Here is a 179,456-nt window from a genome sequence, read left to right as displayed (position 1 = left end):
TTAAAAACATCGGCTTCCAGGTTGTGGTCGCCATGGTACTGGGCGCAGTGGTCGGCGCGTTCATGGGTGAACAAGCCACCGTGTTTGCACCGCTCGGTACCCTGTTTATCCAGCTGATCAAAATGCTGGTGATCCCGCTGGTGGCGGTTGCCATCCTCTCCGGCGCCGCCAATCTGGGCGCCAGCCCGGCTGCGGGCAAGATCGGTGCGGCTACGCTGGCCTTCTTCCTCGTGACCTCCGCGTTGGCCGTGTTGCTGGCGCTGGTGATGGGGCAGATCTTCAAACCGGGTGTCGGGGTTGATTTCGCTTCCGTTGCCTCCATGTTTGGCGGTGACTATGCCGATAAAGGGGCGTTGCCGGATGCAGTCGCCACCCTGCTTGGCATGATCCCCACCAACGTATTCAACTCACTCAACGAAGCGAACATCCTGCAGATCCTGGTATTCTGCATGTTCCTCGGCATTGCGCTGGCCAAACAACCGCGCGAGCGGGCCAAGCCGCTGGTCGATGGGCTCAATACCCTGGTGGATGCCTTCGTCTGGATGATCAACAAGGTGATGATCATCGCGCCGCTCGGGGTGTTCGGTCTGATGGCGGAAGCCATCGGAACCTATGGCTTCGATGTGCTGACCCTGGTACTCAAGCTGTTCGTGGTCTATGTGGCTGCCATCCTCATCTTCGGCTTCGTGGTCTATCCGCTGCTGGTGATGATGTTCTCCAACACGCCGGTGATGAAGTACCTCTCTGCCATGAAGAAGCCGCAGATCGTGGCCTTCTCCACCGCCTCTTCCATGGCGACCCTGCCGGTCAATATGGAGACCTGCGAGCATGATCTGAAAGTGACCAACGCGACCGCCTCATTCGTGTTGCCGCTGGGTGCCACCATCAACATGAGCGGCAACGCCATCTATTACGGTCTGGTCGCCATCTTCTTTGCGCAGGTTTACAACATTGATCTGAGCGTCGGTGCCTGGGCAGCCATCATTGTGACCTCCACTCTGGGCGCGATCGGTCAGGCCGGTGTGCCGGGCCCAAGCTTCCTGGTGGTTGCCGTGCTGCTGGCGGCCGGGATCCCCATCGAAGGGTTGCCGCTGCTGTTCGCGCTGGACCGTCTGTTCGACATGATCCGCACCTCCCTCAATATCACCGGCGATGCGGCCTGTGCTGTCATTGTTGACCGCTTCAGCCCGGAATATGACCCAGAGCGCTGGAACAAGGCATAACTGCTTTGAGCTGGGCTGAGATATAACAGCCTTAAGCTGACACTGCGTAACGCGAGCCCCTGCCATGATGGCGGGGGCTTTTTTATATCTGCCGGACAAGTATCAGAGCAAAGGTGTGCACAAGAGATTGCTGACGGATTTAGCTGTGTTGAATGGAGAGTACAGTAGGGGAAAACATCAGTTGTGGGCATGGGCCGTATGGCGTCAACCGGCCTGTTGTAGATGGCGGGGTAGGGGATTGCCAAACGGCGGGTAACAAAAAGGGGAGCCTTGCTCCCCTCGGATATGATCTGCTGCTGGTTCTACTCCATCAGGCCATATGGTTAAACCATCCTGGTTACACCCTTGTGGCGAAAGAAACAGCGTCAACGTGATGAAATCATATCTATGTTGACCATCTCGGCATTATTACTGAAAAGCGCCATTTGATGGCGATTAAACAGACATAGCAAAGAGGGTCGGTCCGGATTGATGCCTCTCTATCCGGCTCAGAACTGTGACAGTGAGGGCAGAGAGACAGCAACCAGGGTGAAAAACACCGTGAAAACGGCAGTAACGACAAACTCTTTCATTTTTCTCTCCCTAAGTTGTTGGTTGATGTAGTCAAGATACCATAATAAGGGGGTAAAACAAGGTGTAAGTTGATAAAATGACTGCTTTGTATGTGTGGTTGGTTGAGATGGCTATTTTTGTCATGTTGAGCTGATTTTATCACCTGCTATGGAATGTTAGGCATTCAAGATTCTGTTTTTATGGTTATTTCATTTAAATTCAATTGGTTGGTGAGCTGTTTGTTGGTTTGGTAAAGGGCTTTGTATGGAGCTCAAGTGGCGTTTTATAAGTTTTCACCCTCGTAATAGTGTCATTGAGGCCATAAAAAGTGCGCAAGGCAATGATTTGACGATTCCTGACGTAGATAGCCCATCCAAAAGAAGTCTATGGAGAGAGTCTGGTTGCCAACCCTTGTCACACCATCACTTTATCAGTCCAGAGTCTCCGCATTTTTACAGCAATACACTGGGTTCATAGGGATGAGAGCCGTGCATCGGGGGGATACAGAGTAGCAGCTGGCTGTTTTATCACCGCCAATTTCCCCGTTGGCCTCGGAAGAGACATGGCCACAGCAAGAGTGAGGTGCGCAATAGGCCCGAGGCGTATTCTCTGGCTGGGCTGGGCTGGGCTGGGCTGGGCTGGGCTGGGCGCGAGTAGCGATTTGTGTAGCCGGTGAATCTGCGTGAGTCATGTGCTTGTAATACGAAAGCAGGGCCGGAGCATGGTTGGGGAAGATATCTGAATCCCTTCTACAAGATTGAGATATAAAAAGCGGCGTATGACGAGGAGGCTGAACAAACTGGTTTCAGGGGCGACAGAGCGCAGGTCAACGCAATCCGGTTCGCAGTAATAAAACACATCCACGAGGATACCGGAACTCTGTTCGTAGGCTGATGCCGGTTGGTGTGAGGAGGGGAAGGCTAGTGATCAGTCAGATGGCGCAAGGCTTGGGAATCAGGCAACCCTTATGGTGAGGGCCACAAAGCGTGCCGATGCACCCATTTTTGTAAGATATTAAAAAACCCTCCGATGGAGGGTTTTTGTCATCAACAGCCGGTAAAAAGCCGTGAGGCTTAGAACAGGGTGGTGGAGAGGTTGTACAGCTCCTGATCGAACGGACGCTTCATGTTCTCGATGCAGTCGATGATGTCGTGGTGTACCAGCTCGTTGCGCTGGATACCGACGCAGCGACCACCGTGGCCAGCCAGCAGCTGCTCAACGGCGTAGGCACCCATACGGCTGGACATGATGCGGTCACGAGCAGTGGGGGCTCCGCCACGCTGGATATGACCCAGGATGGTGGCGCGGGTTTCACGACCGGTCAGGGCTTCGATGTCCTTGGCTAGCGCGTTCACGTCGGTAACGTGCTCGCAGATGGTGATGATGGCGTGCTTCTTGCCCTTGGCTTCACCTTCCTTGATCTGCTTGAGCAGCTTCTCTTTGTCGAAGGCAACTTCCGGCACGATCACATACTCGGCACCACCGGCAACGGCAGCAGACATGGCCAGATCGCCACAGTGGCGGCCCATGATCTCGACCACGGAGATACGGTGGTGGGAGCTGCAGGTGTCACGCAGACGGTCGATGGCGTCAACCACCACGTTCAGAGCGGTATCAAAACCGATGGTGAAGTCGGTACCGGCGATGTCGTTGTCGATGGTGCCCGGCAGGCCGATGCAGGGGAAACCCTCTTCGGTCAGCTTCTTGGCACCCATGTAGGAGCCGTCACCACCGATGACGACCAGCGCATCGATACCGTGCTTTTTCAGGTTTTCGATCGCTTCGGCGCGCACTGCTGGGTCTTTGAAGGCAGGGAAACGGGCGGAGCCGAGGAAAGTACCACCACGGTTCACCACGTCGGAGACGCTGTGACGCTCCAGCTTGACGATGCGATCCTGGTGCAGGCCGAGGTAGCCATCATAAATACCGTAAACTTCCAGGCCATGATGCAAACCGGCGCGAACCACGGCGCGAATGGCTGCGTTCATACCCGGTGCGTCGCCACCACTGGTCAAAACACCAATACGTTTGATTTGTTTGGTCATGAGTGCCTCTGGATCTGAGTTGTCAAATACGAATGTTTAAATAGACAAGCCACTTTTACTATATCGGCTTTCATATGGGATGCGGGGGCCACCATAGGAAAAGCGATACAAGAGAGGGGACGAGCCCCTCTCTTTGCCGTAATCAGCGATTACTTGGCAGCGCCAGCGATGATCTGGGAGAAGTCGTCCACTTTCAGGGACGCACCACCGACCAGGCCACCGTCGATGTCTGGCTGACCGAACAGGTCGGCTGCAGTGGCGCCTGTAACGGAACCGCCGTACAGGATCTGTACTTTGGCAGCAACGGCGGCATCAAAACCGGCCAGGTACTGACGGATGTGAGCGTGAACGGACTGAGCGATCTCCGGAGTGGCAGTCTTGCCAGTACCGATGGCCCATACCGGCTCGTAAGCGATAACGGCGTTGTTGAAGGAGGCGATGCCGCAACGGTCGATAACAGCTTTCAGCTGGGTCTCAACCACGTTCTTGGTCACGCCGGCTTCGAACTGCTCCAGAGTTTCACCGATGCACAGAACCGGGATCAGGCCGCCTTTCTGGATCGCTTCGTACTTGGCAGCAACCACGTCGTCAGTCTCTGCGTGCAGGGTACGACGCTCGCTGTGGCCGACCAGAGAGTAGGTGCAACCAAAGGCTTTCAGCATGGAGGGGGCGTTTTCGCCGGTGAAGGCACCAGACTCGTGAACGTCAGCGTTCTGGGCACCGTAGGCAATCTTGCTGCCAGCGGTCAGTTGCTCAACCAGACCCAAAAAGATAACCGGCGGGCAGACGGCGACTTGCACAGAAGGATGAGCGGCAGCAGCCGGGGTCAGTCCTTTGATCAGAGCTTCTACAGAAGCTTTGGTGCCGTTCAGTTTCCAGTTACCCATTACCAGGTGCTGTCTCATCTTGTATATCTCCTAGGCATTTGATTGCGCGACATTATATGAATTGAACCGAGCCCAAGATAGCTGACCCGGCGGCAAATGACGTAATTTTTTTTCGCTTTCCTGATCCAAATCAGGAATGAAACGCTTGATCGCTCATTCGTTAACCTGCCCCCGCAAGCGAGCCCACCATACCCCAATCCATTCGTGGATGGCAGCTTCGGAATACATCAAATAACGCCCTTTGGGTAAATAACTGTAGAGCGGCTGGGGTACCTGGCTCTGCTTGGCGGTGTAGTCGGTGGGGGCTGGCACGGCCTTGAGTCCCTGACCCTGATAGAGGGCCATGGCACGTGGCAAATGAGTGGCCGAACTGACCAGCGCCACCTCTTTTCCTTTCAGATGGCGGCTGATACTGACCGCTTCATCATGAGTGTCTTTGTTGTTTTCAAACAACGTCATCCGCGAACGGGGAATGCCGAGGCTCTCGGCCATCCGGGCATTGACCTCGGCATTGGAGAGGGTATCCCCCGATACATAGCCGGAGAAAACCAGCTCGGCGTCCGGATAGGCCTGGGCGAGGCGAACCCCTTCGAGAGTGCGGGCCAGGGCAATATTGTTTTGCCAGGAGCGCTCGGGCACCGCCGGGTCGCTGACATGACCATTGCCGAGCACCACGATGGCCTCGATGTTGGGATGCTGGCTCACCTCGAATGGCGGGAAGGTCTGCTCCAGCCCGCGGGCCAGTTCATAGCTCACCGGCCGCATCCCCATCAGGGCCACAATAAGCAGCGAGAGAGTGGCCACCAGTTTGCCGGTTTTCTGAAAACGGGTGAACCAGAGCAGTAGCAGGGCGACCAGCAGCAGGGAGAGGGAGAAGGGGAGCGGCATCAGCAGCTGACCCAGCCACTTTTTAATCACAAACACGGCAGACACTTCCTTGAGTTTTCAGCAAATTCGGGATGTGACAGAATACCTCTCTTTTTTGGGATGGCCACAACCCTGTGGCGCTAATGTTGAGTTTCTCCTTGAAGCACGATCAGAGTTTTGACGGGCGCGCCGACAAGTTCGCCCGCAACATTTACGACTCCACCAAGGGGCGCATCCGCACCACCATTGTCTGGAGCGACATCGAAGCCTGCCTGGCCCGCCTTGGCAACCGTCCGCTGCGCATCCTCGATGCGGGGGGCGGTTTTGGCTATTTCGCCCAGAAGCTGGCGGCCATGGGCCATCAGGTGGAGCTGTGCGATCTGTCAGCAGAAATGCTGGAACTGGCCGGCAGCCAGATCGCCGAGAAGGGGCTGGAAGACAAAATCCGTCTCATCCATTGCCCCATTCAGGATCTGAAGCAACACGTGACCGGGACCTTTGATCTGGTGCTCTGCCATGCGGTGCTGGAGTGGCTCGCCGAGCCGCGCCAGACCTTGCTGAGTCTGTTCCCTTTCGTCAATGCCGGGGGCATACTGTCGCTGCTTTTCTACAACCGTCATGGTTTGCTGTTCCAGAGCCTGGTGGTGGGCAATTTTGACTATGTGCGCCTTGGCCTTCGCAAGAAGCGCCAGACAGCGCTTACGCCCACCAACCCCCAGTTGCCGGAGCAGGTCTATGACTGGATTGGTCGCGGGGGGCTGCGCATCATCGGCAAGACCGGGGTGCGGGTCATCCACGACTATATGCGTCACAAGCAGGATCAGGTGGAGAAGTTCGACGATCTGCTGGCCATGGAGCAGCAATATTGCCGTCAGGAGCCTTTTGTCTCCCTCGGTCGCTATATCCATGTGATGGCCCAGAAGCCGGCCAGCTGATTGCTCGCTGTTCACGTCGATGTGAACCATGTTTTCGATGCTACCGGATGTAGCCGCGCGCACGATTTTGCGCCCAATACAACAACGAGATGACAACATCATGATGAGTACATCCCGTACCCTGCCAGAGCGTTCTTTGCCGGAGCTAGTAGGGTGGGTCAGGCAGGAGGGGTTGGCGTTGAGCCTGCCGACCGACCGGCTGGCCTTTCTCATTGCAATCAAGACCCTGTCCGAAGATGAGTCGGACCTGTCGGAAGCGGCGCTGCACGATGCCTTTGGCTATGTCAGCAGTGCCTTCGGCCAGATGGACGAGACCCTCACCGGTCGCGCCAACAACGCCATCAACGATCTCATTCGCCAGCAGCTGCTGTCGCGCTTCAACACCGACATGGTGGCGGGGGAGAGCCTCTACCGCCTGTCACGCCTTGGTGTGAGCATCGTCGACTTCTTTATGGATCAGCGTCAGGTTGACTCCATCAAGCTCTCCATTCTGCTCGAACACCTGGCTGCCGAGCTCGACACCGCCCGCAAGGCGGCGCTTGAGACCAACACCCGCGAGCAGTGGGATGCCGAGGTGCTGCCGCGCCTCACCTTCTCGCTGGAAGAGACCTTGGGGCGGATCGATCTCACCCAGCGCGCCATGGATGAGCAGCAGAATCAGGTCAAAAGCGAAATCGCGGCCCTGCTGACCCAGAACTGGGTCGATGCCATTCACAGCTGCGAAAAACTGCTGCACGAGACCGGCCAGACCCTGCGCGAGCTGCAGGATACCCTGGACGCTGCCGGCCACCGCCTGCAGGCGGGGCTGCTCAATATTCAGGAAGCGGCGCAGGGGCGCGACGATCTGTTCCACGTCGAGGAGCTGACTCACGCCTTGCAAGGTCGTCTTGATGTCATCACCAGCTGGGGTCAGCAGTGCATCGAGCTCTGGTCCCGCTACGATAGGCACGTCCACAAATTTATCCGCAACGCCATCGATATGGACAAGAACCGCGCTTTCAGCCAGCGGCTGCGCGAGTCCATCCGCAATTTCGAGCAGCACAACTGGCAGCTGCGGGTGGCCGAAGAGCCCCGTCTGCTGGAGCTGCGCGACGAAACCATCGCCATCCACGACGAGGAGGTGACCGGCGAGGTGCCCCTCGAGATGGAGTACGTCGAGATGGTGGACATCAACCAGGAGCTGGCCGAGCGCATCGAGCGCTATCTGGCCCGCTACCCCGAGCAGGGGCAGCAGCTGGACTTGGCCGATGTGCTGCGGGAATACCTGCTGGACTACCCGGCTCATGCCCACTTCGATGTGGCGCGTCTTCTGATCGACCAGGCCGTGCGCCTGGGCCATGCCAGCGGCGAGCGCGAACTGCATCGCCAACCCGCATGGAAACCCATTAACCAAGCTGGATCCAAGGTTCAGGCCTATGTCATTGATCAATACTGAGTTTCCCTTGCCGCTGCGGCTTGCAGAGGCGATTGCCAACCCCTTGTTTCCGCGCATCGACACCGCCTTGCGCTCCGGTCGCCACATCAGTGCCGACGAGTTCGAGCAGCATTCGGCGCTGGTCGAATATCACAGCGAGCTGGAGATCTTCTACGGCCGCTATCAGGTGGAGCTGATCAAGGCGCCGGAAGGCTTCTTTTACCTGCGCCCGCGCCCGAGCTCCGACATCGGTACCACTGTGCTCTCCGAGCTCGATATGCTGGTGGGCAAGGTGCTCTGCTACCTCTACCTGAGCCCTGATCGTCTCGCCTCGGAAGGGGTGTTCGCCATGGCCGAGCTGCAAGAAGAGGTGCTGAGCCTCGCCGACGAGAAGCAGCTGCTGCGGATGGTCAACAGCCGCTCCGGCGGTACCGATCTCGACAAGAAGAAGCTGCTCGAAAAGATCCGTACCTCCATGCGCCGTCTGCGCCGCCTTGGCATGATCACCGCCCTTGGCAACGGGGATAAATTCCGGGTCAACGAATCGGTGTTCCGTTTCGCCGCCGATGTGCGCTCCGATGAAGATCCGCGCGCCGTTCAGCTGCGGATGATCCAGGAGGGTGAAGCCATCTTCCACGACGACGAAATGCCGAGCAGCGACTCGCTCTTTGATGACATCGAGGCGGATCTCGATGAAGAACAACTGGATCTGGAGGTATAACCGGTGCGAGGCAAGTTCAAATCCCTGACCATGGTCAACTGGAACGGCTTCTTTGCCCGGACCTTCGATCTCGACCAGCTGGTCACTACCCTTTCCGGCGGCAACGGCGCGGGCAAGTCCACCACCATGGCGGCCTTTATCGCAGCGCTCATCCCCGACCAGTCACTGCTTCACTTCCGCAACACCACGGAAGCGGGATCGAGCAGCGCCTCCCGTGACAAGGGGCTCTACGGCAAGCTGCAGCGCGGCCACTGCTATTCCCTGCTGGAAGTGATGAACAGCCGCGAACAGCGGATCTGGGTCGGCGTGCACCTCGAGCAGGTGGCCAACCGCGACAACAAGGTCAACATCACCCCGTTTGCGCTGGTGGATGTGCCGGAGAATCTGGCGCCGACCGATCTGCTGCTGGAGAAGCTCGATGGCGGCAAGGGGCGGGTACGCGCCTTTACCGATCTGAAAGGGGCGGCCGCCGAGCTGGGGGCGCTGAAAGTCGCCAAATTCAATACGGTGACCGACTATCACAATTTCATGTTCGAGTTCGGCATTACCCCGAAGAAGCTGCGTGATCAAAAAGATCGCGGCAAGTTCTATCGCCTGATCGAAGCTTCCCTCTACGGCGGCATCTCCTCGTCCATCAGCCGTTCCCTGCGCGAATACCTGCTGCCGGAGAACTCCGGGGTGCGCAAGGCGTTTGCAGACATGGAGGCGGCCATCTATGAAAACCGCCGCACGCTGGAAGCGATCAAGGAGACGCAAGGTCAGCGGGATCTGTTCAAGAACCTGATCACCGAGACCACCCACTATGTGGCCGCCGACTATGTGCGCAACGCCGCCGAGAAGAGCCGCCTCTCCGAGCTGGCCCTCAAGGCTCGCCAGGAGCTGGCCGACAAGCGCCGCATTCTGGCCGAAGAGAAACAGCGCGCCATCTATCTGGCCGACGAGGTGGAGCAGCTCACCAACCGTGAGAAACTGCTGACCGACGAGCTGGAGTCTGCCTCCGAGCACCTTGCCAAGGTGATGGCGGCTGTCAGTTTGCAGAAGAAGATCGAGATGTATCGCGCCGATCTGGCGGATCTCTCTGACAAACTCGAACAGCAGCAAGCGGTGGTGGAGGAGATCCACGGCCAGCTGCTGGAAGTGGAAGAGCGCAAGGAGTTGGCGCAGGCCGAGGTAGACAGCCTCAAGACCCAGCTGGCCGATTACCAGCAGGCGCTCGATATTCAGCAAACCCGCGCCATCCAGTACCGTCAGGCGGTGCAGGCCCTCGATGCTGCCCGCGAGCAGTGCGAGCTGCCGGGGCTCACCGCCGAACAGGCGAGCGACACCCTGCATCAGTTCCGCGCCGCCGAACAGAGCCTCACCAGCCGGGTGCTGGGGGCCGAGCAGCAGCTGGCGCTGGCCAAGGCGGCGGTGGCCGAGCATGAAGCGGCGCTGGCGCTGCTGCTCAGCATCGCTCCGGAGACAGTGCGCGAGGCTGCCTGGCCTACCGCGCAGGCGCTGCTCAAGCGTCATATCGAAGACAAGGCTCGCATTGCCCAGGGGCAGGGGCTGCGCGCCGCGCTGGCTCGCCTCGAGAAAGAGAGCGAAAGCCAGAAGAGTCTCTTCAAGCTGCGTGACGAGCTGCAGCAGGCCTCTGGCCAGCTGATTGCCAGCAGCGATGAGCTGGAGATTTTCCTTGAAGCCCAGCGCACCCGTCAGGAGGAGCTGGCCGAGCAGCAGGCTGAAGTCAATCAGCGTCGCGCCAGCCTCGAGCATCAGGGCACTCAGCTGGGCCGCGATATTGCGGAGCTGACCAAGCTTGCCCCGCGCTGGCTGAAATCCTTCGAAAAGCTCGAGCAATTGCGCGAGCAGAGCGGCCTGCCGCTCGCCACCGCCGAAGAGCTTTCGGCCGGTATGCAGACCGTGCTCGACAAGGAGCGCGAGTTCGAACAGGAGAGCAACCGCATCGCGGCGCAGAAACAGGCGCTGGAGCTGCAAATTCGCAACCTGCAGTTGGGTGCTGGCGAGGCGGATCCGCGCTTGGCTCGCATCGCCGAGCAGGTGGGGGGCGTGCTCCTCTCCGATGTCTACGACGACATCTCCATCGACGATGCCCCTTACTACTCCGCGCTCTACGGCCCGGCTCGCAGCGCCCTGGTGGTGCTCGACCTTGAGGGCGCCATCGAGCGGCTGAAAAAGCTGGAAGATTGCCCGGAAGATATCTACCTCATTCAGGGCAACCCCGACTCCTTTGACGAGGATTTGGTAGAAGCGGACGAGCTGGGAGACGCCGTGCTGGTGCGCACCAGCAAGCGTCAGGTGCGCTTCTCCCGCTACCCCGAGCTGCCGCTGTTTGGTCGCGCTGCCCGGGAAAAACGGATCGAGCAGCTCGACCTTGAGCGCGAAGGTCTCATCGAGGGTTACGCCAAGACCGCCTTCGAGCAGCAGAAGTACCACCGTCTCTACGGTCACTTCCGCGACTTTATCGGCCAGCATCTGGATATCGCCTTCCGCCCCGACCCCGAAGCCGAAGTGCAGGCCAAACAGGCCGAACTGCGCGCGCTGCAAGGGGCCATCGGCGAGTGCGACAAGCAGCTGAGTGATGCCAAAGCGGCCGCCGCCCAGCTGACCCGCCATATTCAGCTGGTGCAGGTGATGCTGCCCTTTGCTCACCTGTTTGCCGAGACAGAGCTGGCGGCCCGCCTCGAGGCGGCTCACGCCGATGTGGAAGCACTGAAACAGGCCGAAGCCTTTATCGCCAAGCACGGTAAGTCGCTCGAGAAGCTCGATACCCTGGTGCAGGTGCTGCGTCAGGATCCGCAGGATCTTGCCGCGCTGCAGGCTGCCTATGATGAGGTGAGCGACCTGCTGGCCGAGCAGAAGCGCCGTTGCTACGCCCTCGATCAGCTGGTGGCCCGTCTGCCGCACTTTGCCTATCAGGATGCACAAGACCTGCTGGGCAAGGCCTCTGAAATGAGCGAGCGACTCAAAGAGAAGCTCAAGGCGGCCGAGCTGGCGGCCCGCACCGCTGGCGAGCAGCACAAGCAGATTGCCCAGCGCCACACCGAGGCGCTGCAACTGCGCACCGCGCTGAACTCCAGCGTCGAGGCCAAGCGTCAGACCCTGACCGAGTTCGAGCAGGAGCTGGCGGCTATGGGCCTGACCCTCTCTGACGATATGGAAGAGAAGGCGCGCGCCCACAAGAAAGAGATTGAAGAGCTGCTGATCCGCACCCGTTCCCGTCGCACCAGCGCCGAGGCCCAGTTGCAGGTAACCAAGCGCGAGATCGAATCCCTTGGCGGTCGTCTCAAGCTGGAAGGCAAGGATTATTACAGCGCCCGTAAATCCCTGGTGGGTCACAAGGCGAGCTGGTCGCGGGTAGTGCGACTGGCGCGGGAGACCGACGTCGAGAAGCGCCTCAACAAGCGCGAGCTGGCGTACCTCGACAGCGACGAGCTGCGCTCCATGTCGGACAAGGCTCTCGGCGCCCTGCGAGTGGCGGTGGCCCACGACGAGGCTCTGCGCGATGCGCTGCGACTGTCGGAGGGCAACCGCAGCACCGAGCAGAAGGTCGCCTTCTACGTGCAGGTCTATCGTTACCTCAAAGATCGCATCCGCAACGACATCATCCGCTCCGATGACCCGGTCGAGGCGATCGAGGAGATGGAGATCGAGCTGGCCCGTCTCGCCGACGAGCTCAAGCAGCGGGAAACCCATCTGTCGCTCTCCTCTCACGAGGTGGCGGCCAAGATCACCAACATCATCCGCCGCGAGCAGAACCGCATCCGGGTGCTCAACCAGGGCTTGCAGAATATCGCCTTTGGTCTGGTGCGCGGGGTGCGCCTCAACGTCAATATCCGCGAGGCCCATACCCGTCTGCTGACGGCGCTGGCCGATCAAACCGCCATGCACAACGATCTGTTCGCCGACAAGGAGCTCAGCTTCTCCGAGGCGATGGCCAAGCTGTTCCAGCGCTTGAACCCGCAGATCGAGCAGGGAGATCGCAGCTATCAGGTGATGGGCGACGTGCTGCTCGACTATCGCAACTATCTGGAGCTGGAGATCGAGGTGCAGCGTGGTGCCGACGGCTGGCTGCGGGCCGAGAGCGGCGCGCTCTCCACAGGTGAGGCGATCGGTACCGGTCAGGCCATCCTCTTGATGGTGCTGATCAGCTGGGAGGAGGAATCCCGCCGCCTGCGCGGCAAGGATATCGCCCCCTGCCGTCTGTTGTTCCTCGACGAAGCGGCCCGTCTGGATGGCAAATCCATCGCCACCCTGTTCGAGCTGTGCGAGCGGCAGGATATGCAGCTGCTTATCGCGGCGCCCGAGAACATCAGCCCCGAGAAGGGCACCACCTACAAGCTCATCCGCAAGGTGCAAGGCAAGCACGAACACGTGCATGTGGTGGGCCTGCGTGGCTTCGGCTTTGCCGACGACAAGCTGATTGCCTGAGAAGTCTCTGGCCCATCCCGTCACGGGATGTCCGGTAACTAGTTGAAAGGGAGGCATTTGCCTCCCTTTTTACATGGAAGATATGGCAAAGTAGCCGCACGGTCGCTGCTGCCTGACAACAAGGCGAGTAACATGGTGAGTGCCTTGGAGCTATGGCAAGGTGAGAGCTCCCGCCTGCATGCGTGTCGCCAGCGTCACCGGCCGTATCGAAGAAGCAAAATTGCGCATAGCGAAAAGAAGAAGAGAGGAGAAGTTAAAGGTGCAACATATCCAGAAAGGGCTGTTGTTATCTCTTTGTCTGCTGCTGGCCGCCTGTAGCAGCCGTTATGACGAGCGTCACGGCGGCAGCTGGCACGGCTACAGCGAGACCGGTTATGCCAGCTATTATGCCGACCGCTATCACGGTAAAAAGACCGCCAGCGGCGAGCTCTATCGCAACAACCTCAATAGCGCCGCCCATATGGAATTGCCCTTTGGCTCCATGGTGCGGGTCACCAACCTCGCCAACGGCAAGAGCGTGGTAGTCAAGGTCAATGATCGTGGCGCCTTTAAAAGCGGGCGTATTATCGATCTCTCCAAATCCGCCTTCGGCTCCATCGCCAATATTCGTGATGGCCTTATCAAGGTAAAGGTTGAGGTTCTTTAGTTTGATGACCAGAGCGTGAGATCGCCAGATGGTAGAAGCACTGCATTATATGCATGATTAGAATTGACAATTAATTATTGAATTTGAGGCCATCATATGGAAGTGAGAGAAGTCTGTGTATCTGATGCGCATAATATATTGGCGTTAATGAACCGACTCGACAGTGAAACAACCTTTATGCTCTATGAACCGGGAGAGCGAACTACGACAGAGGTTGAGCAAGCTCAAATATTGGCTTCGTTTGTCGATGCAAACAACAAAGTCATGCTGGTACTGGCAGAGCACGATGAGATTGCAGGCTTTATTGTCGGCATTGGTCAACCAGCAAATCGCAATAAACATGTCTTGTATTGTGTTATCGGTATTCAACAATCTACAACCGGACAGGGATTTGGTAAAAAGTTGTTTTCTGCGCTGGAAGAGTGGGCAACAGCGCGGGCTTTTACCCGTATGGAGTTAAATGTCATGTGTCATAATGTCCGAGCTTGTGCTCTTTATCACGCTTGTGGTTTTGAGGTCGAGGGAATAAAGCGAAACTCGATGAAAGTTGATGGTGAATATGTTGATGAATACTTAATGGCTAAGCTGATTTAAGTTATGTCACAATTTAGAGTTTTGATTACCTTTCTTCGTGAAAAATTAGCATGGTATATTACCATGCAATGGTTATTAAAGTGTTTTGTGGCAAATGTTAGTTCATGCTGATTACAGGATGGATAGAGTGAACTCAGAAAGGAAGCGAAATTCAAAAGTAATTCTATTTTTGTGTAATGGGGTTGAAGAGTATGAGGCATCAGTATTTACAGATGCCTTTGGTTGGACGACAACTTATGGCCTTGAGCCCATACAGTTAACTACAGTTGGTTTTCACCAACGAATTAAATGTGCATGGAATTTTACGATCGAACCGGAATGTCTGTTTGATGAAATAGATATCGAAGAGTTTGATGCCCTAGTAATACCGGGAGGTATGAGCCGTGCAGGCTTTTATGATGATGCGTATGACCCAAGGCTATTGGCATGGATTAAAGATTTTGATGCCAAGGGAAAAGTTGTTGCTTCGGTGTGCGTGGGGGCATTGCCTATTGCCAAAAGTGGTGTGCTAAGTGGTCGCAATGGTACGACTTATCATCTGAGTCAGAAACGGCAACAACAGATGCAAGAGTATGGTGTACAGGTACTGAATCAACCTATCGTTATCGATGGGAATATTATCACTTCACGTAGCCCGTCCACTGCAATGAACGTTGCGTTTCTTGTCGTGGAGATGCTTACCTCAAAAGCCAATCTGGAGAGAATTAAAGAGGGGATGGGGTTTCTCGACGGTGGTATCTGCTAAATGTACGAGTTCTTGTTGAAGTAAAAATAGCTTGGTGCTTTATATTGAGTGCTCAGGGTAGATCTTTGTGGCTATCAGTATGTCTTAATAATTTATCAGTTTGTTTATTTTTTCAATATGGCTTGAGCAGGGAATGAGATGGATATTGAGCTGATTAATGTGCCGCAAAGTGAATTTGAGCTGGTCTTTACTGCCGTGAAACAGGGGATTTTTCCCTATGTTGAGTCGCTCTTTGGCTGGGATGACCAATTTCAACGCGAGCGACTAACCAGCTCATATCGGCCGCAATGGTTTTCGTGGATCCTGCATGGGGGAGAACGCATTGGTCTGTTATGTAGCAAGCCATATGAGGATGCCAAGCATGTTCATCTGCTGATCATTTTCCCTCAGTATCAGGGGCGGCAGCTTGGCGCTGCCGTGATGGAACGGCTTCATCAGGAGGCTGAGCGTGAGGGGAAATGCCGGGTCACCTTGTCCAGCTTTACAGACAACCATGGGGCGATACGGTTTTATGAGCGCCTTGGTTACAACGTGGTCGAAGAGGATCCAGAGTTTGTCTCCATGTCCCGGCCGTTGGGCTGTGACCTCGGATTGAAAAAAGTGGTTAATGGAGAGTTGTGATGGCAATTTTGAATATTTTGACGGCTCCCGACCCCAAATTGAGGCTCAAGGCCGAGCGGGTTGAGGATATCGCTGCCGTACAGGGGCTGATCGATGACATGCTGGAGACCCTGTATGCGACGGAAAACGGGATTGGCTTGGCCGCGACTCAAGTCGGGCGCAAAGAGGCAGTCGTTATTATCGACTTGTCCGAGAGCAGGGATCAGCCGCTGGTTTTGATTAATCCACAAGTGATAAGCGGTATTGAAAAGGTGCTTGGACAAGAGGGATGTCTCTCCGTGCCGGATTACTACGCGGATGTCGAGCGTTACAGCTCGGTGGTGGTATCTGCACTGGATCGAAAAGGTAATCCGATCACCATCGAGAGCAGCGATTTTTTGGCCATTGTCATGCAGCATGAAATTGATCATCTGGATGGCAACTTGTTCATTGATTACCTGTCACCGCTCAAGCGGCAGATGGCACTCAAACGAGTTAAAAAATCTCTCAAGTCCGCCAGTTAACATCTGCGGATAGTGGCTGGCCGTTTTAGTTATGTGGAGAGCAGGCAGAATGAAAGTGGCAAGATGGAATGTCAGGGCGCTGTTTGGCCGCAATAGCAGTGAGGTGCGGGGACGTTATGGGTTGAAGGCTCTACTGTTGCTGGGAACATTGTGGGTAGCTCTCCCCGTATCAGCCGACGAAGAGCAGTTGCCAGCCGAATATCGCCCCTTTGTGCAGCAGTTGGTCGATGCGGCTGAAGCCCGGGATCATCAGGCCCTTGCCAATCAAATGAAATACCCCTTCAAGCAGGAGTATCCCATTCCCGCCATCAAAACCCCGGCGGAGATGCTGACCCGTTTCGACGAGGTATTTGATGACGCCATATTAAAAAGCATCGCAACCTCCCGGGTCGGGCAGGATTGGCAGACCATGGGCTGGCGCGGCATCATGCTGGGCAGTGGCGAGGTCTGGATGGATTTTGATGGCAAGGTGATCGGTATCAATCATCAGACTGCGCAGGCCGCCAAATTGAAAGCCGAGCTTATCGCCAGGCAGAAGAGCGGTCTGCATCCCAGTGTGCGAGAGTACAAGAGCCCCGAGCTGATGTGGCAGACCGAGAAATTTACCATCCGCATCGACGAGTTGGACGATGGCCACTATCGCTACGCCTCCTGGGCCAAGGGCAAGACGCTCGCCGACAAGCCGGATCTGGTGTTGAAAAATGGCACCGTCAGGGTGGAGGGGTCGGGGGGCAATCATACCTACCTCTTCACGAGCGGCCCCTATCGCTACGAGTGCATCGTCACCGTGCTGGGTGAGCGAGGCGTGCCGCCGGGTGAGTTGGTGGTCTATAAAAATGACGTCGAGATAGTGCACCAACCGGTGATCAAGGTGCTGTGACAGCAAATCCACATAAAGAGAGCTCAAAGAGCGGCCGGGAGCCGCTCTTTTACTTTCGAAAATAGAGAGATGAGCTGCGCTAGCTTTGCGGCACCCTGACCCCTTTATCGAGATAGAGGCTGCTGTAGTTGGCCCTGTGGGTGACAAACATCACCTGATGGCGGCTGCCGTCGGAGAGGATAATAAAATCCCCCGCCTGGGCGGGGCTCTGCAAGGTGATCTCCTGCTCGGGGGCGGTCAGGCGATCGACATCTTCCTTGAAGGTGAGGGTGTAAGAGTACATATGGCGCTCCACTACTGGCTCATATCAAACACTCCGTTGAAGGTAGTTGCTGGCATGGGCGCGCGCGGCGTCCGATTGGCGCTGTTAGACCAAATATCAGTGATGAGAACGTGCGTGGCTTCAGTCGGGTTGTTCTGCTGAGGGGCGCTTGAGGCGTTTACATCAGGGTCATTGGTATCAAAAGCGATGGGAAAGGGGCGAAAAGGAGGATGAAAAAACCGCCGATTGGCGGTTTTTCTTATGCAATGGGCCCTACTTCAAGGCCTTCTTCAGCTTCTTGATCTTGCCTTCATGCTTGGCAATTTTCTCAAGACGAGCGGCGATCTTCTTCTTGATCTCTTTCTTGCTTGCTTTGGCCATCGGTGGCGCTCCTTTGCAGTGGGGACACATGAGGTGTCAGTGTGGGTCTTCCCTTTGACGTCCCAGAGTGCCACAGGGCTCCTTTGTGAACCAGCACTCTGTTGCTTTAATAGCCAGCTCGCTATAACTGCAAGGGGCTGAGCCAGCGCAGCAGTTGCTGGCCAACCTGCGGGTTGGCGAGCAGGGACATATGGCTGGTGCGATAGACAATCAGGGTATGGGCGGGAAGAAAAGCCAGCTGATGGCGCGCTTCGTTGTGCTGACCGAGGGCGCTGCGTAGCGGCACCAGTCCATCGCCAATCAGCCGGTCGGCCAGCAGGCTGCGCTTGGCGGCAGTGGTCGCGACGATGGCATAACAGTTGACGCTACAGGGCAAGGGGAGTGGGACGCGGGGATCGCGCAAGGGCACTGCGGGATCGGGTGGGGCGAGCGTCTCGATCACCTTGCCGTGGCGCAGATCCTTGATGCCAGCACTGCGCAGCCGTGCCAGTCTGACGAAGGGCTCGCTGTAGGCGGTGGTGGGCAGCAACTGCTCCAGCCAGTGACCTGCATGTTCGAGCGGTGCGCCGTGGTGTGGTGTGCCGAGAAATATCAGGTTGGCAAGGTGCGCAGGCCAGGTGAGCCCGGCCACGCCGGCATGGTGGCAGGCGCTGCGTGCAACCAGTCCCCCCATGCTATAGCCCATTATCGTTATCTCTTTGAGCTCTCCCGGCCAGTGGGCGAACAGCTGTTCCAGCAACAGGGCCAGCGCCTGCCCGTTCTGTGCGATGGGCAGGCCCGAGTTGTAGCGCAGGTAAAGAGGCTGATAGCCAAGCGCATTGGCAAGTTGCTCTCCGTGATTGACCGGCTTGCCTTGATGCTCGGTCTGCCACTGCAGATCGTTCATGCAGAGGCCATGGATCATCAGCAGTACCCATCCCTCGCGGGGTAGATCCTTTGGCATCGCCTGCCAATCGAGGGGCTTTCCCTGATAGCGCAGGGTCATGGGGGTGGCGAGAGCATTGTGGTGTTCGACCAGCTTGTCCCCCAACACGCCGTTGAGCGTGGCGATCAGGGCCGCGCGTTTCGGGGTTTCGGGGATCTGGTGGGGCGGCGGAGTGGCTGGCAGGCGGCTGAGCAGATGGTTGATACCGCTGCCCAGGGTGTTGGCGGTGCCATGTACCCCCTTGTAGACCAGCCCGGTGATCCCGGCTGTTTTTCCCTCATCCCGTCCCTTGAGCCCCATACCGCTCAGTACCGCCTGATGTACCGCTTCGGTGATCTCTACCGCGGCGGGCAGCGCCAGAGTCAGCAGGTGCGCCAGCTCGCGGATATCCGAAAGATGCCAGGAAGAGGATGGCGATGGGTCTGTGGCGTCGGTCATGGCAAGCCCTTGTGAAAGCGGGTATCGCGTTGTCGTGCCGCGAAGAGCGCAGCGTATCTCTATATCAAACCAGCTTGCGCCCTTTGTGGCGGGTTTACCAGTAACGGGCCATGCATGGCGGGGCTGATAAGAACCGCTTGCGAAGCCGGTCACGGTAATGACAGGGAAAATCACCTCTACTTCTTCATATGAAGCCACATGGAGAGGTGAGGATGTCGCTGTTTGATGAGGTGCGGGTACAGGATTTGTGTGCAAGGTTGCTCGATAGCCAGAACGAAAAGGGCTGCTCCCTTGAGAGTCGGCATGGCCGCGAGTTGAAGGAGTTGTTGCAGGCGGTGGGCGGAGTCGAGTCAGTTGGGCGCAGTTCCCGTCATATATTGACCGAAGCGGGGCGGACTTATCTGACCGGACAACTGGCACGGGCAGAGTTCCCCGAACAGGACAAGGGTGAGCAGCTGCAACGTCTGGGGGTGAGTTTGCCTGTGCGGCTCAATCAGGCCTGCTTTTATGCCCTCTGGCATGGGGACAGCAAGCATCCGCGATCAGCATCCCTTGCAGCGCCACAGCTTGCGAACTTGGCGCTCACGCAGGATGAGGTGATCCGCATCCGTACCCTCGAACCGCTCTCACTGGTCGATCGGCACGGTCAGCAGCACGATATGACGGCAATGATGGCGCTGCTGGGGGAATTGGCGTTGCCGGAGCGGACTCTGGGCACGCTGGCGACCATCGGCTGGCAAGGGGCGCGGGTCATTACGGTGGAGAACAAGGGGGCCTTTGTCGACTACCCGCTGCAACCCGGGCAACTGCTGCTTTTTGCCCCCGGTCGCAATACCACCCTGGCCAAGCAGCTGATCCCGCTGCTGCCTGCGGGCGTGCAGTGGGCCCATTTTGGCGATCTCGATCAACGGGGTATCGATATTGCCGTCGAGCTGGCGCGCGAGCTAAATCGACCGGCCATGCTCTGGCTTCCCTGTGAACTGCAACCTTATCTGGATCATTACGCCCGTCCGGTACGCACCTTTGCGGCGGGCAGTGGCAAGGTGCCCTGGCGTGTGACGACGCAGGCTGATCAGGTCGATGATTATGGCTCGCCAGCAGGCGTTCCCTGGTTTGAGAAGCTGATCACAGACGGGACTTGGCTGGAGCAGGAGGTTTTGATTCTGGCCCCTCATTGGCGGAGCTGGTCATTGGAAGCGATGGGCAATCAGGGGTGAAACGGGGAGCCCGCGCTCCCCGTCATTTGTGGTCAGCTGCTTACTTGGCCTTGATGGGCCCCTTGGTGCCGGCATCATTATCGACCCAGCCATCTTCACCCTTGATGCGGCGATCCCCCTGAATGGTGTAGATGACCATGCCATCCTTGAACACCAGCGCGCCATCGGATTTCTTGGCATTGACCTTCTTGTCGTTGACCCACACCTGATCCTTGCCATCGATGCGGATATTGGCCACGGTGGCGCCGGTTTGGGGGAAGGTGGCGATCCAGTTGCCCGTATAGGGGCTGCCGCTGGTTGCCGCGGCCGGAGCATTGCCAACACCGGCAGCCGCGTTCTCAGCCTTGGTTTTGTTGATATCGCAGCCATTAAGCTCGCTCACCTGAGTGCAACCCGAGCGCTCCAGCTTCTGCTCATAGCTCAGATTCAGACCGCCCTCCGTGGCCGGGGCGGCAGTGCCAAATCCCGCCTTGGCATTTTCCGCTTTGGTTTTGTGAATGTCACAGCCCTGCGCCTCGGTGACCTGGGTGCAGCCGGATCGCTCCAGTTGCTCGGCATATTTGGCGCTGATGGCGTGGGCAGGAGCGATACCGAGCAGGGTCAGGGTGATGAGCAGAGCAGCATTCCTGGACATAGATAATCCCTCAAAGATGTAAGTCATGCAGGTTCATCCGCGCAGTTGCGGCAGTGAACGGTCGGCCTCTCCTGAGCATCCGAGACAGATGCACAGCTGGCGTATTCACGTTAGCACCTTGGGCCAACCACGCCCAGCGATGTGGCCGGAAGATAAGGCGAGAGGTGATACGGGTGGGGAGTGCAGGGGAGGTTAAATAGCAGTGACATTGCTGCAGAAGAGGTGGTAACAAAAGAGCAAGTCACTGCACGGCATTATCATAATGATAACGGCAACCCCGCTGATATCATTTCAGCCCCTTAAACTGACCTTTGATGATAATTCTCACCGATGCCGAGATATCGTCTCTGATTATTATCACCTTGCTATTTTATCGCTTGGCCACCCTATCCATCCTTTTATGGAATAAACCGCTGAAATAGCCGCTGATTTTGTGGGTGGCATCACACACTTTTGCCATTTATTAATATCTGCCTGCATTTTATTGGTTTGGCACGGTTATTGATTGCCTCATATCGACGCTAACCGACGCGCTCACCCACAACCGGGATGCTGGTGACATCGTGAGTGAAAGGGGAGCTATCCATATCTCATCCAATGATTGGGGCGAACGATGAAAGCAGTTAACGAATTAATCAAAGAGATCAGAGCACTCAAATCCAACCTGCATGAAAAAGATTTTCTGCTGACCTGGGAGCAAACCCCTCAGGAGCTGGAGCTGGTATTGAAACTGGCCGAATCACTCAAGACCCTGCGCGCCGAAAATATCTGCACCAAACTGTTTAACAGCGGGCTCGGTATCTCGGTTTTCCGCGATAACTCCACCCGAACCCGCTTCTCTTACGCCTCTGCGCTGAACCTGCTCGGTCTGGCCCAGCAGGATCTGGATGAGGGCAAATCCCAGATCGCCCATGGCGAAACCGTCCGTGAAACGGCCAATATGATCTCTTTCTGCGCCGATGCAATCGGCATCCGTGACGACATGTTCCTCGGTGCCGGTAACGCCTATATGCGCGAAGTGGGCGCCGCACTGGATGAAGGGTTCGAGAAGGGGGTGCTGCCCCAGCGTCCGGCGCTGGTCAACCTGCAATGCGACATTGATCACCCGACCCAGTCCATGGCTGATCTGGCCTGGTTGCAGGAGCACTTCGGTAGCCTGGAAAACCTCAAGGGCAAGAAGATTGCGATGACCTGGGCTTATTCCCCGAGCTACGGCAAGCCGCTCTCCGTGCCGCAGGGCATCATCGGCCTGATGACCCGTTTTGGGATGGACGTGACCCTGGCCTACCCGGAAGGGTATGACCTGATCCCGGACGTGATCGAAGTGGCCAAGGAGAATGCCAAGGCATCCGGTGGCAGCTTCCGCCAGGTCACCTCCATGGAAGAGGCCTTCAAGGATGCCGATATCGTCTATCCCAAGTCCTGGGCTCCCTACAAGGTGATGGAGCAGCGCACCGAGTTGCTGCGTGCCAATGACCACGCCGGCCTGAAAGATCTGGAGAAACATTGCCTTGAGCAGAACGCCAAGCACAAGGATTGGCACTGCACCGAGGAGATGATGAAGCTCACCAAGGGGGGCGAAGCGCTCTATATGCACTGCCTGCCGGCCGATATTTCCGGCGTTTCCTGCAAAGAGGGCGAAGTAACCGAAGGGGTATTCGAGAAATACCGTATCGCCACTTACAAAGAGGCGAGCTGGAAGCCCTATATTATCGCCGCCATGATCATGGCCCGTAAATTCTCCGCCCCGGCAGAAACCCTGGAAAATCTGATTAAAGAGGCGCAAAAGCGGGTGAAATAAATAACGGCAGGGCAGGGTGAATATTCATCCTGCCTACACTGTCGAACCCATTATTTTGAGTTTTCTCTCCGTGGTATCTGAATAACGGATCTCCCGGCGAGGCAGCTCTTTGTCAGGTAACGCCTAGTGAGGTAAGCATGTCCCAATTTTCGCTGAAGATGGATATTGCCGATAACCGCTTTTTTACCGCCGAGCCATCTCCGCTTTTTTCTCGCGCCGAAGCACAAAAGGCTCGCGCTTTTCATAAAAAACTGGCCGGTTATGAACCGACCCCATTGTGCGACCTGAAAGATCTGGCCGCCTATATCGGGGTGAAAAATATATTGGTCAAGGACGAGTCAAAGCGCTTTGGCCTCAACGCCTTCAAGATGCTGGGTGGCGTTTATGCCATCGCCAACCTGCTCTGTGAAAAATATGGGGTGGCCATCGAGGATTTCTCCTTCGATCTCATCAAACGCACCATCAAGGAGCCGATGACCTTCGCCACCACCACAGATGGCAACCACGGTCGTGGCGTTGCCTGGGCCGCCAAGCAGGTGGGCCAGCATGCGGTGGTCTACATGCCCAAGGGCTCGGCGCAGGAGCGGGTGGAGCACATCCTCAATCTCGGTGCCGAGTGCATCGTCACCGACATGAACTACGACGACACCGTGCGCCTCACCATGAAGATGGCCGAAGAGCGCGGCTGGCACATAGTGCAAGACACCGCCTGGGAGGGTTACACCAAGATCCCGACCTGGATCATGCAGGGTTACTCCACTCTGGCCGACGAAGCGGTCGAGCAGATGCAGGCCATGGGCATCAAGCAGCCCACCCACGTGCTGCTGCAGGCCGGGGTCGGGGCGCTGGCGGGCGGTGTGCTCGGTTATCTGGTGGACTGCTTCGGGGCGAAAAACCTGCACAGTATCGTGGTCGAACCGGATCAGGCCGACTGCATCTACCGCTCCGGTGTGGCGGGGGAGATGGTCAACGTGGGGGGCGATATGCGCACCATCATGGCCGGTCTCGCCTGTGGCGAACCCAACCCCCTCGGTTGGCCGCTGCTCAGAAGCTGCACCACCCAGTTCATCTCCTGTCACGACAAGGTGTCGGCGCTGGGCATGAGAGTGCTCGGCAACCCCCTTGGCAATGATCCGCGCATCATCTCCGGTGAGTCCGGCTCGGTCGGTACCGGCGTGCTGGCGGCAGTGCGTCACCACCCGGATCGCGCGGCGCTGATGGAACGTCTCGGGCTAAGTCGCGACTCCGTGGTGCTGATCATCAACACCGAAGGGGACACCGATGTGACCCACTACCGGGAAGTGGTGTGGGAAGGCAAGCATCCTGCCTGCGACTAACTCTCCCGCCAGAGCAGAGACACGAATTGGAGAACTGATCGCACCTCGCCAACGGGGTGCGGTAACGGGCACAGGGCGCTGCCGATGAACAGGCCGCGCACTCTCAGTTGTTATGGAGAATCACAATGAGCAAGCAAATTCCGTTTGAAATGGTGTTGGAGAAGGCCTACCAGTACAAGGCCGAGATGAGTCAGTTCCTGCGCGACATGATCGCCATCCCGAGCGAGAGCTGCGATGAAGAGCGCGTCGTGCTGCGCATCAAGCAGGAGATGGAGAAGGTTGGTTTCGACAAGGTCGAGATCGACCCCATGGGCAACGTGCTGGGTTATATCGGCCACGGCCCGCACCTGATCGCCATGGATGCCCACATCGATACCGTCGGTGTCGGCAACCGCGCCAACTGGACCTTCGACCCCTATGAGGGGATGGAAGATCACGAGATCATCGGTGGCCGCGGCGCATCTGACCAAGAAGGCGGCATGGCCTCCATGGTCTATGCGGGCAAGATCATCAAGGATCTGGGGCTGGAAGATCAGTACACCCTGCTGGTGACCGGTACCGTGCAGGAAGAGGACTGCGACGGTCTCTGCTGGCAGTACATCATCGAGCAGAGCAAGATCCGCCCCGAGTTCGTGGTCAGTACCGAGCCGACCGACTGCCAGATCTACCGTGGCCAACGTGGCCGCATGGAGATCCGTGTGGAAGTGCAGGGGGTCAGTTGCCACGGCTCTGCGCCGGAGCGTGGTGACAACGCCATCTTCAAGATGGGCCCCATTCTTGGCGAGCTGCAGGAGCTGAGCCACAACCTCGGTCATGACGACTTCCTCGGCAAGGGCACCCTGACCGTCTCCGAGATCTTCTTCACTTCGCCAAGCCGCTGCGCCGTGGCGGACAGCTGCGCAGTTTCCATCGACCGCCGCCTCACCTGGGGCGAGACCTGGCAAGGGGCGCTCGACGAGATCCGTGCCCTGCCAGCGGTGCAAGCCGCCGGTGCCGAGGTCTCCATGTACCAGTACGATCGTCCGGCCTACACCGGTCTGGTCTACCCGACCGAGTGCTACTTCCCGACCTGGAAGGTGGAAGAGGATCACATCACCGTCAAAACCCTCTCCAAGGCTTATCGCGAGCTGTTCAACAAGGAGCCGGTGGTGGACAAGTGGACCTTCTCGACCAACGGGGTCTCCATCATGGGGCGCCACGGTATTCCGGTCATCGGTTTTGGCCCGGGTAAAGAGCCGGAGGCCCACGCGCCGAATGAGAAGACCTGGAAAGAGCATCTGGTCAAGTGCGCCGCCATGTACGCCGTGATCCCCATGCTCTATCTGGCCGAGCTGGACAAGTAAGGGGTCTGCCGGGTGGTGACTGCCATCGCCGCCCGGCTGTTGCAAGTGCCCCGTCTCCATTGAGGCGGGGCCTTGCTGTTTGAAGGCAAAATGCATTCGAGGTGGTGGGGATGAAACGGCTGATCAAGAACGGCGTGTTGGTCGATGCGCAGGGTGAATATCGTCAGGAGCTGCTGATCGAGCACGGGGTGATCCTTGAGCGGGCCGCCGCTATCCAGCCCGATGGCGAGACCGAAGTGATCGATGCCAGCGGCTGTTATGTGATGCCGGGTGGCATCGACGTCCATACCCACTTCAACATCGATGTGGGCATTGCCCGCAGTTGCGATGACTTTTTCAGCGGTACCCGTGCCGCCGCCTGTGGTGGCACCACCACCATCGTCGATCACATGGGATTTGGCCCGGCGGGGTGTAACCTGCATCACCAGCTGGCCCGCTATCACGACTATGCCGCCGATCAGGCGGTGATCGACTACAGCTTTCACGGCGTTGTCCAGCATGTGGATGACGCCATCCTCCACGAGATGGCCGCCATGGTGCAGGAGGAGGGGATCAGCAGCTTCAAGCTCTATCTCACCTACCAGTACAAGCTCGGAGATCACGATGTGTTGCGCGCGCTGGCCCGCCTCAAGGAGGTGGGGGCGCTTGCCACCGTCCATCCCGAGAACGATGCCGCCATCGCGGCGCGCCGGGCGGCCCTATTGGCCGCCGGTCACCATGAACCCTGGTATCACCCGCAAAGCCGCCCAATGGAGTGCGAGGCGGAGGCGATCGCCCGGATGATCAATCTGGCCGGACTTGCTGGCAATGCGCCACTCTATATCGTCCACCTCTCCAATGGCTTGGGACTGGAGTATCTGAAACTGGCGCGTCGTCAGGGTCAGCCGGTCTGGGTGGAGACCTGCCCGCAATATCTGCTGCTCGATGAGCAGTGTTATTACAAGGAGAACGGGGTCGACTATCTGCTGAGCCCGCCGCTGCGCTCGCGCCGCGAGCAGGACAAGCTGTGGGTCGGTATCGCTGCTGGCGACATCGATACGGTGGCGACCGATCACTGCAACTTCTCCCATGCCCAGCGCATGACCCTCTCGGGGGGCGATTTCAGCCGCTGCCCCAACGGCTTGCCGGGCGTCGAGAACCGGATGCTGCTGCTGTTTGCCCAAGGGGTGTTGGGCGGGCGTATCTCGCCATCTCGCTTTGTAGCTCTCACCAGCGCCAATCCGGCGCGCCTGTTTGGCCTCTGGCCGCGCAAGGGCAACCTGCAACCGGGGTCTGATGCCGATCTGGTGCTGATGGATCCCCGTGGCGAGACCCAGATCCGTCACGTCGCCCTGCATGACAACGGCGACTACAGCCCTTACGAGGGGATGCGCTGTCCCGGCCAGATCAGGATGACCCTCAGTCGCGGCGAGATAGTGGCCCGTGATGGCGAGTTTCTGGGGCGGCGTGGTCACGGCCGTTTTCTGGCCAGAGCGCCCTTTGATCCGGCGTTGGCGCCGGATCTGCACTCGCCTTGTCCCGCGGCTGCAGGCTGACAATCCGTTCGAAACACGCAGAGCAGCAAGGTTATGTGAACAACGAAAGGTGGGCCGGTATTGCGCCGGCTTGTCCCATCACTGGAGATAACAAGATGAAACAGCGTATCGTACTGGCCCTGGGGGGCAACGCTCTGGGCAACAACCTGCCCGAGCAGATGAAGGCGGTGCAGAGCACGGCAGGCACCATTGCCGACCTGCTCGCCCAGGGGCATGAAGTTGTGGTGACCCACGGCAACGGCCCGCAGGTAGGGATGATCCAGCAGGCGTTCGAGGTGGCGGCCCGCCACGACTCCAAGGCGCCCCATCTGCCCATGTCGGTCTGCGTGGCCCTGAGTCAGGGTTATATCGGTTATGACCTGCAAAACGCCCTGCGCGAGGCCTTGCTGGCGCGTGGTATTCACAAGCCGGTTGCTACCTTGGTGACCCAGGTTGAGGTGGATAAAAACGATCCCGCCTTCCAGGACCCCAGCAAACCCATCGGCGGTTTCTTCAGCAAGGAGGAGGCCGAAGCATTGATGGCCAGGGGCGAGCGGCTAAAAGAGGATGCCGGCCGTGGCTATCGCCGGGTGGTCGCATCCCCCAAACCCGTCGATATCATCGAGAAAGAGACCGTCTCTGCCATGCTGGCTGCCGGTCAGGTGGTGATCACCGTCGGTGGCGGCGGCATTCCGGTGCTGCGGGAGGGCAATCACCTGCGCGGTGCCAGTGCGGTGATAGACAAGGATTGGGCCAGTGCCAAGCTGGCGGAGCTTATCGACGCCGATATGCTGATCATCCTTACCGCGGTAGAGAAAGTGGCCATCAACTTCGGCAAGCCCGATGTGCAGTGGCTCGATCAGCTGAGCGTCGCCGATGCCAACAGCTTTATTGCACAGGGGCAGTTTGCCAAGGGATCCATGCTGCCCAAGGTGGAGGCGGCGCTCTCGTTCGCGACCTCCATGCCGGGGCGCAAATCCCTGATCACCTTGCTGGAGAAGGCCGCCGACGGCATTGCCGGCAAGACGGGAACCCTTATCAGCCGCTAGGTGTTCCAGCACGGGTTGAGTGTGATTGCGGGGGCCGACGGCCCCCTTGTTCATTTTGGGGCAGTCATGGCCAGCGGAGGATGAGCGGCGTAAGATGGCCGCCTTCAAGCGCGGGCAAGACGCCGAGAACAGACCCGGCGCAATGAGTGACAAGAGGTGAGTAACAAACAAATGAGCGGAAAGATCAATATGGCGGCGCTGGTGGGATTGATCCTGCTCACCGCCATCTGGAGTTACAGCTGGATCGTGATGAAGCAGGTGATGCTCTACGCGGGAGCCTTCGAGTTCACCGCCCTGCGCTGCCTGTGCGGATCTCTGGTTCTGCTGCTGGTATTGGCCCTGCGCGGGCGCCGTTATCTCAAACCCACCCCGTTTCGCTATACCCTCGCCATCGCCCTGTTCCAGACCTGCGGCATGGTGGGGTTGGCCCAGTGGGCTTTGATCAGCGGCGGGGCGGGCAAGGTGGCCATTTTGAGTTATACCATGCCGTTCTGGGTGGTGATCTTCGCGGCGCTCTTTCTCGGTGAGCGGATGCGCAAGCTGCACTATCTGGCGGTCGGAGTGGCCGCCTGCGGGCTGCTGTTGGTGATCGAGCCCTGGCAACTGCACCTGGATTCCATGAAGAGTGCGCTGCTGGGGATTGCCTCCGGTATCTGCTGGGGGATCAGCGCCATCATCGCCAAGCGGATGTATGCCCGCCATCCCGGGGTGGATCTGATGTCCCTCACCACCTGGCAGATGATCTACGCAACCATAGTGATGGCGCTGGTGGCGGCGCTGGTGCCGGAGCGCCCCATCGACTGGCAGCCCTACGTGATGGGGGCGCTGGCCTATAGCGCCATCTTCGCCACCGCCATCGCCTGGAGTCTCTGGCTGTTTGTGCTGAAAAAACTGCCAGCGGGTATCGCCAGCCTTAGCACTCTGGCGGTGCCGGTGACCGGCGTGCTGCTCTCCTGGTGGCTGCTCGGCGAAAATCCGGGGCCGGTGGAGGGGAGCGGTATCGCCCTTATCGTGCTGGCGCTGTTGGTGATTAGCCGCAAGGGCAAACGCTCCGTGGTGTCGGTGGCGGGGGAGACTCGCATCAAGCATGGTTGAGTGGTGACTGGGCTGCCAGTGGCACGATAAACGGCACTCAAAAGAGCCCGCGACAGGGGACCAGCCCCTCGTTACAATGGCGTGGTCTGACTGTGCTGGAGCACAGGTATCTGATTTATTGTGATTATTTCAACGAACCTAACGGCAAGGATGAGACCGTATGATGACGCTGGTGTGGTTGGCTGTAGGCCTGGTGTGTCTGGTGGTGGGGGCCGAATCTCTGGTGCGGGGCGCATCTCGCCTCGCCACCATGATGGGGATATCGCCACTGGTGGTGGGATTGACCATAGTGGCCTTTGGGACCAGTGCTCCCGAGCTGGCGGTGAGCATCCAGTCTGGCCTCGAGGGGCAGGCAGGGATAGCGGTGGGAAACGTGGTCGGCAGCAATATTTTCAACGTGCTGTTTATTTTAGGTATTTCGGCACTGATCGTACCGTTGACCGTCTCCCAGCAACTGGTACGTCTCGATGTGCCCTTGATGATAGTGGTCTCTTTTCTGGTGTTGTTGCTGGGCTACGATGGCCGTATTGCGCCACTGGAAGGGGCGCTGCTGTTTGCCGGCATCATCGCCTACACCGGGTTTCTCTTTGTCCAGAGTCGACGGGAAAACAAAGCGGTGCAGGCGGAGTACGAGCAGGAGTTTGGTACCCGTGAAGCGAGTACGGCGGGCAACTGGTTGCGCAATCTGCTCTTTATTGCCGCAGGTCTGGGTCTGCTGATCCTCGGCTCCCGCCTGCTGGTTGGCAGTGCGGTGGAGATTGCCCACTACTTCGGGGTGAGCGATCTAATCATCGGCTTGACCATAGTGGCGGCCGGTACCTCCTTGCCCGAAGTGGTGACCTCCATCGTTGCAGCCCTGCGCGGGGAGCGGGATATCGCTGTGGGTAACGTGGTGGGCAGTAATATCTTCAATATCCTCTGCGTGCTGGGGCTTACCTCCATCGTCACTCCCGGTGGGCTTGAAGTGTCGGCCACCGCCCTTCAGTTCGATATTCCGGTAATGATTGCGGTGGCGCTTGCCTGCCTGCCCATCTTCTTTACCGGTTACACCATCGCCCGCTGGGAAGGGGCGCTGTTTCTGGCCTACTACATCGGCTACACCTGCTGGCTGATCCTCCACGCCACATCCAGTCCGCTGCAAGGTCAGTTCAGTGCAGCGCTGACCGGTTTTGTGTTGCCGCTCACCGCCATCACTCTGGTTGTGCTGGCGGTGCGAGCCTGGCGGTTGCAACGAACCCGGTCGTGATGCAGGTTCTCCTGATGTAAAGGAGCTGCATCAACCGACAGGCGGAAAAAAGCCCCACCATCATGGAGGGGCTTTTGCTTGGTGGGGGGGACGCGAAGAGCCGTTATCGGCGCTGGGCCAGATGCATCATGGCCTCCAGCACGGCGCCGCCGATGGCGCGAGCCTTGTCCGATACCGTAGTTGCGTCGGCCCGCTCGCCTCTGGGGTCGATGTCACCGATCTTGAAGCCGATGGTCACCTCAATGCCATCGCTGAGCAGCCCCCGCACCATACCGGAGAGCGGCGCGATAATGGGGGCGTCCCCCACATGGGCGATCACATCCCCCTCCTGCACCAGATCACCGAGCTTGATAATGCTCTTCATCACCCCGGCGACAGGGGCGCGCACCACCCGGCGGGCGGAGTGTCCCTCGATCACCCCGGGAATGCCGGTATTGGGCTGAGCAGGGCCCTGATAGATGACCCGGCCCAGATGATGACCGCGGTTGGTCTCAATGACCGCATCGCAGTCGCGCCCCGCCTCAAACCCCGGGCCAAGGGCCACCGTAATGGGGGCCATCTCCTTGTGAGTGCCTAGGTTCTGTTTGGCCAAAATGGCATCCACCAGATAGCGGGGCTTGAGCTCGGCGAGGGTGGCGCAGTCGGGGTCAACCAGCAGCGGAATGACGCCCCGATCCAGCTGCTCGAACGCCTGCTCAACGCTCTCGACCCGCTTGGCGCGCACACCCTCGACGCTGGTTTCACCATCAAACATCCCTTGCGCGAAGGCGACGGTGCGGCGGATCACGGTGGGCTTGTCGAGATCCAGCATCACCACCTTGAAGCCGGCATTGTGCAGCCGCAGCGCGACGCCGGTGGCGATGTCGCCGGAGCCGCGCATCACCACCAGCTGATCCCGCTTGAGGCGAACATCGTCCTGCATTAGCCCACCGGCCTTGCCATTTTTCACCTGCAGCAGCTCGGCTAGGATGCTGATGGCGATCTCCTCGGGCGTCTCGGCACCTATGTTGTAGCCGATGGGGGCGTGCAGCTGCTGCAGTTGCTCCTGGCTCACCCCTTGCTGGCGCAGTGCCTGGGTGAAGGTCTGCACCTTGCGCTTGCTGGCGAGCAGCCCCAGATAGGCGAGGGGACGGCTGATGAGCCGATCCAGCGCCTCCTTGTCCTGATGGTTGGTGGCGATGATGACGAAGTTGGCGGGCTCGATGGCCAGTTTCTCGATCACCGCGCTGATGGTATCGGCCTGCACCAGATGGGTACCGGCTGGGAAGAGGTCAGGGTTGAGGCTCCCCTCGAAGCAATCCCCTACATGGACATCAAAGCCGAGTGGCGCCGCAGCATGGGCCACAGCCCGGTTGACGTGGCCGGCACCAATGAGCACCAGCCGTGGTCGCAGACCATAGACATCGATATAGACCGACATGGCACCACCGCAATCCGACCCGACCGCATTCTCACCGTTGCGTGCCATCCGGCCGTGGAAGATACGGGGCTTGCGTTCGGCAATGGCGGCCATCGCTTCCTCGATCACCAGCCGCTCGATCATGCCGCCGCCGATGGTACCGAGGATCTGGCCATCGGCCATCACCAGCATCTGGGCCTGATGGCGCGGGGTGGAGCCCCGGCTCTCGATGATCTGGGCCATGGCAAACGGCGTGTTCTCCTGTTCCAGTCGGGCTGCGTGTGCAAACAGATTCATAAGGTACCTCTTTTCATCCTTAAAACGTCAGGGGTGAGGCTAAAGCGCCTCCCCGTGCGGAGCTGTGCAGATCAGGTGACGGATGGGGGGGGATTCGCGCACGGCCCCCTGCCAGATGGCGTGGATCTCGGGGTGGCGGCTCTGCAGCTTTATCAATTCCGCCAGCCACGACGCCTCATTTTGATAATCGCCATTGATAAACCAGATCCGGCGCGCCCCGGGCGGGGTGCCCTTGAACACCCCCTCGGGGTGGGAGATCAGCCTGTCAAACAGTGCCCAGTCAAGTGGCTCACCCGCCGCAATCCCGCACAGGGCCTGCAATTCAGCCCAGCGGTGGATCTGCGCCGGTTCGGCATTGGCTCCCACCATGGCGCTGCCCAGCAGGGCGATCACCCAGTCACTCTGGTGTGGAATGCAAGGTTCGTGCAAAGCGGGCACTTTCAATAACTTGTGATGGGCGCCATCCGCTTCGACCAGGATGAGATCGAAGCGCTGCTGTCCTTTGAGCAGGTCGATTTGGCGCAGATCCGGCCCTGCAACCTTGCCGGTGCGCTCGTCGAGATGGCTGAACAGGGCAACCAGGGTCGGGCCATCCGGCAGAGCCTGACAGCGGGTAAGTTGACGAACGGGATCCGTCTCGATAATCAATTCCCGATAGTGTGACGGGGCTGGCAGAAACATCCGGGTGGTGGTGGTAATTAGCACCTTTTTACCCTGCTTATAAAAATATTCCGCCAGCCAGAACAGGGTGCTGGTTTTTCCGCCGGCACCACAAAGGCTAATTAGCGTGGTATGGTTGTCACTATTTTCAAGCAGTGGATTTAAAAGCGAACCAATATCCGGAAACGCGTGAATAACAGAGTGTGGCAAGGACATGGCAATGACCGAAATAAATAGCGAGGTGAATGAAAAGGTGCAGGCTCGGGGGCATGAACAGTGTGACTGTATAATTACCGCAGCAGGTTTGTCATCCCGCATGGGGGCATGGAAAATGATGCTACCTTATGGCTCGGGGACAATTCTTGATGCAAGTCTCAAAAATGCCCAGGCCTTCTGTTCCCGGATTATTTTGGTCGTGGGCCATCGCGGGGCCGAGCTCGCTGCCTGTTATGAGAATCGCCCCGACATCCTCATCGTCCACAACCCTGACTATGAGTTGGGGCTGGGCAGTTCAATCCGCTGCGCTCTGGCGGCCAGTGACGCTGACTACCTCTTTATCAGCCACGGGGATCTGCCCTGTATCCCGCGCGAGGTCTATCAACAGTTGTGGCTGGCGCGCGGAGAGTTCGCCCTGTTCCCGAGCTTTGAGGGGGAGGCGGGCCACCCGGTCTTGCTGCCAAAATCCCTCGCAAGGGAGCTGGCTGCCGCGCCGGCACAGGGTTCGGTGCGCCGCTGGTTGCTGCAACGTCCCCATCGCACCATACCGGTCGAGAGTCCTGCCATCCTCTTTGATATCGATACCCCCGAGCGCTATCAGGCGCTGATCCATGGCGAACTGGAGCTGCGTTCTGCCGACGAGTTTACGACCGAGCAGGGCTGAGTCGCATCGTTGGGGCCCACCTCCCTCTGCGTGCAATGGCAGCCAGCGGGGCGGTAACGCCGAGTCATCTCGCAGCCTTTGGATAAACCGAAATAGCGACGACCGCCTTTTATATAGCAGTGACTTTTAAGCAAACCCCGGCCATATTGGTCGGGGCTGGCTTGCGATAATGCTGGATGATTTTTACCCTATCAAAGTGATATTTATCGCTGCCGATTTGATACTTTTCATTTTTCTCTGGCATTGCCTTGAATAAAATTTCAAGTGAGTGAGAACCACTCTCATTAATCATAATGGCGACATGCCAAACCGCCTTCATTAATTCGAGCCATCTCACGCTTTTACCCTAAAAAATAGTTTTGCCGATGGAGTGGCCTGATAGTTGCTCCTCTCCTTGCCAAGGGGTAATGCCCGTGCGGGATACCCCATTTATTCATGCTGCCAATGCGCAGAACAGCTGCAAGGAGATAGCCATGGGCGATATTATGCGACCCGTTCCCTTCAAGAATCTGCTGACCCGTATTTTTGCGGAATATAAAGAGAGTCAGACTATTTTCGGTATTCCCGCCGCACAATTTTATCGCAAGCAGGACGAGCGCAAGATCAAGGTGTTCGGTGAAACCTGCGAGACCCCCATTGGCCCGGCAGCCGGCCCCCATACCCAATTGGCTCAGAATATCGTCACCTCCTGGCTGACCGGCGGGCGCTTTATCGAGCTCAAGACGGTGCAGATCCTGGACCGTCTCGAACTGGAAAAGCCCTGCATCGATGCCGAAGACGAGTGCTTCAACACAGAGTGGTCTACCGAGTTCACCCTGCCCAAGGCGTTTGACGAGTATCTTAAAGCCTGGTTTGCCCTCTATCTGCTGGAGGAGGTGTTCGACCCGCGCCTCGACGGAGAGGCCAAGTCCTTCATTTTCAACATGAGCGTGGGTTACAACCTCGATGGCATCAAACAGCCACCGATGCAGCAGTTTATCCACAGCCTGATGGATGCCAGTCAAAGTCCGAAATTTGCCGAGTTCCAGCAGGTGCTGCGCGAGTTGGTGGCCGACGAGCAGTTTATCGCCGAGCTAGGACTGGGGGCGCGCCGCGATCGCCTGCAACAGCTGGTGGATCGCATCCCGGCCAATCTGGTTCACGGCGTCACTCTCTCCACCATGCACGGCTGCCCACCGAATGAAATTGAGGCCATCTGCCGCTACATGCTGGAAGAGAAGGGGCTCAACACCTTCGTCAAACTGAACCCGACCCTGCTGGGCTACCCGCGGGTGCGCGAGATCCTCGACACCTGTGGCTTTGATTACATTGGTCTGAGCGAAGAGTCGTTCGATCACGACCTCAAGCTGGATCAGGCCAAGGCGATGCTGACCCGTCTGATGGCGCTCGGGGCCGAGAAGGGGCTCACCTTCGGGGTCAAGCTGACCAACACCCTGGGCACCATCAACCGCAAAGGGGCGCTGCCGGGGGATGAGATGTACATGTCCGGCCGTGCGTTGTTCCCCCTCTCCATCAACGTGGCGGCCGTGCTGTCCCGCGCCTTCGATGGCAAGCTGCCTATCTCCTACTCGGGCGGCGCCAGCAAGTTCAACATCGCGGAGATCTTCGAAACCGGCATTCGTCCCATCACCATGGCCACTGATCTGCTGAAACCGGGTGGTTACCTGCGCCAGATTGAGTGCCTCAAAGAGATAGATGCCTCCGACAGCTGGGGCATGAGTCAGGTAGATGTGGCCAAGCTGGAAGCGCTTGCCGCCAAGGCCCTCACCATGGATTACACCCAGAAGGAGTGGAAATCCGACGATCGCATCGAAGTGGGTGGCGGTCTGCCGCTGACCGACTGCTACGTAGCGCCCTGCGTCACCGCCTGCGCCGTGCATCAGGATATCCCCGAGTACATTCGCCTGATGGGCGAGGGGGAGTATGTCGCGGCCCTTGAGCTGATTTATCAGCGCAACGCCTTGCCCGCCATCACCGGCCATATCTGCGATCACCAGTGCCAGTACAACTGTACCCGTCTGGACTACGACAGCGCGCTCAATATCCGCGAGCTGAAAAAAGTGGCCCTCGAGTTGGGCTGGGAAGGGTACAAGGCCCGCTGGCACAAGCCGGCAGGCAGCGGTGACAAGCACCCGGTTGCGGTTATTGGTGCAGGCCCCGCCGGTCTCTCCGCCGGTTACTTCCTGGCACGCGCCGGCCATCCGGTCACCGTGTTCGAGCGTGAAGCCGATGCCGGTGGCGTGGTCAAGCACATCATCCCCGAGTTCCGCATTCCGGCTGAATTGATCCAGCACGACATCGACTTTGTCGCCGCCCACGGGGTCAAGTTCGAGTTTGGCTGCGATCCGGCGCTCACCGTCGACAAGCTGCACGCCAAGGGCTTTAGCTATGTCTTCGTTGGCATCGGTGCCGACAAAAATGGCGGCATGCGCCTCGAAGGTGGACATGATCGGGTCTACAAGTCCTTCAACTTCCTGCGCAGCTTCAATCAGGGCAAACCGCTGCCGCTGGGCCGCCATGTGGCGGTGATCGGTGCAGGCAACACCGCCATGGACTGTGCCCGCGCCGCCCTCAAGGTGCCCGGTGTCAGCGATGTGACCGTTATCTACCGTCGCAGCGAAAAAGAGATGCCCGCCTATCGCGAGGAGGTTCTGGAAGCGGTGGAGGATGGGGTGCGTTTCTGCTTCCTCACCAATCCGGAGCGCTTTGAGAAAGATGGCAAGCTTACCGTGCGGATGATGGCGCTGGGGGAACCTGACGAGCAGGGCCGCCGCCGTCCGGTGCCCACCGAGCAGACCGAAGTGATGCAGATGGATGCCCTGATCACCGCCATCGGCGAGCAGCCTGACTGCGAGGTGCTCAAAGCGATGGGGATTCCCCTTGGCAGCGATGGCTGGCCCGAGGTGGATGGCCAGACCGGCGAAACCAGCCGTCGCAACGTCTTCCTCATCGGTGACGTGCAGAGCGGCCCATCCTCCATCGTCGGTGCCATCGGTGGTGCCCGCCGCGCCGCGGATCTGGTGCTCTCTCGCGAGCATATCGCCAGCCAGCAGAGTGAAGTGACCATCCAGCCGTCGGGCAAAGACGAGATCTACCGCCGCAAGGGGAGCATCGCCGTCACCATGGTTGACAAGAGCGAGCGTGATGCCTTCGTGGCGCAAGAGGCGCACCGTTGCCTCGAGTGCAACTACCTCTGCAGCAAGTGCGTGGATGTCTGCCCCAACCGGGCCAACGTCGCCATCGCGGTACCGGGCTTCAAGGATCAGTTCCAGACCCTGCACCTGGATGCCTACTGCAACGAATGTGGCAACTGCGCCCAGTTCTGCCCGTGGCAAGGCAAGCCCTATCAGGACAAGGTCACCATCTTCAGCCTGCCCGAGGACTTCGACAACAGCCGCAACCCCGGGTTCTATCTGGCTGACGGTGGCGAACTGCGGGTGCGTCAGGATGGCGAGACATATCGCCTGACCATAGACGCCCAAAGCCGGATCAAGGATGCGCCAGCGGCCCTTGGCGACATGTGCCGGATCATCAGCCATGTCCATGCTCATCACCATTACCTGCTGGGGGCCGTCGAGGCCTGAGCGAACCACGAATAAGCGAAGGAGCAAACCATGTTTATTCTGAAGAACGTCACCGCTGTCCAGCTGGAGCCGACCCGGGTGCTGGAAGGGGTGGATATCGCCATCGAAGGATCGCTTATCAAAGCGGTGGGGCCCAATCTGCGGGCCCTCTACCCGGAGGCCAACTATCGGGAGATGGGCGGCAAGCTGGTGATGCCGGGCATCGTCTGTGCCCACAACCACTTCTACTCCGGCCTGTCGCGGGGGATCATGGCCAATATCGCCCCCTGCCCGGACTTTATCTCCACCCTGAAAAATCTCTGGTGGCGGCTCGATCGGGCGCTCGATGAAGAGTCCCTCTACTACAGCGGTCTCATCTGCTCGCTGGAAGCGATCAAGAGCGGCTGCAGTGCGGTGATCGACCACCACGCTTCGCCCAACTTCATCAAGGGCTCCCTGAATGTGCTGCGCAAAGGGTTTATGGAGGCGGGCCTGCGCGGCATGACCTGCTTCGAGACCACGGATCGCAACGGCGGCCTTGCCGAGCTGCAGGCCGGGGTGGAGGAGAACATCCTGTTCGCGCAGGCCATTGATGCCGCCAAGGCCAAGGGGAACGAACCCTATCTGGTGGAGGCTCATATCGGCGCCCACGCCCCCTTTACGGTACCGGACGAGGGGCTGGCCATGCTGCGCGAAGCGGTGCAGGTCACCGGTCGCGGGCTGCATATCCATGTGGCGGAAGACCGCTACGACATGGCCCACGGTCACCACCACTATGGCAAGGAGCCCATCGCCCGGCTGGACGAGTTTGGCCTTGTCGACAGCAAGACACTGATTGCCCACGGCATCTACCTGAGCCCGGCTGACATCGAGCTGCTCAACAGCCGCGATGCCTTCCTGGTGCACAACGCCCGCTCCAACATGAACAACCACGTGGGCTACAACATGCACCTGCCGGAGTATCGCAATCTGGCGCTTGGCACAGATGGCATCGGCTCCGACATGCTCGAAGAGCTCAAGTTCGCCTACTTCAAGCACAAGGATGCCGGTGGCGCGCTCTGGCCCGACAGCTTTGCCCGGTTCCTCTGGAACGGCAACACCCTGCTGGAGCGCAACTTCGACGCCAAATTTGGCCGCCTGGAGCCGGGATACAAGGCCGACCTCACCATTTGTGACTACGACGCACCGACCCCGCTGGCGCCGCGCAACCTCGGCGGCCATCTCGCCTTTGGTATGGGCTCATCCTCGGTCAACAGCGTGATGGTCGAGGGGCGCATGGTCTATCAGGATCGCGAGTTCGCCTTTGACGTCGAGCCCATTTATCAGCAGGCCAGCAAGGTGGCGAGCCGCCTGTGGCAACGGATGGATCAGCTGGCCTAAGGCCCCCTCCGCACGTTTGGACTGGATTGCCCGCCCTGTGGATTTTCCCGGCGGCGGGCAGCAAGAGTAAGGACGACACATGATTGAGCAATTCTTCCGACCCGAGCAACTGGGTCAGGCTTTGGAACTCAAGGCCCGCTTTGGTAACGACGCCGTTTACATGGGGGGCGGCAGCAAGCTCAACGCAGCCCCGACCCGCACCGACAAGAAGGTCGCCATCTCGCTGGACAAGCTCGGACTTGGCCAGATTGAGCAGCAGCACGGTCAACTCCACATCGGCGCCACCGTCACCCTGCAAGCCCTCAAAGACGACCCCCGTACCCCGGCCGCCCTGTGCGAGGCGCTGGGGTTTGTCTACTCCCGCCATCTGCGCAATCAGGCCACCCTCGGCGGCGAAATTGCCTGCCAGCAGCAGGACTCACCCTTGCTGCCGGTACTGCTGGTACTCGAAGCCGTGGTGGTGCTGGAGAACAACCTGCTGCAACCCATCGACGCCTATCTGGCGGGCCAGCGCAATGCCCTGGTGCTCGGAGTTGTGCTGCCGGAGCCTGAATTGCGCTGCGCCACTCGCCGCATCAGCCGCAACGCCGATGGCTTGGCGGTGATGACCGCCGCCGTGGCCCTCGACAGCATTGGCGAGATGCGGGTGGCCGTCGCTGGCGTTACCCCGCAGCCGATGCGTTTGCGTGATCTGGAGCGCCGCGATCTGCACGATGCCGCGCTGGAAGCCGCCGTGAGCGAGCTGATTGCGCCCCGTGAGGATCTGGCGGGCAGCGTGAGTTACAAGCGGTATATCACCGGTGTGGTAGTGGCGGATCTGCTGGTGGACTGCCAGCAGCAGGAGGTGCAAGCATGATGGAACTCAACTTTACCCTGAACGGTGCCCTGCGCACCGTCATCTGCAAGGCCGGTGACAATGCCCAGCGGGTGCTGTTCAACCAGTGCCGGATGCACTCGGTGCGCAACAGCGACGACGGCTTCGGCTTCGCCGGCTCCGACGCCATTCTCTTCAACGGCAAGGTGATCAACGCCTCCCTTCTGATCGCCGCCCAGCTGGATGGATCAGAAGTGCGCACCGCCGAGTCGCTGGGCAGCTGGAACCAGCTCAGTCTGGTGCAGCAGGCAATGGTGGATGTGGGCGTGGTGCAGTCCGGCTACAACGATCCGGCCGCCGCGCTCATCGTCACCGACCTGCTTGATCGCCACCCCGAGCCCACCCGTGATCAAATCGACGATGCCCTCTCGGGCCTGTTTCACCGCGATGGCGGTTATCAGCAGTTCTATCAGGCCATCGAACTTGCCTGCTCACGGATGAAGGATCCCGATTACCTGTGCCAGATCGCCCCGGAGTTTCGCGACGATCTGCGCCATATCGGCAAGAGCTGCCCAAAAGTGGACGCCGCCAAGATGGTGCAGGCCAAGCCCTGCTATGTGGAGGATCGGGTTACTGAAGATGCACTGATCATCAAGATGCTGCGCAGTCCCCATCCCCATGCGGTGATCACCAAACTCGATGTGAGCCGCGCCGAGGCGCTGCCGGGCGTTGTGCATGTCATCACCCACCTCAACTGCCCGGATGTGTTTTACACCCCGGGTGGTCAGAGTGCCCCTGAGCCGTCACCGCTCGATCGCCGCATGTTCAGCCGCAAGGTGCGCCATGTCGGTGATCGTGTTGCCGCTGTGGTGGCCGAGAGCGAAGCCATCGCATTGGCAGCGCTGAAACTCATCGAGGTTGAGTATCAGGTGCTGCCTGCGGTCATGACCATCGATGAGGCGATGGCTCCCAACGCACCCCTGGTTCACGACGAGCCCATCGTCTACATGGCCGGTGCGCCTGCGGATCTCGAGCAGCAGAACGCCTGCTCGGTGCGCCGCGGCGATGAGCACATGATCATCAACTTCCCCATCGGCTCCCGCCCCCACGAGAACCTGGCCGCCAGCGTCCATGGCCAGATCGGCGATGTGGCCAAGGGCTTTGCCGAGGCGGACGAGATTGTCGAGCGCACCTACGAATCGACCCAGGCCCAGCAGTGCCCGACCGAGCCGCACATCTGCTTCACCTATATGGATGGGGAGCGTCTGGTCATTCACGCCTCTACTCAGGTGCCGTGGCACGTGCGCCGTCAGGTGGCGCGTATCGTCGGCCTCAAGCAACATCAGGTGCACGTGATCAAGGAGCGGGTAGGTGGCGGTTTTGGCTCCAAGCAGGACATCCTGCTGGAAGAGGTGTGCGCCTGGGCGACCAAGGTCACCGGCCGTCCGGTCACCTTCCGCTACACCCGTGAAGAGGAGTTCATCAGCAACACCTCTCGCCACGTGGCCAAGGTGAAGGTGAAAGTGGGGGCCAAAAAAGATGGCACCATCACCGCCATCGATATGGATTTTCGCGCCAACACCGGCCCTTACGGCAACCACTCTCTGACGGTACCGAGCAACGGCCCGGCGCTCTCTTTGCCGCTCTATCCGTGCGACAACGTGCGCTTTACCGTCAACACCTACTACAGCAACATCTGCCCGACCGGGGCCTATCAGGGCTACGGCGCGCCCAAGGGCAACTTCGCCTTGACCATGGCGATTGCCGAACTGGCCGAGAAACTGGGGATCGATCAGCTCGACATGGTGGAGCACAACCGGGTGCATGAAGGGGATATCCTCAAGGTGCTGGGGGCCATCGGCGAGGGCAAGATGCCGACTTCTGTGCCCCACGCGGCCAGTTGCGCCCTCGAGCCCATCCTCAAACAGGGTCGCGAACTGATTGCCTGGGATAGCCCCAAACCCGCTGACGGGGATTGGCGCATCGGTCGTGGCGTCGCCATCATCATGCAAAAATCGGGGATCCCGGATATCGATCAGGCCAACTGCATGGTCAAGCTGGAATCGGACGGCACCTTTATCGTCCACTCCGGTGGCGCCGATATCGGTACCGGCCTCGATACCGTGGTCGCCAAGCTGACCGCCGAGGTGCTCGGTTGCCCGCTCAGCGATGTGCATGTGATCTCTGGCGACACCGACCACGCCCTGTTCGACAAGGGGGCTTACGCTTCGTCAGGCACCTGCTTCTCCGGCAATGCGGCCAAGATGGCGGCCGAGAACCTCAAGGCGAAGATCCTGTTCCACGGCGCCGCCATGCTGGGCGAGCCGGTGGAGGATGTGGAGCTGGTTCATCCGGGTATAGTGCGCGGCAAGCAGGGGGAGGTGACCCTTGCCAAGCTGGCCCACAAGGCGGAGACCGGTACCGGCTTCGGTATTCTGGTGGGCACTGCCAGCTACATCACCTCGGAGCTTGCCTTCCCGTATGGTGCCAACTTCGCCGAGGTGGCGGTCAACGTCAGAACCGGCGAGATCCGCCTCGACAAGTTCTACGCCCTGCTCGACTGCGGTACTCCCATCAACCCGGAGCTGGCGCTTGGCCAGATCTACGGGGCGACCATGCGGGCCATCGGCCACACCATGACCGAAGAGATCTGCTACGACAGCAAGGGCATCCCGCTGACCCGGGATCTGAAGAGCTATGGCGCGCCCAAGATTGGCGATATTCCGCGCGATTTTCGGGCCTTCCTGGTACCGAGTGACGACAAGGTTGGCCCCTACGGCGCCAAGTCCATCTCGGAGATCGGGGTGAACGGCGCGGCGCCCGCCATTGCCACCGCCATTCATGACGCCTGCGGTGTCTGGCTGCGTAAGTGGCACTTCACGCCGGAGCAGATCCTGCGCGAACTGGGCAAGCTGGAGCAAAAAGTGTCGGCATAACAAAAGAAAAGGTGAGGGGCGGGTGAACGCTCGCCCCCAGCGCCTGACGGCGGAATGAGTACTCCGCCTACATTCTGTGTGATGGGACAAACACGATGTCTAAAACAACACGCAAGCACTCGGATCTCATTTACGAGCTGGAAGACAAACCCCCGTTTTATCAAACCCTGATGGGCGCAGTGACCCATCTGCTGGCCATTTTTGTTCCTATGGTAACCCCGGCGCTGATCGTCGGCGGCGCCCTGGGTCTCTCCACCGAGATCACCGCCTATCTGGTCTCCATGGCGATGATCGCCTCCGGTATCGGCACCTGGCTGCAGGTGAACCGTTATGGCCCCATCGGGTCTGGGCTGCTCTCCATCCAGTCGGTCAACTTCTCCTTCGTCACCGTGATGATCGCGCTCGGCGGCGCCATGAAAAAAGATGGCATCCATGAGGAGCTGATCGTCTCGACCCTGCTCGGGGTCTCCTTTGTCGGTGCCTTTCTGGTGATGGGCTCCTCCTTTGTGCTGCCCTACCTCAAGCGGGTGATCACCCCGACCGTGAGCGGGGTAGTGGTGCTGATGATTGGCCTGAGCCTTATCAAGGTGGGGATCATCGACTTTGGCGGCGGCTTCTCCGCCATGAGCAGCGGCACCTTCGGCAAATACGAGAACATCGGGCTGGGGCTCTTGGTGCTCTGCGTCATCATCGCCTTCAACTGCAGCCGAAGCCCGCTGCTGCGGATGAGCGGCATTGCCATCGGCCTGATGGTGGGTTATGCGGTGGCCCTGATGCTCGGTATGGTGGATTTCTCCGCCCTTGAGAACCTGCCGCTTATTACGGTGCCTATCCCGTTCAAGTACGGTTTCTCCTTCGATTTTCACGCCTTTATGTTGGCGGGCACCATCTATCTGTTGAGCGTGCTGGAGGCGGTGGGTGACATCACCGCCACCGCCATGGTCTCCCACCGGGATATTCAGGGGCCTGAATTTCAAAAACGGCTCTCCGGCGGCGTGCTGGCTGATGGTCTGGTCTCGGTCATTGCCTCGGCACTCGGCTCTTTGCCGCTCACCACCTTTGCCCAGAACAACGGCGTCATCCAGATGACCGGGGTGGCCTCACGCCATGTGGGCAAGTTTATCGCCGTCATCCTGGTGCTGCTGGGGCTTTTCCCCGTAGTAGGGCGCTTCTTTACCACCATACCGTCACCTGTGATGGGGGGCGCCATGGTCATCATGTTCTCGATGATCGCCATCGCCGGTGGTCGCATCATCATCAGCCACGGTTTCGATCGGCGGGAGACCCTGATTGTCGCCACCTCGCTGGGTCTTGGGCTCGGTGTTTCCTATGACCCGAACGTCTTCAAGGTGCTGCCTGCGGGTATCTACATGCTGGTGGAGAATCCCATCTGCGCCGGCGGCATAACCGCCATCATCATGAATCTGGTGCTGCCGCAAAGCCGCAAACGCAAGGCGGCCGTCAGGGATGCAGAGGCGGTTGAAGTGATCCAGCTGAGCGACAAGCCGGATGTGAGCTTTACCGCCCGCAGTGTGGGCCAGCCATCGGCCAGCAAGGGGGAGGGTTCACCAGAGCCAGTGCCCGGGCAGGCGGTGGCGCCACAAGTGGAACGGATCTGACGGTTAAACCGGCAAAAAACGTCAACAGAACAAGAAAAACAGGGAAACGGTTATGAAAAACGACAACTCTGTCAAAGCGGTACGCGGCAGCTTCTTCGATATCACCCGGGTGGTGGATCAGCCCGAGGAGATTGAGTCCAACGCCCGCCTTATCGAGGATGGTCTGCTGATCATTCGCAACGGTTGCATCGACTGGTTCGGTGAGTGGGAGGAGGGCAAGGATCGCATTCCGACCGAAGTGCGGGTGCGGGATTACCGCGGCAAGATGATAGTGCCGGGCTTTGTCGATACCCACATTCACTATCCCCAGAGCGAGATGGTAGGGGCCTATGGCGAGCAACTGCTGGAGTGGCTCAACCGCCACACCTTCCCGGCCGAGCGGCGCTACAACGATCTCGAATATGCCCGCGAGATGTCCACCTTCTTTATCAAGCAGTTGCTGCGTAACGGCACTACCACGGCGCTGGTGTTCGGCACAGTGCACCCCGAGTCGGTAGACGCCCTGTTCGAGGCGGCCAGCCGTATCAATATGCGGATGATCGCCGGCAAGGTAATGATGGATCGCAATGCGCCCGATTATCTGCTCGATACCGCCGAGAGCAGCTATGTGCAGAGCAAGCAGCTTATTGAGCGCTGGCACGGCAATGGTCGCCTGCTCTATGCCATCACACCACGATTTGCACCCACCTCGACACCCGAGCAGCTGGCGATGGCGCGGCGACTGCGCGAAGAGTATCCCACCACCTATCTGCACACCCATCTGTGCGAGAACAAGGATGAGATCGCCTGGGTCAAATCTCTTTTCCCGGCGCACAAGGGTTATCTCGATGTCTATCACCAGCATGGCCTGACCGGCCACAACTGCGTGTTTGCCCACTGCGTCCATCTGGAAGAGCAGGAGTGGGATTGCCTGAAGGAGACCGGCTCCACCATCGCCTTCTGCCCCACATCGAATCTTTATCTGGGCAGCGGTCTCTTCAAGCTGCACAAGGCGTGGCGCAAGCAGGTGAAGGTGGGGATGGGCACCGACATCGGCGCCGGCACCACCTTCAACATGCTGCAGACCCTCAACGAGGCCTACAAGGTGATGCAACTGCAGGGCGAGCGGCTATCGGCCTATCAGGCCTTCTATCTGGCCACCCTGGGCGGCGCCCATTCGCTGGGGCTGGACGAGAAGATCGGCAGCTTTGCGGTGGGCAAGGAGGCGGACTTCGTGGTGCTCGACCCGGTCGCCACCCCGTTGCAGCAGCTGCGTTATGACAACTCCACCACCCTGCGGGACAAGCTCTTTGTGCTGTTGACCCTGGGGGATGACAGATCCATCTACCGCACCTATGTGGATGGCCAACTGGTGCATGAACGGGGGTAGGGGCTGGAGTGGGCTGCCGCGGCGCAGCCCCAACGAATACGGCGGCTGGCGTGCCCCACGGGACGCCAGTCTTGCCGCACCACAGGGGATCTCCCCGCATAGAACGTGAAATGGCCCGGTTTTTTTGACCAGCAAGGCAAACGTTTGAGTCAAGGCTGCCTGCCCTGGTCTGTCTGTCGCATCCTCTGCCAGCATCGCCTGTTTCTCATCAGACTGGCGCGAGGCAGACCCGCAGATCCTGTCGCCATTTCGTCATGGAACATTCAGGCGCGTGTGAAGGAGTTGGGTATGACCCAAGCAAACAGCAGGACAAACAGCGTGGAACAGCTGGCCAATGATGACGCCAGCCAGAGCGCACCAAAGCAACAGCCGCTCACGGCTCTTGATCGCTACTTTATGATCAGCGAGCGGGGCAGCAACGTCAGACAGGAGGTGCTGGCGGGCCTCACCACCTTCCTTGCCATGGTCTACTCGGTGATCGTGGTGCCGAGCATGCTCGGCAAGGCGGGCTTTCCTCCCGGCGCCGTGTTTGTCGCCACCTGCCTGGTGGCGGGGTTCGGTTCGCTCTTGATGGGGCTCTGGGCCAAGTTGCCGATGGCCATCGGCTGCGCTATTTCCCTCACGGCGTTTACCGCCTTCAGTCTGGTGCTGGGGCAGCAGATCCCCATTCCGGTGGCGCTGGGGGCCGTATTCCTGATGGGGGTGCTGTTTACCGCCATCTCGGTGACCGGGGTGCGTAGCTGGATCCTCGACAACCTGCCCATGGGGATTGCCCACGGTACCGGCATCGGTATCGGTCTCTTCCTGCTGCTTATTGCCGCCAACGGGGTGGGGCTGGTGATCAAGAACCCGCTGGAGGGGCTGCCGGTGGCGCTGGGGGCTTTTACCTCCATGCCGGTCATCATGTCCCTGATCGGCCTTGCGGTGATCTTCGGGCTGGAGAAGCTGCGAGTACCGGGGGGGATCTTGCTGGTGATTATCGCCATCTCAATCTTCGGCCTGATTTTCGATCCGGCGGTGAAGTATCAGGGATTGTTCGCCCTGCCGAGCCTCTCGGACGATCAGGGCAAGTCCCTCATCTTCAGTCTGGATATCATGGGGGCCCTCTCGCCGCTGGTGTTGCCCAGCGTGCTGGCGCTGGTGATGACGGCGGTATTCGATGCCACCGGTACCATCCGCGCCGTGGCGGGGCAGGCCAACCTGCTTGATAAGGATGGTCACATCATCAACAGCGGCAAGGCGCTCAGTGCCGACTCGGTCAGCAGCATCTTCTCCAGTCTGGTGGGGGCGGCCCCCGCTGCCGTCTATATCGAATCGGCGGCGGGCACGGCGGCGGGAGGCAAAACCGGCCTGACCGCGACCGTGGTCGGCGGCCTGTTCCTGCTGATGCTGTTCCTCTCGCCGCTCTCCTATCTTGTGCCCGCCTATGCCACTGCACCGGCCCTGATGTATGTGGGGCTCTTGATGCTGAGCAACGTCACCAAGCTCGATTTCGATGACTTTGTCGGGGCCATGTCCGGGTTGGTGTGCGCCGTCTTTATCGTGCTCACCTGCAACATCGTGACCGGCATCATGCTTGGCTTCAGCTCGCTGGTGATCGGCCGCATCTGCTCGAAGGAGTGGCACAAGCTCAACGTCGGCACCGTGGTCATCGCCCTGGCGCTGGTGCTCTTTTATGCTGGAGGGTGGGCTATTTAGGGATAACCCGCCCGTTTGGGGTCGCTCTGGCGGCCCCATTTTTATGTCTGCTATTTTATCCCTGTGTTGATCAGCCTGCCTTGGCTGGCTATCACGCCTCGGCCGTCTCCGCAGTTGGGGGATTCATCGCGATACCATTTTGATAAATCCCTCTACCAGATTGATAGGCTTCCACCCTTGCTCTCCTCGCTTTGCCGTTTTTTTCACCGCCGACGGGCCCCGTTTGCTCAGGGGCTGCCCTTGGCTTGTCGCTGCGAGCCAACAAAAGCAGGCTAGATGGGATCCCCTTCACACTTCTCCCCATTCTCCTGACGATGGCGGGAAACAGGCGCATATCTTGCTGTTTTTTATGCCGGTTCCAGATTTTTCCATTCGAAAAAGGACTTGCATATGTCCATAGGATTACCGCTCAAGCGGGTGGATGCCGAGGCCAAGGTGACCGGCAGCGCTCGCTATACCGATGACAACATCATGCTCGGGATGCGCCACGCCAAGTACGTGCGAAGCAATATTGCCCACGGCAAGGTGCTTGCCATCGATGCGACCGAAGCGCTGGCCCTGCACGGGGTCGAAGCCGTGTTTACCCATGAAGATGTCCCCACCACCTGTTTTCGCACCGCCGGTCACGCCTGGTCTCTCGATGAGGCGAAACGGGATGTGAAAGACCGCCGTCTGCTCACCGACCATGTACGCCACTTTGGCGATGGGGTCGCCATAGTCGTGGCGCGCGATCCGCTGGTTGCCGAAAAAGCGGCCGCGCTGGTCAAGGTGACTTACGAGCCGCTGCCAGTGATGACGGATGCCGAAAGTGCCCTTGCCGACGGAGCCTATCCCATCCACCCGAGCGGCAATCTGCTGCGCCAAAGCCAGCTTCGCGCCAATGACCCGGAGCAGGCCATTGCCTCCGCTGACCTGCAATTTCAGGCGCACTACCGGACGCCTGTGGTGCAGCACTGCCATCTGGAGACGGTGACCTGCTACGCCTATATGGATCAACCGGACCACATCATCGTCGTCAGCAGTACCCAGATCCCCCAGATTGTGCGCAGCCGGGTGGCCAAATCCCTCGGCCTGCCCTGGTCTAGCGTGCGAGTGATCAAACCCTATATGGGCGGCGGCTTTGGCAACAAGCAGGATGTGCTGGAAGAGCCGATGGCAGCGTTTTTGAGCTACAAACTCGGCGGTGTGCCGGTCAAGGTGACCTTGAGCCGGGAGGAGTGCTTTTTTGCCTCCCGCACCCGCCACGGCTTTGCCATCGATGGCAAGATGGGCCTCAACCGCGATGGCATCCTCAAGGGCTATCAGCTCGACGTGCTCTCCAACACCGGCGGCTATGCCTCTCACGGCCACTCCATCGCCAGCGCCGGGGGCAACAAGATCAGCTACCTCTATCCGCGCAGCGCCTTCGGTTATGACGCCAAGACCTTCTACAGCAACCTGCCCACCGCTGGTGCCATGCGCGGTTACGGCGCGCCCCAGGTGATTTTTGCCCTCGAGTGCATGCTGGATGATGCCTGCGCCGAACTGGGGCTGGATCCGCTCGATGTGCGGATCGCCAACGTGGCGCGGGAAGGGGATGTCAATCAGGTCAACCAGAAGACCATCTACAGCGCTGGTCTGCCCGACTGCCTGCTGCGTGGCCGCGAGATGTTCGAGTGGGATCGACTCAAGGCCGAGTGTCTGGGGCAGGATCCTCACCTTAGGGTGCGGCGCGGCATCGGGGTTGCGTGCTTTAGCTACGGCTCCAACACCTATCCGGTGGGGGTGGAGATCGCCGGTGCCCGCATGCTGCTCAATCAGGATGGCACCGTCAATCTGCAGATCGGCGCCACCGAGATAGGGCAGGGGTCGGACACTGTCTTTGCCCAGATGGCGGCCCAGACATTGGGCATTCCGTTTGAGCAGATCCGGGTCATCTCGACTCAGGATACCGACATCACCGCCTATGATCCTGGCTCGTTCGCCTCGCGTCAGAGCTATGTGGCGGCCCCCGCCATCCATCAGGCGGCGCTGCAGTTGCGGGCCCGCATTTTGTCGCTGGCGGCCCAGCTCTGTCATCAGGATGTAGGATCCCTCACCCTGATCGACGGCTACGTGGTGCTGGCTGGCGCACCGGACAAGGTACTGATCAGCGTCGCCGAAGTGTCGGTCAACGCCTACTACCACCTCACTATCGGCGGTCAGATCACCTCCGAGGTCTCCCACAAGACCACCACCAACCCGCCTAGCTTTGGCTGCACCTTTGTCGATCTCAGCGTCGATATCGATCTCTGCAAGGTGACTATCAATCGCATCATTAACCTGCACGATGCGGGCAAGATCCTTAACCCGCAACTGGCGGAGGGACAGGTGCATGGCGGCATGGGGATGGGGATCGGCTGGTCGCTGTTCGAGGAGATGATCATCGATGCCAAGAGCGGCGTGGTGCGCAATCCCAACCTGCTCGACTACAAGTTCCCCACCATGCTGGATTTGCCGGAGCTTGAATGCGACTTCGTGCAGACCTATGAGCCCCAGTCGGTCTATGGCCACAAATCACTGGGGGAACCGCCCATCATCTCGCCGGGCCCCGCCATCCGTAACGCCATTCGAATGGCGACCGGGGTGGCCATCAACGAGTTGCCCATCACCCCCAAAACCCTGTTCCGGGAGTTTGTCGCGGCGGGTTTGATTGGCGAGGGATCAGGGGAGGAGCAACACCATGTTTGATATTGCCCGTTACTACAAGGCGCACAGCGTGGCCGAGGCCGTCGCCCTGCGCCAGGCCGACCCCGAGGCGCGCCTCTTGGCCGGTGGTACCGATGTGATGATCCAGCTTCATCACCTCAACGCCGTCTATCGCCATATCGTCGATATTCACGACTTGCCCGAACTCAAAGGGGTGAGCGAGTTGCCGGACGGATCGATCCGTATCGGCTCCGGCACCACCTTTACCGAGCTGATTGAAAACGAACTGGTGCAGCGCCGCCTGCCAATGTTGGCCGAGGCGGCCGCTACCATCGCCGGCCCGCAGATCCGCAACGTCGCCACCTATGGCGGCAATATCTGCAACGGCGCTACCAGTGCTGACTCGGCAGCGCCGACTGTCGCGCTGGAAGCAGAGCTTGAAATTGCGGGGCCCGATGGCACACGCCGCATCCCCATCGCCGGTTTTCATACCGGCCCCGGCAAGGTGGCGCTGCAACCGGCGGAGATCCTGGTGGCGTTTCACTTTGCCCCGGACGCGCACCCCCAGGTGGGCTCCCACTACTTCAAATACGCCATGCGCGATGCCATGGATATCGCCACCATCGGCTGCGCCGCCTACTGCCAGATTGAGGATGGTCACTTCAAGCGTCTACGGCTGGCCTACGGGGTGGCGGCCCCGACCCCGATCCGAACGCCGCATGCGGAGGCTGCAGCTGAAGGGCAGCCCCTGACTCGCGCCACACTGGCAGCGATTGCCGAGGCGGTGGTGGCCGATGTGGCGCCGCGTTCCTCCTGGCGGGCTGAAAAGGAATTTCGCCTGCACCTTATCAAAACCCTGGCGCAGCGGGTGGTCGCCTGCGCAGTCGAACGTGCCGGAGGGAAGATCCTATGATGCAACCGCAAAGCTGTCCTGCCGTGGAGATCCAGTGCGAGATCAACGGCAAGCCTTACTCCTATGCAGTGCCGCCCACCATGTCGCTGCTCCACTTCCTGCGCGGGCAGGGGCTGATCAGTGTGAAAGAGGGGTGCAGTGTCGGTGAGTGCGGCGCCTGTACCGTGCGGGTGGATGGCACTGCCATCGACAGCTGCCTCTATCTGGCGGTCTGGGCCGATGGCAAATCTATTCGCACCGTGGAGGGGGAGCGCAAAGGCAATGATCTCTCCGACGTGCAGCAGGCCTTTATCGACGAGGGGGCGGTGCAGTGCGGTTTTTGTACCCCGGGCCTCGTGATGGCGAGCGCCGCCCTGCTCGACAAGACCGAACGTCGTCCGCTGACCGATGCGGAGATCCGCCGCGGGCTGTCGGGGAATCTGTGCCGCTGCACCGGGTATCAGAACGTGGTGCGGGCGGTGAAGAAGTGCTGCAAGGGGTGATAGTTCGGGGGCCGTGAGTGGTACGTGCCGTTGTTTAAGAAAGGAAACAAGCCGCCCAAAACACAGGCCCGCCTCGAAAGAGGCGGGCCTGCTGCTGAGTGGGGCCAGGAGACCTCACACTTTTGGCTGTTCGATCACCAATTTGCCATCTTTGACCGGAATGGTGGCACCGGGGGCTTGCTTCATGCGGATCACCCCCTCCTGACCTGCGAGGCGATAGGTCACGTCATAACCTATGGTGTTGACGCTCGTATCCTGCACGGTTTTGCAGCGCTGTTCGGTGGTGGTGTAGGTATCCCCCGCCTGCATATTGCCCTGCACCTGATTGCCGGCATAACCTCCCGCGACCGCCCCGGCGGCGGTAGCCACCTTCTTGCCGCTGCCGCCGCCAAACTGGTGGCCGACCACGCCACCCAGCGCCGCGCCCACCACGGTGCCGAGGATCTTGTGCTCATCCTGTACCGGCTTGCGGTGAGTCACGGTGACGTTGCGACACTCCTGGCGGGGAGTCTTGATGGTCTCGGTGATCGGCTTGCTGGCGATCACCTCGGCAAAGGTGGGCTGGGGTGTAAAGAGGGAGCCGCTGGCCGCCGCCGAGAGCGCCAGGGCCGAGGCGATGCCAATACCGATACCTGCCATCATGGATCTGTTCATCTTGTTGTTCTCCTGCATACCCATACGGGCTGTTCCAATCTGGCGCCATCTTGTCATAACCGGTTGGCCGGACAAGGCGAGGGGGATGGGCCTGCGACAGGCGCTGGCAAGGTCAAAAAATAGCCACCACAAAAAAGTGTCTGACTTTGGCGACAACGAACTAAAAGTGACCAGTTTCCGGCGCATGGCGGGCTTTGCTTGTGTGATAAGGAGCAATTCGAGTCGCAATTTGCAAGGCGGGCGGTGAGCAGAATGCCAGAGTGGCAAAGTGCTGACGGGGACAGGTCAAGGGAGGCCTTGAGCAAGGGCTCTGTTCGTTGAGATGGCCACGCAAGTAATTGATAAATGGCTCCAGCCCCATCGGATGTTGGCCGATAAGAGATCACGGCAAGCATTTTGCTTTGATTGGGTGAAGCAAAGGGTGAACGGGTCGGCAGACAACTGCGTAAGACCTGAAATGAAGATGTTCACCCGAGATCACCGGATCAACGAGGGGGAGATATGTCAATGTTACCCAGCTGGATCACCCCGGCCATCCAGGCCAACATCATTACGGTGCAGCAGGCCGAACGTCTGCTCTCATCCCTCTACCGGCCCCTGGCCGAGCAGGGAGAGGAGCTTCCTGCCGATATCGCCGACATCAGCCTCAAGCTCTACTGCTTCCGCCAGCAGGGGCGGGTGCGTCACTAAGACTGACAAAAGAACACCCCGCGCCAGGCTCGGGGTGTTGTCACTCATGTATCACAGGCCCATCAGGCCAACATCACTTGCACCACCAGCATCAGGGCGCCAAATCCCAGCACAAAACCCACCATGGGCAGCACGAACTTGACCCACTTGTTGAACTGGATGCCGAGCATCTGCAGAGTGACCAGCACCAGTCCGGTGGGGGCCAGAAACAACATGGCGTATTGCCCCCAGTTGTAGGCCGACACCACGATATAGCGGGGGATCATCACGGTATCTGCCAGCGGCGCCATGATGGGCATGGAGAGCACTGCGAGCCCCGAGGAGGAGGGCACCACCAGCCCCAGCAGGGTGAACACCAGCATCTGCGCCACCGCGAACACGGCGCCGTGCATGCCGGAGACCAGATCGGAGGCGTAGGCCAGAATGGTGTCCGAGATCATCCCCTGATCCAGCACCAGATTGACTCCCCGTGCCAGCCCGATGATGAGCGAAACGGCCACCAGCTCCGACGCCCCCTGAGTAAAGGCCTCGACAGCCTCTTTCTCTTTGAGACCCGAGATAAAAATGATGATGATGGCGATGGTCAGGAAGGAGGCCGCCATCTGCGGGAACCACCAACCGGCCATGGAGACGCCCCACACCATCAGCGGGAAGGCGAGGATAAACAGGGTCAGAATGATCTTGCGGCGCAGGGTGAAGGGCACCCCTTCGTCCATAGAGCCCTCTTTGAGAAAACGGGCGCGAAAACTCTCTCTGTCCTCATAGGTGTAGGAGAAGGCAGGGTTGGCCTTGATCTTCTTGCAGTACCAGTAGAGATAACCGATCACCACCAGGGTGCCCACCAGACAGCCAATGGCGCGAAAGATCAGCCCCTCGGTAAAGGGAATGCCGGCGGCATTGGAGGCGATCACCACTGAGAAGGGATTGATGGTGGAGAAGGTGGTTCCCATGGAGGCGGCGAGGAAGATGGCCCCTACGCAGACGATGGAGTCATAGCCGAGCGCCAGAAAGATGGGTACCAGTATGGGGTAGAAGGCGACCGCCTCTTCCTCCAGTCCGCAGGTGGTGCCTCCCAGCGCCATTACGAAGCAGACCAGCGCCACAAACAGGAACTCGTTGCCCCGGGTCTTTCGCGACAACGCCACTAGCCCTGCACTGAAGGCACCTGTCTTGTTGATGACGCCGATCAGCCCCCCGAGCACCAGAATAAAGACGATGATATCCGCCCCCTCTATGGTGCCCTTGACCATGCTGACTGCCACGTCACCGAGCCCCTTGGGCGCTTGCTCCAGCCGTGCATAGGTGCCGGGAATGGCGATGGGCTTGCGGATGGTGCCGTTGGTAAATTGCTCTACCGCGATATTGATATTGAGTTTTGCCAGGGCATCCTGGGTTGCGGGAAGTCGGCTAATTTCCCCCTGTGGGCTATTGACCATCAGGCTTTCACTGGCCGGATTATAAGAAAGCTTGGCATAGGCACCCGCCGGAATTATCCAGGTCAGCGCAATGGCCAGCAACATAATAAGAAACAGAATGGTAAATGCAGTAGGGAATTGTCTGCGTGGTGTTGTATTCGGCACGGCACACATAAAATGCTCCTTGATAAAGCAGGTTTGGGCTCGGCGGAATATCGGGTCGATAGGGTTTCTACGTCATACATCCAAGGTACGCAAACTCACTGTGGATTGCGTAGTGATTGGCGAGAAATCTGGCCTGATATTGAACATCCGGTAGATTGTTTCACGTTGTAACCGTAACCCGTGTGTGGCTGAATGAACATGGTGCCATGCTCGCTTTATGGGATGGCTCACAAAATTTATTTTCCATGGATTTAACAGCTGATATGAAATAAAAGTTATTATGCAATAACTATTTCAGCTTTCGTTTTATGCGGTTTACCTTAAATAAAGGTCATGAAAATAGTGCGTGCCGAGATGAATGAAATGACATATAAAGCAGTTTTGACGGAATAATATTCCATTATCGCCATTTTTCGTTATTCGCCAAAAACAGCCTGTGAAAAAAATGGCACGCTTTCCAGTAACGAAATATTTTTTGCAACGAAAACAGGGGGCCCTGTTGGTAGGCGGCAGCTCCTGTCTAAGACGTTTTGCTAATACCTGCCGCCGCAGGCTCGCTGTTAGGCTGTCATCCCCATAAGAGACCAGTGACGGGCAGGATGCCCATGTCGCTGTCTGATCTCTGAATCATCCCGAAACTGCCCGTTTTGTGCCACCTGTGAGGAAGGAATCCGATGACAGTGCTGAACATCTATGAGCGCGACCTTGCCAAAACCGCCGCCAATTTTGAGGCCCTGACCCCCATCAGCTTTTTGGGGCGGGCGGAGCGGGTCTATCCTGACTATCCGGCGCTGATCCACGGCTCGCTACGCCAGAGCTGGGGCGAGACTGCCCGCCGTTGCCGCCAGCTGGCCTCGGCCCTGCGGCTTCGCGGCATCGGGGAGGGGGATACCGTCTCCATCGTTGCGCCCAATATCCCGGCGATGTTTGAAGCACACTTCGGGGTGCCCATGAGCGGCGCCGTGCTGAACACCATTAATACCCGGCTCGATGCCGAGTCGATGGCTTTTATCTTTCAGCATGCCCAGAGCAAGGTGGTGCTGGTGGACAGGGAGTTTGGCCCTGTGGTGCGCAAGGCGCTGGCATTGATTGAACTCGCGCCGCTCCTCATCGCCATCGACGATCCCCTCTACCGGGAGGGGGAGCTGGTCAGCGACCTCAGCTATGAGGCGTTTCTTGCAGAGGGGGGGGGGGATGAGCCAGGCTGGCTGCCGCAAGATGAGTGGCAGGCGATCTCGCTCAACTACACCTCCGGCACCACCGGCAACCCCAAGGGGGTGGTCTATCACCATCGCGGCGCCCACCTCAATGCGGTCAACAACGTGCTCTCCTGGGAGCTGCCCAAGCACAGCGCCTATCTCTGGACCCTGCCGATGTTTCACTGCAACGGTTGGTGCTTCCCCTGGACCCTGGCGGCGACGGCTGGGGTGAGCATCTGCCTGCGCCATGTGCAGGCGGCAGCCATCTATGAGGCGCTGCACGCGCACAAGGTGACCCATTTTTGCGCTGCCCCCATCGTACTCAACATGCTCAACAACGCAGATCCTGCCCTCAAACGCGGGCTCGATCACCCCATCAAGGCGATGACGGCAGGGGCGGCGCCCCCCGCCACCGTGATCGCCGGCATGGAGGCGATGGGGATCGCCGTGACCCACGTCTACGGCCTCACCGAAACCTATGGCCCCTGCGTGCTGTGCGAGCCGCAGCAGAGCTGGCAAGGGCAGGATGCCACCACGCTGTCGCGTCTGAAAGCACGCCAGGGGGTGGCCTCACCCCTGCAGGGGGAGATGCGGGTCATCAACCCGGTCAGCGGCGAGCCGGTCCCCCGGGACGGCAAGACCATGGGCGAAATCGTGCTGCGTGGCAATGTGGTGATGAAGGGCTATCTCAAGAATCCTTCTGCCAGCGCCGAGGCGATGGCGGAGGGGTGGTTTCGCAGCGGCGATCTGGCGGTATGGCACCCGGACGGTTACGTGGAGATCAAGGACAGATCCAAGGACATCATCATCTCGGGCGGGGAGAACATCTCCAGTCTGGAGGTGGAGGACGTGCTCTATCGCCATCCCGATGTGGACGAGGTGGCGGTGATCGCCATGCCGGACGAGAAATGGGGGGAGGTGCCCTGCGCCTTCGTCAAGCTCAAGGAGGGGCGCGAACTCACCCAGGCCGAACTGATTGTGTTTTGCCGCGAGCAGATGGCCCACTTCAAGGCCCCCAAACGCATCATCTTTACCCCGCTGCCGAAAACCTCGACCGGCAAGGTGCAAAAATTCGTGCTGCGCAAACAGCTGGGGTAGCAGCCTGTTCGTAAGGAGCCAGCACAGCCATTCATAGGAGGGAGATACGAGGGAGCTGGAGGGCTGCGGGCCCTCCCGTGGTGTGCTAGGGAGCCTTGCAGGCAACGCAGTTGCGGCCGCTCTGTTTGGCCTGATAGAGCATCTGATCGGCGCGGGCGTAGAGGCTCTCCATCAGCTCCCCTTCGCCATTTTCCACCAGTCCGGCGCTGATGGTGATGACCAGCTTATCCCCATCGGGCAGGGGCAGCGGGCTTTGCATCACCTGCAGGCGCAGTCGCTCGGCCAGGGATGTGGCGGCCGAGAGGGTGGTGTTGGGCAGCAAGATGGCAAACTCGTCACCGCCGATGCGGGCCAGCACATCTTCGCTGCGCAGCACCGATTGCATCACCCTGCCCAGATGCACCAGCGCGCTATCCCCAAGGGGGTGACCGAAGCGATCGTTGATGCACTTAAACTGATCCACATCCAGCACCATCAGCACCGAGGTGAGGTGGTGGCGCATGTCCAGACTGAGGTTCTTCTCGCACAGTTCGAAAAAGAAACGGCGGTTGTAGAGACCGGTGAGGCCATCGCGCACCGACTGTTGGTGCAGCTGCTCCTTGAGCTGGTGCAGTTCGGTAATGTCGGAGGAGATACCGATCAGGGTGGGGGTGCCATCCCCCAGCAGAAAGGGCACCTTGACCGACCAGTAGTAGTGCTGATTTCCCTCGGGATCGGTCAACATCTCTTCCCCGGCTTGCAGCTCGCCGGTTTCGAATACCCGGTTGTCCAGCCGCCACAGCTGGCAGGCGCTGGCCGCGGGGATTACCTCGTCATCGCGCCGGTTGATGATCTGCTCGGCAGGAAGGCCCAGCAGATCGGCGACCTTTTGGTTGACGTAGAGAAAGCGGTGCAGGCTGTCCTTCATATAGATATGGGCATCCACATTGGCGAGGATGAGCTCCAGCAGCTGATGCTGCTCCGCCATGCGGGCCTCAATCAGCTTGTGTTCGGTGATATCGGTGGAGATGCCGCACAGGCCGATCAGGTTGCCATCCCGGTCATACATGGGCTTTTTGACAGTCCAGTAGCAGCGCTTTTCCCCGGTGGTTTTGAGGTAGTTGACCTCCTCTTGGGCGAGGGCAAGCTGCTGCTCCAGTACCAGTTGATCGTTGCGCTGAATCGCATCCGAGAATTCGAGATCAAAAAAAGCCCGATCATCCTGCCCCTGCAACTCGGCGAGGGTGCAGCCAAAGAGATCCAGCACCGCCTGATTGGCATAGGTGTAACAGCCCGCCAGATCCTTGGTAAACATGTAGGCGTCCGTCTCGTTGAAGATGGCTTTGAGGTGATCCAGCTCATGCTGTAACTGGATAGAGAAGGGCTCATCCTTCATGGGGCTAACCATCCTTGGTTAAGGGCATCGTTGTATACAGCGCGAATATATGTACCAACGGTTTAAATTAAGCACTTCACAGGCCATGTTTCGCGTTTATTTCCGCAGGATCTGCGCCATGTCACACGATTGTCATCGTTGGTGTGGTCAAAGGAAATCAACTGAGTCCGTGGCTATGCAGATAACCGTCCCACCTATATCGGCCCGGCATCGTGGGCCAGCAGCAGAGCAATTGCCCGGCAGTCAAATACGCCAGCCCGAGCGGCAGAAAGGGCAACAAACAGGTCTTTAATCAAACTATTTTCACTGTGCCCCTGATATCATCCTCAGCAACGCAATATGGAGAGATTCGAGATGGCAGTGGCACCGTTTAATTGGGATGACGTCGTTCAGTGGGACGGGCCGGGGGCCATTGCGGGTAGCGAAGAGATCTTGAGTGCCGATCGGCTTGATCGTGCCCGCTATGCAGAGTTTCTGACCAACTACCTGGCCGCCGAAGGCAAGCAGCGCAACTATGTGCTTAACCTCAATGCCGAGTGGGGGGCGGGTAAAACCTGGTTTATCAAGCGCTGGTATATGGAGCTGAAAGCGCACTATCCCACCGTCTATATCGATGCCTGGCAGCAGGATTTTTCCGATGATCCTTTATTGACGGTTATTTCGTCGATTATCGATCAATTGAAAGATGCAACAGGAAATAAGGTTGCAATACCTGATGGCATCAAGTCCAAACTATTGGGTTTGCTCAAAGTGGGCGGGAAATTGGTGCTCAAGTCAGCCATTAAAAAAGCTGGATGGGAAGATAGTGATTTTTCTGTGGAAGGCGAAGATGCAGATAAGCTGGTTGATACGCTTTGTAGCAATCACAAAGAGCGTTATGAATCTATTCAGTATCTTAAACAAGAGATAAGGCAATGGGTGGAAGGGGTTGTTGGATTAGGTAACGGAGAACTGGACTATCCCGCCTTTATTTTGATTGATGAACTGGATCGCTGCCGTCCCTCCTATGCGGTAGAAATGCTGGAGACTATCAAGCATATCTTTGATATTAAGCGCGTGGTGTTTGTACTGGCCACGGATACCGAGCAGTTACAGCATGCTATCAAGGTAATTTATGGCGATGGTTTTGATGCAGAAAGTTATCTTGGCCGATTTTTTCATAGACGATTTACGTTAGGCAGTATCTCTCGGCGAGAGTTTATTCAGCAGGCAATTGTAGATAAAAAATTGCATTTTGAGCATGTCAACGTATGGCCTGAGATCACTGATAGCCAAGTGTTGGTAAATGTATTGACAGCTGTTTGTGATCATTTTTCATTGAGCTTAAGAAAAACAGAGCAAGTGTTGGATCGAACGATCGCGTCAATCGTAAATTTCCAAGGTTGCACATTAAATCTGATTTTTCTTGTTTACATGTTCTCTCTTTGCGAGAAACGCAATGGAGATTATCGTGCTGTAGCGGATGGCAAAATGCCTACGACAGATAACCATCCTAAGCTAAAAGGTTTCAATACTCTTACAAGTGAGTATGAAGAACAACATTTTCAATGTTTTATAAAAGCAGGGAGTGCAATAGGAAGTTATATTGAGGATGTCGAACATGAACGATATCTAAATCCTTTTATAGATGGAACATATATGGTTTCATTAAAAAATATGTTAGCCATTTCTTATGAAAGTCTATTGAAATCGACTTCAGATGATGAGTGTTCATATCGTTTTATCACGTTAGCAAAAGATTGTGTTAAGCGAATGCGAAATTTGACTGTAGAAGAAAATACTATTTTGGCAGAAAAGGAACTCTCACTATTGGAGCGACGTTTAACAACGTATAAAAATTTGGTTGAGCTGGCTGTGCATCTTGACTAAATAAAGCCGGGATAACCCGGCTTTACTATCAACTTATTTATTATGTCGCTCGTAAAGTCGCTGAACGACATCCTGTAATCCCAGCCCTTCATTTTGCAGCAGTACGGTCAGGTGGTAGAGCAGATCGGCGGATTCGTTAATGAGCTCCTCCCGATCCTTGGCCATGGCGGCCAGCGCCACTTCAACACCTTCCTCACCCACCTTCTGAGCGATCCGCTTGGTCCCTTTGCCATAGAGGCTGGCTGTGTAGCTGGTGGCCGGATCGGCCCCTTTGCGGGCGGCCAGGGTCTGTTCCAACTCTGCCAGAAAACCGAGCGGTGGCAGCGGGTGACCATGGAAGCAGGAGGTCGTCCCTTTGTGGCAGGTGGGGCCGACGGGGTTGGCGGCAATCAGCAGAGAGTCCTGATCGCAGTCGGTGCTGATGGCCACGAGTTGGAGCACATTGCCCGAGCTTTCACCCTTGGTCCACAGTCGCTGTTTGCTGCGGCTAAAGAAGGTGACCTGACCGGTAGTCTGGGTCTTCTCCAGCGCTTCGCGGGTCATAAAGCCCTGCATCAGCACCTCGCCGCTGGCGGCATGCTGGACGATGGCGGGTATCATGCCATCGCATTTTGCCCAATCGAGCTGCTCGGCAAGGGGGCGCGCGCTGGCGGTGGTTTGTGCATTTTCAGAGAAGTTATTCACGGATGGCGACTCCTTCGGTTTTCAGCCAGCGTTTCAATTCGGGAATGGGGATAAGGCCCTTGTGGAACACAGAGGCGGCCAGCGCCCCGTCCACATCGGCGAGGGTAAAGGCATCGCGAAAGTGTGTCATGGCACCGGCGCCGCCGGAGGCAATCAGCGGCACCTTGCAGACGCCGCGCACCAGCTTGAGCTGATCGAGATCATAACCCTGACGCATGCCGTCCTGATTCATCACGTTCAGCACGATTTCGCCTGCGCCGCGTTTTTGCACCTCCTGCACCCAGTCGAGAGTGTGCCAGGCGGTGGTGCGGGTGCGACTCTCGTCACCGGTAAACTGTTTGACCTGATAGTGGCCCGTTTCGGCGTCGAAGTAGGAGTCAATGCCCACCACCACGCACTGCACGCCAAAGCGCTCGGCCAGTCGGCTGATGAGGGTCGGGTCGGCAAGGGCCGGAGAGTTGATGGAGACCTTGTCGGCGCCAAATTCGAGGATCTGGCGGGCATCTTCCACGCTTTTGATGCCACCGGCGACGCAGAAGGGGATATCGATCACCTCCGCTACCCGGCTCACCCAGCTCTTGTCCACCACCCGGGCATCGCTGGAGGCGGTGATGTCATAGAACACCAGCTCGTCAGCACCCTCTTCGGCGTAGCGGCGTGCCAGTTCGACAATGCCGCCCATCACCTCGTGGTTGCGAAATTGTACCCCCTTGACCACCACGCCATCTTTCACGTCGAGGCAGGGAATAATGCGTCTTGCCAGCATCAGTTGCCTCCTCTGGTATCGGCTGCGGGTGCTTGCCAGCAGGCGATGGCGTCACCTACCGAGAACTTGCCCTCCAGCAGGGCACGGCCAAGGATGATCCCCTTGACGCCGGAGCCCTTGAGCGCCTCGATATCCGCGATGCCGCCAATGCCGCCGGAGGCCTGAAAGGCGACGCTCGGGTAGCGGGCGCAGAGATCACGATAAAGCTCGACGTTGGTGCCAGCCAGGGTGCCGTCACGGCTGATGTCGGTGCAGAGCACATGCTTGAGCCCGGCGGGGAGGAAGCGCTCGATCAGTGCTTCGATGGTCACGCCGCTGTTCTCCTGCCAGCCCGCCACCGCGATATGGCGATTGCCCTGGGTATCGATATTGACGTCCAGCGCCAGCACGATCTGCTCGGGGCCATATTTCTCCATCCAGCTGGCCACCAGATCCGGGGATTTGACGGCGGTTGAGCCAATCACCACCCGGCTGGCACCGGCGGTCAGCAGATCTGCCACATCCTGTTCGGTGCGCACGCCGCCGCCGACCTGCACCGGCGCTTCGGTGGCCGACAGCAGTTGGGTCAGCAGGGGCAGCTGGCGCGCCTTGGCATCCTTGGCACCGTCCAGATCTACCAGATGGAGCTGCACCGCCCCCTGGGAGACATATTCATCGAAGCGGGCCTGCGGGCTGCTGCTGTATTCGGTCTTCTGCTCGTAATCCCCTTGATAGAGGCGAACTACCTGACCGTTGATAAGGTCAATTGCGGGAATGATCATGCTAGTCACAGCTCCAGAAAATTTTGCAGCAAACGGGCACCGGCTGCGCCTGAGCGCTCCGGGTGGAATTGGGCGCCAAAGAAGTTGCTGTGCTCTGCAACCCCACCGACGATGGCGGTAAACGGCTGGCCATAGTCGCAGGTCGCCAGCGTTGCTTCTGTCACCTCCAGCGCATAGGAGTGCACGAAGTAGAAGTAGCTGCCGCTTGGGATCCCCTTGAGCAGGGGATGGGTCTCGTCATGCTCAATCTGATTCCAGCCCATATGGGGCAGGCGCATGCTTGACTGGTGTAAGGTGCCGACCTCCATCAGCCGGATCTTGCCCGGCACAATGCCAAGGCAGTCGATGAGATCGCCTTCACTGCCATCGGCACTCATGCTCTCTTCGGAGGCCTCCGCCAGCATCTGCATGCCGAGGCAAAAGCCCAGCAGCGGCTGCTTGGCGGCGCGAATAAGGGGCACCAGCCCGCGCTCGTTGAGGTTTTTCATGGCGGCCACCGCGGTGCCGACACCGGGCAGGATCAGCTTGTCCGCCTGCTCGATATCGGCCGCCACGCTTGAGACCAGCGGCTGCACGCCGAGGCGCTCGAACGCCATTCTGACCGAGGCCAGATTGGCGCAGCCAGTATCGATAATGACCAGCTTCTGCTTGCTCACATCCATCACAGCACTCCCTTGCTGGAGGGGAGCTCGCTCCCTTCCAGCCGAATAGCCTGACGCAGGGCGCGGCCAAAGCCTTTGAACAGCGCTTCCACCTGATGGTGGGTGTTGCCGCTGCCCACCTTCATCTGCAAGGTGATGGCCATGGCGTCCGACAGCGAGCGGAAGAAGTGGGGTACCATCTCGGTGGCCATCTCGCCCACGTTGTCGCGGCCAAAGCCGCTCGGGCAGTCAAACACGAAGTAGGGGCGACCGCTGAGATCCAGCGCTGTACTCACCTCCTGCTCGGTCAGCGGGCGCGCATCGATCACCGCCTGCACCTCGTCCATCGCCAGCACGAAGCCGAAGCGGCCGATACCGCGCTTGTTGCCAAGGGCTTGACGCAGCGCCTGACCCAGCGCCAGCCCCACATCTTCCACCGTGTGGTGATCGTCAATATGCAGATCACCGCTGACGTTCAGCTTGAGCTGGAAACCGGCGTGGGTGGCAATTTGATCCAGCATGTGATCAAAGAAGCCGATGCCGGTGGCGATCTGGTTGCCGCCGCTCTTGTCTAAATCCACTGCCGCCTGGATGCGGGTCTCCTTGGTATAGCGTTCCACCGAGGCTACGCGTCCCTTGGATAGCAGCTGATCACGGATGGCGAGCCAGTCGTGATCCTGTGGGTGGTAGCGAATGCCGCCAATGCCCATGTTCTCGGCAAGCTGCAGGTCGGTCTGGCGATCGCCAATCACGAAGGAGTTGGCAAAGTCGATGCGACCGGAGGCGAGGTACTCCTTTACCAGCCCGAGGTGGGGCTTGCGGCAGCTGCAGCCGTCGGTGGGGAAGTGCGGGCAGATCAACACCTGCTCCCACTTCACCCCTTGCGATTCAAACAGGTGCATCATCAGGTCGTGGGGGGGCTGGAAGTTCTCCAGCGGCAGGCTGGCGGTGCCCAGCCCGTCCTGATTGGTCACCATCACCAGCACGTAGCCGGCGGTCTGCAACTCGCGCAGCACCGGAATGACCATGGGCTCGAAGCGCAGCTTGGCGAGGCTATCCACCTGCTTGTCGGTCACCGGTTCTTCAATCAGGGTGCCGTCGCGGTCGATAAACAAAAACGGGGTCTTCATCGCTACATCCTTGTCTTACAAAGTGGGAGAGGGCAGATCACGCAGTACCGCCAGCACGGCATCCATCTCGCCCTGATAGCCGATGGTGACGCGAATGCTGTTATCAAGGCCGGGTTTGGTCGAGAAATCCCGCAGTATGATGCCGGCGGCCTTCATGGCGGCAAAGACGGCGGCGCCATCCACAAAGCGCACCAGCACGAAGTTGCCCTTGTCTTCAAATACTTCCTTCACGCAGGCAAGCGTTGCCAGCTCTGCCTTGAAGGCGGCTTTTTGCTTGTTGAGCTCTATTACTCGCTCGCGCATCAGCTCCAGCCCCATGGGGGAGAGGGCCTGCGCCGCGATCTGGGCGATGGGCTCGGGGATGGGATAGGGGGCGATCACCTTGGCCAGCATGGCGATCACCTCGGGGCTCGCAAGGGTAAAGCCGCAGCGGATCCCCGCCAGGGCAAAAGCCTTGGAGAGTGTGCGGGTCACCACCAGATTGGGGAAGCGGGCCAGCAGGTCCACCACGGAAGCCTCGGGGCAGAACTCGATATAGGCTTCGTCCACCACCACGATGGCGCGATCCCGGGCTTTTTCCAGCAAAGCGATGAGACCGTCACGTCCCACCAGATCCCCGGTAGGGTTGTTGGGGGAGCAGAGAAACACCAGTTTCACATCAGACAGACGGTCCGCGATGGCGGGCCAGTCAGGCTGGCGGCTGGCGGTCAGCGGCTGCTCAACAATCCCCACGCCACAGGTCTCGGCGCTGATGGCGTACATGCCGTAGGTGGGCGGGCAGATGAGGATCTGATCTTCACCCGCTTCGCAGAAGGTGCGAATAAGCAGCTCGATGGCCTCGTCGGCGCCGCGGCTCACCAGCACCTGATCGGGATTGACCCCGGCATAGGCGGCATAGCCGTTCACCACCTCGGCCGGTTGGCACTCGGGGTAGCGGTTGAGGCGGCTTCCCTCGATGGTGAAGGGATAGGCCTGCGGCGCCTCGTTGGCGTTGAGCCAGACGTGGCCCTTGCCGCCGATGCGGCGGGCGGATTGATAAGGGGTGAGGGCCCGCACCACGCGGCGCGCCAGATTGGCAATGCTCATGACAAATCCTTCTGCTGTGCTGTTGGTTGGGGCGCGGCGACCAGGGCGTTCAATCTCAGCGTCACGGCGTTCTTGTGGCCATCGAGCCCTTCGGCCTGGGCGATGCGCTCGACAATGGGGCCAAGGCCGCGAATACCTTCGGCGCTCAGCTCCTGCACCGTGTAGCGGCGCTGATAATCGGCAAGGCCAAGGCTCGAGCAGGTGCGGGCATAGCCATAGGTAGGCAGAGTGTGGTTGGTGCCGCTGGCGTAATCGCCGACCGATTCCGGTGTCCATGCTCCCAGAAAGATGGAACCGGCATTCTCAAGCTGGTCCAGCAGCTCGCGGGGTGCTCGGGTCTGCACGATCAGGTGTTCCGGCGCGTAGGCGTTGGAGATGGCACACGCCTCGGCCAGATCGTCACAGAGGATCACCAGACTGCTGCCGAGCGCCTGGGCGGCGATATCGCGGCGGCTCAACTTGGCCAGCTGGCTCTTGATCTCCCCTGCGATGGCATCGGCCAGCAGGGGCGAGGTGGTCACCAGCACCACCTGGCTGTCGGGGCCATGCTCGGCCTGAGAGAGCAGATCCGCCGCCACGAAGGCCGGATTGGCGCTCTCGTCGGCAATCACCAGCACCTCGGAGGGGCCGGCTGGCATGTCGATGGCGGCGCCGCGCCAGTCGCGGGATACCTGCCCCTTGGCTTCGGTCACAAAGGCGTTGCCCGGGCCGAAGATCTTGTCCACCTTGGGGATGCTCTCGGTGCCGTAAGCCATGGCGGCGATGGCCTGGGCGCCGCCGATGGCGAACACCTTCTCGACGCCGCAGGCGCGGGCGGCGAACAGGATCTCGTCGCTGGCGGGGGACGGGGTGCAGAGCACCACTTCACGGCAACCGGCGATAGCAGCCGGAATGGCCAGCATCATCACGGTGGAGGGGAGCGGCGCGCTACCCCCCGGTACATAGAGGCCGACCCGACTGATGGGCTGGGTGCGCAGCTCGCACACCACTCCGGGTTGGGTCTCTACCCGTACCAATGGCTGCATTTGGGCAGTGTGGAAGGTGCGAATATTGGCAATGGCTGCTTCGATGGCATTTTTGATGTCGTCATCCAGCCGCGCGCAGGCAGCTTCAATCTCATCTTCACTGACGCGCAGCTGCTCACGGGGGGCGCGCTCGAAGCGCTGGCTCAGCTCGCGCAGGGCCTCATCGCCACGGCTGCGTACCGCGGCGATGATCTCTTTGACCACGGCGCCAATATCGGCCTCGTCATTGAGGGCGGGGCGGGTCAGCACATCGGCCTGCTGGGCGGGGGAGAGGGTCTTCCAGATCAGGGTCTGCATGATGTCCCTTCCTTATTCCATCATCTTTTCGATGGGCAGCACCAGAATGGAGCTGGCTCCGAGGGCCTTGAGCTGCTCCATGGTCTCCCAGAACAGGGTCTCGCTGGAGACGACGTGCAAGGCAACCTGATTGGTGTCACCGGCCAGTTGCATGATGGTGGGACGTTCGGCGCCCGGCAACAGATCAGTGATGGCATCGAGCTTGTCTTTGGGGGCGTGCAGCATGATGTATTTGCTCTCGCGGGCCTGCTGCATCCCCTGAATGCGGGGCAGCAGTTTGTCGATGAGCTTCTGCTTGGCATCAGACAAGGGGTTGGGGGCCTGTACCAACACTGCCTTGGAGCGGTAGATCACCTCTACTTCTTTCAGGCCATTGGCTTCCAAGGTTGCACCGGTGGAGACCAGATCGCAGATGGCATCGGCGAGACCCGCGCGGGGCGCCACTTCCACCGAGCCGCCCAGCATCACGCTCTTGAAGCCAAGGCCCTTTTCATCGAAGAAGCGCTTGAGCAGCCCGGGGTAGGAGGTGGCAATGCGCTTGCCCGCCAGACTCTGTGGCCCTGTGTAGGTCACATCTTCCGGCACCGCCAGCGAGAGGCGGCAGCCACCAAAGTCCAGCTGCTTGAGGGTTTTGACCTCGAAGGGGAGGCCTTGGGAGGCGCGAATAAGCTGCACCTCTTCCAGCACGTTCTCGCCGATGATGCCAAGGTCGACCACCCCTTCCATCACCAGACCCGGGATGTCGTCATCACGCACCCGCAGAATATCGATGGGCATGTTCTCGACATGGGCGATGAGGCGCTGCTCGCGCAGGTTGATTTTCAGGCCACAGCTCTTGAACAGGGCTTGGGAGTCCTGGCTCAGACGACCGGACTTTTGCATGGCGATACGCAGACGTTGTGTTTCCATTGCTCGATTTCCTTCTAGTCAAAAACGAAAAAACCCTCGGAAGTGGGTGCTTCCGAGGGTTTATGAATCTTGCGGTCCTTTTGGAAGTCACCAGTTAAGTGTCTTCCAGCAGTCAACCTCCTGAAAGACTAGTCGGGATGATGATGGTGGTGATGAGTCTTCAGGGTGGTGAACTTCATGTAATCAATCCTTTACAAAATAAGATGTCGTAATTGACGCCTGATTTAAACTACCTGCCTTGACAGAAAATGCAACCCGAAAATGTGATTTGATCGATTAAAGTGGCGAAAACGGTTTTCTGGTCGATAACTAGACAATAACCCCTGCAGGAGTCGCCATCATGCCCAGCCAGGACCTGTTGTTCCCCATTTTGCCCCGGGCGCCCGCTGCGCCCGGCAGCGAAGAGATCAAGCGGGAAGTAAATCAGATCAGCAAAAAGCACCAGCTGCGCAAGACCAGCACTGACAACAGTGACTCCCAGCAGCGCCAGCAGGCGTATAGCACGCCCGCCAAGCGTGATCAGCCCAAGGCGGAGGAGGACGATCACAAGCCGGACCCCGAGCATCAGATCGATCTGTTCGTCTAGGCAGATTATCTGTCCCGCTTTTGCCGCGCTTTTGGCATAATGGCCGCTTTTGCTGCGGGACGCCCTTTTGACCATCCAGACCCTGTTCAAGCCAGATGGCCCTCTGGCCAGCCATATCGACGGTTTCAAAGCCCGCGCTCCCCAACTGGAGATGGCCGAAGCGGTCGCGCGCGCCATCAAGAGTGGTGGCCGTCTGCTGGTGGAGGCAGGAACAGGTACCGGCAAGACCTACGCCTATCTGGTCCCTGCGCTGGAATCCGGCAAGCGGGTGGTGATCAGCACCGGCTCCAAGAACCTGCAGGAGCAGCTCTTCTATCGGGATCTCCCGACCATCACAGGGGCGCTCTCCTACACCCCGCCGGTGGCCCTGCTCAAGGGGCGCAGCAACTATCTCTGCATCGAGCGTATGAACCGGCTCTTGAGCGAATCCCATCTGCAAAAGCCTGAAATCCTGAACGATCTGGTGAAGGTCAAATCCTGGTCCACCGCTACCGATAACGGCGATGTGGGGGATATTCCGGGATTGCAGGAGAACGCCGAGATCCTCGCCCACGTCACCAGCACCAACGACAACTGCCTCGGTCGCGACTGCCCCTATTACGACGATTGCCATCTGGTGGTGGCTCGACGCCGCGCCATGGATGCCCAGGTGGTGGTGATCAATCATCACCTCTTCTTCGCCGATATGGCGGTGAAAGACACCGGATTTGGCGAGTTGGTGCCGGAGGCGCAAGTCTATGTGTTTGACGAGGCGCACCAGCTGCCGGAGATCGCCACCAACTACTTCGGCAAGTCGGTAGGCAGCCGAACGATTCAGGATTTGGCGCAGGATATCCAGCTGGCCTATCGGGCCGAGGCCCACGACATGGCCCAGCTCGGCAAGGCGGCGGACCGGCTCGCTATCGCCAGTCAGGATCTGCGTCTGGCCTTCGGGGTGGATGGCGGTCGCGGCAATACCCGCGACATGCTGCGCCAGCCGCTCTGGGGGCAGGCTCTGGCTCGTCTTAACGACGCCATCGGGCTCTGCTACGAGGTGCTGAAACTCGCTCTCGGCCGGGGCGAGCAGCTGGATCACGCCTTCGAGCGAATCAGTGAACTGCGCACCCGCCTGGGTGAAGTGCTGGCGGTCAACCAGACCGGTTTCTCCTACTGGTACGACTGCTCACGGCTTCATTTCACCCTCAATCTGACGCCGCTGTCGGTGGCCGAGCGATTCAGTGCCGAGGTGCAAAGACCGGAAGTGGCCTGGGTCTTCACCTCCGCTACCCTGACGGTGGATATGCGGTTTGATCACTTCAAGGCCGAGCTGGGGCTGGCGGGCAGCGCCGAGTTGATCCTCGACAGTCCGTTCGACTATGGCGAGCAGGCGCGGCTCTGTGTGCCCCGCTATCTGCCGGAGCCCAACGCCTTTGGCCGTGGCGAGCAGTTGGCCAATCTGATGATCCCGCTTATCAACAAGACGCCGGGGGGCTGTTTCTTCCTCTGCACCAGCCATCAGGTGATGCGTCAGGTGGCCGAGGTGCTGCGCCGGGAAATTGGTCGCACCGTCTTGTTGCAGGGGGAGGACAACAAGCAGCGGTTGCTCAAGGAGTTTGTCGAGAATGGCCGTGCCGTGCTGGTGGCGACCAGCAGCTTCTGGGAGGGGATCGACGTGCGAGGGGCGGCGTTGTCGTGTGTTATCATCGACAAACTGCCGTTTGCCAGCCCCGATGATCCGCTGCTCAAGGCGCGGGTGGATGATTGCAAGCTCAAGGGGGGTGATCCCTTCGCCGAGCTGCAGTTGCCCAAGGCGGTGATTGCCCTCAAGCAGGGGGTGGGGCGGCTTATTCGTGATCGCAGTGATCACGGGGTACTGGTGATCTGTGATCCACGAATGGTCAACAAGCCTTACGGCGCCACCTTTATCAAGAGTCTGCCCGCCATCCCTCGCACCCGGGAGTTGGGCACGTTGGGGAGTTTTTTCGATCGCACTGAACGCGGTGAATAAGTGTGCCGCCAGATAGCAGATTTGAACAACGGGTGAGCATATCTCGCTTGCCGGTTATGTAATTGACTGATTTTATAGAGATTGGAAAGCATGAACGAGTTGAAGATCCTGGCCGTTGATACCGCCACCGAAGCCTGCTCCGCCGCCTTGCTGGTGGGTGACAAGCTGTTCTCCCGCTGGGAGGAGGCGCCACGGGATCACACCCGAAAAATCCTGCCCATGGTTCAGGCTGTGTTAGAGGATGCCGGGATAAGTTTGAGTGACCTTGATGCCATTGCGTTCGGTCGCGGCCCGGGCTCCTTTACCGGCGTGCGGATCGGTATCAGTGTGGCGCAAGGTCTGGCGTTTGGTGCGGGTGTGCCTCTGATTGGCATCTCGACCCTGGCTGCCATGGCGCAAGGAGCCTATCGACTGGATGGCGCCCAGCAGGTGCTGACCGCCATCGATGCGCGGATGAACGAGGTCTATTTCGGCCGCTATGAGCTGATTGATGGCCGCATGCAACTGGTGGGGGACGAGGTGGTGAGCGAGCCCGCGGCACTGGTTGACGTTCGTGGCAAGCTGGCTGGTCGGGTGACCTGCGTCGGCACCGGTTTTGAAACCTATGGCGAGACCCTGAGTGGTCTGGCCGATGAGCTGGCGGTGAGCCAGGTGCGTTTCCCGGCGGCAGAAGATATGTTGCCGCTGGCCCGCGCCGCCTGGTTGGCGGGGGAGGCGGTGCCGGTGGAGCAGGCGACGCCGGTCTATTTGCGTGACAAGGTGACCTGGAAAAAACTGCCGGGTCGCGAATAAGGGCAGGAGCGCTGACGTCATGTCGCTCTTGCCGCTCATCAGCTGCAACACAAGCGGATGGCCCGACGGGCCACGCTGGCAACAGGAGAGTGACATGATGCGTAATACCAGAATCGACATGATGAAACGCACTATGGTGGTCGGGGCGCTGGCCCTGCTGCTCGGGGCCTGCAGCTCGGTTCCTAAAGAGCTGGCCTATGAGCCAGAAAACCAGCTGGTGGCCTATCAGCCCGCCCTTGGCGGGATGGAGGGCAAACCGGCCCGCTGGAGCGGCGTTATCTCGGCGGTGCACAACAAGGCGGATCAGAGCGTCATTGAAGTGGTCTATTTGCCGCTCAAGTCCAACGGCGTGCCGGAGCAGACCGAGCAGAGCCCGGGCCGTTTTCTGGCCATCATGAAGGGCTTTGTCGACCCGACCCTCTATGCCAAGGGGCGCAGCCTGACTGTGCTTGGCACCATAGGCAAACCGGTTGATAGCCAGATTGGCGAGCACAAGTACCGCTTCTCTGTGCTCAATGTGACGGGCAGCAAGCTGTGGCCGCCAGTCAAAGAGGTGGAGGTACGCTATATGGACCCCTACTTCTATGACCCCTTCTATGATCCCTTCTGGCCGAGACGGCCGCTGCGTCGCTAAGGCTTGCCATGATCAAGAGCATCAAAAGCACTCTGCACGAACGTCTGCTCACCTTGGCAGATGGTCGGCAGGCGGCCCTGCTTGAGAATCAACTCGCGGATGAGGCTCAGCAGGGCAAACCTCTGCTGATCGCCCTGCATGGCTGGCTCGACAACAGTGCCAGCTTCTTGCCGCTGGCGCCGCATCTGGGAGATTTTCACCTCATCTGTGTCGATCTGCCGGGACATGGTCACTCCGATCACAAAACCACCCCCTATGTCTTTGTCGACTGGCTGGACGATCTCTACCAGATCGTGCAGGAGGCAGGGTGGTCGCGCTTCACTCTGCTCGGTCACTCCCTCGGGGCGCTGATCGCCTCCGCCTATGCCGGGGTGTTCCCCGAACAGGTGGAGCGGTTGATCATGCTGGAGGGGCTGGGGCCGCTGAGCCAGCCCGATGATGAGGTACCTGCCCAGCTGCGACGTGCGATTTTAAACCGCAGTCGCACCCGGGAGCGCAGTGCCAACGGCTTTGCCTCCATCGATGAGGCTGTCGCCGCCCGTTGCAAAGTGGCGGATATCACGCCGCAGGCGGCGCGTCTTATCTGTGAGCGGCAGCTTGAGATGAGGGCAGGGCGCTGGCACTGGCGCAGCGACCCCCGCTTGCGGGATCTTTCACCCCTGAGAATGAGCGAAGGGCAGGCCCGGGCATTGATGGCGGCTATCCGTTGTCCTGTGCTGTTGATTCAGGGGGAGCAGGGCTTTGCTGCACTTGAAGCCCAATGGCAGGCCCGTCAGGATGCCTTCCAGCAGATCGAGCGGGTCATATTGGGTGGGAACCACCATTTTCATATGGAAAATTCGGTTGATACGGCCGTTTGTATCGTAAAGTTTTGTCAAGTTCGGTAGAATCGCCAGCTTTCAATAATTCCAGGTTTGTTTTCTCCCTCACATTTTTCTGTTGTTAATTTGCTGTTAATTGATGTTGCGCTGTGTAAATATGTGCGGCATTAGAGCATCAGCTTAAAACAACCGATTAAAATGGGTGTGAACCGGGACGGAGGCAACACAGTGAGCGCACAGGTGCTAGTTATGCAGGAGAAGTTTGTGGAAAAAGTCTGGCTGAAACGTTATCCGGAAGGGGTCCCCGCCGAGATCAATCCAGACCAATACAGCTCCCTGGTCGAGATGTTCGAATCCTCGGTGACCCAGTTTGCCGATCAGCCCGCCTTCGTCAATATGGGCCAAACCATCACCTACCGCCGACTGGAAGAGCAGTCCCGCGCCTTTGCTGCCTACCTGCAAAACGAGCTGAAGCTGGAGAAAGGGGATCGGGTTGCGGTGATGATGCCTAACCTGCTGCAATACCCCATCGCCGTGTTCGGCATCCTGCGCGCCGGCATGATCGTGGTCAACGTCAACCCGCTCTATACCCCGCGCGAGCTGGAGCATCAGCTCAAAGATTCCGGTGCCAAAGCCATCGTCATCGTCTCCAACTTTGCCCATACCCTGGAAAAGGTGGTCTACGACACCCCGATCAAGCACGTCATCCTGACCCGGATGGGTGACAATCTGGGGCTGGCCAAGGGCACCCTGGTCAACTTCGTGGTCAAGTACGTCAAGAAGCTGGTGCCGAAATACAATCTGCCCCACGCCACCACCATGCGTCAGGCCCTCTCCAAGGGGCGTTTCCTGCAGTACATCAAGCCGGAGATCACCAACGACGATCTCGCCTTCCTGCAGTACACCGGCGGCACCACCGGCCTCTCCAAAGGGGCCATGCTGACCCATCGCAACATGATTGCCAACGTCGAGCAGTGCCTCGGCGTCTACGGCCCCATGCTGGAGCGTGGCAAGGAGTTCGTGGTCACCGCATTGCCGCTCTATCACGTCTTTGCCCTGACCGTGAACTGCCTGCTGTTTATGCGTATCGGCGGTTACAACCTGCTGATCAGCAACCCGCGCGACATCCCGGGTTTTGTAAAAGAGATCAAGAAGTACCCGTTTACCTGCATTACCGGCGTGAACACCCTGTTCAATGCGCTGGTCAACAATGAAGAGTTTCAGGGGATCGCCTTTGACAAGCTCAAGCTGACCATCGGTGGCGGCATGGCGGTGCAGCGCGCGGTCGCTGAGAAGTGGAAGACACTGACCGATACCCCGCTGCTGGAAGGCTATGGCCTGACCGAGTGTTCGCCACTGGTGAGCGTCTGCCCCTACGATCTGACCGATTACAACGGTTCCATCGGTCTGCCGGTCTGCTCTACCGAGATCCGGCTGGTGGATGACAACGGTCAGGTGATCCACGCCCTCGGCACCCCGGGCGAAATGCAGGTGCGCGGCCCGCAAGTGATGGTGGGCTACTGGCAGCGTCCCGAGGCGACCGCCGAAGTGATGCAGGATGGCTGGCTCTGTACCGGTGATATCGCCGTGTGCGACGAGCAGGGCTTCTTCAAGATCGTTGACCGCAAGAAGGACATGATCCTGGTCTCCGGTTTCAACGTCTATCCGAACGAGATCGAAGATGTCGTTGCCTTGCACCCGAAAGTGCTGGAAGTGGCCGCCGTGGGTGTGCCGCACAATGTCTCCGGCGAGCTGGTGAAGATCTTTGTGGTCAAGAAAGATGCAAAATTGCAGGAGGACGAGATTATTGCCCACTGCCGCAAACATCTGACTGCCTATAAGGTGCCGAAACTGGTAGAATTTCGTGACGAACTTCCCAAGACCAATGTGGGCAAGATCCTGCGCCGCGTACTGCGCGACGAGGAGATTGCCAAGCAATAACCGGACTGTGGCTGCAGAAGCCTCTGCAAACCAGCACCGTCGTTATGCAAAACCGTGGGTCATCCCACGGTTTTTTCTTTTTGGCCCTGATCAACCGCGCAGGCACAGATGCACTATCAACTTATCACTCAGCAAGACGAACTTGAGCAGTATCTCGCTTCTCTGGCCGACGTTCCCCTGGCTATCGATACTGAATTCGTTCGCACCCGTACCTACTACCCCCAGCTTGGCCTGTTCCAGATCTATGACGGCGAGCATCTGGCGCTGCTGGATCCGCTAACGCTGGATCTCTCTGCCCTCTGGCAGCGACTGGGCAGGGAAGGGCAGATCGCCATCCTGCACGCCTCTGGCGAAGATCTGGAGCTTATCCAGCATCAGGCGGGCCACCTGCCCAACCAGATGCACGATACCCAGCTTGCTACTGCCTTTCTCGGTTACGGTGTCTCGGTCGGCTTTGGTGCGCTGGTGAACGAATTCCTTGGGGTCGAGCTGGAAAAAGACCAAGCGCGCACCGATTGGCTGGCCCGCCCGCTTACGCCACGTCAGCTCGAATACGCGGCAGCGGATGTCTTCTACCTGATGCCGCTCTACGAGAAAGTGATGGCCAAACTGCGGGAAAGCGGCAAGTTTGCCTGGTTCGAACAGGAGTGCCAGAACCACTCTGCCCGCAAGACCCAGGGTAGCGATCCCCGTCAGGCATATCTTGACATCGTCAACGCCTGGCAACTGGGGCGCCGCGAGCTCGCCATCCTGCGTGAGCTGGCCGCCTGGCGCCAGCAAGAGGCGGTGCGCCGAGATCTGGCCCTCAACTTCGTGGTCAAAGAGCTGCACCTGTTCAAGGTGGCAGAACGTCGTCCTGCCTCCCTGCGGGATCTCAACGAGCTCGGCCTATCGCCCATCGAGATCAAGATCCACGGCAAGCGGATGCTCGATATCGTCGCCAAGGCGCAGCAGAGCGATCCTGACAGCTGGCCAGAGCCCATTCGCCGGCTGGTGGACTTCCCCCAGTACAAGGCCGAGCTCAAGCGCATCAAGGCCATGGTGGAAGAGAAGGCCAAGGCGAGCAATATTCCGCCCGAGCTGATTGCCAGCAAGAAGATCATTCACCAGTACTTCACCTGGAGCTGGCGGATGAACGACGAAGAGCGGGCCCGCAGCGACAAGCCGATGCTGCTGCAAGGGTGGCGTCATGAGCTGGTCGGTCACCTGCTGGCACAATAAGCCACCAGAGTGTTGCACCTATAAATCAATCCTCACCCTCGGGTGGGGATTTTTATTGGGCGAAAGAGACAAATGGGCATGCTGAAATGTGGAACGCAGGTGGGACATGGCTGGCCGGATGGCGGGAGTCGAGAATGAAAAAGAGAGCAGAGAAGAAAAGGCAGCGGCTAACACCGCTGCTTTTTTTGATCACCAGATAGGCTGGGTCAGGTAGGGGTTGCTCACCTTCTCGCGACCGAAGGTGGAGCTGGGGCCGTGGCCCGGGATAAAGACGATCTCGTCCCCTAGCGGCAGCAGGGTCTCGGTGATCGACTTGATCAGCGTGCTGTGATCCCCACGGGGGAAGTCGGTGCGGCCGATGCTGCCGGCAAACAGCACATCGCCAACCCAGGCGAGTTTTTCGGCCTGGTTCAGCAGCACGATATGACCCGGGGTGTGGCCGGGGCAGAAGTAGACATCCAGCTCGCACTGGCCAAGCTGCACCTTGTCACCCTGCTCCAGCCAGCGATCCGGCGTGAACGCGGGGGTATGGGCGAAGCCGAACATCTGGCTCTGCTGGGGCAGCATGTCGAGCCAGAAGGCGTCCTCCTTGTGGGGGCCGGTAATGGCGACGCCAGTTTTTTCCCGCAGCTCGGCAGCGGCACCGACGTGATCCAGATGACCGTGGGTCAGCAGGATATGAGTCAGGGTCAGGCCGCGCTTGGCGATGGCAGCCAGCAGTTTGTCCGCTTCGCCGCCCGGATCGATCAGGGCGGCCTGATGGGTCTCGTCACACCAGATGAGGGAGCAGTTCTGGGCGAACTGGGTGACCGGGATCACCTCGAATTTCAACATAGAGTTCCTCTCTTGGGATGGGTCAGCCGCGCAGCGCGCTGGCATGCTGCTCGGCGAAATAGTCGAGGCAGGCCTGTTTGTCACCGCGGAATACGATGCGCTCCTGCTTGTTGCCAAGTTGGTAGAGATACATGGGGTCGTAGTAGCGGGTCAGCAGCAACGTGATCCAGGCCAGATGCAGCGTGGTATCGCCGCTCTTTTCCTGCTCGGTGAGGGCGGTCTGCATCAGGGCATCCAGCTCACGGTGGGCCAGATCGCCAAGACGGCGCTTGAGGCGGGCCAGCGCATCGGTGAGGTAGGCGGCAAACAGCGGCCATCCCTCTTCTTGGCCATACATGGCTTGATAGCGCAGCCAGAGATCGTGCACGTAATCTTCGCGGATCTGCTCGGCGCGATCGATCTGCGGTACATCTACCACCACCAGCGGTGCCTGACTCATGGCCTCATGGAGGGAGAGGGGCAGGCAGCAGCGGCCGATCAGGCGACTCTCATCTTCGACCACGAAGGCATGCTCGCCCTGATGGCGGCGCTTGAGCAGTTCGATGGCCATGTTGTTTTCAAAGTTGATGTTGCTGGGCTGGCCGCCGGGCAGCTGACCAAACGACGAGCCCCTGTGATGGGCGTGTCCTTCCAGATCGAGCGCCTGGGCCACATGGTCCAGCATATGGGTCTTGCCGGAGCCGGTCATGCCGGTCAGCACAGTCCAGCGGCACTCGGCAGAGGCCTTGTCCTGGGTGTCGATCAGGAAGCGGCGCAGCTCCTTGTAGCCACCGGCGACGCGGGGGCGAGTCACCCCGGCATCTGCCAGCCACTGTTGTACGGTTTGCGAGCGCAGGCCGCCGCGAAAGCAGTAGAGCACGGCATCGGGCTGCTGGCGCAACTGCGCCAGCCAGCCTTCGAGTCGTTCGGCACGTACTGCGCCCCCCACCAGCTTGTGTCCAAGCTCAATGGCGGCGGTCTGACCCTGCTTCTTGAAGCAGGTCCCCACCTGGGCGCGCTCATCGTCTGTCATCAAGGGCAGATTGGTCGAGCAGGGGAAGGCCCCCTCCTTGAACTCGATGGGGGCGCGCACATCAATCAACGGCACATCGTCCAAAAAGAGTTGGGCGTAGTCCGTGGCCAGTGGCAATTCATTCATTGGACAATCTCGATAAAGCGGGAGCCCTCAAGGGGCTTGATCTGGCCGATGGGCGAGAGCGCAAGGCCAGCTTCGCGCGCGATGGCGAGCAGCTCGGCTTCGCTCTCTTTACCCACTGCGACCAGCAGGCCGCCGCTGGTTTGCGGATCGCACATGATGTTGCGGGTGCGATCGTCCATGGCATCGAGCTTGTGTCCGTAGGAGTCGTGGTTGCGCAGGGTGCCACCCGGTACGCAGCCCTCGGTGAGGTAGTAATCCACCTCGTCCAGCAGCGGCAGCGCCTTGAAGTCGAGGCGGGCGCTGACATTGGATCCTTCGCACATCTCCAGCAGATGGCCAGCCAGACCAAAGCCGGTGACGTCGGTCATGGCGTGGACACCCGGCAGCTCGGCAAAGCGTTGACCGATCTTGTTGAGGGTGCACATGGCATTGGGGGCCAGCTGCTCGTGTTCCGGCTTCAGATTGCCCTTCTTCTGGGCGGTGGTGAGGATGCCGATGCCGAGGGGCTTGGTCAGATAGAGGGTGTCACCCACCTTGGCGGTGTCGTTCTGCTTGATGGCGTCAAGGGGCACTATACCGGTGACCGCGAGGCCGAAGATGGGCTCGGGGGCATCGATACTGTGACCACCGGCCAGCGAAATCCCCGCTTCGTGGCACACCTGACGGCCGCCGTCGATCACCTGCTGGGCCACTTCCGGCGCCAGGGTATTGATGGGCCAGCCGAGGATGGCGATGGCAACGATAGGCTTGCCGCCCATGGCGTAGATATCGCTGATGGCGTTGGTGGCGGCGATGCGGCCAAAGGTGAAGGGGTCATCGACGATGGGCATGAAGAAGTCGGTGGTGGAGACAATGCCCTGACCATTGCCGATATCGACCACGGCCGCGTCATCCTTGCTGCTGTTGCCAACGATCAGGGTCGGGTCGTTGAAGCCCGGGATCTGGCTCTTGAGAATGGTGTCGAGCACCTTGGGAGAGATTTTGCAGCCACAGCCAGCGCCGTGGCTGTATTGGGTCAGACGAATGGAAGACATACTTACCCCTTTTATTTGCAAACAGAGCAGAGGCTCTGTGGAGCCGTCTTGGTCAATGGGCGGTCTTGTAGAGAGAATGACAAGAAGCCGCAAATATGGGTGGCCTCGGTGCCAACAGGGGCAGCGATGACTGGCAGTTATGAAAGACCGCCAGGCCGGACGGGGAAGAAAAGGGCGACAAGGTGCGCCAGCGCAGCCCCGCCAAGGGCCACAGGACGGGGCATTATGCCACATTTGCCCCTTGGGGTTCGAACAGGAATTCACATAAACAGCAGGGAATTGCCCGCACTTGCCTGTCATCGGGCTGGAACCGCCGCGCACTGCTTGATTGCAGTACAGATGCAGCCAAGAGAACGTCAATTGAGAGCAATAGCGCACGCAACCACTGCGTCATCAGGAGGAGAGCTTAGTGACCACCACATTTTTGGTTAACCACCCCATTACCACGGCGCAGTTTGCGGCGTTGTTGGCGCAGACCTCGCTGGGGGCGAGACGGCCGCTGGACCATCCGGCCATCCTGCAGGGCATGCTGGATAACGCCAATTTGCTGATCACCGCCTGGCAGGGCGAGACCCTGGTCGGGGTGGCCCGCTCGGTGACCGATTTTCATTTTTGTTGCTACCTCTCGGATCTGGCGGTGGCCGAGTCAGTGCAGGGGCAGGGGATTGGCAAAGCCCTTATTCGCGAGACGTTTTTGCAATTGCAGCCCGGCTGCAAGCTGATCCTGCTGGCCGCGCCGCAGGCGGTTGCATACTACCCCAAGCTTGGATTTAGCCAGCACCCGAGCGCCTGGGTGATGAGCAATCTGGATGAACTGGTACTGGATGAGTTGGCATAAAACCGTCAACTCATCCAGACAGGGCGAGATTAGCTTATCCGGCTTGCTCCAGCGCCGGTTGCCGTGACTTGCCCCAGCGGCGCAGGCGCCGTTGCAGTGGTCGCTCCAGCAGGTTGTAGCTCAATGCCGAGAGGCCGATCAGCACTGCCAGCATCAGCAAGGTGGCCACAACCCCCAGCAGCGGGTTGGTCTGGCCATACCACCACTCGGTGATCCCCGGCGCCAGATAGTGGATGAGCTCGCACCCGGTGAGCAGCACCAGCGCATGGAGCAGATAGATGGAGTAGGAGAGATCCCCAAGCCAGTTGGTGAAGCGGTTATCCAGGAGGCGAAGCAGCGGGCTTTGGCGCTCCCCCTGAGCGGCTGAAATCCAAATTAGCAGCACGTAGGAGGCGATCAGCAGCAGTGTCAGCTGCGGCGTCATGGTGAACTGCATCAGCGCGAAGGGCAGCACAAAGGCGACCAGCAGCGGCAGATCTCGCTTCATCATGGGCAAGCCTTTTGCGGCCTTGACCCTCGGCAGCAGCCAGAGGCCGAGCACAAATTCACTCACCCCGCGCCCCACCGCCAGCGCGCCGCTGGTGACATCCAGGGTGCCGCGACTGTGCACGATAAAGGCCAGCACAGTCAGCGCCAGCAGGGGGGCGAGATGGCTCCAGCGACTGCGGGTGACCGCCAGCGGGATCAGCAGCGGGAACAGCAGGTAGCTGATCCACTCCACGCTGAGCGACCAGGCGGCGAAGTTCCAGGTCAGCCCGTGATCGGTCACCACCTGCAGCAGCAGAAAGGCGCTCGGCAACGCCTCGGCCGGGGTGAAGGGGGAGCCGAAGGGGGGCATCCCTTCCCACTCCCACATCTTGAACAAGGGGCCGGCGTAGAAGCCCACCCCGTGCTGCGCCTTGTAAAGCTCCCAGCCGACCAGCAGCAGCAGGGTCACCAGATAGAGGGGGTAGACACGGGTCAGCCGCAGCCAGAGAAAACGGCCATAGCTCACGGTGCGGGGCGTGCGGGTGAAGGCCTCGCCATAGACATGGGCCAGCACCACGCCGCTCAAAATAAAGAACAGGTCGACCCAGAGGTAGCCATTCTCGATGAGTTGGGTGTGGCCTGCGATCGACTCCATCCACTGGGGAAAGAGCAGCAAGCGGGCATGGAACAGCACCACCATCAGGGCAGCGATGCCCCGCAGCGGCGTTAACAGCGGCAATGATTGATTCATAACGGGATCCCTTGTGATGTTCAGCTTGGCCTGACATCGATTTTTGTTGTTGTACCGTCCATCAATCCTGACGGGACGGTTGCCCCGGCTTGGCTGCCACAGGCGGGATCACACTACGGGAAAGAGAGTCATTCGAGTGTGACTTGAATCATAAATGTGCAGTTATTGTGCAAGGAAATTTACACGGAGAAGCCGTGGGGAGCTGGTAGTGAAAGAGGAGGAGAGAGAACCCCCATAAAGCAAAGAGGGTTGTCATCGGGGCGCGCATCAGGCTCAGGCCCATACGGCGCGATGCAAAACAATCAGGCCCGCAAGGGGCCTGATTGATCACAAGGGGAGGGTGGTTGCCGATCAGCGGGCGCGTACCACCAGACCCTTGAGGTAGAAGCCTTCCGGATAGGCGGTACCGATGGGATGATCAGAGGCCTGGGAGAGCAGCTCCAGGATCTGGGCATCGCGACCGGCATCGAGGGCCGCATCGGCAACGATCTTCTGGAACAGGCTCTGCTCCATCAGGCCGGAGCAGGAGTAGGTCAAGAGCACGCCACCCGGCGCCAGCAGCTGGAACGCCAGCATGTTGATGTCCTTGTAGCCTCGGCAGGCACCCAGCAGCTGGGCCTTGCTCTCGGCAAACTTGGGCGGATCCAGCACGATGACATCGAACTTCTCGCCCTTCTCGCGGTATTCACGCAGCAGCTTGAACACGTCGTGACGGACAAACTGGGTGTTGCTGGTATCCAGCCCGTTCAGCTCGGCATTCTGGCGGGCAATATCCAGCGCATTCTGGGAGAGATCGACGTTGACCACTTCCTTGGCGCCGCCCTTGAGGGCATAAACGCCAAACCCGCCGGTGTAGCAGAAGCAGTTGAGCACCCTCTTGCCTTCGGTGTACTTGGCGGCAGCCTGACGGTTGTCACGCTGATCCAGATAGAAACCGGTTTTATGGCCGTTACGAATGTCTACCAGGATCTTGACGCCGCCATTCTCCTCGATGACCACCGGTTCGTTCGGGGTCTCGCCATAGATGACGCCGGTGCGCTCTTTCAGCCCTTCCTTCTTGCGCACTGCCACGTCGGAGCGCTCATAGATGCTGCACTCGGGGTAGAGGGTACGCAGCGCTTGCGTTATCAGCTCACGCTGGAACTCAGCGCCGGCAGAGAGGATCTGGCACACCAGAAAATCGGCATAACGGTCGATGGTCAGACCCGGCAGGCCGTCGGATTCGGCGGCGCACAGGCGATAACCAGTGAGGCCCTGACGCTTGATCAGCGGATCGCGAGACTCCTGCGCATATTTGAGACGACGGATAAAGAAGTCGAGATCGACGGTCTCATCCTTGTCGAAGGTCCAGACCCGGGCACGGATCTGGGAGCTGCCTGACCAGGCGCCACGGGCGAGCCACTTGCCATCGTTGGCATAGATCTCGACGGTATCGCCGTCAATGGGGTTGCCCTGAACCCGCTCAATCCCCTTGGAGAAGATCCAGGGGTGGCGACGCAGCAGGGATTTTTCGCGGCCTTTGACGAGATAGATGGAAGCGCTCATGGATGTTTGCCGATGGTAGAAAGAAAAGGGGCCACATTCTATGTGGCCCGCAAGTAAAACTCAAACAACCCTGTGTAATGGATGGGGCTGCCCTGATCTGACACCTCATATGGTCAGAGTTTAATCCCCTTGAGTGCCTGGGTCAGCTCGCTGGCGGTGGCTTTCAGCCCCTGCGTACCGGCTACCGAGGCGCTGGCGGACTCTTCCACCTGCGCCGCCTCATGGCGCACCTGATCCAGATTGTGGGTGATCTCGGCGGCAACCGAGCTCTGCTCCTCGCTGGAGGTGGCTATCTGGGTGCTCATCTCCAGGACCGCATCGCTGTGGTTGCTCAGCTTCTCGATATCGAGCCCCACCGCGCTGATGAGCTGCTGGCTGCTGGTGGCGCGCCCCACGGTTTTCTCCATGATCTCGTTCAGCGCCCCGGTACCGGTCTGCAGCTCTTCGATCATCTGCTGGATCTCCACCGTCGCCTGCTGGGTACGGCTGGCGAGGGTACGCACTTCGTCGGCCACCACCGCAAAGCCGCGACCCTGCTCACCGGCCCGTGCCGCTTCGATAGCGGCGTTGAGGGCCAGCAAGTTGGTCTGCTGGGAGATGGCGTTGATGACGTTGACCACCTCGTTGATCCGGTTGGCGTTGTGGGTCAGACGCTCGACCGCACCGGAGGCGTTGCCAATCTCGTCGGCCAGGGTGCGGATCGCTTCGATGGTGCGGGCTACCCGGTTGGCGCCATTGGCTGCCTCTTCGCTCGACTGGCGGGTCTGCTGCAGGGTGTCGTTGGCATTGCGCGCCACTTCGCGGATCGCCGCCGACATCTGCTCCATGGCAGTGGCCAGTGAATCCATGTGCTGGCGCTGGGAACGCGCCATGGTCTCGCCTTCGCGGGCATGGTCACGAAACTCGTCAGCGGCCATGGTCAGCGCTTCGGCAGACTCTTCCACCAGTTTGACGATCTGGTGCTGGCGGTCGGTAAAGCGGTCGATGCTGCCCGCCAGGGTGGAGAACTCGTCCCGCACCGGAAAGAAGTTGAGACGGAAGGTGAGATCCCCGTCCGCCACGGTTTGCAGCGCCTTGTTGGTGGAGTAGAGCGCACCGGAGACAAAGGTCATCATGTAGTGGATCACCAGTGCCATCAGGGCGGCCAGCGCGCCGATCAGGAGCAGGGTCGAGCCCTGATCCTCCCACATGGAGAGGTTGCCGGTGTCGAGATCGCCGATGACGTAGCCTGCCTGACCCGCTGGCGCGCTAAAGAGGTAGTGACCTCCTTGCTGCTGCAACCCGCTGCTGCCTTGCCGGGTCAGACGCAGATCAGCAGGCAACACCAGAGTGGGCTGCTGGCTGACCAGCTGCGCCGTGGTTTCGACCCGTTGTTGCAACTGCGCTACCCGCAGGGAGATCTCCTGCTGATGGCTGGCCGCCAGCATATACCAGCTGAGAAAGGCGATGATGAAGAGAGGTAACCAGAACGCGATATGGAATTTTTCACTGATGGTGAGGTGAATGAGATAGCGGTCAACCCACCGGAATTTAACTTCTTTCATAATGGAGCTGCATCCTGCAGAGATAGAGTGTCGGGCACATTATCGTCTCGGGAATTTTTTTCTTAAGCGGAAGGTGTGAGAAATGGGAGAGCAATCGTTTGTCATTCGGGTGTGGGGGCTGGTGCAGGGGGTGGGATTTCGCTATTTCACCCGCGAGCGGGCGCTGCAACTGGGTTTGCGGGGCCATGCCTACAACCTGGAGGATGGCTCGGTGGAGATCCTCATCAGCGGCCCCGCGCAGGGGGTGCAGATGATGCTGGGGTGGCTGGAGCATGGCCCGCGCACCGCCAGAGTGACCCGGATGGAGTATGAGGAGGCGCTGCCGCCCACCGGCCAGGGCTTTCACACCAACTGATCTGTCGGGGACATCATGACTGCCGATACGCGTGATCCCTTGCTGGCGCAGGCCCGGGTGCTGGTTGCCAGCTACCACCATGCTGCTCGCGCGGTGCGCCGTGAAGCGAGCGAAACCCATGTCCATGGTTATCGCATCGCTGCGCGCCGCATGCAGGCGCTGCTTGCATTATGGCGACCCGCCCTTTGCCATCCAAAACTGGAACGACGGCTGCAGCGGGCCATTGGCCGACTCTCGGCCCTGCGCGATGCACAGGTTTACGCCGCGCGCTTTGGCGCGTCATCCACAATCGTCTTGCCCAGGGTGACGGTTCCCCTTTTTTCGGGCCTGCTTGCCCACTGGCTGGATGCATTGGAGCAAATTCCCGATACCTCAGGGCTGGCTCGTCACTACCGGCGCCACCTTGCCCGTCGCCTCGATGGAGCATTGAGCCGACTTGATGAGCGCCCGGCTGGCGACGTCTCCCATCGCCAGCAGCTGCGTCGCTGGCATCATCTGCGCCTTGAGATAAAACAGGCGCGCTACGGCGCCGAGTTACTGCTGGAGCTGGGGGCGGGAGAGGCGCAGTGGGTCAGCGCCTTTAGTCATTGGCAGGAACGGCTCGGGCAGTTACAGGATTGGCGGCAGTGGCGGAGCGCCCTGAAAGGAAACAAGCGGCAGCGCAGGGTGAGGTGCAAACTCAAGCTCAAGATAGTGACGCGATTGCGCCGCCTCGATTGTCAGCAGGCGGAACTGGTGGGGCTCAAGGTGGCGATGCTGGATAGCCCGCTCTAACCATCTTGCCGGATGCTCAACGGGAGTAATCCGCAGAGTCGCAGAGATTTAAAAGAGTGCAGAGACAAAAAAAGAGGCCCGCAGGCCTCTTTTGTATGGGGTCGATGCGCTTACTTGACGCGCATGCCCGGCTGGGCGCCTTCCTGCGGCTCCAGGATCCAGAGATCCTTGCCGCCCGGGCCTGCGGCCAGCACCATGCCTTCGGACATGCCGAAACGCATTTTGCGTGGCGCCAGGTTGGCCACCATCACGGTCAGTTTGCCTTCCAGATCTTCCGGGTTGTAGGCGGACTTGATACCGGCAAACACCTGACGGGTTTCGCCGCCGATATCCAGTTGCAGCTTGAGCAGCTTCTCGGCTTCCGGTACCGCTTCGGCCTTCTTGATCAGCGCGACGCGCAGGTCAATCTTGGCAAAATCGTCATAGGTGATGGTTTCGCTGATGGGGTCATCAGCCAGCGGGCCGGTCACTTTCGGTGCCTGCTCTTTGGCCAAATCTTCCTTGGATGCCTCGATCATGGCTTCAATCTTCGCCGGCTCGATGCGGGAGAAGAGGGCCTTGAACGGGGCTAGGGTGTGATCGACCAGCGGCATCTCGATGCCATCCCAGCTGAGGGTTTCGGCCAGGAAGGCTTCGGCACGCTCGGCCAGCAGCGGCATGACAGGCTTCAAGTAGGCCATTAGCACGCGGAACAGGTTGATACCGACGGAGCAAACCGCTTGCAGCTCGGCATCTGCCCCTTCCTGCTTGGCGATAACCCAGGGAGCCTTGTCGTCCACATAGCGGTTTGCCTTGTCGGCCAGCGCCATGATTTCACGGATGGCGCGGCTGAACTCGCGGCTCTCATAAGCCTCGGCAATGGCGGTGCGCGCATTGGCGAATTCGGCGTAGAGCTCGGGTTCGGCGCAGGTTGCCGCCAGCTTGCCGCCAAAACGCTTGGCAATAAAGCCGGCGTTGCGGGAGGCGAGGTTAACCAGCTTGTTGACCACGTCAGCGTTGACGCGCTGCACGAAATCTTCGAGGTTCAGGTCCAGATCGTCGATGCGGCTGTTGAGCTTGGCGGCGTAGTAGTAACGCAGGCACTCCGGATCCAGGTGGTTCAGGTAGGTAGATGCCTTGATGAAGGTGCCCTTGGATTTGGACATCTTGGCGCCGTTGACGGTCACATAACCGTGCACGTTGACCTTGGTCGGTTTGCGGAAGTTAGCACCTTCCAGCATGGACGGCCAGAACAGGCAGTGGAAGTAGGCGATGTCCTTGCCGATGAAGTGGTAGAGCTCGGCCTCGGAGTCCGCTTTCCAGTAGCTGTCAAAGTCGATGTCGCCACGCTTGTTGCACAGGTTCTTGAAGGAAGCCATGTAACCGATGGGGGCATCCAGCCAGACGTAGAAATACTTGCCCGGCGCGCCGGGAATTTCGAACCCGAAGTAGGGGGCGTCACGGGTGATGTCCCACTGCTGCAAGCCGCTCTCGAACCACTCCTGCATCTTGTTGGCCATCTCTTCCTGAATGGCGCCGGAGCCGCGTACCCACTCAGAGAGCCATTTTTCAAATTGCGGCAGGTCGAAGAAGAAGTGCTCGGAGTCCTTCATTACCGGAGTTGCGCCGGAGACAGCAGATTTCGGTTCGATCAGCTCGGTCGGGCTGTAGGTAGCGCCGCAGCTGTCGCAGTTGTCGCCATACTGCTCCGGAGACTTGCACTTGGGGCAGGTCCCCTTGACGAAACGATCCGGCAGGAACATGGACTTTTCCGGATCGAACAGCTGGGAGATGGTGCGGCTCTTGATAAAACCACCATTTTTCAGACGGCCATAGATCAGCTCCGCCAGCTCGCGGTTTTCTTCGCTGTGGGTTGAGTGATAGTTGTCAAAGCTGATGTTGAACCCGGCGAAATCTGCCTGGTGCTCCTTGGAGACCGCAGCGATCATCTCTTCTGGGGTGATCCCCATCTGCTGTGCCTTGAGCATGATCGGGGTGCCGTGGGCATCATCGGCACAGATAAAGTGCACCTGATGACCGCGCATTCGCTGATAACGAACCCAGATATCGGCCTGGATATGTTCCAGCATGTGGCCAAGGTGAATGGAGCCATTGGCATAGGGGAGGGCGCAGGTTACCAGCATTTTACGAGGATCAGTTGCCATATTACGTTCTTGATGTGCTTGTTGGGATGATAGAGTGCCGTGCATGTTACCCGAATTGGGGGTAGCCTGCCTAGGGTTGTGGCTGTGCCGGGCTTGGCCGGATACACCATCAGCACCGCAGGCAAGCCACTGATTTGTGTGCGGTAACCGTTCACCTCAAGATAATGACAACATAATGAGGAGTTAATGGTGATTGATTCAGTAAAACAGATCCTCGCCGAATTTAAGCCAGCAGGCTGGCACAAGGATCTGGTGGATGCCGGATTCGTTCGCGAGATCATCAATCAGGGTCAGGGGCTTACTATCCGGCTGGTATTGCCGTTTGCCGGTCTCTCGCTGCTCGATCAGCTCAAAGAGAACTACGATGCCAGACTGCGCAGCGCCACCGGTGCTGCCCGTATCGACTGGGCACTGGAGATTGACGTCGCCAGCATGCCGCGGGCGCAGGGCCTCAATGCCGTGCAGGGCATTCGCAACATCATCGTGGTTGCTTCCGGCAAGGGGGGGGTGGGCAAATCCACCACCGCGGTCAATCTGGCGCTGGCCCTGCAAAAAGAGGGTGCGCGGGTCGCTATTCTCGATGCCGATATCTATGGCCCTTCCATTCCCACCATGATGGGCACTCTCAAGGAGCGCCCGGTCAGCCATGACGGCAAGCTGATGGAGCCGGTGATGGCCTGCGGCCTCAAGAGCAACAGCATCGGCTATCTGGTCTCCGAGCAGGATGCCACCATCTGGCGCGGCCCGATGGCGAGCAAGGCGCTGGCGCAGATCCTCCATGAGACCCGCTGGGGCGAGGTGGATTATCTGGTGGTAGATATGCCGCCGGGCACTGGCGATATCCAGCTCACCATGGCCCAGCAGGTGCCCACCTCGGCGGCGGTGATCGTTACCACCCCGCAAGATGTGGCGCTGGCCGATGCCCGCAAGGGGATAGCCATGTTCAACAAGGTCAATGTGCCGGTGCTCGGCATCATCGAGAACATGAGTTACCACGTCTGCAGCGCCTGCGGTCACCATGAGCCGCTGTTCGGTACCGGTGGCGGCCAGAAGATGGCAGAGCAGTATCAAGTGGCACTGCTTGGTCAATTACCGCTGCACATCGATATCCGCCAACACATGGATGATGGCTGTCCGACGGTGTTCGGCGCACCGGAAGGAAGCCTGGCTCAGGCCTATTTGAAGCTGGCACGCAGGGTAGGGGCTGAACTCTTTTTCAGCGCAAAACCGATTGCGACCCCCCTCTATGCCATGGCGCTGGATGAATAATCGGCGGTCGGTCACTTGAAAGGGAATTGAGGGTGGGCATGACCCACCCTTTTTTATATAATGGATCGGTTTAAACCATCCCCACTGCTCTTCTCTTTTAGGTATTTGTCATGTCTGATACTCAACATTCGTGTGTGATCATCGGTATTGCGGGCGCATCTGCGTCTGGCAAAAGTCTTATAGCCCAGACCATTTATGAAGAGCTGGTGGCCGAACTGGGCGCAGGTCAGATTGGTGTGATCACCGAAGATTGCTACTACCGTGATCAGACCCACCTGACCATGGAAGAGCGGGTCAAGACCAACTATGACCACCCCAACGCGCTGGATCACGACTTGCTGGTACAGCACCTGAGCCAGCTGGTCAAAGGTGACGCAGTTGCCATTCCCCAGTACTCCTACACCGAACACACCCGGATGAGCGAAGTGACCCCGTTTGCGCCGCGCCGGGTGATCATTCTGGAAGGGATCCTGCTGCTGACCGACAGCCGTCTGCGGGATCTGATGGATGCCTCCATCTTTATGGATACCCCGCTCGACATCTGCCTGCTGCGCCGTCTGGTGCGTGATGTTCAGGAGCGTGGCCGTACCATGGACTCCGTGCTCAAGCAGTACCAGAAGACAGTGCGTCCGATGTTCCTGCAGTTTATCGAGCCGTCCAAACAGTATGCCGATGTGATCGTGCCCCGTGGTGGCAAGAATCGCATCGCCATCGACATGCTCAAGGCGCGTATTCGCCACATGTTGATTGGTTAAGATGAAACAAGCCGGGTGATGCCCGGCTTTTTTAAAAGCACAATTTGTCAGGAGAGTCGCCCATGCGTCTGTGTGATACCGATATTGAACGCCATCTGGATGAAGGCAAGATCGTCATTGAGCCACGGCCCGGGGTAGAGCGGATCAGTGGTGTCAGTGTCGATGTGCTGTTGGGTAACGAGTTTCGGGTGTTTCGCGATCATACCGCGCCCTATATCGACCTGAGCGGCCCGAGCAGCGAGATGGCCGATGCCATCGATCGGGTGATGAGTGACGAGATCCACATCCCCGATGGCGAAGCCTTCTACCTTCACCCGGGTCAGCTGGCCCTGGCGGTGACCTACGAATCCGTCACCCTGCCGGCCGATATCGTCGGCTGGCTGGATGGCCGCTCTTCACTGGCGCGCCTGGGTTTGATGGTGCACGTGACCGCGCACCGGATCGATCCGGGTTGGTCCGGTCGCATCGTGCTGGAGTTCTACAACGGCGGCAAACTGCCGCTGGCACTGCGCCCGAAGATGAAGATCGGCGCCTTGAACTTCGAGATGCTCTCCGGCGTCGCGGCCCGTCCCTACAACAAGCGGGAAAATGCCAAGTACAAGAGCCAACAGGGCGCCGTTGCCAGTCGTATCAATCAGGACTGATAACTGGCAACACGGCAACGATGCAAGGGAGCACAAGGTGCTCCCTTTTTGCATCTGGAATCAAACGGATATGGGGTTGATGGTGCTGGTCGGATGAGATTGGCGGGGCAGGGACGTTTTATCACCACTTTCGCCCGTTTTTCTGTCATAAAAACGTCATAAAAATGAAATTATTGGCTTAATTGTCAGCTATTTTTGCCCTTTCCCGCAATCATTGATGGCTTTAATTAATCGATGGCAAGCCGCATGAAGACTGGCTCTAGGATATTTTTTTCCAAAAAGCTCTTTTTTTTTATGGCTGAAATATTTCAATGGTGGCTATGGTGTTGGCCGCCATCTGGCATAATCCGCCGCAACTCATAAACAGGCTTTTTTTTATGTTTGAAATGTTTAGTGGTTTGGGTTTGTGGTGGTCAATCGGTTTGGTATTGGCCGTTTTTTTTGTGCTTGCCTATGAATTTATCAATGGCTTTCACGATACCGCCAACGCGGTAGCAACGGTTATCTATACCAAGGCGATGCCAGCTCACCTGGCGGTCGTCGCATCGGGGATCTTCAACTTTTTTGGCGTCATGTTCGGCGGACTGGGTGTGGCCTATGCCATTGTCCATCTGCTGCCCATCGACCTGCTGCTTGGGATGGACTCCACCCAAGGGTTGATCATGGTCTTCTCCTTGCTGTTTTCCGCCATCGTGTGGAACTTGGGCACCTGGTTCTTCGGGATCCCGGCCTCCAGTTCACATACCTTGATCGGTTCCATTCTGGGGGTAGGCGGCGCCTATGCCTGGATCACCCATAAACCGGTGACAGAAGGGATTAACGTGGGCAAAGCGATCGACATCATGCTCTCCCTCATCATCTCTCCCACCATCGGCTTCATCATCGCGGCGCTGCTGCTGCTGGCGATGAAGCGCATCTGGACCAGCAACAAGATCCACAAAACGCCGGAAGAGCGTCAGCTGGTGGATGGCAAGAAGCACCCGCCATTCTGGGCGCGTCTGACCCTGGTGGCCTCGGCCATGGGCGTCAGCTTCGTACACGGCTCCAACGATGGTCAGAAGGGCATCGGTCTGGTGATGCTGGTGCTGATCTGCATGGCGCCAGCCTATTTCGCACTGGACATGAACAGCCGCGCCTATGATCTGGACCGGACCCAGGATGCCAACCAGCGCATCATGGAGATCTACCAGCGCAACCAGTCCGCCCTCTCTGGCGTCATCAACTTCTCTGCACCGGCAACGGCTCAGGAAGAGCTGATGACCCACTGCTCCGCCGATGGCGTGCTACAGGCGATGGCCACCCTGGATGCCCGTCTGGGTGCCGTGCGTACTTATGATCAGATGAGCCTGACCGACCGCCGCGAAGTGCGTCGTTTGCTGCTCTGTATCGATGACACCGCCCGCAAGGCTGCCAAGCTGCCGCTGCCAGCCAAGGAGCTGACCGATCTGGCCAAATGGCGCAAGGATCTGACCGCGACCGCTGAATACGCACCGACCTGGGTGATCGTCTCCATCGCGCTGGCGCTGGGTTGCGGCACCATGGTGGGCTGGCGTCGTATCGTTCATACCGTGGGCGAGAAGATCGGCACCACCGGCATGACCTACAGCCAGGGCATTGCGGCCCAGATCACGGCTGCAACCTCCATCGGGGTCGCCAGTCTGACCGGTATGCCGGTGTCCACCACCCACATCCTCTCTTCTGCGGTGGCGGGTACCATGATTGCCAACAAATCCGGCCTGCAGAGCCAGACCATCAAGACCATCCTGATGGCCTGGGTGTTGACCCTGCCGTTGACCATGCTGCTTTCCGGCGGCCTGTTCATCGTCAGCCATCATCTGTTTGGTTGATCTGCCGCGTTCATAACGCGCATCACAATGACAATGCCGCCCGGTCGAAAGAGCGGGCGGCATTTTTTATATGCAGGATAGGTCGTGTCTCGTGAGCGCAGGAATATGGCTTGCAGGGATGTTAGGAGCGGGTCAGAAATCCCAGCCAGATTGCGGTATTGGTTCGGGTTGATCGCCTTCATGAGCCTTGCGCCGCGCAGCCTCGACCCGGCGTTTGCGATCCCGGCACAAGCGCATCACCTCTTGTTGCTGGGCAGGGGTCATGGTGAGCCAGTTGAAACGCTCTTCGCGATTGCGCAGGCACCCCTTGCAGTAGCCTTTGTTGTTCACTTCGCAGACCCCGATGCAGGGGCTCTGCAGCGGGAATATTTCGAGCTGTTCCATCCATCACCTCGCACATCCTGTCACCTTGTTATAACCCAGCGGATCCCCTTTGGAGAAATCCTGCTTCAAGTGATTGATGTCGTTTGCTTTCCCCCTGCAAATTTGGCATCTTCCCCGCCGAGCATGGCTCTTGGCGTTATATGAGGACATATGAACAAACACGCGTACTGGCTGACCGCCGCAGTGCTGGGACTGGCCGGTTGTGCGGGCAACTCTGACAAAGCAGAAGTGCCCAAAAAACAGACCGACAACAGATGCTTTCTTAACTGCGAGGTGCCGGAAAATCTGGGCAAGCAGTATCTGGACGGGACCTTGCCAGAGGATCTGGTGAGGGTGGAGCGGGTCAATAGCCGTGCGCGTGCCGACTACAGCAAGTTTGGCCCGCAAAGCAGACTGGTATTGGAACGCTCCGGCAAGATGACCCGCCGTTATGGCGAACTCTATCATCAGCTCTCCCGCTGGATAGCGGGCGGTGGCAATCCTGCCGATATTACCCGTTACGGTATCAGCCTGGCCCAGCTGGGCGGTGCCGATCGCATGGGTAACGTGCTCTTTACCGGTTACTACTCGCCGGTGCTGGAGGTGCGCCACCGCCCGGATGCCAAGTACAAATACCCCATCTATGCCATGCCCAAATGTGGCGGTCGCTGTCCGACCCGGGCCGAGATCCATCAGGGGGCCCTGGCCAACCGCGGGCTGGAGCTGGGTTACAGCAAATCCCTTATCGACAACTTCCTGATGGATGTGCAGGGCTCGGGCTTTGTCCACTACGGGGATGACGATCGGCTGCAATATCTGGGCTACAGCGGCAAGAACGGCCACGGTTACGTCAGTATCGGCCGGGTACTGATCGACCGCGGTGAAGTGCCCAAAGAGCAGATGTCGATGAAGGCCATCAAGGAGTGGGCCAACCGACAGCCGGAGGAGAGCGTCAAGGAGCTGGTGGAGCAGAACCCCTCCTATGTCTTCTTCGAGCGCCGCCCGACCAATGATGTGATCGGCGCGGCCGGTATCCCGCTGCTGCCGCTGGCGGCCGTTGCCGCCGACAAGACCCTGCTGCCGATGGGTACCCCGATCCTCGCCGAAGTTCCTTTGCTCGATAAAGAGGGCAACTGGACCGGCAAGCACCAGCTGCGCTTGTTGATTGCGCTGGATGTGGGCGGGGCGGTGAAGAAGGGACACCTCGATCTCTACCACGGTATGGGTGAGAAGGCTGGTGTCGCAGCCGGTCACTACAAGCACTTCGGCCGGGTCTGGAAGCTTGGCCTGCACCACGGGCCGACTGCCGCCCCCTGGTTGTAATCCTCTGAGGCTTTGGGCGTCTGTCATCGGGCGCCCGAGCAATGTGAAGAGACAAAGAAAGCCGCCGGATTGCTCCGGCGGCTTTCTATTTTGTGAGAGTGGCAGCTGGTGGCGGTGTCAGCTCTTCTGGATATCCAGCCGGATGGCGCCGACCGGTTTGCAGCAGCAGGGGAGACACTCCCCTTGGGCGACAAATGCCAGCGGCACATTGGGGTAGTGCACCTTGCCAGCCATCAGCGGAGTGCGGCAAGCGCCGCAATAGCCGCTGCGACACTGGAACTCCACATGATGACCATGGCGCTCCAGGGTCTCCAACACGCTTTCGCCGGGATGGGCGTGCAGCACGGCACCATCCCGGGTATGTACCCGTGGTGCCACGACCGCATGCTGTTCGGCAGGTGCGTGCGGGGCAGGGGTCAGCGTGTTGGTGGCGTCACTCACAGCTCGAAATCACCCAGGTCGTCGGCATTGACTTCGCTGTCGATCTGACCAACCAGATAGGAGCTGACCTCTACCTCTTGCGGGGCGACCTGCACGTTGTCGGATGACAGCCAGGTGTTGATCCAGGGGATCGGGTTCTGCTTGGTGCCGGCAAAGGCTGGCTGCAGGCCGACCGCGCTCATGCGCAGGTTGGTGATGTACTCCACATACTGGCAGAGGATGTCCTTGTTCAGGCCGATCATGGAGCCGTCCTGGAACAGGTACTCGGCCCACTCTTTCTCCTGAATGGCCGCCTCCTTGAAGATCTCGAAGCAGGCCTGTTCGCACTCGGCGGCGATCTCGGCCATCTCCGGGTCATCCTGGCCGGTGCGCATCAGGTTCAGCATGTGTTGGGTGCCGGTGAGGTGCAGCGCTTCGTCGCGGGCGATCATCTTGATGATCTTGGCGTTGCCTTCCATCAGTTCGCGCTCGGCGAAGGCAAAGGAGCAGGCGAAGCTGACGTAGAAGCGGATCGCTTCCAGTGCGTTGACACTCATCAGGCACAGGTAGAGCTTCTTCTTGAGCGCGCGCAATGTGATGGTCACTTCGCGGCCAGCGACGGTGTGGGTCCCTTCACCATGCAGGTTGTAGAGGGCGGTCGCTTCGATCAGGTCGTCGTAGAAGTGGCTGATGGAGCCGGCGCGCTTCAAGATCTGCTCGTTGGTCACGATGTCGTCGAACACCTGGGCGGGGGTGTTGACGATATTGCGGATGATGTGGGTGTAGGAGCGAGAGTGGATGGTCTCGGAGAAGGCCCAGGTCTCAATCCAGGTTTCCAGCTCCGGAATGGAGACCAGCGGCAGCAGGGCCACGTTGGGGCTGCGGCCCTGAATGGAGTCCAGCAGAGTCTGGTACTTCAGGTTGGAGATGAAAATGTGCTGCTCGTGGGGCGGCAGGGCCTGATAGTCGATGCGATCACGGGAGACATCCACCTCTTCCGGGCGCCAGAAGAAGGAGAGCTGCTTCTCGATCAGTCGCTCGAACACTTCGTGCTTTTGTTGATCATAACGGGCTACGTTGACCGATTGGCCAAAAAACATCGGCTCTTTGAGCTGGTCGTTTTGGGTTTGGCAGAAAGTTGAATAGGCCATGGTTACCAGAATATGTGAATAGAGAAAACAGGAGAGCGGGAGCTTGTCGCTCCCGCCCGGTTATCAGTTCTTGCCGTGACTTAGATTTTGCAAGCCCCGCCAGCGCAACCGTCATCTTGCAGATCGGTCTGGGCATCGTCTGCACCATCACGGGTGTTGTGATAGTACAGGGTCTTGAGGCCGTATTTGTAGGCGGTCAGCAAGTCCTTGAGCAGCTGTTTCATCGGGACTTTGTTGCCTTCGAAACGGGCAGGGTCGTAGTTGGTGTTGGCGGAGATCGCCTGATCCACAAACTTCTGCATGATACCGACCAGCTGCAGGTAGCCGTCAACGCTCGGTTGCTTCCAGAGCAATTCGTATTGATCTTTCAGGCGATCATACTCGGGTACTACCTGTTTGAGAATGCCGTCTTTGGAGGCCTTGACCGACACCAGACCGCGCGGCGGCTCGATGCCATTGGTGGCGTTGGAGATCTGGCTGGAGGTCTCGCTCGGCATCAGGGCGGTCAGGGTGGAGTTGCGCAAGCCCACGGACTTGATCTCTTCACGCAGACTTTCCCAATCCAGATGCAACGGCTCGTTGCACAGCGCATCCAGATCCTTCTTGTAGGTGTCGATCGGCAGGATGCCCTGGGCATAGGTGGTTTCGCCAAACAGCGGGCAGGGGCCAAATTCGCGGGCCAGCTGCACGGAGGCTTTCAGCAGGTAGTACTGGATCGCCTCGAAGGTGCGGTGAGTCAGCGCCAGACCTGAGCCGTCAGAGTAGCGGGCACCGTTTTTGGCCAAGTAGTAGGCGTAGTTGATGACGCCGATCCCCAGGGTGCGACGACCCATGCTGCCCTTCTTGGCGGCGGCAATCGGGTAGTCCTGATAGTCGAGCAGGGCGTCGAGGGCACGCACGGCCAGATCTGCCATCTCTTCCAGATCTTCCAGCTTCTCGATGGCACCAAGGTTGAAGGCGGAGAGGGTGCACAGGGCGATTTCGCCACTCTCGTCGTCGATGTTGTTGAGCGGCTTGGTCGGCAGCGCAATTTCGAGGCAGAGGTTGGACTGGCGTACCGGCGCCACGCTCGGGTCGAACGGGCTGTGGGTGTTGCAGTGATCGACGTTCTGGATGTAGATGCGACCGGTACCGGCACGCTCCTGCATCATCAGGGAGAAGAGGTCTACCGCTTTCAGGGTCTTCTTGCGAATGGCCGGATCCTGCTCGTACTTGACGTAGAGCTCTTCGAACTTGTCCTGATCGGCAAAGAAAGCATCGTACAGACCCGGCGCATCGGACGGGGAGAACAGGGTGATGTCACCGCCCTTGATAAGGCGCTGGTACATCAGCTTGTTGATCTGCACGCCGTAGTCCATGTGACGAACACGGTTCTCTTCCACGCCGCGGTTGTTCTTCAGCACCAGCAGGCTTTCCACTTCGGTGTGCCACAGCGGGTAGAACAGGGTGGCCGCACCGCCGCGCACGCCGCCCTGGGAGCAGCACTTCACGGCAGTCTGGAAGTATTTGTAGAAGGGGATGCAACCGGTGTGGAACGCTTCGCCACCACGGATGGGGCTGCCCAGACCGCGGATGCGACCGGCGTTGATGCCGATACCGGCGCGCTGGGAAACGTAACGCACGATGGAGCTGGCTGTGGCGTTGATGGAGTCCAGGCTGTCATCGCACTCGATCAGTACGCAAGAGCTGAACTGACGGGTCGGGGTGCGCACGCCGCTCATGATCGGGGTCGGCAGGGAGATCTTGAAGGTCGAGACCGCATCATAGAAGCGCTTGATGTAGTCCAGACGGGTATCTTTCGGATACTTGGAGAAGAGGCAGGCCGCAACCAGCATATAGAGGAACTGCGGGCTCTCGTAGATCTCGCCGGTAACGCGGTTCTGGACCAGATATTTGCCTTCCAGCTGTTTGACTGCCGCGTAGGAGAAATCCATGTCGCGCCAGTGATCCAGATGGGTGTTCAGCTCTTCGAATTCGGCCTGGGTGTAGTCTTCCAGCAGGTGCTTGTCGTATTTGCCCATGTCCACCAGACGAGCCACGTGCTGGTAGAGGTGGGGCGGTTCGAACTGGCCGTAGGCCTTCTTGCGCAGGTGGAAGATGGCCAGACGGGCTGCCATGTATTGGTAGTCCGGGGTCTGCTCGGAGATGAGGTCAGCCGTCGCCTTGATGATGGTTTCGTGAATGTCGGCGGTACGGATACCGTCATAGAACTGGATGTGGGATTTGAGCTCTACCTGGGAGACCGACACGTTGTCGAGCCCTTCGGCGGCCCAGTCCAGCACGCGGTGAATTTTATCCAGATCGATGGGTTCTTTGTGTCCGTTACGCTTCGTCACAAACAAGTTCATTGGCTGATGACCTTCAGTTGATTCCCGAAAAACCATCGCACAATGGCGCCACCCAGGCCCCGGCGGTGTGCGGGAGTTGGGTAGAGATTGTGCGATGAATCACAAGATGTAGTGTTATTTTAAGTTCGAGCTACAAGATAGTGAGGTCAGCCCGCCATTGCAATGTGTGGATAAGTGACGAGCTGTGGATAAATTGTGAGTCTTGCCCCATCAGTTAGTGACCGCTCACAGTGAGCGGGTTTTCATTCGTCCGCTCCGCTAAATGCAAGTCTCCCGAGCGAAGATGGAAAATTTAAATAACTTTTTTTGCTTGCGAAACGGGGGGCTTTTTACTAGCAAACGGCGGCTGATTATCCCTTATGCAACAAGGGTCAAAAGCTGTCCAGTTGTCGCAGCCGCGGGCTCAGCGTGGCAAGGGGTTTGCATCAGATGACGGTGGTTTGTGGCCGTTTTGTGACGGTTGCGAGCTTGTCAAATGGGTATCCAATAGGCAGAAAGCTGCCTTTATTATCCATGAATAAACGAGTGATGGTGGCGCAGGACGCGGGTGCGTAAAGGAAGAGATGCAAGGGGCGAAGAGTCTCTTCGCCCCCGTTATCGCTTATCAGCCGGTAAGGCTGCGCGTTACGCTTTGGCCGTCAACTCATAGCGCAGCCAGTGGTGCAGGGCCTGCACGGTATCAAACTGCAGATCGGCGCCCCACAAGGCGGGATCTTCCTCATCATTGAGATAGCCCCAGCCAGCGACCGCGGTGCGCATGCCAGCATTGCGGCCCGCTTCGATATCCCGCACATGATCCCCCACATAGAGGCAGTGAGCCGCCTCGACCCCCAGCTTCTCACAAGCAAAGAACATGGGGGCGGGGTCGGGCTTGCGTACCGGCAGGGTGTCGGCGCTGACGGTGACGCCGCAACTGGCAAGCTGTGGCAGGGCTGCCAGCAGTGGCTCGGTGAGAAAACCCGGCTTGTTGGTGACGATGCCCCAGGGGAGCTGTTTTTCATCCAGCCACTCGATAAGATCCACCATTCCCACATAGGGGCGGGTACCGACGCAGAGATTGGCCGCGTAGTAGTCGAGCAGGGCATTGCGCAGGCGGGTGGCCCCCAGCTCCTCAAGCAGTTCGTCGCCGAGGCCCGCTTTCAGCAGCCCGAGCGCCCCGTGGGAGGTGGTCTGACGAATAATCTCGTCAGAGAGCGGCGCAAAGCCTTCGCTGATCAGGACATGGTTGACGGCGGCCCCCAGATCCGGGGCGGTGTCGAGCAGGGTGCCGTCCAGATCGAACAGCACACCGCGCAGGGGCAGAGGGTGAGAGGCGCTCATCAACCGTGCTCCGGGCGGACAAACTCCACCATATAGTTGACGTCGACATTCTTGCCGAGCTTGAACTGGTTGGTGAGGGGGGCGTAGTGGACGCCGCTCATGTCCCGCACCAGCAGGCCAGCTGCTTCCCCCATGCGACACAATTCGGCCGGGGTGATGAATTTTTTGTGATCGTGGGTACCCTTGGGCACCATCTTCATCAGGTATTCGGCCCCGATGATCATCATCAGATAGGATTTGGGGTTGCGGTTGATGGTGGAGACGAACACCCGGCCGCCCGGGCGTACCAGAGTCGCGATGGCGCGCAACACGGAGGCGGGGTCCGGCACATGCTCCAGCATCTCCATGCAGGTGACCACGTCATACTGGCCTGGCACTTCGGCGGCATGGGCTTCGGCAGTGATCTGGCGGTACTCGAGCTCGACACCCTGCTCCAGGGCGTGCAAGCGGGCGACGCCGAGGGGTTCCTTGCCCATGTCGATGCCGGTGACCTTGGCACCACGGCGGGCCATGCTCTCGGAGAGGATGCCGCCACCACATCCGATATCGAGAATGCGCTTGCCAAACAGACCGCCACTTTTGTCGGTGATCCAGTCAAGGCGTACCGGATTGATTTGATGCAGGGGTTTGAATTCACCCTCCATGTCCCACCAGCGGGAGGCGATGGCTTCAAACTTGGCGATTTCTGTCAGATCGACATTGGCATCACTGTTCATTTTTCGAAGATCCTGTGGCAGGGCGCCCGCTGCTGAGTCATGGGCGCAATCTATTGTCCTGGCGGGCATTATAACGGACGGACTTTGTCACACCAGCCCGATCTGATACCCGATTTGTGGCTTAAGGTATTTGGCTCAGTGTGTTACCATGTCGCGCTGTTTAAGCCAAAGAACAACTAATTAGGGATAAGGCTTTCTATGAGCGATCTGGCCAGAGAGATCACGCCGGTCAACATCGAAGAAGAGCTCAAGAGTTCCTATCTTGATTACGCCATGAGCGTGATCGTAGGACGAGCTCTGCCGGATGTGCGTGATGGCTTGAAACCGGTTCACCGCCGCGTTCTGTTTGCTATGAACGAGTTGGGGAACGACTGGAACAAGCCCTATAAAAAATCGGCCCGTGTGGTCGGTGACGTAATCGGTAAATATCACCCGCACGGCGATATCGCTGTGTATGACACCATTGTCCGGATGGCGCAGGATTTCTCCATGCGTTACATGCTGGTCGATGGTCAGGGCAACTTCGGTTCAGTCGACGGCGACAGCGCCGCGGCGATGCGTTATACCGAAGTGCGGATGGCCCGCATCTCCCACGAGCTGCTGGCCGATCTGGACAAAGAGACCGTGGACTGGGTGCCGAACTACGACGGCACCGAGATGATCCCGGCTGTCATGCCTACCAAGGTTCCCAACCTGCTGGTCAACGGCTCCTCCGGTATTGCGGTGGGTATGGCGACCAACATTCCGCCTCACAACCTCACCGAGATTGTCAATGGCTGTCTGGCGCTGATCGAAAATGGCGACCTCACCATTGACGAGCTGATGACCTACATCACCGGCCCGGATTTCCCCACCGGCGGCATCATTAACGGTCGTTCCGGCATCGTGCAGGCGTACCGTACCGGTCGTGGCTCCATCTATGTGCGGGCCAAAGCTGAAGTGGAAGTGGACGAGAAGACCAGTCGCGAGACCATCATCGTTCACGAGATCCCCTATCAGGTGAACAAGGCTCGACTGATCGAGAAGATCGCCGAGCTGGTCAAAGAGAAGAAGATCGAGGGCATCAGTGCCCTGCGCGATGAGTCTGACAAAGACGGCATGCGCATCGTTATCGAGATCAAGCGCGGCGAGTCCGGCGAGATTGTGCTGAACAATCTCTACAAGCACACCCAGATGCAGACCACGTTCGGCATCAACATGGTGGCGCTCGATAACAACCAGCCCAAGGTGATGAACCTTAAAGAGATCCTGGATGCGTTCCTGCTGCACCGCCGTGAAGTGGTGACTCGCCGGACCGTGTTCGAACTGCGCAAGGCGCGCGATCGGGCACACATTTTGGAAGGTCTGGCGGTTGCGCTGGCCAACATCGATCCCATCATCGAGCTGATCCGTCACAGCGCGACCCCGGCCGACGCGAAAGCGGGCTTGGTTGCCAAGGGCTGGGAACTCGGCAACGTGGCCGCCATGCTGGAAAAAGCGGGCGACGATGCGGCACGGCCAGAGTGGCTGGAGCCCGAGTTCGGTATCCGTGAAGGTCAATATTTCCTGACCGAACAGCAAGCCCAGGCCATCCTTGACCTGCGTCTGCACAAGCTGACCGGCCTCGAGCACGAGAAGATTCTGGAAGAGTACCAATCTCTGCTGGATCTCATCGCCGAGTTGCTGCACATCCTGGCGAGCCCGGCTCGTCTGATGGAAGTGATCCGCGATGAACTGCTGGCCGTGCGCGAGCAGTATGGCGACGAGCGTCGCACCGAGATCAGCATGTCCAGTGCCGAGATCAACATCGAAGATCTGATCACCCCGGAAGACGTGGTGGTTACCCTGTCTCACCAGGGCTATGTGAAGTATCAGCCTCTCTCCGACTACGAGGCCCAGCGCCGCGGTGGTCGTGGCAAGTCGGCCACCCGGATCAAGGAAGAGGACTTTGTGGAGCGTCTGCTGGTGGCCAACACCCACGACACCATTTTGTGCTTCTCCACCCGTGGCAAGGTCTACTGGCTCAAGGTTTACCAGCTGCCGGAGGCGTCCCGTGGCGCCCGTGGTCGTCCGATCATCAACCTGCTGCCGCTGGAAGAGGGTGAGCGTATCACCGCTATCCTGCCGGTGAAGGAGTATGACGCCGAGAAGTATGTGTTCTTCGCCACCGCCAACGGTACCGTGAAGAAGACCAGTCTCTCTGACTTCAGCCGTCCGCTCTCCTCCGGTATCCGCGCCATCAACCTCAAAGAGGGTGATGAGCTGATCGGGGTGGATATCACCGACGGCAGCAACGAGATCATGCTCTTCTCCGACGCGGGCAAAGTCGTTCGCTTCGCGGAAGGCAGCGGTCGCGCTGATGCCGATGTCAGCGATGACGTTGAAACCGACGACGATGCCGGCAATGACGATGATGGCAGCGACAACGGCGAAGGCACCGAAAGCAAGGGCACCTTCAAGGGCGTGCGCCCGATGGGTCGTACCGCCGCCGGTGTACGCGGCATCAAGCTGGGTGCCGGTGACAAGGTGGTTTCCCTCATCGTTCCGCGCGGCGAAGGTGCCATCCTCACCGCCACCGAGAACGGTTACGGCAAGCGGACTGCGTTGGCCGAATACCCGACCAAGAGCCGTGGTACCCAGGGCGTTATCTCCATCAAGGTGGATGAGCGTAATGGCAAGGTGATCGATGCGATCCAGGTCGAAGATACCGACCAGATCATGCTGATCACCAACGGCGGTACCCTGGTGCGTACCCGTGTTGCCGAGGTGAGTGTCATTGGCCGTAACACCGGCGGTGTCCGTCTGATCCGTACCGGTGAAGACGAGACCGTGGTGGGCCTGCAGCGCATCGCCGAGAGCGACGAAGACGAGAACGACGCTTTGGCGGTTGACGGTGAGGTATCTGAAGGTACCGATACCGCGACCGGCACTGATGCGGTCGATGCAGGGGAAGCGGGCGACGAGTAATCGTCACCAGTTACCCGAGCAACGTCTTTGTCTAGTCCTGAAATAGGTTTACACATTTTCGGCTAGCTTTGCTCCACTCAGAACCCCCGATGTACCGCATCGGGGGTTCTGTATTTCAACGCATGATGCGGCCGCTCCGCGTTATAAATATCCACCGCTTCACGCACCATCTCCCGCGCTTGCGTCAAATCCTGCGGGCTTTGCAACAATAACTCTCCTTTCAAAATCCCGTTCACCCGCTCCGCCAACGCATTCTGATAACAGTCATACCCATCCGTCATCGAGCACTTCACCCCGTACCGTTCATGTAGTGACTGATACAGCCCAGAGCAATACTGCACGCCGCGGTCCGAGTGATGGATAAGCACCCCGCCGCCACGTCGTTGCTTCAGCGCTTTCTTGAACGCCATCGCAACCGACTCGGCATGCATCCCTTCGTGCACGTGATGACCCACTATCTTGCGTGAGTACGCATCCGTCACCAGGCTCAGGTACAGCGGCCCGCTCCTGGCTGGCAGATAGGTGATATCAGCAACCCAGACCTGCTCCGGGGCCACCGGCGTAACCTGCTCTGGCCCCGCCTTGAGCAAGTTGGGATGACGGTAGAAACGGTGAAAACTGTGGGTGGTCTTGTGATACGCCCGTCTGGGTGGCACCAGCAAGCGGTGCTCGGCCAATATCCGAAACAGCCTGTCACGCCCTACCTTGAGCCCGCCATCATCCTGACCCTGCAGCAGATAATGCAGCTTGCGGGTGCCCACCCGAGGCTGTCGCAGTCGAACCTGACGCACGAAGCGCACCACCTGCAATCCCTGTGCATGGCGCTCGTCGGCGACCCGATTGCGCTTGTAGTAGGCTTGCCGGCTTATCCCCAGAAACAGGCAAGCCCTGACAATGGTCAGTCTCTCGACTTGCCGCTGCGAGAGGACTTGCCGGGTCGCTTTTTTACGATGGAGACGCCGTAGTCATTCTTCAGTACATCGACGACCGCCTCAAAGAACTGGGCTTTCTGACTCATCAGCGCCAGCTGCTGCTCGAGTTCCTTAATGCGCTGTTCGGGCGTCTGGTTGTCGTGGTCAGGCATGGTGATGCTCCTGCCGGCACGCACAGAAGCCCCCTGGCTCCAATCTTGCCGACCATGTTTACGCAACCATACCAGAACGGTGGAGCGGCCCTGAATGCCATAACGCACCTGAGCCTGTTTGTAGGTGAGCTCGCCTTTTTCAATCTGCTCGACCAGTGCCAATTTAAAAGTCAGCGAGTAATCGCGCTGTGTCCGTTTCAGACCTTGTCCCATTGGGCTCTCCATTTATGTGGGGGAAAGGTGTAAACCATATTCAGGACGGGACAGACTCTCCGCTGATCTTACGGCTGGCTCACTCCTGCAGCCACATTCTGGCGCTGCGGGCGGGAATAGCGACCCGTACCCACTGGCTCTGCACGTTGACCACGGCCCCTTGGTCGAGCACGTCCCGATAGTTGCGATACCAGTTCATCTCGAACCTGGCGGTATCGAGCCAATACTCCTGCTCGTAGTCGCACTTGTTGATGCCGACCAGCCCTTGTTTGCCCCGTTTGAACAGCACGAAGCAGTCGCCACTGCCGACCAGCTGCATGGGTTGGCCCTGCACCGCATTGTGGAAGCGGATCATCCCCTTGAGATCGGCACGCTGGTAGTAATCCTGCCAGCGTAGTCCATCCTTGGCCTGAGTCTCGCCGTGATCCGAATAGACCAGCGGTGAGCCACCATCGCGGCCGAGCAGGTAGGCATAGGCCAGCTTCTCGTCAGTCTGGCTTAAGATCTGATAGCGGAAGCCGTCGTTGGTGGGGATGTCGTGGGTCACGGCAAAGGTGACGGCGCGATTGCTCGGTAGCGCCTGACCATAGGCGCCCGGATCCGCCAGCAGGTTCATGCTGCCACCGTAACTGAAGGCACCGCGCAGGGAGGCAAACAGCGGAAAGTCATAGGCTCCCTGACCGCTACTGTCGAGGTAGGGTTTGAGGAAGCGCTCGTAATCGGTGCTGCCAGCACCCCCAGTGGTGATCACCTCGCCAAACACGTGCATCCCCTGTTTGATTTCGGGGGTGAACACGGCATTGATCTGGTAATCGCTCATGTGTTTGACCGCATCTACCCGAAAACCCTTGATCCCCATCCCCTTGAGCGCCTTGAGATAGGCCTGTTGCTGGCTTACCACCCAGTTGTTGGGCTCCAGATCCGGCAGCCCCTTGTCACCGGCACCGCCACAGAGACGCCAATACTGGACATGACCCGGATCGCTCCAGTCGCTGATGCACCCTTCGGGATGAAAATCCTGACCGGAGAGGAAGTTTTGCCCCAGATCGCCAAACAGTTTCTGGCGCTCGAAATAGGCCGGGTTGCTGGCGTAGCTTTGCAGCAGCTCGTTGCCGGGATAGTTGAGGTCCTGGCGTTTCCAGCTTTCGTTGGCCATGTGGTTGAGCACCACATCGGCATAGACGGCGATGCCCCGCGCCTTCATGGCGGCGATCAGCTGCTCGAGATCCTGCTTGTTGCCAAGAGGGGAGTCGACAAGACGCAGATCCTGCGGCTGGTAACGGGCCCACCACTCGTTGCCTGATGACTTGAGAGGCGGCGAGATGAGTACCTGTTTGTAACCGGCCGACTTGATAAGGTCGGCTTTGGCGGTCACTTCACTGTACTTCCAGTTGAAGGCGTGAAGTATGACGTCGGCGTGCGCCAAGGGGGCGATCAGCATGCCTGCGATCGCCCATATTCCCGCTGTGTGTTTCATTATTGTGTCCCTGTTTTTATAGATGCCTGAATGGGCAAGCCAGCTTTGGCGGGAACAGAGTGAGCTGCAATCCACAACCTGCAGATTTGTGACCGCTTTCAGGATGATTTCACCGAATATGTGAACTGTTTCGGCTTTTCCTCGCCATCGCCAGTTGCCTTTTTACAAGTGATTTTTTGTCATTTCCCTGTCATTCCCAGTCGCTATCCTGCCGGGCAAGTGGTGCGTTGTTGCCATCACCTTCACCGTCAGGAGCTGCATATGACCAGTTGGATCACGTGGGAAATTTGGTGGAGCCGGGTATGGGGCAAATCAGAGGTGCCGCAGTATGAAGAGGATGAGCACGAAGTGGCTCATGAACCCTCGCGACTACCGGTTGAAATGGTGCAGCAGGGTCGGGATCAGCGCGCAGGCTAAGGCGTTAGCCCTGTCTTTACCGGATAGCGCGATCCTGACGTGACATGGCTACTTCGTTGGAAAATTCTGAAAAGCGGGGTTTCCACAGAATGTGTTGCGGCAGGCCTTCCTCTCAACCTCTTGGCACGCCTGATGTGTGAAGGGAGTGAGCAGGGGGATTAGAAGAGCGACAGCTGCTCCCCGGGGCGGATAAACCCATCCAGCCTGAGCTGAATATGGCGTTTGCCCAGATCAAGGCGCTTGCTGATGAGGCGAAAGCGCTGGGCCAGCAGATCGGCAAAGTGCCCCTCACCGCGCATGCGGGTACCGAAGGCGGTACTGTTGAGCCCGCCACCGCGGCTGGCTCGCAACTGATTCAAAATAGCCTCCTTCTGGCCCGGATAGTGGGTATCGAGCCAGTCATCAAATAGCGGCGCCAGCTCGTGGGGCAGGCGCAGCAGGATGTAATCGGCGCAACTGGCGCCAGCCTCGGCAGCCGATTTGATGATCTGCTCCAGCTCCGGTTCATTGAGCCGCGGGATCATGGGTGCGGCCAGTATCCCCACCTGCACGCCAGCGTTGGCCAGCTTCTCGATCACTTTCAAGCGGCCTGCACCCGTGCTGGCGCGGGGCTCCAGCTGTCGGCGCAGGGTTTCGTTCAAGGTCGCCACCGACACCATCACCTGACACAGTCCCTCTCTGGCCAGCTCGGTCAACAGATCGAGGTCGCGCAAGATCATGGCGCTCTTGGTAATGAGCCCGACCGGATGGCGGTGGGCCAGCATCACTTCCAGCAACTGCCGGGTGAGGCGATAGCGCTGCTCGATGGGTTGATAGGGGTCGGTATTGGCGCCAATGAAGATGGTCTGTGGCTGATAGGCAGGTTTGGCAAACTCCCGGCGCAGCAGGTCGGCTGCATTGCGTTTGGCAAACAGCTTGCTCTCGAAATCGAGACCGGGGGAGAGCTCCAGATAGGCATGGCTGGGTCTGGCATAGCAGTAGATGCAGCCGTGTTCGCACCCCTGATAGGGGTTGATGGAGCGACCAAAGGGGACATCCGGCGAGCTGTTGTAGCTGATGATGCTGCGTGCATCGATCTCCCGCACCTCGGTGCCAGGCACAGAAGAAGTGAAAGCGGCATCCCAATCGGACGATTGCCAGCCATCATCGACCGCTTCGACAAGGGGGCCGCTAAAACGGTGATCTATATTGTGGGGGCTGCCTCGTCCTGCCATGGTGTGCATCTACACTGTTTATACATACAGTTATTTTGCAGGTACCCCGGATAAATGACAACAACTGCTGATCGACCGGGTGCAAAAAGGGTTGTCGCAGGGATCTCTTGCTTGATCGCAACGCTACATTTCGTTTACATAGACGAAATGAGAACTGGATCACGGAAATCATCATGAGCCCCACCACTTCCCGCTGGCTGTTTATCGGTCTGTTTGCGCTGGTTATCTGGCGTCTGCTTCCGCTCTCCACCGAGCAGGAGATGGCTGCTGCCAACCGTGCCTGGCGTACCGGTCATTTCGATGAGGCGACCCGGATCTGGTCGCCACTGGCCGATCAAGGCCAACCTCGGGCGCAAGCCTTGATGGGCTGGAGCCATGAAGTGGGGCAGGGGAGCGAGCAGGATATCCATCAGGCCATCACGCTCTATCGCCAGTCGGCGCTGGCGGGGGATGCTTTTGGTCAATATCGGCTGGCAGAGCTCTATCTGCGCGGTGTCGGGGTAAAGCGGGATCTGCGAGAAGCCTTTCACTGGATGGAGCAGGCCGCCCGCAACGGTGATGTACCTGCCATGCTGAAAGTCGGTGTGCTTCATCTGATGGGGGCGAGCGGCAGAGTCGATTTGCCTCAGGCGAAACAGTGGCTCTATCAGGCGGCGCAAAAGGGCAACAAGCTGGCGCTTCAGGTGCTGCAAGAGCTGGCGCTGGGCGAGGAGGGGAGTAGTACCTTTAACTTCAACTGGCAACCCCTGCTTGGTGAATAGTCGGCAGGCGACTCATTTGACTGTAGAAAATATCTGCAAATCCGATACAGCAGGCCCGACTTCTGGTAGCATGGGGCCGTTTTGGCTTGGTTTGTCACGTTAGACATGTGGTTTACGTGTCAGGCCGTCTTCGCAAAGTGCTGTGGAGAACCAAAACATCACCTTTTTGAATCTCTTTTCCATCCCGCATGTGACCTTTGGTAGGGGTCACCACTGTATAAGGAAACACATAATGCCAATCATTACTCTGCCTGACGGCAGCCAACGTCAATTTGCCCACTCTGTTTCCGTCATGGATGTGGCTGCGGACATCGGTCCCGGTCTCGCCAAGGCGTGCATTGCCGGTCGGGTAAACGGTGAACTGGTAGATGCGTGCGAGCTGATCGAAGCCGATGCTGCGCTGGCCATCATCACCGCCAAAGACGAAGAAGGTCTGGACATCCTGCGCCACTCCTGCGCCCACTTGCTGGGTCATGCTATCAAGCAACTCTGGCCCCAGACCAAGATGGCCATCGGTCCTGTCATCGATAACGGCTTCTACTATGACGTTGATCTTGACCGTACCCTGACCGATGAAGATCTGGCTGCCCTGGAAGAGCGCATGCTGGCGCTGGTAGCCAAAGATTACGACGTCATCAAGAAGAAAGTCTCCTGGCAAGAAGCGCGCGATGTATTCGAGGCGCGCGGCGAGTCTTACAAAGTCGAAATCCTGGATCAGAACATTGCCCGTGATGACCAGCCTGGTCTCTATCATCACGAAGAGTACATCGACATGTGTCGCGGCCCGCACGTGCCCAACATGCGTCACTGCCACCACTTCAAACTGCTGAAGATGTCCGGCGCCTACTGGCGTGGCGACTCCAACAACAAGATGCTGCAGCGTATTTACGGTACCGCTTGGGCTGACAAGAAGCAGCTCAAGGCCTATCTGCAGCGTCTGGAAGAGGCCGCCAAGCGCGACCACCGCAAGATCGGCAAGCAGCTCGACCTGTATCACATGCAGGAAGAAGCACCCGGTATGGTGTTCTGGCACAACGATGGCTGGACCATCTTCCGTGAGCTGGAAACCTTTATCCGCGGCAAGCTCAAAGAGTACGACTATCAGGAAGTGAAAGGTCCGTTCATGATGGACCGCGTCCTGTGGGAGCGTTCAGGTCACTGGGAGAAGTATGCCCAGGCCATGTTCACCACCCAGTCTGAAAACCGCGAGTACGCCATCAAGCCGATGAACTGCCCGGGTCACGTCCAGATCTTCAACCAGGGTCTGAAGTCCTACCGCGATCTGCCGCTGCGTATGGCCGAGTTTGGTTCCTGCCACCGCAACGAGCCGTCCGGTTCCCTGCACGGTCTGATGCGGGTGCGCGGCTTCACTCAGGATGACGCTCACATCTTCTGTACCGAAGAGCAGATCATGGAAGAGGTCTCCGGCTGTATTCGTATGGTCTATGACGTTTACGGTACCTTTGGCTTCGAGAACATCGTGGTCAAGCTCTCCACTCGTCCCGAGCAGCGTATCGGCTCCGACGAGATGTGGGATCGTGCCGAGAAAGCCCTGGCCGAAGCGCTGGAACTCAACGGTCTGAAGTACGATCTGCAGCCGGGTGAAGGGGCGTTCTACGGTCCCAAAATTGAATTTACCCTGCACGATTGCCTTGATCGTGCGTGGCAATGTGGTACCGTGCAGCTCGACTTTGCCCTGCCTGGTCGTCTGGGTGCCACTTATGTGGGCGAAAATAACGATCGCCACGTACCCGTGATGATCCACCGGGCCATCCTGGGTTCTATCGAGCGCTTCATCGGTATCCTGACTGAAGAGTACGCCGGTCTGTTCCCGACCTGGTTGGCACCGACTCAGGCTGTGGTCATGAATATCACGGACAATCAGGCCGATTATGCGGTGAAAGTAGCCAAAGCATTGAATGATGCGGGCCTTCGCGCAAAAGCGGACTTGAGAAATGAGAAGATTGGCTTTAAAATCCGCGAGCATACTTTGAAGCGAGTACCTTTCATGCTGGTCTGCGGCGATAAAGAAGTTGAAGCCGGTAAGATTGCAGTACGGACTCGTAAAGGGGCTGACCTGGGCACTTATCCTGTTGAAGAGTTTATCGCTCTGTTAACCCAGGAAGTTCAGACCCGCGGACAAAAGAAAGTGGAGGAATAAGCTATAAAAGGCGGAAAAAAACTGGGCAAGCAACCGCAAGCCCGCGCTCACCGGATCAATGAAGAGATCCGTCTGAAAGAAGTTCGTCTGACTGGTCTGGATGGTGAAGCCATTGGCATCACCTCCATTCAGGATGCTCTGAACTTGGCCGCAGAGGCCGGAGTTGATCTGGTAGAGATCAGTCCAAATGCTGAGCCGCCCGTTTGCCGGATCATGGATTACGGCAAATTCCTCTACGAAAAGAGCAAAACAACCAAAGAACAGAAGAAAAAGCAGAAAGTCGTCCAGGTCAAGGAAATCAAATTCCGTCCTGGCACTGACGAAGGCGACTATCAGGTAAAACTACGCAACCTGGTTCGCTTTCTGGAAGACGGGGACAAGGCTAAGGTCACCCTGCGCTTCCGTGGTCGTGAAATGGCCCACCAGGATCTTGGTATCAAGGTTCTGGAGCGCGTCAAGAACGATCTGGAAGAGTTGGCCGTAGTCGAGTCGTTCCCGAAAGTCGAAGGCCGTCAAGCTGTGATGGTTCTCGCACCTAAGAAGAAATCTTAAGGCCCACAAGAAATTGACTCATGGGGCAAGCCCCATAAGTCGGTTCGCCTTGCGATTTTGTTGTCACTCACAATGCGGAGTATGAAATGCCGAAGATGAAAACCAACCGGGGTGCTGCAAAGCGCTTCAAAAAGACTGGCTCGGGTCGCTTCAAGTGCAAGCACAACCACCTGCGTCACATCCTGACCAAGAAGAGCAGCAAGCGTAAGCGTCAGCTGGGACCGAAATTCATGGTTTCTGCTGCCGACCACAAACGTGTTGTCGCTTGTCTGCCGTACGCATAAGGGGGGATGTGAAAAATGCCAAGAGTTAAACGTGGTGTGACTGCTCGAGCTCGTCACAAGAAAGTAATGAAAGCCGCCAAAGGTTACTACGGCGCCCGTTCCCGTGTTTACCGCGTAGCGGTACAAGCGGTAACCAAAGCTGGTCAGTATGCCTACCGTGACCGTCGCCAGAAAAAGCGTCAGTTCCGTCAGCTGTGGATTGCGCGTATCAACGCTGCAGCCCGTCAGAACGGTCTGTCCTACAGCCGTCTGATCAACGGTCTGAAGAAGGCTTCTATCGAGATCGATCGCAAGATCCTGTCCGATATCGCCGTTCACGACAAAATGGCTTTCACCGCCCTGGTTGAAAAAGCTAAAGCAGCTCTGGTTTAATCCAGTTCTGTTATAAACGCTAAAAGGAGGCTCAGGCCTCCTTTTTTGTATCTGTCATTTGCGGTTTTACATTACTTTTCCCTTTATCCTATCCATATTCTGTCCACTGTTTTACACGCGCTACAGTTTTCTCCACACAAGGCGATATGTGCGAGATGACCTGTTCTACAAATGCTTCATATGCCAACAAACTAGATGTTTGTTCTAATATTTCAGGAATAGCGATGAACCGATGAGACTCGATTGATATAACAAAATGATTTGTAGGGAGAAAAGCCCACCTTAACTATGGTCAGCGAAGGGGCTTTTTTTGTATTATTCCCCTCTTGACCTTATTTAGCCTAAAGGCTCCTGTACCGGGAGTGGTGACGAGGAAGACATGCAACAGCTTGAAGAAGTAGTCGGCCAAGCCAGAGCCGAAATTGAGGGCGTAAGCGACATCGCTACCCTCGACGAAATCCGGGTCAAATATCTGGGTAAAAAGGGCTTTTTTACCGAGCAGATGAAGGGCCTGGGTGCCTTGTCTGCCGAAGAGCGTCCCGCCGCGGGCGCCGTGATCAACCAGGCCAAACAGCAGGTTCAGGATGCCCTGAACGAGCGTCGTGAAGCACTCGAAGTCGCCGTGCTGAACCAGAAGCTGGCCGCAGAGACCATCGACGTCAGCCTGCCGGGCCGCCGGATCGAGAATGGCGGTCTGCACCCGGTAACCCGCACCATCGAGCGCATCGAGCGCCTGTTTGGCGAGATGGGCTTCAAGGTGGCCCGTGGTCCCGAGATTGAAGATGGCTTCCACAACTTCGATGCGCTGAATATTCCGGCTCACCATCCGGCGCGTACCGATCACGATACCTTCTACTTCAATCCTGATCTGATGCTGCGTACCCACACCTCCGGTGTGCAGATCCGCACCATGCAGCAGCAACAGCCGCCGATCCGCATCATTGCACCGGGCCGCGTCTATCGTAACGACTACGACATGACCCACACCCCGATGTTCCATCAGGTTGAAGGTCTGCTGGTTGACGAGCATGCCAGCTTTACCGAGTTGAAGGGCATTCTGCACGACTTTCTGCGCAACTACTTCGAGGAAGACCTGACCATTCGCTTCCGTCCTTCCTATTTCCCGTTCACCGAGCCGAGCGCTGAAGTAGATGTGATGGGCAAGAATGGCAAGTGGCTGGAAGTGCTGGGCTGCGGCATGGTGCACCCGAACGTACTGCGTTCGGTCGGCATCGATCCGGAAAAATACTCCGGCTTTGCCTTCGGCATGGGCGTTGAGCGCCTGACCATGCTGCGTTACGGGGTCAACGACCTGCGTGCCTTCTTCGAAAACGACCTGCGCTTCCTCAAGCAGTTCAAGTAAGGGCGAGAGAACATGAAATTCAGTAAATCCTGGGTGATGGATTGGGTCCGCACCGAGTTGAGTGACAACGCGCTGGCCGAGCAGATCACCATGGCCGGTCTGGAAGTGGACGCCGTGGAAGCGGTTGCCGGCCAGTTCAACAATGTGGTAGTGGGTGAAGTGGTCGAGTGTGCCCAGCATCCTGACGCCGACAAACTGCGGGTGACCAAGGTCAACGTGGGTGAAGCCGAGCTGCTGGACATCGTCTGCGGCGCGCCGAACTGCCGTCAGGGCCTGAAAGTGTGTGTGGCCAAAGTAGGGGCGACCCTGCCGGGTGATTTCACCATCAAGAAAGCCAAGCTGCGTGGCCAGCCGTCCCACGGCATGCTCTGCTCTTTCAGTGAGCTGGGTATCGACGTTGAAGCCGATGGCATCATCGAGCTGCCAGCCGATGCCCCCATTGGTACCGATATTCGTGACTACCTCAATCTGAACGACGTCTCCATCGACGTGGATCTGACTCCGAACCGTGCCGATTGCCTCGGTATCGCCGGTCTGGCTCGTGAAATTGGCGTGCTCAACAGCGTGGACGTGGTCGAGCCGACCTGGGCACCTGCTGTTGCCACCATTGATGCAACTTTCCCGATCCGGGTTGAAGCAACCGCCGATTGCCCCCGTTATCTGGGGCGTGTCATCAAGGGGCTGAACTTGCAGGCCCAGAGCCCGCTCTGGATGCAAGAGAAGCTGCGTCGTGGCGGCATTCGTTCCATCGACGCGATTGTCGACATCACCAACTACCTGCTGCTGGAATACGGTCAGCCGATGCACGCCTTCGATCTGGCTACCCTGGAAGGGGAACTGGTGGTGCGTCGTGCCCAAGCCGATGAGCCGATGACCCTGCTCGACGGCAACGAAGTGAAGCTCAAAGAGACCACCTTGGTGATTGCCGATGCCAAAGGTCCTGCCTGCATGGCCGGTATCTTCGGTGGCAACCGCACCGGTGTATCCGAGACCACCACCGACATTTTGCTGGAGTGTGCCTTCTTCGCGCCGCTCTCCATCACCGGCCGTGCCCGTACTTACGGTCTGCACACCGACTCATCCCATCGCTTCGAGCGCGGGGTGGATCCCGAGCTGCAAGCCAAGGTGATGGACCGTGCAACTCGCCTGCTGCTGGATATCTGCGGCGGCGAAGCGGGTCCGGTCATCGAGGTCAAATCCGATGCCCATCTGCCGAAAGCGGCACCCATCAAGCTGCGTCGGACCAAGCTCGACAAGGTGATCGGTATCAGCGTGGCGGATGCTCAGGTGGTCGAGATCCTGACCCGCCTCGGCATGCAAGTCACTGTCGATGCTGACGGTTGGACTGCGTTGGCACCCTCCTGGCGTTTCGATATCGTCATCGAGGAAGACCTCATCGAGGAAGTGGCTCGCATCTACGGCTACAACAACATCCCGAACCTGAAACCCGCTGCCTCCTTGGCGATGGTGGAGCAGGCAGAAGGGCAGGTGACCCTGAAGCGCGTGCGCGACCTGCTGGTTGACCGCGGTTTCCAGGAAGCGATCACCTACAGCTTCGTTGATCCCAAGACCCAGCAAACCCTGTTCCCGCAGAGCGATGCCATCGTACTGCCGAACCCGATCTCGGCCGAAATGTCCGCCATGCGCGTCTCTCTGTTCCCTGGTTTGGTGCAGGCTGTTGTTTACAACCAGAACCGTCAGCAGCCGCGCGTGCGTCTGTTCGAGCAGGGTCTGCGTTTCATCAAGGATGAAAGCGCCGAGAACGGCATCCGTCAGGAGCCGATGCTGGCCGGTATCATCACTGGCAACCAGAGCGACGAGCACTGGGATATCAAAACCCGCGCAGCCGACTTCTTTGATTTGAAAGGGGATCTGGAAGCGGTGCTTGACTTGACCGCCGAAGGGGCCACCTTTACCTTCGAGCGCACCGAGCACAGCGCCCTGCACCCGGGCCAGAGCGCAGTCATCCTGCGCAATGGCGAGATCATCGGCCACATCGGCGTGATCCACCCGAGCCTCGAGAAGAAGCTGGGCCTCAAGAGCCGCGCGGTGATGTTTGAGCTGGAGCTGGACAAGCTGACCCCGGCCAAGGTGCCTGTGGCAGCCGAAGTTTCCAAGTTCCCGGCGAACCGTCGCGACATCGCCGTCGTGGTCGATCGTCAGGTTCTGGCAGGTGATGTGCTTGCGGTAATTAAAAAAGTTGGCGGAAATCAGGTAGTTGGAATAAACTTGTTTGACGTATACCAGGGTGCTGGTATGGCAGAGGACAAGAAGAGCCTGGCCATCAGTCTTGTATTGCAAGACACACAGCGCACCCTGGAGGAGAAAGAGATTGCCGAGACCGTAGACAATGTCGTGCGGGCCCTTGGTGAAGAGTTGAATGCATCCTTGAGGGATTGATCTATGGCGCTTACCAAAGCCGACATTGCAGAGCACCTGTTCACCCAGCTCGGGATGAGCAAGCGTGAAGCCAAAGATATGGTGGAAGCCTTCTTTGAGGAAATCCGACAGGCGCTTGAGCGTGGTGAACAAGTCAAGATTTCAGGCTTCGGTAACTTTGACCTTCGTGAGAAGAATCAGCGTCCCGGACGCAACCCAAAGACGGGCGAGGATATTCCTATCAGCGCCCGCCGCGTGGTGACCTTCCGGCCTGGCCAGAAGCTCAAGGCCAGGGTAGAAAATGTTGAACCCAACGAGTGATAAAAAGCCAGGCAGATGCCTGGCTTTTGTTTTCAGATGACCAAATTCCCCGTTTTTCTTCTGGGTGCCGTACTGGCACTGCCATTGCACGCCAAGCCTTTGCAGACCACAGTGCTGCCGTTGGCGCCGGCGACCCAAGCTTATGTAAATTCACTGAGTCAGCTTTCGCTCTGCTATCCTGCGACGCTTCCTCCACCATACCTGATGGCCGAGGGGGGTCTGCTCAAGGATCGTCTCGCCCGGTTGCAGGAGCTGTTCCCGGTTCCGCTGGTGCTCAAAGAGTTGCCCGATTGGCAGACATTGCGCAACGGGCTCGCAGAGGGTGACTGCGACATCATTCCCTATGTCGGAACCCGCAAGAAGGCCGTGGAGGGCATGCGGTTAAGTCGTCCGATGATGGAGACCGATGCCGCCATCCTCTACAAGGGTGAAAATCTCAAACAGGCCCGCTTTCTGGTCTACTCGGTGGCAGACTCTGCCCGCCTGCTGCACGAGCTCTATCCCCAGGCACGCATTATTTCCCTAAAAAGCGGAGAGAAGGTCTACGACGCGCTGCAGAGTGGAAAGGGTGATGCCTATCTGGGGGACTATCTGCAACTGCGCTATCTGATGCGCGAGTTTCCTGCCGATGGGTTGCGCCTGCGCCGCCTGTTTGGTGAGGATCGGATCATCAGCTATCGCCTGATGATGCGCGATCAGCCTGAGTTGGCCAATCTGGTGGACACCCTGATCCGTCATATGCCCGCCGGTACTATCTATACCGATCTGGCTCGCTATCTCGATCAGGGGTCGCTCTATGTCAACCAGCCCCACTTCAGCGATACCGAGCAGGCCTGGTTATCCGGCCGCGGGCGCACCATTCGCCTGGTGGTCAATCCCGAGTTGATGCCCTATAGCGGCGTCAATGATCTGGGGGAGGCGAAAGGGTGGAGCGCGGATGTGCTGCGCTGGGTCACCCAGGAGACCGGCCTGAAATACAAGCTGGTGCCTGCCGCTAGCAAGGCGGAGGCCGTAGAAAAGCTGCGCCGTGGTGAGGCGGATATGATGGCCGGCTTGCCGGAATCTCCGGCATTGACGGATCAGTTCATTTTCAGTCGGACGATCTCCACCAACCGATTTGCCTTGATCAGCAAGCGCAAGCTGGCTGCCGATCGCATCACCCAACTCAAGCGGCAGCGTATTCTGGTGCCGGAGTCCCTCTACGATCCCTCCTTGCTCGCCCTGCTCGGTGATCAGGAGTGGCTTCGCACCGACGGCCTCGAGCAGGGGCTTGCCGCGATCAAACAGGGCAAGGCTGACGCCATGCTGAGCGAGCTATATCAGCTGCAATATCCCCAGCGTACCAACTTGCTGGAAGGGCTCGATATCGAGGAGCTGGAAGATCGCTTCAGTCTTGGCTTTGCCATCAACAAGAGTCAGACCGAACTGGCCGGGGTGATGGATCGCAACCTGATGGCGCTGACCAGCACCCAGATTGACGAACTTAACCAGCGCTGGCGCCGCTTGCTCGTCGTGCAGCAGCCCGGCGTGAGCTACGCCGCCTGGTTTGGCTCCATCGCCATGGCACTGCTGATCAGCGGTATCGTCATCGGCGGGATCTGGCGCTCTCGTCAGCAACTGGCACGGGAGGTGGCCCAGCGTCACGCCGCCGAGAAGGCGCTGGCCATCGAGAGCGAGCTGCGGGAAACCATGTTTCAGGCGTTGCCGGTGCCCGTCTATCTGCGCAATAGCCAGGGCAAGGTGATCAAATCCAATAAACAGGGGCGACGTCTGGCCCTGCGCTATTCGCAGCAGTTGATGTTGCCACCGGTACAGCCCCAGAAGAGTGAAGGGGAGCTGGTGCTGGGGGATCAGGTCTTCGCCTATGCCCAACATCCGCTGCGACTGGACAAGCAGGCTCCCGCAACCGATCTTATCGCCCTGTCGGATATCAGTGTGTTGCGTGAGCAGGCCCGTTTTCTGCGTCAGGCAGAGCGCCGCCTGCGCGCCCTGACCAACACCGTTCCCGGCGTGGTGCTGCAGTTTATGTTCGAGCGGGGACGGGTAGGGGGGATCGAGTTTATCAGCCGCGGCTGTTACGAGCTGCTGGGGCTGGCGAGTCAGCAGATCCGTCGTGAGCCCAAACGGGTGCTCATTATGCTGGAGCGCGAGGATCGCCGTCGGGTAAGCCGTGAGATGTTCGCCATGTTGCAGGCTGGCAAACCCTTTGCATTCACCATGCGCTACCACCATCCGACCAAGGGTCTGCGCTGGTTGCAGCTCTATGGCCGTGGTCGCAGTCAACCGCAGGGTTGGCGAATTTATGCGGTGATGCAGGATGCCACTGCCCGGGTCGAGCAGGATCAAGCACTGCAGCACTCCCATGAGCAGGCGCAACAGGCAGTTCTGGCCAAGGGGCGCTTTTTGGCCGCCATCAGCCACGAGATCCGCACGCCGATGAACGCCATGCTCGGCTTGCTGGAGTGGCTGGCCAGCACCCCTTTGTCCAGAGAGCAGGATTCGGCGCTGGCGCGGGTGCGTCAGGCGGGGGATGAGCTGCTCGGCCTGCTCAACGATGTGCTCGACTTTAGCCGCAACGAGAACAGCAAACTCTCCCTCTCGCCCCAACCCACCGATTTCACCGAGCTGTGCGAGCACGTGGCGGCAGTGCACTGGACCAAGGCGCGGGCCAAGGGATTGCAACTGCGCCTTAAGTTGGATCCAGCTCTGCCTGCCCTGCAGACCCTCGACCCTCACCGGGTACGGCAAGTGCTCCACAACCTGCTCTCCAATGCCATCAAGTTCAGCCTGCGTGGGGAAGTGGTGCTGTGGGCCGAGGTGGTCGCATCGACCTTGCGCTTTGGTGTGGATGATCAGGGACCGGGGATCACCGCCAAGATGCGCACCACGCTCTTTATGCCGTTCGAGCAGTTTGCCGTTGAAGGACAGCTGCGGGCGCCGGGCACAGGTCTTGGTCTGGCGATCTGCAAGCAGCTGATCGAGCAGATGGGGGGGCTTATCGATGTCGAGGGGCGTGTTGGTGGCGGTAGCCGCTTCTACTGCGAGTTGCCGCTGAAGCGTGTGCAGCAGGAGCCGGACTGGCTGCCCAATGTGCGGCAGCTGGCACTCTCTTTACCCCACGATGAGGCGCAAGCGCTGTCGCCCTGGCTTAGTCGATTGGGGATCGCCACCGTCAGCAACGCCGTTGATACGCTGCAAGCGGAGGTGGACGAGAAGGGGCTCTACTATTGGGCCTGGCAAGGGGAGTCCTGGGTACCCGGGACCATCATCACCCTGCTGCAGCCACGGCTGACCCCGGATCAACCGGTGGCCGGCACCCAGCCCGGGCTCGGCATGCGGGTACTGCTGGTTGAAGATCACGATGTCAATCGCGAGCTGATCAGCCTGCAACTGGGGCAACTTGGTGCCAGCGTTATCACTGCCGCCAACGGGCAGCTAGCGCTGGAGATGTTGGCGCAGCAAGAGGTGGATTTTGTGCTGACCGATCTGCAGATGCCGGTGATGAACGGGGCCGAGCTGTGCAGGCAATTGCGCCAATCCGCCCGTTGGGCCCGTCTGCCGGTCTATGTGATCACCGCAGATCTCAGTGATCAGGCGGCAAGGGAGCTGCAATCCTGCGGTTGCGATGGCCATCTGGACAAGCCGGTCGCTCTCAAGGAGCTGGCGACCTTGCTGCGCCATATTGCCAAAGAGGGGAGCAATGTTGTCGCCCCGACACCGGTTGCCTCGCTGCTGACCGATGAACTGGCCGCCCTTTATCTGAAGGCTACCCGTGATGATTTGGCCGAACTTGAGCGCTGCAGCACAGAAGAAGATGAAGTTGGCGTGAATGCTGCTTTACACAAGTTGAAGGGGGCCGCCAGAATGGTAGGGGCGACCGCGTTGGTGGCGGTCATTGAAGAGTGGCAACAGGCGCCCCATCCGATGCTGCAAGCCAGATTGAACCGGGCACTGGATGAGTTCAGCCAGCAGTTTTCAAAGAGGGCTCAAGATGATCATCACTGATGAAGAATTACTGGCGTTGCTCGATTCGGAAGAGCATGAGGCGGCAGGATTTTGCCCCATTGTGCTCTATGCCCTCGACAGCACCGCCCATGAGTTGGCCAGCACCATGACATTGCCCTCCTATGTCACGCTGCACCGTACCCGACCGGATGCCTGCTGGCAGTGGGAAGGGCTGTTTGCGGCCGGCGCCATCGCACTTTACGACCCCGCCGCTCATCAGCAGGCGGACTACTTCCCCCAGTTGCAGCAGCATGAGGGAATTTACGCTATTGGCGAGGATTGGCTGGGGGGGCTTGCCGCCAGTTACCGTAACTGGTGCAACTGGCTGGCCGCTAACAAGGTGCTGCTGCTCGAGGATCACCCGTTTCAGGGGATGCAACTGCAACAGACCATCGCCGGGTTGGGGCTCTCCTGTCAGTGGGTACAGGATGAATCGGCCTGTCTTGCGGCATTGTCGGCGGGCGACATCAGCCTGCTAGTGTGCGATCTCAGTCTGGTGGAGCAAGAAGCCATCAGTCTGCTGATGAACCAGCCCCAGTTGCAGGAGGCCGGGCTGCCCATTGTGCTGCTTTCGGCCCATGAGCAGACGCTGATCGACGGTGCCCGCCGCCTGCTGCACGATGCCGGTTTCAATATTCTGGCGGCGCTGGCCAAGCCGCTTGATTGCGACGAGCTGCTCAGGTTGCTACGTCGACTCTATCTGGGCCCGCTGCGTCAACAGCGCTTGAGCGGCCAGCGCCGCTCCATCCGCCGGTGGCAGGGGGAGGTGCAGGGTCAGCTTGGGCTGCTCTCCAGTCCCGCGACCCCTCATCCGGTCTGGCTGGCGGTAACGGGTTTGCCCAGCCGCTGGGAGGCGCTCAAGGATTGGCTGACGGAGCAGTCGCGCACCCCAGCCGAACTGACCCTGCTGATCCACCGTCGTGACCACCTGCTCGGCAATGCCGATCGCTTCGCGCTGGTGCTGCAAGCCAGTCTGGCGGGGAGCAAGCTGGCGCTGCTGCTCGATAACAGCCAGCATCTGCCATTCGATCTGCTGGAGCGTTTGCCGCTGCAAGCCTTGCTGCTGGGGCAGGGGATCTTGCCGGAGATGGAGTCCTTGACCGGTGACTCCCTGCTTGGACGCTTTATGGCCAGGGTTCGGGAGCTGGGGATCGCCGTCTATCTGGATGATCCTTACAACCTGCTCGACGTCGAGGTGTGGCGAGAGCGCGGTATGACGGGGCGCTGGTAAGCCATGCCGCGCTACCTCTGCTGGCCCATGCACCGGGAGCGCCTTGGCAAAGGACTGGAGGGCTGGCCCCATCCGCTTTCCCGGGCCGCGCTGCCACTGGCGATGCAGGTATCCGGGGTGCCTTGCTTGCTGCGCGAGCTGCATGGGGTGGCGCCTGCCCGCATGCTGGCCGCTTACGATGCATTGAGTGAAGAGAGCATCTATCTGCGCTTTATGCGTCCGAAACGGACGCCGCCACCGGAACAGGTGGCCCAATTTCTCAATTACCATCCCGAACAACAGATTTCGCTGTTGCTGACCGATCTTGCCGGTGAGCCGCTGGCTCAGGCGCAATCAATCCGCCGCCGCCTTCATCCCGATCGGGCGGAGTTTTCTTGCATCGTAGCGGATCACTTTCAGCACAAGGGGGCGGGGAGGCGGATTCTGCTGGCGCTGGCACTGCTGGCCAGAGCGGACGGGATCCGGGAGTGGACGGCGGAAGTGCTGGCCCAGAACCGGCCCATGCTGACCCTGCTCAAGCGCCTTGGTTTGCCGCTGACCCTGGTGACCGGGCGGGAGATGGTCTTTGTCAGGCTGGATCTGTCGGTACTGGATGCCTGGTTGCCCGTGCCGCCAGCGGTGCCGCTTAAGACCAAGGGCGAATAGTGACACTTTTTTCCCTGTGCTAAGGTCACATTTATTGTGCGGGGATAGACGGAGCAGCTTATGGCGCAGTCATATAAACATATCGTGATCCTGACCGGGGCGGGGATCTCTGCCGAATCCGGCATCAAGACTTTTCGTGCCTGCGACGGTTTGTGGGAAGAGCACAAGGTCGAGGATGTGGCGACCCCCGAGGGGTATGCCCGGGATCCCGAACTGGTGCTGCGCTTTTACAACTCCCGCCGCAAACAGCTGCAACAGCCCCAGGTTCACCCCAATCCGGCCCACTATGCGCTGGCCCGCCTCGAGCGACTGCTGCCCGGTTCGGTGACGCTGGTCACCCAGAACATCGACAATCTGCACGAGAGCGCTGGCAGCAAGAACCTTATCCATATGCACGGCGAGCTGCTCAAGGCCCGCTGCCCCGAGTCCGGTCAGGTGATCGAGTGGCGCGGCGATCTCCATCAGGACGAGCTCTGCTCCTGCTGCCAGTTCCCCCAGCCGATGCGTCCCCATGTGGTCTGGTTTGGCGAAATGCCGCTCGGGCTGGATCGTATCTACAGCGCGCTGGCCCAGTGCGATCTCTTTATCTCCATCGGCACCTCTGGCGCAGTCTATCCGGCCGCCGGGTTTGTCCATGAAGCGGGATTGAACGGGGCACACACCATCGAGCTCAATCTCGAACCGAGCGAGGTAGGTAGCCAGTTTGACGAAAAGCGCTATGGCCCAGCCTCCCTGCTGGTGCCCGCCTATGTCGATGAGTTGCTGGAGGCGTGTGGCATTCATCAACCGAGGCAAGTCGAGGGACACAACTGGATGGAGATGCGCGGTCCCTGAGCTACTGTGCGACGGGACAGTTGCAATGGTTCGGTGAAATCGCCACACTGGCAACCATTTAAAAAATGGGACGCAGTTGGCGCAAATTTCCATGACCGCAGTAAAGCAATGGATCGCTTTTTTTCTCCTGATGCTGGCCAGTGCCAGTGTATCGGCCTCCATCTCCCTGATGACCCTGGTACTGCCAGATGGCCAGCAGGTGACCCTCGATGAGGCGGCCCTCTCCGCCTTGCCACAGACCGAATTCACTACGACTACCCCCTGGACTCAGGGCGCCCACCACTATCGCGGGCCGACCCTGTCAGCCGTGCTGGCGGCGCAAGGGATCCCGGATGCTCGCAAGATCGCCGTCTCGGCCCTCAACGGCTATCAGCAGGTGGTGGATCTGGCCCTGTTCGACGGCGTGCCGCTGACCCTGGTGCGTCAGGAGGACGGCAAACCGCTGACCCGGCGCAACAAGGGGCCGCTCTGGCTGCTCATCCCGTTCACCACCTATCCCACGCTGGACGTGCCTGCCATTCACAACTGCATGGTGTGGCAGGTGACCCGCATCGAGATCGTCAATTGATGGGGCTATCCCGCCAAAATCTGCTGTTGGTTGCGGTGTCGCTGCTGTTTCTGCTCTCGTCGGGCAGCAGCCTCTATCTGCAGTATCGGCAGGAGCAGCTAGTCGATACCTTCTACCGCAATGTCCACTGGAACATCAGCCAGGTGATGCTCGAATCACAGCGTTTCCTCTACGATCTGCAGCTCTACCGGGCTGGCAGACTGTCGATGGAGACCCTGAGCCTCGATTACGATCTGCTGTGGAACCGGCTCGATATCTTCCTCATCAGCAGTGAGACCGCCGAGATGCGCCAGCGGCACGGGCTCGGCAAGGTGCTGGCCACCCTGTTCGAGCAGATCAAGCAGCTCGAACCCCAGATGGAGGCTGGTGCGCTGCGCGAGGGGGCTGAGCTTGCCCGTTTGCAGGAGGCGATCGCCAGCCAGACCCGTCTCATCGAACAGATAGGGGATCAGATCCTCTCCGGTCAGGAGCGAGAGCATTCGATCAGCCAGATCCGCAACAGCCTGTTCTGGCTGCAGATCTGGCAACTGATCCTGTTGCTGACCGGTGGCGCTCTGGTCGCAGCCCTCATTCGCGCCAATCTGGCGAACCGTCGGCTTGCCTTGCTTGATCCCCTGACCCAGCTGGGCAACCGCCGTGCCCTGCAGGAGCAGCTCTCTCGCGCTCTGCATGCTGATGATGTGAGCGCTTTGGTGGTGCTTGATCTCAAGCGCTTCAAGCAGGTCAATGATCTGCTGGGTTATCAGGTCGGTGATCGGCTGTTGCAGATGGTGGCCAACAAGCTGCTGCATGCCCATGGCAGCCACGCTTACCGGCTCGGCGGAGATGAATTTGCCGTGGTGCTGACCAAGGCGAATGATGCGCTGGAAACCGCCATTCATGAGCTGGTGGATCTGCTCCATTTCGAGTTCGTGACCCGGGAGTGCAGCTTCGATCTTGCCTGTCGGCTCGGGGTCGCCAAGGCGCAACAACAGGATGCTGCCCGGCTGCTGGATCAGGCCATCCTGGCCCTCAACCAGGCCAAGCGTAGCCAGGAGGGGGCGATCAGCTGGTTTGAGCCCGCCATGCTGCAGCAGTTGCAGTTGAGTCAGCAGCAGCTTCATCAGCTGCGAGAGTGGCTGGCGGGGCGCGAGCCAGCACCGCTGCGAGTGGCATTGCAGGCGCTGACGGACGGGCAGGGCAACGAGATGTGGCAATTGGCGCTTGAGTGGCGTGAGCAGGGGGCGCCCTGTCAGATGCGCTGGCTGCAGGAGTGCGGCGTACTGGGGCCCGTGTTGGCCCGTGTGCTGCAAGCGCACGAGGCGCAGTATGCCGATGGTCGGGCACTGCTGGTCCCGCTCGACAACCAGGCCCAGCTGACCCATTTACTGGCCTATCTGCCGGGGGCTTCCCGCACGCCGCTGGTGTTGCTGGTACCGACGCTGCAGCCGGATGGTGTCTTGCTGGCGGGATTGCGCCAGCAGGGTTGCACTCTGGCACTCAGAGAGATTGGCAGTACCACCTCGGCGCAGCTGGCAGCCGGCTGGCCTGTCCGCTACTGGTTGCCGCAGGGTGATGAAGATGGCGAGTTGCTGCAACCTCTGGCCAGACGATTGGGGCTGGTGCCACTGCAAGTGCTGGCAGCCAGGGAGACCCGGTCGCTGGCCTGAGGGCAAAAAGCGGTATTGCACCGGCAAGAGACAAAATGAAACAAGGCGACCTCGGGGTCGCCTTGTTCTTTTATTGCCTCTTAAAGTCAGGGGCGGGGCGCGCAAGATTGTCTGATCACCAGGTCCGGGTCGACGGTGATCAGGTGGTTCTCCACCGCTTCGCCGTTGATGCGGGCCAGCAGCCGGGTGACGGCGAGGCGGCCCAGTTCCTCTTTGGGCTGGTTGATGGTAGTGAGTGGCGGCGACATAAATTCAGCCAGCGCCACATTGTCGTAGCCGACGATGGATATATCCCGCGGGATCACCAGCCCCGCCTGATGGGCGGCACTGATGGCACCCATCGCCATCATATCGTTGCAGACAAAGAGGGCGGTGGGGCGCTCGGGCAATGCCAGCAGACGGGTCATCGCCTGATGGCCGCTGGCGCAGTCAAAATCACCCTCCTGGATCCACTCTTGATTGATCGTGAGACCCGCCTTCTGCAACGCCTGTTCAAAGCCAGCTTGGCGCTGGTTGGCGGGGGCGCGGCTATGGGGGCCTGTGATGCAGCCGATGGCGGTATGGCCCAGCTCAATCAGATGGCGGGTTGCGAGGTAACCGCCGTGGAAGGAGTTGTCGGCGATCAGATCCACATCCTCGCTAACCAGCCCCCAGTCCATCACCACCACCGGCAGGCTCTTGAGCCAGTCGAGCTGATTGAACACCTCTTGTTGGCCCTCGCTACACATGATCAGCAGGCCATCGACCCGCTTGCGCAGCATCATCTTGAGGTAGGAGAGGGCCGTCTCGGCTTGCCCCTCGGTGTTGCCCAGCATCAGGTTGTAGCCCTGCTCGAAGCAGTAACGTTCCACCCCGCGCACCACTTCGGCAAAGAAGGGGTTGCTGGAGGTGGTGACCAGCATGCCGATACTGTTGGTCTCCTTCACCTTGAGGCTGCGGGCAACCAGACTCGGGGCATAGTTGAGATCGCGCATGGCGGCGAAGACCCGTTCGCGGGTCTCCTCGGCCACGAAACGGGTCTCGTTGATGACATGGGATACTGTTGTGGTGGAGACCCCCGCCAGCGCCGCCACCTCCTTGATATTGGCCATCAGTGCCCCTGCGCAGTCTGCTCAAGCAGGAAGGTGTCGACCTGCTGCTTGCTCGGGATGGAGCTCTGGGCGCCGAACCGGGTGACGGAGAGCGCCGCCGCCCCGTGGGCAAAGCGCACCGCGCTGTGGAAATCGGTACCGGCCAGTTCCGCCGCCAACAGGGCGCCGTTGAAGGTATCGCCCGCTGCTGTGGTATCCACCGCCTTGACCCGAAAGCCCGGGATGAGTTGTTGCTGCTGTGCGTTGCTGCAATAGACCCCCTGTGACCCCAGGGTGATCATCACGTCCGCAATGCCCATCTGGTGGAAGCGGGCGGCCGCCTCGCGGGCACTCGCTTCATCGGTGACTTTCACGCCGGTCAACAGCTCGGCTTCGGTCTGGTTGGGGGTGATGAGATCCACCAGTGCCAGCAGTTCGCTTGAGAGCGGGCGGGCGGGGGCGGGGTTGAGCACCACCCGGGTGCCATGGGCGCGGGCCAGCCGTGCAGCCTCATGGACGCTCTCGAGCGGCACTTCCAGCTGCAACAGCAGGGTGTGGGCGTCGGCGATCATCGCTTCGTGGTTTTTCACCACAGCCGGAGTGATGGCCCCGTTGGCTTCGGCGGAGATACCGATACTGTTCTCCCCCTCATCGCTCACATAGATGATGGCGATACCGGTCGGGAGCTTGGGATCGAGCTCGACGGCGCTGACGTCGATGCCATCTTTGGCAAAGCCGGCTTTCATCTGGTGGCCGATGGCGTCATCACCGATGCGGGCGATAAAGGAGACGGCGGCACCGAGGCGGGCGGCAGCGACTGCCTGATTGGCCCCCTTGCCACCGGGCACTACCTGATAGCTGTGGCCGGTCAGGGTTTCACCCGGGCGAGGAAAGTGGGGAACGCGCAGCACATGGTCTGCATTGACACTGCCCAGAACGACGAGACGATTCATGTTGACTACTCCTGATGCATCTTGGCTTGAACACGATGACTGAGTGAGTTCAAGCCGGGAGGCACCTGAACGAGAGGGAAAAGGGGAGGCGAACCTCCCCTCGAGAACTTACTTGCTGACCACTTGCAGCGGTACCGGAATGGATTTCTCGACCGGCTGACCTTTCAGCACCTTGTCGGCAGTCTCGACGCCGATGGCACCGATCAGCGCAGGCTGCTGGGCCACGGTGGCGGCCAGTTTACCCTTGGCAACGGCGGTTTTGCCATCGTCAGTGCCGTCGAAGCCGACGATCATCACCTCTTTACCGGCAGCCTGCACGGCGCGGATGGCACCCAGCGCCATCTCGTCGTTCTGGGCGAACACTGCCTGTACGGTCGGATGGGCGGCCAGCAGGTTTTCCATGACGTTCAGACCCTTGGTGCGGTCAAAGTCGGCAGGCTGGGAAGCCAGTACCTGCAGCTTGTTGGCCGCCACGGCCAGGGCAAAACCTTCGCCACGGTCGCGGGCGGCGGAGGTACCGGCAATCCCTTCAAGCTGGATCACCTTGGCACCGGTACCCAGTTTCTCGGTGATAAAGTCACCGGCCAGCTTGCCGCCCGCCACGTTGTCGGAGGCGATATGGGCCTTGACCTCACCCTGCGCAGCGCCGCGGTCCAGGGTCAGTACCGGAATGCTGGCGCGGTTGGCCAGACGGATAGCGTTGCCGACAGCTTCGGAGTCGGTGGGGTTGATCAGGATGGCGCCGACCTTGCGCACGGTGAGATCTTCCATGTTGGAGAGCTCTTTGGCCGGGTCATTCTGGGAATCCAGTACCACCAGCTCGTAGCCAAGCTCTTTGGCTTTGGCTTCGGCACCCTCTTTCATGGTGACGAAGAAGGGGTTATTAAGGGTGGAGACCACCATGGCCAGGGTTTGATCGGCGGCCTGGGCGGTGCCCAGCACGGACATGATGGCGGCAGCGAGCAGGGTATTGAGCTTTTTCATCATTTCATTCCTTGTGTGTGGCTTGTCTTATCAACGATTGCTTTTGTTATCGATCATCACGGCAAGCAAGATCACGCTGGCCTTGGCGATCATCTGGTAATAGGAGGATACGTCGAGCAGGTTGAGGGCGTTGTTCAGGAAGCCGATGATCAGCGCACCGATCAGGGTACCCATGATGCGGCCCTTGCCGCCCATCAGGCTGGTACCACCCAGCACCACCGCGGCGATGGCATCCAGCTCGTAACCCATGCCCGCCGTCGGCTGGGCAGAGGAGAGACGAGAGGTAACGATAAGCCCTGCCAGCGCCGAGAGCGCGCCGCACAGACCATACACCGCCAGCTTCACCCGATCCACATTGATACCGGAGAGGCGGGTGGCGGACTCGTTGCCGCCCAGCGCGTAGATATAGCGACCGAGGCGGGTATGGTTGAGCATGAACCAGGCGAGCAGGAAGACGATGGCCATCAGCCAGATGGGTACCGGCAGACCGAACAGGTAACCGGTACCGAGCCAGGCGAAGTGATCGGCGCCGTCACTGAAACCGGTGGAGATGGGACGACCCTCGGTATAGACCATGGTGATGCCGCGCAGGGCGGTCATGGTGACCAGGGTGGCGATAAATGCCTGTACCTTGCCCTTGGCAATGATGAGGCCGCTGACGCCGCCCAGCAGGGCACCGGCACCCAGAGTGAGGGGCACCACCAGCCAGATCGGTAGCTCCATGGCGACCATAGTCGCCGCCAGCGCACCGCACAGGGCCAGTACCGAGCCGACCGACAGATCGATACCGGCGGTAAGGATAACCAGCGTCATACCGACCGCCATGATGGCGTTGACCGAGGTCTGGCGCAGGATGTTGAGCAGGTTGTCGGCGGTGAAGAAGTTGGGGCTCAGAAAGGAGACCACACCGATCAGGACCAGCAGCGCGACCAGGGATTTGTTCTCGATCCACCACGCCTTGCTCATGACGCCACGGCGGGAAAGGGTTTGGGTTGTCATTGGGATGCCTCTTGCTCTGCTTGCCACTGTTTACCGACTGCCGCCGCCATCAGCTTCTCCTGATTGGCATCGCGGGTGTTGAACTCTGCGCTGATGCACCCTTCGTGCATCACCATGATGCGATCGCTCATGCCGAGCACTTCCGGCATCTCGGAGGAGACCAGAATGATGCTCATCCCCTCCTTCTTGAACTGGTTGATTAGCTGATAAATTTCCTTTTTCGCTCCCACGTCGACGCCGCGGGTCGGCTCGTCGAGGATCAGTACCTTGGGCCGGGTCAGCAGCCCCTTGGCGATGGCCACCTTCTGCTGGTTGCCGCCAGAGAGCAGCTTTATCAGCTGATCCTGACTCGGGGTCTTGATGTTGAACAGACGCACATAGTCGCTCACCGCCTGCCGCTCGGCCTTGCCGTTGATCTTGCCGTTGCTGATGAACTCGTCGAGGGCGCACAGACTCATGTTTTCGCGCACCGACAGCTCCAGCACCAGCCCATCCCCCTTGCGATCTTCAGAGATATAGGCGATGCCTGCGGCCAGCCCATCGGCCGGGCTTTTGGGCACCAGAGCATGACCGTCCACTGCCACTTCACCGGCGCTGATGGGGCTGGCACCGTAGATCAGCTTCATCAGCTCGGTACGACCAGAGCCCATCAGGCCGCTAAAGCCCAGAATTTCCCCCTGACGCAGGGAGAAACTCACACCGCGCACGCCGGGACCGGCCAGATCTTTCACCTGCAGGCTGACGGGGCCAAGCTCGCGCTCAAGACGCGGATACTGCTCTTCCAGCCGGCGACCCACCATCATCTCGATGATCTTGTCTTCATCCAGATCGCTCACTGCCTTCTCGCCAATCCACTTGCCATCGCGCAGCACAGTGACCCGATCGCAGATCTCGAAGATCTCCTTGAGGCGGTGGGAGATATAGACGATGCCGCAACCCTGCTCACGCAGCTCGCGGATAACCTTGAACAGCTGCTCGGTCTCGGTGTCGGTCAACGCATCGGTCGGTTCATCCATGATGATGACGCTGGCATCGAACGACAGCGCCTTGGCGATCTCCACCATCTGCTGTTCGCCGATGGAGAGATCTCCGAGTCGGGTATCCGGCCCGTGTTTGACGCCAAGTCGCGCCAACAGGCCGCTCGCCCGCTCGCGCAGCTGTTTGTGGTCGATGCTGCCAAAACGGGTGCGCGGTTCGCGACCGAGGAAGATGTTGGCGGCAATCGACAACTCCGGCAGCAGGTTCAGCTCCTGATGGATGATGCTGATCCCCTGATCCTGAGAGTCGCGGGGGCCCTTGAAGTGGACCGACTGACTGCGGTAGCTGACGCTGCCCGCATCGGCCTGATAGATACCGGTCAGCACCTTCATCAGGGTGGATTTGCCGGCGCCATTTTCACCGAGCAGGGCCATCACCTGGCCCGGATAGACCCGCAGACCCGCTTCATCGAGGGCGCGCACACCGGGGAAGGTCTTGACGATCCCGGTCAGCTCCAGAATGGGTGAGAGGGGGGAGGTTGTGCTCATTTGCAGCTTCCTTGAAGAGGCCTTCTTTGAAGAATGTCAGAACGCCACGCCGGCGCAGAGGATCAGGTTGGCGTAGGGAGTCACCTCGCCGCTGCGCACGATTGCCTTGCTCTGGCGGGAGCGGGTTTTGAACTCCTCGTGCAGGCAGTACTCGATGGAGATGGGTTTGCCCTGGGCGGCTGCGTGGGCCTCAAGCTGATCGACCAGCGCCTGATGGGCGGCGGGGCTGATCTGCTTGATCTCGGTCGCCATGATCGCTTTCTCCACCACCAGATCGGTGAGCAGGGCGGTCAGCACGGTTTCGAGGCTGGGGGTGCCCGCCATCAACGCCAGATCGATCCGCTCCGGCCCTGCCGGAATGGGCAGCCCCGCATCGCAGACGGTGATCTCGTCGGTGTGGCCCATCTGTGCCACCAGAGCACTCAGGGGAGCATTGAGCAGTACGCCTCGTTTCATACAGCACCTCATCAGGCCTTGGCCCGTCAATCTGTGAACCGCTAGGCAACCGGTTACGCAACCGGTTGCGTCATGACGCAAAGATAGGCTTTTTACTAAGGAAGGGCCACGGCAAAACCACGGAAATGTGAAAACGATCTCAAAGGCGGGAGAAGAAGTGCAGGGGAGGCGGCAGGAAGGGTGTCAGCAGAGCCCTGACACCCTTGTTATTCATCGAGCTATTGATTTTATGGTTAGTTGGCCAGTGCCTTGGCGACCGCCGGACGGCTCAGCATGCGCTGATAATGCTCGGCAACCTTGGGGAATTCACTGATCTCGACCCCATCGCTTTTCAGCCAGCCCGCGACCACGAACAGATAGATATCCGCCACGCTGAACTGCTCGCCCAGCACCCAGGGGCCTGCCAGATAGTGCTGCTCAATCTGGGCAAAGCCATCGCGCATATTGCTGGCGACTTTCCGCTGCATGGCGGCAATGGCCTGCTCGTCATCGGCCCAGCGGCTGCCACGGCGACCGTGGGCGTGGGAAACATGCACGGTGGAGGCGAGGAAGCTGTTGACCTCCTGCATGCGTGCCAGCAGGAACGGGTTGTCCAGCGGCGCCAGCTTGGCATCGGGGAAGCGCTGTGCCACATAAAGCAGCAGGGCCGGGGTCTCGGTCAGGGTGCCCTGCTCGGTGACAAGGGCAGGCACCCGCCCTTTGGGGTTGATGGCAAGATACGCAGGATCACGCTGCTCCCCTGCGGCGAGGTTGACGAGACGGGGTTGGAACGGGGCATTCGCTTCCAGCAGGGCAATCTGCACGGCCATGGCACAGGTGCCGGGAGCGAAATAGAGGGTCAGATCGGACATGAATACTCCTGATTGGCTCAGGCCACCCGCGATATCAGCGAAAAACGTGTTTTCCGTGATACCTCGAGCGGTCATGAAAAAAGAGAGGGGGCAACGCTTGCCCCCAACCAATCTACACCCCTCAGGGGTAATGAAAAAGTGCAGAATTAATCTAATCTCGCCGCCTTGTTGTTCTCCATACCCTAAAAACCTCGAACCAGATAATGCCGGATTTAATGGCGTCGCTCATTGTACAGTAGAGGAGGCTCAATGTTGCTTAATTAAATTAGGTGGTGGTCATGATATAGTATACATAATTTCCAGCAACTCCAGCTGCGACGCTCAATATAAACGAGCATAACATTGCCAAATAGTTTCTTTTTTCTTTTGAAATATGAGCTTTCATTTTTTCTTCAGCGCACTTAGTTAGAACAACAAAACTAGGTTTTTCTCTTTCTGCCAAAATAATACACCATACCCCCATAGCACCCCCAAACAATAGAAGAGTAAGTCTATAACCCCACCCTACTTTATTTATTCCATTATTAGGATCAACTGCTTGTAGTACTAAATTTAGTTTTTCTCCAAGTTTGTCAAGAGTATTTGCCTCTAATTCAACAGTGTTATGGTAGTTTTCAAATAACACTTCCATTTGTTGATTTTGAATTGTCTCATTCATGAGGTCGGGAAATATCATACCGCCAATTATGAAAGTAATGGACAAAAGTAAAAAAAATATCGAGAGCATTGAGTTTACTGGCTCTTCTTCAAGGATTGAATCTAACTCCTGTTTTATCAAGGTTTCAATATCATCACCCCAAGTTCTTTCCGTGTGATCTATACGATATGATATAGCTCCTACTCTATTTCGAGAGCTAATGGTTCTTCTTATAGGGTCTTCTGATTTCGATGCTATAGGAGCCTTAGCTGATATGTATATCGAAATTTCCTGTTTTTCAGGTAACTCTTTATTAGGGAAGTTTATCAGATATGTCCAAGTTATTCTTACTGACTGAGATACAATTCTTTTTGTTTCACTGAAGTGTTCAAATGATTCTATAGAGCCTAGCGTTCTTTTGAGATTGTTCTCATAGAACACGATAGCCTTAAAACTAGTGAGACTGGCATGGTTTTGTTGCTTTATTCTTTGGTCAATAAGACTATGCACATGAAGAAGCCAAGAATGGTCAATATTGAATGAACCATATAGCTCCCTCTCAATGGTTTGTGGCTGCCCCAATAAACTTGAAATAAATCCTCCAAGCTTTTCGTTGCTTACTGGTAGTGCTATATCATTACCATCTTGTTCATCTCTTATTATAATATTAAATGATGAATTGTTCATTTAAAGTCGCTCCCCGTATATTTAAATATAATTAAAATATAATATTCTAACAGTGCGATATAATTTTAGCATCAAAATTTCTCACTCCTATAGTTGAAATATAAAAGCATACTTCAGGAACGAAGGCTCGATTAGCGAAGCGTAATAGGACGGTAGCGGTTTCGATCATACGGCACAGTCATTCCTCATAAACTCACTTATTGTGCCTATATCTCGACAATGGGGCAACTATGAATCTGATCGGAATGACCAATATCTATCGCTGTCCCTTCAATTTTTCTCTGAAGCAGGCTGCTTGGGAGGATCTACAAGGGTGGCTGGCCAGTCTGGTTTAATAGAATGGCTGCCCATATACGATTACCGCTAATCGAGGTTCACCGTACCTCTCGGTGTTAAAGATTATTGCGTTGAAAGAAGGTACTGGTGGTTAAAAAGAGAAGGGGGCAAAAATTGCCCCCTTAATCCATTAATCCCGTCAGGGCGGATTAACCGCCGACTTAACCCGCCTTGGCCACCATGGCTTTCAGCTGCAGGAAGTACTGCTCGTAGAGGCGGGAGGCATCACCCACATCGGACTGGAACTCGCCTTTGCGTTTGATCTCGTCGCTCGGGAAGACCATGGGGTTGTTGCGAAACGCCGGGGTGAGCAGGGGAATGGCATCCTTGACCGGGGTGGGGTAGCCAATCGCCTCGGCCACCTTGGCAGCGACATCGGGGCGCATCAGGAAGTTGATCAGGGCGTGGGCCTCTTTCACATGCTTGGCATTGGCCGGGATGGCGAGGTTGTCCATCCAGAGCACGGCGCCTTCTTCGGGGTAGGTCATCTGTATGGAGGGATATTCGCGCTGGGCGCCGTAGGCCGAGCCGTTCCACAGCATGCCGATATTGACCTCACCGGCGATAAAGGGGTCGGCCGGGTTGTCGGAGTTGAACGCCTTGACGTTGGGCATCAGCTTTTTCAGGTATTCGAACGCTTCGGCAATTTGCGCCTTGTCCTGGGTGTTGGGGCTGTAGCCCAGCTGTACTAGCGCAATATGGAACACCTCGCGGGCATCGTCCATCAGCAGCAGGCTCTCTTTCCACTCTGGCGCCCAGAGCTGTTTCCAGCTGGTCACCGGTTGCTCGATGATGTCGGTGTTGGTGCCGATCCCGGTCGCGCCCCAGATATAAGGGATGGAGTAGCGGTTGTCCGGGTCGTACTCGTGGTTGAGCAGGGTGGGGTCGAGGTGCTTGAAGTTGGGCAGCTGGGCGCGATCCAGCGGCTGCAGCATTCCCTCTTTGGCCATTTTCGAGATGAAGTAGGTGCTGGGCACCACCACGTCATAGCCGTCGCCATGGGTTTTCAGCTTGGCGTAGAGGGTCTCGTTGGATTCGTAGGTGGAGTAGATCACCTTGATGCCGGTCTCTTGCTGGAACTGCTCCAGCAGGCCATCCGGCACATATTCCGACCAGTTGTAGAAGTAGACCACCTTGTCGTCGGCCGCGTGAACGCTCTGGCTCAGCAGCGGGGTGGTGAGGGTGAGGGCGGCTGCCAGCAGGGCGCCGGCCTTGTGTTGGATTGTCATCAACAACTCCTTGGGGTTATGGGGCCTTGCGGCCCACCGTGACAGAGTTCGCCAAAGATGGCGGGGACGAAACGGGCAGGGTCAACCCTGCCGTTTACGCAGTAACAGTTGCGCCAGCAGCACCATCCCGAGGGAGGCGACCAGCATCAGGGTGGCCAGGGCGTTGACTTCGGGGGAGACCCCCACCTTGACCATGGAGTAGATCTTGAGCGGCAGGATCTCGTAGGCCGGGCCGGTAACAAAGGAGCTCACCACCACGTCGTCCAGCGACAGGGTAAAGGAGAGCAGCCAGCCCGCCATCACCGCCGGCAGGGCCAGCGGCAGTATGATGCGGCGCAGGATGATCCACTCGCCAGCCCCCAGATCCCGCGCTGCTTCCAGCATCCGCACATCAAAACCGCACAGCCGCGAGTAGACGGTGATCACCACAAACGGCAGGCAGAAGGTGATGTGGGCGATCAGTAGCGACCAGAAGCCGAGCGCAATGCCGGTCACCACAAACAGGGTCAGGAGCGAAATGGCCATCACGATATCGGGGGACATCATCACCACGAACAGCATGCCGCTCACGTACTGCTTGCCGCGAAAGCGGTAGCGAAACAGCGCCACGGCGGTGAGGGTGCCGATCAGGGTGGCTGCGGTGGCGGTGAGGGCGGCGATGGTCAGGGAGTGCTGGGCCGCCTGCATCAGGCTGGCGCTGGCAAACAGCTTCTCATACCAGCCCAGGGTAAAGCCGCGCCAGTCGATACCATATTTCGACAGGTTGAAGGAGTTGGCGATCAGCACCCCGATGGGCACATAGAGATAGCCAAACACCAGCAGCAGGAACAGAGCTTTCAGTGCGCGCATCATGCCAGCTCCCCCTTCTTGCTGAGCAGCTTGCCCGCCCGCCAGTAGCAGTAGACCAAGAGCGCCATCAGCACCGTCAGCATCACGCTGATGGCGGCGCCAAAGGGCCAGTCACGGCTGTTGAGGAACTGGGTCTTGATCAGGTTGCCGATCAGCAGGTGCTTGGCGCCCCCCAGCAAGTCGGAGACATAGAACATCCCCATGGCGGGCAGGAACACCAGCAGACAACCGGCGATGATGCCGGGCAGGGTGAGGGGCAGAATGATCCGCACCAGCCGCTGCCAGCCGTTGGCGCCGAGATCTCGCGCCGCCTCCAGTAAACGGCCATCCAGCTTCTCGATGCTGGAGTAGAGCGGCAGCACCATAAAGGGGAGCAGCACATAGATTAGCCCGATGATGACGGCCACCTCGGTATACATCATCTGCAGCGGTCGCTCGATAAGCCCCAGACCCAGCAGCCAGCCATTGATCAGTCCCCGGGTGCCGAGCAGCACTTTAAGCGCATAGGTGCGGATCAGGGAGTTGGTCCAGAACGGCACCACCACCAGAAACAGCAGCAGCGGGCGGATACGCTCAGGCAGATGAGCCAGCAGCCAGGCAAAGGGGTAACCCACCAGCAGGCAGATGCTTGTAGCGAGCAACGCCAGCCAGAGGGAGTGGAGCAGCACTTCGAAATAGAGGGGGTCCAGCAGGCGGCCATAGTTGCTCAGGGTAAAGAGCGGCGCGATAAGCTCGGACTCGTCACGGGTCAGGAAGCTGACGCCGATGATCATCAGGTTGGGCAAAAAGACAAACAGCGTCAGCCAGCCGAGGATCAGCGCGATGGCCGTGTTGCGAAAGCCGTTGTGGGCAAAGCTGTGCGGTACCCGCAGATTAGTGAGGCTCATAGGGCAGCACCACCTCCCAGCTGTCGACCCAGTGGATCGCCACCTCCTGACCCAGGCGATAGTCAAAGTCGGGGTCATCCTCGTCGAAGAACTCGGAGATAAGCAGCTGTTTGCCACTTTCGAGCTCGATCACCGAATCCAGCGTCGCCCCCTTGTAGTTGCGCTCGTGGATATTGCCCCGCAGCGCGCCACTTTGATCGTCATCCTGATCGAGAATGCGCAGATCTTCTGGGCGCAGCAGCACCAGCACCTTGTCGTCTGGCTGGAATGGCAAGGTGGTATGGAGCAGGCATTCGCGCCCCTCTACCTCGGCCTGCCAGATACCGGGCTCGCGCTGGCTGATCAGCTTGCCATCCATCACGTTGATCTCGCCAATAAAGCGGGCCACGAACAGGTTGGCTGGCGACTCGTAGATATCGCGTGGGGTGCCACGCTGGATGATCTTGCCGCCCTCCATCACCAGGATGCGATCAGACATGGTGAGCGCCTCTTCCTGATCATGGGTAACGAAGACAAAGGTGATGCCAAGGCGACGCTGTAGCGCCTTGAGCTCGCTCTGCATCTGCTTGCGCAGCTTGTAGTCGAGTGCCGAGAGGGATTCGTCGAGTAGCAGCAGGCGGGGCTTGTTGACCACGGCGCGGGCGATGGCGACCCGTTGCTGCTGACCGCCAGAGAGCTGATCCGGGCGGCGGTTGGCCAGCTCGGTGAGCTGCACCATGGCGAGGGTCTCCTCGACCCGCTGGCGGATCTCGCTGGCAGGCACTTTCTGCATCTCGAGGCCAAAGGCGACGTTTTCAAACACCGTCATATGGGGGAAGAGCGCATAGCTCTGGAACACGGTGTTGATGTGCCTGTGTTCGGCGGGGATATGGGTGATCTCGTCACCGGCCAGATGGATGGTGCCACCATCGACCGATTCGAGCCCGGCCAGCAGGCGCAGCAGGGTGGTCTTGCCACAGCCGGAAGGGCCCAGCAGGGTAAGAAATTCACCGTCATAGATTTCAAGGTCAAGGTCACTCAGGATCACCTTGCCATCGTATTTTTTGCTGATCTTGTTCAGCGCGACAATTACCTGTGGATTGTTCATCATCCGCCAGTCTCACCCCAGCCAGTGGCCATCGTGTTGAAAGAGGGCCGCATTCTATGCAGCCGACACATGAAATTAAAGGCTTTTTGGCCCGAATTAGCCGCAAGTGCGCAGGAAAAACGGCTACGAATAGCAGACCAAATCGCTATAATGTGCCACCTGATTTGGTCGTTTTCGATATTGGATAGTCAATTGAGTAATAAAATGCGTATTGGCGGCTCCCTTGAGCAGTCTCTGAACCAGGGCTACCGCCTTGATCTGAAAGGGGTCATCCAAGAGGGATGGCAACAGACCCGCCGTACCGGATTTGGCCTGCTGCTGGCGATTGTCGGGGTGACGGCGATCTGGATCCTGCTTAGCAATGTGCTGCTGTTGCCCTATCTGGGGGATGACAGCCAGATGAATGTGGCCATGGTGCTGAGCCTGCTGATGACGGTGGTGATGGCCCCCATGACCAGCTCCCTCGATATGCTGGGGTTGCAGCAGTCGGTCGGGGTGCGCGCCCGCGCCAACCAGGTGTTCGACTTCTTCCGCCACTTTGTACGCCTCGGCATGTTGAGCCTGCTTGGTAGTCTGCTCACCAGCCTGTTTGGCCCGCTATTCGATCTGCTCGGCTTGCCCGCCGTGCTCTCTTTCATCCCCTCGGCGCTGATCGGCATGGGGCTGCTCTTTACCGTACCTCTGGTGCTGGAGCGTGGCCTGACGCCGCCCCAGGCCATTCTGGTCTCTCTCAAACTCTTTGCGCGCGGCTGGCCCAGCATTGTGCTGTTCCACGGCGTGATGACCGCGCTCTTCTTCCTGGCTCTGATCCCCATGGGGTTGGGGCTTATCTGGGTGGCACCGCTCTATTTCAACTGCAAGGGGATCCTCTATCGGGATCTCTGCGGGGTGGGGGTAGAGGTTAACGAGGTGACAGAAGGCCCCAACCATTTCAATGCATGATGCAAAAGGACGTTGAATGACCCGTCGATATGGAGTGACCAAGGCTGTGCGCCAGAGTCTGCTGGCCACGCTCTTGCTGCCAGGGCTGGCGCTGGCTGAGCCGGTGCTGGATCTGCAATACAGCACCTTTTACAGCCAGATGAAGACCTTTGCCAAAGGGGAGTTTGGTCACGCCAGACTGGGGTTTTATCTGACCGATCCACAAAATGGTCAGCGCTGCGGCCTCACCTTTGCCCGGGTTGCAACCGACAGCAAGGAAGTGGCGGGCGAGGTAACGGTCGATAGCGAACTGCGCCTGCCTTTTGATGAGGATCTCAATCTCGAGAAGGGGATCGTGACCGTCGGCCTGAAAGAAGAGCACGCCACTTGCGATATGACGGTACAGGTGATGGCAGATGCGCCGAAAGGGCCCGAGCTGCCGCTGGCCGAGCTGGCGGCCCGTCAGCAGCAGATGCAGTCGCTGCTCGACAAGATGGCGGGCATGGTCGGCAAGCACTTCCTGCCGAAGATGGAAGGGGTGCGCATTACCTTGGTGCAGCAGAGCGGAACAGCTTATCTGATTGATGGTGCCCGTCAGGAAGCACTGCCCTGGCAGGAAGGCCACCTGCTGCTGAGCAATGAGCAACTGGCCGCGTTCGCCGCCGGGCAACTGCGCCTGCAGGCTGACGTGCTGCGACTGACCCCCTGGTTGCACAAGGGCTGATGCCGATGGTGTTGTCACGTTGGTAACAGGCAGATAAAGAAAGCAAAAAAGGAGCGATCATCGCTCCTTTTTTATTGCGTGGCGTTTGCCCTGTGACGGCGGCTTAGCGCACTTCAATCACATCCAGCATGTCCATCTCGTCGATGTCCAGCAGCGGCGCCTTTGGCATCTCGGGCGGATCAAACGCCTTGTCACCGCCATCTATGATGCCGGAGTCGCGGTTGATGCTCTTGAAGTCAAACAGCTTGTGGTCGAGCAGGTGGCTCGGGATCACGTCCTGAATGGCGGTGAACATGGTCTCGATACGACCGGGGAAGCGGCGATCCCAATCCTGCATCATCTGTTTGATGGCTTGACGCTGCAGGTTCTCCTGCGAGCCGCACAGGTTGCACGGAATGATGGGGAAGGCTTTGACGTCTGCGTAGCGGATCAGATCCTTCTCTTTGCAGTAGGCCAGCGGGCGGATCACCACGTTCTTGCCATCGTCGCTCACCAGCTTGGGCGGCATGGACTTGAGCTTGCCACCGTAGAACATGTTGAGGAACAGGGTCTCGAGGATGTCGTCGCGGTGGTGGCCAAGGGCAATCTTGGTGCAACCCAGCTCTTGGGCGGTGCGGTAGAGAATACCGCGGCGCAGCCGTGAGCAGAGGGAGCAGGTGGTTTTGCCTTCCGGTACCTTCTCCTTGACGATGGAGTAGGTATCTTCCTCGACGATCTTGTACTCGATGCCGAGGGAATCCAGATACTCGGGCAGCACATGCTCGGGGAAGCCGGGCTGCTTCTGATCCAGGTTGACGGCAACCAGATCAAAATGGATGGGGGCGCTGGCTTTGAGGCTCATCAGTATGTCGAGCATACCGAAGCTGTCCTTGCCGCCGGAGAGGCAGACCATGACCTTGTCGCCCTCTTCAATCATGTTGAAGTCGGCAATGGCCTGACCCACGTTGCGCCGCAGGCGCTTCTGCAGTTTGTTAAAACTGTATTTTTCTTTGGCGTTCAGCTCTTCTAGCATGCTCGTAAAACCCGGGACACAAATAAGCGCGTTATTATAGCCATGTCCCGGGGGAGGGCAAGGTGCCAGGCACCTTATGATTGATTGCGACGACTGTCGACCGGGCAGCTGTAGTCCGCCGGTTTGAGGATCAGAATGTCGCAGGAGAGGCGGTCAATCACATGTTCGGCAGTATTGCCGAGCAAAGCTGCAGAAAGCCCGGTACGCCCGACGCAACCCATGATCATCAAGGTCGCCTTGAGCTCTTCAGCCATATCTGGCAACACCTCTTCCGGTAGCCCCTCTGCTACCCGGGTCCAGAGATGACCGATCCCGAACTTGTCGGCATGGCTCAGCAGCAGGCTTTCGTGGTGTTTGCGGATCGCTTCGTTGTAGGCGTTGGGGTCAAACTCCGGCAGCTCGATGGCCACGTTGACCGGGGTGCCCGGGTAGGTGTTGACCAGATAGAGGTTGGAGCCCAGCAGCTCGGCGATGTCGCTTCCCTCCTGGATGATCCGTTCGTTGAGCAGTTTCTGATCCGGATCGTCGCTTGAGCAGTTGATGGCGGCGATGATGTTGCCGCCCCGTTGCCAGTGGCCCTCCTTGACCAGCAGCACTGGACAGGGGCATTTGCGCAGCAGGTGCCAGTCGGTGGGGGTAAAGATGAAGGTTTGCAGGAAGCTGTGATGGTGAGTGGCTTTGACCACCAGATCGTGGCGATGCTCCAGCACTTCCTGAATGACACACTCGAAGGGGCGATTGTGCCAGACTACTTTCACTTCGCATTCGATCCCCTGTGCCCGATAGGGGGTCAGGATTTCGTCCAGCCACTCACGTCGCTGTGAAATGACGCCATCACGCATCTCTTGCCGCTCGTCCACCGAGAGCATGGCGGTCATTTCATACGAGAAGTCATAGATGGTGAGCAGCAGGGTCAGATGGGCGTTTTCGTCCAGCTCGGCGACTTTGACTGCCCGTTCGAGGGCGATTTGGCGCTCCTCTTCTGGATTGATAACCACCAGAATATTCTGATATTTGACCATCTTCTCCTCCTTGGAAAAGTCCAATGACAGCAGAATGTTAGCCATTACAGCTTAGCGCAGGAGGAGGGTATGGGGAACGTACCGGATCACATTCCAGAGGAAAGGATCCGGCAGGGAAAGCAGGAAAAAAGTGAGAGGGTAAGCGGAAAAATTAGCCGCAGGGCGGGCGAGTGGCACCGGCCATCATGCCAAGGGCGACTTGATCCAGCACGGTAATGTATTTGCCTTTGACGCTGATGAGACCGGACTTCTGGAAGCGGCCGAGCAGACGACTGATGGTCTCGACGGTCAGTCCCAGATAGTTGCCAATGTCACCACGGGTCATGGAGAGACGGAACTCCTTGGCGGAGAAACCGCGCTCGGAGAAGCGTACCGACAGATTGTGCAGGAAGGCGGCGAGGCGCTCTTCGGCATTCTTCTTGGAGAGCAGCAGGATCATCTCCTGATCGCCCATGATTTCGCTGCTCATCAGACGCATGATCTGCTGGCGCAGTTTGGGCATCTTGCCGGAGAGATCATCCAGCACTTCAAACGGGATCTCGCACACCATGGCCGTCTCCAGCGCCTGAGCGAAGGAGGGGTGGGCCTGCTTGTTGATGGCATCAAAACCGACCAGATCGCCAGCGAGGTGGAACGCAGTGATCTGCTCATCCCCTTGCTCGGTGATGGTGTAAGACTTGATGGTCCCGGAACGGATGGCATAGAGCGATTTGAACTCATCGCCAGCCTTGAACAGCTCTTCACCCTTCTGGATCGGCTTCTTGCGCTCGATGATGCTGTCCAGCTGATCAAGCTCGTTGTCGTTCAGAGTGAAGGGAATACAGAGCTGACTGATGCTGCAATCCTGGCAATGAATTGCACAGCCACCGCTCTGGATACGTCTGCCAGGTTTCTTTTCCGGGATCATAGGCTCATACGAATAATTGATTTATATCAAACAAGTTTACCATCAACTCATCCGTTTTGGATAGGGTTTCAAAAGGAAGCAATGCCAATCCAGAAGGTATGCACCCCGAACAAAATGAGCAGCAGGGCCCCGCCAAGGCGCAAACTGCGCAGGGTGAGCCAGTATCTCAGGCGATCAGCGAGTCCCCCCAACGCAAACAGGGTGGGCAGGGTGCCGAGACCAAAAAAGAGCATGGTCAGCGCCCCGCCACTGGCCGAACCCGCCGCCGCGCTCCAGGTCAGCATGGAGTAGACCAGCCCGCAGGGCAGCCAACCCCACACCATGCCAAAGGGCAGTGCCTGCACAGGTGAGGTGAAGGGGATAAATTTGCCCGCCAGCGGTTTGATACGGGGCCAAAGTCTGGCGCCGAGCCGCTCCAGCAGCAAGATCCCTTGCCACCAGCCCGCCAGATAGAGACCAAGCGCAATCATCAATAGCGCTGCCACGAGGCGTAATCCGGCGATGGCGTGCTTGCCAGCCCCCAGCTCGCTGGTGGTGGCGAGCAGGCCGCCTACCAGTGCACCTGCAATGACATAGCTCAGGATCCGGCCGAGGTTGTAGTTGAGCAGATAGGCAAGCCGCCCCCAGAAGTGCTGCTTGTTGGTGGGGATCGCCATGGAGAGCGCGGCAGAGACACCCCCGCACATGCCGATACAGTGGGCGGAGCCTGCCAGTCCAACCAGCAGGGCGCCGGCCAGATCAAGGTTGTGGGTCATGGTCAGCAGGCTTTGCGGGTTTGTGGGCAGGTTGCTCTTCGTCAAACAGGATGTTGGAACCCTGCCGGTCGAGATCTTCAAACTGTTCGGAGCGAATGGCCCAGAAGAAGACGACCCCGGCGATGATCACAAACAGGATGGCGATGGGGATCAGGACAAAAATTATATTCATGAGAGGTACCTTGGCGTTCATCCTTGGCAAGCGTCCCCTATGGTAACCCTGTTCGGGCAGGGGGCCAGCCGCTATCAATTAGAAATGTGGCCTGCATCGGAGGCAGGCCACATTTTCAGCTATTTTCCGCCACCGGTCTCATCGGTTGAGGCGCATGGAGTTGGTTACTACGATGAGTGAACTTAGCGACATGCCCGCCGCCGCCAGATAGGGGGGCAGCCAGCCGCAGGCGGCCAGCGGCAGCACCAGCAGGTTGTAACCGATGGACCAGGCGAAGTTCTCGATGATGATCTTGCGGGTACGCATGGCCAGTACTCTGGCCTCGAGCAGTCGACTCAGGTCATCAGCCAGCAGGATGGCATCGGCGCTGTTTTTCGCCAGATCGGTGCCACCAGCCATGGCAAACGAGGCGTGAGCTCCGGCTAGTACCGGGGCGTCGTTGATGCCATCGCCCACCATGATGCTGATATCCCCCTGGGCTTCTCGGGCCTTGAGGTACGCCAGCTTGCCATCGGGTGAGACCCCCTTGACCAGCTCATCCACCCCCAGCTCGCGGGCAATTTCGTCTGCCTGCAAAGAGCTGTCGCCTGTGAGCACGGTAGTTTGCAGACCGGCTGCCTTGAATGCTGCGATCAGCGCCCTGGCATCGGGGCGCAGGGTATCTTCCAGATTGAAGCGGGCCAAGACCTGCTGCTCGTCGGCCAGATAGATAGCCAGACCGCGGCCGTGCTCTTGCGCCGGACCCAGCCCAAGCCAGCGGGCACTGCCGATGCGGTAGCGTACGCCATCCACCAGCGCCGTGATGCCGTGACCGATGACCGGGGTGATCTCGCGGGCGGATGGCAGCACATTGATACTGTCGGCGGGCAGCCGGAAGGCGCGGGCAATCGGGTGCTCGGATTGCGCCTCCATGGCCCGGGCGATGGCGAGGCAGTGCGTCTCGTCCATCTCTGCCAAGGTGGTGGTGCCGGTCAGACTGATCTCCCCTGTGGTCAGGGTGCCAGTCTTGTCCATCACGATCCGGTTGGCCTTGGTCAGCACGTCCAGCACATGACCACGGCGCAGCAGAATGCCGTTGCGGGTCAGATTGGCGGTGGCCGAGGTCAACGCCGTCGGGGTGGCCAGCGACAGGGCACAGGGGCAGGTGGCCACCAGCACGGCGAGGGTGACCCAGAACGCCTGATCCGGTTGATGGAAGTGCCAGAAGGTCCAGACCGCGGCGGCAATGATCAGCAGCACCAGAATAAAGTGGCGTGACAGCTGATCCGCCATCTGGGCGATGGCTGGTTTGTCATCAAGAGCGTGATCCTGCAGCCGCATGATCTGGGCGATCCGCGACTCTTCGATACGGTGGCTGACCCGGATCTGCAGCGGCGCATCCGTGTTGATGGTGCCGGCATAGACCTGATCTCCGCGCTGTTTGAGCAGGGGCAGCTGTTCACCGGTCAGCATGGATTCGTTGAGGCTGGCTTGCCCTTCGACAATGATGCCGTCCGCCGGCAAGGTGGCGCCGGCCAGTACCCGCACCCGATCGCCGACCTGCAAGGTCTTGGCCGCTACCTCATGCTCCCCTTCATCATCGATGCGGGTCGCCATGATGGGCACCAGTCTGGCCAGGTTGGAGCTCGATTCCGACGCCTTGCGCCGGGCCCGCAACTCGAGAAAGCGCCCCAGCAGCAGGAAGAAGACGAACATGGTGATGGAGTCGTAATAGACCTCACCGGTATTGAACACGGTGGCCCACATTGAGGCGATAAAAGCCCCGATCAGCGCCAGCGACACTGACACATCCATCGACAGGTGACCCTGTTTCAGGCTGCGCCAGGCACCCACGTAAAAGGGTTGGGCCGAGTAGATCATGATGGGGGTGGAGAGCAGCAGACTTATCCACTTGAAGTAGACCATGAACTCATCTTCAACACTGATGAAGAGGTCCATGTAGAGGGCCACAGCGCACATCATCACCTGCATCGAGCCCAGCCCTGCCAGTGCCAGCCGGAACATATAGCTGCGCACCTCTTTGGCGTAGAGCGCCTCCTGTTGATGGGTCTGGAACGGATAGGCGCGATAGCCGATCTGGGCAAATCCCTTGAGGATGTCACTCAGGGAGAGCTGGCCCGGATCCCACTTGATGCGGGCACGGTGGGTGGTGGTGTTGACGTTGATGTAGCGCAGGCCGCCAAGGGTCATCAGGTGGCGTTCGATCAGCCAGGCACAGGCGGCGCAGGTGAGCCCTTCAACTGTCAGCTGGATTTCGCGAAGGGTACCGCTATCGGTGACAAACTCCTGTTGCACTTCTGCCAGATCGTAGTGGGTGAGTGCGGCCAGCTCCTCGGGCACCAGATCGCCCTTGGTGCCGGGAGCGGTGCGGTGATCGTAGTAACTGGCGAGGCCGCACTCCATGATGGTTTCTGCCACCGCCTGACAACCGGGGCAGCACATGGGGCGAACAATCCCCTTTATCTCGAGGGAATAGCCACTATTGGCGGGTACCGGCTCGCCACAGTGAAAGCAGGGGGTCATGCGTTATGCCTCCCTGAATGCAGAATGCAAGCAGCAGGGGCGCTGGCGAGAACCGGCTCGCCACAGTGAGAACAGCCGGTCATGGCTTAGCGTCCTTTCGGGTCGAGTTCGACAGGGGCCAGGGTGGGCAGCTGGACGGTCTCTTGCAATCGCCACTCGTGATCGAAAGCATCGACCCGAATGTGCCACTTGCCGACCAGCGGCTTGTCGAAATGGAGGCGATAGGTGCCGCTCGCATCGGCGGTGATCATGTGTTCGCTGTCCTGACCGGCCAAGGTCGGGTGGAACAATGAGAGATAGAGAGCTTGCCCGGCAGGAATGTCACCGCTGATGGGTTTGAGGGTCAGCTCGTTGCCGTCAACCACCAGCCCAAAGCGGATATTGAGCGCTTCGGAGCGGTCAAACTTGCTCAAGTCCTGATTGATCTCTTTCCCTTGTTTGTAATAGTCCTCGGCCACCAGATTGACCCCATCCTTGCTAGCGATGATGGCGGTGGCGATGCTGCCGACAACGGCGGCAGTGGGGAGGGCGATGATAAACCAGGGCCAGAATTGGCGATACCACGGTTTGGATAGAGGTTGGGTCATGATTGCTACTGCCATGAAACGAATGATTAACGTGGAAGATGGTTTTTACGCAACACAAGATAACAAAAAGCCTCGAGGAGTCGAGGCTTTTTGCTGTGTAATCACGTGTTTATCACATGTTACAACGTTACGGGCGAACCTTATTTGGCAGACTGTTGATGAGACAGGCTGTAAACGTAGGAGGCCAGCAGGTGAACCTTGTCCTCACCCAGAATGTCTTTCCAGGCTGGCATCACACCGTGACGACCGTGGGTGATGGTTTGTACCACCACTTCGCGGGAGCCACCGTAGAGCCAGGTGTTGTTGGTCAGATCTGGCGCACCGACGGCGACACCGCCCTTGGCATCGGCCCCGTGGCAGGCAGCGCAGATGGCAAAGCGTGCTTCACCTTTCTTCGCTTCCACCAGGTCAACCTTGCGACCGGAGAGGCTCAGCACATAGGAGGCCACTTCCTGAACGCCATCTTTGCCGAGGATTTCACCCCAGGCCGCCATGATCCCCTGACGACCGCCCATGATGGTGGTCTTGATTTGATCAGGCTGGCCGCCCCATTGCCATTCGCTGTCGGTCAGGTTCGGGAAGCCGCGACCACCACGGGCATCGGAGCCGTGACACTGGGAGCAGTTCTGCAGGAACAGACGCTGACCCACTTTCAGGGCTTCCGGATCCTTGGCGATCTCGGTGATGGCACGATAGGTTTTGCCATCCGCTTCATAGGTGAGTTCACGGAACTTGGCGCCGTAGATCTCGTCAGCCTTGGCGACCTCACGGTCATACTCCACCGCGCGACCTTCAGCCTTGGCCGATTCGGTTGCAGCCTTGGACTCGGCCAGCGAGCGCACGTCCTGGTTGGAACTTTGCCAGCCCAGCAGGCCTTTGAAGTTGCCAAGCCCCGGGAAGGCGACCAGATAGACCAGACCGGTGACGATGAAGAAGAGGAACATGTAGGTCCACCACTTCGGCAGCGGGTTGTTGATCTCCTCGATGCCATCGAAGGAGTGACCCATCGATTTGCCTTCTTCCACACCCATCTTGTCCTTGCGGCACCACATCAGCAGCAAGAAGCAGCCGAGGATGGTTCCCAGACTGATGACAGTCACAAAAATGCTAAACAGAGTGCTCATTATTGTTTCGCTCCTGCGTTCTTTTTATCAGCACCGGGTTGCTCATCATCGGCAAAAACCAGATTGGCAGCCTCGTCGAAAGAGGTCTTGCGGCGTTTGCTGTAGGCCCAGACGATGATGCCAATCATGATGGCCATCAACAGCAGGGTATACAGACCGCGAAATGTGCCGTAGTCCATCTTCGCCTCCTTATTTCAGGGCATGACCCAGTGATTGCAGATAGGCCACCAGCGCATCCAGCTCGGTTTTGCCCTTGACGGCTTCGCCCGCACCCTGAATATCGGCGTCGGTATAGGGCACACCGAAGTGATCGCGGAACAGCGCCAGCTTCTTGGCGGTCATCTCGCCGGTCAGCACATTGGTATCAAGCCAGGGATAGGCGGGCATGTTGGATTCCGGTACCACATCGCGCGGGTTGATCAGGTGAACCTTGTGCCACTCGTCGGAGTAGCGGCCACCAACACGGGCCAGATCCGGACCAGTACGCTTGGAGCCCCACAGGAAGGGGTGCTCCCAGACGCTCTCACCGGCGACCGAGTAGTGACCGTAACGCTCGGTTTCGGCACGGAACGGACGGATCATCTGGCTGTGGCAGTTGGTGCAGCCTTCGCGAATGAAGATGTCGCGTCCTTCCATCTGCAGAGCGGTGTAGGGCTTGAGGCCCTCCACCGGCTCGGTGGTTTGCTTTTGGAAGAACAGCGGAGTGATTTCAACCAGGCCCCCCAGACTGATGGCGAAGATGATGCCGACCACCAGCATGGGAACGCTTTTTTCAAATATTTCGTGACGGTTATTGTTGCTCATGGGTTGACCTCTTCAATCATGCTGGCTGGGCGACAGGTTCCAGAGAACCTTTGGGCGCAGTGATGGTGCGATAGGCGTTGTAAGCCATCAGCAACATGCCGGTGACGAAGAAGCAGCCACCCAGGAAGCGCACGAAATAGAAGGGATAGGATGCCTGCAACGCTTCAACGAAGCTGTAGGTCAGGGTGCCGTCTTCGTTGACTGCACGCCACATCAGGCCCTGCATCACGCCGGAAATCCACATGGCAACGATGTAGAGCACGGTGCCCACGGTAGCCAGCCAGAAGTGAACGTTGATCAGCTTGACGCTGTACATCCGGCCCTGGCCGAACAAGTTCGGGATCAGGTGATAGACAGCACCGATGGAGACCATGGCAACCCAGCCCAGCGCACCGGAGTGCACGTGACCGACGGTCCAGTCGGTGTAGTGGGAGAGGGCGTTGACGGTTTTGATCGCCATCATCGGGCCTTCGAAGGTCGACATGCCGTAGAAAGAGAGGGAGACGATCAGGAAGCGCAGGATGGGGTCATAACGCAGTTTGTGCCAGGCACCGGAGAGGGTCATGATGCCGTTGATCATACCGCCCCATGAGGGGACGAACAGGATCAGGGACATCACCATGCCCAGTGACTGAGCCCAGTCAGGCAGTGCGGTGTAGTGCAGGTGGTGCGGACCGGCCCAGATATAGAGGGAGATCAGCGCCCAGAAGTGGACGATGGAGAGGCGATAGGAGTAAACCGGGCGACCGGCCTGCTTGGGCACGAAGTAGTACATCATCCCCAGGAAGCCAGCGGTCAGCAGGAAGCCTACCGCGTTGTGGCCATACCACCACTGCACCATGGCGTCCATGGCGCCGGAGTACATGGAGTAGGACTTCATGCCGGAGAGCGGCACTTCCATGTTGTTGACAATGTGCAGCACCGCAACGGTGATGATGAAGGCGCCGAAGAACCAGTTGGCCACATAGATGTGGGAGGTGGTGCGCTTCATCAGGGTGCCGAAGAAGACGATGGCATAGGCGACCCATACCACAGTGATGGCGATATCAATCGGCCACTCCAGCTCGGCATACTCTTTGGCGGAGGTGTAACCCAGCGGCAGAGAGATGGCGGCAGAGAGGATGATTGCTTGCCAGCCCCAGAAGACGAAGGTTGCCAGCGGGCCACCAAACAGTCTGGTTTGACAGGTGCGCTGCACCACGTAAAACGAGGTGGCCATCAGTGCACTGACGCCGAAGGCGAAGATCACTGCGTTGGTATGGAGGGGCCGCAGACGACTGTAAGTCAGCCACGGGGTCTCGAAGTTGAGGGCAGGCCAGATCAACTGGGCTGCGATCAGTACGCCAACCGACATGCCGACAATTCCCCAGACAATCGTCATGACGGTAAACTGGCGAACAACGGTGTAGTTGTACTCAGGATGGTTAGTTGTATGGCTCATCGTTATATTCCGCTTCCGATGCTGCTGTTGTTTGGTTTTGTATCCGGAGAACCGGACTGGCTTCATCAGCCACCGCCGACCAGTTGTTAACATCTGTTAACGAAAGGAAAAGCAAAAGATGGCTAAATGAAAACTGCATGGGAATGATACTGAACTGACAGGTAAAATAACAGTATAAACAGTGATATATTTGGCTCCGTCCGGTCTCGATATGGCAGTTTTTTACCTTGTTCGAGATCACAAAAAACTATTTTAATTGCATCTTAATCGGGCTGTTTTTGATGAAAGAGAGACTTACCGCACGTAAAGTTTTGCACCTCGTACTGGTATTGGCGCTGTTATTGGCGCTGATGGCCTATCGCACCTGGTTTTCGGACGATAACAGCGTCTCTGCTGACCAGAAAAAAGATCAGATTTGTGATCTTTCCCACACCCCTTGCAGCGCGCTGATTGGTGACAAGCCGCTGACGATCGCCATCAAGGAGTTACCGCTGCGTGCTGAACATGACTTTGCCATCGCTATTACCGGCGGCGATCCGGCCATCAAGCCGGTGAAAGCGACACTCGAAGGCAAAGATATGTTTATGGGCACCATCCCGGTGAGTTTTGAGCAAATAGACGGACAGTGGCAGGGGGTAACCCAGGTGGGGAGCTGTACATCACCCGTCATGATCTGGTTGTTAAATATCGAGTGGAGTAATGGTCAACGCCAGCAATTGGCGCTTTCCGTTGCCCGGGAATAACGGCGCAAGAGGTGAGGAGTGGAAAAAATATTTGAAATTTCCCGGCCAGGCGTTACCTTCCCCAAACCATCAGGGAGTGAAGTTCATTTAATCATGATTGAAAAACAACCGTTTTATCGCACCCTCAACCAGCAGGCCAAGGCGCTGCTGGAGGGGGAAACCGATCTGATTGCCAATCTGGCCAACCTCTCCGCGCTGCTGAATCAGGAGCTGGCGGAGATCAACTGGGTCGGTTTTTATCTGTTGCAGGGCGAGACCCTTGTATTGGGGCCATTTCAGGGCAAACCGGCCTGCGTGCGGATCCCGGTCGGCCGTGGGGTGTGTGGTACGGCAGTGGCAGAGGGGAAAACCCAGCTCATTGACGATGTCCACCAGTTCGACGGTCACATCGCTTGTGATGGCGCGAGCAACTCGGAAATCGTGATCCCGGTGCGCCGTGGTGGCGAGATCATCGGGGTACTCGATATCGACAGTCCGATTTTTAACCGTTTCGACCAGCAAGACCGGATTGGCCTCGAAGAAACGGTGCAAATTTTGGAAAGCATGCTCTAAGTCATTGCTAGATGGTTCGCAAAAGGCCCCAAGCTCTCTATAATGGGGCCTTTGTTGTGCTCGGGACGTGCCCGTGCGTTTATATGAAAGCCAAGGTTATACATGGAAAACACTGAGAAGCTGAAGAACAGTAAAGAGATCGTTGCCTACCTGGTCGAGAAATTCCCGGCCTGCTTCGTTGCTGAAGGAGAGGCCAAGCCGCTCAAGATTGGCATCTTCCAGGATTTGGCCGAGCGTCTTGCTGACGATGCCAGAGTCTCCAAGACCATGCTGCGTTCCGCACTGCGTCAATACACCTCCAGCTGGCGCTACCTGCACGGTCTCAAAGCTGGTCAGGCTCGCGTTGATCTGGATGGCAACCCGGGCGAGCTGCTGACCGAAGAGCACATCGAGCACGCCAAGCAAGCTCTGAAAGAGAGCAAAGAGCGCGTATTCGCCAGCCGTCGTACCAATACCAAAGAGAAGGATGAGAAGGCCAAGAAGCCCCGTCGTCCTGCTGTGCGCAAAACCGAGAAAGCTGATGTAGCTGCCAAGCCGAAAGCTGCCGCCAAGGCACCGGTCGCTGACGCTCCGCTGGTTAAAGTGGATGCCGCTACGCTGAAAGTGGGCCAGGATGTGCGCGTCGTTATGGGTAAATTCCCGGTTCCGGCAACCATCAAGGAAGTAACCAAGGACGATGTACAGGTCCAACTGCAGACCGGCATGATGGTGCGGGTCAAATCAGAGCACTTGGTTCTCTAAGGAGACAAATGTTGAAGCATGGCGTAATTCGTTTTTCCCTCGTTGCCTGTAGCCTGGCGCTTGCCGGGCTTGCACAGGCCATCGAGCCGGTGCTCAAGGAGAGTGATTTGCCTGTGTTGGCTCAAGAGAGCCAACATGCTACGGCCAGCAAGCGAATTACCAATCTGTTTACCCGCTCGCACTACAAACAGTTCAAGCTGGACGATGCCTTTTCCTCCGTGATTTTCGATAAATATCTGGAGAATCTGGACTACAGCCGCAACCTGTTTTTGGCCTCTGATATCAGCCGTTTTGAAAAGTACCGTAACGGTTTTGACACCGACCTCGAAAGAGGCCGTCTGGCTCCCGCCTACGAGATGTTCAACCTGAGTCAGCAGCGGCGTTATGAGCGGTTCGAATACGCCCTCAAACTGCTTGATACTCCTTTCGATTTTACCCAGACCGACAACTATGTGTTTGATCGGGAAGGGGCGGCTTGGCCCAAAGATGAAGCAGAGCTCAACGAGCTGTGGCGTCAGCGGGTCAAGTTCGATGCCCTGAGCCTCAAGCTCAGTGGCAAGGAGTGGCCCGAGATCAAGGAGCTGCTTGGCAAGCGTTACAACAACGCTATCAAGCGGATGTCCCAGACTGAGAGCGAGGATGTCTTCCAGCTCTTCATGAACTCCTTCGCTCGCGCCATCGAACCGCACACCAGTTACCTCTCACCGCGCAGTGCCGATCGTTTCAACACCGAGATGAACCTCTCGCTGGAGGGGATTGGTGCCGTGTTGCAGGCGGAAGATGACTTTACCGTCATCCGTTCTCTGGTGCCCGGTGGCCCTGCTGCCAAATCCAACCACCTCAAACCCGATGACAAGATCACCGGGGTGGGGCAGGAAGATGGCAAGATTGTCGATGTGATCGGCTGGCGTCTTGATGACGTGGTCGAGCTCATCAAGGGGCCCAAGGGGAGCAAGGTCAAGCTGGAGATCCAGCGCGGCAAGGGCGCAACCGCCAAAACCGAGCAGATCGAGCTGACCCGCGACAAGGTGCGCCTTGAAGACCGGGCGGCCAAGTCCAAGGTGATTAACGCCGAAGGCAAGAAGATTGGCGTCATCGAGATCCCGAGTTTCTACGTCAATCTGCATGACGACGTGATCAAGGAGCTCTCCAGCCTGAACAAGAAGAAGATCGATGGTCTGATCATCGATCTGCGCGGTAACGGCGGCGGCGCCCTGACCGAAGCTTCCGCCCTCAGCGGTCTCTTCTTTGCCAGCGGTCCCGTGGTGCAAATTCGTGATCACATGGGCCGTATCACGGTCAATGGCGATGACGATGGCAACGTCTACTACGGCGGCCCGATGTCGGTGATGATCGACCGCTACAGTGCCTCGGCCTCCGAGATCTTCGCTGCCGCCATGCAGGATTATGGCCGTGCGTTGATTCTGGGTGAAAACTCGTTTGGCAAGGGGACGGTGCAGCAGCATCGCAGCCTAGCCAAGGTCTATGACTTCTACGAGCAGCCGCTCGGTCACGTGCAGTACACCATCGCCAAGTTCTACCGGATCGACGGTGGCAGCACCCAGAACAAGGGCGTTGCGCCGGATATCAGCTTCCCGACACCGGTTGCTCCGGAAGAGACGGGCGAAAGCCGTGAGTTCAATGCGTTGCCGTGGGACAAGATTGCCTCCGCCAACTACGAGAAACTCGGCAACTTCGCCAGCGTACTGCCCAAGTTGCAGGCGGCGCACGATGCCCGGATCGCCAAGGATCCCGAGTTTGCCTATGTGATGCAGGACATCGCCGACTACAAGGAGGAGAAAGACAAGAAGTCGGTCTCCCTCAACGAGGCGGAGCGTGTTGCAGAGCAGGCGAAACAGGATGAGAAAGCGCTCAAACGTACCAACGAGCGTCTGGCACGTCTTGGCAAGCCGGCGGTGAAGAGTCTGGATGAGCTGCCCGCTGATTTTGAAGCGCCCGATGAGTATCTCATCGAAGCGGCCAATATCACGGCGGATCTGGTCAAGGTCAGCAAACGCAGCTGACAAGGCGACCTCCAATGCACAAGGGCGACTGCGGTCGCCCTTTCTTTTTGTCTGGCGTATCTGACGTAATGCAAATTGTTTGACCCCGCCAGTTGGTTGTGACAGCCTCGTTCTCGCCTTTAACAAGCGTGGAAGCAGACAATAATGACCGATCACTCCCAGGCCATGACGGCCAAATATCGCCAGGATTATCAGGCGCCGCTCTACTGGATCGACACCATCGACCTCGATTTCCAACTGCAGGAGCCGCTGACCCAGGTCACCGCCATCACCCGCATTCGTCGCAACGGCGAGCACAATGCGCCGCTCGTCCTCGATGGTGAACAGCTGACTCTCAAGAGCGTTGCCATTGATGGCATTCCCTGTGACCACTACGAGCAAGGCGAGAGCAGTCTGACCCTGTTTAACCTGCCGGCCGAATGTGTGCTGACCATTGTCACTCTGCTGGATCCGGCCGCCAACACCGCGCTGGAAGGGCTTTACAAATCAGGTGATGCCTACTGCACCCAGTGCGAAGCCGAAGGGTTTCGCCGCATTACCTATTATCTGGACCGCCCCGACATTCTGGCGCGCTACAGCACCCGCATTACCGCCGACAAAGCCCAGTACCCCTTCCTGCTCTCCAACGGCAACAAGGTCGACAGCGGTGATCTCGATGGCGGCCGTCACTTCGTGCAGTGGCAGGATCCTTTCCCCAAACCGAGCTACCTGTTTGCGCTGGTGGCCGGTGATTTCGATGTGGAGCGCAGCCACTACACCACCAAGAGCGGCCGCAAAGTGGCCCTCGAGATCTTCGTCGACAAGGGTAACCTCGATCGCGCCGGTTTTGCCATGGAGAGCCTCATCAACTCCATGCGCTGGGACGAGCAGCGTTTTGGCCTTGAGTATGATCTCGACATCTACATGATCGTCGCGGTGGACTTCTTCAACATGGGCGCCATGGAGAACAAGGGGCTCAACATCTTCAACTCCAAGTTCGTGCTAGCTAATCCGGCCACCGCCACCGACAGCGACTACCACGGCATCGAACGGGTGATCGGCCACGAATATTTCCACAACTGGACCGGCAACCGCGTCACCTGTCGAGACTGGTTCCAGCTCAGCCTGAAAGAGGGGCTGACGGTATTCCGGGATCAGGAGTTCTCCTCCGACCTGGGCTCCCGTGGCGTCAACCGCATCAACAACGTGCGTACCGTCCGCGGCCCGCAGTTTGCGGAAGATGCCGGCCCTATGGCGCACCCGATCCGCCCGGATGTGGTGATCGAGATGAACAACTTCTATACCCTGACCGTCTATGAGAAGGGGTCGGAAGTGATCCGCATGATGCACACCCTGCTGGGGGAAGATGCCTTCCAGGCCGGTATGCGTCTCTACTTCGAGCGTCACGACGGCTCGGCCGCCACCTGCGATGATTTCGTGCAGGCAATGGAGGATGCTTCCGGTGTCGATCTTGGTCGTTTCCGTCGCTGGTATAGCCAGTCCGGCACCCCCGAGCTGACCGTGACCGACGAGTACGATGCCGCCAGCGGTATCTATCGCCTCCATGTAAGCCAGCACACGCCGCCGACTCAGGATCAACCGCAGAAGCTGCCGCTGCACATTCCCCTCGATATCGAGCTTTATGACGAGCAGGGTGCCGTCATTGCGCTGCAGTATCAGGGCAAGGCCATCGGCAACGTGCTCGACGTGCTGGAAGCTGAGCAGACTTTCGAATTCGATCGGGTGCCGGTCAAACCGGTTCCCTCCCTGCTGCGGGACTTCTCCGCGCCGGTCAAGCTGCACTATGACTACAGCGACGAAGCGCTAGCCTTTCTGATGCGCTTTGCCCGCAACGAGTTTGCCCGCTGGGATGCGGCCCAGATGCTGATCAACAAAGCGGTCATCGACGGGGTGGCGCGGGTTCAGCACGGGCAGGGGGTTGAGCTCTCCCAGACCCTGCTGGCCGCCTTCGTCGCCATTCTGGACGACAGTGAACTGGATTTGGCCCTCAAGGCGGAGATCCTGGCGCTGCCCGGTGAGGCGACCCTGGCCGAGCTGTTCGAGGTGGCCGATATCGATGCCATCCATCAGGTACGCGACGCGATCCACACCCGTCTTGCCGAGGCCTTTGGTGTGCGCTTGGCGGCAACCTATCAGAGTTTGCGTCTGAACGGATATCAGGTAGTGCATGCAGATATGGCCAAGCGAGCCCTCAAAGGGGTAGTGCTCGGCTATCTGGCGGCGCTTGATGCAGAGCATGCCGATGCGCTGGTGCGCGAGCAGTATGCAACAGCCGACAACATGACCGACACCCTGGCGGCGTTGCAGGTGGCCAACGGCTATCTGCTGCCATGCCGCGCCGCGCTGCTGGCCGATTTCGAGGGCAAGTGGGCCAAGGATGGACTGGTGCTGGACAACTGGCTGCGGCTGATTGGCAGCAAACCGGCTGCCGATGTGCTTAGCGAAGTGAAACTGGCGATGAGTCACCCCACTTTCAGCATTCGCAATCCGAACCGGCTGCGGGCGCTGATCGGCAGCTTCGCCATGAGCAATCAGGTGCAGTTCCATGCGGTGGATGGCAGTGGTTACCGCTTCCTGACCGATCTGCTGATCGAGCTCAACCAGGTGAATCCGCAGGTGGCCTCCCGCCTCATCACTCCGCTTATCCAGTTCAAGCGACTGGATGAGGCGCGCAAGGCGCTGATCCGCGCCGAGCTGACCCGTCTGGCCAACCTTGAGGGGCTGGCACGGGATCTGTTCGAGAAGGTCAGCAAGGCGCTACAGCAGTAAGTATCGACGGGGCAGGGGCGTGAATGCGCCTGCCCCTATTGTGTGATTTGTCGTGTGATCAGGAGCAAGCGTGAAGCAGTTTACTTTTCGGCTCTCATTGAATAGCGATGAGGTGATGCTGATGTATCAGGGCCATGCCAGACGGCTGGTGGTGCGCAGCGAACAGGGATTGACCCTGGAACTTGGCATAGAAAAAATACGCCCCTTTGTCGCCATCAATGGTGTGCATGGCTATTTTCGGCTGAAAACCCAGGACGATTACCGCTTTATCAGCCTCGAACGCATAAATTAACATAAATCGAACAGATTACCGACTGTTTATCTGCTTTGCGTCACTATCTATCCGGTAAACTGGCACAAAGGTAGTTGGAATTTCTGTATTTTTGGTTATTTACAAAATTTCTCACAGTTTAAGCCGTGATCTGTACCTTGTTTTTAACATCCCATTAGCACCTTTCCTCGCCTTCCCTTAGCCAAGCCATTACACTTCGCAACAACTCTGCACCAGCGGGTAACCAGGGTGGTTGCCTCTGCGTCGGTGGTTAATGTCGTCCGATAAGGAATATAAAAATGGCATTGAAAGACGCCCCTACCTCAGTTCTGCTCGAAAACGTTCTCAGTCTGATCCATCAGAAGTTGCCCAAAAACAGTGCCTCTCTGGTCGAGCGCTTCGTTGCCAAGTTCTACGGCAACATGGCGAGCTCCGACCTGCACGATCGCAATGACAGCGATCTCTATGGCGCGGCCCTGAGCCTGTGGAATGCCCTCAATCAGCGCAGCGGTATCGATCCCTACATCCGGGTCTACAATCCCGAGCTGACCCGTCACGGCTGGCAATCGCCCCATACCATCGTCGAGGTGATCCTGCAGGACTCCCCCTTCCTGGTCGACTCCATCCGGATGGCGCTCAAGCGACTCAACATCACCGCCCACATGATGCTGCACCAACCGCTGCACCTCATTCGTAGTGCGGATGGCAAGATTGACGCCATCCTGGAGCTCGACAACACCGACGGGCAGACCTCGGTTGAAACGGCGTTCCTTATCGAGATCGATCACCTCACCAGCGAGGAGCAGATGGCCGCGCTGGCTACCGAGCTCAACTCGGTGGCCGGTGAAGTGGCGCTGGCAGTCGGCGACTGGCAGCCGATGCTGGCCAAGCTCAATGAGATCATCGACGAACTGCCCAAACGCAAGCACCCGGTCAGCAAGGAGGAGGTGGCCTCCTGCGTTGCTTTCCTCAAATGGGTGGCTGCCCACAACTTTACCCTGATGGGGTATCGTCGTTACGACGTCAAGGCGGTGGAGGGGGATCACGAGATCCTGCCGCAGGCGAGCTCCAGCCTGGGGCTGATGAAGAACTCCATCAAGGAGGTGGGCCAGCGCCTTGGCAACATGCCTGCCAGTGCCCGTCACGCAGCCCTGAGTTCTGACCTGCTGATCCTCACCAAATCCAACAGCAAGTCCCGGGTGCACCGTCCGGCTTATGTGGATTACATCGGCATCAAGCGCTTCGACGAGCACGGCAAGGTGATCGGGGAAGATCGCTTCATCGGCCTCTACGCCTCTTCCATTTACAACACCAGCGCGACCCAGATCCCGCTTATCAGCCATCGTCTCGAGCGCATCATGGCCGCCTCCGGTCACGAGAAGGGCTCCCACGCCTACAAGGCGCTGCTGAACGTATTGGAGACCTATCCCCGCGATGAGCTGATCCAGGCCCGTGAAGAGGAATTGCTGGCCACCGGCCTTGGCGTGCTGGAGATGCAGGAGCGAGACATGCTGCGGCTGTTCGTGCGCCGGGATGTCTATGGTCGCTTCTTCTCCTGCATGGTCTATGTCACCAAGGAGCGCTACAACACGGCGCTGCGGATCAAGACCCAGCAAATTTTGCAGAAATATTTTGGCAGCAATGAAGAGGTGGAGTTCAACGTCTACTTCACCGAAGGCGTGCTGGCGCGGACCCACTACATAGTGCGGGTCAACAACAACAACGTGGATGTGGATGTGAACGAAGTACAGAACAACCTGATTGAAGCGGCCCGCAGCTGGGACGACAGACTCGACTCCGTGCTGCTTTCCCACTATGGCGAGGCCCGTGGCAACGAGTTGCGTCGCCGTTTCAGCACCGCATTCCCCCGCGCTTACAAGGAAGATGTGCTGCCGGGCTCGGCCGTGGCCGACATCATGGCGCTTGATAACCTGAGCGAAGCCGAGCCGCTCGGTATGCTGTTCTACCGCGCGCAGGAGGAGGAGAACGATCGTCGGGTACGGCTCAAGCTGTTCCACCGCACCGAACCCATTCACCTCTCCGACGTGCTGCCGATGCTGGAGAACATGGGACTGCGGGTGATCGGCGAGACCCCGTATCAGGTACGCACTCCGGGGGGCGATCTGTTCTGGATCCTCGACTTCTCCATGTTGCTGCACGGCGAGCAGCCCTTTGATCTGGCCCAGAGCCAGCAGCGCTTCCAGCAGGCGTTTGCCGCCATCTGGAACAAGCAGCTGGAAGATGACGGCTTCAACCGGCTGGTGCTGGGGGCGGGACTTACCGGCCGCCAAGTGTCGGTGCTGCGCGCCTATGCCAAATACATGCGTCAGACCGGCGTTTCCTTCAGCCAGTCCTATATCGAAGAGACCCTGACCCGTTACCCCGACATCGCCCAGTTGCTGTTTGCTCTGTTCGAACAGCGCCTGGATCCTGTCGGCAAGCAGGACGCCAAGGTACAGGCCAAGCTGCACGAGGAGCTTGCCGCCAAGCTGGATCAGGTGGCCAATCTGGATGACGATCGCATCATCCGCCGCTATGTGGAGATGATCGACGCTACCCTGCGCACCAACTACTACCAGCTGGACAAGGCGGGCAACATCAAGCCCTACATCTCCTTCAAACTGGCGCCGTCCAGCATCACCGACATGCCGCTGCCGCTGCCGAAATTCGAGATCTTCGTTTACTCGCCGCGGGTGGAAGGGGTGCATCTGCGCTGGGGCAAGGTTGCCCGTGGCGGCCTGCGCTGGTCTGATCGAAAAGAGGACTTCCGCACCGAAGTACTGGGTCTGGTGAAAGCCCAGCAGGTGAAGAACACCGTCATTGTGCCGGTGGGGGCCAAGGGCGGTTTCTACTGCAAACAGATGCCGGTGGGGGCTGCCCGCGCCGTCATCCAGGAGGAGGGCAAGGCCTGCTATCGTCTGTTTATCCGCGGTCTGCTCGATGTAACCGACAACATTATCGGCGGCGAGGTGATCCCGCCCAAATCCGTGGTGCGCCACGATGAGGATGACTACTACCTGGTGGTCGCTGCCGACAAGGGCACGGCGACCTTCTCGGATATTGCCAACGAGATCAGCCTCGAATACGGCCACTGGCTCGGCGATGCGTTCGCCTCCGGCGGCTCGGTCGGTTACGACCACAAGAAGATGGGTATCACAGCCCGCGGCGCCTGGGAGTCGGTCAAACGGCATTTTCGTGAAATTGGCGTCAACTGCCAGACCACCGATTTTACCTGCGTCGGGATTGGCGACATGGCGGGCGACGTGTTCGGCAACGGCATGCTGCTCTCCGAGCACACCCGGCTGGTGGGCGCGTTCAACCACATGCACATCTTCGTTGACCCCACTCCGGATGCGGCCAAGAGCTTTGTTGAACGCCAGCGCCTGTTCGATCTGCCGGGCTCCAGCTGGGATGACTACAACCGCGAGCTGATATCACAAGGGGGCGGCATCTTCCTGCGCTCGGCCAAGTCCATCAAGCTGAGCCCGGAAATGCAGACCCTGCTCGGCACCGACAAGGCCAGCATGGCCCCGAACGAGCTGATCAAGGCACTGCTTTGCCTCAATGTCGACCTGCTGTGGAACGGCGGCATCGGCACCTACGTGAAGAGCGCTCGCGAGAGCGATGGGGAAGTGGGCGATCGCAGCAACGATGCACTGCGAGTCAATGGTCGCGAGCTGCGGGCCCGTATCGTGGGTGAGGGGGGCAATCTCGGCTTTACCCAGCTCGGTCGGGTAGAGTACGCCAGTCAGGGCGGTCGCATCAATACCGATTTTACCGACAACGTGGGCGGGGTGGATTGCTCCGATAACGAGGTGAACATCAAGATCCTGCTCAACCAATTGGTGGCGGCAGGGGATCTGACCCTCAAGCAACGTAACCAGATGCTGTATGAGATGACCGACGACGTGGCGCAGATCGTGATCACCAACGCCTATCGCCAGTCCCAGTCTATCTCGGTCACCAGCTTCCGCGGCTCTGAACAACTCAAAGAGCAACAGCGCTTTATTCAGGGGCTGGAGCGGGAAGGCAAACTGGACCGTGCGTTGGAGTTCTTGCCCTCTGACGAGGAGCTCTCCGAGCGGATGGCGGCAGGGCAGGGACTGACCCGCCCCGAACTGGCGGTGCTGGTGGCCTACGGCAAGATGGTGCTGAAAGAGCAGCTCAACTGCCCGGAAGTGACCGACGAGCCCTTCCTCGCCAACATGCTGGTCACCAGCTTCCCGGCCAAGGTGCAGCAGCAGTTTGGTGCCCAGCTGGCCGATCACCCGCTACGCGGTGAGATCATCGCTACCCGGGTGGCCAACATGCTGGTCAACGACATGGGGCTCAACTTCGCCAGCCGGATGAAGGACGAGACCGGTGCCTCGGTCGCCGAAGTGGCCTGCTGCTTCGCCATGGCCCGCGAAGTGTTTGGCATGAACCAGCTCTGGCGCGATATCGAAGGGTGCGACAACCTGGTGGATGCCCTGACTCAGCTCGAGCTGATGTTCTACAGCCGCCGCATTGTGCGCCGTGCCACCCGCTGGTTCCTGCGTGCCCGCAATCGCAGCTGGAGCATTAGCGAGAACATCGCCTTCTTCCGTCCGGCGTTCGAGACCTTAGGGAAGCACCTCTACGAGGTGATGGATGAGAGCGAAGTGGCCGAGCATCGTCAGGCTGTTGCCAAGTGGATGGAGAAACAGGTGCCGGAGGCCATTGCCCGTCAGGTCGCCCATATGAGCAGCCTCTTCTCCAGCCTGGATCTGGCGCAGATTGCCGCGGAGCACAAGACCGATATCCTGCGTGCCGCCAACGTTTACTATCGCCTCGGTGCCAAACTGGATCTGCATTGGTTCCTTGACCAGATCAACCATCAGCCGGTCGGCAACCACTGGCAGGCGATGGCGCGAGCCTCCTTCCGCGAAGATCTGGACTGGCAGCAACGCAGTCTCACTTCTGTGGTACTGGAAGGGTGCAAAGATCAGGGAGAATGCGCTACCATACTGGCCGACTGGATTTCGGAGCATGAGCAACTCTTGTCCCGTTGGACCCACATGTTGGCCGACTTCAAGACCACCAGTACCCACGAGTTCGCCAAGTTCTCGGTGGCCTTGCGAGAGTTGAACCTGCTCCAGTTGAATTGTCGGGCACTTTAATTGCCAGATTAAGGCATGACACCGACATTACACCCAAAGCCCCGGCCAGTTGCCGGGGCTTTCTTTAAGGAGCAAAGATGTTGTACCCCATCGCCAGGCATTTCCTGTTCAAACTCAATCCGGAACAGGCTCACGATCTCTCCATGAAATATTTGCCCCGCCTTCTCGGTACGCCACTCGATTGTTTCTTCCGCCAGAATTTGCCGAAACGCCCCGTCACTGTCATGGGGCTTTCTTTTGCCAATCCGGTGGGATTGGCGGCCGGTCTGGATAAAGATGGTGAGTGCATTGACGCGCTGGGCGCCATGGGATTTGGTTTTATCGAAGTCGGTACCGTCACCCCCAGACCCCAGAGCGGCAATGACAAGCCACGCCTGTTCCGGGTTATTCCGGCAGAGGGGATCATCAACCGGATGGGATTCAACAACAAGGGGGTTGATCATCTGGTGGCCAAGGTAAAAGAGGCAAAATATCAGGGGATCATCGGCATTAATATCGGCAAGAACAAAGACACTCCCATCGAACAGGGCAAGGATGATTACCTGATCTGCATGGACAAGGTTTATGATCATGCCGGTTATATTGCTGTCAATATCTCTTCCCCCAACACCCCTGGTTTGCGTTCACTGCAATATGGCGAGGCGCTGGATCAATTGCTGGCCGCCCTCAAGGTGCGTCAGCAAGAGCTGGCCGCCCAATATAAAAAGTATGTGCCGCTGGCGGTTAAAATTGCCCCGGATTTAAGCCTTGAAGAAATAGATCAGGTGGCCGCTTCGCTGGTACGGAATGGTATTGATGGGGTTATCGCCACCAATACCACCCTCGAGCGCGAGATGATTTATGACATGCCCCACGCCGGTGAAGCGGGTGGCCTGAGTGGTCGTCCGCTGCAGCACAAGAGTACCGAGGTGATCCGTCATCTGGCCAAGGCGCTCAATGGTGCTCTGCCAATTATCGGTGTGGGTGGTATTGATAGTGCCATGGCCGCCCGTGAAAAATTGGCCGCCGGTGCCAGTCTGGTACAAATTTATAGCGGCTTTATTTATAAAGGGCCGGGGTTGGTCAAAGAGATTGTGACCAATATTTAAGAAATAGATGGCGGAGCCCTTTATTTGACGTTGCTGATTTTCTGCATATGGAATAAAGTCAACTGGTAATTATCAAGTAAGGGCTCCAACATGTTTATCCAACCGACCGATAGCTGGCAATGGCACTACGATGCCCAGAATGACCGTCTGATGTTGGACCTGTCTGATAACATGTTATTTGCGACCGAGTATAAAGGGCGACAATTGGTGCCCAGTTCGTTTGCAGCCCAGCCTTTTTGTGTCGATGATGCCGCCCTCTATTATCAGTTGATGGATAAAGCAGCCGAACTTGAGTGGAGTATTCCCCATCAGGTTCAGTTGGTGCTTAATGCGATCGCGGTCAGTCGCTTTTATAAACCCCTGATGCCGCAAAGCTGGTTTTTTAGTGAGCAGCATCCGCAAGTGATTCCGCAAAACGGTGATCTGGTCCTGATGAATACACCCCATGGCAACGGCGAATTTATGGTCATTGAGGCAGGGGATCAGGCTAGCGTCTGTTTGAACCTCACTGCCGATCTGGTATTGACCACCAGTAAAACCTTGCCGCGTTTCGGGGTGATCAAGGTGATGAATAACCGGATGAAACAGCGTATTACCGTGACCGAGCAATATCGTCAGGTCAGTTGATATATTTTCATCAATCGTTTTATCTCTGTGATTACACCGCTGCCTGTTTTTACTGTGGTCACCTCAATCGCTCCTCGTTTCTGATACTTCATTGATCCGCGTACATATTGCCCATTCTCATTGATCTTCATGGTTGTAATCCAGCCTCTCCTGAGGCTTATTACATCCACTTGCACCTTGTGTTCTGACCCACGCAGTATCTTGGTCTTCCGTGCTGCAAGCATGGTGTCTCCCTCTTGCTTCGTTCTGCTTGTGTAGTGCCTCCACCTAGCTATCAACACATCACTCACGGTAGCGATTTTCTACATACGACATTTTACGCTTGAAACGAGAGCTATTCTCACTTACATTTTGTTATAACATAACAAAATGGAGTTGCCATGAAGCCTCATATTCACCCGGATTATCGTTTGGTTCTGTTCCATGACACGGCGGCAGATGCCTTTTTCCTGGTCGGTTCAACCATCAAGAGCGATCGCCGCTACACGTGGCAAGACGGGAAGGAGTATCCCTATGTGTCGCTCGATGTTTCCAGCCAGTCGCACTCGTTCTATACCGGCAAGCAGAAGCAGGTATCGAGTGAGGGGAGTGTGGCCCGTTTCAACAAGCGCTTTGGCGCATTTTCAAGCAAGAAGGAGTCCTGAATGCAGGTCGTCTGTTCACTCAAATCCGCAAGGGCGCGTCATCCCGATTGTCAGTTGGTGCGTCGTCGGGGCAAATTGTTCGTGATTTGCAAAAGCAATCCCCGTTTCAAGGCTCGTATGAAGTGATCCGTTAAATGATGTTTGGCCCCATGATCTCGCCATCGGGTAGTCATGGGGCCTTTTACCTTTTCGCCACCTATCAATCTGTTTCCATCCTGCTGTTTGCGCCGACTTTTGCATGCTCCAGCCCGCCTGATGAGGTATAATGCGGCACTATTTTTATGGGTTCCCCGTGAGCGTGATGAAAGAATTTTTTGCAACCTGCCCCAAGGGGCTGGAAAACCTGTTGGCCGATGAGCTGACCAATCTTGGCGCAGAGCAGGTCCGTGAGACCGTGGCTGGCGTCCATTTCAAAGGCGAACTGGCGATGGGCTACAAGGCCTGTCTGTGGAGCCGTTTTGCCTCCCGCATCGTGCTGGTGCTCTCCGAATTCCAGATGAACGACGATCTGGATCTCTATCTGGGCGCCCACACCATCCCCTGGGAAGAGCACTTCTCCGGTACCTCTACCATCGCGGTGGACTTTACCGGTACCAACCCTGCCATTCGCAATACCCAATATGGCGCGCTGAAAATCAAGGATGCCATCGTCGACCGCTTCACCAAGCGCGGTCACGTGCGTCCGGACGTGGACAAAAAGGCGCCGGATATTCGCATCATGGCGCACCTGGGCAAAGGCAAGGCCAATATCACGCTGGACTTGTCAGGCCCGGCGCTGCACCAGCGTTTCTATCGTCAAGGCACAGGTGAAGCTCCGCTCAAAGAGAACCTGGCCTGCGCCATGATTGCCCGTAGCGGCTGGGCCGGTGAGCCCATGATGGACCCCATGTGCGGTTCCGGTACCTTGCTGATTGAAGCGGCCTTTATCGCCGCCGACATGGCGCCGGCGCTGCGCCGCGAGCGCTTCGGTTTCGATCGCTGGCTACAGCACGATAGCGAGCTGTGGCAGAGCCTGATGATGGAAGCGCAAGTGCGTGCCAAACGCGGCATGCAGCGTTGCGAAGTAAAACTGTTTGGTTGTGATGCCGACCAGCGTGTGCTGCTCAAAGCCCGTGATAACGCCAAAGCGGCCGGTGTGGCCCACCTCATCACCTTCAAGCAGGCCGATGTCACCAAGCTGGAAAACCCACTGCCGATGCCGACTGTGGAAGGGGAGGCTCGCCAAGTCGGTATGCTGATCTCCAACCCGCCTTACGGCGAGCGTCTTGGCGAGTTCCCGGCGCTGCTGGAAGTGCATCAGGCTCTTGGCGATGCTCTGCGTCGCAGCTTCCAGGGTTGGAAAGTCTCTATTCTTTCCGCATCCCCCGAGCTGCTCAGCTGTCTGCGCCTGCGCGCCGATAAGCAATATCGCCTGTTCAACGGTGCTCTCGAGTGTCAGCTGCGCAATTATCAAATCGCACTGGACTCCGTGGCCTCGCAAAAAGAGGTGGCACAGGACTTTGCCAACCGTCTGCGCAAGAATCTGAAGGCGCTCGAGAAGTGGGCCAACAAAGAGGGCATCGATTGCTATCGCATCTACGATGCCGACTTGCCGGAATACAACGCCGCCATCGACCGCTATCAGGACTATCTGGTGGTGCAGGAGTATGCCGCGCCCAAGGACATCCCCGCCCAGAAGACCCGTCAGCGTCTGCTTGACATGGTTCAGGCCGCCATCAAGGTGACCGGGATGGATGGCGAGAAGGTGATCCTGAAGGTGCGTGAGCGTCAGGAGGGCAAACAGCAATATCAGAAGCTCTCCGAAGAGCAGCACCGGATGGAAGTGCAGGAGTACGGCGCCCGTCTGTGGGTCAACCTCTACGACTACCTCGATACCGGCCTGTTCCTCGACCACCGTCAGACTCGCCGCATGCTGGGCCAGATGGCCAAGGGCAAGCGCTTCCTGAACCTGTTTGCCTACACCGGCAGTGCCACCGTGCACGCGGGTCTTGGCGGTGCCAGCGAGACCACCACGGTGGACATGTCCCACACCTACCTGAACTGGGCGCAGGACAACATGCGTCTCAACTCGCTGGTGGGCCGTCAGCACAAGTTTGTCCAGGCAGATTGCCTGAAGTGGTTGTCTGAAGCCGATGATAAATACGACCTCATCTTCATCGATCCGCCCACCTTCTCCAACTCCAAGCGGATGGACGAGAGCTTCGACGTACAGCGCGATCACCTGCTGCTGATGCAGCACCTGAAGCGCCTGCTGGCGGCGGACGGCACTCTGGTCTTCTCCAACAACAAGCGTCACTTCAAGATGGATCTGGCCGGTCTCGAGGCCACTGGTCTCAAGGCCCAGAACATCACCCAGAAGACGCGACCGAAGGATTTCGAGCGCAACCAGCATATCCATAACTGCTGGATCATCACCCATGCGCCGGAGCAAGGCGAGGCGTGATGCTGACCCTGTTTCATACCGACGGTTGCCACCTGTGCGAGCAGGCCTGGGCGCTGGTGGAGGAGGCCGGCCTTGCCGCCGCCACCCGCCAGTGCGACATCATGGACGATGAGCTGTGGCTTGCCGCCTATCGGGTGCGCATTCCGGTGCTGCGTGACGAAGCAGGCCGCGAGCTCGGCTGGCCCTTCACACTGGTCGAGCTCAAAAGCTGGGCCGCCCGTCAGGGGTGAGAGTGATTTGACGATAAAACGGGGGCAGACCCAGTCTGCTGCCCGTTTTTTTCATATGAAATAAGGAACACACATGGCTCTTTTAACATTGCACGGCGCATGTCTGTCGTTCAGTGATTTCCCGCTGCTCGACAATGCCGAATTGACCATCGAGCGGGGCGAGCGCCTCTGTCTGGTTGGCCGCAACGGGGCGGGCAAGTCCACCCTGATGAAGGTCATTGCCAGTGAATTGCCGCTGGACGACGGCCGCCTGGTGCTGCAACAAGATTTGAAAGTAACCCGCCTTGAGCAGGATCCACCGGCCTCCAGCGAGCTGACGGTGTTTGACTATGCCGCCGAAGGTCTGGCCGGGGTAGGGGAGCTGCTCAAGCAATACCACCATATCTCCATGGAACTGGCGCATGATCCGTCAGATGCCAACATTCGCAAGATGAGCGAGTTGCAAGAGCAGCTCGACTATCAGAACGGCTGGCAATTCGAGACCCGCATCAGTCAGGTGTTGACCCTGCTGGGGCTGGATCCCGATGTGACCCTCGATAGCCTCTCCGGTGGCTGGCTGCGCAAGGTGGCGCTGGCTCGTGCGCTGGCCTGCGATCCCGACTTGCTGCTGCTCGATGAGCCGACCAACCACCTGGATATCGAAGCCATCAACTGGCTGGAAGATTTCCTCAAGGATTTTCGCGGCGCCATCGTCTTTATCTCTCACGATCGGGAGTTCATCCACAAGCTGGCCACCCGGATCATCGATCTCGATCGCGGCGCCATCACCTCTTGGCCGGGCAACTACGACGAGTATCTGCAGGGAAAAGAGGAGTGGCTGAGGGTCGAAGAGCTGAAAAATGCCGAGTTCGACCGCAAACTGGCCCAGGAAGAGGTGTGGGTGCGTCAGGGTATCAAGGCTCGCCGTACCCGTAACGAAGGCCGGGTGCGCGCACTTGAGGCGATGCGGATGGAACGCTCCCAGCGTCGCGAGTTGCAGGGCAAGGCCAAACTGCAACTGGACGAGGTCAATCGCTCCGGCAAGCTGGTGTTCGAGACCGAAGGGCTGGGGCTGGATTTTGGCGATCGCACCTTGTTCAAGGGGCTCGATCTGCAAGTGCTGCGCGGCGATAAAATTGCGCTGGTCGGCCCCAATGGCTGCGGCAAATCGACCCTGATCAAGCTGTTGCTGGGTCAGCTTGAGCCAACCCGTGGCACCGTCAAGGGGGGCACCAATCTGGAGGTGGCCTACTTCGATCAGTACCGCGAGCAGCTCGATCCCGAGCAGACCGTGGTGGACAACGTCGGGGAGGGCAAGCAGGAGGTGATGGTGCGTGGCCGCTCCCGTCATATCCTCGGTTACCTGCAGGACTTCCTGTTCGAGCCCAAGCGGGCCCGTACGCCGGTCAAGGCGCTCTCCGGTGGCGAGAAGAACCGGCTGCTGCTGGCCAAGCTGTTCCTCAAGCCGAGCAACCTGCTGATCCTCGATGAACCGACCAACGATCTGGATGTGGAAACCCTGGAACTGCTGGAAGAACTGCTTTCCGACTACCCCGGCACCCTGCTGCTGGTGAGTCACGATCGTCGCTTCATCGACAACACAGTGACCGGCTGCTGGCTGTTTGAAGGGGATGGCCGCATCAGCGATTACGTGGGCGGTTATGCCGACATGATGGCGACCCGCGAACAGCAGAACGCTCAAAAACAGGCCAAGAGTGCACCGGTCAAGGCGCCCGAGCCGGTCGTTGCCGCCGCGCCAGAAGCGCCGAAGAAGAGCAAGAAGCTCTCCTACAAGCTGCAGCTTGAACTGGAAGGGTTGCCTGCTCGTCTTGAGCAGCTGGAAGCCGAGCTGGATGCGCTGCAAAGCGAGATCAACCAGCCTGGGTTCTTCTCGCTGCCGGCAGATAAAACCCAGCCGAAACTGGATGCGCTCAATGCCGCTGAAGCAGCGCTGGAGCAGGCATTTGCTCGCTGGGAAGAGCTGGAAGGACTCAAAAATCAGGAGTAAGTTCCCTGTAATTAAAACTTAATCCAGTTCAGTGCCTTGTGTCACATAGCCCGGTTAGGGTGGAAGTTTTTGTTTGACCGAGTGCGCTCGCAGGAGTAAAGATGAAAGCGACCGATGCAGAATTGGTCGCTTTTTTTGTTCCACGAAGAGGGTCGTAGATGATGAAGAGACAGAAGCGGGACCGTCTGGAAAGAGCTCGTGCTCGTGGTTATCAGGCTGGCGTGGTCGGCAAACAGAAAGAAGCGTGTCCGTATCAATGCTTGGATGCCCGAGGGCATTGGCTTGGTGGTTGGCGTGACGCCATGGAAGGGCGGGGCTCAGGCCTCTTCATGAAGTAGCAGGTACTTCATCACTCATTACAAAAGGAAAGGGGCCGTTGTGGCCCCTTTGCGTTAATGCTGTTTTACCACTCAACAGAGAGATCAGAATGCGGTGGTATCTTTGAACAGGCCCACTTTCAGGTCGGTGGCGCTGTAGATCGGACGGCCGTCAACTTCGACCACACCATCAGCAATCCCCATCACCAGCTTGCGGTTGATGACGCGCTTGAAGGTGATCTTGTAGGTCACTTTCTTGGCAGTCGGCAGGATCTGGCCGGTGAATTTCACTTCACCCACGCCCAGAGCACGACCCTTGCCGGGGCCACCTTTCCAGCCCAGGAAGAAGCCAACCAGCTGCCACATGGCGTCCAGACCGAGACAGCCTGGCATCACAGGATCACCCGGGAAGTGGCAATCGAAGAACCAGAGATCCGGAGTAATGTCGAGCTCAGCCAGGATCTCGCCCTTGCCGTGTTCGCCACCGTTGTCATTGATCTTGACGATGCGGTCCATCATCAACATGTTGGGGGCAGGCAGCTGACTGTTACCCTCACCAAACAGTTCGCCACGGCTGCAAGCCAGCAGCTCTTCACGGGTAAAAGAGTTCTTGCCCTGTTCGCACAGGGAAAGGCGGGCTTCCATGGTGGTATTGTCTACGGTCACGCGGTATTTCCTTCAAATGGGTCAAAGCCGGGCCAATTTAGCTTACAGTTGTTCGCTAAACAACTCCGATCACTTCATCAGCGGCCAAACAGGCGCCCCAGCAGGGATTGCAGCAGTCCGACTTTGGCTGTGGAGCCGTTCAACTCGTCCAACCGCTCCTGAATACGGCCAAACAGGGTATCGGGCATATCAGGCTCACCGGCGACACAGCCAGTCAGCAACTCGATGGCCTCTTCCACATGATCAACCGGGTGGATGTGGAACTGGCCTGCTTCAACCGCTGCAATCACCTCATCAGAGAGGTTCAGCTGCTGGATGTTGGTTCCCGGCAAAATGATCCCTTGCTTGCCGGTGATGCCGTGGATCTTGCACACCCGGAAGAAGCCTTCAATCTTCTCGTTGACGCCACCAACGGCCTGCACATTGCCAAACTGATCGACCGCACCGGTCACGGCGAAGTGCTGATAGATAGGCTGGCGGGCGAGGGCAGAGAGTAGGGCACATAAGCCGGTCAGTGAGGCACTGTCGCCATCAATTTCGTGGTAAGACTGCTCGAATACCAGATTGGCCGACAGGGGGGAGGGGTTCTCTGCACCAAATTTGTTGGAGAGATAGCCGTGGATAATCATCATCGCCTTGGCGTGGATATGACCGGCCAGCTCCGCTTTGCGCTCGATATCCGCCACATCGCCATCACCAAGGTGTACGGTAGCAGTGAGGCGCACCGGCTCGCCGAAGTCATAAGGGTGACCGGAGACCTGAATGACAGACAGGCCGTTGATCTGGCCAATCTCTTCGCCATCGGTTTGCAGCAGGATCTGGCCGTCGATAACCCCCTGATCGGACTGCTCAACCAGATAGTTGAGGCGGTAATCCTGCTCCTCCAGTGCGCCACGAATATGCTCGTCGGTGACCACCTCGGCTCCCAGCTCCCGGGCCAGACTGTCAGCCATCCGCATGATGGCAGAGAGTTGCACTTCGGAGAGCGACAGCCACTCCTGATGGTCACAGAGGCGGCTGGCATGACGACAAAGGGCGGCGAGGGAGGCTGGCGTGAAGTCGAGCAGGCTCCAGCGCTGGCGCAGCCAGGCCAGGTACTGCAGAAATTCCTGCAGATCCTCTTCAATATTCACCTCTGACACCAGATCCGCGCGCAGGAAGATGCGCTCGGACATATCGCGATCCAGCATCTGGAACTCGGCCACGTCCAGTCGGTCACCGACCAGGATCAGCTTGAGCTTGATGGGGGTCGCTTCAGGCGCGAAGAAGGGGGTCAGAGTTTTCCCTTCCTGATAGGCGTTCCAGTCCAGCTCGCCTTTTTGCATGGCATTTTTCAGTTTGAACCAGAGGTGCGGCTGATCCAGCAGCTCGTCCAGTTGCAAAATGAGGTAACCGCCATTGGCTTCGCGCAGCAGACCGGGCTCTAAAAGGTGCTGGTTGGCATAGACAGAGCCTTGTTCTGTCTGGTAATTGATGGAGCCAAACAGGGTATCCCAGTTGAGATCACGGCCATAAATCACCGGCGCTTCCTGCGCTTCGTGGTGGATCAGCAGGTTGATCAGAATGGGGTGCTGGAACTCCAGACCCAATGCCACGTGAGCTGCCAAATCGGAGAGGAAATCATCGATTTTCGGATCATTGTTCTGCTTGCGCATGATGCGGGTCACGATGCGTTCGGCATCGAGATGGTGGCTCAACAGCTTGAGCAGCTCGCCAACCATTTCGCAAAACTCGATGCCGGTGCCTGGTTGCAGGCGCAGCCAGATAGGCTTGTAGGGGTTGTTCAGATTCTCGGTGTAGCAGAGATCAAACAGGTCACCATCCTTGCCATTGGAGTCGGCAATCAACGTTTGGCAAACGCCTTCGTAATCTGCACCGGGAAACCCGTTGAGCAGCATGACCGGACAGTCACCATCAAAACTGGCAAGACGTTTGATGCCGGAAATGGCTCTGGGTTGCAGCGCAGCAAAGGGGATAGGTTCAAGCTCGCTAAGCTTGGGGAACTGTTCAATCGCAAAAGCGGGTTTTAATTGTTCTGATGTTAATTCAGCCACTTAAGACATCCGGTCGAAGATAGGATCAATTGTTGCCATTATACACAGTTCAATAAGTGGTGACAGGAAACAAGATACTGAATTTAACATAATATACATTATGCGCAGTGTTGTCTGGCCCGTGGCTGGGGGTCAGGAACATAGCAACCGCAAGGGCTACAGCCGTGCCTGTACCTTTTGTGTACTTCGCAAGAATGTTGTACCAAGCCTGCTTTATCTCGGGATCTGTCTCCCTGACGGCGGCAAGGCTTAACAGCACTTCCTCAACGTCTAGGCCGATTTCCTCGGCAATCTTTTTTGCTGTTGCATCAGTGAGTTGCACCTTACCAGTGGTCAAACTGGATATGTGCGACTTGGTAAAACCAAGCTCAGCAGCGACTTGCTGATACTGGGTGAGCTTTTTGGTTCTCATGTACGCCTGAATCAGGGCTTTTGAGTCCATTTTGCTGTTTCCTCGCTTGCTTCAGTGGGCATATCACACACTTATTTGGGCTAAAAGTCACCCGTTGTTAGTTAGATTTAGATCTGATTCAATCCAGTCAGTTCATAATAAATCTTATCTACCTATGACCCACTTTAGCCCACAAAACCTTGATCTGCCTGCTCTCATTGAGCGCAAGGTCTATTGGCAGGCTGAACCGACTGGCGATCTCTCCGCCTGCATCGCGGGTCAGGTCGAGATGTTTCGGGATCTGCATGAGCTGCGGGTCTATCTGTCTATGACGTACCCCGATACCGTGTTCGAGCTGGTCGAAGTGACCGAGGACACATGGCAAGGTTTCTATGATCAGGGAGTCTTTTTCGATGACTGGTCATAAATCCGTGATGCCGATAAATAGCGTTATCGGCACCAAAACCCTGATCGATTATCTGTCCTTTACCTGGGCGCCGACCGAACTGCGCCAGATGACCGAGCTTGCCAAACAAGGTGCGCTCTTGAAGGCTATTCCGCGCTTTGACACCCAGGTAAAGGCCCTGCAAGCCGCGTTCTCTGAGCCTCCTGTCGAGGGTCTGCGTTACCTGTGGAAGCGTCCGGTCGGCTTCGCTCCCCTCACCCACTTCGACAAGGTGTCAGAACGGCTATGCAACAAAGCCGAACGCCTGGGCGCAACCCCTGCCCCTACCGTGGCGCGTGTCTACGACAAGGCCACCGAGCGGTTGAGCCTCAAGGGTGTGGTCAAGTCCCCTGCCCCCGTCTTTACCCCTTCCATGACCGAAATGATGGAGCGGGCTTTACACTCTAACTACAGATCTAGGGCCGATATGCGCAAAGAGCTAAAAGCTGTCTGCGCATCCCTGCTCAAGTTCTCCCAGTTCGAGGTTGTCGAGGGTGCCAAGTATTGGGAAGCCTATAACGATTTGATCGACTGCTACGGGGTGCAATTTCTCGATGCCCTGTGCTGTTCCGAGATCGAGCTGTGGCTGGAAGAACTGAACACCAAGATCGGGGTGCCTATCCCTGAGCCTCGTTTCACTATGCGCCCTCGCCGCTCCGGTCTGCATGGTTACGCCAACTCGGCCGACCTGCTGTGTGATGGCCTCCCTTGTGGCCTGATTGGTTGGGGTGCTGCCAACCACGGTTGCATGGTCAGTTTCTCCGGCGTGGGTTGTGCCGCCCTCGATATGCAGGCTTTGCACTCTGTTATCTCTCACATCCCATCTGTCCGCATCACGCGGGTGGATCTTGCCCTGGATGACTACAGCGGTGAGGTGATCAGTTACCAGGGCGCGATTGATGGTGCCCAGGCTGGTGAGTTTCACCCAGAGCGGGGCCGCGCTCCGGCGTGGATGAAAATAGAATCCGGTGAGTTCGTCATATCCGAGATTGCCAAGGGCATCGTAAAGCGGTTTGGCATGGCACCGACCAAGGGCTGTTCTTTTTATGTGGGCAGCCGGATCAACGGTAAATGTGCTCGGGTATACGAAAAGGGTAAGCAGATGCAATCGGCAGAGAACCCAAATTGGGTACGCGCCGAAGGCGAGTTACACAATAAGGATCGTGTTATTCCGTTGGATGTCCTGGTAAACCCAGATCCCTATTTCGCGGGGATGTATCCGCAATTTGCAAAATGGCTTGATGCTATTAAACAGTCGGAATCTGTTCCGGTACGTGTGACCACCTTTAAAAACAAGTTCAAGACCAGTCGGGACAATGCGGTTTTCCATATGTCTCGGATGGCGGGCCGCCTTGTTAATTGGTTAGCAAGTGTTGAGGGGCTCGCCCCTGAAACGATTGTTCACCAATTAACAGCGCATCTTAAAGAAGATGATATTCCAGCGCGGTTAAGAATGCCGCTACCACCCGAGTTTATATCGGGTGAGCATTGTTTAGTTTCGACCTAAAAAATAGGTTCTTCAACGAGGTTAATATTATGTCCCTGCTCACTGGTGTTCTGGTAACTCGTGTTACTCATGGTTATGGTGTGTCCCGTAAATCCGGCGCTCCTGTGCCTTATGATTTTGCCCAGGTGGAATACCTGGCTCCGGCAAACAACGTCAATAAGCCTGAGTGCAATATCCACTCCTGGGGTTATGAGGTTCGCCAATTAGCCCTTCGTAATGACGCTGCGACTATTAAAGAAATGGCCGACTGTCCCAAGCTGGTCGCTATTGATCTTGTCCTGGAAGCCGATCCCCAGAATCCGACCCGAAATGTGGTTGTTGGCTTCCAGCCTAACAAAAAGCCGGTATAACCGCCGCGCACCGAGGAGGAGGAGCGAGAGCGCGCAGCGAGCGACGACGAGGGCGCGATAATGCTTTGTCTAGATATTACCTCCGAGGGATATGCTCGATTATCCGAGGGGGATTCCTGCGAATATGTGCTCCTGACTGTTCAGGAGCATAACAAGTTAACGGATATATCGAGCTGGTTTGAGTTCGATAAATCCACCGTAACCGTAGCCTTTGGTTTTGGATTAGCCATCTGGGTTGTCGGTTTAAAATTGGGCGCTGTTGCCCGTGTTATTGTTGGTGCAAAAAGAGGATAAATAAAAATGAAAAACGTATCAGGCTTGTTCCGTAACGGTTGTATCGCTGCTGTGGCTTCTCTCTCTGCAATGGGTGTTGCCCATGCTGAAGGCGGTGGTACTGCTGCCGCTGCGGGTGCGGCGCTCGATACTGCGCTTTCAGACGTTAACGCCACTTCTCCCAAGGTGATGCTGGTTGTTGCTGCGGTGGTTGGTGTCGGGATCCTGGTCAGCCTTATTCGCAAGGCTTAAATCATGTCCCTGCTTATCGGGACGCTCTGGTTTTTGTTCTTTGTCGAGGGATGGCGAACATCCTTTTCAATCTAAGGCGGCTTCGGTCGCCTTTTTTTATATTGGGGGCTGTGTGCGCATAGGTTGGCTTTTACTATTTTTCCCATCACTGGCATTTGCTATTGCGGGCTGCCCTGTCGGCGTGCAATTGGGTAGCGTGACGATTGCAACGCCCTTGCCTGTCTGTCTTAAATTTGAAGGTTCGGATCTCGGGGGCTGCCAGGTTGATTGCAAGGGTGTTTGTGTTGAGTTGCCTTTGAATAATACCAAGGGACCAGTGGAGACCACTGGCACGGCGTGTAAGTTGTCAGATAATGGCAGCGGGAACGGCGATTCAGATGGCAGTGGCAATACGCCAGGTGAAGGCACTTCCGGAACTAAACCGATTGATGGCTGGCTTAATTTTGAACCTGTTATTGGTGATGCCACCGGAACATCTGTTTCGGGTGCTGTTGCCAAGCTAAATAAAAACCTTGGTGTTGCTTTGCGTCAGGTTGTTGAAGGCACTAAACAGGATTCCGGAAATCTTAATTCTATTGCTCATAGTGCCGAGTCATTTTCTCGGGATATGAAAACCGCGCTTTATCAGTTGGACAGGATGGCCAATGATACCTTTCAGACTAAAAATACTACCACTGAAATGCTTGGCCGTATTAATGCCTCTAACGAGTATTTACAGTCAATAAACGCAAAGCTCGATAATCTTTCTCCTGGTTCTTCCGGTGGTGGTTCTACGGGGGGATCTTCACCATTTGATGCACGGATGGCTCAGGCGTTGGTGCAAAACTCATATGGTATAAATGCAAATACATCCAGTATCCATAATGATCTGTCGCCGTTGTCCGGCCAGTTAAGCGGCATTATGAGTATGCAAGGTGAGGTTATCCGTAGTGTTAATGGTGTCGGCGGTAATATCTCCAGCGCCCTTAATGGGTTGTCACAAAACCGCCCCTGGGGCGGTCGTGAGTTTTCCATGTTGATGGATAAGCTCGATGGTCTGGGGGGTGGTTCTTCTGGTTCTTCTGGTTCTGGCGGTGAAGGTTCAAGCATTGATTATTCCAAGATGCCTGGATCATCTTCTAACCCTCTTTCTGTCGGTGATGCTGATTATAAATCTGCCTGTTCAGGGGATGACTGTTTCTTTGATGTTCCAGGGATGGAAAAGAAGCTAGCCGAAACCAACAAATCCCTAGCTGATAAATACACCTCAATCACTGAGGATGTGAAACAGGTGTTTTCCTTTAACCTTACTGGCTCTGCTGACCCGATGGAGTGTTTGGATCTATTCACGCACCAGGGAAAGGAATACACCGTCTGTCCGCCATCTGGTGATTACTGGAAAACCCTGGCGGCGTTGATGCTGTTTATTTTCTACTTTGTGGCTCTGATGATTATCTTTAAGAGGTGATGGCATGGAATGGCTTGGTGAGTTTTTTAATTCGTTCTTTAACGATATATACCAACTGGCGGTGCAGTTTGCCGCATGGCTTGCCGTGCGAATGGCTGTGCAATGGGTCGAGTTTAAATTGTTCCTGCTGACGTTTACCTGGGACGTTGCCAGGGAAGTGCTATTGAACATCCATTTCAGTGAATTACTGTCCTCGTCCTTCAATTCATTGCCGCCCAGTGTTCGGGGGATATTGCTGTACCTGCATTTTGATAAAGGTCTGGCGATACTTTCCCAGGCATTTGTCACCCGATTCATGCTCAACATGATGGGGTGGTAAATGTCCATCAAGATTCACCACGGCGCCCCAGGCTCTTACAAGTCGTCAGGGGCCATTCATACCGATGTGCTGCCCGCCATCAAGGCAGGCCGCCACATCATCACCAACGTTCGCGGGTTCACCGCCGAGCGTTGCCGGGAGGTACTGGGCAAGGCTGTTCCTGAGAGCTTCCAGGTAACGTATATCGAAACCGAATCCCAGGACGGGCGGGATCATTTCGCTCGCTTCTATCATTGGGCTCCTAAAGGGGCTTTCTTCCTGGTCGATGAGGTACAACGGATCTTTCCGCCTTCCTGGCGCCAGAGTGATTTAGACCGCCTGGATTATCCAGGTGGGCCGGATGTGGCTAAAGAAGATGGCCGACCGGAAACAATAGACGTGGCTTTTGATATGCACCGTCACCACAACTGGGACTTCGTATTCACAACCCCGAACATCAAAAAGGTTCACGCCGTTATTCGTGCCGCTGCTGAAACTGCAATCCGCCATACCAATATGGGCCTCCTGGGCATTGGGGGGCGTTATAAGACGGTTTTACATCTGGCCGATAACAGCGGGTCGTCCATGTCCGATGTATTGCAAGCAAAGCCATTCAACAAGGTGCCGAAGTATGTTTTCAAGCTCTATGACTCAACTACAACAGGTAAGGTCTCGGATACAATCGCGGGTAGCTCGATACTCCGAGATCCTAAAATACTTTTTTTTCTGGCAGTTATGGGGGTATGTATCTTCTTTGGCTTCATTAAGCCTGAGTATATCGACAAGCCTAACAAGGCCCCTGCGCCCTCTCCTGCCGCTGTTCCGGCTCCTGGGGAGGTGGGTGATACGTCCGGTACTGGGGTACGTCCTGGCGGCGCTCCTGTTGCGGCTCCTGGCGGGGTTCTTTCTGTAGGGCCGTTCGCGGGACACAAGCTGATCATCAGTTGCCATGTGTTGGTCAAGGATGAACGGGGATCATATCGGGTCGAGTATTGCTTTGCCCTGCGCAAGGGTGACGATGTGCAGCCCGTTTACAGTGACGATTGGCCGGATGAGCTTGCCAGTGTCGATGCGGTGAGCGGTTGCCATGCCGTAGTGAAGTACCAGGGCAAGCCTGTTGACGTTTATTGTGATCCAGAAGGTGACGCCCTGCGCCGTAAATACAATGCAGCCCTCTTTGCTGGCGGTGATACCAAAAACAAACCAAGTGATGACCGGACATAATTAGAGCCGGCTTTGAAGTACGGCATCTTTTCGCTGTACTGAACGAGCTGGCGGGCAAGCGATAGCGCGGCAGTTTTATGCTAACTGCGTAACGCAGATATTTATGTTAAATATGGCTGTTTATGCCACAAAGAACAGGGGCGGTAGCCCCTACAAGCCGCCCTCTGCTGTCCATTTGACCTCCAAAAGCCTCGCGGCGGAACACGCCCATCTACCCCAGAGACTGGATCACCCCCTTCCCTGCCAAACCGATCTTTAATGCCCCAGTCAGAGCGACCAGTCGAAAGGGTTGAGGAAGGAGCGCAGCGAGGACGAAACCCTGTAGGCTATAGGGCGCGGGTGGTGCCTGCATCGTCCTCCTGTCGCAGACAAGCCGCTCTCAAGGTCTTTCGCCGTCTTTTTCTTTGGGCCACGGGTTTTCCGGTTCGGCTCCCCCCGTGTAGTAATACGGGGGGAATACTACCCCTTCCCTCTACCCCTACCGTCTACCCCCGCCCCTTCCCGTTCTGCCCTTGACCACTCGATGGTGGGGCCATACGGGCAACCACTCGGCTAAGGCTTACTCGGGCGAGTGTTTAGTGCAGGGGCGTTCTTACTAAAGCGCGGGGGGCGCAGCCTCCAGCTTTTGCGGCGCTACGCGCCGACATATGTTTTTTCTATCAACCCATCTTAATGATAGTTGTTGATTATAATTGACACAGTTGACAGTATAGTTTCTGGTTGTGGTAAAGCCATTGATAACAAGAGGGATTCTTATGGATACAACCTTAAAAATACTATGTCATTTGTTTAGTTTTGACCTTCTCAAGAATGCTAGCCCGATGGTTGTTGCCTTGGCTCATCGTTCAATTCGGTTTGGCTTTGATAGTCTATCTGTAGAGCAGAAATTGATTCTTAAACCCTTTCTATCCGTTAAGTGTTCTGGTTATGACGATGTGGATGGTGCGCATCAGTGTTCGAAGGTGTTAGAGGGTGAAGATCTTTTGGAGGCTTATGGAGCATCGGGTGGGTCTTGGTTCATTCAATGTCGTCTCTGTCACGCAGCAACGAAGTACATTGCTTATTGCGCTTCGGCGAATGATAAATAAATGGGGGCCGTAGCCCCCAAGCTCACATTACGCCAAGTTTCTTTCTCCAATAGAAAGCAGCCATTTGCCGTTCGGATCGCTCCACCTGGATGATGGCAATCGCCTCTATCCTGCGTCTGTCGAATCTCACACCTGTTGGTGATACAAGGCAATCATTCATCATTCGCCAACCTTCCCAGTCTTTCCAAATTGTGGGCAGTTCTCTCCCTGAAGCCATACGCATTAGCCGTTTATAGACAGGTGGGATCTCTTTGCCTTTATCCCAATATGTGACCTGCCTCACAGAAACAAAACAAAGATTGGCCGTTTCTTCAATTGATAAACCGCACTCAAACCATCGAAAAATGAAGTTTTTGGTCAACTCTCGTTCCATCCAAGTAAATACCTGATAAACCAGCAAAATTGCGTGGATTGGCTTATCGGCGGGTTTCGGATGGGCATTTAACAAAACGTCGCATTATGCGCAGTCGCATAAGCCACAAGAGACAAAAGACCGAAGACCTATAGTGTCGCTTGTCTCCGACACGTAGATATATTTGTCACCACACGCGCCCCATGGCCTACAAGGTCTCGTCCTCGCTTCGCTCCTTCCTCAACCTTTCCGACCGGTCGCTCTATCGTGGCCTCAAAGACAGTTTGGCAGGGAAAGGGGTGATGCCATGAACGGGATACAGCAGAGCCGACGCTATCGCGTCGTGAGTCGCGCAGGAGGCCGCAAAGCCTCGGGGTGGATGCGAGGATTGCGCTTACAGCCCCTGCGGGGCTTGGGGTCGACGAAACTTAGGGGGTGTATCAGTGGTTCGCACAGCGAACCACACGCAAGGAAACAGCTGAGGATAAAGTAACCGTTACTTTAAAGCCTTACCACCGCAGGCAGCATCAAGAGCCTCAATCAAGCGCTGAACTGAATGAGAATCCATGTCCACACCGCAGCGAATGCCGTAGAACTTGGCCACAGACAACAGCGAGCTAAGGGTGGTTACGTCATCCCGATTTAACGTAAGGGTGATGTTCTTCTGGTGCTGGCGCTCACGATACCGGCGCTGTTTCTCTGCAGGGGTCAAAGGTGCATCCCCCAGGCATGGGCGACCTGGGGAACGAGTTACGCCGAGTTCAAGTTGCACTTCCCTTTGCTTGGCCATGTTCATCACTCCATTTAGTAACTGTTACTTAATTATAGCTCAGGCCAAGAAATGAGCAACATAAAGTAACCGTTACTTTATGCCGATAAACAGGGTTATCGGCATCATCGTAAGAGATAACAAACTAGCTTTCAGCACCTAAGGGTAATGGGCCCAAGGCTCGAGAAAGGCTAAGAAACTCATGCTTGGTGGTGTCAGGAAGTACCTGGAACAGCTTTGCTATGTATGCTTGATCTTCTGACAAGCGCTTCATTCTACGATACGCATCATCTACAGGAATCGTAGTCAATACCCCCTTCCCTTCACTCCAGATGCTAAAGATTGCTGCGTTTACGCCCACCCTCTCCATCAGTTCGATAGCTGACAGGCTGCTGACATCAAGCTTGGCAAGAACCTCCTCCCCCAACGACTCCAAATAGCTGTGTTCTAGGTCATACGGAGGAAGCGATTCAAAAAAAGCGATTTTGGACTGAGTAAGATTGAAATGTTGTTCATATCGAACCTCACTCTTCGCTTTCCTCGCCGCTTTTGCTTTCTGTTTGGAGCGCTGCGCTCGTTTTTCTTTGTTGGCCACGGACAACTTCTCTATCAATAAGTGCGAGCCATATGGTGCTACCACATGGATAAACATTCAAGACAACACAGCTGGAATGGATTAACCAAATGTCCCATTTTGAGACATGAGTCCACTATTAAATCAATACGTTGTGCGGAATCCCCCTCACTAATTGAACGTTATGTTTGATTTTCACAGTTATAACTCTCGTTATTACAATGAATATTCTTAGAAATATCTGTCCCCTACTTGAGAGGTCTCTCTCTGGAAATATTGATACTCCTTCTTGTAAAGCAGCCATAAAAATGCCGACTATCGCGATAGATTCCCCTCCCCTTAATTCTCACGGCTTATTGTTGTGGCTGGCATGATTACGACTTTTTTGGAAGGCGGGTCAATTCATATTCAAGGCACGTTTGGCGATGGCAAATGTGGGTGGCTGGCAGGTCAAGTAGAGGTTGCTGTTGAACTGCTGCAATATGCGTTTGAGCTCGTTCATATCATCGGGATGGAGGGTTAAGGACCAGAGTGCTCTGGGCTGGCCATGATGGAGACCATTGGTATAGATAATGGTGCAATCTTCGATACGCAACTCTTTGCAGTGGGCCTCCATCTGCAGGCCCACATCCGGAAACCAGATATGCAGTGTGCCTGAAGAGATAAAGGTGAACTGGGCCGTGAGCGACCCTTTGCCAACGATCCTGAAGGTCTTTTCCACCACTGCCACTTGCATAACCGCTCCTCGGTATCTCGTTAATATTGATATCAATATCATCAATGATGACTGGATATGCAAGTGTGATAATAAGGCGCTGTTCAATCCGAATATGATTGCTTCCGGTATGTTACTTAGCTTTCGG

Annotated in this window: 156 protein-coding genes and 1 other annotated feature; of the genes, 89 read left to right on the top strand and 67 right to left on the bottom strand. The window is 58.1% G+C overall.

Annotated features, from left to right (window positions below; all coding sequences use genetic code 11):
• Nucleotides 1–1,223, top strand: a 1,223-nt coding sequence (locus tag VF684_RS07730; RefSeq protein ID WP_440174083.1) for a dicarboxylate/amino acid:cation symporter, incomplete at its 5' end; no start/stop codon positions are given.
• A gap of 1,625 nt (nt 1,224–2,848) precedes the next feature.
• Here the strand turns inward: VF684_RS07730 and pfkA are convergent.
• The 3 genes from pfkA to elyC all read right to left on the bottom strand — a co-directional run bounded on the left by pfkA (nt 2,849) and on the right by elyC (nt 5,631).
• Nucleotides 2,849–3,820, bottom strand: coding sequence for a 6-phosphofructokinase (pfkA, locus tag VF684_RS07725; protein WP_005336840.1), 972 nt, complete (start codon nt 3,818–3,820; stop codon nt 2,849–2,851).
• A 149-nt stretch (nt 3,821–3,969) separates the two neighbouring features.
• Nucleotides 3,970–4,725 carry a triose-phosphate isomerase gene (tpiA, locus tag VF684_RS07720; protein ID WP_047440675.1) on the bottom strand — a complete coding sequence of 252 codons (756 nt, stop codon included), beginning with the start codon at nt 4,723–4,725 and terminating at the stop codon, nt 3,970–3,972.
• A 135-nt stretch (nt 4,726–4,860) separates the two neighbouring features.
• Nucleotides 4,861–5,631 (bottom strand): envelope biogenesis factor ElyC, encoded by a 771-nt coding sequence (elyC, locus tag VF684_RS07715; protein ID WP_236268146.1) that lies wholly within the window; start codon nt 5,629–5,631, stop codon nt 4,861–4,863.
• A 101-nt stretch (nt 5,632–5,732) separates the two neighbouring features.
• On the opposite strand from elyC, the gene cmoM reads away from it, so the two are divergent.
• The 10 genes from cmoM (at nt 5,733) to VF684_RS07665 (ending at nt 17,064) form a co-directional block, all read left to right on the top strand.
• The gene (cmoM, locus tag VF684_RS07710; protein ID WP_376898407.1) at nt 5,733–6,509 is read left to right on the top strand and encodes a tRNA uridine 5-oxyacetic acid(34) methyltransferase CmoM; all 777 of its coding nucleotides are present in this window, start codon (nt 5,733–5,735) and stop codon (nt 6,507–6,509) included.
• Between the two features lie 100 nt (nt 6,510–6,609).
• Nucleotides 6,610–7,944 (top strand): chromosome partition protein MukF, encoded by a 1,335-nt coding sequence (gene mukF / locus VF684_RS07705; RefSeq protein ID WP_005345760.1) that lies wholly within the window; start codon nt 6,610–6,612, stop codon nt 7,942–7,944.
• On the top strand, nt 7,925–8,644 hold the full coding sequence (gene mukE, locus VF684_RS07700) for a chromosome partition protein MukE (protein ID WP_005345759.1): 720 nt from the start codon (nt 7,925–7,927) through the stop codon (nt 8,642–8,644). The genes mukF and mukE overlap by 20 nt, the downstream gene beginning before the upstream one ends.
• A gap of 3 nt (nt 8,645–8,647) precedes the next feature.
• On the top strand, nt 8,648–13,075 hold the full coding sequence (gene mukB, locus VF684_RS07695; RefSeq protein WP_139440850.1) for a chromosome partition protein MukB: 4,428 nt from the start codon (nt 8,648–8,650) through the stop codon (nt 13,073–13,075).
• Between the two features lie 259 nt (nt 13,076–13,334).
• Nucleotides 13,335–13,721, top strand: coding sequence for a septal ring lytic transglycosylase RlpA family protein (locus VF684_RS07690; protein WP_162516074.1), 387 nt, complete (start codon nt 13,335–13,337; stop codon nt 13,719–13,721).
• 96 nt (nt 13,722–13,817) lie between these two features.
• Nucleotides 13,818–14,315 (top strand): GNAT family N-acetyltransferase, encoded by a 498-nt coding sequence (locus tag VF684_RS07685; RefSeq protein WP_042011243.1) that lies wholly within the window; start codon nt 13,818–13,820, stop codon nt 14,313–14,315.
• Nucleotides 14,316–14,409: 94 nt separating this feature from the next.
• Nucleotides 14,410–15,060, top strand: coding sequence for a DJ-1/PfpI family protein (locus VF684_RS07680; protein ID WP_234924742.1), 651 nt, complete (start codon nt 14,410–14,412; stop codon nt 15,058–15,060).
• Nucleotides 15,061–15,198: 138 nt separating this feature from the next.
• The gene (locus VF684_RS07675; protein ID WP_139440849.1) at nt 15,199–15,681 is read left to right on the top strand and encodes a GNAT family N-acetyltransferase; all 483 of its coding nucleotides are present in this window, start codon (nt 15,199–15,201) and stop codon (nt 15,679–15,681) included.
• Nucleotides 15,681–16,184 carry a peptide deformylase gene (gene def, locus VF684_RS07670; protein WP_139440848.1) on the top strand — a complete coding sequence of 168 codons (504 nt, stop codon included), beginning with the start codon at nt 15,681–15,683 and terminating at the stop codon, nt 16,182–16,184. The genes VF684_RS07675 and def overlap by 1 nt, the downstream gene beginning before the upstream one ends.
• A gap of 49 nt (nt 16,185–16,233) precedes the next feature.
• Nucleotides 16,234–17,064 (top strand): hypothetical protein, encoded by an 831-nt coding sequence (locus tag VF684_RS07665; RefSeq protein WP_139440847.1) that lies wholly within the window; start codon nt 16,234–16,236, stop codon nt 17,062–17,064.
• A gap of 79 nt (nt 17,065–17,143) precedes the next feature.
• Here VF684_RS07665 and VF684_RS07660 read toward each other — a convergent pair whose 3' ends face one another.
• Complete coding sequence (locus VF684_RS07660; RefSeq protein WP_110303762.1) at nt 17,144–17,347, bottom strand: hypothetical protein; 204 nt, start codon at nt 17,345–17,347, stop codon at nt 17,144–17,146.
• A gap of 481 nt (nt 17,348–17,828) precedes the next feature.
• On the bottom strand, nt 17,829–19,070 hold the full coding sequence (locus tag VF684_RS07655) for an esterase/lipase family protein (protein WP_139440845.1): 1,242 nt from the start codon (nt 19,068–19,070) through the stop codon (nt 17,829–17,831).
• A gap of 212 nt (nt 19,071–19,282) precedes the next feature.
• Here VF684_RS07655 and VF684_RS07650 point away from each other — a divergent pair, with 212 nt between their 5' ends.
• On the top strand, nt 19,283–20,287 hold the full coding sequence (locus VF684_RS07650) for a Wadjet anti-phage system protein JetD domain-containing protein (RefSeq protein WP_139440844.1): 1,005 nt from the start codon (nt 19,283–19,285) through the stop codon (nt 20,285–20,287).
• A gap of 40 nt (nt 20,288–20,327) precedes the next feature.
• Here VF684_RS07650 and VF684_RS07645 read toward each other — a convergent pair whose 3' ends face one another.
• Entirely contained in the window at nt 20,328–20,921 is a 594-nt protein-coding gene (locus VF684_RS07645) for a hypothetical protein (RefSeq protein ID WP_139440843.1), read from the bottom strand.
• Between the two features lie 613 nt (nt 20,922–21,534).
• On the opposite strand from VF684_RS07645, the gene ygeW reads away from it, so the two are divergent.
• The 7 genes from ygeW (at nt 21,535) to VF684_RS07610 (ending at nt 30,306) form a co-directional block, all read left to right on the top strand.
• On the top strand, nt 21,535–22,722 hold the full coding sequence (gene ygeW, locus VF684_RS07640) for a knotted carbamoyltransferase YgeW (RefSeq protein WP_139440842.1): 1,188 nt from the start codon (nt 21,535–21,537) through the stop codon (nt 22,720–22,722).
• Nucleotides 22,723–22,859: 137 nt separating this feature from the next.
• Complete coding sequence (gene dpaL, locus VF684_RS07635; protein ID WP_139440841.1) at nt 22,860–24,059, top strand: diaminopropionate ammonia-lyase; 1,200 nt, start codon at nt 22,860–22,862, stop codon at nt 24,057–24,059.
• A gap of 125 nt (nt 24,060–24,184) precedes the next feature.
• The gene (locus VF684_RS07630) at nt 24,185–25,402 is read left to right on the top strand and encodes a YgeY family selenium metabolism-linked hydrolase (protein ID WP_005336806.1); all 1,218 of its coding nucleotides are present in this window, start codon (nt 24,185–24,187) and stop codon (nt 25,400–25,402) included.
• 110 nt (nt 25,403–25,512) lie between these two features.
• Nucleotides 25,513–26,937, top strand: a complete 1,425-nt coding sequence (gene hydA, locus VF684_RS07625) for a dihydropyrimidinase (RefSeq protein ID WP_139440840.1) — start codon at nt 25,513–25,515, stop codon at nt 26,935–26,937.
• Nucleotides 26,938–27,032: 95 nt separating this feature from the next.
• On the top strand, nt 27,033–27,965 hold the full coding sequence (arcC, locus tag VF684_RS07620) for a carbamate kinase (RefSeq protein ID WP_139440839.1): 933 nt from the start codon (nt 27,033–27,035) through the stop codon (nt 27,963–27,965).
• Between the two features lie 171 nt (nt 27,966–28,136).
• Nucleotides 28,137–29,060 carry a DMT family transporter gene (locus VF684_RS07615; RefSeq protein WP_139440838.1) on the top strand — a complete coding sequence of 308 codons (924 nt, stop codon included), beginning with the start codon at nt 28,137–28,139 and terminating at the stop codon, nt 29,058–29,060.
• A 160-nt stretch (nt 29,061–29,220) separates the two neighbouring features.
• Nucleotides 29,221–30,306 carry a calcium/sodium antiporter gene (locus VF684_RS07610; RefSeq protein ID WP_005360785.1) on the top strand — a complete coding sequence of 362 codons (1,086 nt, stop codon included), beginning with the start codon at nt 29,221–29,223 and terminating at the stop codon, nt 30,304–30,306.
• A 103-nt stretch (nt 30,307–30,409) separates the two neighbouring features.
• On the opposite strand, the gene yqeB is transcribed toward VF684_RS07610, so the two are convergent.
• Nucleotides 30,410–32,002, bottom strand: a complete 1,593-nt coding sequence (gene yqeB / locus VF684_RS07605) for a selenium-dependent molybdenum cofactor biosynthesis protein YqeB (protein ID WP_201912762.1) — start codon at nt 32,000–32,002, stop codon at nt 30,410–30,412.
• A gap of 39 nt (nt 32,003–32,041) precedes the next feature.
• On the bottom strand, nt 32,042–32,878 hold the full coding sequence (yqeC, locus tag VF684_RS07600; RefSeq protein ID WP_139440836.1) for a selenium cofactor biosynthesis protein YqeC: 837 nt from the start codon (nt 32,876–32,878) through the stop codon (nt 32,042–32,044).
• Between yqeC and mocA the strand changes: the two genes are divergently transcribed.
• Complete coding sequence (gene mocA, locus VF684_RS07595; protein WP_307773302.1) at nt 32,877–33,542, top strand: molybdenum cofactor cytidylyltransferase; 666 nt, start codon at nt 32,877–32,879, stop codon at nt 33,540–33,542. The two genes, yqeC and mocA, sit on opposite strands and share 2 nt — an antisense overlap.
• A 109-nt stretch (nt 33,543–33,651) precedes the next feature.
• Here mocA and VF684_RS07590 read toward each other — a convergent pair whose 3' ends face one another.
• Complete coding sequence (locus VF684_RS07590; protein ID WP_139440834.1) at nt 33,652–33,879, bottom strand: hypothetical protein; 228 nt, start codon at nt 33,877–33,879, stop codon at nt 33,652–33,654.
• 136 nt (nt 33,880–34,015) lie between these two features.
• Here VF684_RS07590 and ygfK point away from each other — a divergent pair, with 136 nt between their 5' ends.
• The 10 genes from ygfK (at nt 34,016) to xdhC (ending at nt 50,983) form a co-directional block, all read left to right on the top strand.
• Entirely contained in the window at nt 34,016–37,126 is a 3,111-nt protein-coding gene (gene ygfK, locus VF684_RS07585) for a putative selenate reductase subunit YgfK (RefSeq protein WP_201912766.1), read from the top strand.
• A gap of 30 nt (nt 37,127–37,156) precedes the next feature.
• A complete protein-coding gene (ssnA, locus tag VF684_RS07580; RefSeq protein ID WP_201912768.1) occupies nt 37,157–38,485 on the top strand; it encodes a putative aminohydrolase SsnA in 1,329 nt (442 codons plus the stop codon).
• Nucleotides 38,486–38,564: 79 nt separating this feature from the next.
• Complete coding sequence (gene ygfM / locus VF684_RS07575; protein WP_201912771.1) at nt 38,565–39,341, top strand: molybdopterin-dependent oxidoreductase FAD-binding subunit; 777 nt, start codon at nt 38,565–38,567, stop codon at nt 39,339–39,341.
• Nucleotides 39,338–42,235, top strand: a complete 2,898-nt coding sequence (locus VF684_RS07570; protein ID WP_201912778.1) for a molybdopterin-dependent oxidoreductase Mo/Fe-S-binding subunit — start codon at nt 39,338–39,340, stop codon at nt 42,233–42,235. The genes ygfM and VF684_RS07570 overlap by 4 nt, the downstream gene beginning before the upstream one ends.
• A gap of 95 nt (nt 42,236–42,330) precedes the next feature.
• On the top strand, nt 42,331–43,854 hold the full coding sequence (locus tag VF684_RS07565; protein WP_139440830.1) for a nucleobase:cation symporter-2 family protein: 1,524 nt from the start codon (nt 42,331–42,333) through the stop codon (nt 43,852–43,854).
• A 52-nt stretch (nt 43,855–43,906) separates the two neighbouring features.
• Nucleotides 43,907–45,223, top strand: coding sequence for a guanine deaminase (guaD, locus tag VF684_RS07560; RefSeq protein ID WP_139440829.1), 1,317 nt, complete (start codon nt 43,907–43,909; stop codon nt 45,221–45,223).
• 396 nt (nt 45,224–45,619) lie between these two features.
• Complete coding sequence (locus VF684_RS07555) at nt 45,620–46,921, top strand: NCS2 family permease (RefSeq protein ID WP_180343373.1); 1,302 nt, start codon at nt 45,620–45,622, stop codon at nt 46,919–46,921.
• A gap of 390 nt (nt 46,922–47,311) precedes the next feature.
• Entirely contained in the window at nt 47,312–49,630 is a 2,319-nt protein-coding gene (xdhA, locus tag VF684_RS07550; protein ID WP_376898397.1) for a xanthine dehydrogenase molybdenum-binding subunit XdhA, read from the top strand.
• On the top strand, nt 49,623–50,501 hold the full coding sequence (gene xdhB / locus VF684_RS07545; RefSeq protein WP_376898395.1) for a xanthine dehydrogenase FAD-binding subunit XdhB: 879 nt from the start codon (nt 49,623–49,625) through the stop codon (nt 50,499–50,501). The genes xdhA and xdhB overlap by 8 nt, the downstream gene beginning before the upstream one ends.
• Nucleotides 50,498–50,983 carry a xanthine dehydrogenase iron sulfur-binding subunit XdhC gene (gene xdhC / locus VF684_RS07540; protein ID WP_376898393.1) on the top strand — a complete coding sequence of 162 codons (486 nt, stop codon included), beginning with the start codon at nt 50,498–50,500 and terminating at the stop codon, nt 50,981–50,983. Before xdhB ends, xdhC begins: the two co-directional genes overlap by 4 nt.
• A gap of 114 nt (nt 50,984–51,097) precedes the next feature.
• Here xdhC and VF684_RS07535 read toward each other — a convergent pair whose 3' ends face one another.
• Nucleotides 51,098–51,637: a glycine zipper 2TM domain-containing protein gene (locus tag VF684_RS07535; RefSeq protein ID WP_043820378.1), complete on the bottom strand. Its 540-nt coding sequence runs from the start codon at nt 51,635–51,637 to the stop codon at nt 51,098–51,100.
• A 501-nt stretch (nt 51,638–52,138) separates the two neighbouring features.
• Between VF684_RS07535 and VF684_RS07530 the strand changes: the two genes are divergently transcribed.
• Nucleotides 52,139–52,327, top strand: coding sequence for a hypothetical protein (locus VF684_RS07530; protein ID WP_005345660.1), 189 nt, complete (start codon nt 52,139–52,141; stop codon nt 52,325–52,327).
• Nucleotides 52,328–52,389: 62 nt separating this feature from the next.
• Here the strand turns inward: VF684_RS07530 and VF684_RS07525 are convergent, their stop codons facing one another.
• Nucleotides 52,390–53,916, bottom strand: coding sequence for a YfcC family protein (locus VF684_RS07525; protein ID WP_376898391.1), 1,527 nt, complete (start codon nt 53,914–53,916; stop codon nt 52,390–52,392).
• A gap of 665 nt (nt 53,917–54,581) precedes the next feature.
• Here VF684_RS07525 and VF684_RS07520 point away from each other — a divergent pair.
• Entirely contained in the window at nt 54,582–56,204 is a 1,623-nt protein-coding gene (locus VF684_RS07520) for an acyl-CoA synthetase (RefSeq protein ID WP_376898389.1), read from the top strand.
• A gap of 85 nt (nt 56,205–56,289) precedes the next feature.
• Here VF684_RS07520 and VF684_RS07515 read toward each other — a convergent pair whose 3' ends face one another.
• Nucleotides 56,290–57,579 carry a sensor domain-containing diguanylate cyclase gene (locus VF684_RS07515; RefSeq protein WP_376898387.1) on the bottom strand — a complete coding sequence of 430 codons (1,290 nt, stop codon included), beginning with the start codon at nt 57,577–57,579 and terminating at the stop codon, nt 56,290–56,292.
• A gap of 354 nt (nt 57,580–57,933) precedes the next feature.
• Between VF684_RS07515 and VF684_RS07510 the strand changes: the two genes are divergently transcribed.
• On the top strand, nt 57,934–59,448 hold the full coding sequence (locus VF684_RS07510; RefSeq protein ID WP_440174066.1) for a KAP family P-loop NTPase fold protein: 1,515 nt from the start codon (nt 57,934–57,936) through the stop codon (nt 59,446–59,448).
• A 33-nt stretch (nt 59,449–59,481) separates the two neighbouring features.
• On the opposite strand, the gene hisIE is transcribed toward VF684_RS07510, so the two are convergent.
• From hisIE to hisG, 8 genes are read right to left on the bottom strand one after another with little or no spacing between them, the layout of a single operon-like run.
• Nucleotides 59,482–60,132 carry a bifunctional phosphoribosyl-AMP cyclohydrolase/phosphoribosyl-ATP diphosphatase HisIE gene (hisIE, locus tag VF684_RS07505; protein WP_323914320.1) on the bottom strand — a complete coding sequence of 217 codons (651 nt, stop codon included), beginning with the start codon at nt 60,130–60,132 and terminating at the stop codon, nt 59,482–59,484.
• The gene (gene hisF, locus VF684_RS07500; RefSeq protein ID WP_257691553.1) at nt 60,125–60,898 is read right to left on the bottom strand and encodes an imidazole glycerol phosphate synthase subunit HisF; all 774 of its coding nucleotides are present in this window, start codon (nt 60,896–60,898) and stop codon (nt 60,125–60,127) included. Before hisF ends, hisIE begins: the two co-directional genes overlap by 8 nt.
• Nucleotides 60,898–61,659, bottom strand: a complete 762-nt coding sequence (hisA, locus tag VF684_RS07495; RefSeq protein ID WP_376898382.1) for a 1-(5-phosphoribosyl)-5-[(5-phosphoribosylamino)methylideneamino]imidazole-4-carboxamide isomerase — start codon at nt 61,657–61,659, stop codon at nt 60,898–60,900. Before hisA ends, hisF begins: the two co-directional genes overlap by 1 nt.
• 5 nt (nt 61,660–61,664) lie before the next feature.
• Entirely contained in the window at nt 61,665–62,321 is a 657-nt protein-coding gene (gene hisH, locus VF684_RS07490; RefSeq protein WP_100645802.1) for an imidazole glycerol phosphate synthase subunit HisH, read from the bottom strand.
• Nucleotides 62,321–63,430: a bifunctional histidinol-phosphatase/imidazoleglycerol-phosphate dehydratase HisB gene (hisB, locus tag VF684_RS07485; protein WP_440174062.1), complete on the bottom strand. Its 1,110-nt coding sequence runs from the start codon at nt 63,428–63,430 to the stop codon at nt 62,321–62,323. Before hisB ends, hisH begins: the two co-directional genes overlap by 1 nt.
• A gap of 15 nt (nt 63,431–63,445) precedes the next feature.
• Nucleotides 63,446–64,516, bottom strand: coding sequence for a histidinol-phosphate transaminase (gene hisC / locus VF684_RS07480; RefSeq protein ID WP_201912821.1), 1,071 nt, complete (start codon nt 64,514–64,516; stop codon nt 63,446–63,448).
• On the bottom strand, nt 64,513–65,838 hold the full coding sequence (hisD, locus tag VF684_RS07475) for a histidinol dehydrogenase (RefSeq protein ID WP_201912823.1): 1,326 nt from the start codon (nt 65,836–65,838) through the stop codon (nt 64,513–64,515). Before hisD ends, hisC begins: the two co-directional genes overlap by 4 nt.
• A gap of 12 nt (nt 65,839–65,850) precedes the next feature.
• A complete protein-coding gene (gene hisG, locus VF684_RS07470) occupies nt 65,851–66,747 on the bottom strand; it encodes an ATP phosphoribosyltransferase (protein WP_005352174.1) in 897 nt (298 codons plus the stop codon).
• 24 nt (nt 66,748–66,771) lie between these two features.
• Nucleotides 66,772–66,900, bottom strand: a sequence feature (His leader region).
• A 187-nt stretch (nt 66,901–67,087) separates the two neighbouring features.
• On the opposite strand from hisG, the gene VF684_RS07465 reads away from it, so the two are divergent.
• From VF684_RS07465 to rnd, 7 genes are all read left to right on the top strand, one after another.
• Nucleotides 67,088–67,333 carry a hypothetical protein gene (locus VF684_RS07465; protein WP_005352171.1) on the top strand — a complete coding sequence of 82 codons (246 nt, stop codon included), beginning with the start codon at nt 67,088–67,090 and terminating at the stop codon, nt 67,331–67,333.
• Between the two features lie 67 nt (nt 67,334–67,400).
• On the top strand, nt 67,401–69,320 hold the full coding sequence (locus tag VF684_RS07460; RefSeq protein WP_005345619.1) for an ATP-dependent DNA helicase: 1,920 nt from the start codon (nt 67,401–67,403) through the stop codon (nt 69,318–69,320).
• Between the two features lie 90 nt (nt 69,321–69,410).
• Entirely contained in the window at nt 69,411–70,112 is a 702-nt protein-coding gene (tsaB, locus tag VF684_RS07455) for a tRNA (adenosine(37)-N6)-threonylcarbamoyltransferase complex dimerization subunit type 1 TsaB (RefSeq protein ID WP_201912831.1), read from the top strand.
• Nucleotides 70,113–70,230: 118 nt separating this feature from the next.
• Nucleotides 70,231–70,746 carry a Slp family lipoprotein gene (locus tag VF684_RS07450; RefSeq protein WP_021230054.1) on the top strand — a complete coding sequence of 172 codons (516 nt, stop codon included), beginning with the start codon at nt 70,231–70,233 and terminating at the stop codon, nt 70,744–70,746.
• 8 nt (nt 70,747–70,754) lie between these two features.
• A complete protein-coding gene (locus tag VF684_RS07445) occupies nt 70,755–71,633 on the top strand; it encodes an alpha/beta fold hydrolase (protein WP_257725088.1) in 879 nt (292 codons plus the stop codon).
• 198 nt (nt 71,634–71,831) lie between these two features.
• Nucleotides 71,832–73,508, top strand: a complete 1,677-nt coding sequence (gene fadD, locus VF684_RS07440; RefSeq protein WP_376900315.1) for a long-chain-fatty-acid--CoA ligase FadD — start codon at nt 71,832–71,834, stop codon at nt 73,506–73,508.
• 108 nt (nt 73,509–73,616) lie between these two features.
• Complete coding sequence (gene rnd / locus VF684_RS07435; protein ID WP_058059758.1) at nt 73,617–74,729, top strand: ribonuclease D; 1,113 nt, start codon at nt 73,617–73,619, stop codon at nt 74,727–74,729.
• 189 nt (nt 74,730–74,918) lie between these two features.
• Here rnd and VF684_RS07430 read toward each other — a convergent pair whose 3' ends face one another.
• From VF684_RS07430 to selD, 3 genes are read right to left on the bottom strand one after another with little or no spacing between them, the layout of a single operon-like run.
• The gene (locus VF684_RS07430; protein ID WP_219594270.1) at nt 74,919–75,563 is read right to left on the bottom strand and encodes an MBL fold metallo-hydrolase; all 645 of its coding nucleotides are present in this window, start codon (nt 75,561–75,563) and stop codon (nt 74,919–74,921) included.
• A 22-nt stretch (nt 75,564–75,585) separates the two neighbouring features.
• Nucleotides 75,586–76,701, bottom strand: coding sequence for a tRNA 2-selenouridine(34) synthase MnmH (gene mnmH / locus VF684_RS07425; protein ID WP_257725087.1), 1,116 nt, complete (start codon nt 76,699–76,701; stop codon nt 75,586–75,588).
• The gene (selD, locus tag VF684_RS07420; protein ID WP_376898377.1) at nt 76,698–77,735 is read right to left on the bottom strand and encodes a selenide, water dikinase SelD; all 1,038 of its coding nucleotides are present in this window, start codon (nt 77,733–77,735) and stop codon (nt 76,698–76,700) included. Before selD ends, mnmH begins: the two co-directional genes overlap by 4 nt.
• A gap of 409 nt (nt 77,736–78,144) precedes the next feature.
• Between selD and VF684_RS07415 the strand changes: the two genes are divergently transcribed.
• A complete protein-coding gene (locus VF684_RS07415; RefSeq protein ID WP_346201683.1) occupies nt 78,145–78,573 on the top strand; it encodes a GNAT family N-acetyltransferase in 429 nt (142 codons plus the stop codon).
• A gap of 34 nt (nt 78,574–78,607) precedes the next feature.
• Here VF684_RS07415 and VF684_RS07410 read toward each other — a convergent pair whose 3' ends face one another.
• The 3 genes from VF684_RS07410 to VF684_RS07400 all read right to left on the bottom strand — a co-directional run bounded on the left by VF684_RS07410 (nt 78,608) and on the right by VF684_RS07400 (nt 82,881).
• Nucleotides 78,608–79,792 carry an acyltransferase family protein gene (locus VF684_RS07410; protein ID WP_376898375.1) on the bottom strand — a complete coding sequence of 395 codons (1,185 nt, stop codon included), beginning with the start codon at nt 79,790–79,792 and terminating at the stop codon, nt 78,608–78,610.
• 351 nt (nt 79,793–80,143) lie between these two features.
• Nucleotides 80,144–81,337, bottom strand: coding sequence for a class I SAM-dependent methyltransferase (locus tag VF684_RS07405; protein WP_005336736.1), 1,194 nt, complete (start codon nt 81,335–81,337; stop codon nt 80,144–80,146).
• A gap of 113 nt (nt 81,338–81,450) precedes the next feature.
• Nucleotides 81,451–82,881 carry a methyl-accepting chemotaxis protein gene (locus VF684_RS07400; RefSeq protein ID WP_376898373.1) on the bottom strand — a complete coding sequence of 477 codons (1,431 nt, stop codon included), beginning with the start codon at nt 82,879–82,881 and terminating at the stop codon, nt 81,451–81,453.
• An 82-nt stretch (nt 82,882–82,963) separates the two neighbouring features.
• On the opposite strand from VF684_RS07400, the gene VF684_RS07395 reads away from it, so the two are divergent.
• Together VF684_RS07395 and VF684_RS07390 are read left to right on the top strand one after the other, a co-directional pair.
• Nucleotides 82,964–83,236 (top strand): acylphosphatase, encoded by a 273-nt coding sequence (locus VF684_RS07395; protein WP_201997667.1) that lies wholly within the window; start codon nt 82,964–82,966, stop codon nt 83,234–83,236.
• Nucleotides 83,237–83,251: 15 nt separating this feature from the next.
• Complete coding sequence (locus tag VF684_RS07390) at nt 83,252–84,010, top strand: CHAD domain-containing protein (protein ID WP_279455705.1); 759 nt, start codon at nt 83,252–83,254, stop codon at nt 84,008–84,010.
• Between the two features lie 110 nt (nt 84,011–84,120).
• On the opposite strand, the gene metG is transcribed toward VF684_RS07390, so the two are convergent.
• Nucleotides 84,121–86,154, bottom strand: a complete 2,034-nt coding sequence (gene metG / locus VF684_RS07385; RefSeq protein WP_201997669.1) for a methionine--tRNA ligase — start codon at nt 86,152–86,154, stop codon at nt 84,121–84,123.
• Between the two features lie 186 nt (nt 86,155–86,340).
• Here metG and apbC point away from each other — a divergent pair, with 186 nt between their 5' ends.
• The 4 genes from apbC (at nt 86,341) to VF684_RS07365 (ending at nt 90,669) form a co-directional block, all read left to right on the top strand.
• A complete protein-coding gene (gene apbC / locus VF684_RS07380) occupies nt 86,341–87,423 on the top strand; it encodes an iron-sulfur cluster carrier protein ApbC (protein ID WP_005345574.1) in 1,083 nt (360 codons plus the stop codon).
• 110 nt (nt 87,424–87,533) lie between these two features.
• Nucleotides 87,534–88,178, top strand: a complete 645-nt coding sequence (gene udk / locus VF684_RS07375) for a uridine kinase (protein WP_005345570.1) — start codon at nt 87,534–87,536, stop codon at nt 88,176–88,178.
• A gap of 62 nt (nt 88,179–88,240) precedes the next feature.
• Nucleotides 88,241–88,822, top strand: a complete 582-nt coding sequence (dcd, locus tag VF684_RS07370; protein WP_005336719.1) for a dCTP deaminase — start codon at nt 88,241–88,243, stop codon at nt 88,820–88,822.
• A 377-nt stretch (nt 88,823–89,199) separates the two neighbouring features.
• Nucleotides 89,200–90,669: an inorganic phosphate transporter gene (locus VF684_RS07365; RefSeq protein ID WP_021230067.1), complete on the top strand. Its 1,470-nt coding sequence runs from the start codon at nt 89,200–89,202 to the stop codon at nt 90,667–90,669.
• Between the two features lie 132 nt (nt 90,670–90,801).
• Here the strand turns inward: VF684_RS07365 and VF684_RS07360 are convergent, their stop codons facing one another.
• Nucleotides 90,802–91,053, bottom strand: a complete 252-nt coding sequence (locus VF684_RS07360; protein ID WP_040065610.1) for a DUF1289 domain-containing protein — start codon at nt 91,051–91,053, stop codon at nt 90,802–90,804.
• A gap of 150 nt (nt 91,054–91,203) precedes the next feature.
• Between VF684_RS07360 and mltA the strand changes: the two genes are divergently transcribed.
• Nucleotides 91,204–92,355, top strand: a complete 1,152-nt coding sequence (gene mltA / locus VF684_RS07355; protein WP_201912863.1) for a murein transglycosylase A — start codon at nt 91,204–91,206, stop codon at nt 92,353–92,355.
• A 117-nt stretch (nt 92,356–92,472) separates the two neighbouring features.
• Here mltA and yfaE read toward each other — a convergent pair whose 3' ends face one another.
• The 5 genes from yfaE to ubiG all read right to left on the bottom strand — a co-directional run bounded on the left by yfaE (nt 92,473) and on the right by ubiG (nt 98,310).
• Nucleotides 92,473–92,796 (bottom strand): class I ribonucleotide reductase maintenance protein YfaE, encoded by a 324-nt coding sequence (gene yfaE / locus VF684_RS07350; RefSeq protein ID WP_021230069.1) that lies wholly within the window; start codon nt 92,794–92,796, stop codon nt 92,473–92,475.
• Complete coding sequence (gene nrdB / locus VF684_RS07345; protein ID WP_159143713.1) at nt 92,793–93,926, bottom strand: class Ia ribonucleoside-diphosphate reductase subunit beta; 1,134 nt, start codon at nt 93,924–93,926, stop codon at nt 92,793–92,795. Before nrdB ends, yfaE begins: the two co-directional genes overlap by 4 nt.
• Nucleotides 93,927–94,006: 80 nt before the next feature.
• Complete coding sequence (gene nrdA, locus VF684_RS07340) at nt 94,007–96,274, bottom strand: class 1a ribonucleoside-diphosphate reductase subunit alpha (RefSeq protein ID WP_019838757.1); 2,268 nt, start codon at nt 96,272–96,274, stop codon at nt 94,007–94,009.
• A 624-nt stretch (nt 96,275–96,898) separates the two neighbouring features.
• Nucleotides 96,899–97,594 (bottom strand): HAD family hydrolase, encoded by a 696-nt coding sequence (locus tag VF684_RS07335; RefSeq protein WP_139441689.1) that lies wholly within the window; start codon nt 97,592–97,594, stop codon nt 96,899–96,901.
• Nucleotides 97,594–98,310, bottom strand: a complete 717-nt coding sequence (gene ubiG / locus VF684_RS07330) for a bifunctional 2-polyprenyl-6-hydroxyphenol methylase/3-demethylubiquinol 3-O-methyltransferase UbiG (RefSeq protein ID WP_005352120.1) — start codon at nt 98,308–98,310, stop codon at nt 97,594–97,596. The genes VF684_RS07335 and ubiG overlap by 1 nt, the downstream gene beginning before the upstream one ends.
• A 198-nt stretch (nt 98,311–98,508) precedes the next feature.
• Between ubiG and gyrA the strand changes: the two genes are divergently transcribed.
• Nucleotides 98,509–101,256, top strand: a complete 2,748-nt coding sequence (gyrA, locus tag VF684_RS07325) for a DNA topoisomerase (ATP-hydrolyzing) subunit A (protein ID WP_043170192.1) — start codon at nt 98,509–98,511, stop codon at nt 101,254–101,256.
• A gap of 77 nt (nt 101,257–101,333) precedes the next feature.
• Here gyrA and VF684_RS07320 read toward each other — a convergent pair.
• Both VF684_RS07320 and VF684_RS07315 read right to left on the bottom strand, forming a co-directional pair.
• A protein-coding gene (locus tag VF684_RS07320; protein WP_440174047.1) for an IS3 family transposase occupies nt 101,334–102,553 on the bottom strand; the annotation gives its coding sequence in 2 pieces (ribosomal slippage) (nt 101,334–102,205 and nt 102,205–102,553; 1,221 coding nt in all).
• A 79-nt stretch (nt 102,554–102,632) separates the two neighbouring features.
• Complete coding sequence (locus VF684_RS07315; RefSeq protein WP_440174045.1) at nt 102,633–104,030, bottom strand: alpha-amylase family protein; 1,398 nt, start codon at nt 104,028–104,030, stop codon at nt 102,633–102,635.
• A 261-nt stretch (nt 104,031–104,291) separates the two neighbouring features.
• Between VF684_RS07315 and VF684_RS07310 the strand changes: the two genes are divergently transcribed.
• Nucleotides 104,292–104,447 carry a hypothetical protein gene (locus VF684_RS07310; protein WP_421249836.1) on the top strand — a complete coding sequence of 52 codons (156 nt, stop codon included), beginning with the start codon at nt 104,292–104,294 and terminating at the stop codon, nt 104,445–104,447.
• Between the two features lie 158 nt (nt 104,448–104,605).
• Here VF684_RS07310 and VF684_RS07305 read toward each other — a convergent pair whose 3' ends face one another.
• A complete protein-coding gene (locus VF684_RS07305; protein WP_440174043.1) occupies nt 104,606–105,661 on the bottom strand; it encodes a PA0069 family radical SAM protein in 1,056 nt (351 codons plus the stop codon).
• A gap of 173 nt (nt 105,662–105,834) precedes the next feature.
• Here VF684_RS07305 and VF684_RS07300 point away from each other — a divergent pair, with 173 nt between their 5' ends.
• The 14 genes from VF684_RS07300 to VF684_RS07235 all read left to right on the top strand — a co-directional run bounded on the left by VF684_RS07300 (nt 105,835) and on the right by VF684_RS07235 (nt 122,786).
• Nucleotides 105,835–106,422 carry a tetratricopeptide repeat protein gene (locus VF684_RS07300; protein WP_162516077.1) on the top strand — a complete coding sequence of 196 codons (588 nt, stop codon included), beginning with the start codon at nt 105,835–105,837 and terminating at the stop codon, nt 106,420–106,422.
• A gap of 232 nt (nt 106,423–106,654) precedes the next feature.
• Nucleotides 106,655–108,583 carry a threonine--tRNA ligase gene (gene thrS / locus VF684_RS07295; protein ID WP_005336690.1) on the top strand — a complete coding sequence of 643 codons (1,929 nt, stop codon included), beginning with the start codon at nt 106,655–106,657 and terminating at the stop codon, nt 108,581–108,583.
• 3 nt (nt 108,584–108,586) lie between these two features.
• The gene (gene infC, locus VF684_RS07290; RefSeq protein ID WP_026034907.1) at nt 108,587–109,135 is read left to right on the top strand and encodes a translation initiation factor IF-3; all 549 of its coding nucleotides are present in this window, start codon (nt 108,587–108,589) and stop codon (nt 109,133–109,135) included.
• 86 nt (nt 109,136–109,221) lie between these two features.
• On the top strand, nt 109,222–109,419 hold the full coding sequence (gene rpmI / locus VF684_RS07285) for a 50S ribosomal protein L35 (protein ID WP_005336688.1): 198 nt from the start codon (nt 109,222–109,224) through the stop codon (nt 109,417–109,419).
• 15 nt (nt 109,420–109,434) lie between these two features.
• Nucleotides 109,435–109,791: a 50S ribosomal protein L20 gene (rplT, locus tag VF684_RS07280; RefSeq protein ID WP_005336687.1), complete on the top strand. Its 357-nt coding sequence runs from the start codon at nt 109,435–109,437 to the stop codon at nt 109,789–109,791.
• Between the two features lie 379 nt (nt 109,792–110,170).
• The gene (gene pheS, locus VF684_RS07275; protein WP_005351972.1) at nt 110,171–111,154 is read left to right on the top strand and encodes a phenylalanine--tRNA ligase subunit alpha; all 984 of its coding nucleotides are present in this window, start codon (nt 110,171–110,173) and stop codon (nt 111,152–111,154) included.
• 12 nt (nt 111,155–111,166) lie between these two features.
• Nucleotides 111,167–113,554 (top strand): phenylalanine--tRNA ligase subunit beta, encoded by a 2,388-nt coding sequence (pheT, locus tag VF684_RS07270; protein WP_376898361.1) that lies wholly within the window; start codon nt 111,167–111,169, stop codon nt 113,552–113,554.
• 3 nt (nt 113,555–113,557) lie between these two features.
• Nucleotides 113,558–113,854, top strand: coding sequence for an integration host factor subunit alpha (ihfA, locus tag VF684_RS07265; RefSeq protein ID WP_005300715.1), 297 nt, complete (start codon nt 113,558–113,560; stop codon nt 113,852–113,854).
• Between the two features lie 15 nt (nt 113,855–113,869).
• The gene (locus tag VF684_RS07260; RefSeq protein ID WP_376898359.1) at nt 113,870–117,859 is read left to right on the top strand and encodes a response regulator; all 3,990 of its coding nucleotides are present in this window, start codon (nt 113,870–113,872) and stop codon (nt 117,857–117,859) included.
• Nucleotides 117,846–119,090: a response regulator gene (locus VF684_RS07255; RefSeq protein WP_376898357.1), complete on the top strand. Its 1,245-nt coding sequence runs from the start codon at nt 117,846–117,848 to the stop codon at nt 119,088–119,090. Before VF684_RS07260 ends, VF684_RS07255 begins: the two co-directional genes overlap by 14 nt.
• Nucleotides 119,091–119,093: 3 nt before the next feature.
• Nucleotides 119,094–119,735: a GNAT family N-acetyltransferase gene (locus VF684_RS07250; protein ID WP_376898355.1), complete on the top strand. Its 642-nt coding sequence runs from the start codon at nt 119,094–119,096 to the stop codon at nt 119,733–119,735.
• Between the two features lie 60 nt (nt 119,736–119,795).
• Nucleotides 119,796–120,569, top strand: a complete 774-nt coding sequence (gene cobB, locus VF684_RS07245) for a Sir2 family NAD+-dependent deacetylase (RefSeq protein ID WP_005336680.1) — start codon at nt 119,796–119,798, stop codon at nt 120,567–120,569.
• Nucleotides 120,570–120,660: 91 nt separating this feature from the next.
• Nucleotides 120,661–121,137 (top strand): hypothetical protein, encoded by a 477-nt coding sequence (locus VF684_RS07240; protein ID WP_376898353.1) that lies wholly within the window; start codon nt 120,661–120,663, stop codon nt 121,135–121,137.
• Nucleotides 121,137–122,786, top strand: coding sequence for a GGDEF domain-containing protein (locus VF684_RS07235; RefSeq protein WP_376898351.1), 1,650 nt, complete (start codon nt 121,137–121,139; stop codon nt 122,784–122,786). Before VF684_RS07240 ends, VF684_RS07235 begins: the two co-directional genes overlap by 1 nt.
• Nucleotides 122,787–122,872: 86 nt before the next feature.
• Here VF684_RS07235 and VF684_RS07230 read toward each other — a convergent pair whose 3' ends face one another.
• From VF684_RS07230 to potA, 12 genes are all read right to left on the bottom strand, one after another.
• Nucleotides 122,873–123,877 (bottom strand): substrate-binding domain-containing protein, encoded by a 1,005-nt coding sequence (locus tag VF684_RS07230; protein WP_376898349.1) that lies wholly within the window; start codon nt 123,875–123,877, stop codon nt 122,873–122,875.
• Nucleotides 123,877–124,809: a ribokinase gene (gene rbsK, locus VF684_RS07225; protein WP_376898347.1), complete on the bottom strand. Its 933-nt coding sequence runs from the start codon at nt 124,807–124,809 to the stop codon at nt 123,877–123,879. Before rbsK ends, VF684_RS07230 begins: the two co-directional genes overlap by 1 nt.
• Nucleotides 124,810–124,917: 108 nt before the next feature.
• Nucleotides 124,918–125,793, bottom strand: coding sequence for a ribose ABC transporter substrate-binding protein RbsB (gene rbsB / locus VF684_RS07220; RefSeq protein WP_440174084.1), 876 nt, complete (start codon nt 125,791–125,793; stop codon nt 124,918–124,920).
• A gap of 30 nt (nt 125,794–125,823) precedes the next feature.
• Nucleotides 125,824–126,792, bottom strand: coding sequence for a ribose ABC transporter permease (gene rbsC, locus VF684_RS07215; protein ID WP_005336670.1), 969 nt, complete (start codon nt 126,790–126,792; stop codon nt 125,824–125,826).
• Nucleotides 126,789–128,318, bottom strand: a complete 1,530-nt coding sequence (gene rbsA, locus VF684_RS07210) for a ribose ABC transporter ATP-binding protein RbsA (protein ID WP_376898345.1) — start codon at nt 128,316–128,318, stop codon at nt 126,789–126,791. Before rbsA ends, rbsC begins: the two co-directional genes overlap by 4 nt.
• Nucleotides 128,319–128,354: 36 nt before the next feature.
• Nucleotides 128,355–128,774 carry a D-ribose pyranase gene (rbsD, locus tag VF684_RS07205; protein ID WP_376898343.1) on the bottom strand — a complete coding sequence of 140 codons (420 nt, stop codon included), beginning with the start codon at nt 128,772–128,774 and terminating at the stop codon, nt 128,355–128,357.
• 233 nt (nt 128,775–129,007) lie between these two features.
• Nucleotides 129,008–129,625, bottom strand: a complete 618-nt coding sequence (locus tag VF684_RS07200) for a glutathione S-transferase family protein (protein ID WP_376898341.1) — start codon at nt 129,623–129,625, stop codon at nt 129,008–129,010.
• A 265-nt stretch (nt 129,626–129,890) separates the two neighbouring features.
• Entirely contained in the window at nt 129,891–130,949 is a 1,059-nt protein-coding gene (locus tag VF684_RS07195) for a hypothetical protein (protein ID WP_320544961.1), read from the bottom strand.
• 497 nt (nt 130,950–131,446) lie between these two features.
• Nucleotides 131,447–132,514 carry an extracellular solute-binding protein gene (locus VF684_RS07190; protein ID WP_376898335.1) on the bottom strand — a complete coding sequence of 356 codons (1,068 nt, stop codon included), beginning with the start codon at nt 132,512–132,514 and terminating at the stop codon, nt 131,447–131,449.
• 81 nt (nt 132,515–132,595) lie between these two features.
• Nucleotides 132,596–133,366: a spermidine/putrescine ABC transporter permease PotC gene (gene potC / locus VF684_RS07185; RefSeq protein ID WP_005336644.1), complete on the bottom strand. Its 771-nt coding sequence runs from the start codon at nt 133,364–133,366 to the stop codon at nt 132,596–132,598.
• Nucleotides 133,363–134,250: a spermidine/putrescine ABC transporter permease PotB gene (potB, locus tag VF684_RS07180; RefSeq protein WP_139441332.1), complete on the bottom strand. Its 888-nt coding sequence runs from the start codon at nt 134,248–134,250 to the stop codon at nt 133,363–133,365. The genes potC and potB overlap by 4 nt, the downstream gene beginning before the upstream one ends.
• On the bottom strand, nt 134,237–135,340 hold the full coding sequence (gene potA / locus VF684_RS07175; RefSeq protein ID WP_376898332.1) for a spermidine/putrescine ABC transporter ATP-binding protein PotA: 1,104 nt from the start codon (nt 135,338–135,340) through the stop codon (nt 134,237–134,239). The genes potB and potA overlap by 14 nt, the downstream gene beginning before the upstream one ends.
• Before the next feature lie 201 nt (nt 135,341–135,541).
• On the opposite strand from potA, the gene VF684_RS07170 reads away from it, so the two are divergent.
• Both VF684_RS07170 and VF684_RS07165 read left to right on the top strand, forming a co-directional pair.
• Entirely contained in the window at nt 135,542–136,279 is a 738-nt protein-coding gene (locus tag VF684_RS07170; protein WP_005351939.1) for a hypothetical protein, read from the top strand.
• A gap of 16 nt (nt 136,280–136,295) precedes the next feature.
• Nucleotides 136,296–136,982 (top strand): DUF2987 domain-containing protein, encoded by a 687-nt coding sequence (locus tag VF684_RS07165; RefSeq protein WP_376898330.1) that lies wholly within the window; start codon nt 136,296–136,298, stop codon nt 136,980–136,982.
• A gap of 103 nt (nt 136,983–137,085) precedes the next feature.
• Here VF684_RS07165 and ttcA read toward each other — a convergent pair whose 3' ends face one another.
• The 11 genes from ttcA to ccoN all read right to left on the bottom strand — a co-directional run bounded on the left by ttcA (nt 137,086) and on the right by ccoN (nt 147,329).
• Nucleotides 137,086–137,994 (bottom strand): tRNA 2-thiocytidine(32) synthetase TtcA, encoded by a 909-nt coding sequence (ttcA, locus tag VF684_RS07160; protein ID WP_005336634.1) that lies wholly within the window; start codon nt 137,992–137,994, stop codon nt 137,086–137,088.
• Between the two features lie 74 nt (nt 137,995–138,068).
• A complete protein-coding gene (gene uspE / locus VF684_RS07155) occupies nt 138,069–139,016 on the bottom strand; it encodes a universal stress protein UspE (protein WP_376898328.1) in 948 nt (315 codons plus the stop codon).
• A gap of 151 nt (nt 139,017–139,167) precedes the next feature.
• Nucleotides 139,168–139,923: an FNR family transcription factor gene (locus VF684_RS07150; protein WP_005351934.1), complete on the bottom strand. Its 756-nt coding sequence runs from the start codon at nt 139,921–139,923 to the stop codon at nt 139,168–139,170.
• Between the two features lie 68 nt (nt 139,924–139,991).
• Nucleotides 139,992–140,678, bottom strand: coding sequence for a sulfite exporter TauE/SafE family protein (locus VF684_RS07145; protein ID WP_236292766.1), 687 nt, complete (start codon nt 140,676–140,678; stop codon nt 139,992–139,994).
• The gene (gene ccoS / locus VF684_RS07140) at nt 140,662–140,850 is read right to left on the bottom strand and encodes a cbb3-type cytochrome oxidase assembly protein CcoS (protein WP_081990675.1); all 189 of its coding nucleotides are present in this window, start codon (nt 140,848–140,850) and stop codon (nt 140,662–140,664) included. The genes VF684_RS07145 and ccoS overlap by 17 nt, the downstream gene beginning before the upstream one ends.
• Before the next feature lie 138 nt (nt 140,851–140,988).
• Nucleotides 140,989–143,373: a heavy metal translocating P-type ATPase gene (locus VF684_RS07135; protein WP_323935283.1), complete on the bottom strand. Its 2,385-nt coding sequence runs from the start codon at nt 143,371–143,373 to the stop codon at nt 140,989–140,991.
• 86 nt (nt 143,374–143,459) lie between these two features.
• Entirely contained in the window at nt 143,460–143,960 is a 501-nt protein-coding gene (locus VF684_RS07130) for a FixH family protein (protein WP_323929119.1), read from the bottom strand.
• Nucleotides 143,961–144,100: 140 nt separating this feature from the next.
• Nucleotides 144,101–145,084, bottom strand: coding sequence for a cytochrome-c oxidase, cbb3-type subunit III (gene ccoP / locus VF684_RS07125; RefSeq protein WP_021230094.1), 984 nt, complete (start codon nt 145,082–145,084; stop codon nt 144,101–144,103).
• A complete protein-coding gene (locus VF684_RS07120; RefSeq protein WP_005336620.1) occupies nt 145,084–145,263 on the bottom strand; it encodes a CcoQ/FixQ family Cbb3-type cytochrome c oxidase assembly chaperone in 180 nt (59 codons plus the stop codon). Before VF684_RS07120 ends, ccoP begins: the two co-directional genes overlap by 1 nt.
• Nucleotides 145,264–145,273: 10 nt before the next feature.
• Nucleotides 145,274–145,888, bottom strand: coding sequence for a cytochrome-c oxidase, cbb3-type subunit II (ccoO, locus tag VF684_RS07115; protein ID WP_005336618.1), 615 nt, complete (start codon nt 145,886–145,888; stop codon nt 145,274–145,276).
• 16 nt (nt 145,889–145,904) lie between these two features.
• Nucleotides 145,905–147,329, bottom strand: coding sequence for a cytochrome-c oxidase, cbb3-type subunit I (gene ccoN / locus VF684_RS07110; protein ID WP_005336616.1), 1,425 nt, complete (start codon nt 147,327–147,329; stop codon nt 145,905–145,907).
• A 281-nt stretch (nt 147,330–147,610) separates the two neighbouring features.
• Between ccoN and VF684_RS07105 the strand changes: the two genes are divergently transcribed.
• The 9 genes from VF684_RS07105 (at nt 147,611) to VF684_RS07065 (ending at nt 161,282) form a co-directional block, all read left to right on the top strand.
• The gene (locus tag VF684_RS07105) at nt 147,611–148,072 is read left to right on the top strand and encodes a hypothetical protein (protein WP_118854770.1); all 462 of its coding nucleotides are present in this window, start codon (nt 147,611–147,613) and stop codon (nt 148,070–148,072) included.
• 93 nt (nt 148,073–148,165) lie between these two features.
• Complete coding sequence (locus VF684_RS07100) at nt 148,166–148,624, top strand: GAF domain-containing protein (protein WP_118853833.1); 459 nt, start codon at nt 148,166–148,168, stop codon at nt 148,622–148,624.
• Between the two features lie 102 nt (nt 148,625–148,726).
• Complete coding sequence (proQ, locus tag VF684_RS07095; protein WP_005351923.1) at nt 148,727–149,365, top strand: RNA chaperone ProQ; 639 nt, start codon at nt 148,727–148,729, stop codon at nt 149,363–149,365.
• A gap of 8 nt (nt 149,366–149,373) precedes the next feature.
• Nucleotides 149,374–151,389: a carboxy terminal-processing peptidase gene (gene prc, locus VF684_RS07090; RefSeq protein WP_139441338.1), complete on the top strand. Its 2,016-nt coding sequence runs from the start codon at nt 149,374–149,376 to the stop codon at nt 151,387–151,389.
• A 144-nt stretch (nt 151,390–151,533) separates the two neighbouring features.
• Nucleotides 151,534–154,158, top strand: a complete 2,625-nt coding sequence (pepN, locus tag VF684_RS07085; protein WP_139730693.1) for an aminopeptidase N — start codon at nt 151,534–151,536, stop codon at nt 154,156–154,158.
• Between the two features lie 70 nt (nt 154,159–154,228).
• The gene (locus VF684_RS07080; RefSeq protein WP_005351919.1) at nt 154,229–154,450 is read left to right on the top strand and encodes a DUF2835 family protein; all 222 of its coding nucleotides are present in this window, start codon (nt 154,229–154,231) and stop codon (nt 154,448–154,450) included.
• A 278-nt stretch (nt 154,451–154,728) separates the two neighbouring features.
• Nucleotides 154,729–159,567 carry an NAD-glutamate dehydrogenase gene (locus VF684_RS07075; RefSeq protein WP_376898322.1) on the top strand — a complete coding sequence of 1,613 codons (4,839 nt, stop codon included), beginning with the start codon at nt 154,729–154,731 and terminating at the stop codon, nt 159,565–159,567.
• Nucleotides 159,568–159,644: 77 nt separating this feature from the next.
• Complete coding sequence (gene pyrD, locus VF684_RS07070; protein WP_279475185.1) at nt 159,645–160,655, top strand: quinone-dependent dihydroorotate dehydrogenase; 1,011 nt, start codon at nt 159,645–159,647, stop codon at nt 160,653–160,655.
• Nucleotides 160,656–160,745: 90 nt separating this feature from the next.
• A complete protein-coding gene (locus tag VF684_RS07065; protein WP_279475184.1) occupies nt 160,746–161,282 on the top strand; it encodes a cell division protein ZapC in 537 nt (178 codons plus the stop codon).
• On the opposite strand, the gene VF684_RS07060 is transcribed toward VF684_RS07065, so the two are convergent.
• Entirely contained in the window at nt 161,270–161,506 is a 237-nt protein-coding gene (locus VF684_RS07060) for a hypothetical protein (RefSeq protein WP_279475182.1), read from the bottom strand. The genes VF684_RS07065 and VF684_RS07060 overlap by 13 nt on opposite strands.
• A 156-nt stretch (nt 161,507–161,662) precedes the next feature.
• Here VF684_RS07060 and VF684_RS07055 point away from each other — a divergent pair, with 156 nt between their 5' ends.
• The 6 genes from VF684_RS07055 to rmf all read left to right on the top strand — a co-directional run bounded on the left by VF684_RS07055 (nt 161,663) and on the right by rmf (nt 166,924).
• Complete coding sequence (locus VF684_RS07055; RefSeq protein ID WP_005336598.1) at nt 161,663–161,926, top strand: type B 50S ribosomal protein L31; 264 nt, start codon at nt 161,663–161,665, stop codon at nt 161,924–161,926.
• Nucleotides 161,927–162,052, top strand: a complete 126-nt coding sequence (ykgO, locus tag VF684_RS07050; protein ID WP_005336596.1) for a type B 50S ribosomal protein L36 — start codon at nt 161,927–161,929, stop codon at nt 162,050–162,052.
• A 139-nt stretch (nt 162,053–162,191) separates the two neighbouring features.
• Nucleotides 162,192–164,369, top strand: a complete 2,178-nt coding sequence (rlmKL, locus tag VF684_RS07045) for a bifunctional 23S rRNA (guanine(2069)-N(7))-methyltransferase RlmK/23S rRNA (guanine(2445)-N(2))-methyltransferase RlmL (RefSeq protein WP_201997687.1) — start codon at nt 162,192–162,194, stop codon at nt 164,367–164,369.
• Complete coding sequence (locus tag VF684_RS07040) at nt 164,369–164,599, top strand: glutaredoxin family protein (RefSeq protein ID WP_150995842.1); 231 nt, start codon at nt 164,369–164,371, stop codon at nt 164,597–164,599. The genes rlmKL and VF684_RS07040 overlap by 1 nt, the downstream gene beginning before the upstream one ends.
• Nucleotides 164,600–164,672: 73 nt before the next feature.
• Nucleotides 164,673–166,586: an ATP-binding cassette ATPase Uup gene (gene uup / locus VF684_RS07035; protein ID WP_201997688.1), complete on the top strand. Its 1,914-nt coding sequence runs from the start codon at nt 164,673–164,675 to the stop codon at nt 166,584–166,586.
• Between the two features lie 158 nt (nt 166,587–166,744).
• Nucleotides 166,745–166,924, top strand: a complete 180-nt coding sequence (gene rmf / locus VF684_RS07030; RefSeq protein ID WP_005315693.1) for a ribosome modulation factor — start codon at nt 166,745–166,747, stop codon at nt 166,922–166,924.
• Nucleotides 166,925–167,008: 84 nt separating this feature from the next.
• On the opposite strand, the gene fabA is transcribed toward rmf, so the two are convergent.
• The 3 genes from fabA to VF684_RS07015 all read right to left on the bottom strand — a co-directional run bounded on the left by fabA (nt 167,009) and on the right by VF684_RS07015 (nt 170,065).
• Complete coding sequence (gene fabA / locus VF684_RS07025; protein WP_005336586.1) at nt 167,009–167,569, bottom strand: 3-hydroxyacyl-[acyl-carrier-protein] dehydratase FabA; 561 nt, start codon at nt 167,567–167,569, stop codon at nt 167,009–167,011.
• Nucleotides 167,570–167,646: 77 nt separating this feature from the next.
• Nucleotides 167,647–169,623: a Lon protease family protein gene (locus tag VF684_RS07020; protein WP_201912903.1), complete on the bottom strand. Its 1,977-nt coding sequence runs from the start codon at nt 169,621–169,623 to the stop codon at nt 167,647–167,649.
• Between the two features lie 49 nt (nt 169,624–169,672).
• On the bottom strand, nt 169,673–170,065 hold the full coding sequence (locus tag VF684_RS07015; protein WP_368147549.1) for a helix-turn-helix domain-containing protein: 393 nt from the start codon (nt 170,063–170,065) through the stop codon (nt 169,673–169,675).
• A gap of 124 nt (nt 170,066–170,189) precedes the next feature.
• On the opposite strand from VF684_RS07015, the gene VF684_RS07010 reads away from it, so the two are divergent.
• From VF684_RS07010 to VF684_RS06975, 8 genes are all read left to right on the top strand, one after another.
• Nucleotides 170,190–170,441 carry a hypothetical protein gene (locus VF684_RS07010; protein ID WP_069526815.1) on the top strand — a complete coding sequence of 84 codons (252 nt, stop codon included), beginning with the start codon at nt 170,190–170,192 and terminating at the stop codon, nt 170,439–170,441.
• Nucleotides 170,428–171,966 (top strand): replication initiation factor domain-containing protein, encoded by a 1,539-nt coding sequence (locus VF684_RS07005; protein WP_429157658.1) that lies wholly within the window; start codon nt 170,428–170,430, stop codon nt 171,964–171,966. Before VF684_RS07010 ends, VF684_RS07005 begins: the two co-directional genes overlap by 14 nt.
• Nucleotides 171,967–171,995: 29 nt before the next feature.
• Nucleotides 171,996–172,316, top strand: coding sequence for a hypothetical protein (locus VF684_RS07000; RefSeq protein WP_023583768.1), 321 nt, complete (start codon nt 171,996–171,998; stop codon nt 172,314–172,316).
• Nucleotides 172,317–172,616: 300 nt separating this feature from the next.
• Nucleotides 172,617–172,841 (top strand): Flexible pilin, encoded by a 225-nt coding sequence (locus VF684_RS06995; RefSeq protein WP_128815527.1) that lies wholly within the window; start codon nt 172,617–172,619, stop codon nt 172,839–172,841.
• A 40-nt stretch (nt 172,842–172,881) separates the two neighbouring features.
• Nucleotides 172,882–174,288 carry a hypothetical protein gene (locus VF684_RS06990; RefSeq protein ID WP_440174015.1) on the top strand — a complete coding sequence of 469 codons (1,407 nt, stop codon included), beginning with the start codon at nt 172,882–172,884 and terminating at the stop codon, nt 174,286–174,288.
• Nucleotides 174,289–174,292: 4 nt separating this feature from the next.
• Nucleotides 174,293–174,607 (top strand): DUF2523 family protein, encoded by a 315-nt coding sequence (locus VF684_RS06985; RefSeq protein ID WP_202004573.1) that lies wholly within the window; start codon nt 174,293–174,295, stop codon nt 174,605–174,607.
• Complete coding sequence (locus VF684_RS06980; protein WP_440174013.1) at nt 174,608–175,810, top strand: zonular occludens toxin family protein; 1,203 nt, start codon at nt 174,608–174,610, stop codon at nt 175,808–175,810.
• Between the two features lie 755 nt (nt 175,811–176,565).
• On the top strand, nt 176,566–176,898 hold the full coding sequence (locus VF684_RS06975) for a hypothetical protein (protein ID WP_139441351.1): 333 nt from the start codon (nt 176,566–176,568) through the stop codon (nt 176,896–176,898).
• A 22-nt stretch (nt 176,899–176,920) separates the two neighbouring features.
• Here the strand turns inward: VF684_RS06975 and VF684_RS06970 are convergent, their stop codons facing one another.
• The 4 genes from VF684_RS06970 to VF684_RS06955 all read right to left on the bottom strand — a co-directional run bounded on the left by VF684_RS06970 (nt 176,921) and on the right by VF684_RS06955 (nt 179,329).
• On the bottom strand, nt 176,921–177,271 hold the full coding sequence (locus tag VF684_RS06970) for a DUF3653 domain-containing protein (RefSeq protein ID WP_019446393.1): 351 nt from the start codon (nt 177,269–177,271) through the stop codon (nt 176,921–176,923).
• 475 nt (nt 177,272–177,746) lie between these two features.
• Complete coding sequence (locus tag VF684_RS06965) at nt 177,747–178,040, bottom strand: hypothetical protein (RefSeq protein WP_440174010.1); 294 nt, start codon at nt 178,038–178,040, stop codon at nt 177,747–177,749.
• Nucleotides 178,041–178,164: 124 nt separating this feature from the next.
• Entirely contained in the window at nt 178,165–178,614 is a 450-nt protein-coding gene (locus VF684_RS06960) for a hypothetical protein (RefSeq protein WP_146163483.1), read from the bottom strand.
• A gap of 376 nt (nt 178,615–178,990) precedes the next feature.
• Nucleotides 178,991–179,329: a hypothetical protein gene (locus VF684_RS06955; protein WP_279475180.1), complete on the bottom strand. Its 339-nt coding sequence runs from the start codon at nt 179,327–179,329 to the stop codon at nt 178,991–178,993.
• Between the last annotated feature and the right edge of the window lie 127 nt (nt 179,330–179,456).

The sequence above is a fragment of the Aeromonas sp. Lyrl_2 genome (assembly GCF_051948815.1).
Taxonomy (GTDB): Bacteria; Pseudomonadota; Gammaproteobacteria; order Enterobacterales; family Aeromonadaceae; genus Aeromonas; species Aeromonas veronii.
Note: the sequence above shows the minus strand (reverse complement) of the source record. Positions and strands in the feature narration are given on the sequence as shown.

Coding starts and splice junctions, on each gene's coding strand:
- pfkA (WP_005336840.1), bottom strand. CDS start 3,820: ATGACCAAACAAATCAAACGTATTGGTGTTTTGACCAGTGGTGGCGAC.
- tpiA (WP_047440675.1), bottom strand. CDS start 4,725: ATGAGACAGCACCTGGTAATGGGTAACTGGAAACTGAACGGCACCAAA.
- mukF (WP_005345760.1), top strand. CDS start 6,610: ATGATGAGTACATCCCGTACCCTGCCAGAGCGTTCTTTGCCGGAGCTA.
- mukE (WP_005345759.1), top strand. CDS start 7,925: ATGTCATTGATCAATACTGAGTTTCCCTTGCCGCTGCGGCTTGCAGAG.
- VF684_RS07685 (WP_042011243.1), top strand. CDS start 13,818: ATGGAAGTGAGAGAAGTCTGTGTATCTGATGCGCATAATATATTGGCG.
- VF684_RS07680 (WP_234924742.1), top strand. CDS start 14,410: ATGTTAGTTCATGCTGATTACAGGATGGATAGAGTGAACTCAGAAAGG.
- VF684_RS07675 (WP_139440849.1), top strand. CDS start 15,199: ATGGATATTGAGCTGATTAATGTGCCGCAAAGTGAATTTGAGCTGGTC.
- def (WP_139440848.1), top strand. CDS start 15,681: ATGGCAATTTTGAATATTTTGACGGCTCCCGACCCCAAATTGAGGCTC.
- VF684_RS07665 (WP_139440847.1), top strand. CDS start 16,234: ATGAAAGTGGCAAGATGGAATGTCAGGGCGCTGTTTGGCCGCAATAGC.
- VF684_RS07660 (WP_110303762.1), bottom strand. CDS start 17,347: ATGTACTCTTACACCCTCACCTTCAAGGAAGATGTCGATCGCCTGACC.
- VF684_RS07655 (WP_139440845.1), bottom strand. CDS start 19,070: ATGACCGACGCCACAGACCCATCGCCATCCTCTTCCTGGCATCTTTCG.
- VF684_RS07650 (WP_139440844.1), top strand. CDS start 19,283: ATGTCGCTGTTTGATGAGGTGCGGGTACAGGATTTGTGTGCAAGGTTG.
- VF684_RS07645 (WP_139440843.1), bottom strand. CDS start 20,921: ATGTCCAGGAATGCTGCTCTGCTCATCACCCTGACCCTGCTCGGTATC.
- ygeW (WP_139440842.1), top strand. CDS start 21,535: ATGAAAGCAGTTAACGAATTAATCAAAGAGATCAGAGCACTCAAATCC.
- dpaL (WP_139440841.1), top strand. CDS start 22,860: ATGTCCCAATTTTCGCTGAAGATGGATATTGCCGATAACCGCTTTTTT.
- VF684_RS07630 (WP_005336806.1), top strand. CDS start 24,185: ATGAGCAAGCAAATTCCGTTTGAAATGGTGTTGGAGAAGGCCTACCAG.
- hydA (WP_139440840.1), top strand. CDS start 25,513: ATGAAACGGCTGATCAAGAACGGCGTGTTGGTCGATGCGCAGGGTGAA.
- arcC (WP_139440839.1), top strand. CDS start 27,033: ATGAAACAGCGTATCGTACTGGCCCTGGGGGGCAACGCTCTGGGCAAC.
- VF684_RS07615 (WP_139440838.1), top strand. CDS start 28,137: ATGAGCGGAAAGATCAATATGGCGGCGCTGGTGGGATTGATCCTGCTC.
- VF684_RS07610 (WP_005360785.1), top strand. CDS start 29,221: ATGATGACGCTGGTGTGGTTGGCTGTAGGCCTGGTGTGTCTGGTGGTG.
- yqeB (WP_201912762.1), bottom strand. CDS start 32,002: ATGAATCTGTTTGCACACGCAGCCCGACTGGAACAGGAGAACACGCCG.
- mocA (WP_307773302.1), top strand. CDS start 32,877: ATGGCAATGACCGAAATAAATAGCGAGGTGAATGAAAAGGTGCAGGCT.
- yqeC (WP_139440836.1), bottom strand. CDS start 32,878: ATGTCCTTGCCACACTCTGTTATTCACGCGTTTCCGGATATTGGTTCG.
- ygfK (WP_201912766.1), top strand. CDS start 34,016: ATGGGCGATATTATGCGACCCGTTCCCTTCAAGAATCTGCTGACCCGT.
- ssnA (WP_201912768.1), top strand. CDS start 37,157: ATGTTTATTCTGAAGAACGTCACCGCTGTCCAGCTGGAGCCGACCCGG.
- ygfM (WP_201912771.1), top strand. CDS start 38,565: ATGATTGAGCAATTCTTCCGACCCGAGCAACTGGGTCAGGCTTTGGAA.
- VF684_RS07570 (WP_201912778.1), top strand. CDS start 39,338: ATGATGGAACTCAACTTTACCCTGAACGGTGCCCTGCGCACCGTCATC.
- VF684_RS07565 (WP_139440830.1), top strand. CDS start 42,331: ATGTCTAAAACAACACGCAAGCACTCGGATCTCATTTACGAGCTGGAA.
- guaD (WP_139440829.1), top strand. CDS start 43,907: ATGAAAAACGACAACTCTGTCAAAGCGGTACGCGGCAGCTTCTTCGAT.
- VF684_RS07555 (WP_180343373.1), top strand. CDS start 45,620: ATGATCAGCGAGCGGGGCAGCAACGTCAGACAGGAGGTGCTGGCGGGC.
- xdhA (WP_376898397.1), top strand. CDS start 47,312: ATGTCCATAGGATTACCGCTCAAGCGGGTGGATGCCGAGGCCAAGGTG.
- xdhB (WP_376898395.1), top strand. CDS start 49,623: ATGTTTGATATTGCCCGTTACTACAAGGCGCACAGCGTGGCCGAGGCC.
- xdhC (WP_376898393.1), top strand. CDS start 50,498: ATGATGCAACCGCAAAGCTGTCCTGCCGTGGAGATCCAGTGCGAGATC.
- VF684_RS07535 (WP_043820378.1), bottom strand. CDS start 51,637: ATGAACAGATCCATGATGGCAGGTATCGGTATTGGCATCGCCTCGGCC.
- VF684_RS07530 (WP_005345660.1), top strand. CDS start 52,139: ATGTCAATGTTACCCAGCTGGATCACCCCGGCCATCCAGGCCAACATC.
- VF684_RS07525 (WP_376898391.1), bottom strand. CDS start 53,916: ATGTGTGCCGTGCCGAATACAACACCACGCAGACAATTCCCTACTGCA.
- VF684_RS07520 (WP_376898389.1), top strand. CDS start 54,582: ATGACAGTGCTGAACATCTATGAGCGCGACCTTGCCAAAACCGCCGCC.
- VF684_RS07515 (WP_376898387.1), bottom strand. CDS start 57,579: ATGAAGGATGAGCCCTTCTCTATCCAGTTACAGCATGAGCTGGATCAC.
- VF684_RS07510 (WP_440174066.1), top strand. CDS start 57,934: ATGGCAGTGGCACCGTTTAATTGGGATGACGTCGTTCAGTGGGACGGG.
- hisF (WP_257691553.1), bottom strand. CDS start 60,898: ATGCTGGCAAGACGCATTATTCCCTGCCTCGACGTGAAAGATGGCGTG.
- hisA (WP_376898382.1), bottom strand. CDS start 61,659: ATGATCATTCCCGCAATTGACCTTATCAACGGTCAGGTAGTTCGCCTC.
- hisH (WP_100645802.1), bottom strand. CDS start 62,321: ATGGATGTGAGCAAGCAGAAGCTGGTCATTATCGATACTGGCTGCGCC.
- hisB (WP_440174062.1), bottom strand. CDS start 63,430: ATGAAGACCCCGTTTTTGTTTATCGACCGCGACGGCACCCTGATTGAA.
- hisC (WP_201912821.1), bottom strand. CDS start 64,516: ATGAGCATTGCCAATCTGGCGCGCCGCGTGGTGCGGGCCCTCACCCCT.
- hisD (WP_201912823.1), bottom strand. CDS start 65,838: ATGCAGACCCTGATCTGGAAGACCCTCTCCCCCGCCCAGCAGGCCGAT.
- hisG (WP_005352174.1), bottom strand. CDS start 66,747: ATGGAAACACAACGTCTGCGTATCGCCATGCAAAAGTCCGGTCGTCTG.
- VF684_RS07465 (WP_005352171.1), top strand. CDS start 67,088: ATGCCCAGCCAGGACCTGTTGTTCCCCATTTTGCCCCGGGCGCCCGCT.
- tsaB (WP_201912831.1), top strand. CDS start 69,411: ATGAACGAGTTGAAGATCCTGGCCGTTGATACCGCCACCGAAGCCTGC.
- VF684_RS07450 (WP_021230054.1), top strand. CDS start 70,231: ATGATGAAACGCACTATGGTGGTCGGGGCGCTGGCCCTGCTGCTCGGG.
- VF684_RS07445 (WP_257725088.1), top strand. CDS start 70,755: ATGATCAAGAGCATCAAAAGCACTCTGCACGAACGTCTGCTCACCTTG.
- rnd (WP_058059758.1), top strand. CDS start 73,617: ATGCACTATCAACTTATCACTCAGCAAGACGAACTTGAGCAGTATCTC.
- VF684_RS07430 (WP_219594270.1), bottom strand. CDS start 75,563: ATGTTGAAATTCGAGGTGATCCCGGTCACCCAGTTCGCCCAGAACTGC.
- mnmH (WP_257725087.1), bottom strand. CDS start 76,701: ATGAATGAATTGCCACTGGCCACGGACTACGCCCAACTCTTTTTGGAC.
- selD (WP_376898377.1), bottom strand. CDS start 77,735: ATGTCTTCCATTCGTCTGACCCAATACAGCCACGGCGCTGGCTGTGGC.
- VF684_RS07410 (WP_376898375.1), bottom strand. CDS start 79,792: ATGAATCAATCATTGCCGCTGTTAACGCCGCTGCGGGGCATCGCTGCC.
- VF684_RS07405 (WP_005336736.1), bottom strand. CDS start 81,337: ATGAGCGCTTCCATCTATCTCGTCAAAGGCCGCGAAAAATCCCTGCTG.
- VF684_RS07400 (WP_376898373.1), bottom strand. CDS start 82,881: ATGAAAGAAGTTAAATTCCGGTGGGTTGACCGCTATCTCATTCACCTC.
- VF684_RS07395 (WP_201997667.1), top strand. CDS start 82,964: ATGGGAGAGCAATCGTTTGTCATTCGGGTGTGGGGGCTGGTGCAGGGG.
- VF684_RS07390 (WP_279455705.1), top strand. CDS start 83,252: ATGACTGCCGATACGCGTGATCCCTTGCTGGCGCAGGCCCGGGTGCTG.
- metG (WP_201997669.1), bottom strand. CDS start 86,154: ATGGCAACTGATCCTCGTAAAATGCTGGTAACCTGCGCCCTCCCCTAT.
- apbC (WP_005345574.1), top strand. CDS start 86,341: ATGGTGATTGATTCAGTAAAACAGATCCTCGCCGAATTTAAGCCAGCA.
- udk (WP_005345570.1), top strand. CDS start 87,534: ATGTCTGATACTCAACATTCGTGTGTGATCATCGGTATTGCGGGCGCA.
- dcd (WP_005336719.1), top strand. CDS start 88,241: ATGCGTCTGTGTGATACCGATATTGAACGCCATCTGGATGAAGGCAAG.
- VF684_RS07365 (WP_021230067.1), top strand. CDS start 89,200: ATGTTTGAAATGTTTAGTGGTTTGGGTTTGTGGTGGTCAATCGGTTTG.
- VF684_RS07360 (WP_040065610.1), bottom strand. CDS start 91,053: ATGGAACAGCTCGAAATATTCCCGCTGCAGAGCCCCTGCATCGGGGTC.
- mltA (WP_201912863.1), top strand. CDS start 91,204: ATGAACAAACACGCGTACTGGCTGACCGCCGCAGTGCTGGGACTGGCC.
- nrdB (WP_159143713.1), bottom strand. CDS start 93,926: ATGGCCTATTCAACTTTCTGCCAAACCCAAAACGACCAGCTCAAAGAG.
- nrdA (WP_019838757.1), bottom strand. CDS start 96,274: ATGAACTTGTTTGTGACGAAGCGTAACGGACACAAAGAACCCATCGAT.
- VF684_RS07335 (WP_139441689.1), bottom strand. CDS start 97,594: ATGAGCGCCTCTCACCCTCTGCCCCTGCGCGGTGTGCTGTTCGATCTG.
- ubiG (WP_005352120.1), bottom strand. CDS start 98,310: ATGAACAGTGATGCCAATGTCGATCTGACAGAAATCGCCAAGTTTGAA.
- gyrA (WP_043170192.1), top strand. CDS start 98,509: ATGAGCGATCTGGCCAGAGAGATCACGCCGGTCAACATCGAAGAAGAG.
- VF684_RS07315 (WP_440174045.1), bottom strand. CDS start 104,030: ATGAAACACACAGCGGGAATATGGGCGATCGCAGGCATGCTGATCGCC.
- VF684_RS07310 (WP_421249836.1), top strand. CDS start 104,292: ATGACCAGTTGGATCACGTGGGAAATTTGGTGGAGCCGGGTATGGGGC.
- VF684_RS07305 (WP_440174043.1), bottom strand. CDS start 105,661: ATGGCAGGACGAGGCAGCCCCCACAATATAGATCACCGTTTTAGCGGC.
- VF684_RS07300 (WP_162516077.1), top strand. CDS start 105,835: ATGAGCCCCACCACTTCCCGCTGGCTGTTTATCGGTCTGTTTGCGCTG.
- thrS (WP_005336690.1), top strand. CDS start 106,655: ATGCCAATCATTACTCTGCCTGACGGCAGCCAACGTCAATTTGCCCAC.
- rpmI (WP_005336688.1), top strand. CDS start 109,222: ATGCCGAAGATGAAAACCAACCGGGGTGCTGCAAAGCGCTTCAAAAAG.
- rplT (WP_005336687.1), top strand. CDS start 109,435: ATGCCAAGAGTTAAACGTGGTGTGACTGCTCGAGCTCGTCACAAGAAA.
- pheS (WP_005351972.1), top strand. CDS start 110,171: ATGCAACAGCTTGAAGAAGTAGTCGGCCAAGCCAGAGCCGAAATTGAG.
- pheT (WP_376898361.1), top strand. CDS start 111,167: ATGAAATTCAGTAAATCCTGGGTGATGGATTGGGTCCGCACCGAGTTG.
- ihfA (WP_005300715.1), top strand. CDS start 113,558: ATGGCGCTTACCAAAGCCGACATTGCAGAGCACCTGTTCACCCAGCTC.
- VF684_RS07260 (WP_376898359.1), top strand. CDS start 113,870: ATGCCTGGCTTTTGTTTTCAGATGACCAAATTCCCCGTTTTTCTTCTG.
- VF684_RS07255 (WP_376898357.1), top strand. CDS start 117,846: ATGATCATCACTGATGAAGAATTACTGGCGTTGCTCGATTCGGAAGAG.
- VF684_RS07250 (WP_376898355.1), top strand. CDS start 119,094: ATGCCGCGCTACCTCTGCTGGCCCATGCACCGGGAGCGCCTTGGCAAA.
- cobB (WP_005336680.1), top strand. CDS start 119,796: ATGGCGCAGTCATATAAACATATCGTGATCCTGACCGGGGCGGGGATC.
- VF684_RS07240 (WP_376898353.1), top strand. CDS start 120,661: ATGACCGCAGTAAAGCAATGGATCGCTTTTTTTCTCCTGATGCTGGCC.
- VF684_RS07235 (WP_376898351.1), top strand. CDS start 121,137: ATGGGGCTATCCCGCCAAAATCTGCTGTTGGTTGCGGTGTCGCTGCTG.
- VF684_RS07230 (WP_376898349.1), bottom strand. CDS start 123,877: ATGGCCAATATCAAGGAGGTGGCGGCGCTGGCGGGGGTCTCCACCACA.
- rbsK (WP_376898347.1), bottom strand. CDS start 124,809: ATGAATCGTCTCGTCGTTCTGGGCAGTGTCAATGCAGACCATGTGCTG.
- rbsB (WP_440174084.1), bottom strand. CDS start 125,793: ATGAAAAAGCTCAATACCCTGCTCGCTGCCGCCATCATGTCCGTGCTG.
- rbsC (WP_005336670.1), bottom strand. CDS start 126,792: ATGACAACCCAAACCCTTTCCCGCCGTGGCGTCATGAGCAAGGCGTGG.
- rbsA (WP_376898345.1), bottom strand. CDS start 128,318: ATGAGCACAACCTCCCCCCTCTCACCCATTCTGGAGCTGACCGGGATC.
- rbsD (WP_376898343.1), bottom strand. CDS start 128,774: ATGAAACGAGGCGTACTGCTCAATGCTCCCCTGAGTGCTCTGGTGGCA.
- VF684_RS07200 (WP_376898341.1), bottom strand. CDS start 129,625: ATGTCCGATCTGACCCTCTATTTCGCTCCCGGCACCTGTGCCATGGCC.
- VF684_RS07195 (WP_320544961.1), bottom strand. CDS start 130,949: ATGAACAATTCATCATTTAATATTATAATAAGAGATGAACAAGATGGT.
- VF684_RS07190 (WP_376898335.1), bottom strand. CDS start 132,514: ATGACAATCCAACACAAGGCCGGCGCCCTGCTGGCAGCCGCCCTCACC.
- potC (WP_005336644.1), bottom strand. CDS start 133,366: ATGATGCGCGCACTGAAAGCTCTGTTCCTGCTGCTGGTGTTTGGCTAT.
- potB (WP_139441332.1), bottom strand. CDS start 134,250: ATGAGCCTCACTAATCTGCGGGTACCGCACAGCTTTGCCCACAACGGC.
- potA (WP_376898332.1), bottom strand. CDS start 135,340: ATGATGAACAATCCACAGGTAATTGTCGCGCTGAACAAGATCAGCAAA.
- VF684_RS07170 (WP_005351939.1), top strand. CDS start 135,542: ATGCGTATTGGCGGCTCCCTTGAGCAGTCTCTGAACCAGGGCTACCGC.
- VF684_RS07165 (WP_376898330.1), top strand. CDS start 136,296: ATGACCCGTCGATATGGAGTGACCAAGGCTGTGCGCCAGAGTCTGCTG.
- ttcA (WP_005336634.1), bottom strand. CDS start 137,994: ATGCTAGAAGAGCTGAACGCCAAAGAAAAATACAGTTTTAACAAACTG.
- uspE (WP_376898328.1), bottom strand. CDS start 139,016: ATGGTCAAATATCAGAATATTCTGGTGGTTATCAATCCAGAAGAGGAG.
- VF684_RS07150 (WP_005351934.1), bottom strand. CDS start 139,923: ATGATCCCGGAAAAGAAACCTGGCAGACGTATCCAGAGCGGTGGCTGT.
- VF684_RS07145 (WP_236292766.1), bottom strand. CDS start 140,678: ATGACCCACAACCTTGATCTGGCCGGCGCCCTGCTGGTTGGACTGGCA.
- ccoS (WP_081990675.1), bottom strand. CDS start 140,850: ATGAATATAATTTTTGTCCTGATCCCCATCGCCATCCTGTTTGTGATC.
- VF684_RS07135 (WP_323935283.1), bottom strand. CDS start 143,373: ATGACCCCCTGCTTTCACTGTGGCGAGCCGGTACCCGCCAATAGTGGC.
- VF684_RS07130 (WP_323929119.1), bottom strand. CDS start 143,960: ATGACCCAACCTCTATCCAAACCGTGGTATCGCCAATTCTGGCCCTGG.
- ccoP (WP_021230094.1), bottom strand. CDS start 145,084: ATGAGCACTCTGTTTAGCATTTTTGTGACTGTCATCAGTCTGGGAACC.
- VF684_RS07120 (WP_005336620.1), bottom strand. CDS start 145,263: ATGGACTACGGCACATTTCGCGGTCTGTATACCCTGCTGTTGATGGCC.
- ccoO (WP_005336618.1), bottom strand. CDS start 145,888: ATGAGCAACAATAACCGTCACGAAATATTTGAAAAAAGCGTTCCCATG.
- ccoN (WP_005336616.1), bottom strand. CDS start 147,329: ATGAGCCATACAACTAACCATCCTGAGTACAACTACACCGTTGTTCGC.
- VF684_RS07105 (WP_118854770.1), top strand. CDS start 147,611: ATGAAAGAGAGACTTACCGCACGTAAAGTTTTGCACCTCGTACTGGTA.
- VF684_RS07100 (WP_118853833.1), top strand. CDS start 148,166: ATGATTGAAAAACAACCGTTTTATCGCACCCTCAACCAGCAGGCCAAG.
- proQ (WP_005351923.1), top strand. CDS start 148,727: ATGGAAAACACTGAGAAGCTGAAGAACAGTAAAGAGATCGTTGCCTAC.
- prc (WP_139441338.1), top strand. CDS start 149,374: ATGTTGAAGCATGGCGTAATTCGTTTTTCCCTCGTTGCCTGTAGCCTG.
- pepN (WP_139730693.1), top strand. CDS start 151,534: ATGACCGATCACTCCCAGGCCATGACGGCCAAATATCGCCAGGATTAT.
- VF684_RS07075 (WP_376898322.1), top strand. CDS start 154,729: ATGGCATTGAAAGACGCCCCTACCTCAGTTCTGCTCGAAAACGTTCTC.
- pyrD (WP_279475185.1), top strand. CDS start 159,645: ATGTTGTACCCCATCGCCAGGCATTTCCTGTTCAAACTCAATCCGGAA.
- VF684_RS07065 (WP_279475184.1), top strand. CDS start 160,746: ATGTTTATCCAACCGACCGATAGCTGGCAATGGCACTACGATGCCCAG.
- VF684_RS07060 (WP_279475182.1), bottom strand. CDS start 161,506: ATGCTTGCAGCACGGAAGACCAAGATACTGCGTGGGTCAGAACACAAG.
- VF684_RS07055 (WP_005336598.1), top strand. CDS start 161,663: ATGAAGCCTCATATTCACCCGGATTATCGTTTGGTTCTGTTCCATGAC.
- ykgO (WP_005336596.1), top strand. CDS start 161,927: ATGCAGGTCGTCTGTTCACTCAAATCCGCAAGGGCGCGTCATCCCGAT.
- rlmKL (WP_201997687.1), top strand. CDS start 162,192: ATGCGGCACTATTTTTATGGGTTCCCCGTGAGCGTGATGAAAGAATTT.
- VF684_RS07040 (WP_150995842.1), top strand. CDS start 164,369: ATGCTGACCCTGTTTCATACCGACGGTTGCCACCTGTGCGAGCAGGCC.
- uup (WP_201997688.1), top strand. CDS start 164,673: ATGGCTCTTTTAACATTGCACGGCGCATGTCTGTCGTTCAGTGATTTC.
- rmf (WP_005315693.1), top strand. CDS start 166,745: ATGATGAAGAGACAGAAGCGGGACCGTCTGGAAAGAGCTCGTGCTCGT.
- VF684_RS07015 (WP_368147549.1), bottom strand. CDS start 170,065: ATGGACTCAAAAGCCCTGATTCAGGCGTACATGAGAACCAAAAAGCTC.
- VF684_RS07010 (WP_069526815.1), top strand. CDS start 170,190: ATGACCCACTTTAGCCCACAAAACCTTGATCTGCCTGCTCTCATTGAG.
- VF684_RS07005 (WP_429157658.1), top strand. CDS start 170,428: ATGACTGGTCATAAATCCGTGATGCCGATAAATAGCGTTATCGGCACC.
- VF684_RS07000 (WP_023583768.1), top strand. CDS start 171,996: ATGTCCCTGCTCACTGGTGTTCTGGTAACTCGTGTTACTCATGGTTAT.
- VF684_RS06995 (WP_128815527.1), top strand. CDS start 172,617: ATGAAAAACGTATCAGGCTTGTTCCGTAACGGTTGTATCGCTGCTGTG.
- VF684_RS06985 (WP_202004573.1), top strand. CDS start 174,293: ATGGAATGGCTTGGTGAGTTTTTTAATTCGTTCTTTAACGATATATAC.
- VF684_RS06980 (WP_440174013.1), top strand. CDS start 174,608: ATGTCCATCAAGATTCACCACGGCGCCCCAGGCTCTTACAAGTCGTCA.
- VF684_RS06975 (WP_139441351.1), top strand. CDS start 176,566: ATGGATACAACCTTAAAAATACTATGTCATTTGTTTAGTTTTGACCTT.
- VF684_RS06970 (WP_019446393.1), bottom strand. CDS start 177,271: ATGGAACGAGAGTTGACCAAAAACTTCATTTTTCGATGGTTTGAGTGC.
- VF684_RS06965 (WP_440174010.1), bottom strand. CDS start 178,040: ATGGCCAAGCAAAGGGAAGTGCAACTTGAACTCGGCGTAACTCGTTCC.
- VF684_RS06955 (WP_279475180.1), bottom strand. CDS start 179,329: ATGCAAGTGGCAGTGGTGGAAAAGACCTTCAGGATCGTTGGCAAAGGG.